This window comes from Myxococcus sp. CA033, assembly GCF_013336625.1.
Classification (GTDB): Bacteria; Myxococcota; Myxococcia; order Myxococcales; family Myxococcaceae; genus Myxococcus; species Myxococcus llanfairpwllgwyngyllgogerychwyrndrobwllllantysiliogogogochensis.
In genome coordinates this window covers 151806-382491 of sequence record NZ_JABUMU010000006.1, presented here as the reverse complement: position 1 = coordinate 382491, position 230686 = coordinate 151806, and the positions used below count along the sequence as shown (strand labels likewise).

The 230686-nt window shown below is 68.9% G+C and carries 191 protein-coding genes (1 of these 191 running past the window's edge); 98 read left to right on the top strand and 93 right to left on the bottom strand.

The genetic code is table 11. From position 1 onward, the window contains the following. The 4 genes in view from HUA78_RS18890 to HUA78_RS18875 are tightly spaced (at most 32 nt apart) and all read left to right on the top strand, a layout consistent with a single transcriptional unit that may run on beyond the window. Positions 1-414, top strand: partial view of an AHH domain-containing protein gene (locus tag HUA78_RS18890; RefSeq protein ID WP_174461785.1) — the 3' portion only. It extends 354 nt beyond the left edge of the window; the window shows 414 of its 768 coding nt (coding positions 355-768); its start codon lies off the left edge, out of view; the stop codon is at positions 412-414. Positions 415-446: 32 nt separating this feature from the next. Further along, entirely contained in the window at positions 447-1034 is a 588-nt protein-coding gene (locus HUA78_RS18885; protein WP_141648388.1) for an imm11 family protein, read from the top strand. Between the two features lie 28 nt (positions 1035-1062). Continuing rightward, the gene (locus tag HUA78_RS18880; protein WP_174461786.1) at positions 1063-2157 is read left to right on the top strand and encodes a hypothetical protein; all 1095 of its coding nucleotides are present in this window, start codon (positions 1063-1065) and stop codon (positions 2155-2157) included. A 5-nt stretch (positions 2158-2162) separates the two neighbouring features. Then, positions 2163-2927, top strand: coding sequence for an Imm49 family immunity protein (locus HUA78_RS18875; RefSeq protein ID WP_174457225.1), 765 nt, complete (start codon positions 2163-2165; stop codon positions 2925-2927). A gap of 95 nt (positions 2928-3022) precedes the next feature. Here HUA78_RS18875 and HUA78_RS18870 read toward each other — a convergent pair whose 3' ends face one another. Together HUA78_RS18870 and HUA78_RS18865 are read right to left on the bottom strand one after the other, a co-directional pair. Continuing rightward, positions 3023-3328 (bottom strand): hypothetical protein, encoded by a 306-nt coding sequence (locus tag HUA78_RS18870; RefSeq protein ID WP_246137682.1) that lies wholly within the window; start codon positions 3326-3328, stop codon positions 3023-3025. Positions 3329-3526: 198 nt separating this feature from the next. Further along, a complete protein-coding gene (locus HUA78_RS18865) occupies positions 3527-3880 on the bottom strand; it encodes a hypothetical protein (protein WP_174457224.1) in 354 nt (117 codons plus the stop codon). Between the two features lie 275 nt (positions 3881-4155). Here HUA78_RS18865 and HUA78_RS18860 point away from each other — a divergent pair, with 275 nt between their 5' ends. From HUA78_RS18860 to HUA78_RS18845, 4 genes are all read left to right on the top strand, one after another. Beyond that, positions 4156-5265, top strand: a complete 1110-nt coding sequence (locus tag HUA78_RS18860; protein WP_174457296.1) for a YcaO-like family protein — start codon at positions 4156-4158, stop codon at positions 5263-5265. Further along, positions 5262-6440, top strand: a complete 1179-nt coding sequence (locus HUA78_RS18855; RefSeq protein WP_141647577.1) for a TfuA-like protein — start codon at positions 5262-5264, stop codon at positions 6438-6440. Before HUA78_RS18860 ends, HUA78_RS18855 begins: the two co-directional genes overlap by 4 nt. A 273-nt stretch (positions 6441-6713) precedes the next feature. After that, the gene (locus tag HUA78_RS18850) at positions 6714-8747 is read left to right on the top strand and encodes a protein kinase (protein WP_174457223.1); all 2034 of its coding nucleotides are present in this window, start codon (positions 6714-6716) and stop codon (positions 8745-8747) included. A 73-nt stretch (positions 8748-8820) separates the two neighbouring features. Next, complete coding sequence (locus HUA78_RS18845) at positions 8821-9636, top strand: DUF2381 family protein (RefSeq protein WP_174461787.1); 816 nt, start codon at positions 8821-8823, stop codon at positions 9634-9636. A 16-nt stretch (positions 9637-9652) separates the two neighbouring features. Here HUA78_RS18845 and HUA78_RS18840 read toward each other — a convergent pair whose 3' ends face one another. Continuing rightward, positions 9653-10570, bottom strand: a complete 918-nt coding sequence (locus HUA78_RS18840; RefSeq protein WP_174457221.1) for a type VI immunity family protein — start codon at positions 10568-10570, stop codon at positions 9653-9655. Beyond that, entirely contained in the window at positions 10567-11364 is a 798-nt protein-coding gene (locus HUA78_RS18835; RefSeq protein WP_174461788.1) for a hypothetical protein, read from the bottom strand. Before HUA78_RS18835 ends, HUA78_RS18840 begins: the two co-directional genes overlap by 4 nt. A 103-nt stretch (positions 11365-11467) precedes the next feature. On the opposite strand from HUA78_RS18835, the gene HUA78_RS18830 reads away from it, so the two are divergent. Then, a complete protein-coding gene (locus HUA78_RS18830; RefSeq protein WP_141647582.1) occupies positions 11468-12250 on the top strand; it encodes a DNA methyltransferase in 783 nt (260 codons plus the stop codon). On the opposite strand, the gene HUA78_RS18825 is transcribed toward HUA78_RS18830, so the two are convergent. Next, complete coding sequence (locus HUA78_RS18825; RefSeq protein ID WP_141647583.1) at positions 12229-12867, bottom strand: 2OG-Fe(II) oxygenase; 639 nt, start codon at positions 12865-12867, stop codon at positions 12229-12231. The genes HUA78_RS18830 and HUA78_RS18825 overlap by 22 nt on opposite strands. A 107-nt stretch (positions 12868-12974) precedes the next feature. On the opposite strand from HUA78_RS18825, the gene HUA78_RS18820 reads away from it, so the two are divergent. From HUA78_RS18820 to HUA78_RS18810, 3 genes are all read left to right on the top strand, one after another. After that, positions 12975-14252, top strand: a complete 1278-nt coding sequence (locus HUA78_RS18820) for a dicarboxylate/amino acid:cation symporter (protein WP_174461789.1) — start codon at positions 12975-12977, stop codon at positions 14250-14252. Between the two features lie 73 nt (positions 14253-14325). Beyond that, entirely contained in the window at positions 14326-14832 is a 507-nt protein-coding gene (locus HUA78_RS18815; protein WP_141647585.1) for a peptidylprolyl isomerase, read from the top strand. A gap of 123 nt (positions 14833-14955) precedes the next feature. Beyond that, on the top strand, positions 14956-16857 hold the full coding sequence (locus HUA78_RS18810; protein WP_174457217.1) for an OPT family oligopeptide transporter: 1902 nt from the start codon (positions 14956-14958) through the stop codon (positions 16855-16857). A 64-nt stretch (positions 16858-16921) separates the two neighbouring features. On the opposite strand, the gene HUA78_RS18805 is transcribed toward HUA78_RS18810, so the two are convergent. Continuing rightward, positions 16922-17827: a flagellar motor protein MotB gene (locus HUA78_RS18805; RefSeq protein ID WP_371745609.1), complete on the bottom strand. Its 906-nt coding sequence runs from the start codon at positions 17825-17827 to the stop codon at positions 16922-16924. 288 nt (positions 17828-18115) lie between these two features. Here HUA78_RS18805 and HUA78_RS18800 point away from each other — a divergent pair, with 288 nt between their 5' ends. After that, entirely contained in the window at positions 18116-20572 is a 2457-nt protein-coding gene (locus tag HUA78_RS18800) for an ABC transporter permease (RefSeq protein WP_174476836.1), read from the top strand. A gap of 50 nt (positions 20573-20622) precedes the next feature. Here HUA78_RS18800 and HUA78_RS18795 read toward each other — a convergent pair whose 3' ends face one another. From HUA78_RS18795 to fusA, 3 genes are all read right to left on the bottom strand, one after another. Next, positions 20623-22014, bottom strand: coding sequence for a fibrinogen-like YCDxxxxGGGW domain-containing protein (locus HUA78_RS18795; protein ID WP_174476835.1), 1392 nt, complete (start codon positions 22012-22014; stop codon positions 20623-20625). A gap of 103 nt (positions 22015-22117) precedes the next feature. Then, positions 22118-24046 carry an ABC-F family ATP-binding cassette domain-containing protein gene (locus HUA78_RS18790; protein ID WP_174476834.1) on the bottom strand — a complete coding sequence of 643 codons (1929 nt, stop codon included), beginning with the start codon at positions 24044-24046 and terminating at the stop codon, positions 22118-22120. 86 nt (positions 24047-24132) lie between these two features. Then, positions 24133-26247, bottom strand: a complete 2115-nt coding sequence (fusA, locus tag HUA78_RS18785; protein ID WP_174457212.1) for an elongation factor G — start codon at positions 26245-26247, stop codon at positions 24133-24135. A gap of 213 nt (positions 26248-26460) precedes the next feature. On the opposite strand from fusA, the gene HUA78_RS18780 reads away from it, so the two are divergent. Together HUA78_RS18780 and HUA78_RS18775 are read left to right on the top strand one after the other, a co-directional pair. Continuing rightward, complete coding sequence (locus tag HUA78_RS18780) at positions 26461-26823, top strand: nuclear transport factor 2 family protein (protein WP_174457211.1); 363 nt, start codon at positions 26461-26463, stop codon at positions 26821-26823. Between the two features lie 57 nt (positions 26824-26880). Then, positions 26881-27207: a hypothetical protein gene (locus tag HUA78_RS18775; protein ID WP_141645973.1), complete on the top strand. Its 327-nt coding sequence runs from the start codon at positions 26881-26883 to the stop codon at positions 27205-27207. 3 nt (positions 27208-27210) lie between these two features. Here the strand turns inward: HUA78_RS18775 and sthA are convergent, their stop codons facing one another. The 3 genes from sthA to HUA78_RS18760 all read right to left on the bottom strand — a co-directional run bounded on the left by sthA (position 27211) and on the right by HUA78_RS18760 (position 32371). Further along, complete coding sequence (gene sthA / locus HUA78_RS18770) at positions 27211-28617, bottom strand: Si-specific NAD(P)(+) transhydrogenase (RefSeq protein WP_141645972.1); 1407 nt, start codon at positions 28615-28617, stop codon at positions 27211-27213. Positions 28618-28653: 36 nt separating this feature from the next. Next, the gene (locus tag HUA78_RS18765; RefSeq protein ID WP_174476833.1) at positions 28654-30453 is read right to left on the bottom strand and encodes an acyl-CoA thioester hydrolase/BAAT C-terminal domain-containing protein; all 1800 of its coding nucleotides are present in this window, start codon (positions 30451-30453) and stop codon (positions 28654-28656) included. 94 nt (positions 30454-30547) lie between these two features. Then, positions 30548-32371 (bottom strand): right-handed parallel beta-helix repeat-containing protein, encoded by a 1824-nt coding sequence (locus HUA78_RS18760; protein ID WP_254623788.1) that lies wholly within the window; start codon positions 32369-32371, stop codon positions 30548-30550. On the opposite strand from HUA78_RS18760, the gene HUA78_RS18755 reads away from it, so the two are divergent. After that, positions 32370-32513, top strand: coding sequence for a hypothetical protein (locus tag HUA78_RS18755; RefSeq protein ID WP_174476832.1), 144 nt, complete (start codon positions 32370-32372; stop codon positions 32511-32513). The two genes, HUA78_RS18760 and HUA78_RS18755, sit on opposite strands and share 2 nt — an antisense overlap. On the opposite strand, the gene HUA78_RS18750 is transcribed toward HUA78_RS18755, so the two are convergent. Next, the gene (locus tag HUA78_RS18750) at positions 32483-33289 is read right to left on the bottom strand and encodes a pseudouridine synthase (protein WP_141645970.1); all 807 of its coding nucleotides are present in this window, start codon (positions 33287-33289) and stop codon (positions 32483-32485) included. The genes HUA78_RS18755 and HUA78_RS18750 overlap by 31 nt on opposite strands. 150 nt (positions 33290-33439) lie before the next feature. Here HUA78_RS18750 and HUA78_RS18745 point away from each other — a divergent pair, with 150 nt between their 5' ends. Beyond that, positions 33440-34444: an alpha/beta hydrolase family protein gene (locus tag HUA78_RS18745; RefSeq protein ID WP_174476831.1), complete on the top strand. Its 1005-nt coding sequence runs from the start codon at positions 33440-33442 to the stop codon at positions 34442-34444. A 5-nt stretch (positions 34445-34449) separates the two neighbouring features. Here the strand turns inward: HUA78_RS18745 and HUA78_RS18740 are convergent, their stop codons facing one another. Further along, the gene (locus HUA78_RS18740; protein WP_254623787.1) at positions 34450-34674 is read right to left on the bottom strand and encodes a hypothetical protein; all 225 of its coding nucleotides are present in this window, start codon (positions 34672-34674) and stop codon (positions 34450-34452) included. 127 nt (positions 34675-34801) lie between these two features. On the opposite strand from HUA78_RS18740, the gene HUA78_RS18735 reads away from it, so the two are divergent. Further along, entirely contained in the window at positions 34802-35800 is a 999-nt protein-coding gene (locus tag HUA78_RS18735) for a DUF1028 domain-containing protein (RefSeq protein ID WP_174457208.1), read from the top strand. 124 nt (positions 35801-35924) lie between these two features. Then, on the top strand, positions 35925-36161 hold the full coding sequence (locus tag HUA78_RS18730; protein WP_141645967.1) for a hypothetical protein: 237 nt from the start codon (positions 35925-35927) through the stop codon (positions 36159-36161). Here the strand turns inward: HUA78_RS18730 and HUA78_RS18725 are convergent. Continuing rightward, the gene (locus HUA78_RS18725) at positions 36158-36880 is read right to left on the bottom strand and encodes an RNA methyltransferase (RefSeq protein ID WP_174457207.1); all 723 of its coding nucleotides are present in this window, start codon (positions 36878-36880) and stop codon (positions 36158-36160) included. The genes HUA78_RS18730 and HUA78_RS18725 overlap by 4 nt on opposite strands. A gap of 261 nt (positions 36881-37141) precedes the next feature. On the opposite strand from HUA78_RS18725, the gene HUA78_RS18720 reads away from it, so the two are divergent. Beyond that, positions 37142-42883 carry an alpha-2-macroglobulin gene (locus HUA78_RS18720; RefSeq protein ID WP_174476830.1) on the top strand — a complete coding sequence of 1914 codons (5742 nt, stop codon included), beginning with the start codon at positions 37142-37144 and terminating at the stop codon, positions 42881-42883. Between the two features lies 1 nt (position 42884). Next, positions 42885-45257, top strand: coding sequence for a penicillin-binding protein 1C (gene pbpC / locus HUA78_RS18715; protein WP_174476829.1), 2373 nt, complete (start codon positions 42885-42887; stop codon positions 45255-45257). Between the two features lie 16 nt (positions 45258-45273). Here pbpC and HUA78_RS18710 read toward each other — a convergent pair whose 3' ends face one another. Continuing rightward, a complete protein-coding gene (locus tag HUA78_RS18710) occupies positions 45274-47073 on the bottom strand; it encodes a CotH kinase family protein (protein ID WP_174476828.1) in 1800 nt (599 codons plus the stop codon). 345 nt (positions 47074-47418) lie between these two features. Between HUA78_RS18710 and HUA78_RS18705 the strand changes: the two genes are divergently transcribed. Then, positions 47419-47886, top strand: a complete 468-nt coding sequence (locus HUA78_RS18705) for a DUF2892 domain-containing protein (protein WP_174457203.1) — start codon at positions 47419-47421, stop codon at positions 47884-47886. A 66-nt stretch (positions 47887-47952) separates the two neighbouring features. Here HUA78_RS18705 and HUA78_RS18700 read toward each other — a convergent pair whose 3' ends face one another. Then, on the bottom strand, positions 47953-51516 hold the full coding sequence (locus tag HUA78_RS18700; RefSeq protein ID WP_174476827.1) for a tolB protein precursor protein: 3564 nt from the start codon (positions 51514-51516) through the stop codon (positions 47953-47955). Positions 51517-51709: 193 nt separating this feature from the next. On the opposite strand from HUA78_RS18700, the gene HUA78_RS18695 reads away from it, so the two are divergent. Next, entirely contained in the window at positions 51710-53152 is a 1443-nt protein-coding gene (locus HUA78_RS18695) for an LVIVD repeat-containing protein (protein WP_174476826.1), read from the top strand. Between the two features lie 314 nt (positions 53153-53466). On the opposite strand, the gene HUA78_RS18690 is transcribed toward HUA78_RS18695, so the two are convergent. The 8 genes from HUA78_RS18690 to HUA78_RS18655 form a co-directional block, all read right to left on the bottom strand. After that, on the bottom strand, positions 53467-55293 hold the full coding sequence (locus HUA78_RS18690; protein ID WP_174461802.1) for a hypothetical protein: 1827 nt from the start codon (positions 55291-55293) through the stop codon (positions 53467-53469). A 159-nt stretch (positions 55294-55452) separates the two neighbouring features. Next, on the bottom strand, positions 55453-57081 hold the full coding sequence (locus HUA78_RS18685; RefSeq protein ID WP_174461803.1) for a hypothetical protein: 1629 nt from the start codon (positions 57079-57081) through the stop codon (positions 55453-55455). Continuing rightward, the gene (locus HUA78_RS18680; RefSeq protein ID WP_174461804.1) at positions 57078-57860 is read right to left on the bottom strand and encodes an outer membrane lipoprotein-sorting protein; all 783 of its coding nucleotides are present in this window, start codon (positions 57858-57860) and stop codon (positions 57078-57080) included. Before HUA78_RS18680 ends, HUA78_RS18685 begins: the two co-directional genes overlap by 4 nt. 5 nt (positions 57861-57865) lie before the next feature. Beyond that, on the bottom strand, positions 57866-59167 hold the full coding sequence (locus HUA78_RS18675; RefSeq protein WP_174461805.1) for an FtsX-like permease family protein: 1302 nt from the start codon (positions 59165-59167) through the stop codon (positions 57866-57868). Between the two features lie 4 nt (positions 59168-59171). Next, the gene (locus tag HUA78_RS18670; protein WP_174476825.1) at positions 59172-61280 is read right to left on the bottom strand and encodes an ABC transporter permease; all 2109 of its coding nucleotides are present in this window, start codon (positions 61278-61280) and stop codon (positions 59172-59174) included. Position 61281: 1 nt separating this feature from the next. Next, the gene (locus tag HUA78_RS18665; protein ID WP_141648440.1) at positions 61282-62031 is read right to left on the bottom strand and encodes an ABC transporter ATP-binding protein; all 750 of its coding nucleotides are present in this window, start codon (positions 62029-62031) and stop codon (positions 61282-61284) included. Continuing rightward, a complete protein-coding gene (locus HUA78_RS18660; RefSeq protein WP_141648439.1) occupies positions 62028-62528 on the bottom strand; it encodes a GbsR/MarR family transcriptional regulator in 501 nt (166 codons plus the stop codon). Before HUA78_RS18660 ends, HUA78_RS18665 begins: the two co-directional genes overlap by 4 nt. Before the next feature lie 206 nt (positions 62529-62734). Then, positions 62735-63361, bottom strand: a complete 627-nt coding sequence (locus HUA78_RS18655) for a hypothetical protein (protein WP_174457195.1) — start codon at positions 63359-63361, stop codon at positions 62735-62737. 327 nt (positions 63362-63688) lie between these two features. On the opposite strand from HUA78_RS18655, the gene HUA78_RS18650 reads away from it, so the two are divergent. The 28 genes from HUA78_RS18650 to HUA78_RS18515 all read left to right on the top strand — a co-directional run bounded on the left by HUA78_RS18650 (position 63689) and on the right by HUA78_RS18515 (position 86635). Continuing rightward, the gene (locus HUA78_RS18650) at positions 63689-63919 is read left to right on the top strand and encodes a hypothetical protein (protein WP_371745608.1); all 231 of its coding nucleotides are present in this window, start codon (positions 63689-63691) and stop codon (positions 63917-63919) included. Between the two features lie 132 nt (positions 63920-64051). Beyond that, entirely contained in the window at positions 64052-64618 is a 567-nt protein-coding gene (locus HUA78_RS18645) for a hypothetical protein (protein ID WP_141649236.1), read from the top strand. Between the two features lie 90 nt (positions 64619-64708). Next, on the top strand, positions 64709-65143 hold the full coding sequence (locus HUA78_RS18640) for a tetratricopeptide repeat protein (RefSeq protein ID WP_141649237.1): 435 nt from the start codon (positions 64709-64711) through the stop codon (positions 65141-65143). Between the two features lie 22 nt (positions 65144-65165). After that, entirely contained in the window at positions 65166-65561 is a 396-nt protein-coding gene (locus tag HUA78_RS18635) for a hypothetical protein (RefSeq protein WP_141649238.1), read from the top strand. A gap of 7 nt (positions 65562-65568) precedes the next feature. Continuing rightward, positions 65569-66405 carry a sigma-70 family RNA polymerase sigma factor gene (locus tag HUA78_RS18630; RefSeq protein WP_141649239.1) on the top strand — a complete coding sequence of 279 codons (837 nt, stop codon included), beginning with the start codon at positions 65569-65571 and terminating at the stop codon, positions 66403-66405. Continuing rightward, complete coding sequence (locus HUA78_RS18625; protein WP_246137878.1) at positions 66287-66847, top strand: ATP-dependent helicase HrpB; 561 nt, start codon at positions 66287-66289, stop codon at positions 66845-66847. Before HUA78_RS18630 ends, HUA78_RS18625 begins: the two co-directional genes overlap by 119 nt. A gap of 104 nt (positions 66848-66951) precedes the next feature. Further along, on the top strand, positions 66952-67764 hold the full coding sequence (locus HUA78_RS18620) for a type III secretion protein (protein WP_174457193.1): 813 nt from the start codon (positions 66952-66954) through the stop codon (positions 67762-67764). A 74-nt stretch (positions 67765-67838) separates the two neighbouring features. After that, positions 67839-69914, top strand: coding sequence for a hypothetical protein (locus HUA78_RS18615; protein ID WP_174461807.1), 2076 nt, complete (start codon positions 67839-67841; stop codon positions 69912-69914). A 24-nt stretch (positions 69915-69938) separates the two neighbouring features. Continuing rightward, positions 69939-70613, top strand: coding sequence for a FliH/SctL family protein (locus HUA78_RS18610; protein ID WP_141647476.1), 675 nt, complete (start codon positions 69939-69941; stop codon positions 70611-70613). Between the two features lie 19 nt (positions 70614-70632). After that, positions 70633-71946, top strand: a complete 1314-nt coding sequence (gene sctN, locus HUA78_RS18605) for a type III secretion system ATPase SctN (protein ID WP_174457191.1) — start codon at positions 70633-70635, stop codon at positions 71944-71946. A 46-nt stretch (positions 71947-71992) separates the two neighbouring features. Next, a complete protein-coding gene (locus HUA78_RS18600) occupies positions 71993-72481 on the top strand; it encodes a flagellar assembly protein FliH (RefSeq protein WP_141647478.1) in 489 nt (162 codons plus the stop codon). 33 nt (positions 72482-72514) lie between these two features. Beyond that, positions 72515-73411, top strand: a complete 897-nt coding sequence (locus tag HUA78_RS18595) for a flagellar hook-length control protein FliK (protein WP_174476824.1) — start codon at positions 72515-72517, stop codon at positions 73409-73411. Next, entirely contained in the window at positions 73408-74826 is a 1419-nt protein-coding gene (sctQ, locus tag HUA78_RS18590) for a type III secretion system cytoplasmic ring protein SctQ (RefSeq protein ID WP_174461810.1), read from the top strand. Before HUA78_RS18595 ends, sctQ begins: the two co-directional genes overlap by 4 nt. 97 nt (positions 74827-74923) lie before the next feature. Further along, the gene (locus tag HUA78_RS18585; protein ID WP_254623786.1) at positions 74924-75964 is read left to right on the top strand and encodes a flagellar biosynthetic protein FliO; all 1041 of its coding nucleotides are present in this window, start codon (positions 74924-74926) and stop codon (positions 75962-75964) included. Positions 75965-75977: 13 nt separating this feature from the next. Beyond that, positions 75978-76805 carry a type III secretion system export apparatus subunit SctR gene (gene sctR / locus HUA78_RS18580; protein WP_174457188.1) on the top strand — a complete coding sequence of 276 codons (828 nt, stop codon included), beginning with the start codon at positions 75978-75980 and terminating at the stop codon, positions 76803-76805. Between the two features lie 14 nt (positions 76806-76819). Then, entirely contained in the window at positions 76820-77083 is a 264-nt protein-coding gene (gene fliQ, locus HUA78_RS18575; protein ID WP_174457187.1) for a flagellar biosynthesis protein FliQ, read from the top strand. After that, positions 77080-77898 (top strand): flagellar biosynthetic protein FliR, encoded by an 819-nt coding sequence (locus tag HUA78_RS18570; RefSeq protein ID WP_174457186.1) that lies wholly within the window; start codon positions 77080-77082, stop codon positions 77896-77898. Before fliQ ends, HUA78_RS18570 begins: the two co-directional genes overlap by 4 nt. 25 nt (positions 77899-77923) lie before the next feature. After that, on the top strand, positions 77924-79003 hold the full coding sequence (sctU, locus tag HUA78_RS18565; RefSeq protein WP_174457185.1) for a type III secretion system export apparatus subunit SctU: 1080 nt from the start codon (positions 77924-77926) through the stop codon (positions 79001-79003). 46 nt (positions 79004-79049) lie between these two features. Continuing rightward, positions 79050-79331: an EscU/YscU/HrcU family type III secretion system export apparatus switch protein gene (locus HUA78_RS18560; protein WP_141647468.1), complete on the top strand. Its 282-nt coding sequence runs from the start codon at positions 79050-79052 to the stop codon at positions 79329-79331. A 53-nt stretch (positions 79332-79384) separates the two neighbouring features. Next, positions 79385-79861: a hypothetical protein gene (locus tag HUA78_RS18555; RefSeq protein WP_141647467.1), complete on the top strand. Its 477-nt coding sequence runs from the start codon at positions 79385-79387 to the stop codon at positions 79859-79861. Between the two features lie 3 nt (positions 79862-79864). Beyond that, positions 79865-80329 (top strand): SycD/LcrH family type III secretion system chaperone, encoded by a 465-nt coding sequence (locus tag HUA78_RS18550; protein WP_174468389.1) that lies wholly within the window; start codon positions 79865-79867, stop codon positions 80327-80329. Positions 80330-80446: 117 nt separating this feature from the next. Further along, complete coding sequence (locus tag HUA78_RS18545) at positions 80447-81046, top strand: hypothetical protein (RefSeq protein ID WP_174468390.1); 600 nt, start codon at positions 80447-80449, stop codon at positions 81044-81046. A gap of 157 nt (positions 81047-81203) precedes the next feature. Further along, the gene (locus tag HUA78_RS18540; RefSeq protein WP_141647464.1) at positions 81204-81422 is read left to right on the top strand and encodes a hypothetical protein; all 219 of its coding nucleotides are present in this window, start codon (positions 81204-81206) and stop codon (positions 81420-81422) included. A 165-nt stretch (positions 81423-81587) separates the two neighbouring features. Further along, positions 81588-82037, top strand: a complete 450-nt coding sequence (locus HUA78_RS18535) for a hypothetical protein (RefSeq protein ID WP_141647463.1) — start codon at positions 81588-81590, stop codon at positions 82035-82037. A gap of 89 nt (positions 82038-82126) precedes the next feature. Beyond that, on the top strand, positions 82127-82606 hold the full coding sequence (locus HUA78_RS47520) for a tetratricopeptide repeat protein (protein WP_141647462.1): 480 nt from the start codon (positions 82127-82129) through the stop codon (positions 82604-82606). Between the two features lie 95 nt (positions 82607-82701). Then, entirely contained in the window at positions 82702-84825 is a 2124-nt protein-coding gene (gene sctV, locus HUA78_RS18525) for a type III secretion system export apparatus subunit SctV (protein ID WP_141647461.1), read from the top strand. 156 nt (positions 84826-84981) lie between these two features. Then, entirely contained in the window at positions 84982-86058 is a 1077-nt protein-coding gene (locus HUA78_RS18520; protein WP_174457183.1) for a DUF1521 domain-containing protein, read from the top strand. A 52-nt stretch (positions 86059-86110) separates the two neighbouring features. Continuing rightward, the gene (locus HUA78_RS18515) at positions 86111-86635 is read left to right on the top strand and encodes a tetratricopeptide repeat protein (RefSeq protein WP_246137666.1); all 525 of its coding nucleotides are present in this window, start codon (positions 86111-86113) and stop codon (positions 86633-86635) included. A 56-nt stretch (positions 86636-86691) separates the two neighbouring features. On the opposite strand, the gene HUA78_RS18510 is transcribed toward HUA78_RS18515, so the two are convergent. Together HUA78_RS18510 and HUA78_RS18505 are read right to left on the bottom strand one after the other, a co-directional pair. Continuing rightward, positions 86692-87735 carry an FHA domain-containing protein gene (locus HUA78_RS18510; RefSeq protein WP_174476823.1) on the bottom strand — a complete coding sequence of 348 codons (1044 nt, stop codon included), beginning with the start codon at positions 87733-87735 and terminating at the stop codon, positions 86692-86694. Between the two features lie 37 nt (positions 87736-87772). Further along, the gene (locus HUA78_RS18505; RefSeq protein ID WP_174457181.1) at positions 87773-88834 is read right to left on the bottom strand and encodes a lipopolysaccharide assembly protein LapB; all 1062 of its coding nucleotides are present in this window, start codon (positions 88832-88834) and stop codon (positions 87773-87775) included. A 100-nt stretch (positions 88835-88934) separates the two neighbouring features. Between HUA78_RS18505 and HUA78_RS18500 the strand changes: the two genes are divergently transcribed. Continuing rightward, positions 88935-89453 (top strand): outer membrane beta-barrel protein, encoded by a 519-nt coding sequence (locus tag HUA78_RS18500; RefSeq protein ID WP_141646955.1) that lies wholly within the window; start codon positions 88935-88937, stop codon positions 89451-89453. 4 nt (positions 89454-89457) lie between these two features. On the opposite strand, the gene HUA78_RS18495 is transcribed toward HUA78_RS18500, so the two are convergent. Further along, positions 89458-90255, bottom strand: a complete 798-nt coding sequence (locus tag HUA78_RS18495; protein ID WP_174468798.1) for an RDD family protein — start codon at positions 90253-90255, stop codon at positions 89458-89460. A 202-nt stretch (positions 90256-90457) separates the two neighbouring features. Between HUA78_RS18495 and HUA78_RS18490 the strand changes: the two genes are divergently transcribed. Continuing rightward, positions 90458-93580: a cyclic nucleotide-binding domain-containing protein gene (locus HUA78_RS18490; protein ID WP_141646953.1), complete on the top strand. Its 3123-nt coding sequence runs from the start codon at positions 90458-90460 to the stop codon at positions 93578-93580. Between the two features lie 13 nt (positions 93581-93593). On the opposite strand, the gene HUA78_RS18485 is transcribed toward HUA78_RS18490, so the two are convergent. Continuing rightward, positions 93594-95453, bottom strand: coding sequence for a hypothetical protein (locus HUA78_RS18485; protein WP_174476822.1), 1860 nt, complete (start codon positions 95451-95453; stop codon positions 93594-93596). Positions 95454-95497: 44 nt separating this feature from the next. Between HUA78_RS18485 and HUA78_RS18480 the strand changes: the two genes are divergently transcribed. Beyond that, positions 95498-97057 (top strand): bifunctional UDP-sugar hydrolase/5'-nucleotidase, encoded by a 1560-nt coding sequence (locus HUA78_RS18480; RefSeq protein WP_141646951.1) that lies wholly within the window; start codon positions 95498-95500, stop codon positions 97055-97057. Between the two features lie 78 nt (positions 97058-97135). On the opposite strand, the gene HUA78_RS18475 is transcribed toward HUA78_RS18480, so the two are convergent. Then, positions 97136-98590, bottom strand: a complete 1455-nt coding sequence (locus HUA78_RS18475) for a DUF1570 domain-containing protein (RefSeq protein ID WP_254623785.1) — start codon at positions 98588-98590, stop codon at positions 97136-97138. A 132-nt stretch (positions 98591-98722) separates the two neighbouring features. Between HUA78_RS18475 and HUA78_RS18470 the strand changes: the two genes are divergently transcribed. Continuing rightward, the gene (locus tag HUA78_RS18470; protein WP_141646950.1) at positions 98723-99739 is read left to right on the top strand and encodes a stage II sporulation protein M; all 1017 of its coding nucleotides are present in this window, start codon (positions 98723-98725) and stop codon (positions 99737-99739) included. Between the two features lie 91 nt (positions 99740-99830). Then, positions 99831-100280 (top strand): inorganic diphosphatase, encoded by a 450-nt coding sequence (locus tag HUA78_RS18465; RefSeq protein WP_141646949.1) that lies wholly within the window; start codon positions 99831-99833, stop codon positions 100278-100280. On the opposite strand, the gene HUA78_RS18460 is transcribed toward HUA78_RS18465, so the two are convergent. From HUA78_RS18460 to HUA78_RS18405, 12 genes are all read right to left on the bottom strand, one after another. Beyond that, a complete protein-coding gene (locus HUA78_RS18460) occupies positions 100237-100779 on the bottom strand; it encodes a GNAT family N-acetyltransferase (protein ID WP_174461814.1) in 543 nt (180 codons plus the stop codon). The genes HUA78_RS18465 and HUA78_RS18460 overlap by 44 nt on opposite strands. Positions 100780-100790: 11 nt before the next feature. Beyond that, complete coding sequence (locus tag HUA78_RS18455) at positions 100791-102098, bottom strand: DUF58 domain-containing protein (protein ID WP_141646947.1); 1308 nt, start codon at positions 102096-102098, stop codon at positions 100791-100793. Next, on the bottom strand, positions 102095-103093 hold the full coding sequence (locus HUA78_RS18450; RefSeq protein ID WP_141646946.1) for a MoxR family ATPase: 999 nt from the start codon (positions 103091-103093) through the stop codon (positions 102095-102097). Before HUA78_RS18450 ends, HUA78_RS18455 begins: the two co-directional genes overlap by 4 nt. Beyond that, on the bottom strand, positions 103090-104373 hold the full coding sequence (locus HUA78_RS18445; RefSeq protein ID WP_174461817.1) for a DUF4350 domain-containing protein: 1284 nt from the start codon (positions 104371-104373) through the stop codon (positions 103090-103092). Before HUA78_RS18445 ends, HUA78_RS18450 begins: the two co-directional genes overlap by 4 nt. Further along, on the bottom strand, positions 104366-106258 hold the full coding sequence (locus HUA78_RS18440; RefSeq protein WP_174476821.1) for a DUF4129 domain-containing protein: 1893 nt from the start codon (positions 106256-106258) through the stop codon (positions 104366-104368). The genes HUA78_RS18445 and HUA78_RS18440 overlap by 8 nt, the downstream gene beginning before the upstream one ends. 3 nt (positions 106259-106261) lie before the next feature. After that, positions 106262-106531 carry a hypothetical protein gene (locus HUA78_RS18435; protein ID WP_141646943.1) on the bottom strand — a complete coding sequence of 90 codons (270 nt, stop codon included), beginning with the start codon at positions 106529-106531 and terminating at the stop codon, positions 106262-106264. Between the two features lie 63 nt (positions 106532-106594). Continuing rightward, complete coding sequence (gene rho, locus HUA78_RS18430) at positions 106595-108169, bottom strand: transcription termination factor Rho (protein WP_141646942.1); 1575 nt, start codon at positions 108167-108169, stop codon at positions 106595-106597. A gap of 257 nt (positions 108170-108426) precedes the next feature. Further along, positions 108427-110907 (bottom strand): signal peptide peptidase SppA, encoded by a 2481-nt coding sequence (gene sppA, locus HUA78_RS18425; RefSeq protein ID WP_174476820.1) that lies wholly within the window; start codon positions 110905-110907, stop codon positions 108427-108429. A 48-nt stretch (positions 110908-110955) separates the two neighbouring features. Further along, complete coding sequence (locus tag HUA78_RS18420; RefSeq protein WP_174457175.1) at positions 110956-112167, bottom strand: PEGA domain-containing protein; 1212 nt, start codon at positions 112165-112167, stop codon at positions 110956-110958. Positions 112168-112222: 55 nt separating this feature from the next. Continuing rightward, positions 112223-113761, bottom strand: coding sequence for a PEGA domain-containing protein (locus tag HUA78_RS47515; RefSeq protein WP_174457174.1), 1539 nt, complete (start codon positions 113759-113761; stop codon positions 112223-112225). A gap of 97 nt (positions 113762-113858) precedes the next feature. After that, the gene (locus HUA78_RS18410) at positions 113859-115790 is read right to left on the bottom strand and encodes a type IIA DNA topoisomerase subunit B (RefSeq protein ID WP_141643842.1); all 1932 of its coding nucleotides are present in this window, start codon (positions 115788-115790) and stop codon (positions 113859-113861) included. A gap of 12 nt (positions 115791-115802) precedes the next feature. After that, positions 115803-118175, bottom strand: coding sequence for a DNA topoisomerase (ATP-hydrolyzing) subunit A (locus HUA78_RS18405; protein WP_141643843.1), 2373 nt, complete (start codon positions 118173-118175; stop codon positions 115803-115805). Between the two features lie 393 nt (positions 118176-118568). Between HUA78_RS18405 and HUA78_RS18400 the strand changes: the two genes are divergently transcribed. Both HUA78_RS18400 and HUA78_RS18395 read left to right on the top strand, forming a co-directional pair. Continuing rightward, positions 118569-119420 (top strand): helix-turn-helix domain-containing protein, encoded by an 852-nt coding sequence (locus HUA78_RS18400; RefSeq protein WP_174457173.1) that lies wholly within the window; start codon positions 118569-118571, stop codon positions 119418-119420. Between the two features lie 27 nt (positions 119421-119447). After that, positions 119448-120296, top strand: coding sequence for an NAD(P)H-binding protein (locus HUA78_RS18395; RefSeq protein WP_174457291.1), 849 nt, complete (start codon positions 119448-119450; stop codon positions 120294-120296). 39 nt (positions 120297-120335) lie between these two features. On the opposite strand, the gene HUA78_RS45945 is transcribed toward HUA78_RS18395, so the two are convergent. Both HUA78_RS45945 and HUA78_RS18390 read right to left on the bottom strand, forming a co-directional pair. Then, positions 120336-120563: a hypothetical protein gene (locus tag HUA78_RS45945; RefSeq protein WP_217442516.1), complete on the bottom strand. Its 228-nt coding sequence runs from the start codon at positions 120561-120563 to the stop codon at positions 120336-120338. A 456-nt stretch (positions 120564-121019) separates the two neighbouring features. Next, positions 121020-121688 (bottom strand): hypothetical protein, encoded by a 669-nt coding sequence (locus tag HUA78_RS18390; protein ID WP_174457172.1) that lies wholly within the window; start codon positions 121686-121688, stop codon positions 121020-121022. Between the two features lie 96 nt (positions 121689-121784). On the opposite strand from HUA78_RS18390, the gene HUA78_RS18385 reads away from it, so the two are divergent. Then, the gene (locus tag HUA78_RS18385) at positions 121785-122441 is read left to right on the top strand and encodes an MBL fold metallo-hydrolase (RefSeq protein WP_174457171.1); all 657 of its coding nucleotides are present in this window, start codon (positions 121785-121787) and stop codon (positions 122439-122441) included. Between the two features lie 57 nt (positions 122442-122498). Here HUA78_RS18385 and HUA78_RS18380 read toward each other — a convergent pair whose 3' ends face one another. Next, positions 122499-122804, bottom strand: a complete 306-nt coding sequence (locus tag HUA78_RS18380; RefSeq protein ID WP_174476819.1) for a hypothetical protein — start codon at positions 122802-122804, stop codon at positions 122499-122501. 13 nt (positions 122805-122817) lie between these two features. Beyond that, complete coding sequence (locus tag HUA78_RS18375; RefSeq protein ID WP_174461822.1) at positions 122818-123228, bottom strand: hypothetical protein; 411 nt, start codon at positions 123226-123228, stop codon at positions 122818-122820. Positions 123229-123458: 230 nt separating this feature from the next. On the opposite strand from HUA78_RS18375, the gene HUA78_RS18370 reads away from it, so the two are divergent. Beyond that, positions 123459-124385, top strand: coding sequence for a hypothetical protein (locus HUA78_RS18370; protein WP_174476818.1), 927 nt, complete (start codon positions 123459-123461; stop codon positions 124383-124385). 71 nt (positions 124386-124456) lie between these two features. Here the strand turns inward: HUA78_RS18370 and HUA78_RS18365 are convergent, their stop codons facing one another. From HUA78_RS18365 to HUA78_RS18355, 3 genes are all read right to left on the bottom strand, one after another. Continuing rightward, positions 124457-125182, bottom strand: a complete 726-nt coding sequence (locus tag HUA78_RS18365) for a hypothetical protein (RefSeq protein ID WP_174476817.1) — start codon at positions 125180-125182, stop codon at positions 124457-124459. Positions 125183-125498: 316 nt separating this feature from the next. Continuing rightward, positions 125499-127643 (bottom strand): hypothetical protein, encoded by a 2145-nt coding sequence (locus tag HUA78_RS18360; RefSeq protein ID WP_174476816.1) that lies wholly within the window; start codon positions 127641-127643, stop codon positions 125499-125501. 97 nt (positions 127644-127740) lie between these two features. Next, positions 127741-128478: a M50 family metallopeptidase gene (locus tag HUA78_RS18355; RefSeq protein WP_141643856.1), complete on the bottom strand. Its 738-nt coding sequence runs from the start codon at positions 128476-128478 to the stop codon at positions 127741-127743. Between the two features lie 140 nt (positions 128479-128618). Between HUA78_RS18355 and HUA78_RS18350 the strand changes: the two genes are divergently transcribed. The 3 genes from HUA78_RS18350 to HUA78_RS18340 are packed head-to-tail and all read left to right on the top strand — an operon-like array spanning position 128619 to position 132433. Then, complete coding sequence (locus tag HUA78_RS18350; protein ID WP_174476815.1) at positions 128619-130796, top strand: S46 family peptidase; 2178 nt, start codon at positions 128619-128621, stop codon at positions 130794-130796. After that, the gene (locus HUA78_RS18345; protein WP_174461826.1) at positions 130796-131455 is read left to right on the top strand and encodes a hypothetical protein; all 660 of its coding nucleotides are present in this window, start codon (positions 130796-130798) and stop codon (positions 131453-131455) included. Before HUA78_RS18350 ends, HUA78_RS18345 begins: the two co-directional genes overlap by 1 nt. A gap of 51 nt (positions 131456-131506) precedes the next feature. Continuing rightward, complete coding sequence (locus HUA78_RS18340) at positions 131507-132433, top strand: ADP-ribosylglycohydrolase family protein (protein WP_217442515.1); 927 nt, start codon at positions 131507-131509, stop codon at positions 132431-132433. Between the two features lie 11 nt (positions 132434-132444). Here the strand turns inward: HUA78_RS18340 and HUA78_RS18335 are convergent, their stop codons facing one another. From HUA78_RS18335 to HUA78_RS18240, 20 genes are all read right to left on the bottom strand, one after another. Further along, entirely contained in the window at positions 132445-132954 is a 510-nt protein-coding gene (locus tag HUA78_RS18335; protein ID WP_174462007.1) for an RNA polymerase sigma factor, read from the bottom strand. Positions 132955-133494: 540 nt separating this feature from the next. After that, on the bottom strand, positions 133495-135132 hold the full coding sequence (locus HUA78_RS18330; RefSeq protein ID WP_141643860.1) for a sigma 54-interacting transcriptional regulator: 1638 nt from the start codon (positions 135130-135132) through the stop codon (positions 133495-133497). Between the two features lie 93 nt (positions 135133-135225). Continuing rightward, complete coding sequence (gene gspN, locus HUA78_RS18325) at positions 135226-136200, bottom strand: type II secretion system protein GspN (protein ID WP_141643861.1); 975 nt, start codon at positions 136198-136200, stop codon at positions 135226-135228. 3 nt (positions 136201-136203) lie between these two features. After that, complete coding sequence (gene gspM / locus HUA78_RS18320; protein ID WP_141643862.1) at positions 136204-136758, bottom strand: type II secretion system protein GspM; 555 nt, start codon at positions 136756-136758, stop codon at positions 136204-136206. Positions 136759-136760: 2 nt separating this feature from the next. Then, positions 136761-138365: a pilus assembly protein PilM gene (gene pilM, locus HUA78_RS18315; RefSeq protein WP_174476814.1), complete on the bottom strand. Its 1605-nt coding sequence runs from the start codon at positions 138363-138365 to the stop codon at positions 136761-136763. Between the two features lies 1 nt (position 138366). Next, the gene (locus HUA78_RS18310) at positions 138367-139758 is read right to left on the bottom strand and encodes a general secretion pathway protein GspK (RefSeq protein ID WP_174476813.1); all 1392 of its coding nucleotides are present in this window, start codon (positions 139756-139758) and stop codon (positions 138367-138369) included. Further along, on the bottom strand, positions 139758-140432 hold the full coding sequence (locus HUA78_RS18305; RefSeq protein WP_141643865.1) for a type II secretion system protein J: 675 nt from the start codon (positions 140430-140432) through the stop codon (positions 139758-139760). Before HUA78_RS18305 ends, HUA78_RS18310 begins: the two co-directional genes overlap by 1 nt. Further along, entirely contained in the window at positions 140429-141355 is a 927-nt protein-coding gene (locus tag HUA78_RS18300) for a prepilin-type N-terminal cleavage/methylation domain-containing protein (protein WP_174465149.1), read from the bottom strand. The genes HUA78_RS18305 and HUA78_RS18300 overlap by 4 nt, the downstream gene beginning before the upstream one ends. Beyond that, entirely contained in the window at positions 141352-142095 is a 744-nt protein-coding gene (locus HUA78_RS18295) for a prepilin-type N-terminal cleavage/methylation domain-containing protein (protein ID WP_174457161.1), read from the bottom strand. The genes HUA78_RS18300 and HUA78_RS18295 overlap by 4 nt, the downstream gene beginning before the upstream one ends. After that, positions 142092-142508 (bottom strand): type II secretion system protein GspG, encoded by a 417-nt coding sequence (locus HUA78_RS18290; RefSeq protein ID WP_254614350.1) that lies wholly within the window; start codon positions 142506-142508, stop codon positions 142092-142094. The genes HUA78_RS18295 and HUA78_RS18290 overlap by 4 nt, the downstream gene beginning before the upstream one ends. A gap of 68 nt (positions 142509-142576) precedes the next feature. After that, positions 142577-143005 carry a type II secretion system major pseudopilin GspG gene (gene gspG / locus HUA78_RS18285; protein WP_141643869.1) on the bottom strand — a complete coding sequence of 143 codons (429 nt, stop codon included), beginning with the start codon at positions 143003-143005 and terminating at the stop codon, positions 142577-142579. Between the two features lie 61 nt (positions 143006-143066). After that, positions 143067-143222, bottom strand: a complete 156-nt coding sequence (locus HUA78_RS18280; RefSeq protein WP_174457160.1) for a hypothetical protein — start codon at positions 143220-143222, stop codon at positions 143067-143069. A 12-nt stretch (positions 143223-143234) separates the two neighbouring features. Next, on the bottom strand, positions 143235-144491 hold the full coding sequence (gspF, locus tag HUA78_RS18275; RefSeq protein ID WP_141643870.1) for a type II secretion system inner membrane protein GspF: 1257 nt from the start codon (positions 144489-144491) through the stop codon (positions 143235-143237). Positions 144492-144531: 40 nt separating this feature from the next. Beyond that, positions 144532-146346, bottom strand: coding sequence for a type II secretion system ATPase GspE (gspE, locus tag HUA78_RS18270; RefSeq protein WP_141643871.1), 1815 nt, complete (start codon positions 146344-146346; stop codon positions 144532-144534). 6 nt (positions 146347-146352) lie between these two features. Beyond that, positions 146353-148929, bottom strand: a complete 2577-nt coding sequence (gene gspD / locus HUA78_RS18265; protein ID WP_174457159.1) for a type II secretion system secretin GspD — start codon at positions 148927-148929, stop codon at positions 146353-146355. A 24-nt stretch (positions 148930-148953) separates the two neighbouring features. Then, a complete protein-coding gene (gspC, locus tag HUA78_RS18260) occupies positions 148954-149859 on the bottom strand; it encodes a type II secretion system protein GspC (RefSeq protein ID WP_174457158.1) in 906 nt (301 codons plus the stop codon). Positions 149860-150052: 193 nt separating this feature from the next. Beyond that, positions 150053-151444 carry a sigma-54 dependent transcriptional regulator gene (locus HUA78_RS18255; protein WP_141647404.1) on the bottom strand — a complete coding sequence of 464 codons (1392 nt, stop codon included), beginning with the start codon at positions 151442-151444 and terminating at the stop codon, positions 150053-150055. A 31-nt stretch (positions 151445-151475) separates the two neighbouring features. After that, positions 151476-152495: a ParB/RepB/Spo0J family partition protein gene (locus tag HUA78_RS18250; protein ID WP_174457157.1), complete on the bottom strand. Its 1020-nt coding sequence runs from the start codon at positions 152493-152495 to the stop codon at positions 151476-151478. Between the two features lie 122 nt (positions 152496-152617). Continuing rightward, positions 152618-153964 (bottom strand): TldD/PmbA family protein, encoded by a 1347-nt coding sequence (locus tag HUA78_RS18245; protein ID WP_141647402.1) that lies wholly within the window; start codon positions 153962-153964, stop codon positions 152618-152620. A gap of 18 nt (positions 153965-153982) precedes the next feature. After that, complete coding sequence (locus HUA78_RS18240) at positions 153983-155464, bottom strand: TldD/PmbA family protein (protein WP_174476812.1); 1482 nt, start codon at positions 155462-155464, stop codon at positions 153983-153985. Positions 155465-155639: 175 nt separating this feature from the next. On the opposite strand from HUA78_RS18240, the gene HUA78_RS18235 reads away from it, so the two are divergent. Genes HUA78_RS18235 through HUA78_RS18225 form a run of 3 tightly spaced genes read left to right on the top strand, consistent with a single transcriptional unit; the run spans position 155640 to position 159631 of the window. After that, positions 155640-157757 (top strand): FHA domain-containing protein, encoded by a 2118-nt coding sequence (locus HUA78_RS18235; protein ID WP_174457154.1) that lies wholly within the window; start codon positions 155640-155642, stop codon positions 157755-157757. Positions 157758-157797: 40 nt separating this feature from the next. Beyond that, complete coding sequence (locus HUA78_RS18230) at positions 157798-159129, top strand: cyclic nucleotide-binding domain-containing protein (protein ID WP_141647399.1); 1332 nt, start codon at positions 157798-157800, stop codon at positions 159127-159129. A 7-nt stretch (positions 159130-159136) separates the two neighbouring features. Continuing rightward, positions 159137-159631, top strand: a complete 495-nt coding sequence (locus HUA78_RS18225) for a hypothetical protein (RefSeq protein ID WP_141647398.1) — start codon at positions 159137-159139, stop codon at positions 159629-159631. Positions 159632-159649: 18 nt separating this feature from the next. Here HUA78_RS18225 and HUA78_RS18220 read toward each other — a convergent pair whose 3' ends face one another. After that, positions 159650-161230: a tetratricopeptide repeat protein gene (locus HUA78_RS18220; protein WP_174467502.1), complete on the bottom strand. Its 1581-nt coding sequence runs from the start codon at positions 161228-161230 to the stop codon at positions 159650-159652. A gap of 92 nt (positions 161231-161322) precedes the next feature. On the opposite strand from HUA78_RS18220, the gene HUA78_RS18215 reads away from it, so the two are divergent. Further along, positions 161323-162294 carry a homoserine kinase gene (locus HUA78_RS18215; RefSeq protein WP_141647396.1) on the top strand — a complete coding sequence of 324 codons (972 nt, stop codon included), beginning with the start codon at positions 161323-161325 and terminating at the stop codon, positions 162292-162294. A 41-nt stretch (positions 162295-162335) separates the two neighbouring features. Here HUA78_RS18215 and HUA78_RS18210 read toward each other — a convergent pair whose 3' ends face one another. From HUA78_RS18210 to HUA78_RS18200, 3 genes are all read right to left on the bottom strand, one after another. Next, positions 162336-162803, bottom strand: a complete 468-nt coding sequence (locus tag HUA78_RS18210) for a nuclear transport factor 2 family protein (protein ID WP_141647395.1) — start codon at positions 162801-162803, stop codon at positions 162336-162338. A gap of 71 nt (positions 162804-162874) precedes the next feature. Continuing rightward, positions 162875-163402: a hypothetical protein gene (locus tag HUA78_RS18205; RefSeq protein WP_141647394.1), complete on the bottom strand. Its 528-nt coding sequence runs from the start codon at positions 163400-163402 to the stop codon at positions 162875-162877. A gap of 65 nt (positions 163403-163467) precedes the next feature. Next, positions 163468-165828, bottom strand: a complete 2361-nt coding sequence (locus HUA78_RS18200) for a tetratricopeptide repeat protein (RefSeq protein ID WP_174476811.1) — start codon at positions 165826-165828, stop codon at positions 163468-163470. 25 nt (positions 165829-165853) lie between these two features. Between HUA78_RS18200 and plpQ the strand changes: the two genes are divergently transcribed. From plpQ to HUA78_RS18180, 4 genes are all read left to right on the top strand, one after another. Next, a complete protein-coding gene (gene plpQ, locus HUA78_RS18195) occupies positions 165854-166255 on the top strand; it encodes a motility regulator PlpA (RefSeq protein WP_141647970.1) in 402 nt (133 codons plus the stop codon). Further along, a complete protein-coding gene (locus tag HUA78_RS18190; protein ID WP_174461831.1) occupies positions 166252-166803 on the top strand; it encodes a DUF192 domain-containing protein in 552 nt (183 codons plus the stop codon). The genes plpQ and HUA78_RS18190 overlap by 4 nt, the downstream gene beginning before the upstream one ends. Before the next feature lie 153 nt (positions 166804-166956). Further along, complete coding sequence (locus tag HUA78_RS18185; RefSeq protein ID WP_174476810.1) at positions 166957-169323, top strand: alkaline phosphatase PhoX; 2367 nt, start codon at positions 166957-166959, stop codon at positions 169321-169323. 29 nt (positions 169324-169352) lie between these two features. Continuing rightward, positions 169353-171017 (top strand): hypothetical protein, encoded by a 1665-nt coding sequence (locus HUA78_RS18180; RefSeq protein ID WP_174467833.1) that lies wholly within the window; start codon positions 169353-169355, stop codon positions 171015-171017. Positions 171018-171024: 7 nt separating this feature from the next. Here HUA78_RS18180 and HUA78_RS18175 read toward each other — a convergent pair whose 3' ends face one another. Continuing rightward, positions 171025-172218, bottom strand: a complete 1194-nt coding sequence (locus HUA78_RS18175; RefSeq protein WP_174457145.1) for an EAL domain-containing protein — start codon at positions 172216-172218, stop codon at positions 171025-171027. A gap of 134 nt (positions 172219-172352) precedes the next feature. Continuing rightward, positions 172353-173591: a hypothetical protein gene (locus HUA78_RS18170; protein WP_174476809.1), complete on the bottom strand. Its 1239-nt coding sequence runs from the start codon at positions 173589-173591 to the stop codon at positions 172353-172355. Positions 173592-173663: 72 nt separating this feature from the next. Between HUA78_RS18170 and HUA78_RS18165 the strand changes: the two genes are divergently transcribed. Continuing rightward, positions 173664-174692 carry a zinc-binding dehydrogenase gene (locus tag HUA78_RS18165; RefSeq protein ID WP_174461835.1) on the top strand — a complete coding sequence of 343 codons (1029 nt, stop codon included), beginning with the start codon at positions 173664-173666 and terminating at the stop codon, positions 174690-174692. Positions 174693-174699: 7 nt separating this feature from the next. Here the strand turns inward: HUA78_RS18165 and ybaK are convergent, their stop codons facing one another. The 3 genes from ybaK to purE are packed head-to-tail and all read right to left on the bottom strand — an operon-like array spanning position 174700 to position 176817. Beyond that, on the bottom strand, positions 174700-175176 hold the full coding sequence (ybaK, locus tag HUA78_RS18160) for a Cys-tRNA(Pro) deacylase (RefSeq protein WP_174476808.1): 477 nt from the start codon (positions 175174-175176) through the stop codon (positions 174700-174702). 4 nt (positions 175177-175180) lie between these two features. Beyond that, complete coding sequence (gene purK / locus HUA78_RS18155; RefSeq protein ID WP_141647977.1) at positions 175181-176323, bottom strand: 5-(carboxyamino)imidazole ribonucleotide synthase; 1143 nt, start codon at positions 176321-176323, stop codon at positions 175181-175183. Continuing rightward, a complete protein-coding gene (gene purE / locus HUA78_RS18150; RefSeq protein ID WP_141647982.1) occupies positions 176320-176817 on the bottom strand; it encodes a 5-(carboxyamino)imidazole ribonucleotide mutase in 498 nt (165 codons plus the stop codon). The genes purK and purE overlap by 4 nt, the downstream gene beginning before the upstream one ends. A gap of 207 nt (positions 176818-177024) precedes the next feature. Between purE and HUA78_RS18145 the strand changes: the two genes are divergently transcribed. After that, positions 177025-178266 (top strand): hypothetical protein, encoded by a 1242-nt coding sequence (locus HUA78_RS18145; RefSeq protein ID WP_174467835.1) that lies wholly within the window; start codon positions 177025-177027, stop codon positions 178264-178266. 101 nt (positions 178267-178367) lie between these two features. Here HUA78_RS18145 and HUA78_RS18140 read toward each other — a convergent pair whose 3' ends face one another. Further along, complete coding sequence (locus HUA78_RS18140) at positions 178368-179789, bottom strand: VWA domain-containing protein (RefSeq protein WP_174461837.1); 1422 nt, start codon at positions 179787-179789, stop codon at positions 178368-178370. An 86-nt stretch (positions 179790-179875) separates the two neighbouring features. Then, positions 179876-180397, bottom strand: a complete 522-nt coding sequence (cglC, locus tag HUA78_RS18135; protein WP_174457139.1) for an adventurous gliding motility lipoprotein CglC — start codon at positions 180395-180397, stop codon at positions 179876-179878. A 257-nt stretch (positions 180398-180654) separates the two neighbouring features. Here cglC and HUA78_RS18130 point away from each other — a divergent pair, with 257 nt between their 5' ends. The 8 genes from HUA78_RS18130 to HUA78_RS18095 all read left to right on the top strand — a co-directional run bounded on the left by HUA78_RS18130 (position 180655) and on the right by HUA78_RS18095 (position 191044). Next, positions 180655-181479, top strand: a complete 825-nt coding sequence (locus HUA78_RS18130; RefSeq protein ID WP_141649328.1) for an outer membrane beta-barrel domain-containing protein — start codon at positions 180655-180657, stop codon at positions 181477-181479. Further along, the gene (locus HUA78_RS18125) at positions 181476-182258 is read left to right on the top strand and encodes an outer membrane beta-barrel domain-containing protein (protein ID WP_174457138.1); all 783 of its coding nucleotides are present in this window, start codon (positions 181476-181478) and stop codon (positions 182256-182258) included. Before HUA78_RS18130 ends, HUA78_RS18125 begins: the two co-directional genes overlap by 4 nt. Further along, on the top strand, positions 182258-184306 hold the full coding sequence (gene gltC / locus HUA78_RS18120) for an adventurous gliding motility protein GltC (RefSeq protein WP_141649331.1): 2049 nt from the start codon (positions 182258-182260) through the stop codon (positions 184304-184306). The genes HUA78_RS18125 and gltC overlap by 1 nt, the downstream gene beginning before the upstream one ends. 109 nt (positions 184307-184415) lie before the next feature. Next, entirely contained in the window at positions 184416-185696 is a 1281-nt protein-coding gene (locus HUA78_RS18115; protein WP_174457137.1) for an MFS transporter, read from the top strand. Between the two features lies 1 nt (position 185697). Beyond that, positions 185698-186744 carry a phosphate acyltransferase PlsX gene (gene plsX / locus HUA78_RS18110; RefSeq protein WP_371745607.1) on the top strand — a complete coding sequence of 349 codons (1047 nt, stop codon included), beginning with the start codon at positions 185698-185700 and terminating at the stop codon, positions 186742-186744. Next, entirely contained in the window at positions 186741-187784 is a 1044-nt protein-coding gene (locus HUA78_RS18105; RefSeq protein WP_141644869.1) for a phosphatase domain-containing protein, read from the top strand. The genes plsX and HUA78_RS18105 overlap by 4 nt, the downstream gene beginning before the upstream one ends. Before the next feature lie 615 nt (positions 187785-188399). After that, positions 188400-190118: a polynucleotide adenylyltransferase PcnB gene (gene pcnB, locus HUA78_RS18100; protein ID WP_174457136.1), complete on the top strand. Its 1719-nt coding sequence runs from the start codon at positions 188400-188402 to the stop codon at positions 190116-190118. Next, positions 190115-191044, top strand: coding sequence for a DMT family transporter (locus tag HUA78_RS18095; protein ID WP_174466393.1), 930 nt, complete (start codon positions 190115-190117; stop codon positions 191042-191044). The genes pcnB and HUA78_RS18095 overlap by 4 nt, the downstream gene beginning before the upstream one ends. A gap of 6 nt (positions 191045-191050) precedes the next feature. Here HUA78_RS18095 and HUA78_RS18090 read toward each other — a convergent pair whose 3' ends face one another. Both HUA78_RS18090 and HUA78_RS18085 read right to left on the bottom strand, forming a co-directional pair. Further along, a complete protein-coding gene (locus HUA78_RS18090) occupies positions 191051-192259 on the bottom strand; it encodes a DNA polymerase IV (protein ID WP_174457134.1) in 1209 nt (402 codons plus the stop codon). A 60-nt stretch (positions 192260-192319) separates the two neighbouring features. Beyond that, positions 192320-193321 (bottom strand): aldo/keto reductase, encoded by a 1002-nt coding sequence (locus HUA78_RS18085; protein WP_174476807.1) that lies wholly within the window; start codon positions 193319-193321, stop codon positions 192320-192322. Between the two features lie 82 nt (positions 193322-193403). Here HUA78_RS18085 and HUA78_RS18080 point away from each other — a divergent pair, with 82 nt between their 5' ends. Then, positions 193404-194324 (top strand): LysR family transcriptional regulator, encoded by a 921-nt coding sequence (locus tag HUA78_RS18080; RefSeq protein WP_174457132.1) that lies wholly within the window; start codon positions 193404-193406, stop codon positions 194322-194324. 30 nt (positions 194325-194354) lie between these two features. Further along, positions 194355-194984, top strand: coding sequence for an HAD-IA family hydrolase (locus HUA78_RS18075; RefSeq protein ID WP_174461841.1), 630 nt, complete (start codon positions 194355-194357; stop codon positions 194982-194984). A gap of 113 nt (positions 194985-195097) precedes the next feature. Here the strand turns inward: HUA78_RS18075 and rpsD are convergent, their stop codons facing one another. Next, a complete protein-coding gene (gene rpsD / locus HUA78_RS18070; RefSeq protein ID WP_141644875.1) occupies positions 195098-195730 on the bottom strand; it encodes a 30S ribosomal protein S4 in 633 nt (210 codons plus the stop codon). A gap of 638 nt (positions 195731-196368) precedes the next feature. Between rpsD and HUA78_RS18065 the strand changes: the two genes are divergently transcribed. After that, on the top strand, positions 196369-196938 hold the full coding sequence (locus tag HUA78_RS18065; protein WP_371745606.1) for a hypothetical protein: 570 nt from the start codon (positions 196369-196371) through the stop codon (positions 196936-196938). 80 nt (positions 196939-197018) lie between these two features. On the opposite strand, the gene HUA78_RS18060 is transcribed toward HUA78_RS18065, so the two are convergent. Beyond that, positions 197019-197315: a hypothetical protein gene (locus tag HUA78_RS18060; protein WP_174466396.1), complete on the bottom strand. Its 297-nt coding sequence runs from the start codon at positions 197313-197315 to the stop codon at positions 197019-197021. A 59-nt stretch (positions 197316-197374) separates the two neighbouring features. Between HUA78_RS18060 and HUA78_RS18055 the strand changes: the two genes are divergently transcribed. Next, positions 197375-197776: a hypothetical protein gene (locus HUA78_RS18055; protein ID WP_174461844.1), complete on the top strand. Its 402-nt coding sequence runs from the start codon at positions 197375-197377 to the stop codon at positions 197774-197776. A 15-nt stretch (positions 197777-197791) separates the two neighbouring features. Here the strand turns inward: HUA78_RS18055 and HUA78_RS18050 are convergent, their stop codons facing one another. Further along, positions 197792-198058 (bottom strand): hypothetical protein, encoded by a 267-nt coding sequence (locus HUA78_RS18050; protein ID WP_174461845.1) that lies wholly within the window; start codon positions 198056-198058, stop codon positions 197792-197794. 74 nt (positions 198059-198132) lie between these two features. Between HUA78_RS18050 and HUA78_RS18045 the strand changes: the two genes are divergently transcribed. After that, a complete protein-coding gene (locus HUA78_RS18045) occupies positions 198133-200085 on the top strand; it encodes a hypothetical protein (protein WP_174466397.1) in 1953 nt (650 codons plus the stop codon). Between the two features lie 190 nt (positions 200086-200275). Here HUA78_RS18045 and HUA78_RS18040 read toward each other — a convergent pair whose 3' ends face one another. Next, the gene (locus tag HUA78_RS18040) at positions 200276-202726 is read right to left on the bottom strand and encodes a VCBS repeat-containing protein (protein WP_174461847.1); all 2451 of its coding nucleotides are present in this window, start codon (positions 202724-202726) and stop codon (positions 200276-200278) included. A gap of 273 nt (positions 202727-202999) precedes the next feature. Between HUA78_RS18040 and HUA78_RS18035 the strand changes: the two genes are divergently transcribed. Then, positions 203000-204868 carry a protein kinase gene (locus HUA78_RS18035; RefSeq protein WP_174476806.1) on the top strand — a complete coding sequence of 623 codons (1869 nt, stop codon included), beginning with the start codon at positions 203000-203002 and terminating at the stop codon, positions 204866-204868. A 9-nt stretch (positions 204869-204877) separates the two neighbouring features. Here the strand turns inward: HUA78_RS18035 and HUA78_RS18030 are convergent, their stop codons facing one another. Further along, positions 204878-205843, bottom strand: coding sequence for an RluA family pseudouridine synthase (locus HUA78_RS18030; protein WP_174457125.1), 966 nt, complete (start codon positions 205841-205843; stop codon positions 204878-204880). Next, positions 205840-206991 (bottom strand): serine/threonine-protein kinase, encoded by a 1152-nt coding sequence (locus HUA78_RS18025; protein ID WP_174457124.1) that lies wholly within the window; start codon positions 206989-206991, stop codon positions 205840-205842. The genes HUA78_RS18030 and HUA78_RS18025 overlap by 4 nt, the downstream gene beginning before the upstream one ends. Before the next feature lie 130 nt (positions 206992-207121). Between HUA78_RS18025 and HUA78_RS18020 the strand changes: the two genes are divergently transcribed. Beyond that, positions 207122-209170 (top strand): serine/threonine-protein kinase, encoded by a 2049-nt coding sequence (locus HUA78_RS18020; protein ID WP_174461850.1) that lies wholly within the window; start codon positions 207122-207124, stop codon positions 209168-209170. A 153-nt stretch (positions 209171-209323) separates the two neighbouring features. Further along, complete coding sequence (locus HUA78_RS18015) at positions 209324-209611, top strand: hypothetical protein (RefSeq protein WP_174457122.1); 288 nt, start codon at positions 209324-209326, stop codon at positions 209609-209611. Positions 209612-209657: 46 nt separating this feature from the next. Here the strand turns inward: HUA78_RS18015 and HUA78_RS18010 are convergent, their stop codons facing one another. Next, positions 209658-211796: a putative metal-binding motif-containing protein gene (locus HUA78_RS18010; RefSeq protein ID WP_174476805.1), complete on the bottom strand. Its 2139-nt coding sequence runs from the start codon at positions 211794-211796 to the stop codon at positions 209658-209660. After that, entirely contained in the window at positions 211793-212617 is an 825-nt protein-coding gene (locus HUA78_RS18005; RefSeq protein ID WP_254623784.1) for a tetratricopeptide repeat protein, read from the bottom strand. The genes HUA78_RS18010 and HUA78_RS18005 overlap by 4 nt, the downstream gene beginning before the upstream one ends. 19 nt (positions 212618-212636) lie before the next feature. Between HUA78_RS18005 and HUA78_RS18000 the strand changes: the two genes are divergently transcribed. After that, on the top strand, positions 212637-213854 hold the full coding sequence (locus tag HUA78_RS18000; protein ID WP_371745605.1) for an SDR family oxidoreductase: 1218 nt from the start codon (positions 212637-212639) through the stop codon (positions 213852-213854). On the opposite strand, the gene HUA78_RS17995 is transcribed toward HUA78_RS18000, so the two are convergent. Next, positions 213844-216666 carry a serine/threonine-protein kinase gene (locus HUA78_RS17995; RefSeq protein ID WP_174461853.1) on the bottom strand — a complete coding sequence of 941 codons (2823 nt, stop codon included), beginning with the start codon at positions 216664-216666 and terminating at the stop codon, positions 213844-213846. The genes HUA78_RS18000 and HUA78_RS17995 overlap by 11 nt on opposite strands. A 421-nt stretch (positions 216667-217087) precedes the next feature. Between HUA78_RS17995 and HUA78_RS17990 the strand changes: the two genes are divergently transcribed. The 7 genes from HUA78_RS17990 to HUA78_RS17960 all read left to right on the top strand — a co-directional run bounded on the left by HUA78_RS17990 (position 217088) and on the right by HUA78_RS17960 (position 228046). Continuing rightward, on the top strand, positions 217088-218275 hold the full coding sequence (locus tag HUA78_RS17990; RefSeq protein ID WP_174459454.1) for a hypothetical protein: 1188 nt from the start codon (positions 217088-217090) through the stop codon (positions 218273-218275). A 165-nt stretch (positions 218276-218440) separates the two neighbouring features. Continuing rightward, positions 218441-220426, top strand: a complete 1986-nt coding sequence (locus HUA78_RS17985) for a HEAT repeat domain-containing protein (RefSeq protein WP_174476802.1) — start codon at positions 218441-218443, stop codon at positions 220424-220426. A 59-nt stretch (positions 220427-220485) separates the two neighbouring features. Next, positions 220486-221595: a Hint domain-containing protein gene (locus tag HUA78_RS17980; protein WP_174476801.1), complete on the top strand. Its 1110-nt coding sequence runs from the start codon at positions 220486-220488 to the stop codon at positions 221593-221595. After that, on the top strand, positions 221592-222380 hold the full coding sequence (locus HUA78_RS17975; RefSeq protein ID WP_174476800.1) for a hypothetical protein: 789 nt from the start codon (positions 221592-221594) through the stop codon (positions 222378-222380). The genes HUA78_RS17980 and HUA78_RS17975 overlap by 4 nt, the downstream gene beginning before the upstream one ends. 40 nt (positions 222381-222420) lie before the next feature. Then, positions 222421-223953 carry a S8 family serine peptidase gene (locus HUA78_RS17970; protein WP_174476799.1) on the top strand — a complete coding sequence of 511 codons (1533 nt, stop codon included), beginning with the start codon at positions 222421-222423 and terminating at the stop codon, positions 223951-223953. 14 nt (positions 223954-223967) lie between these two features. After that, positions 223968-226568 (top strand): RCC1 domain-containing protein, encoded by a 2601-nt coding sequence (locus tag HUA78_RS17965; RefSeq protein ID WP_174476798.1) that lies wholly within the window; start codon positions 223968-223970, stop codon positions 226566-226568. 170 nt (positions 226569-226738) lie between these two features. Beyond that, on the top strand, positions 226739-228046 hold the full coding sequence (locus HUA78_RS17960; RefSeq protein WP_174476874.1) for a sigma 54-interacting transcriptional regulator: 1308 nt from the start codon (positions 226739-226741) through the stop codon (positions 228044-228046). A gap of 529 nt (positions 228047-228575) precedes the next feature. Here the strand turns inward: HUA78_RS17960 and HUA78_RS17955 are convergent. Together HUA78_RS17955 and HUA78_RS17950 are read right to left on the bottom strand one after the other, a co-directional pair. Then, the gene (locus tag HUA78_RS17955; RefSeq protein WP_174476797.1) at positions 228576-228791 is read right to left on the bottom strand and encodes a hypothetical protein; all 216 of its coding nucleotides are present in this window, start codon (positions 228789-228791) and stop codon (positions 228576-228578) included. 98 nt (positions 228792-228889) lie between these two features. Continuing rightward, on the bottom strand, positions 228890-229897 hold the full coding sequence (locus HUA78_RS17950) for a YafY family protein (protein WP_174476796.1): 1008 nt from the start codon (positions 229895-229897) through the stop codon (positions 228890-228892). Positions 229898-230021: 124 nt separating this feature from the next. On the opposite strand from HUA78_RS17950, the gene HUA78_RS17945 reads away from it, so the two are divergent. Beyond that, a partial coding sequence (locus HUA78_RS17945; RefSeq protein WP_174476795.1) for an SDR family NAD(P)-dependent oxidoreductase occupies positions 230022-230686 on the top strand: 665 nt, incomplete at its 3' end.

The following is a 230686-nucleotide window of genomic DNA, read 5'->3' as shown; positions in this document are numbered from 1 at the left end:
ACCATCAGCGACTACCTGGGCAACCCGGATGAAGGGGGCTCGCCGGAGCTGGTCACGGTGGTCCGGGGTGGGCTGCTCACCGCGGGCTACAATCTCAACCATATGGACAACATGATCATGCTCCCCCTCGACGCGACCGTCGCGCGGGTCATGCGCCTGCCCCGACACCGGACGCTGCCCAAGATGTATCACGGTGTCTACAGTGATCATGTCAAGAGCGAGCTGAAGGCGATGCTCGCCGACAACCTCGAGGACCTGGTCGATCACGAGGCCCCCAAGTACAAGGACTTCAAGGACAAGCTCATTGCCCTGTCCAATCGCCTCTATGGGTCCATCAAGCAGGCCGGCGAGGACGGGGTGGACGCGCTCGACCATATGGCGAAGGAACTTTTCAAGCAGCAGAGCGCCAGTTGAGACACGGTGGTGCTCACCCCGGAGGGAAGTGAATGAAGTATTTCCTGTTGTCGACGGTCGGAGACCTCAACGACCGCGATCTTTGCCTGATTGATGATCCTCCCAAGGGGATTGGCCTGCGCCGTTTCCTGATGACCAAGGGCCGGCCAGCCAAGGCTTTCTACCCCGCGGAGGCCAAGATCTTCCTGCGCGAAGAGAACCCAGGCATCAAGCTCTCTTCCGTGCTGGGGAACACGGAGAACTACCTCATCGCCTCATCCGAGGTGAAGACGGTGTTCGAGCAGCTCTGCGCGGGCTGCGATATCGAATATCTCCCCTTCGACTTGTATGACCACCGCGAGCGGCTCTACAGCAAGGATTACTTCATCATCAATCCCATCGGTGCGCTGGACTGTCTCGACGAGCAGGCCAGTGGCGTTACCTATGGTGAAGAAGGGAGTGTCATCGACATCGCGGAGTTCGTGCTGGATGACAAGAAGGTGGGGCAGGCCGCCGCGCTGTTCCGGATCGACAAGAAGCCCAGCAAATATGTCGTGGATGAGCGCTTCGTCCAGGCCGTCGAGGCGCGGGGGTTCACCAACGTCCTGCTGACACCGCTCCGCTTGTCGGGACAGGGCTGACGGCCCGGGGGCGGCCTGGGAGGCATGCGTGGTGCTCTCGATTACAGGACTGGGAATGGTCACCAGCGTGGGGCTGGACGTCGTCCAGGCCTGCGCGTCGCTCCGGGCGGGCCTCACGCGGCCCCGGCAACTCGTCTACTTCCCCGTCCTCGACGAGGAGAGTCAGGAGCGCGTGCCGGTGATGGGCCATCCCATCCAAGGCTTCACCGACGGGTTCGGGCCCGTGGGCAGGTGGATTCGACTCGCGCGAGGAGGGGTGGACGACCTGCTGTCGCTCGGGCAGGTGCCGGGTCGCGAGGACTCGGACTTCTGGCGGCGGACGGGACTCATCTGGGTGGGGCCTGTCTTGGATGAGTCCCGCTTCATGGAGGCACGCCAGCTGAGGCCCGACGTGTTGACGAGTACCTTCTGCCTGCAACTGAAGAAGGCCCTGGAGCTTCCGCTCGTCAGCGACTGTCACGCCATCCACCAGGGACACGCGGGCATGGCGGCGGCGCTCCAGTATGCCTCGCGGCAGCTGTCCCGCTCCGCCGTCGAGCGCTTCCTCATCGTGGCCATGGACTCCTATCTGGACATGCTCAGCCTGGAGTGGCTGCAGTCTCACCGGAGGTTGAAGTCTCCAGACGCGCCCGTCGGCTTGATGCCGGGCGAGGCCGCGGCATGCATCCTGGTGGAGTCCCCCCTGTCCGCGCGCAGGAGGGGCATCACGCCCCAGGCCTCCGTGAGCGCCGTCTCGGTGGGACAGGAGCACGACCCGTTCGTGACCCAGCGGCCGAGGGTCGGGCAGGTGCTGGCGGACACCATCGTCGACGTGCTCACGAAGGCGCCGGGGCCCACGGGCGCCTTCCAGGGAGACATCATCAGCGACCTCAATGGCGAGGTCTGGCGGGCCTCGGAATGGGGCCACGCACGCGTGAGGCTCGGCGACCAATTGGATGAGTCTCATCGCCTGGTCATCTCCGGCACCTCCCTGGGGGATACCGGCGCCGCGAGTGGTGCCGTGGCCCTCTGCGTGGCGGTCCGGTCATTTCTTCGCAAGTACGCGTCCAGTTCCCGAAGCCTGGTGGTATCCAGCTCGGAGCATGGCTGGGTCGGTGCATTCGTCGTCAGCGCGGAGGCCTGAGCCGCATGTCTTCCAAGTTCCTCCAGGTGTTTGTCAGCAATGCCCGGTCCGACAACGCGGAGTTGTTGAAGGCCCTGGATGCGAAGGCGAGTCTTCAGCAGGTCTTGACCTTCTGCGAGAACTATCGGATTCGCGGGATTGGTCGCTTCCTCCTCTACGGTGATGCGGAGGCGCTGCATGCGTGCCTCTACAAGAGTGGCCGCGCCTACCTGTCGCTCATGGAGAAGGTGCCAGAGTCCCAGTGGGTGACGAGCCGCTCGGCGCCGTTCTTCGACGCCCTGGCCGCTCAGGACCTCGATGGCGCCCGGGAGATTGCCAGACGCGCCAGACGCACCTGGCAACAAGGGATGGAGTACAAAGAGGACTTTCTCTACGTCCATTTCCTGATGAGTCGTTTCTTCCTCGGGGAGACGGATGCGCGGTTGGTGGAACTCCTGGCGGATTACGAGCAGGTGCTGCAGGGCTCGGAGGACCTCCGCCTCCCGCTCTGCCACGCCCTCCTGAAGGGAGATGGGGAAGAAGTGGCGCGGGGATTGGAGACGTTCCTTGTCGCGGAGCGGGCCCGTCAGGACCGCCTCCTGCAGCGGGAGAAGATCTCCGAGGAGCGCTGGGCCACGGTCGCGCAGGTGTCGGTCGAGGGACTGGCGTTGATGACGCTGGCTGAACATGCGGGGCTGCCCCTGGTGGGCGAGTTTCCATTCGTGCCCTCCCTGGCGCGTGCGAGTGGCAGGCCGCGGCTGCCAGTGGATTCGTGGCGCAGCCTCGATTGAGCGCCGTCCGTGGAGGGGTATTCCTCGCGCGAAAGCATCTCCACCGGAGCCGACGGGCCCGGAGACGACACGGGCCCGTCCGCGCTCCACTCGCTCTAGAAGCAATCCCCACAGGCGTAGTCGCCCGTGGGTCCCGCGTCGTAGAACTCCGTGCCCGACTGACAATACAGATGCAGGACGTTGTAGTGCCCGGGCCCGCCGTAGTTGCAGGGAGGCGCGTGGGCCGCCAGTCGCTTGCAGGCCCAGAGATAGACATCCGTGTAACCCGTGGGACAGCTCGGCGCGAGCGACTGCTCCTGTGAGGAATCAGCGGGTGCTGACTCCTCCGCCGCCACGCCACCGCAGCCCATCACCAGACTCGCCACCAGGAACGAGACACCCCTCAAAGGCACTCTTCGCACGTGACCTCCCGGAGAAGCATTCATGTCTGTACGGCGCCAGCATGATAGCGAATTCCGCGAAGAACATCCGACGGCGAGGAACGCCGCTGAGGGGCGTGTGTAGGCGCGGAGGTGATGAGGAGTGCCACTGATGGAGCTGTCGGAGCTGAGTGGCAGGCCGGGCGGAGGGACTGCTCCGCCCGGCGGCGAGTCAGACGGCTAGCAGTTCTGGACGCACGCCGAAACGCTCGAGGACGGGCGGCTCGTCGCGCTGCTCCCGCAGACGTACTGCTCGGTGCCGCACTCCTGGCGGTACTTCTGGGTGCCAGCCTGGTACTGCTTGCAGGCCCAGAACTTCCATCGGTACGTGCCGCCAGTGCAGGCGGGGTCCGAGTAACCACCCGCGCCCCAGTCACGACAATTGTTCTGGAACGTGCCCATGGCACACGCCCGTTGCTCCACGTCATCCACGACGACTTCTGCTTCTCGCGGCTCGGTCTCCGCGCCGCCGCAAGCGCTCACGCATGCCACCACCGCCCCCAGGAACAACGAACGCACGAAGTGCTTCGACATGGTTCGACTCCATCGGTTGTGTGTCAGCTCGCCGTCCACCGGGTGTCTGCCCTGGCGAAGCCAGTCGCGTCCGGCGAGTGGGCGCCTTATCCCAGACGTCTTCATCCGCCAGGGATTAAGCGGAATTAAGTCCGATTAAGGCCCGGTCCGCCGCGGGTCTCCGCGCCGCCGCGGGTGACAGGGCTTCACGCGTCGCTGCTGACCGTTCCCGGCCGAAGTGCTATCCGCCGGGTGTGTCCTTCGAGCGAATGACGTCGTCCCGGCTGGCCCGGGCCATGGGGGTGACGCGGGTGGCGCGCGTCACCGGGCTGGACCGCACGGGTGTGGAGGTGGCGTGCGCGGTGCGCCCGGGCGGGCACGTGCTCCAGGTGTGCAACGGCAAGGGGCTCACCCCGGACGAGGCCGCGTGGGGCGCGCTGTTCGAGACCGCGGAGCTGTGGGCGGCGGAGACGGTGGTGCCAGGGCGGCTCACCTGGGGTTCTCGCGCCGAACTGGAGGGCCGGCTCGGGACGCTGTGGGGCGCGGACTCGCTGGGCTCGGCCGGTGCGCTCGTGGAACCCCGCCTGTGGGCAGACGGGGTGCGGTGTGCGTGGCGCGAGGCGACGGAGCTGGGCTCGGGCCAGGCGGTCTGGGTGCCCGCCCAAGGTGTCCATGTGACGCCCCCGGGAGGCCCCTCGCTGGGGCCGGTGGCGGCGGCATGGACGAGCAACGGCTCCGGCGCGCATCCGGAGGCGGCGCGAGCGCTGCTGCACGCGCTGCTGGAGGCCACTGAAAGAGATCAGCTCGCTCGGGTGTTTCCGGAGGGGTGGACCGAGGAGACCGTGCGGGGACGCATGCTGCGGACGGCGGAGCTGGAGAAGGCCGTGCCTCGGACGGCGGCGCTGGCCGAGCGTCTGAGGGAGCGTGGCTTCGCGGTGTACCTGTTCGATGCCACGCCATCCGCGCGCACGCCGGGCGCGGTGGGCCTGCCCGTGGGCGCGGCGGTCCTGGTGGACCAGGAGGACGGGCCCGTGCCGCTCACGGCGGGATATGCGTGCGCACTGGAGCGTGACACCGCGCTGTTGAAGGCCTTGCTGGAGGCGGCGCAGTCGCGCCTGACGGACATCCACGGCGCGCGCGAGGACGTGGCGTCGGTGGACCGACAGGCGGCTCGGGACTTCGCGGAGGCCTGCGCGGGAGTGCGCGCGCGGCGACGGGCCGGAGAGCTGCCGGACCTGGGCGCGGTGGCCAGGGGGCCGGCCGACGTGGCCGTGCGGCGGGTGCTGACGCGGTTGAAGCGCGCGGGGTTTGCTCGCGTGGCCTCGGTGGAGCTGGACGCGCCCGTGCCCGGCTTGCACGTGCGGCGGGTGGTGGTGCCGGGCATGCTCATCTCGGAGCTCCTATGAAGCGGCGCGCGGAGGAACTGGTGGTCTTCCTGGGGCCCTCGCTGCCCGCGGAGGAGGCGCGGAAGCTGGCCCCCTGTGTGGTGTTGCCCCCGGCCCGACAGGGCGATGTGTGGCGCGCGCTCGGTGCCAGGCCCCGTGCGATAGCGCTGGTGGATGGCGTCTTCGAGGCGCAGCCGTCGGTGTGGCACCACGAGCTGCTGGCCGCGCTGGAGGCAGGGGTGGCCGTCTTCGGCGGCTCCAGCATGGGCGCGCTGCGCGCGGTGGAGCTGGCGCCCCATGGCATGGTGGGCGTCGGGCGCATCTTCGAGTGGTATCGCGACGGCGTGATTTCCGACGACGCGGAGGTGGCGCTGCTGCACGCGGACTCGGAGCACGGCTGGAGGCCGCTCACCGTGCCGCTCGTCAACGTCCGGCATGTCGCGGAGCGGGCTCGGGAAGCGGGCGTGCTGAATGCGCGCCTGGCCCGGGGCCTGGTGGACGTGGCGAGCGCGTTCTTCTACCAGGAGCGCACGTGGTCCCGGTTGATGGAGCGCGCGCGGGAAGGGTGGTCGGAGGCCACGCGGGACGCCTGGGAGCGCTGGTTCTCGAAGGGCGTGGAGGACTTGAAGCGACAGGACGCGCGCGCCTGCATCCTGGCCGCCGCGCAGTGGGTGGCCTCGCGAGCACCCTCCGTGCCGGGGACCCGGCGGTCTCCCTCGTCCCTGGTGCGGCGGCGACGCCTGGTGGAGGACGTGACCCGGCTCCCCGACGCCGTCGTGCCCTCGGGGCAGGTGCTGGAGGTGCTGAGTCAGGCCCCCGACGCGCGGGCGCTGGCGGAGGCGGGGCTGCGACGGGCGCTGCTCGCGGGTTGGGCCCGGACGATGGGGCTGTCACCCACGGCCGACGAGGTGGCGGAGGCGGAGGCCGGGTGGTGGCGCGAGCGTGCGGTGCCGGTGCGCAAGCGCGACGCGTGGCTGGTCTCGAATGGCCTGGATGCGGAGGGGCTGCGGGCGCTGTGCGAGGAGCTGGCGCTGGAGCGGCTGGTCCTGACGCAGTCGACGCGGCTGCTTCCGGATGGCCCGTCCTGGGAGGAGGCGCTGGCCTCCGAGTCCCGGCTGCGCGGGCGCTGGGCGGAGGCCGCGCTCACGGTGGCCGCGAGCGACGAGGTGGACGCGCTCGAGCACGACTCGGACTGAGCGGGGAGGATGGCCCGGAGCCAACGGGTGACGTTGGGTTCCCCGCGCCGGAGCCTACCCACCTGCCGGGTGGGAAAAATCGTGACAGTCCCTGAAGAAAGGCTAGGGTCAACCCTGGAGGTTACCCTTGCTCAACCCCGTTCCCTGGGTGGTCACCGAGCCCCTCGTTCCGCGGGGTGCCGCGCGCATTGAGGCGTGGGCGTCCGCGGGCTCTGGCGCGCATGGGCTGGGGAGTTTCGAGGAAGGCGGGTCTTCGCGGGAGGGGTCGTCGCCGTGAGGTCTCCGCCGTTCCATCCGGACCAGCTCTCGCCGGGCAGTGTGGTGGGGCCCTGGAATGTGGTGGCCTCGCTGGGTGCGGGAGGCTTCGGCCGTGTGTTCAAGGTCGAGCGGGGAGGGCGCTTCTACACGATGAAGATGGCGCTGCGTCCCGCCGGGCCCCAGGTGTCCGAGGAGGAGGACGTCAACGGTCGGCTGTCGCACGAGGTGGCCACGCTGCTGGCCTGCGCGCCCCATCCGAACCTGCCCCGCGTCCACGCGGTGGACCGCTGGCCGGAGCCGCCCGAGGGCTACCTGTTCTTCGTCACCGACTTCATCGACGGAGAGACCTTCCATGAGTGGCGCTGGCGGGTGAAGCCGTCGGCGGCGCACCTCTTGTCCGTGTTCACGGAGGTGGTGCGCGCGGTGTCGGACCTGCATCGGCGCGGGTTGCACCACCGCGACGTGAAGGGCGACAACCTGCTCATCCGCCGCGAGGACGAGCGCCCGTTCCTCATCGACCTGGGCACGGTGCGGATGCCGGGCGCGACGACGCTGACGGTGGGCGTGGCGCCGGCCTCGCCGCACCTCTTGCCGCCCGAGTGCGTGGCCTTCCTGCGTGAGGGCCAGTGGGAGCAGGGCGCGCGGTTCGACGCGGGAATCCCCGGCGACCTCTATGCGCTGGGCGCGCTCCTGTACGAGTCGCTGACGGATGGCTACGCGTTCGACCCGAGGCTCCCGTACGACCGGCTCTTGCCGGCCATCGAGACGGTGACGCCCCGGGCTCCGCATGTCGTCAATCCCAAGGTGCCTCCCGCGCTGGGAGACATCGCGCTGCGGTTGTTGGCCAAGCGCCCCGAGGAGCGCTACGCGGGCACGGAGGCGCTGTTGCAGGCGCTCTGGGAGGTCGCGAAGGAGAAGCGACAGCCGGCGTGGAAGGTGTCGCTGGACCGACCTCCGGACCCTGAGTCTCCTCGTGACGTGGAGGCCGACACGCCTCGGGTGCGCATGGTGCCCGAACTGGTGCGCTCGTCGGAGTCCCACCCGCACACGCCGGAGCCCGAGGAGTCGCGGCCACCTGACGAGTCCGTCGCCGAAGCGCTCCTGGTCGCGCCTCTCGTCGAGGACCCGGTTTCCGCGGGCTCGGAAGTTGTCGCCCCGGTGGAGTCACCGCGGGCCGAGCGGACTCCGGCGCGAAGGTCGCGCGGCTGGACGATAGGAGTCGGAGTCGTCGCGCTCCTCGTCATCTGCTTCGCGGCGGTGGGCCTCGCCCGCCGCGAGCCCTCCCCGAGTTCCATGCAGGCGGTCGTCCCCCCTCCACCCCCTGCTGAGAAAGGAAGTTCCGTCGTGACGAGTCGTCCCCCTCACACCCCTGTTACAGCCGCTTCTTCGTCGCCGCCTCGCGTTGTCGCGGTGACTCCCGAGGCTCCCTTGCAGGCGCCCGTCCTGAAGGTCGAGCGCGCCGTGGAGGCCACCCCTGAGGTGTCACCCTCCGCGAGGAAGCGCTCATCCGTGAGCAGCACCCTGGGAAAGACAGCGGCGGTCGCATGCCTCGCGGGAGCTTGTGCCGGGGGGGCGCCTCAGGTCCGGACGACGTCTCCGGAGCAGGAATGCTCGCAGTCGACCATCGAGGTCATGACGAAGATGGGCTGGAAGCTACCCAGCGTTGTGACCGACGGGAGACTCTGGCTCATCCCTCGCTTCGATGGGCGACGGCTGATACCGGTCCCGCCAGAAGGGCCCATCACCGCCTACGCCGCGGAGAAGCCCATCCTGGGCTATGGCGGCGTTGTCGACGATGCCGGAGATCCCATCGCCTTTCCCGTGGGCACCCGGTTCCAGGGCACTCTCTTCCATGGGAAGGAGCGCTACTTCGGTTGGTTCACGGAGGCCGAACTCCCCGATGGCAGGCGCGTCCCCTTGTGCCTCCAGCTCACCTGGCACGGCCGTAAGGAATTGGGCATCCCCTACGACCCGTCGAGTACCCCGGAGCTGAAGCTGACGGAGCCCCAGTTGACGGTCACCGCGACGAGATACCTGGGAAGGTTGTGATTTGCCTGCCGCGTCTTCAGTCCTCGTGGTCGCGTGGGGAATGATGGTCGCCCTGGGGGGGGAGTTGGCCCCCGTGCGTCGAATCGAAGTGGGAGCGGAGCCGCGTGTGCCTGCCCCCGAGATTCGCATCGCTCCGGGGCGCTCCACGACGTTCTTCTTCGACGCGCGCATCCTGCCGGACGAACTCTCCTTGGAGGGGCGTGAGCGCTTCCAGCGACTGGGAATCTCCGATGACCACCTCGCGCTCGTTCCGTCGAGTGCGCTCCGGGAGGGTGAGCGGCTGCGCCTGGGGCTGCGTTTTCGGGACGGCGCGGCGCCGGAGCAGGTGACGTTCGTGCTGGTGGTGGATGCGGTGCTGGGTGAACCCCAGGTGGAGGTCTATCGCCGTGCTCGTTCGGTGGAGTCCTACCGGCAGGAGGTGGAGGAGCTGAAGGGTCGTCTGTCGCTGGCCCGGCTTGAGTTGGACAGGCTTCAGTTGGAGGGTCGGTCGTCGGGAGGGGTCGAGTCGCTCGTGGCGGCGCTGGAGAACCCCGAGGAGATCGCAGTCAGGCCTCTGACTCCCACGAAGGTGGTGGCCCATCCCGAGGTCAGTGTCTCGCAATCACGGTTCGTGACGCATCAGATGCGCTGGCGGGCGATTCGCGTGGATTTGCGAGCGCTGACAGGGGGCACGGGATGGGTGGCGACAGGGGCCTCGCTCACGGATGCGCGTGGGCGAAGCCACAAGGTCCTAGCCCACTGGCAGACGGCTCCCTTGCGTGAGGATGTGGCGCAGGCCCTGGTGGTCCGCGTGGACCACACCACCGACCTGGATCCGGGTCACTATGTGCTCAAGCTGTGGGACGCGAAGGGGCGCACGGTGACGCTGGAAGGGCTTTCGTTGAAGTGACTGCCCCGAGGCATTCTCAGTCGAGGAAGCGGCGCTCCCATCGAAGCTGCTCCTCGGGTGGGAAGTCTGGGTCGTAGAGCGTGTCCGAGTCGCGGTGGTAGAGCCACGGCTCCAGGATGCGGGCGAGTTCGCGATAGGCCGGTAGTGTCGCACCTCGTGTCGAGTCCCCCGCCTCGGGCCACGTTCCCAGGGAGACGACGGCACGCTCGCCATCCAACTCCAGTACCTGGGTTCCAGATGTCGAAAGTCGCGCGCGGAGTTTGCTTGCACCTCCGAGCGCGCTCAGCAGAGGTTGTCCCAAGAACGTCAGCCAGTGTGCCCCGCGTACCCGCGAGCCGATGTCCTGGCTGACGGAGTCGTCGATGATCTCCATACCGGGATAGCTGAAAGCCAGCTCACGCACGCGTTGGCGAACACCAATGAGGTCCATCAGGGCGTTGAAGCAGAGGCTCGCGTAGCCGGAGGTGAACGGGAGCGACGCGGCGATTTCCAACGCCAGCTCACGGACACTCTCGGGACCCTGCTGTTCGAGATACTCCGTTGGCAGGCTGAAGGTAGCGACGCAGGACCGACCGATGGAATCACCTCTCGTGGTGACGTCCATCGGGACTCCTGAGTAACTGAAGGAGAACTCGGGAACGCCCTTGGAATCACTGATGAGGGTGACCTGGGGCCATTCGTCCTGAAGAAGGCTGCGCTGGATGTGCTCCCAGTCCGAGGGCTTCAGGGTCCTCCAATATCCTTCCGAGTCGGGCTGGAGGGTCAGCGTCTGTGGGGGCAGTGCTCGTTGGAAGCGCTCCAGCGCTTGAAGGATGGCGGGCCCGAGCCCTTCATGAGCGCGGTGGAAATAGAAGCAGAAGGTGAGTCCGTCGCGGAGGACGAGGTAGCCCTGCTCGTCCGACTCAATGCGAAGGTGAGGGAAGTGCTCGCTCATGGGAACATGCCTCTGGGCGTCACCAGTACGGGAGTCGTACCAAACGTCATTCGGTACGCGTCGCCCTGGTGCCGGGCCCGGAGTGGATTGCCTGGCGGCGACTGTCTCCATACGGGGGGATTGGTGTCGGGGCAGGGGAACTTGAAATCGTAGACCCGCTGGACCTGAACCGGGTTGCCTGTGTGGAGGATGAGGTCGGGCACCACCGTTCCTTCCAGGGCCTTGCTCGCACCCGCGCGCAGGAGGTCCAGTTCTTTTTGATGGGTGACCAGCTCCGGCTCTTGGGAACGAGTCCCTCTCCGGTAGCGCTGCTCACGCAGGAAGCGGGCGGGAAGGCTCTGTCCGAGAGCTGCTTCGGCACAGTCGAGCGCGAGTGCGTGCTTCTTGCGTCCCAGCATCATCGCGCCCGTGACGGGATTCTCCTTCGTCCCGCCCACGACCTTCTCACAGTCGGCACGGGTCGGGCTCCGCCCTCCAAACTCCTCGCGGTTCACCTCGGCGTCAGCCCTCCTCGCGCAGTCGATGAGGCGTTCGCGGATCCCTGTCTCGACGAGAGTCTCGATTTCCATCCACGATTTACCCGCCGCGGATACCTGCGCGGCCCGTACGGCGAGCGGAACGATGCGCTCCTGCCCCGCCGTCGCGGCGCAGTAGGCGGGGTTCTGCTCGCAGGCGGACGTCGCCGAGTCGAGGGCCTGGGCATAGGTGCCGGACCGTCCCTGCCTGGCTGGCCCGGAGGCTCCGCATCCCAGCATGAGGAGCAGCCATGGGACCGTCGTACCCGGACGCAGCATTCGGAGACCCCTCCCGTACCGGCTTCGCATGCTACCTGGAGGCGGGGCCCACACGTCGGGCCTTGAGCCTCGCTGCCCTCCGTGTAGGGTGCCGTCCCGGACGATGACTTCCCCGCTCCCTTCCGACGCCCTCCGCTGCATCCGCGCCGACTCTCGCGAGCCCGAGGGCTACCGCGCCGCCCTGGGCGACCGCCGCGCCTCGCTCCTGCTCACCGACCCTCCCTATTGCCTGCTCACCCGGCGTCGCAAGGGCGGCGACCTGAGAGACCCACGCGCCCACAAGAAGATCGACCAGAACCCCATCGTCCGCTTCGAGACTGTGCGCGACTACCGCGCCTTCTCCGAGGCCTGGCTCTCCCGCGCCCTGGCCCACCTCACCCCGGACGCCCCTCTCGTCATCTGGACCAACCTGCTCGGCAAGGAGCCCATCGTCACCGCCGCCAGGGCCCTGGGCTATCCCCACCTGCGCGGCGAGTTCACCTGGGGCAAGCGCACCACCGACAAGAACGCCAACGAGCAGACCCTGCGCGTCTACGAGGTCGCCCTCGTCATCGCCCGCACCCCCGAGCCCGTGCTCGCCCCCGGTGACATGCCCACCGTCTGGGCCGTCGTCGGCGGCTATGACGATGACGGCGACGCCGCGCGCTGGGGCAGCCACCCCCACCACAAGCCCTTCTCCGTGGTCGAGCCGCTCGTGCGCACGTACAGCCGCCCCGGCGACACCGTGCTGGACCCCTTCGCCGGAAGTGGCTCCATGCCCGCCGCCGCCCTGCGTCTGGGCCGCCAGCCCGCGTGCCTGGAAATCGAGCCCGAGTGGGCCGAACGCGTCACCCACCGTCTGCGCGAGACGGCCGCAGCCTTCCCTCAGCCCCCCAGCGCCCGGTAGAGCCGCGTCTCCGACCAGCGCGGCACGTCCGTGGGCCGGTGTCCCCACCAGTTCATCACCAGCGTGCGCCTCAGCCGCGAGCGCCCCGGCAGCTTCCCCTCCGGAATCTGGTTCTCCGCGTCCAGCACCCCGTGCGTCAGCGTGCCGTCGAACAGCACCAGCCGGTTGGGGCGCGGCGTCACCAGGTCCGCGGTGTCCATGCGCGAGGGCGCGAGCGACGGATTCGCCTCGTCCGGCTTCTCTCGCGTCACCACCAGCGCTCCGCCGCGCACCCGGTTGAGGAACAACACGCTGCTGATGCGCGGATGCACCAGCTTCCCCGTGCGCAGCGCGAGCTTCTCGTCCCGGTCCTGGTGGAAGTCCACGCGCACGTCCGTCGGATACATCCTCGACAGCCACCACTCCACCCCGGCGATGCGCCGCTTCCCGGCGACCTGGGGCCGCAAGCTGGAGATGACGTCCTCCACCACGTTGGTCGGTGGCCCGAAGTCGTACCAGAACGTCGTCTGGTAGGTGTCCTTCAGTCGCTCGCGGCCGAGCACGCCCAGCCGCCGCAACAGGCGCCGGAAGAGGGGAGGGGACACGGCGCCTTCAGTGAGCTGGACGAGGGTTTCCACGGGAGACCGCAGCTTTGTCCCATGCGAAGGGTGGGCGCCACCTTCCTTTGCCGGTAGGCTGCGCGCCCCATTGCCCTCCTGCCGGAGGCACGCGGAGAGGCTGCTCGATGAAGGCTCACCACAAGATGCTCATCGGCATCGTCACCGGCACGGTGGCGGGACTCGCCGCCAACGCGCTCGCCGGCGGTGCCCCCTGGCTGGACTGGACCGTCACCAACGTGGCGTCCCCCGTGGGGCAGATCTTCATCCGCCTGCTGCTCATGCTCGTGGTGCCGCTGCTCTTCGCCGCGCTCGTCATGGGCGTCGCGGAGCTCGACCTGAAGCAGGTGGGCCGCCTGGGCGTCCGCACGCTGGGCTACACCGTCGTCCTGTCCACCATCTCCGTCCTCATCGGCCTGGTGCTCGTCAACCTCATCCAGCCCGGCGTGGGCCTCAGCGAAGAGGCCCTCGCGCTCGCTCGAAGCGGCACTCAAATCAAGGCGGCGCCGCCCCCGTCCGACACGTCCTTCGGCGCGGTGCTGATGTCCATGGTGCCCACCAACCCCCTGAAGGCCGCGGCCGACGGAGACATGATTGGCCTCATCGTCTTCTCGCTCATCTTCGGACTGGGCGTGGCCCTCACCCCCGGCGAGCCCGTGCGGCACCTGCGCGACACCATCCAGGGCCTCTACGACGTGATGATGAAGCTCATCGACGGGGTGCTGAAATTGGCGCCCTTCGGCGTGGCCGCGCTGCTGTTCGCCATGACGGCGAAGCTGGGCCTGGGCATCCTCGGGCAGCTCGCCGCGTACGTGGGCACGGTGCTGCTCGCGCTCGCCATCCACATGTTCATCGTCTACTCGCTGTCGGTGCGCTTCCTCGGTGGGCGCAACCCCATCGAGTTCTTCCGCGACAGCCGCCTGGCCATCGTCACCGCCTTCTCCACGTCCTCCTCCAGCGCCACGCTGCCCACCGCGCTCAAGGTCGCCGAGGAGAACCTCAAGCTTCCGCCCAACGTGTCGCGCTTCGTGCTGACCGCCGGCTCGGCGATGAACCAGAACGGCACCGCGCTCTTCGAGGGCGTCACCGTGCTCTTCCTCGCGCAGGTATACGGCGTGCCCCTGGACCTGCGGCAGCAGGCGCTCATCATGTTCATCTGCATCCTGGCCGGCATCGGCACCGCCGGCGTGCCCGCGGGCTCCATCCCGGTCATCGCGATGATTCTGGGCATGTTCAAGATTCCGGTGGAGGGCCTGGGGCTCGTCCTCGGCGTGGACCGCTTCCTGGACATGTGCCGCACCACACTCAACGTCACCGGGGACCTGGCCGCCGCCGTGTACGTGGCGCGCGGGGAACCGCCTGCCCGCACGGACGTCGAGCGAGCGACAGGCCCCACTGCCTCCTGACGCCGGGCATAAACCGTCCCCATCCTTCCCACCGGTAAACCGTCTCACCGCCTCACCCGACATAGGAGCCCGCATGAGGGTCACCAAGGATTCGATTGTCTCGCTGGAGTACCGGCTGCACCTCGGTGACGGACAGGTCATCGACCAGAGCGCGCCGGATCAGCCGCTCGCCTACCTGCACGGGCATCGCCAAATCGTCCCGGGCCTGGAGGGCGCCCTGGAGGGCCTGGGTCAGGGCGACAGCAAGCAGGTGGTGGTGCAGCCCGCCCAGGGGTACGGCGAGCATGACCCCGAGGGCGTGCGCGTCGTCCCGCGCTCCATGTTGCCCCCTGGCTTCAACCCGCAGCCCGGCCAGACGCTGATGGCCCAGACGGAGCAGGGCGACATCCCGCTGCGCATCCAGGAAGTGCGGGGCGACGACATCGTCATCGACCTGAACCACCCGCTCGCCGGCAAGACGCTCCACTTCGACGTCACGGTGAAGGACATCCGCCAGGCGTCCTCGGAAGAGCTCTCCCATGGCCACGTCCACGGGGCCGGTGGGCACGACCACGGGGCCGGTGGGCACGACCACGCCTGACCTCGGGGCGTGACGCCGTGCGGCGACACGGAGGGGCGGGGCAGGAATGCCTCGCCCCTTTCGCTTGCCTGCCGGAGTGAATGCTTCGTCGGGGAAGGGGCGTGCACTATCTTTGCCGCCCCAATGAGCCAGTCCCCCCCTCAACAGACTCCGAGCCCCAGTGGGCTTCGCCTCCAGCCCACCGACCCGCACGCAGGCGAGCCGGGTGCTTCCGCGACGCAGGACCCGGAGCTGTACTGGCTGAAGAATGTCTACCAGGGGGGCTCGCGCCAGCTCACCGTGCGCGCCGTCATCGCGGGCATGTTGATTGGCGCGGTGATGTGCCTGTCCAACCTGTACGTCATCCTCAAGACGGGCTGGAGCCTGGGCGTCACGATTACGGCGTGCATCCTGGCCTTCGCGGTGTTCGGCACGCTGCGCTCGCTCAGGCTGTTGAAGAACGACTTCACGGCGCTGGAGAACAACGCCATGGGCTCGGTGGCGTCGGCCGCTGGCTACATGACGGGCGGTGGCAACATGGCCGCCGTCCCCGCGCTGCTGATGCTCACCGGAGCGCTGCCTCCGTCGGGCTGGCTGGTGGTGTGGTTCGCCGTCATCTCCGCGCTGGGCGTCTTCGCGGCCATCCCCATCAAGCGCCAGCTCATCAACATCGAGGCGCTGCCGTTCCCCACCGGCACGGCCACCGCGGAGACCATCCGCGCCCTGCACGGCCATGGCGAGGTGGCCCGCCGCAAGTCCAAGCTCCTGGCGGGCGCGGGCTTCATCGGCGCCCTGCTGGTGCTGCTCCGTGACGCGCGCTTCACGTGGCTCACCAACATCCCGGACAAGGTGAGCATGCCGTTCACCATCCTGGGCAAGAAGGCCTCCGCGTGGACGCTGTCGTTCGACTTCAGCCTGCTGCTGGTGGGCGCCGGCGCGCTGGTGAGCTTCCGCACGGGCTGGTCCATGCTGCTGGGCGCGGTGCTGACGTACGGCTTCCTCGCGCCCGCCATGGTCACCCAGGGTGCCATTCCAGAAGTGACGTACCGGGCCATCAACACGTGGATGGTGTGGACGGGCTCGGCGGTGCTGGTGTCCTCGGGCCTGTTGGCCTTCGCCTTCCAGTGGCGCAGCGTGGCGCGCTCCTTCAAGGCGCTGTCGGGCCTGTTCGGTCGCAAGAGCTCCAAGGAGGAGGAAGCGGACCCGCTGGCGGGCATCGAGTGTCCTCCGTCCTGGTTCCCCCTGGGCTTCGCGGTGCTGGGCCCCATCGCCATCTTCCTGATGGCCTACCTCTTCCAGATTCCGTGGTGGGCGGGCGTGCTGGCCATGCCGTTGGCCGTCGTCATGGGCGTCATCGCCAGCCGCGTCACGGGTGAGACGGACACCACGCCGACGAAGGCGCTGGGGCCCGTCACGCAGCTCATCTTCGGAGGCCTGGCGCCGGGCAACATCCCCGCCAACGTGATGAGCGCCAACGCCACCGGTGGCGTGGGGCTCCACGCGGCGGACCTGCTGACGGACCTCAAGTCCGGGTGGCTTCTGGGCGCCAACCCTCGCCAGCAGTTCGTCGCGCAGTTGTTCGGCGTGGTGGCTGGCGCGGCGGTGGTGGTGCCGGTGTTCAACATCCTCATCCCCAGCCCGGACGTGCTTGGTTCGGCCGAGTTCCCCGCGCCCGCCACCATGGTGTGGGCCGGCGTGTCGAAGCTGCTCGCCACGGGCGTGTCGGCGATGCCCGTCACCGCGCGCTGGGGCGCCCTGTGTGGCGGAACGCTCGGCATCGTCCTCGTCCTGCTGGAGCGGTGGGCGCCGGCGAAGCTGAAGGGCTACGTGCCGTCACCCGCGGGCTTCGGGCTGGCCATCGTCATCCCCGGCTCCAGCTCCATCGCCTTCTTCCTGGGCTCCGCCATCGCCGAGGTGATGCGTCGCAAGGCGCCGAAGCTCGCGGAGGAGACCGTGCTGCCCGTGTCCTCGGGCTTCATCGCGGGAGAGAGCCTGTTGGGCATCGGCATCGCGATGGCGAAGGCCTTCGGAGTGATGCCCAAGTAGGCAGCAGCGGCGCCTCGCATCGAATCCCCAACAGGGGAGAGCGAGGCGCCCTCACGACTCGCCGTCAGTCCACCCGGCCGGTGGAGAACGAAGCCCCGGCCAGGAAGCGGAACGTGGGCGTGTCCAGGCCCGCGCCGACACCCGGGCCGCCCATGACGTAGAGGTCCATCCAGGACGTGGTGTGGCGGCGGATGGCCACCATCAGCTCCGCGCCCGTGCGGCCTCCCTGGAGCGGCACGCCGAGCAGCAGGCTCACCTCGCCGCGCGTCAGCTCTCCGGCGCGCGACGTCACCGTGCCGGCCAGCCGCAGCTCGTTGCCGATGACGTCCGCGGACTCGGCGGACAGCGCCATCAGGTTCTTCTTCTCGCGCAGGAAGACGCCGACCTCGGCGCCCAGCTGCCACGTCTCCGCGAGGAAGCCGAGCTGGAGGCTGGGGTGCATCGCGTAGGTGTCGCGCGCCAGCAGCTCCTTGCTTCCCACGGGCAGGGCCGCGGAGAGGTCCACGGCGAGCTGGAAGCCGAAGGCCGGACGCACCAGCGCGGCGCGAGCCCCCAGCCACGGTGAGCCCAGGCCCTGACCTTCCGGCGGGTTCACGTCCATGAAGGTGGTGCCGCCCTGGGTGACGATGAAGGGCACCTCCGCGTCCACCTGGAGCCAGTCCAGCACGCCGATGGCGGCCGTCACGTCCATGGTGAACTTGTTCTCCACCAGGCCCATGCCGCCGCCTGGCTCCCAGCGCGTCTGGAAGTGGAAGGGGAGCTGCTCGTAGTGCCCTTGTACGGCCACTCGCACCATGCCCGCGGGCAGCGTGCGGCCAGTGCTGACAACGAGCGAGCCGAGGCCCGCCGGGTCCAGCTCCAACCGTTGCAGGTTGAAGGTGGGCAGAGCGGCCGACTGCGCGGAGGCGGGCAGGGCCAGGACGACAGAGAACAGCGCCGACAGCAACGCAACCGCGGGCCGGAACGACACGACGACTCCTTCAGCAGTCATTGAAATGGCAGCTCACTCGAACAGAGGACCCCAAACGCGAAGCACTCGCATGGCGGAGGGGGGCGCGCAAGTGGACCTCCAAGTCACCCCTCTCCGGAAAGTATCGAGGCGTCGCCCCATGGAACGGCTTGACGGAAGTCTCATCCGGATTCTCCCTGGCTTGCCGTGAAGTCATTGCCTTGTCCCACGCGTGGGAAAACAGACACCCGGTGCAATGGCTGACGGGGGCGCCGCGTAGGGTCCATGTCCCCCACCAGGAGCCTTTTCGTGGCCATCCTCCTCGAGGATCTCCGCTACGCCGTCCGGCTGTTGCTCAAGAGCCGGGGCTTCACCGTTGTCTCCGTTCTCACGCTCGCCCTGGCCATCGGGGCGAACACGGCCATCTTCAGCGTGGTTCACGGAGTGTTGCTGCGGCCGCTGCCGTACCCGGAGCCCGAGCAGCTGGTGCAGGTGTTTCGCCAGGATGAGGACGGGCGGGCGACCTCGCAGGCCATCGCGCAATACGTCTGGCTGTCGACGGAGGGCTCGCCCTTCTCCCAGGTCGCCGCGTCGGAGCTGCTGCCCACGGGCTTCAACGTCATGGGGGATGGGCTCCCGGAGCGTCTGTCCGGCATGCGGGTGACGGGGAACTTCTTCGAGACGTTTGGCGTGCGGCCCGCGCTGGGGCGCGGCTTCCTGCCGGAAGAGGACGTGGTGGGCGGGCCTCGGGTGGTGGTGCTCAGCCATGGGTTGTGGCAGCGGCGCTTCGGAGGTGCTCCCGACATCATCGGCCGCTCGTTCACGCTCAACGACCAGCCCTACACGGTGGTGGGCGTGGCGGCGGAGTCCTTCCAGCATCCTCGGCAGGCGCAGCTGTGGACACCGCTCCAGCTGGACCTGACGAACACCGATGACTCCAACTTCCTCTACGTCGTTGGCAGGGTGCGCGCGGGGCTGTCGCCGGAGGGCGTCAGCGCGGCCCTGAAGACGCTGTCCGAGCGGCTGCGCGCGGACACGCCGCACCTGCTGCGTGGGCGGGAGATGTTCGTCGCGGAGGACCTGCGGACGTTTCTGGCGGGGGACCTGCGGCTGGCGCTCTGGGTGTTGCTGGGCGCGGTGGGGCTGGTGCTGCTCATCGCGTGTGTGAACCTGGCCAACCTCCAACTGGCGAGGGCGGCGGCGCGACAGCGGGAGCTGGTGGTGCGCGCGGCGCTGGGGGCTCCGGCCCGGCGGCTGGTGGGGCAGCTCATGACGGAGAGCCTGTTGTTGTCCGTGGTCGGCGGTGGACTGGGCGTGCTGCTGGCCTCGGCGGTGCTGCCCGCGCTCCTGGCCCTGGCGCCCCCGGAGCTGTCCGTGCCGGGCGCGGCGGTGGGCTTGAATGGCGTGGTGCTGGTGTTCTCCGTGGGCGTGTCGCTGCTGACGGGAGTGCTCTTCGGGCTGTTGCCCGCGTGGCAGGCGTCGCGGCCGGACCTCCAGGATGCGCTGAGGCAAGGGGCGCAGCGGGCGACGTCGGGGCCTGGGGGCGGCAGGACGCGCAAGCTGCTGGTGGTGGGGCAGGTGGCGCTCGCGGTGGTGTTGCTCACGGGGGCCGCGCTGCTCATCCGGGGCTTTGGCGCGCTCCAGGTCGTCCGCCCCGGCTTCGATGCGAGCGACGTGCACGTGCTTCGCCTGTCGCTTCCGGAGGGGCGCTATGGCGAGCGGGAAGCCCTGGAGCGCTTCCACCGTCAGGTGGAGGAGCGGGTGCGGGCGCTGCCGGGCGTGACGGCGGTTGGCTTCACGCCCGCCCTGCCGATGGAGCTGGGGCCCAGCATGGGCTTCGCCATCGACGGCAAGTTCGAGGGCCGCCTGGACGGCCCTGGCGTGGGGTTTGGCCAGTATCGGCCCGTGTCGCCGGGGTACTTCGGTGCCCTGGGGCTGGAGCTGGTGCGAGGCCGGTTGCTTGCGGACACGGACGTGGCGGGGGCTCCCCACGTCGTGGTCATCAACGAGACGGCCGCGCGCAAGTACTGGCCGGGCGAGGACGTCATCGGCAAGAGCTTGCGTGTGGCCTACACGGTGCCGTCGCTGCAGGACACCGTGCCGCGCGTCATCGTGGGCGTGGTTCGAGACGTGCGCGAGAACGGGTTGGACCGGGAATCGCCCGCGGTGTTGTACGTGGCCTCGGGGCAGGTGGCCCCGACGCTCAACGGGATGCTGGTGCGCATGCTGCCGCAGAACCTCCTGGTGCGAGCCTCCGGAGGGCACGCGGCGCTGGTGGCGTCCGTGCAACGCGAGCTGTGGGCGGTGGACGCGCGGCAGCCGGTGACGGAGTCACTGAAGCTGGGAGACCACGTGACGCGCACGCTGGGCTCCGAGCGCTTCAACATGGTGCTGCTGGGATTGATGGCGGCGCTGGCGCTCGGGCTGGCCGCGGTGGGCATCTACGGGGTGCTGTCCTATCTGGTGAGTCAGCGCACGCGGGAGATGGGCGTGAGGCTGGCGCTGGGGGCCACGCGCGGCGAGGTGGTGCGACTGGTGTTCCTCCAGGGCCTGGGCTCGGTGGGCGCCGGCGTGGCGCTGGGCTTCGTGGGCGCGCTGGGCCTGACGCGGGTGGTCTCGGGGATGGTGCACGGTGTCAGCGCGCTGGACCCGTGGGCCTTCGTCACCGCGCCGCTGGTGCTGCTCGCCGTGGGACTCGTCGCCACGTGGCTGCCGGCCCTGAGGGCCTCGCGCGTGGACCCCATCATCGCGCTCAAGTACGACTGATGAGCGGAGGGACGGGCCCACGCGCGAGGTCTGCGTGGGCCCCGCGCCTGTCAGCGGATGGCGAAGCCCCAGGTGTAGGGCGTGCTCCGGTAGCGGCAGGTGGTGCCGTCGCTCCAGGCCCAGGTGGAGTCGAGCCGCCCTCCCGCGCAGTACTCGCCCGCGTAGTCCGCCAGGTGCCCTCTTGCCCGGCCCTCGTGGTCATTGTCGCAGGCAATCTCGAGGTAGACGCCGCCTCGCCAGCTGAAGCCCACGCAGCCCATCATGATTTCCGAGCTGGCCGGGCCGTAGGTGCCCTGCTTGAAGGCGATGCCCGGTGTGCCGATGGCCATGTTGACCGCGGTGTGGTTCCACGTCTGGGCCGGGTAGGCCTGGACGAAGCCCTCGCCAAAGGTGCGGTTGAAGACGCGAATCTCGGTGAAGGGAACGCACGAGAGTCCGCGAGACCAGTCCTCGCTTCCCACCGTGCCGCGCGAGGTGAGCCCCAGGCTCGTCCTGGCCGAGGCCGCCTGCCAGCCGGCGACGGTCCACCCGCCTCCCTCCGAACTCATGTCGCAGTAGTGCTGCGTGGCGCCGGTGTCACAGGGGTTCAGCGCGTACACGCCGCTGGGCAGGGCGGGGCAGTACTGGTGCAGCAGTCGGCACGAGGCGGGCGCGGCGGTGGGGGACTCGGGGCAGGGCTTGTCGGGGATGCTCGGGCCTGAAGGGTCCGTGCCCGTCGCGGGGTTGCTGGTGACGGAAACGATGAGGTCGGAGAAGTTGTTGTTGGCCTGCTCGTGGGCGCGGTCGAAGTCCTCGAAGGCCAGCACGCGCCGCTGCGCGCCCGGGTGGTAGAGCGAGACGAGGTGCCGGCGCTGCGACGCGAGGGGCTCCGGGTTCAGCGCATCCACCGAGTAGTAGGTCGTCCGGCCGTAGTCGACCTGGCCCCAATCCCAGCCGTTGGAGACGAGGAAGAAGCCAATCCGGGTGCCCGCAGGAAAGCGTCCCAGGCGCATGCGGTCACCCGGTGACAGCGTGCCCCCGGAGCCCCAGGCGGAGGCGTTGCCGAAGACGAGGTGCTTCTGCAGGCCCACCGTCGTGGTGGGCGGGCTGCTCTCCGGATAGGTGAAGTAGCCGAAGGCGTTCAGGAACGTCGCGGCCTCCGACACGAAGGTCACCCAGACATCCGACTCCGCGACGACGCGCACGTTGGGGTCGAAGCTCGACGACAGGTACTCCGGATGGTGCACCAGGACGGACTGTCCTTCGGGCAGCGCCAGCTGGATGTCCTGGAGGAAGTCCGCGGGAAGGCTCTCCGGCGGTGCCTCCTCCACGGCGGCGCGGGATGTGGCCAGGGCGGGCGGCGCGGATTCCAGGCTCGCCTCCTCCGAATGACAGCCCCACGCCAGCAACAGACACAGCGGTGACAGCACCCGGCGCACCGGGCGGTACGAAATGAAAGACATGTCAGGGGACTCCCTGGAGGGAAGGGATGGCTCCGCGAGAGCCCCTGGATTGAATGGCAAACTTCGCGTGCCGGCAATTCCGGCCGCGCATGGAATGGAGCGACTAGGCCGAGCCGGCCGCGAGGTCCTGGAGGACCTGCCAGCGGGCGTAGAGGCGGTCGATGTCGGCGATGGCGCCGTCGAGCTCCTTCTGCACCTCCGCCACCTTGCCGCTCTTGCTGTAGATGGTCGGGTCGGCGAGCTGGACCTCCAGCTCCACCTTGCGCTTCTCGGCCACTTCGATGGTGGCCTCCATACCGTCCAGCTCGCGCTGGTCCTTGTAGGAGAGCTTGACCGCCTTGCGCGCCTCCGGCTTCGCCGCGGGAAGGGGGGCGACGGGGGCGGGCTCGTCCTTCTTCGGCGCGCCCTTCGCGGCCATGGCATCCGACTGCTCCTTCAGCCGCCGGTACATCGCGTAGTTGCCCTCGTAGCGCGTGACGCGGCCGTTGCCGTCGAACGTCACGATGCTGGTGGCCACCTTGTCGAGGAAGTACCGGTCGTGCGTGACGAGCAGCGTGCTGCCACCGAAGTCCAGCAGCAGCCGCTCCAGCACGTTGAGCGTGACGATGTCCAAATCGTTGGTGGGCTCGTCCAGCACCAGCACGTTGGCGCCCTCCAGGAACAGGCGCGCCAGGAGCAGCCGGTTGCGCTCGCCGCCCGACAGCGCCTTCACCTTCATCCGCTGCATGGGCACGGGGAAGAGCAGGTCGTCCAGGTAGTCGCGCAGCGCGACCTTCTGGTCGCCCAGGTCCACCCAGTCCTCGCCCTGCGAGGCCGCGTCGTACACCGTCATCTCCGGGTCCAACTGCGCCCGGTTCTGGTCGTAGTACGCGACCTTGGTGTTCTTCCCGATGACGAGCTTGCCGCCGTCCGGAGGCAGCTCCCCCAGGATGACGCGCAGGAAGGTCGTCTTGCCCACGCCGTTGGGGCCGACGAGGCCCACGCGCTCGCCGCGCTGGAGCCGGAAGTCCACGCCCTGCAGCACCTTGCGCTCGCCGAAGGACTTCTGGAGCCCCTCCGACTCGATGACGGTGTGGCCCAGCCGGGGCGCGGCAATCACACGCAGGTCGGCGACCTTGGGGCGCTGGAAGCCCTTCTCCGCCATCAGCTTCTGTGCCCGGTCGATGCGCGACTTGCTCTTGGTGCGCCGCGCCTCGGGGCCCCGGCGCAGCCACGCGACCTCCTGGGCAATCCACCGCTCGCGCTTGTGCTGCGAGACTTCGGCGTTCTCCTGCGCCACCAGCTTCTGCTCCAGGTACGCCTGGTAGTTGCCCGGATAGGACGTGACGCCGCCGCCCGGCTGGATTTCGACGATGCGGTCCACCAGCCCATCCAGGAAGTACCGGTCGTGCGTGACGAGCAGGAGCGAGCCGGGCAGCTTGTCCAGCTCCTCCTCCAGCCAGTCCACCGTGTCCGCGTCCAGGTGGTTGGTGGGCTCGTCCAACAGCAGCATGTCCGGCCGCGTGAGGAGCGCCCGGGCAATGGCCACGCGCTTGCGCAGGCCTCCCGACAGCTGCGCCACCGGACGGTCCCAGTCCTTCACGCCCAGCCTGTCGAGCAGCGTCTTGGCGTGGTGCTCGGTGTCCCAGCCGCCCAGTTGCTCGATGCGGTCCGACACCACGGCGAGCTGCTCCATCAGCTTCTCGTGGGCCTCCGGGGGAGAGGCCTCCAGCTTCAGCGCGAGCTCCGCCTGGGCGGCCATCGCCTCGCGCAGGGGGCCCTGGGCCACGGACAGCTCCGAGGCCACCGTGGCGCCCTCGGCGAACTCCGGCTCCTGGGGCAGGTAGGTGACGCGGGCGCCACGGCGCAGCTGCAGCTCGCCCGTGTCGGGCTTCGCCGCGCCCGCGAGGATCTTCATCAGCGACGTCTTGCCGGAGCCATTCACGCCCACCAGGCCCACGCGCTCACCCTCTTCGATGGTGACGGTGAGGCCCTGGAAGACGGTGCGACTGCCGAAGCTGAGCTGGACGTTGGCGGCACGAAGCAGCGTCACGGTGTTCTGACTCCTGAAAAGGCGAAAGGCGCCCCTCACTGATGAGGAGCGCCTTCCTTACAACCTCGACGTCGCGGTGGCGCGGACTACTTGCGCGCCGCCTGCTCGGCCGCGAGCTTCTCCTTGTACTGCGCCATCAGGGCCTCGGCCTCGTTGCGCGGCACCGGCGTGTACTTGGCGAACTCCATGGTGAACTCGCCCTTGCCCTGCGTCGCGGAGCGAAGGTCCGTGGAGTAGCCGAACATCGCGTTCAGCGGAACCTCGGCCACGGCGGTCACCTGGCCCTCGGCCGTCTCCGTGGAGAGGATGGTGCCACGGCGCTGGTTGAGCTGACCGACGACGGAGCCCTGGAAGTCCTCGGGCGCCGTGACTTCCACCTTCATCATCGGCTCGAGGATGATGGGCTTGGCGGCGGCGTAGCCCTCGCGGAAGCCCATGATGGCGGCCGTCTTGAACGCCATTTCGGACGAGTCGACCGCGTGGAACGCGCCGTCGTTGATGACCACGCGCAACCCGACGACGGGGAAGCCGATGAGGCTGCCCTTCTTGATGGCCTCGTTGAAGCCCTTCTCGCACGCGGGGATGAACTCGCGGGGGATGGAGCCACCGACGATGTCATCGACGAACTCGTACTGCTGCACCGCGTCCGAGGGCAGGGGCTCGATGTAGCCGCACACGCGCGCGAACTGACCGGAGCCGCCGGTCTGCTTCTTGTGCGTGTAGAAGAACTCGCCCTTCTGGCTGATGGTCTCGCGGTACGCCACCTGCGGCTTACCGGCCTGGACCTCGCACTGGTACTCGCGCTTCATGCGCTCGATGTAGATCTCCAGGTGCAGCTCACCCATGCCGCGGATGATGGTCTGCCCGGACTCTTCATCGCGGTGCACGCGGAAGGTGGGGTCTTCCTTGGTGAAGCGGTTGAGCGCCTTGGAGAAGTTGGCCAGGGCGGAGCGGTCCTTGGGCGCCACGGCGAGCGAAATCACCGCGTCCGGGACGTGCATGGACGTCATCGTGTAGTTCACCGTTCCATCGGTGAACGTGTCGCCGGAGGCGCACTCGACGCCGAACAGCGCGACGATGTCGCCGGCCGTCGCGTCGTTGATGTCGTCCATCTTGTTGGAGTTCATCCGGACGATGCGCGGAACCTTGACCTTCTTCTGGTTCACCTGGTTGAAGATGAAGTCACCCTTGGTGACGCGGCCCTGGTAGATGCGCATGTACGTCAGCTGCCCGTAGCGGCCGTCTTCCAGCTTGAACGCCAGACCGACGAAGGGCTTCTCCGGGTCGGACTCGAGGATGACCTTCGCCTCGTTGTTCTTCTGGTCCAGCGCCTCGTTGGTCGCCTCCTTGGGGTTCGGGAGGAAACCGCAGACCGCGTTCAGGAGCAGCTGCACGCCCTTGTTCTTGTAGGCGGAGCCGCACATGACCGGCGTCATCTTCAGGGCGATGGTGGCCCGGCGGACGGCGGCGGTGATCATGTCGTTCGGGATGGCGGCGTCGGACAGGAACAGCTCACCGAGCTGGTCGTCGACCTCGGCCACGCCTTCGATCATCTGCTGACGACGGACCTTGGCCTCGTCCAGCATGTCCGCGGGGATCTCCTCCTCGCGGACGATCTCACCGTTCTCACCGTCGAAGTAGAACGCCCTCATCTGGATGAGGTCGATGAGGCCCTTGAAGCGGTCCTCGGCGCCGATGGGGTACTGGAGCTTCACCGGGTGGTGGTTCAGCTTCTCCTTCAGCTGCGCGGCCACGCGGTCATAGTTCGCGCCGGCGCGGTCCATCTTGTTGACGAACGCGATGCGCGGAACGCGATAGCGCTTCATCTGCCGGTCCACGGTGATGGACTGGGACTGCACGCCCGACACCGAACAGAGGACGAGGATGGCGCCGTCGAGAACGCGCAGGGAGCGCTCCACCTCGATGGTGAAGTCCACGTGTCCCGGCGTGTCGATGAGGTTGATGTTGAACTCACCCCACATCGCGTACGTCGCGGCGGACTGGATGGTGATGCCCTTCTCACGCTCCAGATCCATCGAGTCCATGACCGCGCCCACGCCGTCCTTGCCGCGGACCTCGTGGATCTCATGGATCTTGCCCGTATAGAACAGGATGCGCTCGGAGAGCGTCGTCTTGCCCGAGTCGATGTGGGCAGAGATACCAATGTTACGAATCTTGTCGATGGGTGCGTTGGCGGCCACGATCCGGTCCTTCTTCTCTTGAAAGTGCCTGAGGGAACAGAGCAGGCGGGGCCCTTACTTCCCACGGGACTTGGTTTCCAGCCAAATCCGCATGACGGTGGGGTCCTATACTCCCACCTTTGTCTACAGATTCGGCCCACCTTATATACAGGGCGACCGGTCTCCCCGCTGCGCGGAGGGGCCGATCTGAATTCTTCCGAGGGTACCTAAACCATGAGTGCGAGCGAAAACTTCTCCGTGGCCAGAGCCTGGCTGCACGCCTTCAACGCCCACGACGTGGAGGCGCTGGTGGCGCTGTACGCCGAGGACTGCACCCACACGTCCCCCAAGATTCGGGTGCTGCATCCGGAGACCGGGGGGCAGCTGGTGGGGCGCTCGGCCCTGGGGAAGTGGTGGAGGGAGGCCATCGCCCGGCTGCCTGGCCTGCGCTACGAGGAGACGGCGCTGACGGCGGACGGAGAGCGTGTCTTCATGGAGTACCTGCGCCATGCGCCCGGCGAGGCGCCCATGCCGGTGGCGGAGGTGTTGGAGGTGCGCGGGGGCCGGATTGTCGCCTCGCGCGTGTACCACGGCTGAAACGGCCCCTGGCGCTGGGAATGGGCTAGGGTGGCTCGGCCCCAGAGGAGGACGGACGTGGCGACGAACCCCAGCGCTTTCGACAAGGACTTCGGCTACCTGCTGCCCTTCCTGGACAAGGTCGCCGCCGCCGCGGCCGAGCTTCCGGAGGGCTCCGCCCGTGAGGAGCTGACGCGGTTGATGGCGGAGGAGAAGGTCCGCTGGCAGCGCGCCCGGGAGCTGCTTCGCGGTGCCGCCGGGACAGTCGTGGACAGCGGGGCCGCGCCGCGCGCGCTGGCCCGGTCCTCCGCGGACGAGGTCCACGAGACGGCGCCGAGCCCCTCGGGGCTCACCGTGGGCAGTCTGAAGAGCGTGGGGAGCGTGAATCCTCCCCGCCGCCGCTGAGCCTCAGACGGTGCCGTGCTTGAGGTGGTCCAGCGCGTCGAACGTGGCCGCCTTGTAGGCCTCCGACAGCGTCGGGTAGTTGAAGCAGGTCTCGATGAACAGCCGCGCGGTGGAGCCGGTGAGCATCGCCACCAGCCCCACGTGCACCAGCTCCGAGGCCTGTTCTCCGATGACGTGCACGCCCAGGAGCTTCAGGCTCTCGCGGTGGAAGAGCAGCTTCAGCAGGCCGTACATCTCTCCGATGATCTGCCCGCGCGGGTTGGTGGCGAAGGCGGCGCGGCCGGCCACGTAGGGCACCCGCTTCGCGCGCAGGCCCTCTTCCGTCTCCCCGGCCATGGAGACTTCGGGGATGGTGTAGATGCCGTAGGGCAGCACCGTGGCCAGGGCCTGCGGGCCTTCCAACGTGAAGGCGTGCTCCACGGCGATGCGCGCCTGGTCCATGGAGGTGGAGGCCAGGGCGGGAAAGCCGATGACGTCGCCCACCGCGTAGATGTGGGGCACCGCCGTCTGGAAGCTGGGGCCCACCTCCACCTGTCCGCGAGCGCCCAGCTTCACGCCGATGTCCTGTAGCCCCAGGCCCGAGGTGTTCGCCGAGCGACCGGAGGCCACCAGCACCTGGTCGGTGTCCACCTCCTCCCCGGAGGAGAGCGTCAGGCGGATGGGCACCTCGCACGCGGCGGGCACGTCCACCTTCTCCACCGTCTGGCCGAAGCGCAGGCGGATGCCGAGCGCCTCCATGCGCTGGGCGAGCAGCGCGGAGATTTCGTCGTCGAGGAAGGGAAGCACCTCGGGCTTCACCTCCACCAGCGTCACGGGGATGCCCAGCGCGGCGAACATGCACGCGTACTCGCAGCCGATGACGCCGCCGCCCACGACGACGAGCGAGCTGGGGAGCCGTCCAATCTCCAGCACCTCGTCCGAGTCGTGCACGCGGATGTCGCCGAAGGGATACAGCGGAGGCCGGTACGGGGAGGAGCCGGTGGCGACGAGGATGACGGAGCCGGTGAGCAGGAGGTCCTCCGCGCCCTTTCGGCACACCCGCACGGTGTGCGCGTCCACGAACGAGCCGACGCCTTGCAACACCTGGACGCCATGCTTCTGGAGGTTGTGGCCAATGCGCTCGCGCTCCATGCCCTTCACGCGGCGCTCGCGGTAGAGGAAGTCGGAGACAGTGGCCTCGTGGCGCAGCGTGGTCTCCACGCTGTAGAGGCCTCGGGCCTTGAGGCCGGACAGGTGCAGCGCCGTCTCGCGGAGCGTCTTCGAGGGCAGCGTGCCGGTGTTCGCCGCCGTGCCGCCCAGCACCGACTCCCGTTCCACCACCGCGACGCGCTTGCCCGCCATCGCGGCCTGCACCGCGCCCCACTCGCCGGCCGGGCCGGAGCCAATCACCACCAGGTCAAAGTCCACCATGGGGCGAAGGTACGCGAGGCCACGCGACCTTTGAAGTCACGGAAGGAGATGTTCCTCGAAGAAGAGGGCCGTCTTGCGCATCGCCTCGCGCGAGTCCTCCACGTCGTCCGTCAACTCGAAGCCGTGGTGACCCTCCGGAAGCTCCATCAGCGTGAGGGGGGCCCCTCGGCTTCGGGCCTCCTTCACGAAGTCGTCGAGGGCGGCGTTGAGCGGAGGCGTGTCCAGGCCTGCGCGCAGCACGAGCAGCGGCGGCACCTTCTTGGCGTTCGCTGCCTTCAGGCCGTCCATGGGTCCGATGCCCCGGGGCACGTCCGGGCCTCCGAGCAGGGGGTACCACGCCACCGCGCAGCGCAACCAGGCGGGAGGCGCCTTGCTCAGCGCGGGAGACAGCCCCCAGAGCCCTCCGGCGGACATGGCCATGAGGCAGACGCGGTCCGCGTCGAGCGGCTCCGTCGCCGCCTGCTTGCGCACGAAGGCCAGCGCCGCGTCCACGCGCTTCTGGAGGTCGGCGACGCGTGTGAGCCACTGGGACTTCTCGATGCCCGTGGACGGGGAGCCCAGCTCCACCAGCGCCACCGCGAAGCCTTGTGTGGCCAGCCAGCGGGCCTGACCGGCGAAGGCGGGCAGGTCCCTCACGAGCGGGGTCAGGTCCGGGTGCAGCAGCCCATGGGCCAGCACGATGATGGGCACGCGTCCCTGGGACACCGCCTCCGGGATGTACAGGTCCAGCTTGTAGTCGCGGCCGCCCGCGCGCGTGTACGTGAGCGCCCGGCGGACCTGCACCTCCTCCATGCCGGGGATGGTGAGGACGGGCCGGGCCTTGGTCCACTCGGGCAGGGGGAGGCCCTGGAGCTCCGGAGGCATGGGGAGGGCAATCATCGGAGGGCCGAAGGCGGGCACCTCGCCGAAGCCCAGGTGCGTGCGCAGCCATTGGGCCCGGTCCCTGCGCGCGGCGTCGCCCAGCTCATGGCCTCCTTCGTAGACCTTGGCGAGCTTGGGCATCGTGGCCGCGTCGATGAACGCGTTGACCTGCGCGGCGGTGACCCAGGCGTCCGAGCGGCCATTCTGGAAGAAGAGCGCCCGGGGCGACGCATGGCCGACCCCCACCACTCCGTCGAGCACCGCCATCCTCCGCACGAGCTTCGCGAAGTCCTCCTTGGACATCGCGTTGGCGAGCTGCTTCTCGTTGTCCAACTCCATCTCGCGGATGCTCTTGGAGTAGTCGCCCACGCCATTCATCAGGACGAAGGCGCGCAGCCGGGGCTCCACGCCCGCGAGGGCTCCGCCCACCATCGCACCCATGCTGTGGCCCACGAAGCCCAGCCGCCGAGCGTCGACCTCCGGTCGGGAAGCGAGCAGGTCCACCGCGCGCCGCATGTCCACCAGCATCTGAAGGGACGAGTCGTAGATGGCCGCGCCCTTGAGCGAGCCACGCCAGGGGGCCGGGCGGACGTGAGGGGCATCGACCAGCAGCGACACCACGCCCGCGCGGGCCAGGGAGAGGGCTTCGTCGAGGAACTCGTTCTTCGAGCCTTGTCCCCAGTGCAGGAAGGTGAGGCCGGCGAATGGCCCGGGGCCCGGGGGCGTGACGAGGTAGGCGGGGACGCGTCCACCCTTCGGGCTGGCGTACGTCAGCTCCGTCACCGTGACGTCGCCGCGCCGCTGCGCGCGGACCGTCTTCACGTCGAGCGGCGCCTTCGCGTCGTAGTCCGTCACGCTCCGCAGTTCGCCGAGGAGCGTCGCGGCGGCGGGCTCCTGCTCGGCTCGGGCCGGAGGAGTGGTGAGCAGCACCAGCAGGAGGACGAGCCAGCGCGGAGCGGGACGATACCGGGTCATGGAAGCGCCTCGGCTTCGGACTGCGGGCCTCCCTGGAGTGGGAGGGAGGCCCGAGTCTGAGCCGTCCCCGCGCGAGCGCAAGTCTCGCGTGAGGTCAGGAGCGCGGACCGTAGACGGGCAGGGGTGCTCCGACTTCGTAGGCCCCCAGGTCCGGCGCCGTACCGCTGAAGCCGTCGTTGATGTTGGCGAGGGGCGCTCCCGCGTTCTCCACGGCCGAGCCCGTGCGCGGGCGCAGGTCGGGCGCGGCATACAGCGTCATGGGCGCGGCGGGGTAGGCGACGGACGCGGCGAAGACTCCGAGGTCCACCTGCACGGCGTTCTTTTCGGTGGTGCTGGCACGCAGGGCGCTCAGGCCCGTCAGGGCGCTGCCACCCCAGGTGGCGGTGAAGTTGCCGGACGTGGTGCCGAAGCCGTCGTGGTCCAGGTTGGCGCTCGCGGTGACCAGGTCGGGGATGTGGAGCACCCGCCCGTTGGCGTTGCCGCTGTTGTAGCCGTTGAAGGACCCGCCCGGTCCGCCGATGAACAGGTTGTTGCGCGAGTACAGGTTCGCCACGGGCTTGCCCGCGGTGATGCCGAGCCCGTCGCCATGCTTCACCACGGTGTTGTGCAGCAGCACGTCGCCCGAGCTGCCCCGGTACAGTTTGAAGGCGATGTGCACCGTGTTGTAGGCGGCGTTGCGGACGAAGTACGTGGGGCCGCCGAGGCTCGGCTGCGACGACAGGGCGATGAAGTTGTTGGTGAGGCGGTTGCCGACGATTCGGCAGTTGTGGAAGCAGAAGTCCGCCTCGACTCCATCGTCCGCGTTGCCGATGAGGTCGTTGTTGAGGATGTCGATGCTGTACTGGTCCACCGCGGCGTCGTCCTCCATCAGGGAGATGCCGTCGCGGAACCCGGTGACGCGGTTGTTGAGAATCACGTGGCCCGGGCCCGTGACGCAGATGCCCTCACCCTGGTTGTTGCCGTTGACGCCGAGCGAGGCCTCCGCCCATTGCGTGACACCTGTCACGACGTTGTCGGCGATATAGGCGTTCTCCGCGCGCAGGAAGGTGACGACGGCGTCGCCTCCGTTCGCGGTGGTGGCGTTGACGGTGGAGCGGGTGAGCACGAAGTGCTTCGAGCCGTTGAAGCGGACGCGGCCGTTGATGGTGAGCCGGTCGAAGTGGACGTAGCTCTGGTTGAACAGGTTGATGGGGCCGGTGAGGATGGTGCCGGTGGTGCCGCGCAGGACGATGGGCTTGCCCTCGGTGCCGCTGCGAGACCAGTCGAACGCGCTGTACGTCCCCGCGCCCAGCTCGAGGATGTCGCCCGGCTGCGCGCCGGAGGCGACGGTGGCGAAGGTGGCGGGGGTCACCGCCTTGACGGGAGCACTCGCCATGGGGGCTGGCACCGCGCGCGTGGTCGCCGTCTCCGTCCGCGTGGTGGAGCCTCCGTCCGGGTCCGTGAGGGTGAGCTCCAACTCGTAGCGCGTCCCGGGCTGGAGGCCGAACACGCTGCCGGAGTGGCGCGAGCCCCAGCTGAAGCCCTCGTTTGTTCCGGCCGGGATGCGGCGCAGCGGCAGGGCCTGCTGCCAGGTGCCCGTGCCGACGGGGCGGTAGCGGACGGAGACGACGCCGTTCGCGTTGGGGTCACCGGAGAAAGCCCACTCCACCGTCAGGTGGTGCAGCGTCGGGAAGGGGAGGGTGATGGCTCCAGGGACGGTGGCGTCGGCGCTGGTCGCCCCGCCGTCGGGGTTCGCCTGGGTACCTCCGTCGGGGTCCGGCTGGGAGCCGCTGTCCTCGCGCGTGCCTCCGTCGGGGAGCACGGAGCCATCGGGAGAGCCTGTTCCCGCGTCGTCCCCAGTGTCGTCGTCTCCTCCGCCACACGCGACGCAGAGAAGCAGCAGGACAGCGCAGGACCACTGCCGGATTGGAGCGTTCATGCGCCGGGATTCTGCCCGGAGCGAGGGCTCACCGCGAGAGAACCTGCTGGCGCGGGCGGTGTGGCCGTTGCTGTCGGGGATGTGGGTGGCGCGAGCGAGCGTGCCGCGACGTCACTCGCTCGGTGGGGTGCGCCCCGAGTAGAGCAGGCCGTCGCGCACTTCCTCCTCGGTGAGGAGGCGGTAGGTCCCCTCGGGGATGTCGTTGAGCTCGATGCCACCCACGGCCTCGCGGTGGAGGGCGCGCACGGGGAGCCCCACGGCGCCGAGCATCCGCTTCACCTGGTGGTGTCGGCCCTCGGTGAGGGTGACCTCCACGGTGTGCTCGTCGCGGATGCGCACGGTGGCGGGGCGCGCGGGGCCGTCGTCGAGCGTCATTCCCTGGCGGAGGGGCTCCACGCGCTCCTCGTCGGGGGTGCTGAAGACGGTGGCCACATAGCGCTTGGGCAGTTGCGTGTCAGGGGAGGTGGCGTGGGCGACGAACTTGTCGTCATTGCTGAAGAGCAAGAGGCCCGTGGAGTCCACGTCGAGGCGGCCCACCGCGTGCCACGTGTAGCCGGCCAGGTCCGGGGGCAACTGGCGCAGGAGCACCTCGAAGACGGTGCCGGTGCGGTGCTGGGACACGGTGGAGGACAGCACGCCCGCGGGCTTGTGGAAGGCGAGCACGCGCGTGGCGGGGGCCGACAGCGGGACGACCTTGCCATCCACGCGCACGACGGAGCCGGGGGGCACGGGGGCGAGGGGCATGAGCGCGACGCGCGCGTTGATGGTGACGCGGCCGGCTCGGATGGCGTCGTCGGCCTCCTTCTGGGGGAACACGCCTGCTCGGGCGAGCGCGCGCGACAGCCAGTCCGGCTTCTCCTTGCCCTCCCAGCGCTGGTGTTGCTGAGGGGCCTTGGGCTTGTCGTACTTGCGAGGCATGGGCTTCCAGGGGGCAGGTGACGCGAGGGCGGGTCGGGAGCACCGGGTGTCGTCGACCCGCCGCGAGGGCGGCGTCATATCATCACCAGTTCCCCGACGTGGCGCATCTCACCGCCGACGTCCGGGAGCGGTCGTCGTAGAGTCAGGGGCATGACCTCGCGTGCCGGAACACCGCCTGTCCGGGATGAAACCCGGATGCATCCGCTGGATGGGTTCATCGCCTCGCTGGCGAGTCACTCGCTGTTCTGTGACGGCTGGGGGGACGAGCAGGCGTTCACGGGGCCGGGTCTATCGGATCGGCTCTGCGCCCGGCCTGGCCCGCTCTCCATGAACTGGGAGGCGGAGCAGTCTCGGGGGCGGCGTTGCTTTCGGGATGGCGCGTTCGACTCGCCCTGGGCGGCGCTGCCTCCGGAGGTCCGTCGCGGCAAGGTGCGGTGGTTCTCCTCCACGCGAGGTCGCGGGCGGGATGCGTGCGTGGTGCTGGCCTCGTCGCGGGACGAGGGATTCAGGCTCAGGACGTGGCTCTTCGCGCCGTTGGTCGACGAGGGCGTGGACTTGTTCTTCCTGGAGAATCCCTTCTACGGGACGCGCAGGGCGACAGGGCAGAAGGGGCCGCACATCCGCACGGTGAGCGAGCAGTTGAACATGAACATCGCGAGCATCGAGGAGGCGCGGGCGCTCGTGGCGCATGCGCGGCGGGAGGGCTACGAGCGCGTCGCGGTGGCGGGATACAGCATGGGTGGCTACATGGCGGCGCTCGCGGCGGCGACGATGCCGGAGCCCGTGGGAGTCGCGGCGCTCGCGGCGGGAGCGTCACCCGCGCCCGTGTTCACGAAGGGCGTGCACGGGCGCTCCATCGACTTCAAGAAGCTGGGAGGCTCGCCGGATGAAGCGGAGGCCCGGCTGCGACTCGCGACGATTCTGGACGCGGCGAATGCGTGTCTCTTGCCGCCGCCCGCGAAGCCGAGCGCCGCCGTCATCGTGGCGTGCGCGAGGGATGCCTTCGTGCCGTTGTCCGAGGCGCGAGCGCTTCACGCGCACTGGGCCGGAAGCGAGCTGCGCATCCTGGACGCGGGCCACATCTCCGCGCTCATCACCTCCGGGTCGGCGCTGCGCGGAGCGATTCGAGACGCGGTCCATCGCTCCGGCGAGTGACCCCGCTACTCGCGGCGAATCGTGTCCGGGTCCTCGCCCTCGGCCATGCCCGGAGTCTTGCCCGGTTCATCCTCGGGCTTCCGCCGCTCTTCACCTTGCTCTTCGCCCTCGGCCTTCCGCGGCGTGCGGCCTGGAGCCTCCTCCTCGCGCTCGTCCTTCCGGGGCTGGCCACCGCCGCGTCCCGGTTCATCGTCGCCCACCACCATCGACTCGTAGGGCATGTGATCCATGCGTGCTCCTCTCGCGGGTTCAGGACTCCTCCCGAAAGGTAGGGCCGTCCCCCGGGCGTGCCGCGCCGGGCCTTGCGGTCGCCCGCCCGCTCGCCCACCCTGCGCCTCCTCGCCCGCAGGAGCCGCCATGTCCCGCCTCGCCGCCTGTCTCGTCCTCCTCACGCTCCCCGCCGTCGCCGCCGAGCCAGCCCTCACCCCTCGCCGACCCGTCCACACCTACTCCATCGTCGCGAGAGACCCGGTGACGGGAGACCTGGGGGTCGCCGTCCAGTCCCACTGGTTCTCCGTGGGCGCCACCGTGCCCTGGGCCGAGGCCGGCGTCGGCGCTGTCGCCACCCAGTCGTTCGTGGACCCGTCCTACGGTCGTCTGGGCCTGGAGCTCATGCGCGCCGGACGCAGCGCTCCCGATGCCCTCAACGGTCTGCTCGCGGCGGACTCCGCCAGCAACGTGCGACAGGTCGCCATGGTCGACGCGCAGGGCCGCGTCTCCGCGCACACCGGCAGGAGCTGCATCGCCGCCGCCGGACACGTCGTGGGCGAAGGCTTCTCCGTCCAGGCCAACATGATGGACAAGGCCACCGTCTGGCCCGCGATGTCCCAGGCGTACCGCGACTCGAAGGGCGACCTGGCCGAGCGCATGCTCACCGCGCTCGAAGCCGCGGAAGCCCAGGGCGGCGACATCCGGGGCAAGCAATCCGCCGCCCTCATCGTCGTCTCCGCGAAGTCCACCGGCCGTCCCTGGCAGGACCGTCGCTTCGACCTGCGCATCGAGGACCACCCGGAACCTCTCAAGGAACTCCGTCGCCTCGTCACCCTCCAGCGCGCGTACAACTTCATGAACGAGGGAGACCTCGCCCTCGAGCACAAGGACACCGACGCGGCCCTCGCCGCGTACTCCTCGGCGGAGAAGCTCGCTCCCGGGAACATGGAGATGGTCTTCTGGCACGCCATCTCCCTCGTCGGCGTGGGCCGCGTGGATGAAGCCCTCCCGCTGCTCCAGCGCACGTACGCCGCCGATCCCCGGTGGCGGGAACTCGTCACCCGGCTGCCCGCTGCGGGGCTCCTCCCGGACGACCCGAAACTCCTCTCCCGGCTGACGGGCACGAAGCCGAAGCCCGCGAAGTGAATCGCGGACTCAGCCGCACAGGGAGCAGGGGCCCGAGCGTTGGGGATTCCTCTCGGTGGGACGGCGGGCGCGAGCGCTTGTGTCCACCGAGCGCGATGGAGAGGTTCTCAAGACGAGGACACCCATGCGCATCCCCCCGGCCCCATTGCTCGCGTTGCTCGTCCCGTTCATGGCGCTGGCACAGGTGCCTCAGGACGTGTCCCTCTCACCCGAGGAGTCCAGCGGTCCCAGCTACTGGTACTGGGTCGCGCTCCTCGTCATCGCCGCGGCCGTCTTCGCGTGGGTCTCGGTGCGCCTGTCACGCAGGCATCGAGGTCCGCCACCGACGTCGCGGCCACGACGCTCCACCCGCTCCGTCTAACCCGAGGGCCGGTGCTTGCGCAGCGTGTGCAGCGCGGCCAGCCACAGCCGCGCTTCCTTGCGCGTGAGTCGTGAGCGACGCAGTGGCGCGAAGAGGTCTCTCAAGGCCGTGCGCCCCGGCTGCTCGTCGATGAGGAATCCGCCCGAGCTGAGCACGCCCCCCAGCGTCGACTCCACCTGCGCCAGCTCCGTGTCCGTGGCCGCCACGGGCAGCGGACCCGGTGGCGGCGCGTGCTCCGCCAGCGTGGCCACGCGGACTTCATAGGCATACAGCAGCACGGCCTGCGCCAGGTTGATGGAAGGCTGCTCCGGCGCGGTGGGCACGGCCGACAGGTCGTGACAGCGCTCCACCTCCGCGTTGGTGAGCCCGCTGCGCTCATCTCCGAAGACGAGCGCCACCGTGCCCTGCGTCGCGCGAGTCACCAGCTCCTCACCCACCGAGCGCGGGGGCAGTCGTCGCTTGCCCTCCACCTTGCGCGAGCTGGTCCCCACCACCCAGACACAGTCGGCGATGGCTTCCTCCAGGGTGTCGGCGCGGCGGGCGCCGTCCAAAACATCCTCGGCATGGACCGCCAGCCGGCGCGCGGGCGTCAAATCCTCCACTTCGGGCGTCACCCACACCCAGTCCGAGAGGCCACAGTTCTTCAACGCCCGAGCAGCGGCACCCAGGTTCTCCGCGTTGCGCGGACGCATCAGGACGAAACGGACGGGCAGCACCATGCGCGGGGCACCTTAGCGTCTTCCGGGGCTCGGGCCTGGGCCGTTGACCCGGGCGCGGGGCCCCCCTATAGCGTGACGCCATCGACCGCCGGGTGAGGGCGCGGAGGCCACCGGGAGTGTGGCTCCGGGTACACCATGCGGGCTCGGGGACGCGTGGGGGCCGCGTCCCGGCCGTGTGCGTTCGACCACACCCCCCTCGATTCCAGACGTGCGCGCCGTCGGCACGTCACGTGAAGAACAGCTGGTACCTCCGGAGGAACCATGGGTTCGCAGTCTTCAGTCCTGACCACGCCGCACCGCGCGACACGCGCGGGCTGGCTCTTCGCCGTGCTGCTGGTAGGCACCTCGCTCGCGGGCTGCCAGAAGGAGAAGGAACCCGCGACCTCGCCTCCGCCGGCGACCACCGAGGCTCCGCGGGTGACGGGGACAGACGCCGGAATCGCCGCCGCCCCGGCGCCGGTGCCCGTCAAGCCGGAGTCGGTGACGCCCATCATCAGCGCGCCGGGCACCGAGAGCGTGCTTCCCCAGCGCGTCGTCATCGAGCTGGCCCGCTCGCTGCGCCCGCCGGATGGCGAGGTGAAGCCGGGCACCGTCGTCAACATCGCGCCCCGAGTCGCGGGCAACCTGCAATGGAGCGGGCCGTCCACGCTCACGTTCAGCGCCACGGGCTCCGGCTTCACCTTCGAGACCGAATACACCGTGACGGTGGAGTCGTTGGAGACGGACGCTGGCGTGGTGAAGCCGCCCTCCGAAGGTGCGTGGACCCATCGCTTCACGACGCCCGCGTTCCGCTTCCTCCGCATGGAGCCCAAGCAGTTCGACCTGCTCAAGGGCCGCGTCGAGCTGGACCTCGCGTTCTCCGGTCCGGTGGAGCCGGCCGCCCTGCGTTCGCGCGGCTCCTTCCAGGTGGGAGGACAGGCCATCACCGACGTGAAGTGGCGCACCGTGGCCGGCAGCCGTGACGTCGTCACCGCGCAGCTGGCCCACCCGGGCCTCAAGGGCGGGGCCACCGTGCGCTTCGTCCTCCAGGCAGGGCTCGTCTCGGCCACGGACGCGAAGGCGCGCGCGCCCGCGGCGGAGTCCACCTTCGTGCTTCGCGGTGGCAAGCGGCTGGACATCACTGGCATCGCCCGTCAGAGCGGGGCCTCCGGGCACTACCTGGAAGTGAGCTGCCGCGACGTGGAGATGTCCGCTCCGCCGAGCCCTCGGCAGAACATGGATTACGACGAGTTCTACTGGGACTCGAGCAACCGGGGCTGTGTCCTGGACGATGCCACGGCCGAGGCCGCCATCCACCTGACGCCGCCGGTGAAGGTGTCCGTCGCCCCCTCGCGGCGCGGCTTCCGCATCTTCGGTGACTTCAAGCGCGGCGTGTACTCGCTGCGCATCGGCGCGGGGACGACGTCCCTGGGCAACGGCACGTTGCTGGCGGACTTCGTGGAGGACCTCTCCGTCCCGGCCCGTCAGCCGCAGCTCTCGTTCTCCTCGGCGGGGCGTTACCTGCCGCGCAGCGCGTGGCGCAACCTGCCGCTGCAGCACCTCAACCTGGACAGCGTGGAACTCACCATCCGCAACGTGCCGCCGGAGAACCTCGTCTTCTGGATGAGCGACGACCAGCGCGAGGTCGCCGATGAGCGCACGTCCAATGTGGTGGTGAAGAAGACGCTGGCCCTCCAGTCCCCCGCGGACACCTTGACCACCACCTACGTGGATGTGGCCAATCTGGTGCCGTCCACGACGCGCGGACTCGTGGAGGTCTCCGTGAAGAAGGATGACCTCCAGGCGGCCTCGCGCATCCTCCTCACGGACTTGAGCCTCGTGGCGAAGCGGGGCGGACCCGCGCCCGGCTCCACGGACCGGGGCGAGGTGTGGGTCTGGGCGCTCGGCATCGAGAGCACCGACCCGGTGTCCGGCGTCGAAGTCACGCTCGTGAAGAAGAGCGGCCAGTCGGTGGACCGCTGCGTCACCAAGGGCGCCGACGGGTGCATGCTGAAGGTGCCCGCGGCGGGCGCGGACGACAGCGAGCCCTTCGCGCTCATCGCCCGTCAAGGCGAGGAGCTGACGTACCTCAAGTACAGCGAGCTGAAGATGGAGATCGCCAACTCGGACGTTCAGGGCGAGCCCTACCGCTCCGAGAAGGCCTACCGCGCCTCCCTCTGGTCCGACCGGGGCGTGTATCGCCCGGGAGACACGGCGCACGTCGCCGCCGTGCTGCGCGGCCAGGATGACCTGGCGCCGCCCACGGGCATGCCCGTCGAACTGGTGGTGGTGGATGCGCGCGAGCGCGAGTGGAAGAAGGTGCCGCTGAAGACGAACGAGGCGGGACTCGTCTCGCTCGACATTCCCTTCGAGGCGTTCCAGGACACGGGCCGCTACCGCGTGACGCTGAAGGTCGCGGACCGGGACGTGGCCTCCTACGCCTTCAGCGTGGAGGAGTTCGTCCCCGAGCGCATGAAGGTGACCGCGACCACCGAGGCCCCCGGCTACGTGCAGGGCGTGGAGCTGCCCGTCGCCGTGGAGGCCGCCTATCTCTTCGGCGGCTCGGCGGAAGCAAGCCCGGTGGAGCTCAACTGCCGGCTACTGCCGTCGGACTTCAAGCCGAAGCAGAACGCCCAGTTCACCTACGGCCTGTGGCGCCAGGACGGCAAGGAGCCGCGTCCCGTCACGCTGGGGCAGGCCAAGGGCGTGCTGGATGCGAAGGGCCAGGCGGTCCTCAACTGCCCGGCGCAGGCGGCCATGGGCGGTCTGCGGGGCGCGGCGAAGCTCAGCGCGTTGGTCAGCGTCTTCGAGTCCGGCAGTGGCCGCTCCACGGTGAACGAGGCCAGCGTGCCCGTGCATCCGGAGCGCTACTACGTGGGTCTGCAGGCCAGCGTGGGGAAGGTGAAGGCCGGCAAGCCCTTCACTGTCTCTGGCGTGGTGGTGGACTGGGACGGCAAGGTCGTCACGTCCGGCTCACTGGCGCCCAAGTCGGTGGAGGTCGAGTACGTCCGCCTGGAGGAGGAGTACGGGTACTACTACGACGAGTCGGAGGGGTATGACCGCTACCAGCGCTACCTGCGGCCGATTCGCGAGGGCAGCGCCGTGGCGAAGGTGGTGGACGGCCGCTTCTCCCTCAGCGTGACGCCGGGCGGAGATGCCGCGGGCTATCTGGTGCGCGTGCGCTCCGGTAATGCGCAGACGGACCTGGAGCTGGAGGGCGAGGGTCGCTACTACTGGTGGGGCGAGGGCTCGCGCGTGGACCAGACGCCGCGTCCGCTCAAGCCCACCTCGCTGGATGTCGCGGTGCCGGCGCAGGCCCGCGTGGGCCAGGCCATCACCGTGAAGGTGAAGGCTCCGTACAAGGGCCGGATGCTCTTCACGGCGGAGACGGACCGCGTGCTCGCCACCGAGTGGAAGGCCGTGGAGCCGGGCGAGGTGACGTGGACCTTCACGCCCAAGCAGTTCGCGCCCAACGTCTACGTGAGCACCTTCCTCGTGAAGGACCCGCATCTGGAGTCCCGCGAGGCGTTCATGCCGGACCGCGCCTTCGGCGTGGCCAGCGTCACGCTGGAGCCCGTGGACTTCACGCAAGCCGTGACGCTGAACGTGCCCAAGGAGGTCCGCTCCAACGACACGCTCAACGTGGACCTGGACCTGGGGGCGCTGGAGGGGCCGACCTTCGCCACGGTGGCGGTGGTGGACGAGGGCATCCTCTCCCTCACGCGCTTCCAGAGCCCGGACCCGCTCAAGCAGATCTTCACCAAGCGCGCCCTCGGCGTGGGCACCTACGAGACCATCGGCTGGACGCTGCTCGTTCCGCCCGGCGGCAACTCGCGCTCCACGGGTGGTGACGCGGAGAGCGATGCGAGTGGCCGGGTGCAGCCCGTCAAGCCCGTAGCGCTGTGGAGCGGCGTGGTGCTGGTGCCCGCCAGCGGCAAGCTGCGCCTGCCCTTCCAGATTCCGCAGTACCGGGGCGCGGTGCGGGTGATGGTGGTGACGGCCGGACCCAAGCGCCTGGGCCGCGCGAGCGCGCAGGTGCTGGTGAGAGACCCGCTGGTGCTCCAGACGACGCTGCCTCGCTTCCTCACGCAGAACGACGAAATCCAGGTGCCCGTCTTCGTCACCAACCTGTCCGGCAAGCCGCAGGACGTGAAGGTGACGCTGGGCGCGGAGTCGCTGCCGGTGCCGGGCCTGTTGCAGCCCGCGACGGCGTCGTCGCCGCTCCAACTGCTGGGCAAGAGCGAGGGCCGGGCCCGGCTGGAGGATGGCAAGTCCACCACCTTCGTCTTCCAGGCGCGCGCGGTGCAGGCGGTGGGCGCCGCGCGGCTGAGCGTCGTGGTGGAAGGCGGTGGCTACACGTCGAAGGAGACGCTGGATGTGCCGCTGTCCCCGGCGGGCCCCCGCGAGCGGCGCGTGCAGCGCATCGAGCTGGCGGAGGGTGTGACGGACCTCTCCAAGCACCTCCAGGGCTGGGTGCCCACCACGGAGCGCTCCACGCTGTGGGTGACGACCAATCCCTATGCGCAGTCGCTCCAGCACCTGTCGTACCTGGTCCAGTACCCCTATGGCTGCATCGAGCAGACGACGTCCTCCACGCGTCCGCTGCTCTTCGTGTCGGAGCTGGTGGACACCGTGGACCCCACGCTGACCCAGAAGGGCTCCGTGGGAGACATGGTGCTGGCGGGCATCAACCGCGTGCTGTCCATGCAGACGTCCTCGGGCGGCTTCTCCTACTGGCCGGGCTCCACGGAGCCGGTGGAGTGGGGCACCGCGTACGCGACGCACATGCTGCTCGATGCGCAGAAGCTGAAGTACCCCGTCTCGCAGGACCGGCTGAACGACGCGATTCAGTGGATGAGCAGCCGCATGGGTTCCTACGAGAACGCCGCGGTTCGCTCGGATGGCCGCATCAACAGCGAAGAAGCCTACATGCACTATGTGCTGGCGGTGTCCGGCAAGGGCCGCAAGGCGCGCATGTTGAAGCTGGTGGAGACGCTGGCCGAGAAGTCGAAGAAGGGCGCGCTCGATGGTCAGGAGCGTGAGGATGACTACATGCTCAAGGCCGGCCTGTGGCTCGCCGGAGACCGCCGCTACGAGAAGGAGCTGCGCACCCCGGACCTGTCGCCCGTCACCGACGAGCGCAAGAACAGCTGGTCCTTCTACTCGGACCGTCGGCGCCGTGGCTTCATGCTGAGCACGTACCAGGACCTCTTTGGCAACTCCGCCGCGGGGGAGCCCCTGGCGGCCATGGTGGCCGAGTCCCTCCAGGCCCACACGAGCAGCTGGTACACGACGCAGGAGCTGGTGTGGGGAATCACGGGCCTGGGCAAGCGGCTGCAGGGCGCGGCCTCTCAGTTCACCCCGCCGGTGTTGACGGTGGATGGCAAGGACGTGGCGTCGCTGCAGGCGAAGGACGCGCGCGCGTCGGACCGGACGTGGGCCCTGGCTCGGGCCAGCGAGCGCAAGCAGCTCCAGCTCGACGTGAAGTCCAAGGACGCGGGGAAGCTGTACCTCGTGTTGAGCAGCGAGGGCGTGCGCGCGGACGGACAGGTGCGCACCGGAGGCGAGGGCCTCACGCTGAAGCGCACCTATCGCAAGCAGGACGGCACGGAGCTGAAGCTGCAGGCGTCGCCCCTGGCCCTGGCGGAGCTCATCTACGTGGAGCTGACGCTGACCAACACCACGCACGAGCGGGTGCAGAACATCGCGCTGGTGGACCGACTGCCGGCGGGCTGGGAAATCGAGAACGCGCGGCTGGGGCGTGGCGGCTCGGTGGACTGGGTGGGCGCGGACGCGCTGTGGACGCCGGACTACGTCAACATCCGGGATGACCGGATGGAGGTCTTCGGCGCGCTCGGGGCTCGGGAGTCGAAGAGCATCGTGTACGCGGTGCGCGCGGTGACGGCGGGGGCCTTCACCCTGCCATCGGCGGAGGCCGAGGCGATGTACGACCCGCGCATCTGGGCCCGCGAGGGGGGTGGCACGGTGCAGGTGTCCGGCCCGTGGAAGGACAGCCTGCTCTGATATGCGCCGCGCTCGCCACCTCCTGAAGAAGCTCGTGTGGTTCGCCGTGGGGCTCGTCGGCCTCGCGGCGGTGGGGGTGGCGGCGGCGTGGGTGTTGCCGCTGCCGTCGCGGCTCTCCGCGCCGCCCTCGGTGGTGCTGGAGTACCGCGATGGCACTCCGGCGCATGTCTTCCTCGCGCCGGACGAGCGGTGGCGCATCGCCGCTCCGGCGGAGCGCATCGACCCGGCCTACCTCCGGGCCCTGCTCGCGTTGGAGGACAAGCGCTTCTATTCCCACCCGGGCGTAGACCCGCTCGCGGTGGCGCGCGCGGCCGTGCTCAACCTGACGCGAGGCCGCCGGGTGTCGGGCGCGTCCACGCTGACGATGCAGCTGGTGCGCATGCTGGAGCCCCGTCCACGCACCTTCACCTCGAAGCTGGTGGAGGCCTTTCGCGCGGTGCAGCTGGAGCTGCGCCTGACGAAGCAGGAGGTGATGGGCGCCTACCTCCAGTTCGTCCCGTACGGTCGCAACGTGGAGGGCGTGGAGGCCGCGGCGCTCGCGTACTTCGGCCACACGGCGGCCCACCTGAGTCCGGCGGAGATCGCCACGCTGCTGGCGGTGCCGCAGAACCCCAACCGTCGTTTCCCCACGACGGAGAACCGCGCCCGGCTGCGCGCGGCCCGGGATGACGTGGCCCGACGGCTGCTGGAGGCCCACGCCCTCCCACGCGGCCCCGAGGGCGCGACGGTGTCGGCCGAGCAGGTGCTCGCGGAGGTGCATGCCTCCGCCGTGCCCCTGGACTTGAAGGCGTTTCCTCGCGAGGCCCCGCACGCGGCGGTGTGGCTCCGGGCGCAGCGCCCTGGGCAGACGCGGCTGCGCACCACGCTGGATGCCGGCACGCAGCGGTTGGTGGAGCGGGTGATGCGCGACGGGGCGAAGGACCTGACGTCGCGCGGCGTCCACAACGGCGCGGCCGTGGTGGTGGAGCGCGAGCGGGGCGAGGTGCTCGCGCTGGTGGGCAACTTCGACTTCTTCGACGAGAAACACGGCGGACAGATTGTCGGCTTCGCCGCGCCGCGCTCTCCGGGGTCGGCGCTCAAGCCGCTGCTGTACGCCATGGGCATCGACCTGGGGCTGGTGGGGCCGGAGCAGCTCGTGGCGGACATCCCCACGACGTACGGCGGTTATGCCCCGCGCAACTTCGACGGCCGCTTCCTGGGCCTCGTGCGGCTGGAGTACGCGCTGTCCCAGTCGCTCAACATGCCCTTCGTGCGGCTCCTGGAGCGCGTGGGCGTGGAGCGCTTCCTGGGTTCGCTGCGCACTGCGGGGGTCGCAAGCCTCGTCCCGGAGCCCGGCTACTACGGCCTGTCCGCGGCGGTGGGCGGCATCGAGGTGACGCCCCTGGAGCTGGCGGGGGTGTACGTGGCGCTCGCGGGTGATGGCCGCACGCGGCCGCTGCGCCTGCTGGAGGAAGGGCAGCCGGTGGAGTCCCCCGTGGAGGTCATGTCTCCGGGGGCGGCGTGGCTTACGCGCAAGGCCCTGTCGCTGAAGGACCGGCCGGACTTTCCGGAGCGGCGCCGGCTGACGGGCCTGCCCGCGCGCGTGCACTGGAAGACGGGGACGAGCTTCGGGCACCGGGACGCGTGGGCCGCGGGCTCCGGGCCTCGGCACACGGCGGTGGTGTGGCTGGGAAATTTCGACCACTCGCCGAGCGTGCACCTGGTGGGCGCGGATGCGGCGGGCCCCCTGTTGTTCGACATCCTCGAAGGCGTGGGTCCCCGGGGTCGCTCGCTGCCAGAGGATGAAGTGAATGCGCCGGACGACTTGATGCGCGTGGAGGTCTGCGCGTACTCGGGACATCTGCCGACGGAGGCCTGCACGCAGCGCAAGGAGGTCTACGCGCGGCGCTCGGCGGTGCCCACCGCCCGCTGTCCCTACCACCAGCACGTGGAGGTTGACGTGGCCTCCGGGCTCGCGGTGGGGCCCACCTGCCGCGCCGGGCGGAAGACGGAGTCGCGGGTGTTCGTCACCTGGCCCGCCACCATCCGCCGTTGGCTGGAGGAGCAGCACCGCCGCCTGCCGGAGCCTCCCTCGGCGGCGCCCGGCTGTGAGCCCGGTGGCGAGCGCGCCGCGCCCAGCATCGTCTCGCCCGCCCAGGGCCACATCGCGCTGCTGATTCCCGGAGTCCCTCCGGAGCAGCAGGAGATGCCGCTGGAGGCGGAGGCCTCCCACGAGCGCGCGCTCACCTGGTTCGTGGACGGCGCGCTCCTGGGAACGGCGCGCGCCGACGAGCGCATGTGGTGGAAGCCCTCGGTGGGCTCCCACGAAATCCTCGTCACGGATGACCGGGGACTCAGCGCGAAGCGCACGCTCGTCGTCCGCGAGCGGCGCTAAAGCGAAGCACTCCGGCTCAGCGGACCTCCCAGCCCTTGTCGCCGCGCTCGTACTGCTGACCTGCGCGCAGCGCGCCGTAGAAGAGGAAGTCCTTCACGCCCACGACGGACTTCCCATCGAACAGGCCCAGCTCCCCCTTGGGCATCAACTGGATGCCCAGCTCGGAGAGCTTCAGCCGCACCTTCGCGCCCGGGGCCACCGTCACGTCCGGCAGCACCGCGCCCACGGGGGTTCTCACCAGGGTGGGTGCATGGTCGCTCTGCGCCAGGCTCACCCGCAGGTTCGTGGTCAGCACCATGCCCTTGAGCGACAGCGCCACCGTGCCCCGGTTGCCCACGTCCACCCAGCCCGCCACCGGGTCGAACGCCTCGAACACCAGGGGCGAGCCCTGGGCCTTCAGCCGCGCCCAGTCCTTCTCCACGAAGGTCCGGCGCTCCTTCACGTAGCGCTTCATGTAGTCGCGGCCCGCCTGGAACTGGGCGAAGTCGGTGTACGGGGCTCCACGCATGTGCGGGGTGATGAGCGCGTGCAGCGCGTCGATGTACGGGTTCATCACCTCGGGGGTGAACAGCTCGTCGAGCGCCTTGTCGAGCCGCGCGCCCAACTGCTCACGCAGCGCGGGGTTGGCCAGCACGCGCGTGCCCAGGTTGGAGAAGACGGGCAGGTAGCCGGGATAGGACTGCGTCTCCGTCTTGCGCTGCAGGTACATCCTCTCCGTCCACGCGTCCGTCAGCGTGAAGTTGAACAGCGGGTGGCGCATGTTGTTGGAGCTGGTGCTCATTCCCTCCACGGGATTGAGGTACCACCAGCGCGCGTCCACGTTGTTGAGGTCCCAGGGCACGTAGGACCACTTCGCCACGGCCCGGTCGTAGATGAAGTAGCTCTCCGAGTCCTCGACGAAGTTGTTGGACATCAACGCGTCCAGCACCATGGAGCGCAGGTAGTGCTCGAGCTGGAGGTGTTTCTCCAGTGCTTCGGCGAACTGGGGCTCCGGCGTGTGGTTGATGACGTCCAGCATGGCGAGGAGCGCGTCGTCCGGTTGCTGCTCGTTCGTCTTCTTCGTCCAGTCACCCTGGTAGGGCACCTTCCACGTCTTCAGCTCGCAGTCCTTCCAGCCGCATCGGTAGATGGTGGCATCGTCGTCCGCGAAGGCGTGGGCCTTGAGGAAGGCCTTGTTCACCTGCTCGATGTCCAGGAACACGCCCTGGTACTGGCCATTGAGCTTGAGGCGCACGTAGGTCGCCTTGGACGCGGGCACGCGCATCGCGGCCATCAAGTCGAACGCCATCTTCTCCGCCAGCATCGTCGCATCGGCGTACTCGGCCACGAGGTTGAGTGACGTGCGTCCCTCGAACCGGGCGTCCTTCTCGAAGCTCACGTTCCAGCTCTTCTTCGGGAAGTAGCGCGCGGAGGCACCTCGCAGGCGCACCTTCACCTGATACGTCGTCCCGCCCGCCTTGAAGACGGCGTCCTGCTCCGGCGTCCACACGTCCGCCTCGAACTTCTTCATCGCCGCCTCGGGGATGATGAGCTCGTACTCGGGCACGCTCGCTTGCAAGGCTGGCATCGTGAAGGGCTTCTGGGCCTCGGGCGTCACCGGAGGCGGGTCCACGGGGGGCGGGTCCACCGGAGGCGGGTCCACGGGCGGAGGGTCCACGGGGGGCGGGTCCACCGGCGGAGGTTCCACGGGCGGATTTGTTGGAGGCGGCTCCTCGATGATGACGGGAGGCGATTGAGTGGGCGAGGACGGGGCTCCAGAGCCGCAAGCCCACAGCCACATCACCGGAAGGCAGAGCAAGAGTCGTGAGCGAGTCATCGCCGGGTGTTGAGCAAGGCTCGTGCCTCATGGAGGGAGACGTGCGCCGCTCGAAAGTGAACGAAGCCAGTGCCCTGAGACGCCGTGGGGTGGGTAGTTGATGAAAGGGATTTCCCTTCCTGGTCCGGTCATTTGCTTCACCCTGGAGGGCTGAGGACCCGTCGACCCCTGGGTCGGCGTGAGGGCTTCTTGAGAAGGAGCTGCGTCGCACGCGAGCCTCCCTGGTGGGGCAGGCGGGCAGGCAGGGAAGCCTTCTTCCCTTCTTCCCACCGCTGTTCCCGACGCGGAACGTCGGGCCTAGCTTCTTCAGGAAGAGGGGAGCGCCGCGACAGGGAGACGCCCGCGATGGAGACCTGGAACCAGTCGTCTGATTCCGCCCGCAACCACACGCCGCTGATGGTGAACCGTCGTATCGACGAGCATGTAGAGGCGTGCGTGCGGCACATGGCGACGCACGCGGACCGGCCGGAGATGAGCCGCTACCTCCAACGGTTGGAGCGCGAGTGGGACCTCAACCGCGCCGTCATGGTGGGCACGGCCGCGATGGGGGCGCTGGGCCTGTTGCTGGGCAAGAAGGATGGCGGCCGGTGGCGGGTGCTGAGCGCCGTGGCCGCGGGAGTCCTCCTCCAGCACGGCGTCTTCGGCTTCGGGCCCTTGTCCGCTCCCTTGCGCGCGCTGGGCATCCGCTCGCGCCGGGAAATCGACCTGGAGAAGTTCGCCATCAAGGCGCTGCGCGGTGACTTCGAGCGCATCCCCAATGACGGCGGGCCCATGGCGAAGGCCAACGCGGCGCTCGTGGCCGCGCAGTCCTGACGCCGCGTCCCCAAGCATCACCAGCCCCCGCTCACCCGATGAAGGGAGCGGGGGCGGCCTGTCGCCTCAGTGCCGAGGCGAGGTGTAGCCACCACCCTGCGCCGGCATCAGCGCGGGGGACCCGCCCTGGGGTGGGCCGTTGTTCGTCGCGCCGGTGTTCCCCTGGTCGAAGAAGCCGTTGAGGCCGGCGATTCCCAGCGAGAAGTTCGTCACCCAGCCGGAGTCCGGCTTGCCGGCCTTGGCGCCGATGTCGAGCGGCCTGCCGAAGTGCAGCCGCAGCAGCAGGGGCCCCAGCGCCAGGTTCACACCGACGACGGCGTTGAGCACGCGGTGGTCCCACAGGTCCTCGGCGCTGTTGCCCACGCCACCCACGTCCATCGCCGCGATGGCCTCCAAATCACTGAGGAAGGCCACGCGGATGATGTCGTTGAGGGGCAGCTGCAGCTCCAGCGTGGCGTAGGTGAAGTTGCGGCCGAGCAGCCACCGCTCGTCGCCGAAGTTCACGCCGCGCAGGGTGTCGAACGACGACAGGAAGTAGGAGCGCGCGTAGCGTCCGCCCAGCGTCGTACCCGCGCCGCCGCGCAGGAACAGGTGGGTGCGGCCGTAGATGGGGAAGTAGCGCTCGGCATCCAGCCGGAGGTTGCCGTAGGCCTCGCTGTCGAAGGGCTGCACGCCCAGCGTCATCTCCAACAACGCGGAGCTGCCCGACAGCGGACCGGTGGCGTAGTGGTATTTGAGGCTGTCGTAGCCCACCTGTCCGCTCAGCTCGGTCTGGAAGCGGATGGAGCCGTTCTTCGCGTTCCACAGCGACAGCAGCTCCCGGTTGGCCTCGTTGCGGTCCGCGAAGAAGAGGCGGAACTCGGTCTGGTCGTCGAGGAAGTACTTGGTTCCGCCCATGCTCAGGTCGCCCTGGACGAAGAAGAACGTGCTCAGGGGATAGCGCAGGCTGCCGAGCGCGCCGAAGTACCGCTCCGCCGACGTGAAGAAGACGGGCAGGTCGTCGAACGTCTGGTCCACGCGGAAGCGCAGCGACTGGAACAGACCGCCGCCCCACGTCGTCCGGCCCGCGTCGTTGATGTACAGCATGTAGCCGTCCGTCAAATCGAAGCTGCCGTACACCGCCAGGGTGAGGATGAACTGGTGGTCCCTCATGCGGTCGCTCGCCGCCGCGAAGAGCTGACCGACGAAGCCGCCGCCGCCCGCGCCCGCGAAGCCGAAGATGGGGCCGAACTCCAGGTTCTTTCGCGCGAAGGGCTCGTACGCCTGCGCATCCGTGAGCGGGCGCACCGCCAGCGGGTTGGGCGGCTCCGGCGGAGGCTCCGGCGCCACGTCGAGCGCGAGCATGCGCGGCGGCCTGAGCACCGCGGGCTTCCGCTCACCCGACACGTGGAAGAGCATCCACAGGCCACCCTCGGGGCCCGGGCCCGGCTCGAAGACGCCGGTGGTCAGGTCCGTGCGGCGCACGATTCGCCCGTCCGCCATCAGCTCGTGCAGGTCGGAGCTGCTGTTGTTGAAGGCGGTGAAGAACACGCGGCCGTCGACCAGGGCCAGCGGGTCCGCGTGGTCCCTCTCCTCGCTCGTCAGCCGCTCCACCTGGCGGGGCGCGTCCAGCTTCACGCGGAAGAGGTTGAACTTGCGGTGCGACGTGGCGTCCGACGTGAAGACGATGCCCGCGGGGCCCCACGTCACCTGGCGCTCGGAGAACACGTCGTCGGTGAGCTGCAGGGGCTTGGCGTCCGGGCTCGCGTTCAGGTCGATGACGTAGACGTCGCGCAGGCCCTCGTCCTGGATGCCGATGAAGGCCACGTAGCGCCCATCCGGCGAGAGGGCCGGCGAGTACGCCGCGAGGATGCCGTGCTTGTCGATGCGGTAGGCCTTGCGGTCGCCCACCTCCAGTTGCACCGACGTGCCCACCTCCCGGTCGATGCCGGTGCGGATGGGGTTGCGTCGCACCAGCACGTCGTTGGCGCGCTTCTCCACGGTGTGTTTGTAGTCCTGCACGTAGATGATGTCGCGACCGGTGATTTCGGCGACGAAGGCCAGCTTGTCCTTGGACAGCGCGAAGCTGCGGCCGGAGATGGGGTGCAGCGACTCCACGCCGGGCACGCCGTCACCGGCCACCTTCACCGCCTTGTCCGGCGCGCGCGGGTCCATCACATACAGCCGGCTCTCGCCGGTCTCGGGGACGATGGTGCGCAGCGCCAGCAGGGTGCCGTCCGGCGAGCTGGACATCGCGGTGATGTAGCCCGGGGCCTTGTCGAGCAGGTCCAGCGCGGGCGCGGACTGCTCCGAGCCGAGGTACGTCTTGTAGGCCCGGCGCTTCAGCCAGTTCTCGAACCGCGCGGACAGCCGCTTCGGATCATCCCCCGTCAGGCGCTCCAGCAGCTCCTCGAACTTGAGCGACGGGGAGTCCTTCGAGCCGCCCACCAGCCGGGGCGAGTCCTCCAGCACGCGCTGGATGAAGCCCTTGCCGTACTCCTCCTCGAGGAAGGCCACGCGCACCTGACCGACCTTGTAGATCCACAGGTAGCCGTAGGGCCCGGGGGAGAAGAAGTCGAGGAAGGCGTAGCCCTTGTAGAGGTCCGGATTGACGAGCAGGTCCCGGACGAGCATCTCCGCCTCGGGGTCCATGCCGCGCTTGGCGTAGAACTCGGCGATACCTTCGATGAACCACAGCGGAATCGCCTGGAGGGGGTCGCCGAACACCTTGGCCTGCTCGGCCACGGTGCGCGTCTTCTGGATGGTGAACTGGTGCGCCAGCTCGTGGGTGCTGATTTCCTCGAAGAGTCGGTGATCACCCAGGTACGGCAGCGTGAGCTTCAGGTCCTCGGTGCTGGTGACACCCAGGGTTCCCTCGGACAGCGGGAAGAGGTTCGTCTGAAGGAATTCCTGGTAGCTGCTGTAGAGGATGTACGGGAAGGTCTCCGTGGGGACGTACTGGAAGGTGTCCACCAGGTACCGGTACGCCTCTTCGATGAGCGGCGCGGCGCGCTCGGCGACGACGCGCTCTCGCTCGTAGAAGTAGAAGCGCACGCCGCCGGCCTTCGCGCCGAGCGACTTCGCGTAGGTGTAGTTGAAGCCGCCGTCGGGGTTGCCGCCCAGCGCGGGGCCACCGAGCGCGGGCCCGCTGCCGAGGGCCGGGCCGCCGTCTCCGAGCGCGCTGCTCAAGGGCGTGCCGCCGTCCTCTCCGCCCGTGACGCCCGCGGTGGCGCCCGAGGGAGGCGTGCCGCCGTCCTCGTTGTCCGCGACGGCTCCCGAGGGAGGCGTGCCCGAGTCCTGCGGCTCCGCGAGCTGAGGTGCGGGGCTGGGGGAGAGGGTGGTGGAGGGGTCGGCGCCGGTGGGGGGATCCGCCGGGACTGACTTCGTGTCGCCGGTCTGGGGGTGGGTGGTGGGCGCGTCGGGGTTGGCTCCCCCTTGTGCCTCGGGCGGCTGTTCATGCGCCGTCCTGTCAGGAGGCTTGGCGACCCCGGTGGCCTGTGGGCCCACGAGGATGTCGACGTGCCGCCACTCGAACTCGAAGCTGTTCACCGGCGTCTTGCCCGGGCGACGAGGCACGACGAAGACCTGGGCCAACGCCAGCTCCGGGAGGAGCAGGGTCAGCGCGGCGGCAGCGAGGAGACGGGGGTTCACGAAGGTCACCTCTTGGGGTGGGGTACTGGCGAGACAGGTGCTTCCTAGGAGGCTCGCTCTCAGGAGTGAGCCTATACAAGCGCCTCGATAATTTCTTTTCGTTTACTTGCCGGGCGGTGGACGTCGCCGCTCCCTTGGGGAGAAAGAGGGAAGGGCTTTCGTTGGGTTCCAACGCCCGGTATGCATACGGGCCATGAGACGCTTCTTCCTACTGAGCAGCACGCTGGTCCTCGCCCTGGGTTGCGGCAAGGACGACGACTCCAAGAACAAGGCGGAGTGTCATCTTGCCGCCATCAACCTGTCGGCCTGTCAGCGTTCAAGCCTCGCCTCGGTGCAGTCCACCGGGGTGTGGAACGTCAATGTTGAACTGAACGACGGCTCGGGCTCCGCAGGAGCGCTGAAGTTGTCGGGCGGTTCAGGGGCCCAGATTCTGGGGTTGTCGGTGACGGAGCAGCAGCTCACGGAGGACACCTTCTATCTGGCCGCCGACGTGGTGGACACGTACGGCCGCACGGTGCGTTACGCGTTCGCGGGTTGCGAGGCGAGTGCGCCGACGAAGCTGGAGGGAACGTTCCGTCGGTGTGTGGACGGAGCGCTGGACCTGCAGGGCACCTTCAAGGGGGCTCGCCTGGAGCGCAACGCGGGCGAAGGCGAGTCGTCGGGCGTGGAGCTGGTGAAGGAGCTCGCGTTGCCGCGCGGCGCCGCGCGGGATTTGACGGTGTCGGGTGGCTACGCCTATGTGCCCGCGGGCCCCGAGGGCTTCTTCGTCTTCGACGTGACCAACCCGGCCGAGGCGCGGCGGGTGGGCGAGGGCAATCCGGGCAACGACGTCTACACGGACGTGGCGGTGAAGGGCACCACGCTCTTCGTCGCGAGCCAGAAGAATGGCCTGGCCCTCTACAACGTGGCGAATCCGGCGGCGCCCGCCTTCCTGCGTGCGTTGGCGGACCCGGCGGTGGAGGTGGTGTCGCTGGCGGTGGAGGGGAATCTCCTGTTCGCGGCGTCGCCCGCGCCCAACGGAGAGGTGCTCATCTTCGACGTGACGACGCCGGTGCAGCCGAAGCTGGTGGACCGTTACTTCGTCGAGGGCGCGCAGCCGCAGGGTGGCGAAGTGCCGATGGATGTGATGGCAGTGGGCAATCGCCTGTACGTGAGCAACTGGACCTACGGCGTGACGGTGTCGGATATCACCACGCCGTCGACGCCGAAGCTGCTGGGGCGGTTCAGTGGTGGTACGTCGCGCACGGTGGCGGTGGGCACGGTGGGTGACCGCACGCTGGCCTTCTCCGCTGGCGAGGACTGGGACGCGCACCTGACTGTGCTGGATGTCGCGTCTCCGGCGACCGTGCTCCAGGTGGGTGAGTTCCGGATTCGTCCGGAGGTTTCCATCCGCGCGCTGGCGCTGTCGGGAGCGAAGCTCTACGTGGCGCACTATCAGGATGGCCTGCGCGTGCTGGACGTGAGCAACCCGAGCGTGCCGCGGCAGGTGGCGTACTACAACACCTGGCGTGAGACGGATGCTGGCCGTGGCATCTCGTTCTTCGAGGGGCTCAACAGCGTGAACGTTCCCGGGGATGGGTACGTGTACGCGACGGATTCGTCACGAGGGTTGCTCATCTTCCGCGAGACGCCGTGAGCGTCAGGTCGCACCATCGGTTGAGGCGCCTCGTGAGTGAGGCGCCTCGCCGGTGTCGTGCGCGGAAGGTGCCGCGTTGTGCGGTCGCCTCGTTCGTGAGCCAGGTGCTTCGCCGGCGTCACGGAGTGAGCAACGAGTTGCCCGTGTCGGACCTGCCGAGGCTGGTGTCACGGCGCGAGCAGGGAGTTGGCCGTGCCGGACGTGCCGAGGCCGCCGTCACGGAGTGAGCAGCGAGTTTCCCGTGCCGGACCTGCCGAGGCTGGTGTCACAGCGCGAGCAGGGAGTTGCTCGTGCCGGACCTGCCGAGGCTGGCTTCACGGAGTGAGCAACGAGTTGCCCGTGCCGGACCTGCCGAGGCTGGCGCTGCGAGCGAGGCTGAGTTCGACGCCGGCATCTTGCAGTGCGCGTCGCGCGGAATACGTGTCGCTGCGTCCGGCTGCGTCGCGGGCGAGGTTGATCAGGGCGCGGGCGCGTTCAGCATGAACGATGACAGTCCCCTGGCCGAACTCGGCGGCGCTGTCGCGGACGCTGGCGAAGGCGCTGTCGGCGATGTCCAGCGCGTTGCCGACATCGTCTTCGCCCTGTTGGAGCGCGGCATCCGCCGCGAGCATCCACTCCCCCGCGCTCTGGATTGCGGCGAGCCGCTGCTGACGTGAGCGCTCGGTTTCGACCGCGCGCTCGCCGAACGTGTCGACTTGCTGCTGGGTGGCCTGGGCGTTCTGTTCAATCTGGGTGTCGCGTGTCTTGAGTTCTTCCTCGAGTTGCTGAAGGCGATTCCGCAGTTGGGTCACCTCCGCGTCCGTGGCGGGCTCGGTGGCCTGGGCCGAAGGGTTCGCGGCGGTGTTTCCATTCTGCTGCCCGCTCACGGAAGACTGTTGCTGCGGTTGAGCCGGCGCGGTCGATGTGTCGCCCGACGCGCCCGCGCCGCCCTGTCCATCGAGTTGCTCTGTTTCAGTGGGCCCAAAGCCACCGAGGGAGTCCTGGCTGTCAGGCTGTGTCGTCGTGCTCGTGCCGGAACCCCCCGTCGCGCCCTGGTTATCAGGCTGTGTCGTGGCCTCCGTGCCGGAACCACCGGTCGCGCCCTGGCTATCAGGCTGTGTCGTGGCCTCCGTACTGGGGCCCCCCGTCGCGCCCTGGCTATCAGGCTGTGTCGTGGCCCCCGTCGCGCCCTGGCTATCAGGCTGTGTCGTGGCCCCCGTCGCGCCCTGGTTATCAGGCTGTGTCGTGGCCTCCGTGCCGGAGCCCCCCGTCGCGCCTTGATTATCGGGCTGTGTCGTGGTGCTCGTGCCCGAGCCGCCGGTCGTGCCCGGGTTGACGGGCTGCGTCGTCGTGCTCGTGCCCGAGCCACCGGTCGCGCCCTGATTATCGGGCTGCGTCGTCGTGCTCGTACCCGAGCCGCCAGTCCCCATGGGATCCACGGGAGCCGTCGTCCCGCTCGTGTCCAAGTCGCCGGTCGAGCCCTGAGTGCTGGGCTGCGTCGTGGCATCCGTGCCAGAACCACCGATTCCTGTCTGGCCAGCGCTGTCCGTGCCTGAAACGTCGGACGAGTCCTGTCCGCTCGGAATCGGGGTCTGCGGCGCCGTGCCGGCCGTTCCATCCAGCCCGCCAGCCTGCGATGCCGACGACGGAGCCACGGCCTCGGTGTTCGAGCCACCTGGCTGCGAAACCCGAGCATCACCCGAGTCATCCGAGCCCGCCCCCTGTCCTGTTGTCACATTGCCCGAACCACCCACGCCCGGGGCATCTCCGCCTGTCGTCCCCGAGGTCGTTGATGAAGCATCGGAGTCATCCGTCCCACTGCCCCCCGTGCCTTCCGGCACCTCGGCGGGGATGGGCTCATAGTTCCGATACGTTTCGTCGATAGCCACTTCGCCGGAAGTCGACGGGGCATCGCCATCCGGAAGAGCAGGCGTGATGCTGTAGGGCCCATAGGGCGCCGTCCCATCCGCCATCGGAGATTGAAGGACGTAGTTGGGAGGGAGCCATGCGCCGTCCGCTGCCTCGGCGGCCTGCTCGTTCGCATCCCGCAGGGCCGAAGCCGCGGGGCCCCTGTTGGACGGATCCGTGGGGGAAGGGTAGGGCGCCTCGCTCTGACCCTGCGCGAGGCTCAATCCGGCGGCGATGGCGATCCACAGGTGCATGCCGGAAGGATGTTCACTGCATGAATTCTCCGGCACCTCGTCGGCCCAAGCGCCCCTCGTTGGCCCGCCCGGGCGGCGACCTGCCCCCGAAAAGAAAGGACCGCGTCCCCGGGAATAGGAGACGCGGTCCCTGAAGCTCCACTGCGCGAGGTGTCCGCGTCAGATGCTGATGCGCAACCCCGCGCCCAACTCGAAGGTGGGCGCCGCCAGGGTGCGGCCATGAACGGTCTCCCCGTTGACGTCGACGTCGGGCACCGAGAAGCCGAGTCGGAACTCACCACCCTTGTGGCCGTAGTGAACGGCGCCATAGGCCTCGACCGTCAGGTAGCTGAGGGCGCGGTGGGTGACGTTGATCCGACTGATGTACGACTTGTCCGAGAGGTTGCTGAGCGTGAAGAAGTTGAAGGACGTGCGCTCGAGCGACCCGGGCCGGTCCAGGAACAGGTACGCGGCACCATAGTGGCGGCCCAGATACAGCGGCTGGAAGGCGTCCTCCGCGATCAGGTACGGATAGCCGAAGGAGCTCGTGTAGCCCGTCGAGTTGTAGAAGTACTCCACGCCCAGCACTGCGATGTCGTTGTCGCCGTAAGGGAAGCTGTAGTTGGCGCCACCCGTCACCTGTGGCGTGAGCCCCGAGGGGACATAGGCCTCCACCAGCGACGTGTCCTTGATGATCTCCTCGTACGTGGTTCCGGCGGGGATTCGGTACAAGGGGCGCTCGGTGCCCTTCTTGATGCCTACTTCTCCGTAGACATCGATGGGACCCAGAGCCGAGGACACGTCGAACCCGAAGCGCGGCTTGCGACCCCGCTGTGCCACGGCGCTGGCGCCGAACTCGGCGGGCCCGAGGACGACTTCCGCGCGCAGCGCCCCACCGATACGGCTCAGGCGGTTGACCGGGTCGGCCTCCACGGGGGGCGGAACGCCTCCCGTGTTGTCGAGCAGCGCGCCCGCATCGGTGCCCAGGTCATCCATCACCGCGATGGCATAGAAGTTCCAGCCCTTCGCCTCCCAGGGAACGTGGACCTTCAACATGGACACGCCGGTGCGCAGGTCCACGAAGGCCAGCGGATTGCGCCGCTGCGGTGACAGGAAGTCGGTGGGGTTCCATATCTGCCCCGTGCCCCACTTCACATGCTGCTTGCCGATGGTGAGGAACAGGGTCCGTTCGATATCGAAGCGGAGCCAGGCCTGGTCCAGCAGCACGCGAGGATTGGACGGCGTGTTGTTGGTCGTGGTGCCCGTCTGCGTGGCCACGGTGGGGTCGTAGCTCAACCGCCCCACCACGAAGCCGCGCAGCCGGTCCATCGGCCGCGCGTCGAAGTACCCGTCCACCAGGGTGGGCGCGGAGAACGACGTGTCACCGAACGACGTCCCCTCCGTCGCCGCCGCGAAGCCGCGCATGTAGAACTGCCCGCCAATCTTCAGCGGGTCGTCCACGGCCTCATCGGAATCGAAGGCGCTGCGCGTCCCCGGCCCCGACAGCGCCTGCGAGTCCCGGTCTCCCGGCTCGGGCGGAGCCGGGGTCAGCGGCGGTTGCCGCTCGGTCGCGTCGCCCGTGTTGCTCGCGTCTGCTCCCGCGGACGGCGCGGGGTCCTCGCCGAACACCTCGTCGTCACTGGGACGCCCCGTCGTGGGAGGCTCCCCGGGCGTGTCGGCCTGGGCGGGCTTGTCGTCCTCGCCCCCGAAGAGGGCATTCTCGTCCGGCCGCTCGGACTGCCCGAGCGCGGTGGTGCCGGCGAGGACCACGGACAGGGCCGTGGCCAGGGTGAGGTTGCGCGGGCTCATCGACTCTTGCTCTCGAGCCAGGCCTTGGTGAAGAGGTTGGCCTCCAGCGGGCGCAGGTCCACGGACTTGATGAGGATGATGGTGGAGTTGGCCTTCTCCACCTCGTCGTAGAAGCGGATCTCCTCGGGGAACCAGACGTCGGCGCCCTTGGACTCGCTGAAGATCTTCTTCCAGCGCGGATAGAGCGCGGTGCGCATCAGCCGGCCGGACAGGGCGTAGTCCTCGCGCTTGAGGATGTTGTTCGTGTCCTTGTCTATCCACATCTTGACCAGGGGATAGGCCACGTCCACGTTGGGCTTCACCTTCAAGAGCAGCTTGTGGGCGGTGAATTTGCCCAGCTTCGCCTCGCCCTCGTAGGCCGGGTCGAACTCCTCGGCCAGACGGGACTCGTCGAAGTCGGCACGTCGGCTGTCGGTGCCGGCGATGCGCTCGCGCTCGGTGCGACGCTCCCACTTGCCCACGTTGGGGTCGTAGCTCCAGAGGTTCTTGTCCATCCTCAGGTAGCCCTTGCCCGCCTCCGTCTTGGGCTTGCTGAAGAGGATCATCAGCTTGTCGTCCGCGTCGCGCCGGTAGACGAACGCCTCGCGCACGTTGTCTGTTTTGTCCTTCTCCTTCTGCTCCATGTAGATGAGCGACTTGTAGTCGCCACCGTTGCGCTGACGGTCATCGATGGTCGCCAGCATCTGCGTCATGGCGGCCGGCTCCAGGGCCAGCGCCACGGGCGCGGACAACATGGCCACGGACAGCGCCGCGGCGGACAGCAGATTCTTGAGGCTCATGGATTTCATCCGATGTGGTGCATCGCCGTCACCGGCTTGAGGCGCGCGGCGAGGAAGGAGGGAATCAGCGAGATGAGCGTGGTGCAGGTGGTGATGAACACCATGGCGCCGACGACGGAGCCCGCGTTCACCACCAGGTGCAGCCGGTCCGACATGATGAACATCGCCACGGCCGCCGGGACGCCCACGTGAGCGGCGTCCACGCCCAGGCAGACGGCCAGCCCGATGAGCGCGCCCGCCAGGGTGCCCAGCGCCCCGAGCGTCATCGCCTCGAACAGGAACATCGCCACCACCCGGGTGCGCTGCATGCCGATGGCGCGCAGCGTGCCAATCTCCCGGGTGCGCTCCCGGATGGCGATCCACAGCGTGTTCATGATGCCCACGCCGATGATGACCAGCAGCACGAAGATGAGGATGCCGGTCAGCCCGTTGAGCGCGGTGAGCGTCCAGGTGATGAACGACAGCTCATCCTCCCAGTTGGTGATGTCCAGCTTCTGTCCGGTCCACGCCTCGCGGTTGACGACCTCGAACTTCATCCAGAAGGCGCGAGGGTCATTGTCCATGAGCTGGTGGCCCGCGTCCGCCAGCACCGTGCGCAGCCGCGCCTGGACGACGGGCACCTGGTTCACGTCCTTGAGGTACAGATAGAGGGCGCCCGTGGTGTCGTCGCGCAGTTGGTACAGCGAGCGCAGCGTGTTGGACGGGACGAAGACGTTGAAGTCGCTCATCATGCCCACGTCGGTGGCGATGGCCGCGACGCGGACGTCCACCGTGTTGTTGGTGCCGCGCATGGTGGGGGCGGAGACGGTGACGGTGTCGCCCACCTTCACCTGGAGCCGCTTGGCCTGCTTCTCGAACAGGAGCACCGTGCCTTGCTCGTTCAGCCCGTCCAGGTTGCCCTCGTGGATCTGCAGGACCTGCCGGAAGCCCGGCTCGTCCTTCACGTCGATGCCGCCCACGCCCACCTGCATGGAGGCGGACTCGCTGACGATTTTCGCCCAGCCGCGCCCGCGCTGGACGGCGTAGTCCAGCTCCGGCACCTCCTTGCGGACCAGCTCGAGAATCTTGGGGTAGGCCGTCACCACCGGCGCGGCCTGGCCGGCGGTGACCTTGAAGAAGCCGCCCACGTTGACGTGGCCGGTGGCGAGCGTGGTGGCGGAGCGCAGCATCGTCTCCTTCATGCCCGTGGACAGGCCCATGAGGATGACGAGCAGCGCGGTGACGCCGGCGATGGCGCCGCCCAGCAGCAGCGTGCGCCGCCGGTGGGTGCCGAGGTTTCGGAATGCGATGAGGAAGAGTTGGAACATGGCCTTACTCGTCCGTCTGCATCGCCTGGAGAGGCGACACCCGCGTCGCGAGGAACGCGGGATAGAGGGTGGAAATGGCGGACACCAGGAGGACAATCACGAAGGCCGCGATGAGGTTGCCGGCGCTCAACGTGGGGTAGAGGCGGGGACCGGAGAAGAAGAAGTACAGCGCCTCGTTGCCGGCGGGGATGCCGGCGCTGCCCAGCGCGCTCATGATGCCGCTGCCGAGCAGCGCGCCGCCCACGCCGAACACGAAGCCGAGCAGCACCGTCTCCACCAGCACCATGCTCAGGATGAAGGAGCGCTGCGCGCCGATGGCCCGCATCGTCCCGACTTCGCGCACGCGCTGGAGGGTGGCCATCATCATCGCGTTGTTGATGATGACCAGCGCGACGATGAAGATGATGAAGACGGCGAAGTAGAGCACCAGCTTCGCCATCAGCACGAACTGGCCGATGAGGCCCGCGGCCTGCTGCCACGACACCACGCGCAGCTTCAGCCCCGCCGCCGTGGAGGCCTGCTTCAGCTCCTCCATCGTCTGCTGGAGCTGCTCGGGGTCCTTGAGGATGATGGCCGCGCTGAGCGCCACGCCCTGCTCGATTTCCTGCTGGGAGTAGACGCGCGAGGCCAGGTCGTCCCGGCGCAGCGAGCCCAGGGCCCCCTCGAACGCCTTCGAGTCCTCGATGAGTCCCGGCGTGGCCTCCGCCACCAGCGTGTTGCCGCTCTCCTCTCCGAAGAGCGCTTCCTCGGCGTTGGCGCGGTCCACCGCCTTCAGGCCGCTGTTCTTCTGCAGTTCGGCGATCTCCGCCTTGCGGTCCGGACTGAGGTAGCCGTACAGCTCCCGGAAGGACATCAGGTCCATCAGGTTGATGACGCCGGCCATTGCGGACTTCTCCAGCCCCTTGAACTGATAGGTGCCGTAGATCTTCACGTTGATGCTCTGCACGTAGCCGGTGCGCGTGAAGGCGGTGATGGTGAGGTTGTCACCCATGCGCATGCGGTACAGCTCCAACAGCGGCGCGAGCTCCGCGTAGAACTGCTGGTAGCGCGTGTCGAAGTTGTCGTCGGTGGTGGTGAGGAACTCCGACAGGAGCTTCTCCAGGGAGGCCTCCTTGCTGCCGAGCACCTTCTGCAGCCGCTCCACAGCCTGCCGCGTCTTGATGGGGTCCAGTTGGAAGAGGATCTCCCGTGGCTGCGTCTGGTTCTCCTTCACCCAGCGCTGCAGCTGCGGGTCGGTGTCGATGCGCTTCTGGTTGAGGTCCCGCTCCTGCTTGATGTTGTCCAGCCGGAGCGCCGTCTTCAGCTTGAGGAAGTTCTCGTAATAGAACTTGGACAGCAGCATGCCGCGCTTGCCCTGGGGCACCGGCTGACCGTCGACAATCTCCATGCGGTCGAAGGTGCGCTGGAAGGAGTCCAGGTCCGTGCCCACGTAGCGCATGTCCAGGAGGTCGCCGTCCGGAAGCTGCGGGGCGATCCGGTTCTCCAGGAACTCCAACGAGGCGAACGGGTCCTGCTCGAAGGTGTCCCAGAACGCGTCGGTGCGAGCGCGCGCCAGGGCCTCCACCTCCAGCGGGTCCACGGCGGCGGAGCTGAGCAGCTCGCGGCTCTTGTTGCGCTGCTCCTCCATGAGCGACACCATCTGCCGCACATGTGACTTGACGCTGTCGATGTTCGCGCGAAGGGCAGGGGACTCGCCTTCCTCCGCGCGCTTCTTGTAGAGGTCTCTCAGGCGCGCGAGCGTCAGGTCCACCGTGTTGCCGGAGGTGATGAGCGCGCCGCTGGTGCCCATGGGCACCACCGTCTTCACGTTGGGGTGCTTCTCCAGGACGGGCTTGATGCGGCTGAAGTCGTCCAGCACCGCCAGGTCCGGCTCTCCGCTCATGCCGCCGTACAGGCTCAGCTCGTCCTTGGAGTCGTCCGAGTAGACCTGGAGGTGGCCCGCGACGCTGCCGATGATGCTGCGGCTCATCGCGCTGTCCATGCTGTCGAGCAGCGCGCCGCCCACCACCACCAGCAACGTGCCGAAGAAGATGATGCCGCCGATGAGGATGTTGATCTTGCTGGTGAACAGGTTGCGGAAGGCCACCTGCATCAGCAACCGGAGCTGGCCCATGTCAGTGACCCTCCGCGCCCACGGCCAGGGCCCGCTTCGCCTCGGAGGGGGTCAGCCGGTCCAGAATCTTGCCGTCCGCCAGACGCACCACGGCGTTCGCGTGGTTCATCACCTTGGCGTCGTGGGTGGAGAAGATGAAGGTGGTGCCTTCCTTCTGGTTCAGCTCCTTCATCAGGTCGATGATGTGCTGGCCCGTCACCGAGTCCAGGTTGGCGGTGGGCTCGTCCGCCAGCACCAGCTGGGGCCGGGTGACGAGCGCGCGCGCCACGGCCACGCGCTGACGCTGGCCGCCGGACAGCTCGTTGGGGCGGTGCTTGGCGTGATGGGCCAGGCCCACCTGCTCCAGCAGCTGATTCACCCGCTCCTTGCGCTGGTTCTTGTCCAGCTTGCGCTGGAGCAGGAGCGGGAACTCCACGTTCTGGAAGACGCTGAGCACCGACACCAGGTTGAAGCTCTGGAAGATGAAGCCGATGGTGTGCAGGCGCAGGTGCGTGAGCTGGCGCTCCGTGAGCTGCTTGGTGTCCTGGCCGGCGACGCTGACGACACCCGACGTGGCGGTGTCCACGCAGCCGATGAGGTTGAGCAGCGTCGTCTTGCCGCTGCCGGACGGGCCGGCGATGGAGATGAACTCACCGGGATGCACCTGGAGATCCACGCCTCGCAGCGCCGGGACGACCACCTTGCCGAGGGTGTAGTCCTTGGTCACGTTGGTGATGGAGACGATGGGAGATTGCGCGACTGCGGCGTTCATGCGGTGCGTCCTTTCGATGCCTTGGGGGTGCGGGGCGAGGGGCGGGCGCCGCGCGAGGCGCGCCACCGCTCGGCGATGCCGGCCATTTCGGCCAGGTAGAATTCACAGAAGTCCGCCGCCTCGAGCAGGTGCTGCTTGTGCGCGAGCTGCGGCGCGCGGAGGGCCTCCTGGCACACGCGGACAAACGCCTTCACGCTGTCCTCCGCGGTGCGAAGCCGGCTCTCCCAGCCGTCGTTGTTCACGACGTAGTAGTGCTGCCGGTCTCCGGGCACGCTGGCGGGCTCCACCAGTCCAATCGCCATGCTGGCGCGGATGTTGGTGGAAACGGAGGCCGCGCTCACCTTGAGCACGCGGGCAATCTGCTGGAGCGACAGCGGCTGGTCCGTCAGCATCAGGAGCGCGTGGATGCGCCCGCCGATGCGCGTGCTGCCCTGCCGTTCGAAGTACAGCCCCATCGATTCGATGAAGCGCTGCTCCGCGGCGCCCAGCTCCTTCATTCCCGGCCTCCGTCTCACCCGAGGAGGCCGCGCGCGACAGACGTCCGCGAAGGGCCAGGGTGGCGCCCGGCATCTAGTTCGTTCAGACCATTCAGTCAATACTGAATGAAGTGAACGCAAGCAGGGCCCGCGACCTGTGGAGGCCGCGGGCCCTGCTCATCCCCGTCTCGGGGGAAGACGTGCGTCACGGGTACCGGTCCGTCGGCTCAGTACGTGTCGGGGCTGGTGCTCTTGTCCCCGGAGGTGCCGGTCCCCATGTCCTTGTTCTTGTCGGTCCCCATGCCGGAGCCGCCGGTGCCCGGCTCCTCCATTGGGGCGCCCGGGTCCTGGGTGCCCGTGTCCGGGGCGGGCTGGTTGATGGTCGGGTCAGGCGTCATGACGTCCGTGCCCGCGCCGCCAGTGCCCGACAGCGAGATGCTCTTGGCCATGTTCTTCGTTTCCTTCACCTCGAAGCTGGCCCGGATCTCCTGACCCTCCTTGAGGTCCTTGGCCTTCTTGAGCGTCGGGTCGGTGAACGTCGTGCTCTTGTCGATGTCGAGCGTCACCACCGCGCCCTGCGCGTCCTGGACGAAGACCTTGCTGCTCTCGGCCTTCACCACCTTGCCGCTCAGCTCCTTCTGGCCCATGGCGCTGGAGCCCATGGTGGAGCCAGAGCCCCCCATGGAGCTGTCCTGCTGCATGGAGCTGTCCTGCTGCGTGCTCCCGGTACCTGAGGTGCCCGAGCCACCCTGGGCCGCAGGGTCCTGCTGCGGCTTGGTCTTGTCATCGTTCGCCATCGCCGCGCCGGACCCCATCAGCGCCATCGCCGCGAAAACCCCAACCAGCTTCTTCATGGGAGAGTCTCCTGTGTGAGTGCGACGGAGGGGTGTGCGTGATGCAATCGGTCCCTCCGCTGTTCCAAAAGCTAGGTGCGACCGTGGAAGGGGACAGGGCTGGGGGGGCAAGGTCGGCGCGTGCCCGGCCCCTCCCCTGCCGGTGGGCCATGGGCAGGGTGGACCCGAGGGCAGGCCTCAGGCGGCTTGTGGGCGGACGGGCTTTTCCCCTAGCGTCACGCCGGCAAGCGTCCATCGGCCCCCTGGCCGCTGGCCCGACAGGAGACCCCCTCCGCGATGCCCCCGTCAGCCAAGCCCTCCGCTCCCTCCCCGTCCCAGGAGCTCCCCGTGCCCTCGTACCCCGCAATCGAGTCGCTGCTCGAGGCGACCCCCGCGGAGGACGTCCGGGCGCTGTTCGACCCGCTGAAGGACGGCCTGGCCGCCCTCAAGGGGCCCAAGGTGGACGCGGGCAAGAAGGCCCAGGCCGCGCTGACCCACGCCGAGCAGCTGCTGGAATTGTTGGTGGATACCCGCGAGCGGCTGATCGCCGAGGCGAAGGGTTCCAAGGGTCGGAAATGACGGGGTTTTCCCGTTGAGTCGCGGTTTTTCGCCACGGACAGGCAACTGGCGGAGGGCTGGGCCGATAATCAGGGAAAGAGCACTGGATCATCCGGGAGCTCTGTCTACTTCTCGCAGCGCCTGGAGGATGAAATGGCGAAGATCGACAACATGATGGGTCCCGGCGTCCGGCTCTCGACCAACGTCACGACGGCGCGCCAGACCCCGAACACGGGCTTCGGCGCTCGGCTTCAGAACGGCCTGAACAGCGCGGCGGGCGCGGTGGGCACGGGCGTCGGCGCGGTGGCCGGCATGATTCCGGGCGGTCAGATTGTGTCCGCGGCGGTCTCCTCGGTTCACACCCTGTCCAACAACGCGGGCTCTGGCAGCGCGCCCTACGCGGGCGTGATGAGCACCGCGGTCGGCATGGGCGGCGGCACGGTGGCCCCGTCGATGGGTGGCGGCGTCGCGGCCGGCATCAGCGGCGTGGCGGGTGGCGTCGGTGGTGGTGTCGCGGGTCCGGGCACGGGCGCGCTGGGCACCAGCACGTCGGACACTGTCGGCGGCAACTTCTCGCTGAACCAGATGGCGGCGGAGAACTCCAAGCTGCTGAACCTGCAGGCGGCCATCCAGCAGGAGTCGCAGACCTTCACGGCTATTTCCAACGTGATGAAGTCGCGGCACGATTGCATCAAGAACTCCATCAGCAACGTCCGCTAAGCCCTCGGGGCGTGGCGGGCGCGAGCCCGGAGGGGAGGGGAGCGGCGCCGCTTCCCTCCAACCCGGGCCAGGAAAGGAAGAGCGAAGTCCATGGCGGAGAGCGTCTCGGAGATCTCGAACAGCCTGGTCCCCTTGGGGCGCCAGCAGGCCATGGTGTTGCTGGAGGCCGGCTATCTGTGGCTGGACATGGGGCAGTTCGACAAGGCGAAGGAGATCTTCTCCGGCGCCGCGGCGCTGATGCCCAGGAGCGAGGTTCCGCAGCTGGGGCTGGGCGCGGTGGAGTTCGCGCAGGGCCGTCACGACAAGGCGTTGCAGGCCTACCGCTCCGCGCAGCGACTGGCGCCGCAGGCGTCCCTGCCGCGCGCGCATGTGGGAGAGGCGCTCCTGTTCCTCGGCAAGGTGCCGGAGGCGCTCAAGGAGCTGAAGGCCGCCATCGACCTGGAGCCCGAAGGTGACGGGGCCCGTCTTGCGCAGGCGCTCCTCCAGGCGAAGGAAGCGGGAGTCCTGCCTCCCGCGAAGAAGTAGAGGCAGAAGGGGAGCTTCGCCCATGGCTGTCGGTGGCGTTGGACGCGGTGGTGGGAAGGGGCGCGCCGGCGGCGCGAAGGGGGCGTCGTCCGCGGCGCCCACGGGTGGCACGGCCTTTGGCGCCCGGGTGGACAAGGCGGAGTCTCTCGTCGGCGTTTCGGGTCTGGTAGGCTCCAGCAACGTCCAGGGCCCCCAGGCCGCGGATCCGGTCGCCGCGCAGGCGATGGCCATCGCCCGCGGATTGAAGAACGGGGGCTTCAAGAGCAAGGAAGAGGCGACCCGGGCGTTGGTCGCCGAAGTCCTGAAGGAGAAGCTGCGCATGAAGTCCTCCTCCCTCACCACGAAGATCGCGGACGCACTGCAGGATGACCCGAGGCTGAACCAGGTACTCGAGCGGCTGTGGTCCAAGGCCGAGTGAGCAGCGCTTGCCACTGGGCGAAGACAGGAAGGCCATTCTCACCAAGTACGGCCCCTACGTTCGGTCGCTCGCGGCGACCGTGCGCAAGCAGTTCAACGCCCAGCTGGAGCTGGATGAGCTGGTGGCGTACGGACAGATTGGACTGCTGGAGGCCGCTGAACGATTCGACCCGAAGGTGGGAGCCAACTTCCTCACCTTTGCCCACTACCGCATCAAGGGCGCCATCTTCGACGGCTTGAGGAAGATGGGGGTGTTGAGGGGTTCTGACGCCCGCAACGCGTATGTGGGCGAGCGGGCGGCGGCGTATCTCGGCAATTTGTCGGACCGGGAGTCGGGCTCAAGCAACCGGGGCAGCTCATTCGACGATGATGTCAGTGACATCTCGGATGCGGTGCAGGGTCTGGCGATGGTGTTCGCCTCCAGTCTGGAGGGGGCCGACAACGGCGGGTACACCGACGAGTCGCTGCCGGTGGATGTCCGGCTGGAGCAGGAGCAGCTGAAGACGCGGGTGCGGGCGGCGATAGAGAAGCTCCCGGAGAAGGAGCGCAAGCTTCTTCAGGGGTACTACTTCCAGGGCAGGACGCTGGAAGAGGCGGGGTCGGAAATCGGGCAGTCGAAGAGCTGGGCGTCGCGGCTTCATGCGCGCGCCATCGACCGCCTCAAGGAACTCTTGAACGAGGAGGAGGAACTTCCCCCTACCTCGACGGATGCAAGGAGGCTGTCACATGGCGGGTCCGATGGCGGGCATCTCCGCGGCGCAGGTGGCGCAGCAAAAGCTGCAGGATCAGGGCGTCCAGCAGACGAACAAGGCGGGAGCGTCGAAGTTCGACGGAGTTCTCGCTGACAAGGCGCAGGGCGCCGGCCAGGTGGACGCGGCCCAGGGCGTGAACAAGGCCCAGGCGGCGCAGGCGACCCAGAAGACGGACGCCGTCCGCCAGGTGGAGACCGTCAACAAGACGGAGAAGGCGGCCCTGAACAAGGTCAGCGCCACCGCCACCCAGCCGGTCTCCGCGAAGGCCGCGGAGCCTGTCGCCGCCAAGACGGAGACGGGCAAGACGGGCAAGGCCTCCGACATGATGTCGCAGGTGATTGGCGACCTGGAGAAGGGCCAGGGCAACCTGGAGAAGATCATCTCCCAGGCCTCCAGCGGCAAGCAGTTCTCCAACGCCGAGCTGCTGTCGCTCCAGGCGTCCATGTACCAGTACACCCAGCAGTTGGACCTGACGAGCAAGGTGGTCGAGAAGGCCACCACCGGCCTCAAGGACGTCGTCAAGACGCAGGTCTGATTCAGTCCACCGTCCTCGGTGGCGCTTGGATGAAGGGCGGCCTCTCCGAGTTGGAGGGGGCGCCCTTCCGCGTTTTCCGAGGCCCTAGTAAGCTCAATGTGCCCATGATTCGCCGACCGCAAGCGTTCGCCGCCCCGCTCCTCGCCCTCGTGCTCGTGACGGGATGTCACATCGAGCTGCAACATGAGCTGAGTGAAGCGGACGCCAACGAAATCTACGTCCTGCTCAGCAAGAACGGCATCAACGCGAAGAAGGAGAAGGAGGAAGGCGGCAACGAGGTGCGGTTCATGATCACCGTGCCCAAGACAGACGCCGCGGAGGCAGCGGAGTTGCTCAAGCTCAACTCGCTGCCCAGACCCGTGGAGAAGGGGCTGTCGCACTTCGCCAAGGGAAGCATGGTGCCCACCGCCACGGAGGAGCGCGCCATGCTCCTCAAGGCCATGGCGGGCGAGGTCTCCAACGCGCTCAATCAGATTGACGGCGTGTTGGAAGCACGCGCCATCGTCAGCGTGCCGGAGAACAACGACCTGACGCAGCCGGAGAACAAGCCGCTGCCGTCCGCGTCGGTGTTCATCAAGTACCGCATCGTCGAGGGCGGCAAGGCGCCCATCGAAGTGGCCGCCGTGAAGGCCTTCGTGGCCACGGCCGTGCCGGAGATGCGGCCGGAGGCGGTGACGGTGCTGATGACCGCGGCTCAGGGCCCCAAGGCGGAGAAGACGGACGAGAACCGGCAGCAGGACGTGCTGGGCCTGCGGATGACGGCCTCCAGCGCCAGCCAGTTCAAGGTCATGCTGGGGGGCGCCTTCCTGCTCATCGTGGTGATGATGGGCGTGACGGGGTGGTCGTTCATGCGCTCCCCCGGCGGCGCGCCCGCGGCGCGTGGCACCCGTCCCCGCGTCCGTCCGCCCGAGGCCTGACGCCTTCCGCGCCCCTCCCGGTGGGGCGCCTTCTTTCTCCCAGCGGGCGTCCGTGGAAGCCCGCGAGGTGACGTTTGGACTCGTTCTTCACCTCGCTCAACAAGCGCCAGAGCATGTTGCTCCTGACCGCCGTCACCTTCGGCGGCCAGGAGAGCTTGGGGGCGATGGAGCACCTCCCGACGGAGGAAGGTGAGCTGCTGCGCCACCGCGCGCAGGAAATCCTGCAGATCCCCCGCGACAAGCGCATCCCCGCGCTGGTGCAGGAGATCAAGCGGCTGGTGAAGGACCGGCGCGGCCAGTTGTGGAGCGCGGAGCCGGAGCGCCTGGCCGCGCTGCTGCAACGCGAGCGCGGTGCGCTGATGGAGATGGTGCTGCGCGCGCTGCCCTCCGCGATGGCGGAAGCGGTGCGGGTCCACCTGCCGCCGTCTCGCGTGAAGCTGACCCGCGAGGTCCGGCCTCAAGTATTGGACATCGTCCGGTGGAAGCTGGAGGAGGCGCTGGCTCGGGAGTCGAGCGCCTCGCAGTCCGCGGGCTTCAAGTTCTCCGACGTGCTCATGCTCCAGCAGCGAGAGCTGCTCACGGTGAGCGACAGGCTGGGCGCGCGCGTGCTCGGCCCGGCCCTGGCGGGCCTTCCCGACGCGGAGCGGGAGATGCTGCTGGAGGCCCTGCCTCCGGACCTGAAGCTCCTGGCCGGCAAGTCCGTGGCGGCCAATGCGCCGCGCAAGCTTCCCGAGGAGGACGCGCGCGCTCAGTTGGAGCTGCATGACGGACTGAAGAACCCGGCGGGCTCCATCCGCAGCGCGGGGGTCCAGCGGCTGGCGCGCGCGTGCGTGGCCCAGTCCCCTGAGTTCGCCGCGCGCATGCTGGAGAAGTACCGGGGTGAGTTCGGCAGCCTGGTGGCGAAGTGGGTGCGCGAGGAGCGCATCCGTCCCACCGCGCGCGGAGACGGTGGCCGCACCGACATCGTCATGGACCTGGAGCGGCTCGCCACCCGGGGCCTCATCGAGCGGCCCGTGCGTCTGGCGACGCCTCCGCCGCCGCGTCAGTCCGCCGTGCTTCCGCCGCCCCCTGGCGCACGCAAGGCCGCGGCCGCCGCGGCTTCCTCCGTCGCGCGTGAAGCTCCCGCTGGAGGGACCCGTGAGCCCGGCGCCGCGCCTCGAGAAGGAACAGGCGTGGCCCGTGAGCCGGCGAAGGCAGCCGCCGCCGCGCCTCGAGAGGGGACGGGCGTGGCCCGCGAGCCGGCGAAGGCCGCCGCCGCTCCTCGAGAGGGGACAGGCGTGACCCGTGAGCCCGCGAAGGCACCAGCCGCCGCGCCTCGAGAGGGGACAGGCGTGGCCCGCGAGCCGGCGAAGGCAGCCACCGCCACGCGCCGGCCTCCAGGGGCCGAGCCCGCGGCGCGGCGTGACTTCATGGCCGAACGGGCCGCGAGGAGCGCGGGCGCCATGTCCAGCCGCGAGCCGTCGCGCGTCGCGCGTCCCAAGGATGGTGCCTCGGACGGCTCCGCGGTTCATCGCATCCCTCCTCGCCGTGAGCCCACGTCCGCTGCGCCGGCCCCGGGTGCTCCGCGTCGCGAAGGCACCTCGGCGGGTGCTCGCCGAGAGCCTCCTGGCGCGCCCGTCGCTCGTCGCGAGCCAGGTGGCCCCGAATCCCGCCCCGGGCGACCGGACCCGGAGGGGGCCCGCATCGGTCCTCCTCCCTCGCGTCTGGGCCTGGGGGGACCTCGGCCCCGGCCCGCGCCTCCCGCGGGTGAGCCAGAGGCGCCTCCGGCTCGGGAGCGCTCGCGCGTGGGCCCCGCGGCGGAGGGTTCCCGCGTGCAGCGCCCGCCCGAAGAGCTGTCTCGCGCCTCTCGCGTGCAGCCCCGTCCCGACGCTGCCCCCCCGCCCCGCGAGGACCCGGAGGGCTCTCGGGTGTTCCGCTCGCGCTCCTCGGTCAGCGTCAAGGCGGTGCGCCCGGACCCGGCCCGGGAGGGTGCGAGCCCGCAGGAGAGGCCCCCTCGGGTGCTGGCCGGGCGAGCGGCTCCCGCTCCGGGCGCGCCCCCAGGGGTTCGGGAGGGCACGTCGGTGCAGCGCCGACCCCGTGGGGCGTCCGACACGGACGGCCCGGTGCCTCCTGGCTCCGGTGGGCGTGGACCGCGCGGCGGAACGCGCTAGCATCCGGCCCGCAAGGAGCGGCGCATGGCGATCGGCAAGGTGATCAAGGGTGACGGGACGGCGGAGCCGTCTCTCGTGTCGGAGCGGCCGGTGTTGCGGCCTCCGCGCGCGGGGGTGATGAACGCCGAGGTCTTCGAGGCCCGCCAGGGAGCCCAGGGCATCATCGAGGAGGCCCACCGCGAGAAGGAGCGAATCCTCGCGGAGGCCCAGCGCGAGCGCGAGGAGCTGCTCGTGAAGACGCGGGAGCAGGGGCGCCAGGAAGGGCTGGCCCAGGCCACGGAAATCATCCTCCGCGCGAAGATGCAGGCCGGGGAGCTGCTGGGCACGTACGAGAGGGACATCATCGCCCTGGGACTGCGCGTGGGTGAGAAGATCATCGGCCGGAGCCTGGAGAAGGACCCGGACCTGATGCTGGAGCTGTGCGCGTCCGCCATCGACAACCTGCGCAGCGCCCGCGCCATGACCCTGCGAGTGCACCCGAAGACCGCCGCCGTGCTGCGCGCCAAGAAGCCCATTTTGATGGAGCTCATCGGCCGCGCGGTGGATCTGGCCATCAAGGAGGACCCGGAGGTCGCTCCGGTGGGTTGCATCGTCCAGACGGAGTTCGGCACGGTGGATGCGCAGCTGCCCACGCAGCTGGAGATGCTCCAGAACGTGCTGCTGCCTGACCAGAACGGCCCGAAGGAAGGCCCGGCCTAGCCGGGACGGAACCACGTCCATGGCCATCGACCTTTCGCGCTATTTCGACCTCATCCAGGACGCCCAGACGGTGCGCGTCCGGGGCCGCGTCACCGAGCTGACGGGCCTCATCATCAAGGCGAGCGTCCCCAACGTCCGCGTGGGCGAGCTGGTGCTCATCAAGAGCCGCGGCCGCGGCCCCGTGAAGGCGGAGGTGGTGGGCTTCCAGGGCGACGAGGTGATGCTCATGCCCCTGGGCGAGCTGTACGGCATCGGCCCGGACAGCGAGGTCATCCCCACCGGCAAGCCCCTGAGCATCAAGTGTGGCGAGGCGCTCCTGGGGCGCGTGCTCAACGGCATCGGCGAGCCCATGGACGGCAGCGAACTGCCGGAAGAGGGCCTCATCGACTGGTCCGTGGACCGAAACTGCCCGGACCCGTTCACCCGTCAGCGAATCGAACGGCCCCTTCCCCTGGGCGTGCGCTGCATCGACGGACTGCTCACCGTGGGCGAGGGCCAGCGCGTGGGCCTGTTCGCCGGCTCCGGCGTCGGCAAGTCCACGCTGATGGGACAGATAGCGCGCAACACCCAGGCCGACCTCTGCGTCGTCGCCCTCATCGGCGAGCGTGGTCGCGAAGTCCGCGAGTTCATCGAGGACGCCATGGGCGAGGAGGGCATGAAGCGCTCCGTGCTGGTGTGCGCCACTTCTGACCAGCCCAGCCTCGTGCGTCTGCGCGCCGCCTACGTCGCCACCGCCATCGCCGAGTACTTCCGCGAGCGCGGCGGCAACGTGCTCTTCATGCTCGACACGGTGACGCGTCTGGCGCGTGCCCAGCGTGAGATTGGCCTCGCCGTGGGGGAGCCCCCGGCCCGCCAGGGCTATCCACCGAGCGTGTTCTCCATGCTGCCGCGCATCCTGGAGCGCACGGGCAACTCGGAGAAGGGCAAGTGCACCGCCATCTACACCTGCCTCGTGGCCGGCGGTGACATGGAGGAGCCCATCGCGGACGAGGTCCGCGGTATTCTCGACGGCCACTTCATCCTCAACCGCGCGCTGGGCGAGCGGAACCAGTGGCCCGCAATGGACGTGCTGGCGAGCCTCAGCCGTGTGATGAGCGGCATCGTCTCCAAGGAGCACAAGAAGGCGGCGGGCAAGCTGCGAGAGACGCTGGCCACGTACGAGAAGCAGCGCGACCTCATCCTGCTGGGCGCCTACCAGTACGGGACGGACCCCCGCACGGACTACGCCATCGACAAGTACGACGCCATCATCGACTTCCTCAAGCAGGACACCCACTCCAACTCCGGCTTCGAGGAGACGGTGGAGCAGTTGATCGCCCTCTTTGAAGAGTGAGGGACAGGGGTGCACCCCGGTAAATCCGGGGTAGGATGGGGTCACCATGCCCCCGTACCGGTTGCAAACCCTGCTGGACATGCGGACCCGGGCCAAGGAGGAAGCCGAACAGGCCTTCTCCGACGCCATCAAGGCCCTCGAGCGGGAAAAGGTGGAGCTCCAGCGGCTGATTGACGAGCTGGAGCGCCGCAAGCGCGAGCGCAAGGAGAAGGTGGCCGCCTACCTCAAGGAGGTCATGGCCAAGGGCGCCGGCATCAACGGCATGAACATGATGGGCCGCTTCGAGGAGCGCCTGAAGGACGAAGAGGCGCAGGTGGCGCTGGAAGTGGAGCGTCAGCGGGAAGCGGTGAAGGTGGCCGAGCGACTCGTCGAGCAGCGGCGGCGGGAGATGGCCGAGGCGGCCAAGGAGCTCAAGGCCATCGAGAAGCACAAGGAGACCTGGCAGAAGCAGGTGAAGCACGAGCGCCAGCAGCGCGAGGAGTTGAGCCAGGAGGAGATTGGCAACGCCTTGTTCCTGGCTCGGCAGCGCAAGTAACCTGCCGCCACCCCTTCCCTCGGGAACGATGTCATGAGCCGAGTCGACGACGACCGTGAAACAGCGCGCCTGGCCGAGCGCATCATGCAGGAAAAGAAGCTCGCCGAGGGCCAGGCGAAGAAGCGGACGGAGGGGGCCAGCGCCTTCCAGAAGCTGATGCAGCCCCAGGCCCAGCCCCAGGCGACGGCCCCTGCTCCCGCGCCCACGCCACAGACGCCGGGTGCCTTCGCCAGGCAGATCCTGGCCAAGGCGACGCAGGAGGGGAAGACCTTCGGGGACCAGGCCCAGCAGACGCAACTGGGTGGCAACCCGGCGGGTCTGGCGCAGACGCAGCGCCGGGCGGACAGCGGGGCCACGGAGGCTCGTTCCGGCTCGCGCGCCGCGGATTCCAAGGAGGACAAGCGCACGTCCGAGGGGCGCGACAAGGACATGAGCAAGGCCGAGTCCGCGCTGGGACAGGTCAGCTCGGAGAAGGGCGCGCTCATCCGGGCGGATGCCGACGCGGGCGGCGGCAAGGGCAGCGGGGGCGGCGGCAAGGACAAGAAGGAAGGCGGCGGCGCGGAGATGGCGCCGGGGTTCCGGTTCAACCCCGCGCTGATGGCGCCGGTGCCGGTGGCCAAGCCCAAGGACACCGCGGGCTCCGAGCGGCTGCGCGCCATGGCCAGCGAGATTGCCCAGAAGATCGTGGACCGCGTGCGTGTGGGCACCAACGCCGCGGGCCTCGCCGAGTTCCAGATTGATTTGCGCGGCGACGTGCTCAGCGGCCTGTCCATCAAGGTCAGCGCGCGCAACGGGAAGATCTCCGCGACCTTCAGTGGCACCAACCGTGACGTGTTGAAGATGCTCGAGGAGCACAGCGAGGGGCTTCGCACCGCGCTGGGCGGCCGTGGCCTGAAGCTCGAGACGGTGCGCTTCGAGGCGAAGACATGAGCGTGGAGCCGGAGGACGAAGGTCCCGGCGTGCATGAGCGGACGATGCTGGTGGACCTCCGCCAGCTCAAGCCGGTGCGTCCGCCGGAGAAGACCGAGCGTCCGGAGAAGGTCGAGCGTTCCGAGCGAAGCGAGCGTCCGGAGAAGGTCGACCGGGGCAGCTGGCGACCCTTCCAGTTCAAGGGCCTGGAGAAGGTGTCCAGGGCGCAAGGGCTCCTGGCGGAGCGGCTGCGCTGGCTGACGCCGAACGATGGGACCCTCGGGGCGGTGTCCGCGCGGCTCAAGGGCCTGTTCGACGCCGAGGTGCGTCTGTCCCTGGAGTCCGTACAGGTGCGGCCCATGGCGGAGCTGCGCCGGTTCCTGGGCGACCCGACGTTCCTCGCGGTGCTGGCACCGGGGGCGTTGCAGGGCAGGGCGGTGCTGGAGGTGGAGCTGTCACTGGCCCACACGGCGGTGGACCTGCTGCTGGGTGGCGCGGGCGAGACGGTGGGCCTGCGGCCGCTGACGGACATCGAAGAAGGGGTGATGGGCTACGTCATCCTGGAAGCGCTGCGGGTGCTGGTGCCCGCGCTGCAGGCCGGGGTGCCTCGCCCGAGGCTGGACGGCGTCGCGCGTGGCGTGGACGAGGTGTCCGCTCGCCTGGGCGACGACGGGCCGATGCTGGCGGTGCACCTGAATGCCACGCTGGGGCCGCACAGCGGCATGGTGCGGCTGGTGGTGCCCTCGGCGGTGTTGGAGGCGGCGGAGCCCGCGGTGGAGAGCGCCCAGCGGCGCGCTCGGGCGAAGGCGGACCTGGCGGTGCATGCGCGCCGGCTGTCCGCGGTGCGAAGCTGGCTGCGGGCGGAGATTGGCACCGCGGAGCTGACGTCCAACGACCTGGCGAGCCTGCGGGTCAAGGACGTCGTCCTGGTGGACGTGCTGTCGGCGCGGCCGGACCGGGGCGAGCCTGGAACGGCGCAGCTGCGCGTGGGCGCGGGGCGCTCGGGGCACGCGGAGGCCCAGGTATTCGTCGAGGACGGGCGCTACAAGGCCCGCATCACCGGCATCATCCCCGGGGAGTCGGGGAACCCGCGCTCGGCCACCGAGGAGGGTGGGGGGCGGGAGCAGGAAGAGGACTTCACCAACCCGGAGCTGGACGTTCCTCCGGAGCTCGAAGGGGCGCCCTTGGACGACGTGAACAAGCCGGACGGAAGCGACCTGCTCGGCGACGTACCGCTGCAGATCGCCGTGGAGCTGGCGCGCATCCCCGTCACCGCGGAGCAGGTGGTGGGCATGCGGGCCGGTCAGGTCATCGAGCTGAGCCGGGGGCCCGGCGAGCCGGTGGAGCTTTCCATCAACGGCAAAGTGGTGGCCCGAGGCGAGCTGGTGGAGATGGAAGGCCAGCTCGGTGTGCGCGTCACCACCCTGGCGAGCTGAGGACTTCATCCGCGACGGAAGCAAGCGGGCGGGAGCGGGCTGCCGGACGGGGGCCCGTGGCGGTCCTCCGGCCTTTGAACTAGCCTCGCCCCCATCCATGGCAGTCCTCCGCACCCCCCTCATGCGCCTGTCCCTGGGCGCCGCGCTGCTGCTCGCGCCCTCCACCGTGCTGGCCCAGGCGCCCTCCGCGCCCGCGCCGAGCGCCACGGCTTCGCCCGTTGCCGCCGTTCCGGCTTCGTCGCCCGAGGTCCAGAAGTCGGCCCCGCCGAGCGCCACGGCGCCCGCCGTTGTGCCGGCTGCGTCGCCCGAGGCCCAGAAGTCGGCCCCGAGCGCCATGGCCCCCGCCGTCGTTCCCGAGGCCCAGAAGTCGGCCCCGCCGCGGGCCACGGTGCCCGCCGTCGTTCCGGCTTCTTCGCCCGAGGCCAAGAAGTTGGCCCCCAGTGCGACGGCGCCCGCCTCGGCGGACAATGTCCGGGTTGCGGCGCCTCCCTCCGCGCCGAGCACTCCAGCGGCCCCCGCCCAGAATGTGGCGGTGGTGCCAGGCTCCACGGCATCAACCGTCCTTCCCACCCCGGCGGAGGGTTCTACCGAGGCTTCCGCTTCAGCAGTGCCGGGCGCCGTGCCCGAGTCCGCTCCCGCCCCTGTGCCAGAGGCAGCCGCCGCATCGCGTCAGAGGACTCCGGGCGCGGAGCCTCGCTGGGAGGACCCCTCGCTTGAGGGCGCCGCGGCGGCGACGGAGGCGGAGGCCGAGCCGGAGAGCATGGGGTGGATGCTCATCCGCACGCTGCTCGTGCTGGGCGCGGTGGTGGCGTCCATCTACCTCACGCTGAACGTGGGGCTGCGCCGGTTGATGGGCCTCCAGGCGGCCGCGCCGGGAAAACAGACCGTCGTCACCGTGGTGGAGCGCCTGACGCTGGACCCCAAGCGCGCGCTCTTCGTGGTGAAGGCCGCGGACGAATACCTGCTGGTGGGCGGCGGCGAGGCGGGCCTGCAACTGCTGTCGAAGCTGGATTCGGAGGCGGTGGAGCGTATCCGCGCGCAGCGCCCGCAGACGAACGTGGTTCCCCTGAGCCCTTTTCTTCAGAAGCTCCTTTCCCGCCGCTCCGGGGGCTCGTCGTCCCAGCCCCCCGGCGCCTGATGGCACCTGTCCCGTGAACGCCCAGACTCCTGCCCGCTCCTTGCTCCCGCGCGTCTCGCCCTGGCTCTTCGCGGCCGCGGTGTCGCTGCATCCCTTCATCGCCCTCGCGCAGAAGAAGCGCCCCGGGTCCATCCCCGACTCCGTGGCCAACGAGGCGGTGAGCGCCGACACCTTCACGTCGCGTCCGCTCATCCTCATCCTCGCGCTCGCGGCCATGGGCCTGGTGCCCTTCGCGCTGATGATGGTGACGAGCTTCGTGAAGATCTCCGTGGTGCTCTCCATCGTCCGCTCGGCGCTCGGCACCCAGCAGATTCCGCCCACCCAGGTCATCACCGGGCTGGCCGTCATCCTCACCGTCTACATCATGGCGCCCGTGGGCATGACGATGTACCGGGCCTCGGAGCTCAACGTCTGGGACTCCTCGGGGGCTGGCGCGTTCTCCTCGGCGAAGGTGGGCACCCTCCTGGATGGCGCTGACCGCGCCAAGGAGCCACTGCGCGACTGGCTGATGAAGAAAGTCACGCTGAAGGACCGCTCGCTCTTCTACAACCTGGCCAAGAAGATGCGCCAGGGCGAGGACCGGGACTCGGTGGACAGCAAGGACTTCATGGTCATCGTCCCGGCCTTCGTGGTGTCGGAGCTGAAGGAGGCCTTCCAGATTGGCTTCCTGCTCTTCGTCCCCTTCATCGTCATTGACATGGTGGTGGCCAACATCCTGCTCGCGCTGGGCATGCACATGCTGTCTCCCACCACCATCTCCATGCCCTTCAAGCTGCTCCTGTTCGTCCTCGTGGACGGCTGGTACCTCATCGCCAAGGGCCTGGTCGTCGGCTACTTGTAGGAAGAAGGCATCCCATGAACCAGCTCACGGCCATCACCCAGGAGGCACTGTTCCTGGTGCTCGTGGTGTCGGCCCCGCCGGTGTTGATGAGCCTCATCGTCGGCTTCATGATCTCGCTGTTCCAGGCCACCACCCAGATTCAGGAGCAGACGCTCACCTTCGCGCCCAAGGTCATCATCGTCTTCGGCGTGCTGGCCATGACGGGGCCGTGGATTGGAAGCCAGCTGGTGCGCTTCACCTTTCACGTCTTCGACCGGTTCCCCGCCCTCATCAAATGAACGCCGCGGACCTCGTGTCCGAGCTGGCTGCTCGGACCAACTTCTCCGCCGCCATCTTCACGGTCGCCCTGCTGATGTGCCGGGTGATGCCGGTGCTCATCTTCAGCCCGTTCCTCGGCGGTGAAGTGGTGCCCACGGAGATGAAGATGGGCATCGGGCTGACGCTGGCCATCGTGCTCTATCCCTCCATCGCGCACACCGTGACGACGGTTCCCTTGACGGCGCTGCCCTACATCGCGCTGATGGCCAAGGAGGTCTTCATCGGGTTCTGCATGGCGTTCATCGTCAGCAGCGTCTTCGAGGCGGCGCGCATCGCCGGCACCCTCACGGACACCATGGCGGGCAGCAACAATGCCCAGCTCTACGTGCCGCAGCTCGGCCAGCAGGTCTCGCTCTTCTCCAACCTCAAGGTGCAGCTCGCCGTGGTGTTGTTCCTCACCCTGGACGGGCACCACCTGGTCATCAGTGCCCTGGCGGAGAGCCTCGCCGTGGTGCCGCTGGATGGCTTCCCACGCTTCAGCCAGGGCTCGTGGACCTTCTTCGACCTGCTGGCGCGGGTCTTCGCGGACATGCTGAGGGTGAGCCTGGCCCTGTCCGCTCCCGCGATGCTCGCCACCTTCCTCACGGACGTGGCGCTGGGCGCCATCAACCGCGTTGCGCCGCAAATCCAGGTGTTCTTCATCTCCATGGCCATCAAGCCGCTCGTCGGTGTGCTCATCGCCTTCCTGGTGATGGGGGCGCTGCTGGCGCGCATTCAGGGCGAGCTGGCCCACATGCTGCGGGTGCTCACTGACGCCCTGCGGCTGCTGGCCTGAGCCTCTTCCCCGGGAACGCGCGCCCATGTCCGACGAGGGTGGAGACAAGACAGAAGAACCGTCGCAGAAGAAGCTCGACGACTCTCGCAAGAAGGGTCAGGTCTGGAAGAGCAAGGACCTGAGCGGCGTGGCGGTGCTCGTCGTGGGCCTGGGCGCCGTGAAGGCGACCTGGGACAACGTGGAGCATGAGATATCGAGCCTCTTCCTCTTCAGCTTCGACCAGCTGGCCAAGGGCGATGACCTGGGGGACGCCACCTGGCAGTTGATGTACCTGGGGCTGCGCGCGATGTTGCTCGTGACGCTGCCGGTGCTCGCGGGCGGGGCACTGGTGGGCGGGTTGATGGAGTTCCTGCAAGTGGGCTCCCTCTTCACGTTGGACCCGTTGATGCCCAAGCTGGACAAGCTCAACCCGCTGGGCGGGTTGAAGAACATGTTCAGCAAGAAGTCGTTGGTGGAGCTGCTCAAGAACCTCATCAAGATCTCCATCACCGCCAACGTCGTCTACGGCGTGGTGCGCGACGCCATGCCCATGGTGGTGGAGACGGTCCGCCAGGACACGCACGCCATCATGGTCATCATGGGGGAACTGGTGACGCGTGTGGCCACCCGCGTCGCGCTGCTCTTCGTCCTCTTCGCCATCTTCGACATCTGGTGGCAGCGCAAGTCCTTCATGAAGGACTTGATGATGTCCAAGGACGAGGTGAAGAAGGAGTACAAGGAGAGCGAAGGCGACCCGCACCACAAGGCCAAGCGCAAGGAGTTCCACCAGGAGATCATGGAGGGACAGCAGATGGAGGCCGTGCGGGACGCGGACGTCATCGTCACCAATCCGGACCACGTGGCCGTCGCGCTCAAGTACGACCGGGAGAAGGACGGCGCGCCCCGGGTGCTGGCCAAGGGCATGGACCACAAGGCCGAGCGCATCAAGGGCATCGCCCGCGAACAGGACGTCCCCACGCTGCGCAACGTGCCCCTGGCCCACGCGCTCCTGCGGGTGGAGGTGGGCCACGAGGTGCCCGAGGAGCTCTACGACGCGGTCGCCGAGGTCCTCAACTTCGTCTACGACCTGAAGAACGGCGGTCCCGCCCCGGTGGCCCGCGCGTGAGCGGCCCTGGAGCGGTTATCATCGGCAGGACTTCTCGGAGCGCCCCATGAGTGACGACGCCGAAATCGCCATCGCGCTGAAGTACGACAAGGAGAAGGACACCGCCCCGCGCGTGGTGGCCAAGGGGCTGAGGCTCAAGGCGGAGAAGATTCGCGCCATCGCCAAGGAGCACAACATCCCCATCATGCGCAACGTGCCCCTGGCCAACGCCCTGTACCGGGTGGAGGTGGGACAGGAAGTGCCCGAGGAGCTCTACGACGCGGTCGCCGAGGTCCTCAACTTCATCTACGAGATCCAGCGCGAACACGCGGCCGCCGGAGGGCGGTAGGGGAGGGGGGCTGGACGGCCCCCCCCTTCCTGGAGTGAGCTTCGGAGTTCACGATGGCCAGAATCAATAATCAGCCCCCCGGACCCCAGTGGCCCTGGGGGGGACCCCGCAGCGTCCGTGAGCGCCTGGTCGACCCTTCCCAGGTCGACCGCAAGAAGCTGCGCAAGACGGGCAATCCCAAGAACCCGGCGCTCGCCTCCGCGGCGCTCCTGGACTTCATCGGTCCCGCGCACTCGTCGGAGGAGCTGCGCCTGCCCCTGCCTCCTCATCCCGGCGGGCATGACGCGGACCTGGAGGGCTTCAGCGACCGGCCCCACCTGGCCAGCGTGGCGGGGCGGGGAAGCGACGAGTCGCGCCACCTGATGGAGCGGGGGCTGACGCGCATCAACGCGTCCCCGGACCGCCTGGAGCGCCTCAAGGCGCTGCTCCAGCGAGAGTCCTCCATGCTCACCCTGGTGGACCAGGTGAACGAGGAGACCAAGGAGATCATCCGGCGCATGTGGGCCGAGCAGAAGGACGAGGGTTACTAGCGCATGCCGGAGGACCCTCAGGACGAGGCCCAGCTGGCGGCTCGGCTCCAGCGTTGGGCGGATGGCAAGGCCACGCTGCGCGAGGTGCGCGGCTATTCCAACGACGAGCTCTACGCCATCGCCAAGACGGCGTACTACTTCTTCTACCAGGGCCGCATCAACGAGGCGCGGACGCTCTTCCAGGGCCTGTACGCCGTGAATCCCACGGACGGCTACTTCGCCAAGGCGCTGGGCGTGGTGGAGATGGCCGCGGGCAACGGTACGGGCGCCCTGGCCGCCTTCGACGTCGCCGCCAAGCTGTCCCCCCAGGACGCGTCCGTCTACGTCGGCCGCGCCGAGGTGAAGCTCGCCCTGGGCAAGAAGGACCTGGCCATCGAGGATCTGCGACGCGCCGCGGCAATGACGCCGGTGGATGATCCGGTGGTGCGCAAGGCCGGCGCCATGCTCACGGCGCTCGGAAAGCGTTGATTCTGGCTTGTCCCGGCGTCTGGTTGTGGCCAGACGCCGGGTAGGTGAGCCCGGAACAGTCTGTTAGGCTCGCCAGGTAAACCCCAACCCCTCGTTGTGGAGAGGTGGAGTCAGTCAATGAGCACGCAGAAGGCGAAGATGGGCCCACTGCCTCCGGAACCCGCGGAGCTGGTGGAGAAGCGCGACAAGTTGCTGGCGGAACTGGAGTCGCAGTCCAAGGTGGCCCAGGGCACCTTCCTCCAGGTGGTTCGGACGATGAAGATGCTGGTGGCCTCCACGACGCCGGGCACTCCGTTCGACGAGAAGCTCTATGGCGACGTGTCGGGCGCCCTCCAGCGCTTCATGGCCGACCCCATCCTCCCCGTGCCTCCCACGCTGGGCCTCGTGGTCTCCTACCTGTCGGAGCGCCTGAGCACCTACGGGATGACCATCCAGAACGCCGTCAAGGAGGCCAACCCGGAGCTGCACGCGAAGTTCGCGTTCGCTCCCCCGGGCGCGCAGGCCCCCTCGGCCCCTGCTGCTCCGCCGGCTCCTGCCCGCACGTCGGGCGCCCCCGCCGCCAAGGACGGCTTCGAGAGCGCTTCCAACAAGCGCTCCCTGTCCCTGGACCCGGAGGCCAGCCCGCCGCCCCCGGCAGATCCGAAGAAGGAGCAGCAGCAACTCGAGTCCTTCAAGGCCTGGATGAAGAATCCCAGCCTTGGAAAGCTCAAGGGTTAGGCCCGTTTCCCGGGGGGGACCCGGGCCTCGCGAAAAGGCCGGAAATGATCCCGGTTAATTCGCAGGAAACTTCCGAGCCCCTCCCCCGATAATCTTTTTGTAGCCGCCGCTGCACTTCATCCCGCAGCAAAACCGAATCAATCACTGGAGAACGACCATGAGCATCTCTGCCAACTTCAACGCCGCTGCGAGCAGCATCCTGGCCGGTTCCAAGGCCTCCAACGCGATGATCGCCGCCGCCCCCGAGGATCAGCGTCCGTTCCTGCAGGCGCAGGAGCAGATGCAGCGTGAGGCGAAGCTGGTCGAGCTCATCTCGAACTCCATGAAGAAGATCGAGCAGATGCAGAGCGCGATCGTCGGCAACATGCGCGGCTAGTCGTAAGCCCGCAGCCTGCTGCACCCTGGCCTCGCAACAGCTCCTGGAGCTGGTGCGGGGCCAGTTCATTTCCAGGGCCCGGTGGAATCACCTCGTCGGCTTGTCCGAAACTTTCCGGCCCCGTCTCACGAGAATTCCTTCACCCCACCCCTTTTGGAGAAATCCATGGTCGCTCCTGTCAATGGCGGTTCCCGTTCCACGTCCACGGCGAAAACGAGCCAGGCGGAAGCCACGCCGTCGGATCCCAAGGCCGAGCAGGCCAAGCAGCAGGCCATCATCGACGATATCGGCAAGAAGCCGGAGACCAAGCTGACCACCGAAGACCGCGCCAAGTACGCGGACGCGGTGGGCACGAACCAGGTCCTGCAGAACCAGCCGTTCCTGAGCTTCTTCTCCAAGTCCACCACGGAGAGCCTGACCAAGAAGCTGGACGCGGACGTGGCCAAGTACACGAAGGAGAACCCGAAGGCGTCGCTCAAGGACATCGAGTCGCACGTCAAGGACCGCTTCAAGGCCCAGATGTTCAGCGCGGTGGTGGCCCAGAAGGGCGTGGACATGGCCATCGCCAACCTGAAGAAGCAGCTGCAGAAGATTCGCGACGGCTTCGACGAGTAGTGCCTTCTCGGCGTCCCCTGACTGGTGGGCTCGCTGGAGGCGGGCTAGACTCCAGGCCGCCTCCGTATTCGCCCCGGGAATGAGTCCAGATGACGACGACCCAAGCCAAGGCGCCGGTCTCCAATAATGATGGGAAGCCGCTGTCCGGCCCGGAGTTGCTCGAGCGGGCCACTCAGGGCTTCGACCTGTTCCAGGACGGCCGCTTCCAGGAGTCCCTGGCCGTCTTCGAGCAACTCGCGGCCATGGATGGCTCCGAGGCCTACTTCCAGACAGCGCTCGGCGCCTGCCACCTGGCGCTGGAGAACCTGGACCAGGCGGAGGCCCACTTCAACCGGGCCATCGAGCTGGACCCCACGGACCTGACGCCGTTCGTCAACCGGGGAGAGGTCCACCTGCGCCAGGGCAAGGTGATGGAAGCCGCCCATGACTTCAACCACGCGGTGTCCCTGGACCCCGAGGGCAAGGACCCGCTGAGCGCGCGTGCGCGCATGCTGGCGGCCGCGGCCCTGGAGAGCGTGGAGGAGGCCCAGGGGGTCTCCGACGGCGACTCTGGTCCGGACGGGCGTTAAGCCCTCCCTTCGCATCTTCCGACGGACACCCCGCCCGGCTCGTGAGGCCCCCCTTGGGCCCGGGGCCGGGCGCGGACTAGGATGGCTCCCCGCTGATGTCCGCCTCCAATCCGAACAGCTTCCTCTCCAAGTACTCCGACATCGTCCTCGCGATTGTCGTGGTGTTCATCGTCGGGATGATGATCGTCCCGCTGCCCACGCTGCTGCTGGACGTGCTGCTGACGCTGAACATCAGCATCTCGGTGGTGCTGCTCCTGGTGTCCCTCTACGTGCCAGCGGCGCTGCACCTGTCGGTGTTCCCGACGCTGCTGCTCATCACCACGATGTTCCGGCTGTCGCTGACCATCTCCACCACACGTCTCATCCTGCTCACGGGCGACCCGGGAGAAGTGGTGGTGGCGTTCGGCAACTTCGTGGTGCAGGGCAACTTCGTCGTCGGCGCCATCCTCTTCATCATCCTCGTCATCGTGAACTTCATCGTCATCTCCAAGGGCTCGGAGCGTGTCGCCGAAGTGGCCGCGCGCTTCACCCTGGACGCGATGCCGGGCAAGCAGATGTCCATCGACGCGGACCTCCGCGCGGGCTCCATCGACCAGGATCAGGGCAAGAAGAAGCGCCGTGACTTGGAGCGGGAGAGCCAGCTGTTCGGCGCCATGGACGGCGCCATGAAGTTCGTGAAGGGCGACGCCATCGCCAGCATCATCATCACTGTCGTCAACATCGTCGGTGGCCTCATCATCGGCGTGACGCAGAAGGGGATGACGGCCGCGGACGCGGCGCAGAAGTACACGCTGCTCACCATCGGTGACGGCCTCGTCGGCATGATTCCCGCCATCCTCGTCTCCACCTGCGCCGGCATCATCGTGACGCGCGTCGGTGGTGATGAAGAGGGCGCGCACCTGGGCAAGGACATCGGCACGCAGCTCACCGCGTACCCGAAGGCCATCGCCATCGCCGCGGGCATGCTCATCGTCCTGGGCCTCGTCCCGGGTCTGCCCAAGATTCCCTTCTTCCTGCTGGGCGCGGGCGCGGGCTTCGGCGCGTGGACGATGCTCAAGAAGAAGCGCGAGTCGGAGATGGTGGAGGAGGCCGGTCCGGCCATGGAGTCGGACCTGGGCACGCCGATGTCCTCGGAGCCCGCGCCCAAGGAGCCGATGAATCCGGACTCCGAGCTCTTCATCCCCGTCGTCACGCCCATCGTCCTGGAGGTCTCCGACGCGCTGGTGCCGTACGTGGACTCGCGCCAGGACAACGGGAAGTTCCTCTTCGAACTCATCCCGTTCATGCGCGACGGCCTCTTCATCGAGCTCGGCGTGCGCTTCCCGGGCGTGCGCGCGCGCGGCAACTCGTCGCTGCCGCCGGGCGCATACCAGGTGCAGATCAACGAGGTGCCCGTCGTCACCGGTCAGGCCACGCTGGGCCACGTGCTCGTCAACGACACGGTGGACCGCCTGCGCCTGATGAACATCCAGGGCTTCGAGGCCATCAACCCCGCCACCCGCCAGCCGGCCGCGTGGGTGCCCGAACAGCACCGCGACACCCTGGAGGCCGCGGGCCTGACGACGTGGGACGTGCCCGGCTACATCATCCTGCACGTGGCCGCGGTGCTGCGGCGCAACGCGCGGGAGTTCGTCGGCGTGCAGGAGACGCAGACGATGCTGGAGCAGTTGGAGAAGGCGTTCCCCGCCATCGTCAAGGAGGTCATCCCCAAGGTCGTCAACGTGCTGAAGTTGACCGACATCCTCCAGCGGCTCGTGGAGGAGGAGATCTCCATCCGTGACTTGCGCGGCATCCTCCAGGCCCTGGCCGAGTACGGGCAGGTGGAGGCGGACAACGTCATGCTCACCGAGCACGTCCGCGCCTCGCAGCGCCGCTACATCTCCCACAAGTACGCGCGCGGCAGCGGCACCCTCGTGGTGTACCTGTTGGATCCGAACATCGAGGAGGCCATCCGCGGCTCCATCAAGCGGACCTCCGCGGGCGCGCACCTGGCGCTCGAGCCGGAGCTGGCGCAGGAAATCGTCCAGGCCGTCCGCTCCGAGTGTGGCCACCTGCCGCCCAGCGCCCAGCGCCCCGTCATCCTCACCGCCATGGATATCCGGCGCTACGTCCGCAAGCTGCTGGAGTACGAGTTCAACCCCTCGTTCTCCGTCCTCAGCTACCAGGAGCTGTCCCCCGAGCTGAACATCCAGCCGGTGGCTCGCATCTCCACCCGGTAGCCGCGTTGACCCGGGGTCGGTCCTCGCCGACCCGTCACCGTTCTGATCGGAATCCTTGCGCTTCAACGCAACTTCCGACGCGCGCTGTCGAGAATGGAAGTACGGCGGGAATGCGCGCTTCAGGGCGTGGGATTCCCCGAGATTCGGGAGGAAGTCATGACGAGTGTCACCCAAGCCGGCAACGCTCCCCGTACCACCAGCACTGGCAACACGAAGGTCGGGCTGAGTGAGACGGAGCTGACGAAGAACCTCGGGCTCATCGAGAACACGGTGGAGCGCGCCCTCTCGGAGATCGAGTCGGCGGTGAAGCAGCTCAAGCAGCTGGACGAGAACTCGTTCGCGGCCGGGGCTCCCCGTCCTGGCGACACGGCCTCGACGGCGGGCACGGGCGGCGCCTTCCCCACGGAGAAGCCGGTCCTCACCGAGGACACCTTCCGTCCCCCCGACAAGCTGAAGGTGGACGACAAGGGCACCATCACCACGCCGGGCGGCTACAAGATTGAGCAGCTGGGCCAGTTCGAGTGGAAGATCTCCGGCCCGGACGGCAAGAACACCCGCATCTGGGGTGACCCGCACGTCGACGAGAGCGACGGCGGCAAGTTCGACTTCAAGCGCAACACCACGTTCAAGCTGCCGGACGGCACGGAGATCAACTGCTCCACCGTGCCCTGGGGCAACGCGGGCATGACGGTGACGGGCAAGCTGGACATCACCAACGGCGCGGACCACATCGCCGTGACGGACATCGACAAGGGCAAGGGCAAGGTCGGTGAGCTGACGAAGGACGGCTACGAGACGACGGTCGCCTTCCAGTGGGACGACGCGTTCAAGAACAACAGCAGGGACTTGCTCGTCATGGGCAAGGACTCCGACGACTGGGCGAACGTGGGCAAGGAAGTCATCGGCGACGAGGGTGGCGGCGCCACCTTCAAGCACGGCAAGGATTTGGAGTTCCAGTACAAGGAGACTCCGTCCCTGCTGACGATGCTGCCCGAGCCGGCCAAGGAGAAGAAGGACGCCAAGACGGCGGACGTGTCCAAGCAGCGTGACGCGCTGATGCAGCAGATCTCCGACCACGTCAGCCGCGCCATCTCCGAGCTGGGCAAGTCCAAGGAGTCCGAGAAGGACCAGCCCATCGAGGACCGCTTCAAGTCGGTCACCAAGATGTTCAAGGCCTTGGATGAGATCAACTCGCTGAATGATATGATCAAGCCTCGGAACGTCTTCTTCTGACCTTGACCCGCAGGTAGAGGGGCCCACGCGTGGGGCCCCTCGCGAGGTGGCCGTGAGCAGCAAACCGGAGAGCGAAGCCCCGTCGGATGTTCGGATTCCGAAGGCCCTGACGGAGAAGCTCGTCCGCGGGGAGCTGCAGTTGGGCCAGTTCCTCGGGATGACGCGCGAGCGGCTCTTCGACTACGCCGGCATGGGCCACAGCATGCTGCAGGCCGGCCGCACCCGCCTCGCCCTGGAGATCTTCCAGGGCCTGGTGACGGCGGCGCCCCGTGAGCCCGCCTTCCTTACCCAGCTGGGCGCTACCTACCTGACGCTGGAGCGCACCGACGAGGCGTTCGACGCCTTCCAGCGCGCGCTCGCGGTGGAGCGCTCCAACGTGGACGCGCTGGTGGGCCGCGGTGAGCTGCTGCTGCGCCGGGGCAACATCCCGGACGGGCTCAAGGACCTGAGCCGCGCGATTGAACTGGACCCGAGGCTCCAGAAGCGCTCCACCCAGCGCGCGCGGAGCACGTTGCTCGCCCTCAAGTCGCAGGCGGAGCAGATCAAGGGCCGCCCGGCGTCCTCGCAGAAGAAGTAGCGGTCGGCAGCGGAGCAGCGTGGGGCGCCTTCACCTGGCGCTCCCTGTCCGCGCGCTCAGGCGCCAGCGACCACGGCGATGAGCAGCACCAGGAACACCAACCCCACCAGACCCATGACGACGAGCGGGACGAGCTTCTGCTTGTCCTTGAGCGCGGCCAGGGCTCCACCCGGCGCCACCTCGTCGGGGAGGGACGTCTCGGCGGAGGGCTGGATGGGCTCCTCCGGCTCCGGAGGGACGGGCTCCGGCTCGGGCTCCGGGGGCGCGGGTTCGGGCTCCGGCGGCGCGGGCTCCGGCTCTGGCTCCGGGGGCTTCACTTCCTTGCGCACCGGGGAGGGGCGCTGGGGCGACGGGGGCGGGGCCTTCTTGATGTCCGTGGCGAGCTGGACCTGCTCCTCGGCGGGCTCGCTCGGGTCCACGTAGAGGAAGCGCGTGCCGCCGACCTCCAGTTCGTCGTTGTCCTTGAGGGCCCTGCGGTTCACCCGCTTCTTGTTGACCTTGATGCCGTTGCGGCTGCCCAGGTCCTCGACGTGGGTGCCGGACCAGTCGCGGCGAATCTTGGCGTGCTTGCGGGAGGTGAGGTCGTCCTTGAGGACGATGTCCGCCTCCTTCTCGTCACGGCCGATGACGAGCTCCTTCGCGTCGGCGATTTCGATGCGCTCGCCTTCGCGCGGGCCGTTCATGATGCGCAGGTAGCGCTCCTCGGCGCTGGACAGCCCCCGCATCACGTCCTTCAGGTTGCCCCGGGCGATGAAGGACGTCTTCTCCGAGTTGACGTCGCCGTTGAGCTCCGTGACGCGATCAAACTTCACGTCGTACTGGGCGATGGCGATGACGTCGCCGTTGCGCAAGAGGCGCTTCTCGCCCTTGGGCAGGGGCTTGCCGTTGATCTGCGTGCCGTAGGCGCTGCCCAGGTCCTCGAGGAAGAAGAGGTTGCCCTCCTGGACGATGCGCGCGTGGTTGCGCGACACCGCCTGCTGGGCGAGCACCACCTGGCAGGACTTGTCCCGTCCCAGGGTGATGACCGAGTCGCCGAGGACGAGCTCAGTGCCCTGGGCTCCGGCCTCGCTGCGCTGCGTGACGGTGAGACGGACGCTCATCGAGGGGGTGGTGGTACGTGCGGGAAACGGCGGGGCATCAGAACGTCGCGTTGCTCAGGTACTTCTCGCACGCCTGATACTCGGTGGGGAACTCTTCCGACGTCGCGTACTTCAGGAAGTTCTTGCAGGCGATTTCCGCGTGCTCGTGCTTGTTGGCGTCCTGGAAGAGCTCGAAGAGCCCGTAGTGGCAGGGGGCGAACTTCGACTCCAGCTTCACGCACTTCTTGTAAGTGGTCTCCTCCTCGGCCAACAGCCCCTTCTCCCGGAACTGGCGGGCCAGCATGAACAGGGCAGGGGCGGAGTTCTCCGCCTGCTGTGTGTCCTTGACCTCCTTGAAGGCCGCGTCCGTGAGCGCCGCCTTGCGCTGGGCCAGCGCGAGGTTGTTGGTGCAGTTGGTCGCCTTGGGATTGAGCTGGGCGCAGTTGGAGAAGGCCTCGCGCGCATCCGCGTAGCGGCTCAGCTCCATCAGCGTGTTGCCGTAGTCATGCCACGCGTCGGGGTTGTTCGGGTCCAACGCCACCGACTGCGCCATGGCCTCCGCCGCATCCTCGAACTGGTCCTCCCCGAAGGCGATGATGCCCAGCGTGTGGTGGGCCGCCGCGAGGTTGGGGTTCACGGCGAGCAGGGTGCGCAGCTCCTTCTTGGCCTCCGTGAACTTGCGCATCTTCATCAGCGTGTACGCCAGGTTGTAGCGCGTATCCAGGTTATCCGGATTTACCTTGAGGGCGCGGCGGAAGTTGTCGTGCGCCTTTCCGTAGGCGCCTTCCTCGTTATAGATGGCGCCGAGGTTCTGGTAGGCCTGGAGGTGCTCCTGGTTGTAGCGGAGCGCCTTGATGAAGTGCTTCTTGGCCTCGTCGTTGTTGCCGTTGGCCATGGCGATGAGACCCTTGTTGACCCACAGGTCGGCGTACTGGGGGGAGAACTCCAGGCCCAGGTCGCAGTACACGTCCGCGCGGACCAGGTCGCCGTTGTGCAGTTCCTGGGTGCACAGCTCGTTGTTGATGAGGGCGCGCTCATGGGGCGGCGGCGTGGTGAGGCAGCCGGCGAGCGGGAGCGTGAGGACCAGGGAAAGCGCGGAGGCGAGGCGGGCAAGACGCATGGCCGGCCGAGTGTAGGAGAGCGCCCCCTCCCGTGCAACGCCCCGGCGGGGCTGAATCCGGGCTGATTTCCGGGGGTTGCACCGGTTAGAGTGGACGCCCATGCGTACCTTGCTCTGCACTCTCACCTTCACCCTGGCCCTGCTTGGGGCCGCCCCGGCTCACGCCCAGTTCGCCAATCGCAGTCTCGGGTTGTCGCTGGGGTACATGGATTTCAACCGCACCAACGGGTTGGATGACGCGTTCTTCGTGGGCATCGACGCCAGCCTCTATATCGAGAACGGCTTCGAGGTGGTGTCCCTGTCGAAGATCGCCTTCCCGCGCGACTCGACGGACCCCAACAACAAGCGCGTGGTGGGCCTGGCCCCGTCGCTGGGCCTGCGCTACCTCCTGCTGGAGGAGAGCATCCGCCCCTACGTCGGCTCCGACATCAGCTACCTCGTGGTCTTCAAGGAGAGCACGAGCAACTTCGTGGGCATCGGTCCCAACGTGGGCGTGGACTTCTTCACGTCGGACTCGGTGAGCGTGGGGCTGCGGGCGCAGTACAACTTCTACATCGCCCTCAACGAGAAGACGCAGACGTCGCTGACGCTGTCGGCGGGAATCTCCGCGTACTTCTGACAGCTCACCCCAGGGCCCGGGCGCGCGGGGGTTGAGCGCCGCGCGGGGCCTTGGAGGGCAGCAGGGCGGCGGCCACCAGCAAGGTCCACTTCTCGTCGGAGAGGTGGTCTGGCTTCTCCATGGCCAGCGCGTCCTGCAGTCGGGCGCCCAGCGCGGCGAACAGGCGCAGCCGGGCCTCCATCCGGAGCTCCTCGCGGCGCAGGGCGGCGGTGAGCACCAGCTCCCGCTCCTCCGTGGACAGCCGCTTCACGCGAGAGACGAAGAGGGGGTCCGCCAGCAGGCCCTCCTCGCCGGAGGCGTTGATGGCGGAGGGCACCTTCAGCCGCCGCTCGCGTACGACGATGGTGCCGGCCAGCATGTCCCCCAGCCGCTGCTGGGAGCCGGACACGAGCGCGGCCACCCCACCCACGAGGTAGAAGAAGGGGAGCCGGTCCACCGGACGCGCCAGGTTGCGAAGGGCCGCGTGATAGAAGCCGATGCGCACGCCGCTCTCCTGGATGACTCGCAGGGAGAGAGCGCGCTTGCCCACCGTCTGACCGCTCCAGGCCGTCTCCAGGGTGATGCCGTAGCCCCAGTCCACCAGGAAGTAGACGACGATGCCCAGCGCGCTGGCCACGCCGGGAAACGCCGACATGATCAAGCCCAGCCCCATCATCACCGCCAGGCTGACGGTGAGGACGATGACCGCGTCGAGCAGCCACGCCAGGAAGCGTGAATACAGCCCCGCGAGAGTGAAGCGGAACTCCACGTACTCAGGTGTGAGCACCGTGTGGGTGCCGTCCAGCAGGGTGTCTGTGGCCATCGTCACCGGCGCAGTGTAGCCGCGTCCCCGCACCGGCGGGGGTCCTCCGAGGTTGCTCCGGGTATGTCCCGCTGACACCTCCCGCTTCATGCCAGCCCGAACACCAGGCAGGAGGGAGCCAAGGGGGGCGCAGGCGGGCGGCCGACTGTGTTATTCATGGCTGTCGGGGTGGTGGGGTAGCCTCCCCGCCCCTCGCGAATCCGTGGCCCCCTCCGACACATCCTCTTGGAACCGCCGATTGTGGCCGGCGGCTGCCTTCCAGTTCGCGCTCATCGCCGGGGTGACGCAGCTGAAGACGGCGGCCAACGCGCTGGTGCTGTCGCGCTTCGAGTCGCAGGCGTTGCCCTACCTGTACCTGCTGGGGGCCCTCATCACCGCCGCGCTGACGGTGCTGCCGCGCTTCAAGCCGAACTCGCCACTGGACTCGCCGGGCGTGCTGACGGGGCTGGGTGGGGTGATTGCGCTGGGGCTGGCCGCGGCGCTGTCCGCGGGACAGCGCACCCCGGCGCTGGCGCTGTACCTGTTCGCGGACACCTTCTCCACGTTCGTATCCTTCCGGTTCTGGTCGCGGATGGCGTCGGCCTTCGATGCGCGGGAGGCCCGGCGGGCCTTCACGGCGCTCAATGGCTTCGCCATGGGCGGCGGCATCGTCGGCGGCCTGCTGGTGCAAGGCCTGGCGGAGCCGCTGGGCACGCCCGCCATCGTGGTGAGCGGCGCGCTGGGCCTGCTGGCCGCGGGCGCCATCTTCCACCACCTGTATCGCGGCGTGCCTCCGCCTCCACCGCGTGGCCGTCCGGCCCCCACGTCGTTCATGGCGTTCAGCTACCTGGCGGAGAGCCCGTACGCGCAGGTGCTCGCGGCGCTGGGCATCTCCTTCGCGGTGCTGTCGTCCTTCGTGGACTACCTCTTCCGCCTGCGCCTGGAGGGCACGCTGAGCGAGGACGCGCTGACCGCGCTCTTCGGCTCCCTGCAGCTGTGGATTGGCATGTTCTGCGTGGCCTTCCAGCTGCTCCTCACGCAGCCGCTGCTGCGACGGCTGGGGCTCCTGCGCTACGTGGCGCTGGTGCCGTTGGTGCTCGCGCCGCTGGCCGGGGCGACGCTCCTCACGCCCAGCCTGGCGCCCGTGCATCTGCTGCGCCTGGTGGAGACGGCCGTGAGCTACTCCATCCTCCCGGTGGGCATCCAGCTGCTGTACGCGGCGGTGCCGGATGATCAGCGCGAGGGCCTGCGTGTCGCGGTGGACGGCCTGCTCCGCAAGAGCGGCGTGGTGGTGGCCGGTCTGCTGCTCATCGGCGCGGGGCGCGCGGCCACGGGCGCGACGATGGCGTTGGCGGTGATGGGCATGTGCCTGGGGCTCGTGCTGCTGTTGGTACGACTCAGGCCGGCGTATGTGGCGGCCCTGGGCGAGCAGGTGGGCGCGGCCGAGGACGAAGAAGTCGCGCTGGATGGCGAGGAGGAGCAGCGCCTGCTGGCGGAGGCCCTGTCCGCGCCCACGCCGGACCGCGTGCTGCGCGCGGTGGACCTGATGGCGCAGGCCGAAGTACCGCTGCGACAGCACCTGCCCGCGCTGCTGCGCCATCCGCACGAGCGAGTGCTCGAGCGGGGCGTGGCCCTGGCGCTGGAGCTGGATGCGCGGGAGCTGGCGCCGGTGCTGGAGCGACTGGTGGAGGAGGGGCCCCGACGCCCTCGCGACCAGGCCGTCTGGGCCCTGGCCCGCCTGTCTCCGGAGCGGGCAGAGCGGCTGTTGCCGGCGTTGCTCAACCACCCGGACGTGGGACTGCGGTGCGCGGCCATCGGCGCGCTGGTGAAGACGACGGGGAGTTCGGTGGCGCTGGCCTCGCTCCAGGAGTTGCTCGCGCGAGGCGAGGGCGCGCCCGTGGTGGAGCGTCGCGAGGTGGCGAAGCTGCTGGGGCGGCTCCAGGACACGCGCTTCACCGATGCGCTGGCGCGCTACCTCGATGATGGGGACAGCACGGTGCGCCGCGTGACGCTGGCCGCGGTGGGGGAGGGTGGCTATGTGGACCTGGCCCCTCGGCTGTTGCCGTTCCTCACCTGGCGCGAGGAGCGCAAGACGGCTCGTGAAGCCCTGGTCGCGCTGGGCGACGTGGTGACTCCGCTGGTCGAGGAGCACCTCAACAACAAGAAGGCGCCCCTGGCGATGCGGCTGCAACTGCCTCGCGTGCTGCGCGGCATCGGTACGCCGGCGGCGCTGGATGCGCTGCTGTTCTCCAACGTGCGCGACGATGCGTCGCTGCACTTCCGCATCGGCGCGCAGCTGTCGCGGCTGCGAGATGAACACCCCGAGCACCCGGTGGACGTGGACCGCGTGCGCGAGGCCCTGGTCCGGCGACGCGACGTGTATCGGGCGCTGGTGGGGGCCTATCGCGACGTGCGCGCGGCGCTGGGTGACGGCTCGCTGCTCACCCGCGCGGTGGGCGACCGGTTGGACCAGGCGCTCGAACTCTCGTTCTTCCTGCTGGGGCTCCTGGACTCGTCGCATCGCATGCGCGGCATCCACTACAACCTGGTGGGACAGGATGCGCGTCGACGCGCGCTGGCGCTGGAGCTGCTGGACAACCTGCTCTCGGAAGAGGACCGCGAGCTGGTGATGGAGCAGGTGGAGGCGCACCATCGGGAGTTGCCGCCGGGGGCCTCGGGCCGGTTGTGGCGCAGGCTGGCGGCGTTGGTGCAGAGCGAGGATGTGGTGCTGCGCGCGTGCGCTCGACATATCGCGCGGGTGAATGGGCTGGATGTGCTCCCGCAGGAGGGTGAGTTGAGCGACCGGATTGTCCAACGGATGTTCGCCCTGGAGGGCGTGAGCGTCTTCTCGCAGAGCGACGTGGACGACATCGCGGCCATCGCCGCCGTGGCTCGCGAGGGCGCCTTCCGCGCGGGTGAGCGCATCTACGCGCAGGGCGACCCGGGCGACGCGCTCTACGTCATCGTCGAGGGCGCCATCGACGCGTTCCACGACGGCGAGCATGTGCTGCGCTTCCAGGGCAAGCAGGCCTTTGGAGAGGTGAGCCTGCTGGACGGCGCGCCGCGTCCCACGGACATGGTGGCCGCGGTGGACACCCGCGTGCTCATCATCGACCGGCGAGACTTCCTGGACCTGCTCGCGGACCGGCCCGAATTGCTCACGGGCTTCTTCCGCGCGGTGAGCCTCCAGCTCCAGGCACTCATCGCGCTGCCCGACTCGCGCGAGACGGGCGAGCGACTGGAGATGACGGCGCCGCTGCCTCCCGTGGCTCCTCCGCTGCCCACGGGCCCCGCTCCCGACTCCCCCGAGCCGACCGAGAAGCGCACGCGCGGCGGCGACGCCTGAGCGTCGCGCGGGGTCAGATCGAGCGGATGGTTTCCTCCAGCGGTCCGGGGACGCGGGGGCTCGAACCCGTGCCCTGTCCTTCACGGGCGCGTCTGGCGCTCTCCTCCCGGAGGATGTGCGCGGACGCCACGGGGATGAGGGGGCGCACGAAGAACTTCAGCGGTGCGAACGAACCCACGAAGCGCACCACCGTCAGTCCCGCATAGGCCCACGGATGGCGCTCCACCGTGGCCACCGGCACGAAGACCTCCGTCGAGCGCCGGGTCCACATCGCGCCATAGCGTTGCAGCACATTCCACCGCAGCCCGGGCACGCGGGTGGTGAGGAAGGTCCACGCGCGCAGGAACCAGGGAGGCCGCTGGCCCGCCATCGGCTCCCAGGCCTGGGCGCTCTTGGCCGCGGTGAACACCATCAACCACCACGCGCCCCACAACGAGGTGATGGTGGTGATCAGCGGACTGCTGAGCCCCAGGCAGAAGAAGGGCGAGACAACGAAGGCCGCCGCCGGCACGCCGACCGCGAACAGAATCATCGCCCTGACCCGGCGCCGCACCTTCTTGCGCATCCACTGCACGTTGAGGCGGATGTGCGGCGTGATGGCGTCGTCTTCCGGCTCCACGCGCGTCAGGAGGCTCGCCTCCCGGGAGATGACGTCGTGGTAGTCGCGCGACAACGCGATGATGACCCACTGGGCAAGCTGCATCGCCGCGAACAACGCTATCCAGAAGGGGATGCCGACCACGGAGAAGCCCTTGAACGTCGGCCCCGTGGAGCCCTTGTCTTCAGCTTCAGGATGACGCTGGCGCGGCGACTTCCCGGGCTCGGACTTGAGCTTGCCCGCCTTCGCGGAATCGCCCTCGGGCTTCTTGGGCCTGGGCTGCACGCTGGACGCATCCGAAGAAGCACTGGAGACGGCTTCGGCCACCAGGGCCATCACCGCGTCCGAGACCGCCGTGCCCGCGTCCGGGTTGTTCGCGGCGGCCTCGATGTCGCGAAGCCGTCGCTCGATGTTCATGGCGAGGCGGGCTTCCGGGTCCTCTTCGTCCGCGGTGGCCCGCGACGGTTCCCGTGGGCTTCTGTCTTTGTCGGAAGTCGGAGCCGCGTCCGTGTTCTTGCCCTGGACGGTGGGTTCCCGTTCCCTGGCAGGCGCGGCCGAGACGTCGGCGGCAAGCTCCGAGGGCGTCTCGCCGTCCTTCGCGTCTCGTTCCGGAGGACCGGCTTCGTTCGTGTCCACCTGCCCGGCCTGAACCTGGGGGGCTTCGTCGGCGCCCGGCGCGAGGGCGACGGCATCCGGGTCGGCGGGGTCCTCGGCCTCGCCCGCTTCTTCGTCCTGGGCGTCTGAATCCAGCTCCGCCGCCGTGGCGCGAGCCGTGTCCGCCGGGGCCTCGCCGTTCCGACGCTGCTTGCGAAGCTCGCGGGCGGCCGCCCGTTCCGCCTTCCTCGCGTTCTGCTCGGCCACCACCGACGCGACCTTCTTGAGCGCCGACGACACCTCGGCGGCGACGGCTTCGTCCTGGGAATCCTCCACCGCATTGGCGGCCTTGTTCGCCGAGCCCATGCACGTCAGGGACAGCGCCAGGGCGACCACGGTCTGCATCAGCCCCACGCGCAGGTACTGACGGCGCGCCACCGGGTCTCCCAGCAGGGCCCGGGCAATATGAAACGGAAGGCTCAGTCCATGGATGAACTGTCTCAGCCGGCCCCGGGGAACGACCTCCGAGCCCTGTTCCTGGAAGTGCACGGCGCCTTTTTGCAGTTCTTCCCAGAAATGCTGGGCCAGCACGCGGCCAGTCTGGTTCTTTCCGCTCGCGGCGTCCTGCTGCTGCTCCCCTCGTGGTGAGGGTGGGCCCTTGGGGTCCTGTTCATCTGACACGCCAGTCACCGTATCACGTCCCGAGTTGTGCTAAACGGCGCGCTGTGAGCTCGAACCCCTGCTACCGCCCCCGTCCCTCCCGCCAGTCGCGCCTTTCCGGCGTGCTGGTTCTCGCGCTCGGCGCCCTGGCCGGCTGCGAGAAGAGCAGTCCTCCCCCTTCCGCCCCCGTCGCCGAGCAGCCTGCTCCCGCGCCGGCGAAGCCCGCGGTGCCCAGTGAAGTGACGTTGCTCGTCACCGGTGGCACCTTCGGCCAGCTTCAGCCGGTCGATGGCAAGGGTGGCGCCGCCGAGTTGCTTGGTCACTGGGTCAATGACGAGAAGCACTGTCCCGGCCCCATCAAGGATGGCCAGGCGACCTGCGCCGACTCCGGCACCCTGGCGCTCGCCACGGGCGACCACTGGAACGGGCCGGCCCTGTCGTCCTTCTTCCTGGGGGCCCCCACCGCCGAGGTCATGGGCCGCATGGGTTATGCCGCCTCCGCCATGGGCAACCATGAGCTGGCGTTCGGCAAGGACGTCTTCCTCAAGAACCGCGCCTCCGGTGGCTTCCCGTTCCTCGCCGCCAACCTCCGCGTGAAGGACCCGGCGCTCGCGGGCGACCTGTCCCTGCCCGCGTTCCAGGTGTTCGAGCGTCGGGGCCTGAAGGTTGGCGTCGTGGGTCTCGCCTCGGAGAAGACGGTGCGCACGGCGATGGCTGGCCGCGCCGAGGGCCTGGAAGTCACGGGCTACGAGGAGGCACTCAACAGCGCCATCCCCGAGGCCCGCAAGGCCGGCGCCGACACCGTCGTCGTCGTGGCCGACACGTGCGTCACGGAGCTGCAGCCCATCGTGGCCAAGCACCCCGAATGGAAGCTGTCCGTCGTCGCCGGTGGCCGCTGCCCGCAGCAGGTCTACTCGAAGGAGAACGGCGTCATCTTCGCGTCGCTGGACCGTGGATTCGCCAAGTACCTGCGCGCGCAGATTTCGTTCGACCCGGCCAAGCCCGCCGGCGAGAAGGTCACCAACATCGAGGGCAAGCTCGTCGACGTGGCCGGTGGCACGCCGGACGCGGAGACCGCGCAGCTGGTCGCCAAGTGGAAGGCGCAGCTCGACGAGGTGCTGGGCCAGCAGATTGGCTTCACCAAGACGGGCATCACCCAGGCCTCTCCGCAGATGGCGAAGTGGATTGGCGGCGCGGTGCGCGAGTCGCTCGGTACGGACGGGGCCATCCTCAACAAGGGCGGCATCCGTGGCGACCTGCCGGCCGGTCCGGTGACGCGCGGCAGCATCTACTCGGTGATGCCGTTCGAGAACTCGCTGCTCGTCGTGAAGCTCAAGGGCGAGGACCTGGCCAAGCAGCTGGCCAACCCCAACGCCCTGGTCTCCGGCTTCACCGCGGCCGGGAAGAACAAGTTCAAGGACGCCAAGGGCAAGGCCCTGGACCCGGCGAAGGAGTACTCCGTCGCCACGGTGGAGTACCTGTACTTCGGCGGTGACGGCTTCGAGTTCGAGAAGCTCGCCCCCGAGCCCACCGAGACGGGCATGGCCTGGCAGACGCCGGTGGTGGATTGGACCAAGCAGCTGGAGTCCAGCGAGAAGAAGCCGCTGGAGAAGCAGCTGAAGTAACCCGCGCTCACGCGTGAGGTTCTTGAGGCGCCGGTCGGGCCCCCTTCCAGGGCTCACCGGCGCTTCGTCGTTCCGGCGCTACTCGCCTCCGGACGGAGACGTCGACGCGGCGGGAGAGGCTCCACACACCGCCTCGTAGCGAGCCAGGGTGTCGTGCACCGTCTGGCGCAGCCGCTCCGGCGTGCCTTCGTAGAGCACCTCCACCGCGAGCTGCTGCGTGGCGAGCGCCTCCTGGCAGCGGCCCAACTGGAAGAGGATGGTGGAGTAGGTGTCGAGCACGCTGGCGTTACCGGGCGCCAGCGCGACGGCCCGCTGCGCCGCCCCCAGCCCCTTCTCCGGCTGCGCGGTACGTGCGTAGTAGCGGGCCAGTCCGTTCTGCGTGCCCACGCTGTCGGGCACCAGCTCCGCGGCGCGCAGGCGGGCGGCTTCCTGCTCCTCGGTGGCGTAGCCCGCGGCATCCAGCGCCTGGGCGAGCGCGTCCCACGCGAGGCCGCTCTCCGGCCTGCGGCTCACCAGGTCCCGCGCGAAGCCGAGCTGCTGGTCCGGGTCCCCCATGGAGCGGATGCGCAGGAGCGCCACGGTGAGGTTGCCCGGGTCCTCCTTCAGCGCCTGCGCCATTTCCCACTCGGCTTTTTCCTGGCGAGCGTCGGCGGGCGCGGCGCCGGGTGTCAGGAGGATGAGGCGCGCGCGGACCGCGTGCACCTCAGCGGGGTCCAGGAGTCGGGTGTGGATGTCGCTCGACACGGGCAACAGCGGCGCGGTGATGCGCGGGTAGTGGACGTGTCGTCCGCCGTGGGCGTAGGCGTGGACCTGGCCCGCGATATCCTTCACGCCCCGGAAGGACTCGTCCCAGGCGCTCCTCGGCTCCTCGCCGCGCATGAGGCGCTTCTGGAAGCGCTCGAAGCGCTCGGAGTGCTGGCTGATGAAGAAGTGAACCCAGAGCCACGCGGAGGCGTAGTACTGCCGCGACTCCGCGCTGCTCATCAGCCCCCGCCGGTCCCACTCCCACAGCTCGTCGAGCGTGCGCCAGCCACTGCGTTTGACGTGGTCGAGGAACGGCGCGTGGAGCGCTCCGAGGATGACCTCCCGTCGATCCGGCCTCAGGGTGATGGTCTCCAGATAGGTCGCCAGCCCCTCGGACAGCCAGCGCGGCTGTCGCACCAGGGCGAACTGCGAGAGGTAGTGCGTCAGCTCGTGCGCCTGCGTGGAGATGTCCGCGGCGTCCTCGCTGAGCGCGTAGCTGTTTCCCGCCATCACCAGCAGCGGGCCCTCGGACGTGGTCGCGGAGAAGCCCTCGATGCCGACGTTGGTGAACTCCGACAGCTCCCGGCGGTTGCGCAGGACGATGACCTCCACCGTTCCCGGCGGGTCGAAGCTGCCGCCCCACGCCTGGAGCAATCCCTGCCGCAGCATCTCCAGCTCGCGCGCCGCGTCCTCGGCCGTGTCCGTGTCCAGGTCGGTACGGATGCTGAAGTGGGGGCTGCGCACTTCCACCCAGGGACGGCCGCCCTCCAGGGGACACAGCGCTCGCATGGAGCTGCATCCCGATAAACAGGCCAAGAGCCATCCCAGGAACGCCAGCCGACACGTCATACCCCTGTTTTCCCACAACCGGCGCCCGTAGGGCAGGGTGGGCGTACGGCCCTCCTGGGCTAGACTGTCGTCATGGAGATGGCGGAGTTCATCGAGTCGCGTCGACCTCGGTGGGAGAAGCTCGAGAAGCTTTTGGACCAGTCCGAGGTCCGTGGCCTGCGCGGCCTGAGCCTCGATGACGCGCGAACGCTTGGAAAGCTGTACCGCGCCGTGTCGAGCGACCTGCTCTGGGTGAGGGCCCGCAGTGGCTCGGCCGACGTCAGCGCGTACCTGAATGACCTGGTGGGGCGGGCCTATGCGCTCACCTATCCGGGGCGCCGCCCCAGGTTGGCGGACGTCTGGGGTTTCGTGGCGCGAGGCTTTCCCGCGCTCCTGCGCCGCGAGTGGCGCATGTACGTGGCGGCGGTGCTGCTCTTCCTGGCCGGCGTGGGCTTCGGCTACCTGGGGATGATGGTGGACCCGGATGCGGCGCACTACCTGGTGCCCGCCGAGCACCTGGACATGGACCCCGTGCAGCGCGCCGCCAACGAGGCCGCGGGTGATGGCATGTCGGCGGGCCAGCAGGCGCACTTCTCCTCGTTCCTCTTCACCCACAACATCCAGGTGGCCTTCCTGTGCTTCGCGTTGGGCGTGACGCTGGGGCTGGGCACCGCGGTGATGTTGTTCGTCAACGGCCTGTTCCTGGGTGCGCTCGCGCACGTGTACGCGGCGAAGGGGATGGCCGGCTGGTTCTGGGCCTGGATTCTCCCCCACGGCATCCCTGAGATAACGGCCATCTGCATCGCGGGCGCGGCGGGCCTCGTCATCGCGCGCGGCCTGGTGGCCCCCAAGGGACTGCCGCGAGGGCAGGCCCTGCGCGCCGAGGCCGTGACGGCGGTGAAGCTCCTGTTCGGGACGCTGGTGCTGTTCGTCCTCGCGGGCTTCATCGAGGGCACGGTGTCGCAGATTCATCCGCCCAAGCTGTCGGTGGCCTTCAAAGTCACGTTCGCGCTCGTGGTGGGCAGTGGCGTCTATTCGTACCTGCTGTCGGACTGGCTGCGAGGCTCGCGCTCCGACGACGCGCGGCTGGACGCTCCTCGGGCGTCCTGACGGGCTCCCCGACTCGCGGCGCGCGTCTGTCGCTCGACAGGGGAGGGCGAGGCTCCACGCGCCCTGTCCCCGCCCGTGCTACACGGGACTCGTGTCCGAGCCGCTGCTCCTGCCCCTGCTTCCGCGCGAACCCGAGGTCGTCATCGAGTGCCCGCGCTTCTCGTTCGTGAAGCGACGCGCGGACGGCTCGGTGGACTTCGTGGCGCCGCTGCCGTGTCCGTACAACTACGGCAGCATCCCCGGGCTGATGTCGGACGATGGAGACCCGCTCGACGCGGTGGTGCTGGGCGCTCGGTTGCCTCGAGGCCAGCGCGTGCGTGTGCCCGTGGTGGCGGTGCTGGGCTTCATCGATTCGGGGCGCGGTGACCCGAAGGTGATTTGCAGCCTGGGCGAGTTGAGCGACACGGAGCGGCTCGGTCTGGAGTCGTTCTTCCGCGTCTACGCCTTCTTCAAGCGCGGCCTGCACCTGGTGCGGGGCAACGTGACGGACACGCGCTTCACGGGGTGGCTGCCGGTGACGTCAGCGTCTTTCGCATCCTGAGCACGCGGTAGTTCAGCTCGCCCTGCCGCATCGGGCCCACCCACTCCTCGTCCTCGAAGCCCATGCGGCGCCAGAAGCGCAGCGCCGCGGTGTTCGGCTCGGAGACTCCGACGCGCAGCACGTGCATGCCCTCGGAGCGCAGCCAGTTCTCGTAGCCGTGGAACAGCGCCGCGCCGAGCCCCAGCCCGCGCACGTGAGGCGCGAGCAACATCAGTCCCAGGTACGCCTCCCCGGGCTTTCGATAGCCCTGGAGTCCTTCGAGGACGCCCACCCACTGGCCCGAGGTGTCGCGCACCGCGATGAGATGGCCCGCCTCGGAGGGCACTCCAGGAGGGCGTTCGAGGGGAAGCTGCCGTCCCTCGTCCGGGCGCGCGGGGCGGCCGAAGCACAACTGGAAGAAGTCCTCGCAGTGTTCCAGGAGCGGCTGGAACCGCTCGGCTTCGGGGTCCTCGATTCGCTCGGCGGTGAAGGAGCCCTGGGCCTGGAAGAGGGGGCGCATGGTGCCAGCCGCTACAGCACGCCCCGGGCCTTGATGTCGAGGTAGCGGTTGACGGCCGCGAGGCTCAAGTCATCCGGTTGAACATCCAGCATCTGCACGCCGCCCTGACTCACTCGCGCCTTGAGCACCTCGCGGTCCGCGAGCAGCTCCGAGGCGACCGCGTGCTGGAAGGACTCCTCCGGCCCGGGCGGTGGCGTGCGCAGGAGCTTCTGGAGCGCGGTGTCCTTCACCGACAGGCAGAGGGGCACATGGCGCCGCGCGAGCCGGTGCAGCGGGGCCACCATGGTGGAGGCCTGCTCCTCGTCGAGGAAGTCGGTGAAGACGCACAGCAGGCTGCGCCGGGTGAGGCGGACGTTCAGCTCCTTGAAGAGGGCCAGGTAGTCCACGTACGTGAGGCTGGGTGTCGTGGAGTAGAGCGCGTCCACCATCTTCCGGTACTGGCCACGTCCGGCCGCTGGGGGCAGGTAGGTCTTCACGCCGTCCGCGAAGACGGCCAGGCCCACCCGGTCTCCGTTGCGCACGGCGACGAAGGCCAGGAAGAGCGCGGCGTTCACCGCATGGTCCAGCTTGGTGAGGCCGTCCACCTGCGCCGCCATGGATCGACCCGCGTCCACGCAGATGAGGATGGATTGTGAGCGCTCCGACTCCAGCACGCGCGTGACCGGCTTGCCCCGGCGGGCGGTGGCCTTCCAGTCCACGTCGCGCGCGCTGTCTCCCTGGGCATAGTCGCGCAGGCGAGCGAACTCGCTGCCCCGGCCATCCCGGCGAAGCTGCCGCAGGCCCAGGTTCACCAGGTCCAACGCGGCTCCGGACAGCAACAGCCGGTTGGCGCCACGCAGGTCCGGGTACACGGAGATGGCTTGCGCGGCGGGGAACACGCGCTCATGGGACACGAGGCCCAGCGGGCCCTGGACTCGCGCGTACACGTCCCCGAAGTCGAAGCGCCCGCGCTTCGCCGGCGTCACCCGGTACACCCAGCGCGTCTCGCTGTCCGCTTGGAGTTCCAGCGGGGCTTCCTCGGGCGTGGCGGTGAAGGACTCCGGCACGCCGTCCTTGAGGCGCACGCGCACCGTGCGACCGCCTCGGTGCACCACGCGCAGCTCGACCTTGTTGGGCACGCCGACGTTGAGCCGCTGCGGCAGCACGCGCCGCACCTCCAGCTTCGCCGAGCGGGCGCTGAAGAAGTCCAGCAGGGCCAGCGCCAGGGCAAGCGCATCCAGGGCGACCACGGCGCCGCCCAGGCCGGGAAAGAAACCCGCGGCCATCATGGGCAGGGCCAGGAGCGCGAGCAGCCCCCAGAGGCGCCCGGTGGGAATCACCGGGGGACCTCCACGGCCTGCACCACCTCGCGCAGCACGTCCGACGGCGTGGCGCCATCCAGCTCCGCGTCCGGCGATAGCAGCAGGCGGTGCTTCAGCACGGGGCCGGCGAGGAAGCGCACGTCATCCGGCGTGACGAAGTTGCGTCCGCGCAGGGCCGCAAGGGCCTTGGCCGCGAGCAGCAGATGCACACCCGCGCGAGGACCCGCGCCCAGCCGGATGCGACCGGAGGCGCGCGTCGCCGACACCAGCTTGCGGATGTAGCTGAGCACCGGCGGCTCCACGTTGACCTCGTTGAGCGCGGCACGCGCGGCCAGCAGGCCCTCTTTCGTCACCGCGGCGCTCACGCCCGCGCGCGCCAGGTCTCCCGAGTCGAAGCCCCGGTGCACCGACGCCAGAATCGCGTCCTCTTCCTCCGGTGCGGGGTAGCCCACGTCGATCTTCAGGAGGAAGCGGTCCAACTGCGCCTCGGGCAACGGGTACGTGCCCTCCGACTCCACCGGGTTCTGCGTGGCGAACACCGTGAAGAGGGGCGACAGCGGCAGGTTGCGGCCCTCCAGCGACACGCCGCGCTCCTGCATGGCCTCCAGCAGCGCGGACTGCGTCTTGGCCGGGGCGCGGTTGATTTCGTCCGTCAGCAGCAGGTCCGTGAAGATGGGACCCCGCACCAGCACGAAGCCCTGCGTCTTCAGGTCGAACACGCTGGTGCCCAGGATGTCCGCCGGCATCAGGTCCGGGGTGAACTGGATGCGCTTGAAGTCGGAGCTGATGCTCCGGGCCAGCGCCTTGGCCATCAGCGTCTTGGCCACGCCGGGCACACCCTCCAGCAGCACGTGGCCGCCAGCGATGAGGCCGCAGAGCATCAGCTCCAGCACCTCGTCCTGGCCCACGACGGCCTTGCGCACCTCGCGCAGCACGCCCTCGCGGATGGCGTGGGCGGCCTGCACGGCGGAGCCAGTGGGCACGAGGGTGGAGGCGGGGTCATTCGCGTTCATGGGGTTCCGGGAGTGCTGCGCCGGGCGGAGCCGGCGGAGTGAAGGCGTTGGCGCAGGCCCGCCGCACGGGCCGCGAGTTGCTGGAGGTCGGAGTCGTTGGCCGCGGTCTCGGCGCGGGCGGCCACGTCATTCAGGCCGCGCGCCAGGTCCTCGCGTCCGCGCTCCTTCAGCGCGTCCGAGACGGCGGTGTGCGCGGCGTGCGCGGGCAGCCCCGCATGCAGGGCCAGCTCCTGGGTGAGTCCACGCGAGACGAGCTTCGCGGCGAAGGCGTGGTGGCGCCCCTCGCGATACAGCCGCGCCATGGCGAACAGGGCATCGGTGGCGCCCACGCGAGCGGACTCGGGAGGAGGACGCGGGGGGCCAAAGCGCTTGAGCGCCACGGACCACAGCGCCACGCCGACGAGCAGTTGGAGCACCGCGAACTGCAGCCCGTAGCGCCGCGCGAAGTCCACCACCGAGCGCTCGTTGGTGAAGCCGTGATGGAACTCGTCGAACTCGTAGGGGCCCGGCCCCAGCGCGCGCAGGGAGGACAGCCAGAACTGCGCGTTGTCCGCGCGCGCCAGCGCCCCATTCATGGCCAGCTCCGGCGCGCCCACCACCAGCACCCGGCCCTGGCCGTGAGGCACCACCGCCGCCACCATGCGTCCCAGCCGCTCGTCCTCGAGCACGGGGACGGCGTTCTCCGGCAGCTCCAGATAGGCCTGCACCTTCACCTCCACCCGCTCCACGCCCAGCGTGTACGGGGAGGGGAAGGGCGGCACCAGCGTGCGCATGGGCAGCGTCGTGTCCGCCTTGGTGAGCTTCACCCCCAGGGCATCCAGCAGCGGGTTCTCCCGCGAGCCCCAGGGGACGTAGACCACCGTGCCGCCCGCCACCACGCGCTCCAGGAGCTCCGTCACCTCGCGGTCGTCCAGGTGGCTGGCGCGAAAGGCATTGAAGCCGACGCGCGGCACGTGCTCGTCGCCCAGGCCCGCATCGGGCTCGGCGGCGAGCTGCGTCTGCTCCAGGTCATCCTCGCGCGAGCCCTCCACCTCCACCGCCAGCAGCACCGGCGTCGAGGTGTCCGCGCCGGTGATGCGCAGGTCCGCCATGCGGCGGGTCACCGGCAGGCCGCTCTCCTCGGCCAGCAGGAACAGGGCGCGCGCGCCGTCTTCGTGCGCGCGATAGGTGGACAGGGTGTCGGCGAACTCGCCGCGCTTCGCGCCCTTCACGAGCAGCGAGCCGAGCACCGCGGTGAGCACCAGCCCGCCCACCACCAGCAAGGGGAAGCGGTCACGCACCGGCGGCCTCCAAGGTGGCGGGCGCGGCCAGCATGGGCGCGGTGAGCGAGCGGAACTCCTGGTAGCCCGACTGGCCCACCGGGGTGTTGCCGTACCAGGCGAAGTCGAAGCGCAGCGTCAGCTCGCGGAAGCGGGGCTTCCACTCGGTGCGCCCCTTGAACTGGCGCAGGTAGTCCCAGTTCGACAGCGTCACGTCGTAGAGGATGGCGCCGTCGCGATGCAGCCGGGACAGCAGCGCCAGGTACAGGCTGCGCACCGCCTCACGGTACTCCCCGCGCGCCGCCAGCTCGTCCGCCAACTGGGCCCAGCCCTCCGGCGGGCGCGACAGCGCGTGCGCCGGGTCTCCCGCGAGCGTCGTGGCATCCAGTGTGGAGACCTCCAGGCCCGCCTCCCGGTGGCTCGGACGGGATTTGCGCAGGGCCCGCATCAGCACCACGCCCAGCACCACCACCGTGAGCCCCACCAGCATCACCACCAGGACATTGGCCACGGCGCCGCCGGTGACGGCGGGGGGCGCGACGTCCACCGGGGCGGGGGCCTCGTCGCGCTTGAAGAACTCCTTGAGCCACTCGCCCAGCTTGTCGATGAAGCGGCGCCACCAGCCCGGAGGCTCCGGGGGCGGCGTGGGCTCCTTGGTCTCTTCGTCTCGGGGCGGCGCCACGGCGAACTCCGGCCGCGCGAGGATGTCGCGTGCCCGCGCCGAGGCGACACGTGCGTCCGCCTTCTCCTGCGCCTCCACCGTCGACGTGGCCTGCGTCAGGCCTCGCTCCAGCGCGGCCAGGGCCGACTCGCAGTCCTCGTTGTCGTACGCCTGCCGCTCCACCGCGCGCACCAGCCGGTCCAGCTTGCCGCGCTCACCGGGGCCCAGGGAGCCCAGGCGCTCGAAGCGAGGGTCGCTGGCGGTGTCCTCGCCCTCGCAGGCCTGTGCCACCTGGCCCAGCCGCCGCGCCGCATCGCGCCCGGAGGTGACGGGAGGACGCGGCGCCACTTCGTCCGCCCGGGCGGGACTTCCGACGAGCAGTCCCAGTCCCAGCGCCACCGCGAGCACGGCCGCGCTGCGCGGGCCGAGCGGCTTGCCGGAGTCTCGCGTCGGGAGCTGCTGCGCGGCCGCCATCAGGTCGAGCCCCTCCTGCCTCACCCGGCCATCCACCAGCAGCAGCGTGGCGGTGGCGGCGCGCACCGGCTCGAAGAGGGCGAACGTCGTGGCCACGAGGAACAGGAGCCAGGGCGCGTTGTCCAGCGAGGCGAAGCGCTCCGCGAAGGTCAGGTCGATGCCCAGGAGCTTCCGGGCCAGCATCAGCAGGAAGTTGAACGCGATGTGCAGGTTGAAGAAGACCAGGACCTGCACGCTCATGAGGATGCGGACCATCGTCGCGGTGCCACGCGCCGGGCCCAACAGCCGCGAGCAGTGCCCATACAGCCCCAGCACGCTCCCCCGGCCCTGCATCACCGCCGCGTAGCCCACGCTCGCCGAGGAGAACACGACGTAGGCCACGCCCAGGCCGAACAACAGGGCCATGCCGTCGAAGACGAAGAGGTAGCCCACCGCGACGCAGAGCGAGGGCAGGCGCCCCAACGCGGCCTTCAGCGAGTCCCACGTCGAGGGCTCGCCTTGACCCTCCAGGAGCCGGGCCTGGATGTGGTGACACGCGGCGCCCTGGCACACGCCTCGGAGGAACCACGCCAGCGTGAGCGCCAGCGTGGGCAGCACCAGCGGGCGTCCCAGTCGCACCGCCTCCGCCAGGTACAGCATGGCGGCGACGACGGCCGCGCCGCCGGGCAGGGTGAGGGCCCAGACGCCCGTGCTCCGGGCGCACAGGCGCAGCGCCGCGTCCATCAGCGAGACGGCGTTGCGCGGGCGCAGCTCGAGCGCGGAGACGGCCATGGGCTAGCTCGCCACCACGGAGGCGACCAGATAGATGCCGCCCCAGACGAGGAAGAGCCCCACCAGCGCGAGCATCCCGTTGCCCACCGTCCACTCACGCCGCTCACCCGGGCCTTCCAGCGCCTTGAGGCGCCGGCCCAGACAGCTCGCGCAGCGGTTGATGCCCTCGAACTGCGTGGTGCATTCCCGGCAGATGACCCGCCGGCACTCCACGCAGATACCGAGGCCGGCGCGCTCCGGGTGGTAGTGGCAGCGGCCCGAGCCCTGAATCATGCCGCCACCTTACGCAAACCCGGGCCCGCCACACCACCCCCGCGCGCTGTCTCGGAGCTCGGCTCAGAGCTCGTCCAGGAACTCGTCGTTGTAGGTGTACCGCGACAGCCGCTTGACGAGCGCTTCCATGGCCTCCACCGGCTTCACCGCGTGGAGCATCTGCCGCAGCTTCTTCACCTTCTCGTACTCGCGCAGGGTGAAGAGCTTCTCCTCCTTGCGCGTGCCGGACTGGGCGATGTTCACCGCGGGGAAGACGCGCTTCTCCGCGAGCAGGCGGTCAAGCGTGACTTCCGAGTTACCGGTGCCCTTGAACTCCTCGAAGATGACCTCGTCCATGCGGCTGCCGGTGTCAATGAGCGCCGTGCCGATGATGGTCAGCGAGCCCGCCTCTTCCGTGGCGCGCGCGGCGCCGAAGATGCGCTTGGGGCGCTCCAGCGCGCGGCTGTCCACGCCGCCGGACATGGTGCGGCCGGAGTTGTCGATCTCCTTGTTGTAGGCGCGCGCCAGACGGGTGATGGAGTCCAGGAGGATGACCACGTCCTTGCCGTTCTCCACCAGCCGGCGGGCGCGCTCCAGCGCCAGCTCCGCCACCTTGAGGTGGTCGGCGGTGGGCCGGTCCGAGCTGGAGGCGACGACCTCCGCCTTGATGCTGCGGCGCATGTCCGTCACTTCCTCGGGCCGCTCGTCGATGAGCAGCACCATGACGTGCGCCTCCGGATGATTGGAGATGACGGCCTGGGCGATGCGCTGGAGCATGATCGTCTTGCCCGTCTTCGGCGGGGCGACGATGAGCGCGCGCTGGCCCTTGCCGATGGGAGACACGAGGTCCAGCACCCGCGTCACCATCTCCTTGTGGCCGCACTCCAGCTTGAGCCGCTCGGTGGGGTCCACCGACGTCAGGTCCGCGAAGTGCGGCAGTCGGGGCGCGCCTTCCAGCGGGCGGCCGTCCACCGTGTCGACCTTCTGGATGATGCCCTTGTGGCCGCGCATCTGCGCGAAGGCCGTCAGGTACTGGCCCTGTCGCAGGCGCAGCTTCTGCACCAGGTTCTTGGGCAGCTCCGGGTCGTCCGGCGCCGCCAGGAGGTTTCGCTTCACCTGCCGCAGGAAGGCGTTGGGGCCCTTGGCCTCCGTGTCCAGCACGCCCTCCACGGGCGCCAGGTTCGACTGCTGCGCCGCCTGGCCCTGCTGACCACCGCCGTGGTGCTGGCGCGAGTGCTGCTGGCCGCCACCGTGCCCGCCGCCCTGCGGCTGCTGCTGACCCTGCTGGGGCTGCTGCGGGCCCTGCTGCTGCTGGGCCTGACGCTGCTTGTGCTGCTCCAGCTCTTGCGGCGTCAGGAAGACCTGGACCTGCTGCCCGTCCGGGCCCGGCTGCATCCGGTACGCCTGGCCATCCGGCGTGAAGAGCACCTGCGCGCCACGACGACGACGGCGCCGACGACGGCGGCGTCCACCGGGCTGGCCGGGTTGTCCGCCGGGGCCACCACTGGCCGAGGCGCCACCGCCTTCGCCCTCGTCTCCACCCTCGTCGTCGCCTTCATCGCCGCCATCGTCGTCCGCTTCGGGAGGAGGGACAGGACGGGCGGCCGCGGGCGGCGGCGGGGTATCACGTGGATCGCGGTTATCGGAGTTTTCGCTCATGAGGTTTCCAGACCGTGTGCGCCCCACACGGGCCATCCCGAGGGGAGGGCGGGGGGACGCAGGGTGACTCAGGCTGTGGGACAGGGAGCCGGGCGCGGGGCCCTGAGACACGGAAGGCCGAACCGCCGGTCCCTGGAGCACCCTGGCGGCCCGAAAGCCGACCAGCGTGCATGAGGAACACTAACAGAGGACGCCCGGCGCGCTCCCGGTTTTTTCGCCCGGTGTTGGCGGGCGGACCCCGCCCCGCCGTGCCGTCGTCAGCGAACGGTGAGGGTGAAGGGCATCATCGCCTTCATCCCCGGGCGCAGGAGCTCCAGGTTCACCCCCGCGTCGCGCGCCAGCTGTCGCAAGGCGGCGGGGAAGGGCTCGGAAGGCGCCGGGAGCAGGGCAAGGGCCGCTTGCACGCCCGGCTCCCCGCCCATGCTGGAGAAGAAGCCGCGCGCCTCGCCCATCAACACCAGGTCCAGCTCCTCGGCCTGGGGGACGCCCGCGTGTTTGCGAGCGGACTCCACCGCGTCATGCAGGCCGCCCAGCCGGTCCACCAGTCCCCGGGCGAGCGCGTCCGTGCCGCTCCACACCCGGCCTCGGGCGATGGCATCCACCTCCGCCTTGTCCTTCTTGCGCGCGCGGGCCACCTCGGTGATGAACATGTCGTAGGACGCGTCCACCCACTGCTGCACCGCCGTCTGCTGCTCCGGCGTCCAGGGCTGCCAGGTGTCGAAGACGTCCGCCATGGGAGAGCGGCTCAGCGTCTCCTGGCTGATGCCCAGCTTTTCGCCGAGCAGGCCCTGTAGCGCGGGCTTGATGTAGAAGACGCCGATGCTGCCGGTAATCGTCGTGGGCAGCGCCAGCATCTCCGTGGCGCCCATGGCCGCGTAGTAGCCGCCGGACGCCGCCATGTCGCCCATGGAGGCGATGACGGGCTTCACCTTCGCCGCGTCCAGCACCGCCTGGTACATGAGATAGGAGGCCAGCACCTCGCCACCGCCCGAGTCCACGCGCAGGACGATGGCGACGACGGACGGGTCCGACTTCGCCGACTCCAGCGCGCGCACCACTGTCTCCGCGCCGGCGATGCGGCTGAAGCCCAGCGGGTCCTCGCGGCTCTTGCCTCCGGCGATGGTGCCCAGCACCGGCACCACGGCGATGCGGCGACGCTTGCCCCAGCGGTCCTCGCGCTCGTCGCGAGGCGCGTACGCCGCGCTGAAGCGGGCCCGAGGCGCCATCTCCCGCACCTTCCCGTCCAGCTCCGCGGGGTGGATGATGGCGTCCACGAAGCCCAGCTCCTGGGCCCGCTTCGGCGTGGGCAGGCCCGCGGCCCACAGCTCGCGCAGCTTCTCCACCGGCACCTTGCGCGACTCCGTCACCGCGCGCTCGTACCAGCTCACCTCGTTGTCCAGGTACGCGCCCACCGCCTCGCGCGACGCGTCGCTCGGCTCGCTGAGGGTGAGCTGCTCGGGGGCCGTCTTGTACTTGCCCACGCGCGCCACGTCCCACTTCACCCCGAGCTTGTCCATCGTCCCGCCGAAGGTCTGCAGGTGCGCGGCCAGGCCGTTGATGTGCAGGAAGGACTCCGGCACCGCATAGATGCGCTCCGCCGCCGTCGCCACGAAGTAGCCCATGTCATCCACTGACAGCAGCACCGCCATCACCCGTTTGCCGGACGCGCGCAGCCGCAGCACCGCCTGTCGCAGCTCCTCCGCCTTGCCCCAGTCCACCCCCGGCAGGCCCTCCATCTTCAGCACCACGCCCGACAACCGCTCGTCCTTCGCGGCCAGGTCCAGCCAGCGCGACAGCCGCAGGAACGGGTCCGCCTCGCTCACGCCGAGTACCGCCAGGAGCGGACTGCCTCCGCTGGCCAGCACGTCGTTCAAGTCGAGCATCGTGACGACGCCCCCGGGCGGACGCAGCGAGCGATAGCTCTCCGAAGACAGGCGCACACCCAGGACATGGTCCGTGCCGTCCTCGCCGCCACCCGCCGCGTACGTGACGCCGATGTGGCCGGTGTCCACCGTCGCCGCCAACTGGAGCGCCAGCGGTACGCCGCTGACGAAGCCGTGCGACACGCCTCCGCCCAGCCGCAGCCCCGGAATCACTTCCGCCTGGAGCGTGTACGTCGCCTGCCCCTCGCGGAAGGCCCCCTCGGAGAAGAGCCAGTCGATGCCCAGCGTGAAGCGCTCGTCCAGCGGGCGCAGGCCCAGGCCGAAGTCGTACTTGCGTTTGACCTCCAGGCTCCCCTCGGTGGGCGCGTTGAGGTCCTTCACCACCGCCGCCAGCGACAGGGCGCGCACGGGGCGGGCGGTGAGGCCCACGTCGAACGTGTCCAGCGCGTCGATGTCGTCATCGTCGGAGCTGAAGCCGTGCCAGGAGCCGCCCAGTTGCAGCGTGGGCGAGCCCAGTGACAGGCCCAGCGACGTGCGCCGGTAGTCCGGTTCGTGACGCCCGCGAATCCACTCCATGGACGCGCCCAGGCCCAGGCCCAGCAACTGCGCGCCCAGGAAGACGCCGTCCGCGACGCTGTCGCGCTCCAGGTTGCGCTCGTGCAGGTAGAACAGCTGCCCGGAGCGGACGAAGCCCAACCCGGCCGGGTTGAGCGACAGGGCGGTGGCCTCGTCCACCAGGGCCGCGCCAGTGGGCGGCAGCGTCATCCCCCGCGTGGGGACGGGGGCCTGGACGATGGTGCTCGTCTGAGCGAGTGCGAGCGACGGGAGCAGCAGCAGGAGGGCGAGCAGGCGCATACGCGCCAGGACTCTAGGCCGCGCCCGCCCGAGGACAAGCGCCGCGTGTCACCAGTCCTCGGTTCCGGACACCCCGTCGAGCGGGTCATCCACCTTCTTCTTCTTTTTCTCCTCGGAGCGGGTGCGTCCGCCGCGGTCCTCCGCGCCCCAGTCCTCGGTGCCGCCCCGGTTGTCGAGCGGGTCGGAGCTGCGCACCACCTTCTCGCCGCCACCCTCGCTGGTGTTCACCATCTGATTCACCATGCGCTCCATCTCCTGCTTGAGCTGACCGAACTCGTCGCCCTGGAGCACCACGCGGCGGCTTCCGAGCTTCTTGCCGTTGCGCAAGTCGTAGTAGCCCAGGATGAGCTCGGAGCCCTCGCCCGAGGCCTTCACCGTGCCCACCATGGCGCGCTCCAGGCCCATGGACTTGCCCAGGCCCGCCACGCCGTTGGCCTGGGGGATGCCACGCGACACTTCGCTGGCCACGCGGTCCAGCTGCGCGTCGTAGGCCTTGTACGAGGCGGTGGGCACCAGCTCCGTGCTCACCTCCACGTCGTCCGGCGTCACCTCCATGAGCTGGCCGAACTGGCGGAAGCCCGGCCGTTCGATGCGCAACAGATGCTTGCCCACCGCCAGCGCGGGAATCGTCACCGGCGTGTGGCCGGCCAGTTCACCATCCACGTAGACACGGGCGCCGGCGGGCCGCGACTTCACCGTGGCGCTTCCGCGCAGCTGGGACGTGCGGCCGGTGGCCACCTGCACGCGCAGGGCGATGAAGTCCCGGCTGAAGCGCTTGGGGTTGAGTTCGAAGGTCGGCGAGACGGCGATGAGGTCGATGAGGACGAGCTTCGCCTCCTCCACGTCGCCGCGCAGGTGCAGGAGCGCCGCGTACAGCGCCAGCGACTCGCACAGGGGCGAGCAACCCCGCATGGACGACGGCGCGCCGTTGAGCTCCTTGAGGGTGGCGCGGACCTTCGCCTCCGCCTCGTCGTACTCCTTCTTGTCGAAGGCGGCGGCGCTCTCCGAGTACCCCTTGCGGGCACGCTCGAGCGCGGACTGGGCGGCGGGGTCTCCGGGCAGGCCGAAGAGCTCCTCGGGTTTGCGCACGGTGAAGCCGGAGAAGTTCCCCAGCGCCTCGTTCATGTAGCCCTCCATCTGGACCGCGGTGGCCTCGGAGGCCGGGTCCATGGGGACGAGGAGGCTGGAGACACGCCGGGCCGGGGCGGGGGACGCCGCCAGGGCGAGCGAGGGAAGCAGGGCGAGGACGAGGGCTCTCATGGGGTAACCTCTGAAACGAGCGACGCGAGCGGCGAACCGTCATTCAACCCGTGGCTCAGAAGCCTGTTCCTCCGGTGATGGGATTGAAGGGACGGCCCTTGTCCTGGGTCGCCACGAAGACGGCGCCCGCCGTCACCGCCGCCACGCCACCGACGGCGGCCCAGAACCACGGCCGCTTCAGCAGGGACACGCCCGTGCCACCGCTCTCCGCGACGCGGGGCGACATGGCGCCGTGGATGAAGTCGCGGACCTGCTGCGCGGCCGCCTCGGGGCCCCGCTTGCGGTCCTTGCCCGACAGGTCGATTTCCACGCCGCGCAGCCGGGCCTGGGTGCGCACGTCCCAGACCTGGAGCTCCGCCTGGAGGCGGCCCTTCTTGTCCTGGGACACCGCGGCCAGCACCAGGTAGCGGGCATCCAGGCGCTCGGCGATGGCGCCCGTCTCGGGAGGCAGCGTCTCGCTGTCGAAGGCCTCTTGCGAGCCGGCGCGCACGGCGGCCTCGCGGATGGCGGACAGGCCCGGCCCGGGCACAAGCGTCGCCTTCACCTCGGCGCTCCCGGTGGACTTCACCTCCGCGTACTGGGCGAAGGACGTGTAGCCCGGCAGCGTCACGATGACGGCGTGGTGGCCGGCGGGGACGGACACGCCCTTGAGCGGCGTGACGCCGAGCTCCTGGCCGCGCACGTGGACCTGCGCGCCCGCGGGCTGGGACTCCACGGCGAGGGTGCCAGCGGGCCGCGCGCTCACTTCGGCGCGCGCCTCGTCGAAGGCCTTCTGCACGTCCTGACCGAAGAGCGCCTTGTCCGGGCGGGTGGCGGGCTCGGCCACCACGGAGCGGATGAAGGACTCCTTCGCGCCGGCCGCGTCGCCATTGAGCATCCGGGCCGCGCCGAGGAACAGGAACGCCTCACCCAGCCGCTCCGGCCGCAGCTCACCGGGGGCCTGCTCGTACGCCTCGGCGGCCGCGCGGAACTTCGCCTCGGCGACCTCCGGGTCCAGGTTGTCGTAGGCGGCCCGGCCGTCCTCGAACAGCCCGTCGGCCTTCGTCAGCGGCGTCGGCTCCGGGGGCGGGAAGGCCGCGCCCAGGTCCACGAACTGCACGTCTCCGCCGCGCTGCAGGTGACGCGTCAGTTCCGTCTCCAGCTTCAGCGCCGCGGCGGACGCGGCCGAGGCTCGGGCGACTGAGAAGAGCGCCACGGGGCCGGTGGACACGGCGGGCGTGGCGGCCAGCGACGGCCTCGTGCTGGGCTTCTCCGGCTCGGTGGCGCTCGGAGAGGGCGGCGCCACCGGCGTGGCCACCGCGGCGGGCGGAGGCTTCGCGGCGGGCGCCTCCGGCTTGTCGGTGGGGTGCGGCTTCGAGTCCGGCTCTCCGAAGACCATGGGCTCCGGGGACGCGACGTCGTTCGTGTCCGCCGTGTCCGTGTCCTCCACGGGCGGGGCTTTCTTCACGTCCCTGCCCGCGGGCTTCTTCTTCTTCACCACCTTGGTGGGCACGGCCTTCTTGCGCGCGGACTTCTTGCGCGTCGTCTGGGCATGGGCGGGAAGGACGGCCAGCAGCAGGGTGAGGAGCAGGGCGATTCGGCGGAACGTAGTCACGGCGCCGGATGCTAGCCGAGCGAGGGGAGCCCCGTCACGGCCCTCCGCCCCGGGGGCAATCCGGGGCGGGGGGGACCCGCGGCAGGATGACGGATGGCTAGACGTCCAGCGCTTCGACCTCGCCCGCGCGCTCCATGATGAACCGGAACCGGGCACTCACGTCCTTGCCCATCAGGTCATTGATGACGCGGTCCGTCTCGATGGGGTTGTCGATCGTGACTCGCAGGCTCATCCGGTTTTTCTGGTCCAGCGTCGTCTCCTTGAGCTCGTCGGCGGTCATCTCACCGAGGCCCTTGAAGCGCATGATGTTGGGCTTGGCGTTGCCCTTCACCTTCTCGCGGATGATTCTGTCGCGGTCCGCCTCGTCCAGCGCCCAGTACGTCTCCTTGCCGATGTCCACGCGGAACAGCGGAGGCTGGGCGATGTGGATGGCGCCGCTCTCGATGAGCGGGCGCAGGTGCCGGTAGAAGAACGTCAGCAGCAGCGTGGCGATGTGGTGCCCGTCGCTGTCGGCGTCCATCAGCAGGAAGACGCGGCCGTAGCGCAGCTTGGTGATGTCGAAGTCCGCGCCGATGCCGCAGCCCAGGGCGCTGACGATGTCCTGGAGCTCCTTGTTGCCGGCGACCTTGTCGGTGGACGCCTGCTCCGCGTTGAGCACCTTGCCCCGCAAGGGGAGGATGGCCTGGGTGCGCCGGTCGCGGCCCTGCTTGGCGGAACCACCTGCCGAGTCACCTTCGACGAGAAACAGCTCGCTCAGGTTGGGGTCCGTGGACGAGCAGTCCGCCAGCTTGCCCGGCAGGTTGAGCCGGTGGCTGACGGCCGTCTTGCGGCTGACGGCCAGGGACGCGGCGCGACTGGCCTCGCGAGCGCGGGCCGCCAGGATGATGCGGCCGACGACGGCCTCGGCGATGCTCTTGTTGTCGTTGAGCCACTTCTCCAGCGCCGGGCGCAGCACGCCGTCCACCTGCGCCGTCACCTCGGGGTTGTTGAGGCGCGACTTCGTCTGGCCCTGGAACTGGGGCTCCACCACGTACACGGACAGGATGGCCGTGATTCCCTCGCGGATGTCCTCCGCGGTGAGCGTCACGCCCTTGGGCGTCAGGTCGTGCGTCTCGATGTAGTTGCGCACCGCCTTGACGATGGCGCCCTTGAGGCCCGCCTCGTGCGTGCCGCCCATGGGGGTGGGCACGCCGTTGACGTAGGAGCGGATGTGCTCGTCCGTGGCCTCCGTCCACCCCAGCGACGCCTCCAGCCGCACCCCGTTGTCGCGCGAGTGGTAGAAGTTGGTGCTGCCCACCGGTACCAGCGGCTTCTGCCGCTCCGTCACCACCTTGGTGAGGTACTCGGCGATGCCGCCGTCGTGCTTGTACGTCACCGACGTGGCGGGGCTGGCCGTCTCATCCTTCCAGATGACGATCATGCCCTTGTGCAGGTAGCTCTTGGCCTCCAGCCGCTCGCGCACCAGCTCCGCGTCGAACTTCAGCTTCTCGCCAAAGATTTCGGGGTCCGGCTCGAAGGTGATCGACGTGCCCGTGCCGCGCGCGCCGCCGTCCGCCTTCAGGGGGCTGGTGGGCTTGCCTCGCGCGTACGTCTGGATGTGGCGCTTGCCGTCGCGTTTGATCTCCACCGTCAGCTTGCGGGAGAGCGCGTTCACCACGGAGCTGCCCACGCCGTGCAGACCGCCCGAGTGGGTGTAGTTGCCCTGCTCGAACTTGCCGCCCGAGTGCAGCGTCGTGAGGATGACCTCCACGGCGGGCTTCTTGAGCTTGGGCATGATGTCCACGGGGATGCCGCGCCCGTTGTCCACCACGGTGATGCTGCGGCCATCCTTGTGGAGCGTCACTTCGACGGTGGTGGCGTGGCTGTTGATGACCTCGTCCACCGAGTTGTCGAGGATCTCCCACAACAGGTGGTGATACCCGGTGCCGTCCGTCCCGCCGATGTACATGGCCGGGCGCTTGCGCACCGGATCCAGGCCCTCGAGGACCTGGATGTCGGCGCCTGTATAGCTTTCCTTCTTCGTCGCCATGGCGTCCTCTGGCTAGTCCTTCTTCTCGGGCAACGGGATGAAGACGACGGGCCGGGCCACGTCCTCCACCGCGTCGCGCTTGGACATCTCGTGGCCCTTGCCGCCGCGGCCCGTCACCCCGTACTTCGCGGGGGCGAGCTGCAGCTTGCGGCCCTTCTGCGTCTCGAAATCCAGCTTCGCGTCCTTCTGGTTCGGCGCGGTGACGAGGAAGTCGACCACCTGGTCGTCCGCGTCCACCTTGATGACGGTGACGCCCTTGCCAGGGCCGGCCAGCTCGTTGATTTCCGCCGCCTTGCACACCAGCGCGTTGGTCTTCTTGGTGAGCACCGCGAGCAGGTCCTTCTCGCCCACGGCCTGCACGCCGATGATCTCATCGCCCTCGCCCGTCTTGGCGTAGCGACGTCCGGCGCGCGTGGAGACCTCCAGATGAGGCTCCAGGAGGAAGCGCATGCCCATGCCCTGCTTCGTCACGCCCAGGAGCTTCTGCGGACTCGCCAGCCGCGTGTCGAGCGAGAGGGCGGCGACCACGCGCTCGCCGTCGTCGAACTTGAACAGCTTCTGGACGGGGTCGCCGTAGCCGGTGGAGGCGGGGATGTCGTTGAAGCGGGTGACGTAGGCGGTGCCGAAGTTGCTGAACAGGACGAGGTTCGCCTTCAGGCTGCCGGCGAGCACGGCCATGACGGCGTCGCCCTCGCGCAGACGGGTGGAGGACGGGTCCTTCACCTCGCGCACGCGCTTGACCCAGCCGTCGCGGGTGATGACCACATGGGCATCCTCGTCCGCGATGAACGCGTCGGCGTTGAACTCCACTTCCTCGGAGCCCGCGCCACCAATCTTGGTTCGGCGCTTGTCGTTGTAGAGCCCCTTGATTTCGGCGAGCTCGTCCTTGACGGTGCCCCAGACCTTCTTCTTGTCCTTGAGGATGCCCTCGATGCGTTTGATCTCCGCGCGCTTCTCCTTGAGCTCCTTCTGGACGACCAGGATCTCCAGGCGGGCGAGCTTGTAGAGCTTCATCTCCAGGATGGCGTCCACCTGGAGCTCATCCAGCTTGAAGCGCACCATCAACTTCTGGGCGGCGTCCTGCTTGCCCTCGGACTGGCGGATGATGCGGATGATCTCGTCCAGCGCGTCGTAGGCCTTCTCGAAGCCCTCGAGCAGGTGGACGCGCTTCTGCAGCTCGCCCAGCTCGTGCTGGTAGCGCCGCGTGACGATGCCGAAGCGGAAGTCGAGGAAGAACTGGAGGATGCTCTTGAGGTCCAGCCGGCGCGGCGTGCCGACCTCGGGGTTGTCGTCGCTGGGGACGAGGCAGGTGAGGTTGACGCCGAACGTCGTCTGCAGCGGCGTGTGCTTGTAGAGGTACGCCATCACCAGGTCGGCGTTGGCGTCCTTCTTCAGCTCCAGGACGATGCGCACGTCCTTGGTGGACTCGTCGCGCACGTCGACGATGAGCGGCAGCTTCCGCTCGCGCACCAGGTCGCCAATCTTCGCGACGAGGGTGGACTTGTTCACCGTGTAGGGGATGGACGTGACGATGATCTGCGTGCCGCCGCGCTTGAGCTCCTCGGTGTCCCACTCGCCGCGGATGCGGACGCTGCCCTGGCCCGTCTCGTAGATGTCGCGCAGCTCCTTCTTGTCATTGAGGATCTGCCCGCCGGTGGGGAAGTCCGGGCCCTTGATCCACTTGAGCAGATCCTTGGTGAGCAGCGCCGGGTTCTCGATGAGCGCGACCAGCGCGTCCACCAGCTCGCCCAGGTGGTGGGGCGGGATGTTGGTGGCCATGCCCACGGCGATGCCCGTGGTGCCGTTCATCAGCAACTGCGGCACCCGCGAGGGGATGACGATGGGCTCGTTGCGCGTGCCGTCGTAGGTGGGCCGGAAGTCGACCGTCTTGCGCTCCAGCTCACCCAGCATCTCGGTGGCGAGCTTCTCCAGTCGGCACTCGGTGTAGCGGTAGGCGGCCGCGGAGTCGCCGTCGAGCGAGCCGAAGTTGCCGTGGCCGTCCACCAGCGGGTAGCGCAGGGAGAAGTCCTGCGCCATGCGCACGAGCGCGTCGTAGATGGAGGCGTCGCCGTGCGGGTGGTAGCGACCCATGATGGCGCCGACCACCTGTGCGCACTTCTGGTACTTCGTGTCGAACGACAGGTTCAGGTCGTTCCACATGCCGTACAGGATGCGGCGCTGCACGGGCTTGAGGCCGTCGCGCACGTCCGGCAGGGCGCGTGAGGTGATGACCGACAGGGCGTAGTTGATGTACCGGCGACGCGCCTCGTCAGCGAGCGAGGCGGGGATATATCCATCTCCACCACCCGCCGAGCCCGAGGCTCCACCCCCGCCACCCGCGCCTCCCTGCTTCTTTGGCGTCTTCTTTTCGGCTTCTGCGCGCATGCTCTTCAAACCCAGGTGAGAACGTCTCGTACCCGAACGCGGTGCGTGACTCGCGCACTCCGCGCCATGGAATCTGGAAGCTGTAACAAAGCGGCGGGACTACCATGGCCCCCTGACAATTGGAACGAATTCGGGGGGTTGCGTATCCTCGGAGGCATCCTACCTGAAAGCCCGTCCAGTTCGGTCCCAAGGTGAAACATCCCTGTAACCCCTTGGAATTCCGAGGGCGAGGGCCCATGGGACTCACCTGGGGACGGGACGGTGGGTGCGGGTAGGAGAGGACGCCCGGTTGGCTCCTGGGAGGCCCTGGACAGGTAGGACAGGGTGGGCTTGCTCCCTTGCCCGGGCATCGACGCGGCGTGCTGGAGACGGGGGTATGAAGCGGGGCGAGCGATGACCCAGGTCCATTCCTTCTACCGTGCGCTCGCGCCTCCCGAGCCCCTGCGCCCGTTCATCCAGGCCTTCTGGCTGTACGACGGGTATCGGCCCGGGCATGGGCTGGAGCGGGTGCTGCCCACGGGAACGCTGGAGCTGGTGATTCCTTTGGCGGGGCAGCGACTGGAGTGGAGGGAGCTGGATGGTGAGGCGGGGGCGTGCGCGGAGGCGTTGGTCTCTGGTCCTCGGCGTGCCGCGTTCGACGTTCCCACGGCGCAGCAGTCCATGCTCGCGGGCGTCCACTTCCGCGCGGGGGGCGCCTGGCCCCTCTTGGGCGTTCCCCTGGATGCGCTGGCCGGGCGGCACGTGGAGCTGTCCTCGTTGTGGGGGCCTGTCGCGACGCGGTGGGTGGCGCGACTCTCCGAGGCGTCGAGTGACGAGGAGCGCTTCGCGCTTCTGGGCACGGCGTTCCTTGCCCGGCATGCGTCGCTCCGGTCCGTGCATGAGGCGGTGTGGACGGCGCTGGGGCGACTTCGAGCGAGTACGGCGGACGTGCCTGTCTCTTCGCTCGTCGCGGGCTCGGGCTTGAGTCACCGCAGGTTCATCGAGTTGTTCCGGCGCGAGGTGGGACTGACGCCGCGAGACTTCCTCCGGGTCCGCCGCTTCCAGCAGGCGCTCCAGCGCACGAGAGAGGACGCGACGGCGTCGCTCACCTGGCTGGCGCATGAAGCGGGGTACTGCGACCAGTCCCACTGGTTGCTCGAATGCCGGAAGCTCTCCGGATTGGCTCCGGGGGCCCTGTCAGCGGCCGCTCGCGGCGCCACGGCGCTGCCGCCCGAGGAGCGGGGTCAAATGCTTCCTATCGGGTGAGGCACTGGCGCGCGCATCTTGCCGCGCATGAACGTCATCCTGGGTGCAACGGGAGTGGTGGGAAGCGCGGTCCTCGACGAGCTCGTGAAGCGGGGGGGGCCCACGCGGGCGGCGTTTCGCTCGCGAGTACCGGACCCTCGCGCCACACAGCATGCGCGTGTCGACTTGAGCACGGGCGAAGGACTGGAGGCATGTCTGGACGGTGCGCGGACGGTGTTCCTCGCGACGGGGGACATGGTCGACCAGGTTGGCGCCGAGGTGCGAGTCATCGAGGCCGCGCGCCGCGCGGGGGTGAGCAGGTTGGTGAAGCTCTCGATTCTCTGTGCGGGGAGCGAGGCGTTCTTCCTGGCTCGTGTCCACGGCGCCATCGAGCGTGAGCTGGAGCGCTCGGGAATCCCGAACACCGTGCTCCGGCCCGGGGGCTTCATGCAGAACTTCGTCACGTACTACGGCCACGCGCTGAAAACCGAAGGGGTGCTGCGCCTGCCATGGGGCGATGGAGAGGAGAGTCCCATCGACGCGAGGGACATCGCCCGCGTGGCGGCGGTGTGTCTGACGTCCGAGTCCTTCACGGGGAGGCACCTGGACCTCTGCGGCCCCAAGGCGATGACATACCAAGAGATGACCCGCGTTCTCGGTCAGGCCGCGGGCCGCGAGCTCAGGTACGAGTCCATCCCTGACGGGGTGTTTCGCGAGGCGATGCTGCCGTATGCCGTGAGCCCCGCGCACGTCGAGGGGCTCATCGACATGTTCCGCTTCCACCGAGAGGGCCGGGCACCCAGGGCCAGCGACGCGGTGCTCGAAGTCACGGGCACTCCGCCGCGCTCCTTCGAAGACTTCGCTCGGGAGCATGCCGGGTCATGGCGCGAGGACTGAGGCCCGAGCCGAGGGAGGGCCTTGTCCACGGGCTTCGTTTCAGAGGCAGCCCCGCGCGCGGGTGGGTTCTCCCTTGGGTTGCTGTGGGGGCGCGGCGCTCCCCATGTCCCAGTCGTCGAGCCGGTCGATGTCGGTGATGGCGCCCGAGAAGAGACCCATCGCACCGCGGCCCTCCGCGCGAAAGGTTCCTCTCACGACGACGTAGCCCGGAGGAGAACCCGCTTTGGGCGCCCCTGTCTGTCCAAGCACGAGCCACACCGCGCTCATGGGAACGCCATGCTGGTGATCCTGGGCGTTGAGGTAGAGCGCCGTGCCTGTTGAGTGGAAGGACCCGTAGCCGACAATCTGGACGCGCTTGCCGTCGTAGGCCTCGGGGGCCGCGAGCAGTCGTACCAGGGAGACCAGTTCGAAAGAAGATGCGGGCGCGTCCGCACCCGTGACGGCCAGGTAGACGACCAGTGCGATGGTGACGGGCTTCAGGGGGACTCTCCCGACTGGGTTGCCTCCCGCGTGGAACCATCAGCGTTCCGCGCGAGAGGAGAACGTCTCGGTCGTGATTCCGCTTCAGGGCCGAATCCGCGTGCGGATGGCAATCGGGTGGGGGTACCACCGCCCGATTTCAGCCCCGTTTGCGCGCGAGAGATAGAAGGTCCCTAGGGAACTCGACCACTTCACGCGCGGCGATTCGAGAGAGGAGCTGTGCCCCGTGGGCTCCGCGTCAGCTCAGGGCGTCGCCTTGGGCGCCTTGCCCCAGTTGCCGTCCTTGAAGATGCGCACGCCCCGACCACCGCCGCCGCCAATCATGCCGGGCACGGTGGCCTGGATGGGCTTGCCACCGGGTGGCTGATAGACGACCCGCGCCTTGCGCGCGGACGGAATGGACGCGTGGGTGGTGTCGATCAACAGGTAGACCGTCTTGCCGTCGGACTGGATGCGGTCGGTGTCGTGCTTGTGGCTGAGCTCGGCCAGCAGCTCACCGTCATCCACCGTGCTCGCCTCGCTGCCCAGCAGTCGTACCTTCACTCGCAGCCACGTCTGGGCACTGCCGCCGCCCTCGGACGCATAGTCGCGCACGCCCTGGATGATGACGGCCAGGTCGGCGCCGTTGCCCGGGGCCCCCTGCGCGAGCCGCAGCCCTGTCTGCTTGCTGGAGTCCGTGTCGATCAACAACGTGGCGTTGGAGCAGCGGCTCTTGCACTCCTCGCCCCAGGGGTCCTTGTCGAAGCGCAACCGCATGGCGAAGTCGCTGCCCTGCGGCGCGATGACGGCGTCGACGATGACCGGCCGCTCCCCGTCCGCGGGCGCGGTGTACTTGAAGGTGGACCGTTCCTTGGCGACGACGCTCGAGCCGGCGAGGAGGGTGCAGACGAGCAACGGCAGAGAGCGCTTCACGGTGGGTGGACCTCCGAGAAAAAGACGCCCATTCAAGAGGGAAGAGGCCGTGGCGGCAAGTCTCAAGCGTTAGAGTCTTCCCGGGAGGTATGAGAGATGCGAATTCCCTACGTGCGTCAGCTCAAGCTGGGGCCCATGGACAACTTCGTCTACCTGGTCGGCGCGGCGGACTCTCCCGACGTGGTGGTGGTGGACCCTGCGTGGGATGTGGAGGCGATTGAGCGCGCGGTGGCGGAGGACGGCAAGCGCCTGGCCGGAGCCTTCGTCTCGCACTGCCACTTCGACCACATCAACGGTCTGCCGGATTTGCTGTCGCGGCATGACGTGCCCGTCTACGCGCAGCGCGCGGAGGTGGAGTTCTCCGCGGAGTTGCGCGAACTGAAGGACGCGCTGCGTCCACTGGGGCCCGGGGACGCGGTGCCCGTGGGCGCCGAGGTCTTCCAGGCACTGCACACGCCAGGGCACACGCCGGGCTCCCACTGCCTGCTGGCCGGTGACGCGCTCGTGTCCGGGGACACGCTGTTCATCAACGGCTGCGGCCGGTGCGACATGAACGGGGGAGACCCGGAGGCGATGTACCGCTCACTGTCCCAGGTGCTGCTCAAGGTCCCGGACTCGACGCGGTTGTTGCCAGGGCACGACTACGCGGACGTGCCGGTGGCTCCCCTGGGTGACGTGCGTCAGAAGAACCCGTACTTCGCCTTCCCCGACGTGGCGTCGTTCGTCGCGTTCCGAATGCGCCCCCGGAAGTGAGCACTCCGTGAAGCGGGACCGGAGGGGACACGGCCCTCCGGTCCGCTCCGGTGCCGACTACGGACGCTGCTGGGCGAACATCCAGTCCCAGAAGCCCTGCAGGCCGTAGGTCTCGGACCAGCCCATGTGCGCCGTGCCCGGGTACAGCACATAGCGAACGATGGAGCTTCCCGTGGAGATGACGCCGGGTTGCGAGGTCCAGGTCTGCGTCGTCCTGCTGAACAGGTACGTCGTCGTCTGCGTGGATTGGACGAGGGGCGGGAACGCCCAGTAGTTGTAGTTCTTCGTCACGGGGAGCACCCAGGACTGCTCGCCCCACCGGTCCCCGTAGCTGCTGGCGGCCCACACGGGGACGTCCTTCATCTTCGTGAGCGTGTCACCCGGGGCGCCGATGTTGGAGGCGATGGTCGCCAGCGAAGATGAGCGCCTTCTTCTGGCCGTAGTACGTCTTCCAGGTGGTGCTGTTGCGGATGTTCCGCAGCGCCCCGTTGCGCGTCACGACCTCGTAGAGCGCCGTCGGGTTCTGCGCGACGCCCAGCTCGCCGATTCCGTTCAGGTGGATGACGACCGGGTACGTCTCTGTCGAGGTGTTGTAGCCCGGAGGGATGTACTCGCCATAGGGAAGCGGCGAGCCCGCGGGACTCGGCATGTGCACCGAAATCTGGTCTTCGACAGGGGTGATGAGCGGGGCAGGGCGGGTATCGAGTTCCTGGGCGGGAGTCTCTTCCTGGCCCGGCCCGCAGGCCGTGAGGACCGCTACGAAGACGGCGAGCGCAACGCTTCTCATGAATCCACCTCGAGGTGTGGGAGGAGTGCGGCCCTGTCTGTCTATATCTGGATTCACAAGCCCACTGGTTTCTGTTGTTTATTGAGTTGCAATTGCATGTCCGTGGATGGGGCGTTGACAGAGGCGCGAAGGGGTCTTCGCGAGGAGGAGATGGCGTGCCCGACGCCCATGTCGTAAATGTCCTGTCTGGTCGAATCCTTGTGGCGCCACACGTTGGAGAGTTCTCGGACATGAGTGGGTTGACGGATGCGGAGTTCCTGCGCGACGCCTACATCCAAGAGGGCCTGAGCCCCGTTCCTGGGGTGGTCATCGCGGCATGCACGGTGGGGGATGACTACGACAACCCCGGCAATCGCATCGGCGTGCGCAGGGACGGAGTGTGGCTGGAGTTCGGAGTGTCCGGCGAGGCGGTCCTCTCCGTGGATGCCACCGAGGCGGGACTGGCGTACGTCCTCGGAGAGAACGGGACGGTGATTCGCTTCGACTGGAAGACGCCGAGGACACGGGATGCGCTGAAGGCCTCTCGCAAGGTGTTCAAGAACGCGGCCGTCGAGGACCTCGGGCCGCTGCGTCGACTCCGCGTGCTGGGGAACGACGTCGTCTGTGTGGGCTCGGTGGGGCAGGCCTACGTGCTGGGCAAGGCACGTTTCAGCACGCTGCCCCAGCTTACCATCGACGGGGAGGACGTCACCCTCGAAGCCCTCGCGGGCCACGGCCGCGACGACTTCATGGCCGCCACCTCCGAGGGGCATCTGGCGCACTTCGACGGAAAGCGCTGGCGCCGCATCTCGCTTCCGCTGGAGACGGGCTTCAATGGCGTATGCACGCTGAAGAGCGGCTATGCCCTCTGCGGTGGCGAAGGCGCCGTCCTGCTGGGAAGCGGCGACGACTGGCGCGTCATCCGGCCTCCCGATACCGAGCGCGACTACTACGGAATCGCGACGTTCCAGGACCACGTCTACGTGGCGCATCTGGGAGGCATCGACCGGGTGGTCGGCGACAGGCTGAAGCCCGTGGCCATTTCCAAGGCGGACTCGCTGCGCTTCACCGGGCTGCGCGGCGCCGGTGATGGCGTGTGGGCGCTCGCGGACCGGACCGTCGGCTGGATTCACGACGACCGGTGGCACACGGTGGCGGCCGAGCCTCCCTCCGAGTGAGCACGGGCCCGGTTCCTTGACGCGGGACCGGAGGCGACAGCGGCCTCCGGCCCACTCACGTCACCCTGCGACTACCAGTAGACGGCGACCGACGAGACGCGGTCGTTCCACGAGTGCCAGCGGCGGAACGGCCACCAGCCCGTGTACCAGCCGTAGCTGCCCATGTTGCCGACGGCCCAGGCGCGCGCGACCCAGAGCTGGTGACCGCCGAAATAATGGTGCTCGGTCATCACCGTCCAACGGCCACACTGGGTGCTCCACATGGAGGAGATGCGGTCGTTCCACCAGCCCAGCGTGTTGTAGCCCCAGCCCGGATAGACGGAGAAGTTGGCGCCGCCGTACCACGAGTGCTCGAAGAAGACCGACCAGGGGTTGCACGGCGCGAGTTCCGCGCCCGTGGGCTGCTCGGAGGGAAACTGGCCCGTCTGGTTGAAGTACTTCGTCACGTCCGCCGTGGTGCGGAAGCCCTGCACCACCGCCTGCTCGGCGGAGCGGGCATCCAGCACGTAGTGCGACAGGTGGATGTCCTTCTCCTGGATCTGCTTCGCGGTGTACTTCACACCGTCGACCAGGATGGGGAGCTCCGGAAGGAAGCCCTCCACGGGGGCCTGCTCGATGTCCTCACGCGCCGAGTCCTTGAGCACCTTGCTCAACGGAACGCGCACCATCTCTCCATCCTTGCTGGGAATCTCGCCCGTCTCGTGCGGGGGCACCGGCTCGATGTTCTGGGCCACGGCCGTGCCACCGGTCAGCAGCGTCGCCAGCGTCAGCGAGCCAATCAACGTCTTGAGCTTCATGTCTGCTCCTGGGGGTATGGGATTGCCCGTAGCCGGAAATAGCTACGTGGCCCGCACGTATAGTCCGTCTGTTTTGCACAAGACAAATCCGTGAAATTCCGTTTAGCGGATAAGTCTTGACCCGCGTTCGGGCGGACCCGGGTGCGTGCGGAGTGACAATCCCTCGCAACCTCCTGGCCCCTGGTGGAGGGCGACAGTCGCCACGGAGGATGACGGTCGCCCTGGACGGGGCGCGCCGTCGCTCATGGGTCAATTCAGGCGCGGATGGAAGAATCCAGCCTGTCTTGTATTGCCATGGCGACGGCCTGGAGACCGGTTACAGGCGCTGCTGGGCGAACATCCAATTCCAGAAGGCGAGGTTCTCGTACGTGGGCGTGCCGAAGTCGGTGCCCTGGGGGTGCACGGTGAAGCGCAGGGGAGAGGTCCCCGCGCCGTGGGCTCCCGTCTGGGTGGACCACGTGTCGTTGGCGGCGTTGAACACGTACGTGAGCGTCGCGGCGGGCGCGGCGAATGTCAGGTACTGGTCCCAGCCATACGCCTTCGTCAGGCCGCGCAACCAGGAGTGCTGGGCCGTCCACGCGTCGGCCGTCTGCCAGGCGTCCACCATCCACACGGGGACGTTGACCAACTGGGTGAGCGCGGGGCCGGGGCCGCCCAGGTTCGCGCCCACGGGCGCGAGCGCGGCGATGCGGTTGCCGTGGCTGTGGCCATAATTCCACGCACCGGAGCCGCCGAGGACGCGGCCCGTGACGTAAATGCGCGACGGGTCCACGCGGTAGTTGGCGATGAGGAAGTCGACGAGGGCGTTGAGCTGCGTGGCGTCCCAGTTCGCGGAGGCGCGCGGTGCGAAGACCATGGCCTGCTTCGTGCCGAAGTACGTCTTCCAGGTGGCGTTGTCGCGGATGAGCTTGAGCGGGCCGTAGCGGGACACCACCTCCACCAACTGGGCCTCGGTGCTCGTGGTGCCCATCTCCCCGGAGTCGTGGAGCTGGAGCACCAGCGGATAGGTCGTCGTCGGAGACGTCAGGTAGCCCGGCGGCAGGTACTCCGCGTAGGCGTACGGCGCGCCCGTGGCGCTCGTCAGCCGGCCGACGAGCTGGTCCTCGGTGGTGATGGGCAGGCCCGACGAGGACACGCGATAGGTCGCGGTGACGGTGGTGGCCGCCGCGGGCATCGTCAGGGTCGTGGTCGCGGACGTCAGGTTCGCCACCGTGGCCCCGGTCCACTTGTCGAACACGTAGCCAGCGGCCGGAGCGTCGGCGGTGAGGGTGACCTGCGTGCCGCTCGTGTACTGGCCGTCGCCCGCGCCGCTGTTGACGGTGAGGGTGTACTGCGTGGGCGAGGACACGCGGTAGGTCGCGGTGACGGTGGTGGCCGCCGCGGGCATCGTCAAGGTCGTGGTCGCGGAGGTGGTGCTGGCCACCGTGGCGCCGGTCCACTGGTCGAACACGTAGCCAGGGGCCGGAGCGTCGGCGGTGAGGGTGACCTGCGTGCCGCTCACATACTGGCCGTCGCCCGAGCCGCTGTTGACGGTGAGCGTGTACTGGGTGGGTGGAGGCGGCGTCGTGCCGCGCTGCTGCGCCAGCATCCAGTCCCAGAACGCCTGCGTGCCATAGGACTCCGACCAACCGGTGTGGTCCGAGCCGGGAATCACGATGAACCGGGCGATGGCCGTCCCCGTGCTCACGGCGCCCGCCTGCGACGTCCACTGCTTCGTCGTCTTGTCGAACAGGTACGTCAGCTTCTGCGAGGTGTTGGAGATGTTCACCACCTGCGACACATCGTAGTTCTTGGTGTAGCTGACCAGCCAGGCCTGCTGCGCGGCGATTTCGTTGTAGCTGCTGGAGGCCCAGATGGGCACGTCCTTGAGCGTGGTGAGCGTGTTGCCCGGCGCTCCGATGTTGGTGGCGAAGGGGGCGATGGCCGCCAGCTCCGCGCCATACAGGTTCGCGTACCGCCACGTCCCCCAGCCGCCCATGCTCAGGCCCGTCAGGTACACCCGCGTGGGGTCGACGCGGTAGTTGGCGACGATGAACTGCACGAACGGACGAAGCTCCGTGGGCGAGTAGTTGTCCAGGCTCTGCGGCGTGAAGACCATCACCTGCTTGTTGCCGAAGTACGTCTTCCACGTGGCGCTCGCGCGGATGTTGGCGAGCGCGCCGTGCCTCGTGGTGATGGCGTACAACTCCGCCTCCGTCGTCGCCCGACCCAGCTCTCCCATGCCGTTGAGGTGGATGATGGCCGGGTAGCTCTGGGTCGACGTCAGGTAGCCCGGAGGCAGGTACTCGGAATACCCGAGGGTGGCTCCCGAGGCGCTCGGCAGGCGGGTGACAATCTGGTCCTCCACGGTGATGTTGACCGCGGAGCGCTGGACACCGAGTTCCCGGGCGGACGTCTCTTCGGGGCCCGTGCCACATGCCGCCAGGACCGCCACGACGACGCTGAGTACGACGCTTCTCATGGAACACCTCTCGAGCGGGAGTACGACCCGACCCACTCTAGTAGGTGTTCTGTAATTGTCTCAATGTTGCGTTTGCAGCGGAGTGTGAAGTGGCGGCTCAGGCCCGACGGGCCCGGGTGCCCACCGGGGGCATCTGGATGCCCCGGGGCCGGGCGTGGAGGGACCAGTATGCGGCGACGACCAGCAGGCCCACGGCCAGCAGCGTCCACAAGGCGGCCCACACGATGGAGGGCACGTAGGTGACGTCGGCGAGCAGCGCCGCATCGCTCTGCGCGCGCACGGTGCTGTTCCAGAGGTCATCGCGGAGGTCGAACACCGCGTACAGCGCGGTGAAGGCGGCGATGAAGAGGTTCAGGAGGTCCACCGCGCCATCCGGCAGCCACTTCGCGCACGCGCCCATCACCACCGCGGTGCCCACGCAGAAGGCCAGGGTGAACATGTCGCCCGCGTAGAGCAGGCCCATGATGACGAGCCACGCGGAGGCGGCCACGAGGACGCCCCGGCGGAGCTGGAACCGGAAGGTGGCAATCAGCAGCCCGGCCCCGGCCACCGCGCTCCCCAGGTAGCCCCCCGAGTACAGGACGACCTGTCGCAGCACGCCCGGTGGGAGGCGGGACATACACAGGCCCCCCTGGTCGGCCATCAGGTGGATGCGGTCCACGGACCCACCCAGCAGCAGGGTGGCGAGCGCGTGCCCGCTCTCGTGCATCATCACCACCAGCACCTTGAGGGGCCACAGGACGGGCGAGTCCCAGAAATACCAACCCACTCCCAGCATGGCGAGCAGGAGGGCCAGGCGGCCGAGGTCGAGCTTTGCTCCGCTGGCGGTCCTCATCGTTTTCCGGGCCTCCCCTCCATCAGACACCCCAACACTTAAGCTCGGTCCCTCTTCCCGGGAAACTCCTGGCTTGCCGCGCAGCGTCGGACCCTCCGAGGGGGTCGCCTCCGGGCGCCGGACGGGGTAGGGAGTTCTCCATGAAGAAAGCGCTGCTCCTGCTCTCGCTCGTGGCTGCCCCGGCTCTGGCCGGGGAAGGGAAGTGGACCCCCCAGCAGGTGCTGGACCTGGACCCGGCGTGGCTTCGCGCCCAGGGGCTCCAGGTCTCTCCCCGGAAGCTCTGGGACCCCCAGCGTGGCACCGGCCTGCTCGCGGGCGCGGTGAACGTGGGTGGGTGTACCGGCGCCTTCATCTCCTCCACGGGCCTGGTCATCACCAACCACCACTGTGCCTTCGGCGTCATCCAGGAGCACAGCACGCCCCAGCGGGACCTCATCACCCAGGGGTTCCTGGCCTCGGAGCGCAAGGACGAGCTGCCCGGAAAGGGCGCGCGGGTGCAGGTGCCCCGCAGCTTCACGGACGTGACGGCGCAGGTGCTCGCCGCGGTGCCCCAGGGCGCGGACGACCTGGTCCGCTACAAGGCCATCGAGCGCAAGCAGAAGGAGCTGGTGGCCGAGTGCGAGAAGCGCCCCGCCACGCGCTGCCAGGTGTCCACGTTCGACGGCGGCGTCAACTACACGCTGGTGGACGCGGTGGAGCTGGTGGACGTGCGGCTCGTCTACGCGCCGCCGCGCGCGGTGGGTGAGTACGGCGGCGAGGAGGACAACTGGATGTGGCCGCGCCACACCGGTGACTTCGCCATCGTCCGCGCGTACACCGCGCCGGATGGGGCCTCGGCGCCGTACAGCGAGAAGAACGTGCCGTTCAAGGCGGAGTTCTTCTTCCCGCTGGCCACCGAGGGCGTGAAGCCGGGCGACTTCGTGATGGTGCTCGGCTACCCGGGTCGCACCTACCGCGCGCTGCTCGCGGAGGAGATGGCGGAGCGCCAGTCGCGGCTCTACCCGCGGATGCGTGACGTGTACGGCGAGGCCATCCGCATCCTGGAGGAAGAAGGGGACAAGGACCCGGCCGGGAAGATCGCCGTCGCGTCCACCGTCAAGAGCCTGCACAACGTGCACAAGAACGCGGGCGGGCAGCTCGCGGGGCTCAAGCGCGGGAAGCTGGTGGAGAAGCAGCACCAGTCCGAAGCGGACGTGGCGGCCTGGGCCGGCAAGAACAGCGCGAAGTGGGCGAGCGCCCTGACGGCCCGCGACGCGCTGCTGGCCGAGCAGAAGGCGAACACGAAGGTGTTCGAGCGCGAGTTCCTGCTCGGGTCGACCTCTCGGCTTGCCCGAGGCCCCGCGCTGGCGGTGACGCTGTCGCGGCTGGCCGCGGAGCGCGCGAAGCCGGACCTGGAGCGCCGCCCTGAGTACATGGAGCGCGAGCAGGCCCGCATCAAGGACCGCCTGGAGCGCGAGCAGAAGAACGTGTTCCTGCCCGCGGAGAAGCGGCTGCTCATGGCCTACGTGCGCCGTGCCCAGGCACTGGGCGCGGACGAGCGCATCGCCGCCGTGGACAAGCACTTCGGCAAGGTGTTCGTGGAGAAGGACGTCGCCGCGAAGGTGGACGCGCTCTATGCCGTCACCCAGGTGCTGACGCTGTCCGAGCGCATGAAGATGGCGACGGAGACGGCCGCGCAGCTGGAGGCGCGCAAGGACCCTATGCTGGCGTTCGGCGCGGACCTGGCGCGGGAGCTGGAGGCGCTGGACGACGTGGGAGACCGTCGCCAGGGCATGTCGCTGCGGCTGCGTCCGGACTGGCGCAAGGCGGTGCTGGCGCATGCGGGCAAGCCCGTGGCGCCGGATGCGAACGGGACGCTGCGTGTGACGTTCGCCAAGGTGCAGGGCTACTCGCCGCGAGACGGCGCGGTGTACACGCCTCAGACGACGCTTACGGGCATGCTCGCCAAGCACACCGGCGAGGAGCCCTTCGACGTGCCGGAGCGCGTGTCGAAGGTCGCCGAGTCCAAGCGGTTTGGCGCGTGGGCGGACAAGAAGCTGAAGGACGTGCCGGTGAACTTCCTGGCGGACGCGGACACGACGGGTGGCAACTCCGGCAGCCCCACGGTGAACGGCAAGGGGCAGTTGGTGGGCGTCAACTTCGACCGCGTCTGGGAGAACGTGGCCAACGACTTCGGCTACAACCCGGACGTGGCCCGCAACGTCAACGTGGACGTGCGGTATGTCTTGTGGATGTTGGACCAGGTGGAGAACGCGGACACGCTCTTGAGGGAGCTGGGCGTGCGCAAGGGCCCGAAGGTCGCGGGGGAGACGCGCTGATGACAGACCCGGCGGACGCCGCTCCGCCCCTGCCCACCTTCCGGCCGGAAGAGCAGGTGTGCGGCAACTGCAAGCTGTGGAGCCCTCACTCGGTGGATGAGCGCCGGGGCTGGGTGGGGCCGTGTCGGCTCCAGTCCTCGCGGGGCATGTTCCCTCCGTCCGCCCCCATCTGTGACAAGTACGCGCCCCGAGGCACGGCCGTGGCCCCGGCGGCGCATTCTCCTTCGCGCGAGCGGACCGCGCGCAGCGTGGCCCCGGTGGTGATTCGCCGCCGGGTGGACCCCAACGAAGTCGTGGACCTGGAAGGGCTGAACATGACGCGTGAAGAGTTGATGGACATCTTCCGGGAGGCGTCCGGCCTGACCGACGCGCCCCCGCTCGCTGGCAAGTGGGAGGGCGGCATGGTGCGCCTGGTTCCGGGCAACCCGGAGCTGCAGGCCAAGGACCTGCCCATCGACAGCCTGTTCCACAAGGTCGTCATGGTGCGCGACAGGCTCCGAGTGCTCGAGCAGAAGCTCAACGCCCATCCGAAGCTGTCCGATGCGGAGAAGGTGGAGATGCAGAGCTACATCACCCGCGTCTACGGCTCGCTCACCAACTTCAACGTCCTCTTCAAGGACAAGGGTGACCAGTTCGTCGGCGCGAAGGGTGACGAGTAGTCGAATAGTGTCGATTTGACACGAAGGTGGCGCCGGGTGTTGACTGGCGCCATGTCCTCGACTGGCAGACCGGCGGACCACGCGGAGCGGATGTCGCGAGCCCTGTTGTCGTTGGAGGGGCTCTCCGTGGGGGATGGCTTTGGCGAGCGGTTCTTCGCGGCGCGGAGCCTGGTGGCGGAGTGGGTGGAGGCGCGCAGGCCGCCTTCCCCTCCGTGGCCCTATACGGACGACACGGAGATGGCGCTCTCCATCGTCCAGGTGCTCGACGAGCACGGGCAGGTGGAGCAGGAGCGGCTCGCGCAGCTGTTTGGCAAGCGCTACCGCGCCAACCGCTACCGGGGTTATGGCGGCACGGCGCTGGATATCCTCGAGCGCATCCACCTGGGGATGCACTGGCTGCCCGCGTCGTCCCAGGTCTTCGACGGCACGGGGTCCAAGGGCAACGGCGCGGCGATGCGCGTGGCGCCGTTGGGCGCCTACTTCGCGGGCGACTTGCGGCGCGCGGCGGACGAGGCGCGGCTCTCCGCGGAGGTGACGCACTACCATCCGGAGGGACAGGCGGGCGCCGTGGCCGTCGCGGTGGCGGCGGCGTGGGCGTGTCAGGACGCGGCGACGCGCGGGCGTGCGCGCAACCTCTTCGACGTGGTGCTGGAGTACACGCCGAACGGTGCCACGCGGCGCGGGCTGGAGAAGGCTCGGGGCTGGTCGCTGGAGACGACGCCGACGGCGGCCGCGAAGGAGCTGGGCAGTGGCTTCCAGGTGCTGTCGGAAGACACGGTGCCCTTCGTGGTGTGGTGCGCGGTGCGGCACCTGGAGCACTACGAGGACGCGTTGTGGTCCACGGTGTCCGGGCGGGGCGACATGGACACGACGTGCGCCATGGTGGGCGGCATCGTCGTGCTCGTCACGGGCAGGGCGGCGATTCCCGCGTCGTGGCTGGAGGCTCGGGAGAAGCTCCAGCTCCGGGCGCTGGAGTAGCGCCGTGTGCCTCAGGGGTGGTGGCCGCGCTCTTCCATGAGGCCGAAGGTGCGCTGCCGGGCGCGGTGCAGGGTGCTCTTCACGGTGCCTTCGGGGATGCGCAGCAAGCGGGCGATTTCGGGGTAGCTGAGGCCGCGCACCTCGCGCAGGTGGAGGACCTGGCGCTGCTGCTCGTTGATTTCCTGCATGGCGTCGGTGAAGTGGCGCTGCAGCTCCGCGCCCACGGCCTGGACTTCGGGCGTGAGGGGCTCGGATGGCTCCAGGCTGAGTCGCTCGCGGCGCTTGCGTGCGCGCAGCCAGTTGATGCTGCTGTTGACCATGACGCGGTGGAGCCACGTGGTCCAGGCCGCGCGTCCGCCGTAGCCAGGAGACTTCCAGGCGAGTCGGGCGAAGACGTCCTGCACCACGTCCTCCGCATCGTCCGCGTCGCCGACGATGCGGCGGGCGATGGCGAGGGCGCGGGCACGGTGCTCGTTGTAGAGCTGGGTCAGTGGCGGAAGGTCGATGACTGCGGCGTGCATCACGGGTGGGCTCCTGAACACCCCAGCGGGGACCTCCTTTGGAACGAACCGGTCGCGAAAAGGGTCTATCGGCCCGTGGCGGTGGGATTTTTCCACCGCGCATCTGTCGGTACGGACAGGAGCCCGGCGCCGGGTTTCTGCTCGTACTTCAGGGCATGAAGGTGGGTAGGCTCACGGTGTCCTGGGGCCGCGTGGCGCGGGACGTGGGCGGGGTTCACGGGGTGTTCTGCCGGCCGGGTCGAACGCCGCCTGGCCCCGTGTCATCCACGGAGGAAGGTCGTGGATGGACAGAAGATGAGGCTGGGCGGTGGGGGTGGACTCGTTCCGGATTCCGCCCCTCGAGGTCGATCTCGCGACGACTTCGACGGACATCGTCATCGTCGCTGACTCGGGGGTGGGCGTCGTCAAACGGGAACGGTTCCGCGCGCACGTCGACGCGGCGCCGCGGTCCGAGCGATTCGCGGTATTGATGCTCGACGGGCCCCGCGACCCGGCGCGCCCGCCCTTCATGACGCCTGAAGGGCGGGGCTGTCGTGGGCGCTACTCCTGCTCGTCCTGCTTCGTCAGGCCCCAGTCCTTCAGGCGCTTGAACAGGGTGGAGCGAGCCACGCCCAGCTCGCGAGCCACGCGCTCGCGGTTGTTGTTGTACCGGCGCAGCGCGGCCTCGACGATCTGCCGCTCCAGCTTCTCCAGCATCTGCTCCAGCGTCATCCCAGGAGGCAGCTCCGGCACCGCGATGCCGGTCTCCTTGTTCATCTCCTGGTCGAACGTCAGGTCCGCCGCGTCGATGACCGGGCCCTTGCGGAACAACAACGCGCGGTGCACCACGTTGCGCAGCTCGCGGATGTTGCCCGGCCACATGTGTCCGCGGAGCCGCTCCACCGCCGCCGCCGAGAAGCTCACCGTCTGCCCTCGCGGCGCGTACACCTTCACGAAGTGCTCGGCCAGTGCGGGCAAATCACTCTTGCGGCTGCGCAAGGGCGGCAGGTGCAACGGAATCACGCAGAGGCGGTAGTACAAATCCTCGCGGAACTTGCCCTCGCGAGCCGCCGCCAGCAGGTCCAGGTTCGTCGCCGCCACCACCCGCACGTCCACGTGCATGGGCCGGCTGGCGCCCACGCGCTTGATTTCTCCGCTCTCCAGCGCGCGCAGCAGCTTCGCCTGCAGGTCCAGCGGCAGCTCGCCAATCTCGTCCAGGAAGAGGGTGCCGCCGTCGGCCTCCTCGAAGGCGCCCTTGCGCGCGTTCGCCGCGCCCGTGAAGGAGCCCTTCTCGTGGCCGAACAGCTCGCTCTCGATGAGCTCCTTGGAGATGGCCGCGCAGTTCACTGGCACCAGCGGCTTGTTCGCCCGCTGTGAGCACTGGTGGATGGCCTTCGCCACCAGCTCCTTGCCCGTGCCGGACTCGCCCAGAATCGTCACGGCCGCCGTGGAGGGCGCCACGCGCTCGATGAGGTCCGCCAGCCCCTTCACCGCCGTGTCGTTGCCGATGATGCCGTGGAAGGAGGCCACTTCCTTCTTGGACCCCGTCGCCGCCACCTCCAGCACCAGCTCCGTCTCGCCCACCCGCAGCGTGGTGGGCAGCGTGACTTCCGCCTCGAACAGCCGCACCGGCCCCAGCCACGTGCCGTTGGTGGAGCGCAGGTCCACGACGTGGAACGTGCCTTCCCGCCGCGTCACCTTCAGGTGCTTGCTGGAGGCGAACCGGTCCTGGAGGACCAGGTCACAGCCCGCGTCCTTGCCCGCCGTGAAGCTGTCCCCGGTGAGCCGGTGCACCGACTCGTTCAGGCCCTGCTTCACGCGCACCTGCGCCGGCTGCCAGCGCGGCACCTGCGCGTCCTTCTGGATGGACGTGGTGTGGCCCACCTCGGTGGCGACATCCGCGCCCTCGCCGCCGCCGCTCAGGCGGAACACCGCGCGCCACTGACCGAGCACCAGGTCGGCGCCGTCGGGCAGCTCGGCGTCGGTGACGGACGTGCCGCCCACCACGGTGCCCTTGCCGGAGAGGTCCTGCACCCGGCACCGCGTCCCGTCCCACAGCAGCGCCACCTGCTGACGGCTCACCTCCGGGTCCGGAATGGCGACGTCGCTCTGCTCGCCGCGCCCGAGCACCAACCGTGCCCGGTCCACGCCCACCCTCAACACCTCCTCGCCACGACGAAAAAACACCAGCTCCGGCATCCACGACCCTCCTGTGCGCCCGCGCTTTACACGTCCCGGCGCGCTGACTTCAACCCCACGCGTCGGGTTGGGCGCGCCCCCAGGTGCCGCGTGCTACCGACGGGGCAGGAAGGTGGGCCGGTTGAGGAAGCCGCCGAGCCTGGCCGCCCGGAAGCTCGGGTCCTTCTTGTCCGGGGGGAAGATGGTGATTCCCGCCGCCAGGAGGCCCAGCCGCTTCTGCGCTTCCGGGTCCAGCCGGAGATTCACATCCATGGCGGGCTCGCTGTACTCCAGCCGCTTGCCCAGCTTCAGCGTGCCGGTGGCCAGCGCCTCCACGTCCTCGCCCTTCAGCCGCAGCTCCTGCACCGTGCCCAGGCCCTTCTCGAAGTTGATGCGGCCCACCAGCGCGCCGAGCGCCACCTGCGGCAGCTCCATGGGCATCGAGTTGCCACCGCCCATGGGGATGGACGCCTTGCCGCCCTTGATGATGAGCCCCTGTGAGTCGAGCGTCAGCTCGCCGTTCGCCTGGGACAGGTCCGGCTCCGGGCTCTTGCCCTTGGGCAGCGTCAGCGCCAGCACGCCATTGAGCTCGCCATCCAGGTCCATCCCGAGGAAGGCCGGCAGGTTGCCACCACTGGCCTTGAGCCCGTCCAGCTCCGCGCGGACCTTCATGTCGCCCAGCCAGCCCATGGAGCCCGCCACCGTTCCACCCAGTGCGTTGGCGCGAATGGCCAGCCCCGGCGGGAAGAGGGTGGGGCGCACCGCCACGCTGTCGATGACCACCGCCTCGCCCAGCTCCGCGGCGCCCGGCAGGGTGCCCTCGCCGCTGACGAGCATCGCCAGCGTCTCCGCGCTCAGCGGCTGGGGCGGCTTGCTCACCCGCACGTTGGTGGCGGTGACACCCGCCAGCCCCGGCCTCAACGAGCCGATGCGCACGGCGAGCCCCGCCTGCGCGGCCTCCGAGACGAGGCGCGTGCGCACCGTGTCGTACGGGAAGGTGATGAGCAGGCAGAGGATGAAGGCCACGAGCGCGAACGCGCCGTAGCCCAGGATGATCTTCCAGCGCGCGAGCTTGGTGTCAGAGGACATGGGTTATTGCTTCATCCGGTAGGTGGCCACGGTGGTCCACGCCGTCAGCGTGTCGTTCGGCCTCGGTTCGATGCGCAGGTACTTCACCTTCACCACGCCAGGACCGCTCTCCACCGTGCGCATGAAGTCCGTGAGCTTGCGCAGGTCCACGTCGGAGAACGTCAGCTCCACGGAGCTCTCCATGATCTTCCCGTCACCCACGCCCACGTCGCCCTTGGGCGTCATGTTGGGCACCTGGAGCCCGGCCGCCGTGGCCTTGTCCTCGATGTAGGTGATGAGCTGCACGTTGCTGGACGTCAGCTGCGTCTCCACCGCCTGCCGCGACGCCTGCGCCTCGCGATAGCTGGCCGCCAGCGCCTGCACCTCCTGCAGCTTCGCCAGCTTGTCCTGCGTGCGCTTGCGGTAGCCGGACGCGGTGTTCGCGAACGTCATCAGCACCGCGAACACGACGAACACCGCCACCGCCGCGCCGGCGATGGACACCATCCGCCGCTCCCGGTCACTCAACCGCTCGAACCACGTCTGCACCGGCGCGAGCACTTCCTGAAGCCTGGCCATGACTAGCTCTCCCCCCCTTCCGCACCAGGGCACTGCACCTGCACGTCCAGGCGGAACGTCACCTTCTGCCCGTCGCGGGTGCGCTCCACCTTGCCCTGCTTCACTTCCTTGAAACACGCGTGGTTCTTGAGCGCGTTGGACAGCGTATCCACCTGCTTGGAGGAGTCCGTCTCCCCCTGGAGGATGACGCGGTCCGTGTCGATCTGGATGCGGTCGAACTTCACCGGCAGGTCCGCGGGCACCTTCTGCGTCACCTCCGCGAGCAGGTTCACCGCGGACATCCGGGGCAGCGCCGCCGCCGGGCTCTCCACGCCCTTGAGCAGGTTCAGCGCGCGGTTGTAGTCCTTCTCACACTTGCCGAGGATGCGCTGGGTCGTCTCGCACAGCGCCGCGTCCACCTGCGCCTCGCGCCGCGACAGCACGGAGTTGCGCACCACGCCGAAGGCGATGAGCAAGAGCAAGAGCGTGGCGGCGAAGGACGCCAGCAGGCCCAGCTTGTCCTTCACGTAGTCAAAGTCGCCCTTGAAGGCGAGGTCGTCGCGTCGGTAGTTGAAGCGCGGCGCACGCGCGCCCGTGGCGTTGCCTCGCAGCGCCAGCGCGTAGGCCTGCGCGGCGGACGGCTGCTCCGCGGAGGGAACCGCTTCCGAGGTGTCTGCGGGAAGCGCCAGCACTCGCACCGGCAGGTTCAAGTCCCGGGAGAGCTGCTCCGCCAGGCCCGGCATCCGCGCCGAGCCGCCACACAGCACCAGCGCGCCCACCTGCTGGCGGCTGCGCGCCGTGTAGGCCTTCAGGGTGGGGCGCAGCTCGCGCAGCACCGGCTGGAGCCCGCGCACGAAGGCCGCCGCCGCGCGCTCCGCGTCCGGCCCCTGCGCCGCGCTGGCCATGGCCCCGTGCTGCTCCTTCCAGTGATGCGCTTCGGCGAGCGAGGTCTGGAACTCCGTCGCCAGCGCCTTGCTCAAGTCCTTGCCGCCGCCCGCGAAGGTGCGCGCGAACTGCACGCCCGTGCCCGGCCGGCCAATGGCCACCGAGGTGCGCTCGTGGCCCATGTCGACCACGGCCACCACGCCGCCCTCGCCGCTGCCCTCGAAGAGGCTGGCGGCCTGCTGGAGCATGTTCTGGTAGGCCAGCGCCGGGTGCGTGACGATGCGCGGGTCCACCTTCAGCTCGCCCAGCATGTCGAGCAGCGACTTCAGCTCCGCCCTGCGCACCACGCCCACCAGCAGGTCGCTGGCCTTCTCCTTGCCGTCCGTCTCCTTCTGGCCCACGACCTGGTAGTCGTAGACGACGTCGGAGATGTCGAACGGGAGCAGACTGCCAATCTCGAAGGGCAGCGTCGCTTCAATCCGCTTCCCGTCGGAGAACGGCAGGCTCAGCGAGTGGGTGATGAGCGCGGGGCCGGGCAGGGCGACCACGACCTGGTCGGCGTGACCTGGTGGCAGCTTGCCAATCAGCTCCTGCACCGCGGCGCGCAGCGTGTCGGCGCGCTCGCCCTCCTGGGCGCGGCGCACCTCCACGTAGCTCCGGGTGGCGTGTCCTTTCGTCCGCGCCTCCAGCACCACGCCCTTCACGGAGTGGCTGCCCAAATCGAGGCCAAGAATGCGGGCCATGCTATTCCTCTCTCCAGTACAGGAGCCTGCCCAGCGTGTCGTCCAGCCGGACCACTGCGGTCAGCGTCTTCTGCACGTTGCCCGCCTCTCCCACGGATTTGATGGTGAACGTCTGACTCTTGTCGCCGATGAGGCGATTGCCCGCCACGTTGGACTTCACGGCGGGATTGACCACGATGCCCGCGCTCTCCACCACGGCGACGAAGTCCTGCACGCCCATGCCGAAGAAGCTGAACATGCGCGCGCTGCGGATGCGGGTGATGAGCTCGTTGAGGAACACCGGGTCCTTCAATCGCGGGTCTGGCCGGGCCGGGTCCGCCACGGACATGATGGCCAGCCCCATCATCACCGGGTCATCCGTGTTGATGTTGGGCCGGGAGTTGATGTCCGGGTACACCGTGAGCCTGTCACGGAACGCCGACATGAACTGGTCATTCACCCCGTGCACCCGGTACAGCTCGTCGATGCTGTCGAAGCGTGCGTTCTTCGGCTCGTAGCTCGGCTCGTAGCGACTGTAGGGCGAGCCCTCGTCGGAGAAGCCGGAGGGCATGGGGTTGACGGGGTCCGTCGGGTTGATGGTGGAGCCCGTCTCGTCGTCGTCCGCCCAGTCCTTGATGGCCAGCATCACGTCCCGCGGATTGCCGCGGACCTTGTTCGCGTCGTCGCGCTCCCAGAGGAACTCGAAGCGCTTGTCTTCGAGCATGTCCAACATCCGCAGCGCCGTGGGAAGCGCGTCACCCGCGCCCGCCACCAGCCGGTGCACGTTGAGCTTCTCCTCCTCGTCGGAGATGGTGGACAGGAAGCAGCCCTCGAAGCCGCCGAACGAGCGACGCGTCATCTGCTGCGACATCTCCCGCGACGCCGGGTCCTCGCCGTCCTTCATGTCGAAGTTCGGGTCGTCCTCGTCCACGGGGGCCAGCGGCGGAGCGTCGTTTTCGGGCTCCAGGCCCTCGCTCTTCACCATGCCCTTGAGCATGTGGCAGTCCACCCGCGCCATCTTCCAGAGCTGGAGGTTGAGCGACGTCGGTTGCGGGGTGTTGCCCTGATTGCCCTGGTTGCCCATCAGGCTGCCCAGCAGCGACGCGGGGTTGGGGATGGGCGTCTGGTCCACCTGCTTCTGGAAGCGAAGCAGGAGCCGCGACAGCGCCACGCCCGAGCGCGCCATGTAATACGCGCGCACCTCGTCCCGCTGATTGGCCGCGAGTTGGAGGTCGACCCGGCTGTTGTAGGCGAACTCGGTGGCGATGACCGTGAGGAGCGCGATGGAGACCACCGCGATGATGAGCGCCACGCCACGCGGGCGCCGCTCCCCACCAGGGCCGCGCGCGGCTCCGGACGTGGGCGGACTGGGACGGCGCCGCCGGGGCGTCTGCTGGAAGAAGGGCAGGGGCATCAGTACCTCGGCAGCTCGGTGTTCAACATGATGCGCGCCTGGGTGGAGTAGCGCGCCTCCTTGCCCGTCTCGTCCACGGCGGTAATCGACATCCGCACGCGCGTGGGCAGGATGGTCTTCTGCTCCGTGCGGCGGGTGTCCCACTCGTCATCCCATTCCTTCTTCTCGGAGTTCCAGTACTCGAACTCCAGCTTCTTGGCGCCCTCGAACAGCACGTCCGTCGTGCCGCCCCGGTCCATGCGGTCATCCACGTTGGGATTCACGCGGCGCTTGAGGTCCACGCGGCCCTTGGCGGCCCGGTCGTCGGAGGCCTCCAGGAAGTACTCCACCACCGCCTGGTCGGACTCCTTCACGTCCGTGTACAGCCGCTGGTGGGCGAACGTGGTGAACAGCAGTCGGTCGCTTTCGCCCACGAAGTTGGTGGGGCGGTCCTGCTGGTCGCGGAAGCGCTTCAAATCGAACCTGTCGCTCACGTACGCGGAGCCAATCTCCCGGGCCATCCGGTTCATCGCCACCCGGACCTGCCGGTAGCGGTCCGCGTCCTCCTCCACAGACTCCTTCGCCGTCAGGCCCGTCTGGAAGGCCATGGCCACCACCGTGCCCATCAGGGCGGTGATGGCCACCGCCACCATGACCTCCATCAGCGTGAAGCCGCGCGCGCGCCCGGTCCTCATCGGTCGTTCCTCTGCTGCATGCCGGGGAAGTTCGGAATCGACGGACGACCGCCTCCGAAGATGCCGCCGCCCGGGGTGGGAACGACGCCGCCGTTACCGCCGCCTCGCTGCGGCTGGCTGCCGCCATTGGCGCGCTGCAGCCACTCCGAGCGGCGCATCAGCGGCTTGCGCGTCTCCGGATGGAGCATGGTGCCGTTGGGGCCGGGGATGGGGTTCTGCACGATCATCCCCGGGCTGTCGGGGTCCACCCACTGGTTGTCGGCGCCCGGCGTGGTGCCCTGCGTGGCCGTGAAGCCGCCGTTGCGGTCCGAGCCCGGCCCGAGCGACACCACGTGCGTCACCAGGTCGATGCTCTCCAACTGGGTGCCCTCCTGCCAGTACACGGTGAGGTGCACCTCGCGCACCGTCTGGGTGAGCTGCTGCACCATCTGCGTGAACATGGGCTGCGCCATGCCCATGGCCGCGCCCCCCAGGCCTCCGCCCGCGGGCTGCGGTCCACCAGAGGCGCCGTCCTTGCCGCCACCGGCACCTCCGCCGAACAGGCTGGCGATGCCGCTCATCGGGTCATCCGCGTCCCCGCCGCCGATGGGCAGGTTGAAGAGGGCGCCGATGAGCTGGTCCGGCGACACGCCGTCCAGCTTCGGGGCGATGATGCGCGCCTTCCACTTGAACTGGGACCAGCCCTCGTCGGAGAAGTCGCCGGACTCCTCGTCGTCGTCGGGCGAGAAGCCGTCGTCGTAGAGCTTCTGCTCCACGTCCGTCATCTTCGCGCGCGCCAGGAGCGAGGCCACCGTGAGGCGCTTGGTGTAGACGTGGTTGGACACCGCGCCCGCGTTCAGGTCGAAGATGGCCATCAACGCGAGGCCCAGGATGGCCAGCGCCACGACGACTTCCAGCAGCGTGAAGCCCGAGGAGCGCCTCATCGCGGCACCTCCAGCACGTCGTTCGCGATGGTCACCTTGCCGGTGAGCGGGGACACGTCCAGCGTCCAGGCGTTGTCGCCCTGGCTCACGTACACGTACGCCTTCTCCGTGTACCCCTGCGGGAAGAAGTAGAGGTACGCCACGCCGTTGTCGACGGCCTCCTTCTGCTGGCGCGTCCACACCGACACGCGCACGTCCGCGGGCAGGTCCCTGGCCGGCACTTCCTCCGAGGTGAACGAGGAGAAACGCGCCGCGTTCTGCACGCGCTCCTTCTCTCCGTCCATCAGCTCCTGCGCGCTGGGCGCGTCTCCGCCCGAGGCCACGTAGCTGCGGCGCTCCTCGTTGCCCTGGGTGTTGCCCCGGTTGGAGCGCCGGGCCTGCTCGCGCTCGCGGTTCTCGTCGCGCAGGGCGGTGTCGCGGTCCCTGGCCGTCGTCACCGCGCTCTCCGCGCACTCGGCATGGTAGCGCGTGGCCTTCTCCTCCTTGGGGTCCGGAATCTCGAAGACGAGCCGGCACGTCTTGCCGCGCAGGGCCGCCGAGTCGTAGAGCGAGCGGATGGTGCCCGCAAGCTCCCCCGCGGCGCCCTTGGCCTTGGCGCCCGTGAGCGAGCCGATGCCCATCACCGCCGCGGAGAACAGCATCGCGACGATGATGATGGCGATGGAGATCTCGATGAGCGTCAGGCCGCGCTGGGCTCGGTGGAGCGTGCGCCGCCCGGTCGCTGTCCTGACACGCGTCATGGTTGCCCCCAGTCCGTCAGCACGCCCCCGCTGCTCAGGTCAGCGTCCGTCCCCACGCCGCCCTTCTTGCCGTCCGCCCCATAGGAGATGACGGCGCCATTCCTGCCATCCATCCAGTAGACGTACGGGTGACCCCACGGGTCCAACGGCACGGAGTCGATGAGCTTCGCCTCGATGAGCGGCGTGAAGCCCTGCTCCTTCGACGGGAAGCGCCCCATCAGCCGGTTGTGCGCCTTGAACAGGCCCTCCAGCTTGCGAATCTCTCCGCGCGCCCGGCGCTGCTCCGGCACCAGCGAGCGGTCGTCCGTCACGTACACGAGGACGAACGCCAGCACGGTGGCCACCAGGAAGATGGCCGCCAGCAGCAGCCGCCCCTTCGTCTGGGGGCGCAGGGCCCCCGCGGGCGAGGGCATCTGGGATGGAAGTGAGGTTTGCACGTTCATACCCGAAGCCCTGTCAACACGCGGGGTGCGCTACTTCTTCACTTGTTCTTGGCGGAGGCGCCGTCCGCGGAGGAGATGTCCGCGTCGTTGCCCTCGCCGCCGGCGGTGCCGTCCGCGCCGTAGGAGATGATGACGGGCTTGCCGCCTTCGTTCAGGTACACGTAGTCGTTGTTCCACGGGTCCTTGGGCATCTGCTCCAGCGACTGGGTCTCCACCAGCGCGTTGAGGCCCGAGGACGTGTCCGGGTACTTCCCCTTCTTCGTGTAATAGAGCTTCAGCGCGCCCTGGATGCTCTTGATATCCAGGGAGGCCCTGTCCCTTCGGGCCGCCTCGAGCTGCGGAATCACCGCCACGCCGACGGCGGCGGCGATGAGGCCGAGGATGGTGATGACCACCATGATTTCGATGAGGGTCATGCCGCGGCGGTTGCGGCGGCGGCGCTGCTGCGAGTGGGTGTTCTGGCTCATGTCTGCTCTCACCTCGGGGTGACTTTCTGGCAAGCCACCGCATCGTGTTCAGGACTTCCTGTCAGGGTGCCCGGGGCCCGTCCACCACCCCTGCGGGCGGCACGGGGGCTCGGGGCCCGTAGAGTCGGGCCCCCACCGTCACCAGCGCCGCCGCGAGGGCAATCATCGCCGCGAGCGTCGCGCGCTGAATCCAACGGTCGAGCGTGTCATTCGTCATGTCCCTGGCACCTCACCGGATGGCCGAGTTCACCTGGAGAATCGGCAACAGGATGGAGAGGGCGACGAATGCAATCACCGCGCCCATCACCACGATGAGCAGGGGCTCGAGGAGCGAGGTGAGTGCGCCAATGCGCACGTTCACCTGCGTCTCGTAGTTGTCCGCGACGTTGGTGAGCATGTCCTCCAGCTGTCCGGAGCGCTCTCCAATGGCGACCATGTGGTACACCAGCGGCGGAAACTCCCCGGAGCGCTTGAGCGGAGTGGCGATGCTCTCGCCCTCGCGGATGGAGTCGCGGGCCTTTTCAATGACTTCGGCCAGCACGGTATTCGTCATGATGGCCTTGACGATGTCCATGGCCGCCAGCAGCGGGACGCCGCTCTTGAGCAGCGTGGACAGCGTGCGGGCGAAGCGGGAGATGGACAGCAGGCGGACGAGGCTGCCGACGACGGGCGCCTTCAGCACGAAGCGGTCCCACTTTGGCTTGCCCTTGGGGCTCTTCGTCCAGCGCATGAAGAGCCACACGCCCAGGGCCATCATCGGTACAGCGACGAACCACCAGTTCTGGAAGAAGTTGCTCGTGGCGATGAGGATGCGCGTGCTCAACGGCAGCGTGGCCTTCATCGTTTCGAAGATCTTGGTGACCTTCGGCACCACGAACACCATCAGCGCCACGAGGATGCCGCCGCCCACCACCATCATGATGGCGGGGTAGAGCATGGTGCTGAGGATCTTCTGCTGCAGCCGGGCCTGGTTCTCCGTGAAGTCGGCCAGGCGCGTGAGCACCGCGTCCAGCGCGCCGGACGCCTCGCCCGCGCGCACCATGTTCACGTAGATGTTGGGGAAGATTTTCGGGTGCTGAGCGAGCGCGTCCGCCAGCGTCGAACCCTCGTTGACGCGCTGCTTGATGTCGGAGAGGGCGCGCTTGAAGCGCTCCTTCTCCACCTGGTCGACCAGGGCGGTGAGCGACTCCACCAGCGTGACGCCGGCGCCCAGCAGCGTGGACAGCTGCCGGGTGAAGATGGCGACGTCGTCGGTGTTGACGCGGCCCCGGCCCAGCTTGCGCAGGTCGATGTCGCGCGACACCTGCGCCGCGTTGGCGCCCTTGGACACCGCGCCCCGGCTGCCTTCCGCCTGGGCCAGCACGTCCGTGAGGAACACGCCGTCGGCGCGCAGCTTGGAGCGCAGCGTCTTGGGCGAGTCGGCTTCCAACAGGCCCTTGATCTGCTTGCCCGCGGAATTGAGACCTCTGTACTCGAAGACCGGCATGGCTCGATGACCCCGGCCCCTCCCAGGGAGGAGCTGTCGGTTACATGTCCTCCTGGGTGATGCTCAGCACTTCGGCGATGGTCGTCTCGCCCAGCGAAATCTTCCGCGCGCCGTCTTCCAGCAGGGTGATCATCCCCTTGCTCGTGGCGGACTTCTTGATGGTGGAGGCGTCCACGTTCTTCAGCACCAACTGGCGCACGTCGTCGTCCACGGGCAGGAACTCGTAGATGCCCGTGCGGCCGCGGTAGCCGTTGCGGTTGCACGTGGGGCAGCCCACGGCCTTGTAGATGCGGTCCGTCCCGTAGCGCGCCTTGAACGAAGCCAGCGAGTGCCCCAGCTCCTTCAGCTCCACGTCCGTGGGCTGGTAGGCCACGCGGCAGTCGGGGCACACCCGGCGCACCAGTCGCTGGGCGAGGATGCCGGTGAGCGACGAGGCCACCAGGAAGGGCTCCACGCCCATGTCCACCAGACGGGTGACGGCGCCCGCGGCGTCGTTGGTGTGCACCGTGGAGAGCACCAGGTGGCCCGTGAGGGAGGCCTGGATGGCGATCTCCGCGGTGTCCTTGTCGCGAATCTCGCCCACCATGATGACGTCCGGGTCCTGGCGGAGGAACGAGCGCAGGCCCTGGGAGAAGGTGAGGCCGATCTTCGGGTTGATGGCCATCTGGCCAATGCCCTTGAGCTGGTACTCGACCGGGTCCTCGACGGTGAGGATGTTCAGGTCGGAGGTGTTGATCTTCGACAGGGCGCCGTAGAGCGTCGTCGTCTTGCCGGAGCCCGTGGGGCCGGTGACGAGGACGATGCCGTGCGAGCGCTTGATGACCGCCTCCATCGCGTGGAGCGTCACCTGGCTCATGCCAATCTCCGCCAGGTCCAGGAGCGTCGCCGTCTTGTCCAACAGACGCATGACGATGCGCTCCCCGTTCGTGGTGGGGATGGTGGACAGACGGATGTCGATGTCGCGGCCGGCCAGCTTGATGCGGATGCGGCCGTCCTGCGGAAGGCGCTTCTCCGCGATGTTGAGCTGCCCCATCACCTTCACGCGGCTGACGATGGCGTTCTGGTAGCGCTTGGGCGGCTTGATGACTTCCTGGAGCACACCGTCCACGCGGAAGCGCACGAGCAGCTCCCGCTCCATGGGCTCGATGTGGATATCGCTCGCGCGCTCCTTGGCGGCGCGGAAGAGCACGGAGTTCACCAGCCGGATGACCGGTGCCTCGTCGTCCGTGTCCAGGAGGTCCTGTGGCTCGTCCAACTCGTGGGCGAGCGCGTCCAGGTCCTGCGTCTCCATCTCGTCGACCAGCTGCTCGGCCTCGTTGATGGAGCGGTCATAGACGCTGTTGATGGCGTCGGTGATGGTGGAGGCCAGCGCGAGCCGGGGGCTGATGCTCTGCCCCAACAACAGCCGCGCGTGGTCCATGGTGGACGTGTCCAGCGGGTCCGCCACCGCCAGCACCACCGCGTCACCCTCCACGGACAGCGGGAGGATGTGCGACTGCTTGGCGAAGTTGATGGGGATGCGCTTGACCAGCTCCGCGTCCACCTCCTCCGTGAAGATGCGCGCCAGGTAGGGCAGGTCCAACTGGTGCCCCAGGGCCTTGACGACGTCCTCCTCGGAGACCGCCTTGAGGCCCACCAGCACCTCACCGATGCGCCCACCCTTCTCCTCCTGGGCGGCGAGCGCCTCGTGGAGCTTCTCCTCGGTGAGCGAGGGGACGAGCGCGCGAAGGATCTCCCCCAGGGGCCTTCCGCAGAGGAAGGCCTGCCCGTGGGCGACGACCTGGGTGGAGTCGTTCCGGGCGGTGGCCGCGCCGGGCGCGGCGGTGGCGAGGGTGGGGTCGGCGGTCACGTTCATGGGCTCTTAGTTCCCCGATTCAGGCTGGATGCGCAGGCGCTCTGGCGACGCGTCTCCGGAGGACTCCGGAGACGGCGCTTCGGGCGTCGGGGCCGCGGGGGCTGACTCTTCGGAACCCGCGGGGGGCGGAGCCACTTCCCGCACCTCCGGCTCAGGCGACGGGGCAGGCGTGGGCCGCGTGGACGGCGCGGAGTCCTGGCGAGCAGGCGAGGAGGAGCTCGGACCGATGACCTTCTCCCCGTGGAGCCCGGGGCCGCCGTTCTCCGCGCGGTTGCGCTCCCGGATGACGGCCTGGTTCATCCGCGACAGCGGACCGGGCTTGCGGCTGAAGTCCACCGCCACGTCGTAGCCCGGCACCTGGCCGTAGAACTGCTCCACGAACTGCTGCCGCTCCTTCATCTTGCGCTCGAAGATGGTGCGGAAGTCCTCCGGGCCCCGGATGATGTAGGGCGTCAGGAACAGCAGCAGGTTCGTCTTCGTCTTCTTGCGCGACGTCTCCCGGAAGAAGTTGCCGATGATGGGGATGTCGCCGAGCACCGGGACCTTGGTGACGGACTCGATGGTGCGGTCCTGCATGATGCCGCCCAGCACCACCGTCTCCTGGTCCTTGGCGATGACCGTCGTCTTCGCGCTGCGCTTGCTCGTCGTCGGACCGAGCACCGGGTCATTGGAGGCGATTTCCTCCGTCTGCTCCGTGATGACCATGCGGATGTAGTCGCTGTCGTTGATCTGCGGCTTGACGGTCAGCTTCAGCTCCACGTTCTGGCGCTGGATGGGCGCGTACAGCGAGCCCAGACCGCCCAGACCGGCGAGCAGCGACGGATTGAGGCCACCCGCCGCCCCGCCAGCGCCACCCACCTGGGAGCCCAGCGAGGAGGGCGAGAAGCCGGACTGGAAGGGCACGTTCTGGCCCACCGTGATTTCCGCCTCCTCGTTGTCGCTGGTGAGGATGTGCGGCGTGGAGAGCACGTTGACGTCGGAGCTCTGCTGCATCGCGTGCAGCACCACGCCGAAGGCGGGGATGTCCAGGCCCAGCTTCTCCAGCGCCGGAATCACCGGACCCTGAAGGCCCGCGAGGAAGCCGCCGAAGGACGCCAGGTTCGCAAGGCTCAGCGAGGGCGGAAGGCCCTGGCCGCCGTTGTTGGTGCCAATCAGGCCGGGCGCCGCGCCGCGGTCGGTCTGGAGCGCGAAGCCGCTGTGCAGGTTGACGCCGAACTCGGCGTTGCGGTCCAGGTTCACCTCCATGATGACGGCCTCGACGAACACCTGGCGGCGGGGCGTGTCGAGCTGCTGGATGACCTGGACGATGTTCTTGTAGTCCGTCTGGCTGGCGACGATGACCAGCGAGTTGGTGCCCTTGTCGGCCGAAATCTTCACCTCGCCGCTGAACAGCTCCGCGGCCTGGGTGGTGCCGGCGGGACGCGGGGCGCCCTGGGGCATGTTCGGCATCGGCGAGCGCGGCCGGTTCGCGGTGCCCTGGGCCAGCGACTGGAGCGTGCTGGCCAGCTCCTCCGCGTTGGCGTTCTCCAGGTAGTAGACGTTGATGCGACCGCCCGTGCCGGAGGGGATGTCGATCTGCGTGACGATGTCCTGGATGCGCTCGAACGCGGCGGGGCTGGCCACGATGATGAGCTTGTTGGTGCGCTCGTCCGGGATGATCTGCGACAGCGTCACCGGCCCGGCGGAGGCCTCCTGGCCGCCCGAGGCGGGCTGGGCAATCACCTCACCACCGGGCTGTCCGGCGGGCGGCACGCCCTGCGTGAAGGTGCCGGGCCGCTGACCGGGACGGGCGCCCTTGGCCTCGAAGAGGCGCTGCACCGTGGTGGCCACGTCCTGAGCGGAGGCGTACTGCACCTGGATGACCCGCAGCTCGTCGCTGGCCGCGCGCGTGTCCAACTGGTCGATGAGGCGCTCCAGTCGGTGGATGTTGGAGCCCACGTCGTTGACGATGATGGTGTCCGGCGGATACGGGATGGTGTCGCCGTCCTTGGAGACCAGCTGCTGCAGTACCCCGCGCAGGGGCTCCACCTCCACGTTGCGGATGCGGAACAGCTTGGTGATCATCTGCTCGTTGGTCGTGTACGGCTGGCCATCCTCGACGATGGTGGGGATGGGGTTCTGCTTCGCCGAGCGCTTGTCGACGATCTTCATGAACCGGCCGTACTGGTACGCGGCGAGCCCGTTGGCGTCGAGTGAGGCCAGGAAGGCGGAGTAGAACGCGTCGGCGTCCACTTCGACGCGGCCGTTCTCCGGGCCGATGATGGAAATCTTTCCGCGCACGTTCTCCGGAAGGATGAACGTGCGGCAGGTGGCGTCGGCGACCGTCTGGACGAGCTTTTCGATCTCCACCTTGTCGAAGTAGATGCCGTAGCGCGCGTTGCGCCGGGCCTCTTCGCACGTGGGCGTACGCCGGGAACCCTGATTGGACTCGTCGGCGCCCGGGGGCGACGACTGGGGAGTGATGGTCCGCTCACCCGGCGCTGAAGGCGCGGAGGTGCCGGGCGGAGGGGGGCGGCGCTGCGCCTGCGCGGGGACGGCGAGCGCGAGGCACAGGCAGAGCATCCAGGACGGGAGCGTCTTCATGGAGGAGCGGGCGCGGCGTGGGGTTTAACGGACGTTGTAGGACTTGCGGATCGGCGCGCCGTTGCGCTCGATCTCGATTTCAATGCGGGATGAGTCCTTCATCTTCGAATACACCTCGAGCGCCTTCTCGGGGCTGTTGAGGTCGAATCCGTTGATGCGGCGGATGACGTCGCCGTTCTGGACTCCAATCTTCGAGTAGATGGAGTCCGGGCGGATGGAGAAGAGCTTGAACCCCACGGCCTGGCCGTCCTTGAAGGCGGGAACGATGCGCGCCTGCATGGCCACGTCGTTGAGGTTGTTGAGCGTCTTGTCGATCTCCGCGCGAGGCACTTCGTACTCGTTGTCGCTGACGGCGCGGATGCCACTGGTGGACGCGGTGTTCGCCTGCGCCACCGGAGGCGTGGGCGGCGTGAAGGCCTGAGCGCCGTCGCCCGGGTTGCCGTCGATGAACTCCTTGCGGCCGCCATTGAGGACGATGACGCGCTCACGCTCGATTTCGAGCACGGTGGCGCCCTGCAGGGCATTGCCCACCATGTACGTCTGCGAGCGCTGCGTCACCATGTCCTGGATGGAGGCGAAGGACCAGTCGGGGTTGCCCGCGACGAGCGTGCCCAGGAGCTTCACGCGCAGGCCGCTCTTCACGGGGGCCGCGTTGGGGTCGACCTGAGGCGCGGTGGGTTCCGCCACCGGGACCTCCGGCTCCGGAATCTTGATGCCAGTCACCCGGGACAGCTGCTCCATGTCCGGCAGCGCCAGTGCGGACTGGGCTGGCCGGGCGTTGGCGGGCGCGCGCGCGGCGGCCCCCGACGTGGGCACCGGGGAGATGGCGGACTCGACGAACAGGTTCACCGTCTTCGCCGCCAGCAGCGCGACGAGGAGGACGAACAGCAGGTTCACCGTCCAAAAGTATTTTCGAAAGAAGAGTTCCATCACGCTTCCGAGAGAAAGCCGAACCCGTGGAGAGCAAGCCAGGTGCCACCGCGGGCCAGTGGGGCCAATCAAGGGGGACGGCCAAGCGCTCGAAATTATTCCGGAATGAGGGACAGCTCCGGGCGACTGAGCGAGCTGCCCCGAGCCTTGGGACAAATTGTCAAAGCCAGGTGGGGGCCTTTGTGACGGCCTGTCAGTCCTCGCTTCCGGCGGGGGGCTCACCGCCGTTGGACTGCTCGCGCTCCAGCTTGCGGTAGATGGTGCGGGCCGCGATGCCCAGCAGCCGGGCGGCCAGCGTCTTGTCGCCCTTGGTGTGGCGCAAGGTCTCGTGGATCACCCGGCGCTCCACCTCTTCCATGGGCGTTCCAATGGGAATGACCAGCTGGGAGGCGGCGCCGAGCGGGCCCTTGCGCACCGACTCGGGCAGGTCGCTGGCCTCCAGCACCTCGCCTCGCGCGAGCACCACCGCGCGCTCGACGGCGTGCTCCAGCTCTCGCACGTTGCCGGGCCAGGCGTAGTTCTCCAGCGTCTGGAGCGCCTCTGGAGAGAAGCCGCGCAGCACCTTGCCGTTCTTGGCGGCGAAGCGGCGCAGGAACGCGTCCGCCAGCAGGGGGATGTCCTCCCGGCGCGAGGCCAGCGCGGGGACGCGGATCTCCACCACGTTGAGGCGGTAGTAGAGGTCCTCGCGGAAGCGGCCCTCGGCCACCTCCTTCTGGAGGTCCTTGTTGGTGGCGGCCACCAACCGCACGTCCACCTTCACGATCTGCGTGCCGCCCAACCGCTCGATTTCGCCCTCGGCCAGCGCGCGCAGGAGCTTCACCTGGGCGGGCAGCGGCATCTCACCGACTTCGTCCAGGAAGAGGGTGCCACCGTGGGCGCGCTCGAAGCGGCCCTCGCGTCGGGCCACCGCGCCGGTGAAGGCGCCGCGCTCCACGCCGAACAGCTCCGCCTCCAGGATGTTCTCCGGCAGCGCGCCGCAGTTGACGGCGACGAAGGCGCCCTTGGCCCGGCTGGAGTACTCGTGCACCGAGCGCGCGGCCAGCTCCTTGCCCGTGCCTGACTCGCCCAGCAGCAGCACCGTGGCGGTGGAGGGCGCCGCCTGGCGGATGGTGTCCAGCATGGCGCGGAAGGCGGGGGACTGGCCCACCATGGTGCGCCCGCCCGCGGCGCTCATCTCCGCCAGCTTCGCCTTGAGCGTCTGGTTCTCCGAGACGAGGGCCCGCTTCTCCAGCGCCTTCTGCACCGCCTTCACCAGCGCGTGGCGCTTGAGGGGCTTGGTGATGAAGTCGTAGGCGCCGTCCTTCATCGCCGCCACGGCCGTCTCCACCGTGCCGTAGGCGGTCATCAGCACCACCTCCACGTCGGGGCGGATGGTGCGCGCCGCGCGGAGCAGCTCCTGCCCGTCCATGCCGGGCATCATCAAATCCGTCACCATCACCGTGACTTCCGGACGGCGCAGCATCTCCAGCGCCTCCGTCCCGTTGGCGGCGGACAGCGTGGCCATGTTCTCCCGCTGGAAGATGCGCGTCACGGAGTCGAGGTTGGCGCGGTCGTCGTCGACGACGAGAACGGTGGAGGTGGTCATGATGGGCGCCGCTTCTTGCAATCCCCGTTCCCTACGCGTGCTCGTCGTCCGACTCGACAGGGCCACCGCCCATCCGGCCGATGTCCTCGCGCTTGACGGACTCCAGGTTGAACTTGAGCGCGCTGGCCAGCATCCGGTCCAGCGTTTCGTCGAAGTCGGGCTTGCCGCCGTTCTTGCGGAAGCGCAGGAAGTTGATGCGCGCGACGACGAAGTTCTTGAGGTAGGGGCTCTGCAGGCCCCGCTCCTTCAGGCCGTTGACGACGGCCACCACGGCGTCGTCCAGCTCCAGGAGCCGGTCCGCCCGGGCCTCTCGCAGGGCGAGCGCGGCCCCGAGCGGCTTGTCGAGGAAGTCCTCCACCACCTTGACGAACGGGTGGTAGGCGCCCGCGGAGAAGCGGGGGCGCTTCTCGTACGCCGCGCCGAGCGTGACGAAGGAAGGCTCCTCGAACAGGTGCGCGAAGGCGGTCTCCTTGCCCTCGCGGCCCGCGCCGACGAGGCCCCGGTACATGCGGACCACCTCCAGCGAGCGCTCCTTGAGGTTGTGGGCCTTCTCCGTGTTGAGGGCGAGGATTTGGTAGGCCACGTCCTCGTCGGGAAGCAGCAGGGCGATGATGGACTTGGCGCCCAGAAGCTTGCTCGCGTGCAGGCGGTGGTTGCCGTTGGGCGTCCAGTACTTGCCGTCCTTGCGCACGGCGATGACGGGGTCCAGGAAGCGATCCAACCGCTCCATGGCGCTGGCGAGCCGCTTCACGTGGGGCTCGGACAAGTCCCGCTGGTAGGGCGTGGGCTCCACCTTGTCGATGGGCAGCACCGCGAGCACCACCGGGTGGCCGCCCAACGGCTCGCGGTAGACGCCGAGCACCTCGCCGCCGTCGGTGCGCACGGCCTCGAGGATGTCGATGGGGTACTCCACCGAGTCGCTGGCCACGTCCGCGGGCGTCAGGCCCCGGGACTTGGGGTCCGCCTTCTTGCGACGGGGCTTGCGAGGGGTGGTGGCCGGCTTCGCCTTCGCGGCGGCGGCCGTCTTTTTTCGTGCGGACTTCGCTGCCATGGGTGCGCCCTCCTGCGCTGCGGACGAAAGGTGTAGCCGGAGGCCCTGACATTCGCCTCCCCCAACACGTGGGGGAGGGGGCCTCCCGCGTCGCCCACGCTAGGGGGACGCGGGAGGTAGGGCTACTCTCCCGAGAGGGTGAGCTGCCGGAAGCGGACAGTGGGCGCGCCCACGGTGCCGCCTCGGAACTGCAAATCGTTGCCGACGCCGTCCATGTCCTGGAGCATCTTCAGGACGTTGCCGGCCACGGTGACTTCCTGCACCGCGTGCGTCAGCTCGCCGTTTTCAATCCACAGGCCGTTGGCACCCGCGGACAGCTCGCCCGTCACGGGGTTTGCCCCATGGCCGAGCAGCGACGTGACGTAGAAGCCCCGGTCCACCTCGCGGATGAGCTGCTCGGGCGGCGTGGTGCCCGCCTCCAGATACAGGTTGCTGGTGCCGATGGTGGGCAGCGCGTTGTAGCCGCGCTTGGCGTTGCCCGTGGGCCGCGCCTTCGCCTTGCGCGCGGTGAAGGCGTCATAGAGGAAGTTCGACATCACGCCCCGGTCGATGATGGGGGTGCGCCGGGTGGGCACGCCCTCGCCGTCGAAGGGCGCGGTGGCCAGGCCTCGCGACAGGAGGCCGTTGTCCACCAGCGTGACGTGCTCGCTCGCGAGCCGCTTGCCCTGGAGCGACGCCAGCATGCTGGCCTGCTGGTGCACGGCATTGCCGCTGGCCGCCCTGGCCACGCCGGACATGAAGGACGCGGTGACGAGCGGGTCGAAGAGCACGGGAACCTGCTGCGTCTTCACACGCTTCGCGCCCAGCATCCGCACCGCGCGCCGCGTCGCCTCGCGGCCGATGGACTCCGGCGAATCCAGGTCCGCGAGGAAGCGCTTGTAGTCCAGCCAGTAGCCCTTCTGGAGCTGGCCGTCCGCGGCGGCCACCGGCAGCGCGTACAGGTACACGTACGTGCCCGAGTAGCCTCCGGCCATCCCCTCCGACGACGCGACGTACACCTCGGACACGAAGTCCCCGGCGCCCACCGCGTTGAACGTCGTGACGCGCGAGTCCTCCGCGCGGCCCGCCTTCTCCATCTCCAGCGCGGCCTTCACCTTCCAGTCGCCGGGCAGGTTCGCCACGGCCGGGTCATACAAATCGCCCGTGTCTCCGTAGCGGCCCAGCTCCTTCGCGCCGGGCAGGCCGTTGAGCTTGCTGGGCGCGGCGGCCTCGGCCAGCTTCAGCGCCTGGTCCACGAGGAGCTCCAGCCCCGAGGGCTCGAAGTCCGACGTGAAGGCGAAGCCGAGCCGGCCCTTCACGACGACGCGCAGGCCCACGCCCTTGGACGTGGACTGGGTGAGGTCTTCAATCTGTCCTTCGCGCACGCGCACGTTGCTCTGGCGGCTCACCTCCAGGAAGGCTTCGGCCTGGTGGGCGCCCTTCTTCGTGGCGCGCTGGACGATTTTCTTCGCGAGCTTCTGGTAGTCCATGGTGTCTGGCGCTCTCTCTCAACCGACCTGGGTTCCGCCCACGGTGACGTTGTCGATGCGCAGCGTGGGCAGGCCCACGCCCACCGGCATCGACTGCCCGTTCTTCCCACACACGCCCATGCCCGGGTCCGGCTGCGGGTCGCACCCCACGCGGGACACGTTCTTCAGCGCCTCCGGCCCCACGCCGATGAGGATGGCGTTCTTCACCGGCCGGCCCAGCTTGCCGTCTTCAATCTGGTACGCCTCGCTCACCTCGAAGACGAAGTTGCCGTTGCTGATGTCCACCTGCCCGCCACCGAAGGTCGCGCAGTACAGCCCGCGCTTCACTTCCTTCAGGATGTCGTCGGGGTGGTGGTTGCCCGGCGCGAGGAACGTGTTCGTCATGCGGGGGATGGGCAGGTGCCGGAAGGACTCGCGCCGCCCGCTGCCCGTGGAGCGCTGCCCCATCAGCTTCGCGTTGAGGCTGTCGTAGAGGTAGCCCTTGAGCACGCCGTTCTCGATGAGGACCTTGCGCTCCCCCGGCGTCCCCTCGTCGTCGATGTTGATGGAGCCTCGGCCGCTGGCCACCGTGCCGTCGTCGATGACGGTGACCAGCTCGGAGGCCACCTTCTCTCCCAGCTTGCCGGCGAACAGCGACGTGCCCTTGCGGATGAAGTCCGCCTCCAGGCCGTGGCCCACCGCCTCATGCAGGAGGATGCCGCTCCAGCCGGGCGCCAGCACCACCGTCTGCGGGCCCGCGGCGCAGTCCACCGCGCCCAGCGTGGCCACCGCCTGTCGCGCCGCCTCACGGGCCACTTCCTCCGGGGGGAAGGTGGCCCAGTGGGTGAACGGCACCCGACCGCCCCCGCCGTACATGCCCGTGCGCCGCTCGTTCTTCTTGCCCTGCACCACCACCTGCACGGAGATGCGGCACAAGTCCTGGGTGTCCTCGGTGTAGCGCCCCTCCGTGTTGGCCACCGCGAGGCGCCGCGTCTGGTCCGCGTAGGCGCCATTGACCTGCGTCACCCGCGAGTCGAACGCGCGAGCCGCCTGGTCCGCGCGCGTCAGCAGGGACGCCTTGAGCGACACCTCCACGTCCGACAGCGGGGTGGGGACCCGGTAGTGGCTGGGCACCGCGACGCGGGAGACGGGGAAGGCGCGCTCGGAGCCCTGGCCCTGGGCAATCATCGCCGCCGTGGAGGCCGCCCGCAGCAGCGCGGGCTCGTCCCAGTCGTCGGAGAAGGCGTACCCCACCTTTCCTCCGGAGATGACCCGCACCCCCACGCCCTGAACCAGGCCCGTCTGGGCGCTTTTGATGCGCGACTCCTCCAGCACCACGCTGGTGCTGTGGGTGCGCTCCACGTAGACCTCCGCGAAGTCACCCCCGCGCTCCATGGCCACCGCCAGCAGTCGCTCGAGCAGCGGCTGGGGCAGCAGGGGAGCGGGCGAGGGCCGCCGGGCCGCCAGGGGGGCGAGCTGGGAAGAAGGGGCGCGTCGGGTCGGCGCGGACGCTTGGGGCATTCAGGAACTCCCTCGGTGAAGCGGTGGGGGGTGTGGAAACCTACATAGGAGGGGAAATCTCCGGGAGCAACGGACAATGGCCGCCCTTCTTTCCCCGCGGGCTGGCCTGTCGCATTCCCACCGTGGGGGCCGGCGCTTTAAGATGGCCGACGTTTCGGAACCTGGACCCCACCCCATGCCTGCTCGTCCTCCATCCTCTCCTCGCGCTGGCGCCGGCCGTTCCGGCGGTGACGCGGGGGCGGACTCTCCATCGGCGAAGCCGTCAGCCCGGGCTCGCCCTCCGCGCGAGGCGTCACCCGCCGACGAGGATTTCGCCGCACCCCTCTCCGGGGAAGAAGGCTATCCCGACGGCCCCGCGAACCCGGAGCTGTACGGTGACGCGCAACCTCCCCGCTCCCGCACGGATGAGACGCGCGTGGGCGCCGTGCCGGAGTCGCGCGAGGACGCGGTGCGCCGCGACGACGACGACGACAACTCCGAGTCCACGCGCGCCGGTCCGCCCGTGCAGATGCTGGTGCTGGCCGGACCGGACCGGGGGCGCAAGAAGCGCTTCCAGGGCGTGCGGATGGTGGTGGGGCGCGGCAAGGACTGCGACTTCGTGTTGGACGACCAGTCGGTGTCGCGCCGGCACCTGGAGCTCGTCTACGGCCAGACCGGCGTGGCGATGCGAGACCTGGGCAGCATCTCCGGCACCCAGGTGAATGATCAGCGCGTGGACGAGTGTCTGCTCAAGCACGGCGATGAAATCGCCATGGGCAAGACGCGCCTTCGCTTCGTGGACGAGGCGGAGCAGATCAAGGAGATGCGCGCGCAGGCGGAGGCTCGCGAGGCCGAGGAGAAGCGCGAGCGCGAGGAGGCCGCCAAGGAGAAGGACGAAGCCCGGAAGGCCGCGGGCGCCGCTCGTGGTTCAGACGTGGATCCGAATGATCCCCGGCTGAACGAGATGACCAACGCCAACTACCGGGTGCCGGACGGGTTCCAGGACAAGGCGCAGAACAAGGGCAAGGGCGCCATCGCCATCCCCCGTCCCCGTCCGCCCCCCAGGAGCGCCGTCACGGGTGGAGGGCCGAACTCGAAGACGAAGCTGCTCATCGCCGTGGGTGGCGGTGTGGTGGTGCTGCTGATGCTGGGCCTGCTGTTCATCCCCTCCGGGCCGCCGCCTCCGCCGCCGGTGGATCCGAACATCGAGCGCTCGAAGCTGCTGATGCAGAAGGCGCGCGAGGCGGTGCGCGCGGACGACTACGCCACCGCGGTGCGGCTCGTGGAAGAGGCGGAGAAGCTGCGGCCGGGCGTCGACGAGGAGGGCCTGGGCAAGGCTGCGAGCAAGCAGTTGGAGGTGGTGCAGTCCTTCGAGTCCGTGCGCGCGCTGATGGTCGCCCAGCAGTTCGAGGAGGCGCGCACGAAGCTCGCGGCCACGCCGCAGGGCACGGCCAAGATGGACGACATCCGGCGCAAGCTGGAGACGGAGCTGGAGGAGAAGGACGCCGCGTTCCGCATCCAGCAGATGGAAGACGCGCTCGCGGCCCGGGACCCGGAGGCGGCGCGTCCGCTGCTGGACCGCGTGCCGGACCTGAACAAGCCGGCCTATGCGCAGAAGCTCCAGGACCTGGAGGCGGAGCTGGCGAAGGAGTCCGCGGACGGTGCGCGAAGGGACCGCGCCAACCGCGAGCGCGCCGCGCTGAACGCCAAGGAGGAGCGCAAGCTCTTCCTCGAGGAGGCCTTCACCGACGTGGAGCGGCGCTTCAACGGCGGCGACTATCAGCGCGCGGTGCTGGAGTGCGACCGCGTCACGGAGAAGTACAAGGCGGAGAAGGACGTGAAGGAGCGGGCGCGCCAGTTGAAGACGCTCATTCCCCAGTTCCAGCGCTCGCTGGACGACGCGCAGAAGAAGCTGGCGTCCAACGCGCTGGAGTCGGCGTCGAAGCCGCTGCGCCGGGCGGCGGAGCTGTACCGGCAGATTGGCTTCCAGGGCTCGCTGGGCAACACGCTGGACGAGCAGCTGGCGTCGGCGGCCCTGGCGGCGGGACAGGCGGCGCTGAAGAAGGGGGACCTGGCGGCGGCGGGGCTCAACTTCCGCGAGGCCCTGCGCCTCAACCCGGGGGACCGCCGGGCGCGTGACGGCCTGGACGACCTGCAGAAGAAGGTGGAGGAGCTCTACATGCGCGCCTATATCGAGCGCGACAGGGACCCCCAGTCCGCGGCGGTGAAGTTCAAGATTGTCATCGAGACAGCGCCCGAGGGCTCGGATACGAAGCGCAAGGCGGAGATGTACCTGAGCGAGCTCCAGCCGTGAGCGGCGCTGCTGCAACAACGAAGGTTCGTGGAGACATGGGATGAGCGAGTCGTCGCTGCGTGAACTCGGAATGGACCTCATCGAGGAGCGCCAGTTCGAGCGCGCCCTCGCCGTGTTCGCGGAGGCCGTACGTCGCGTCCCCGCGGACCACCGCTCGCGGATGATGGCGGCCCGGTGTCTGGCGGAGCTGGGCGAGCGCGAGCGCGCCGTCACGTCGTACCACGCGTGCGCGGAGGGACTCCTGCGCCGCGACTACCTGCTGTCCGCCATGGCCGCGTGCAAGCTGGCCCTGGAGCTGGCCCCCAACGAGCGACGCCTGAAGGACACGCTCATCCGCGTCCACTCGCGCGCGGTGCGCAGCGCGCCGGGCCGAGCCGCGGTGCCCCCGCCGTTGCCGCCGGAGACGCTGTACGACGGCAAGGTGGAGACGGACCTGATGGGCCTGGTGGGCGAGGAGCTCTCCAACCGCGCCATCGAGGTGCTGGCCGCGCCGGACCCGGGCGGCTCCGCGGACCCCAACAGCCGGCCTCCGCTGCCGCTGTTCGCGGAGCTGGACCGGGAGGCCTTCATCGACCTGGTGGGCCGCATGGCCTGGCGTCGGGTGCGGCCGGAGGAAGTGGTGAGCCGAGAGGGCGAGCCGGCCGACCACCTCTACGTGCTCGTCGCGGGCAAGGCGGAGGTGACGCGGCAGATGGACGGCGAGGCGAAGACACTGGGCTTCCTCGGCGGTGGCTCCATCTTCGGCGAGATTGCCCTGTTGACGGGCGCGCCTCCCACCGCGACGGTGTCCGCGGTGTCGGACACGGAGGTCTTCGAGATTCGCCGCGAGCACCTCAACGCCGTGGCCAAGAATCACCCGGCCGTGCCGCAGGTGCTGGCGGACTTCGCGCAGCAGCGCATGGCGCGAAACCTGATGGCGACTTCGCCCATGTTCCAGACGCTGCCGGAGTCGGAGCGCGGAGCCATGCTGCAGCGCTTCGCCTTCCGCGCGCTCCAGGGGCACGAGAAGGTGCTGGTGGAGGGTGAGCACTCGCCAGGGCTGTTCCTGGTGCTGGCCGGAGAGCTGGTGGTGCAGAAGGAGGACCCGGCGGGCGGCACCGTGACGCTGGGCGTGCTGCGCGAGGGTGACGTGGCGGGGGAAATCTCCCTGCTGACGGGCCTGCGTGCGTCGGCCACCGTGGCGGCCACGCGCAAGACGGCGGCGGCCTTCCTGGAGCGCAACGCGTTCCACGAACTGGTGCGAGTCTTCCCGCACATCCGCACGTACCTGGAGCAGCTGTCGGACCGCCGCCTGAAGCAGATTGGCGAGGCGCTGCGGCCCCTGGAAATCATCGACGCGGACGAGCTGGTGCTCGAGCCCGAGGCGGCGTGAGGAGCGAATGGTGATGTTGTCGCGCTCGAAGGTGGTGGGGGTGGCGCTGGCCCTCATGGCGGCCGGTGCGGTGCTCTACTTCTGGCCGCGTCGGGAGCCGGGAGTCCCGGAGGCCATCACCCGGCAGGTCATCACCATGACGCGCGCCGCGGAGCAGAAGGACATCTCCGGGGTGATGGAGGGCGTGTCCGAGCGCTTCAAGACGGACGGCGGCTGGGACAACCGGCAGGTCCGGGGCGTGCTGACGGGCCAGGTGCTGCGCGGCCAGTGGGTCCGCATCTTCACGACGAACCTGGAGGTGCACGAAGTCTCCCCCACGCAGGGCGACTTCCAGGCCCGCTTCATCTTCGGTCGCTCCCAGGCGGAGAACCTGAAGGACCTGGCGGCGGACAGCGTGCTCAACGCCTACCTCATCGAGGGGACGTTCGAGAAGGAGACCGACGGTGAGTGGCGCATCGTCCGCGCCAAGTACCGTCCGCTGGAGGCCTCGGAGCTGCTGTAGGAACGCGGGTGCCCAGGCTCACTGGAGCAGGGCGCCCGTCTCGTTCATCCACGCCTTGGCCATGGGGCCCTGGCCCGCGGACTCCAGGCCCTTCTTCACGGAGTCGATGCGCGCGGCCAGCTCGTCGCGCGACGTCCCCTGTGAGCGGGCCCGCACGAGGCCAAAGTAGTAGTGCTGACAGCCCGCCGCGTACGCGCTCTGCGCGAAGAGCAGGTCGCCCATGGCGGTATATGCCTCCGGCAGCGTGCCCGCGCCCGTGTCCGGGGCCACGGTGGCCAGCAGGGCCTTCGCACCCTCGTAGTCCTTGCGGAGCACCAGCAGCGCGCCCTTGGCGTACTGGGCTCGCGCCAGCCCGACGCCCTTCGCGGCGATGGCCTTGTCATAGGCGGTGAGCGCGTCGTCCTGTTGGCCCGCGGCCTCCAGCAGCCCGCCCCGGGCGAGCCAGTAGCGGCCGTCCTGCTCCAGGAGGCTGACCTTCTTGCCGTCGGCGGTGGCCACCTGGATGGCGCCGAAGGTGCCCTCGTATGCGTCCAGCAGCGCCAGCGCTCCGGTGTTGTCGCCTGACGCCTGGAGGCTGCGCGCGCCATCCAGGTAGAGCAGGGGCGCGGTGCGCCGTTTCGCCACCGCGGCATCGAAGGCGGCGCGCGCCTCCGGGCCCTTCCGCGCCGACAGGGCCCGGGCCCGGGCGAAGAGGGCGTAGACGTCATCCGGCACCGTCTTCAGCGCGGCGTCCGCTTCCTGGAGCGCCTCGTCCGTCGCGCCCCGCGTCAGCGCCAGCTCCGCCTTCAGGGCCCCCATGCGGGAGCGCAGCGAGGGCGTCAGCTCCGCCTCTTTCTCGGAGGCCGTGGCGAGCGCGCGCTGCGCCTCCTCCAGCTTCTTGCCCTGGTACGCATACGCGAGCCCCGCGCCCAGCCGCGCCATGAGGTGGTCCGGGTTGACGCTGGTGGTCTTCTCGAAGACCTCCACCGCCTGGGCGTGCTGGCCTTCGTCGAGCAGGGCCTCCGCGTACGCGGTGGTGAAGCGCGTGTCCCGGTAGGCCCCCTCGGCGGCGCGGGCGAACGCCTGACGCGCGCCGGGCAGGTCTCCCTTCGCCTGGAGCGTCAGGGCCAGGGCCAGCGTGAGTCGCGGGCTGTTGGCGCCCTGGGCCTGGAGGTCCGCGAGGTACTTCTCCGCCTCGGCCGTCTTGCCCTCCGCGAGCAGATGCAGGGCGCGCGCGCTGTAGCGCTCGCCGGAGCGGGAGTCGAGTGCTTCGGCGCGGGACAGGTACTCGCGCGCTTTGGCATCGGCGCCGGGCTGGTGGTGCTCCAGCCACAGCACTGTCTGGATGTCGGCGGCCAGGGCCTGGCCGTCGCGGGCCTCGGCGTCCACCTGGAAGAGCGTCTCCAGCTCCGCCATGGCGCGGGTCAGGTCCGCGGGGTTGCCCCGGAGGGCCGCCGAGCGGGCCGCGCGCATGCGCTCCTCTGTCTCCTTTCGCACCGCGCCCCGGTGGACGAAGTAGGTGACGGCGCCCGCGAGCACCACGGCCACCACGGCCACCTGCACCAGCGCGCTCTTCCAGCTCTCGCGCCGCTTCCAGTCGCCCTGAACCTCGGTGCCCATGGACCTGTCTCCCCGCGCTGGAGTTGGATGCTATTAGGTACGCCCCTCCCAGGTGTCAATGGAGCGGGCCCCGAGCATGGGAGGAGTGAGCAATGGCGGTTCACACGGCGCTGTCCCCCGAGGTCTTCACTCGCGTCGCCGACATTTTCGGACTGGGGAGTGTGCGGAGCGTGACGCCCATTCCCCAGGGCTCCATCAACACCAACCACCGGCTGGAGACGGACACCGGCCGCTACTTCGTTCGCCACACGACGGTGCGCTCGTCGGATGACCTGCGCTTCGAGTCCGCGCTGCTCGCCCACCTGGCCGCGTACCATTTCCCCTCGCCCGTGCAGCTCACCACGCGCGACGGAGCGACGTTCGTCGAACTCGAGGGCGGGCGCGTCAGCGTCTTCCGCTGGCTGCCGGGCGAGGAGCTGCGCCATCCGAACCTCACCTCCGAGCACCTGGAGCGGCTGGGCACGGAGCTGGGCAAGCTGCACCGCGACACGCAGTCCTTCAGCGGCTCGCGCACCAACCCGTACTCACCGGACGTCGTGCGCGGATGGCTGGCGGAGCTGTCGCGTCACCCGGATGCGACGCTGGCCACCATCGCCGGGGAACTGGAGCGCCTGCTCGACACGGCCGAGTCACAACGCCTGGGCCTGGAGCCGCTCGGCGTCATCCACGCGGACCTCTTCACCGACAATGTGAAGTGGCTGGGCGGTAGCGTGGGGGCCTTCTTCGACTTCGAGATGGCCTGCCGCGAGGCGTACGGGTTGGATCTGGTCATCACCCTGAACGCTTGGTGTTTCGATGGCGGCGGGTATCTGCCGGAGCTGTGCGAGGCGCTGGTGCGCGGCTACCAGGACATCCGGCCGCTGTCTGCCGTGGAGCGGGCCAACCTCTTCGGCCACGCGCTCTTCGGGGCGGTGCGATTCACGGCCAGCCGCATCCGCGACTACCACCTGTCCCCGCTGCCGGCGGACAAGCTGGTGCGCAAGGACTACCGCACCTATCTCGCCCGGGCGCGCGCGCTGTCGGCCATGGGGCCTTCGGGCTACGCGACGCTCCTGGGCTTGTGAGCTACCGGGGCGCCATGACGCGCCCCGGAGTCGACGCGGCTTCAGATGCCGGAGAGGATCTTCCAGCGGCCATCCTCGAGCCGGAACACCATCTGCTCCAACTCCGCCTCCTTCTGGGGGCGGGGGGTGAGGCTGGGCATGCGCCAGCTCACCTTCCAGTAATAGATGGCGGTGGCCATGTCCTTGCCCACCTGCACCCGGCGCACGTCGAGCTCCACCTTGGGCGACTGGAGCTGCGGGAAGAGCGTCTCCAGGTAGGGCACGAGGTTGGCCGTGTTCAGGTCATCCTCGGGGTCCCCCGGCGTGCCGCCATCCTCACGGAAGTCCTTGGACACCAGGGCCTGGATGCCCTTCGCGTCGCGTGCCTCAATGGCAGACCGGTACTGCTCCATCACTGACAAAATGGCCCGCGTGTCGGAGGTGTCGTCGATTTCGGTGCCGGGGATGCGCTTCGGAGCGCAGGCGGCCAGGAGGGTCAGGGCGCAGAGAGCGAGGAAGCGGATGAGCATGGCGGGGCCTTACGAAGACAATGGATGAGAAGTCAACCCATTCCCCCGGCCCCACCTGCACTCCGCGTGCCTCAGCCCTTGCGGATGACCTCGGAGATGAACCGGTTGAGCACCGGAATCTCGTTGTCGAGAATCTTGAGGCCCTCGCCCTGGATGATTTTCTCGCCGATGAGCGCCAGCGGCTTCATCAGGAAGGGCAGCTTGAGGGAGATTTCGCCGTCCATCGACCGCTCCGTCTGCCCGGCGCCCAGGTCACGGAAGCGCATGGTGCCGGTGTTCACCAGCATCTTGGAGATGGTGCCCGACGTGGGCGTGTTGGTGAACGTGAGCTCCTTGCGGCGCTTGTCGTAGGTGGACGTCTCGATGAAGGCGAACCACTCGGGCGGCACGCGCTTGGGGCCGATGCTCTCGATGACCGGCTTGGGGCGGTAGCGCACCTTGCGCTTCACCAGGTCGCCCTCGGTCTTCACTTCAATCGGCGCCAGCTCCAGCAAGACGCCGTGGTACTTGAGGAGGAACTCGAAGTACCGCTCGTCGAGGAGCGCGCGCTCCACCTCGTCCACCGTCCCCTGGATTCGCTGCCTCGTCTCGAACCGCATCGCTTCCCTCCTGATGGGCTGGCTCGTCGCCGCTGTGTGGGCTGCCTGCCTAGCGGAAAGCGCGGCTAGCGGAAAGCCTGTCGTGGCACCAGGGGCCCCTGGAAGGTCTTCTCCTCGAAATCACACCGCTCCCGCCACTCCTGGGCGGTGGCCTTGAAGGCCGTTCCGAAGTCTGGAAGGACCCCGACCTCGTGGCGCACCGCGCCGCAGTCCCCGGCGAGGTAGGCGGCCTCCACCTTCACGCGCAGGGCCTCCCGGCGGAGGGCCTCCGGCAGCGAACCGTCCGCCAGCGCACGTTGGAGGTATTCGCCGGCGAGGATGGGCGAGCCCACCTGCTGGAGTCGGCGGCCCAAAAGGTAGTTGAGGTACGCGTCCTGGGGCACGGCCTGGAGGGCGCGCGTCAGCATCAGCAGGCGCAGCTCCTCGCGCGTCGACTGGAAGTACGCGTCGATGGCCTCGCGTCGCGCGGTGGAGTCCAGCGCCGCGAGCTTCACCTGGGCGGTGCGCGTCAGCTCGGGCGTGGCGTCCAGGGAGAGGACCTCGTCCAGGTAGCGGCGCGCCTGCTCGGGCTGCTGGCGTCGGGCCTCCACGTCCGCGCGGGCCATGGCGACCTCGGCCGCGGTGACGGCCTGGGCCTTGACCTGATGGGCGAGCGTGGAGAGCACGGAGGTGGCCTCGTCGTAGCGCTCCAGCGCGGACAGCGCGGCGGCTTCGCCCAGGCGGAACGAGGGCTCCTCCGGCTGGAGCGAGGCGGCGCGGGTGTAGCGCTCCAGCGCATCCGCGGGGTCTCCCACCAGCGAGGCGCGCGCGGACTCGGTGAGTCGGGCGACTTCGCGGGCGCAGGCGCGGCTGAACAGGCTGCCGGCGCGAAAGCGCGCGAAGGCGCGGGCGATGGCCGTGTCGTCGAGGGGCAGGGCGTCCACGTGGCGTTCCCACTCGGAGACCAGCTCGTCCAGCGGACGCCCGTAGGCGTCGTCGAAGTCCGCGTGGGCGTAGAGCGCGCGCAGCTTGTCCGCGCCGTAGGTCTCCGCGAGGTAGAGCAGGAAGGAGCCGGCCACGGTGTACGCGCGAGCGGGAGCGGATTGGTAGAAGCCCTGCGGCCCCATCAGCTTGCGCATGTCCGGGGCCAGCTTCTGGCGGCGCATGCCCGCGGCCCACTGGTGCAGGGTGAGGTCGCCCTGGGCGGGGCCGTCGGCGGCGACGGCGAACCCTTCGATGACACCCATGAGGGGCCAGAGTCCCAGGCGCGTGGTGACTCGGAACGGGCCGCTGCCGGCGGGGGCGGCCATGACGTGCGCCAATTCGTGGTGCAGGGTGGAGTGGGGGAAGGGCTTGTCCTGGATGTGCAGCTCATACCGCCAGGGCTTGGCGTACTGGGTGCGGCCGGCGCCCACCAGGCGCTGCTTCTCCTCTTCGTTGCGATAGAGCCACACGCGGATGCGCTCGGTGGGGGCCACGCCGAGGAAGCGCTGCACCTGCATCCACCGGAACTCCATGTCACGGGCGAGGCGGTCCACGTCCTCGCGCGATTTGCCCCGGGGGTAGTGGAGGCGGAAGTGCTCCGTGTCGCGCACGCCGCCCAGGGTGTCCGCGAGGTAGGCGTCCGTCATCCGCGTGCGCAGCTGGGGGCCCTTCACCTCCAGGAAGAGGATGGCGGACATGGGGAGCGCGAGCGCCACCAGGCTCCAGGGGCGCACGCTCGCGCGGCGCAGGGTGCCGGCGCCGAGGTCCAGCATCGCGGCGGCGAGCCCCGCCAGGACCCAGGCCCACAGCAGGGTCTCCAGGCGGAACCAGCCCAGCGCGGGCGTCATCACCAGGGCCTCGTCGTAGAGGGGGCCGGGCAGGTGTCCCAGGAAGTGGTTGAAGGCGAAGACCTGGGGACCGGCGACGATGGGCCACACGGTGGGGACGAGCGACAGCAGGACGAGCAGCACGTGCAGTGCCACCCCCCGGGAGGGCCGCCGGGCCTTGAAGCCGCAGAGGACTCCCGACGCCGAGGCCAGCACGGCCGAGGGGAGGGTGAGCATGGGATAGAAACCCACCAGCTCGAAGGGGTCGCACGAGGTGCGCAGCCAGGCGAAGACGGTGGAGGCGAGGAAGGGGGGGATGAGCGCGCCGACATTGAGGACGAGGGCGGCGCCCAGGGCTCGACCCACCGCGGCGCCGGGGCTCTGGGGGACGGCGGCGGCCGGGGGCCTGGGCTCCTGGCCCAGAATGATGCGGCGCTCCTGGAAGGCGGCGGCGACGCCTGGACCCCCGCCGAGCAGGCCCACGGCGATGGCCAGGGCGAGGCTCAATTCGAAGCCGGGGACCCCGAAGAGGGGGAGGAGGACGAGGGCCGAGCCGCCGCCCGCCAGCAGGAGCAGGGGGGCCAGGACGGCCGGGCGGCGCGACAGAGCGCGGGCACGGGTGAGGACTTGCTCCATGGCCTCACCTATACTCCCCAGTCGCATGTCCGAACAGAAGACAGGTCCCGAGCACCGCCAGCACGGGCGCGCGCCCATCGAGCTGAAGGTCGACTACAAGAAGCTCAACTCGTTCTTCGCGGACTACACGAAGAACATCAGCAAGGGTGGCACGTTCATCAAGACGAAGAAGCCGCTGCCCATTGGCACGCGCTTCCTCTTCAAGCTGACGGTGCCGCACCGGGAGGCGCCCTTCGAGTTGTTGGGCGAGGTGGTGTGGTCCAAGGCGGACGGCGACGAGCCGGGCATGGGCATCCGCTTCATCTACAGCAGTGATTCGCAGCGGGTGGAGTTCGAGACGGTGGTGGAGCGGCTGATGTCCGACAGTCTCGGGCCGGAGCTCACCGAGAAGTTGCTCAACAAGCCGCTGCATCCCCAGCATCCATGAAGACGCCTCGTTGGCTCGCGCCCCTGCTCCTTCCGCTGCTGCTGGGCGCCTGCCAGCAGGAAGCGCAGGGCCAACAGCCTTCCACGCCTCCGGCCCCCGTGCGACCGCCTGTCACCGACGTCACCTCGAAGGACTATGTGAGCCCGCCGTTGCCGCGTGCGCATGTGCGGCTCAAGGACGCCTTTGGCGGGGTGCATCGGGTGGAGGTGGAGGTCGCCGCCACGCCGGATTCGCGTCAGCGCGGGTTGATGTGGCGCACGGACCTGGCGGAGGGGAAGGGCATGTTGTTCCTCTTCCCGTCGCAGGAGATGCAGGGCTTCTGGATGCGCAACACGCTCATCTCCCTGGACATCATCTTCATCACCTCGGACCTGCACATCGCGGGGGTGGTGTCGCGCGCGGTGCCGAAGACGCTCGACTCGCGTTCGGTGGGGGCGCCCAGTCAGTACGTGCTGGAGGTGCCCGCGGGCTGGGCGGAGAAGAAGGGCGTGCGCAAGGGCGCGCAGGTGGAGTTCGAGGGCGTGTCGACCATCAGCATCGCCCCGTGACTTCGGTGCTCGTTGCCCGTGCGTGACGTTGCGCGCGCGTGACGTGATGAAGAAGTGACGCACTGAACAAGCCGCTGCCACATGGCCTCCTCAGGATGCGCTCGCGCCCGGACACGCTCGTGTCGGGCGCGAAACCCCTGGAGGAAGTGCTTCATGTCTTCTCGACTGCTGCGGCTCGCGACCGGCGCGATGCTTCTGGGTAGCACCCTGTCCATCACCGCTTGCGACGGTGACACGGGCCCCGCCGGTCCCGCCGGCTCCAACGGACAGGATGGCGCGGATGGACAGCCTGGCACCCCCGGCACCCCTGGTGACGATGGCGACCCCGGCGAGAACGGTGGACCCGGCCCCGCGGGCCCCGGTTCCCAGGGACAGCCTGGCCCCGGCGCAGTGACGCGCGCCCCCGGTGTGGAGGCCGGCACCCCACTGTCCTCCGTCATCGCGCTCACGTTCCGTGGAGACCTGGGCACCGGCGCGACGAACCTCGCGGAGTACGTGAAGGCTCGCGTGGACCAGTTCGTCGCTGGCTCGCTGCCGACGCCGCTCGTCTTCCCCTTGCCTCCCGCGTCGACCGACTCGGTGCGCACGGTGCCGGGCCTGTTCTCCTCCACGGTCATCAAGTGGATGGACCCCATCACCTTCAGCAAGACGGGCGCTCGTTTCGGCGCCAACGTCGACTACATCGCGTTCTTCGGTGACGGCTGGTCCGCCCAGGGCAACGCGCCCCAGTTCAAGGGGAGCGGCTCGGCGGGATGGATGTGGATCAACCACGAGTACATCTCCGGCACGAAGCCCCGCGTCGGCACCGCGCCCATCGGCCAGCACCTGGACTTCGCGCGTTTCCTGCGCAACAGCGGGACGTTGTCCAACTCGGTGACGGATGGCACCACGTGGCAGGACGACGCGCTCATCGCCTACAACAAGGAATGGAAGAAGCAGGTGGGCGGCACCTGGATTCGCGTCGTGCAGGACCCAGCCACCGGCGAGTGGGCCGTGGACCGCAACGCGGGCAACCTGCGCTACGACGCCTCCAGCACGACGCTGGCGAAAGTCGTCGGCATGTCGCTGTCCGGCGTGGACCGTGACGACTCCGGCGCCGACCTGGCCTCGGGCGTGGTCGCCGGCACGCACTCCAACTGCTCTGGTGGACAGACGCCGTGGGGCACCATCTTCACGGGCGAGGAGAACGTGCAGGGTGTCTACGGCGATCCGGAAGGCGGCCTGTGGACCGGCAAGAACGACTGGATTCCCAACGCGCCGGGCATGGTGACGGGGGCTCCGCTCGCGCCGGACTTCTCGTCTCCCACGTCGGGCGACATGATCAGCTCCGACTCGCGCTCGTCGCACCGGAAGGACGGCTACGGCTTCCTCACCGAAATCGACCCGGGCCAGCCGGCGGACCTCTGGTACGGCAAGGACGCATCGAAGCCCGGCGCGGGCCACCGCAAGCTGGGCGTCATGGGCCGCGCCCACTGGGAGAACGCGGCCTTCGTCGTCGACGCGAACTGGAAGCTGCTCGTCGACCAGCCCGTCGTCATCTACGGCGGCGATGACCGCCGAGGCGGTCGCATCTTCAAGTTCGTCTCCAGCCGTCCGTACACGGCGGGCATGACGAAGGCGGAGATTCGCGCGCTGCTCGACCAGGGCACGCTCTACGCCGCGCACTTCGCCGGTCTGGATAACGGCACCGGGGACACGCTGGTGGGCGGTGTCATCCCCACCGAGCAGGCGCCTGGACAGGGGAGTTGGGTGGCGCTGAGCCTGGACAGCGCGGACCTCGCGCCGAACGGCGAGGCGCTCGGGCAGCCGACGATGACGGTGGGCACCGCGCTGCGCGACGTCAGCTACAACGCCATCGGCGGCTTCACGGACGACGACCAGGTGCGCAAGCTGCTGTGGACGGCGGCGAACAAGGTTGGCGTCATGGAACTCAACCGTCCCGAGGACCTCGAGTGGAACCCGAAGGACCCCGGCGGCACGCCGCTGCTGTACGTGGCCTTCACCGAGCACGGCGACCCGACGGCGCTGGACCAGCAAGGCCGCGTCGCCACCGCCACGCGAGGGCCTGATGGGGCCTGGGTGACGAAGGCGCGCGGTGCCACGGACAACCGGGCGACGGACCGGGTGGGCTCCATCTTCGGCATGCGCGAGGCCAACCCGGCGGCACCGGGCGGCTCGCGGACGTTCACCTTCTTCCGCGTGTGGAAGGGCGAGACGGCGGCGACGAGCGCCACGCCGGAGTTCTCCGCGGCCAAGCCGGACAACCTCGCCATCGACCGTGACGGCGGGGTGTGGTTCGGCACCGACGGCAACTTCGGCGTCAACAAGGTGGCCGACGGCATCTACTACCTGAACCAGAGCCCGGCGCATCGGGACAGCGCGTACTTCCGCAAGGCCTTCCGCGTGCTGTCCATGCCGAGCGACGCGGAGGCCACCGGCCCCGCGTTCAGCGCGGACATGAAGACCCTGTTCGTCAGCGTCCAGCATCCGGGCGAGGACAGCTACAGCGTCTGGCCGTAGTCGCGCGCCCGTCCAGGAGAACGACACCGATGCCCATCATCTCGAAGGGAGGCGCCAGAGGCGTCCTCGTCCTGTGCCTCGCGCTGGGAAGCCTGCTCGCCTCCGCGGGGGTGTGGAGGCAGCGTGGTTCCACGCGCATCCCCGAGCCTCCCTTCGACCCGCTCGCGCAAGCCCTGGCGAGCGGGAGCACCGTGGCCAACCGTGAGGCCCCCATTCCGTCCATGTGTTACACGAAGACGGAAGGTGTCTCGAACCCCTGTTGGACGTGCCACACCGGGGGCGTCGGCTTCAACGTCATGGACGACGAGTCGCTGCAGGCCGAGTACGCCTTCAGCGACGTGGGCCTGCTGAACCAGTGGAGCAACCTCTTCGTCGACCGCACCGCCGCGCTCGCGGACATCTCCGACGACGAGGTGCTGAAGTACATCCGCGAGGACAACTACGCGTCACTGCGCGAGTCATTGCTCCAGCGTCCCGGTGGATTCAAGGGCTGGGTGCCGGACCTGAACCTCTCGCGAGGCTTCGACGCGGAGGGCTTCGCGCTCGACGGAAGCGGCTGGCGAGCCGTCCGCTACAAGCCGTTCCTCGGCACGTTCTGGCCGACGAATGGAAACACGGACGACGTCTTCATCCGGCTCCCGGAGGTGTTCCAGCGCGACGCCGACGGAAGGCTCTCGCGAGACGTGTACCGGCTCAATCTCGCCATCCTCGAAGCGGCGATGACGATGGACCCCGGGCTGCTGGAGGTGGTGGCGGCGCGGCGACGGGTGGAGCCGGTGGACGAGCGCTCGGGGGGCGTGGATGTGAATGGGGACGGCGTGTTGACCTCCGGTGTCGAGGAGGTGCGCGGCCTGCCGAAGACCTACGCGGGAGGCGCCGCGAAAATCGCCGTGCGCCGGGACTTCTATCCGCGCGGCGTCGAGTTCCTCCACACCGTGCGGTACGTGGACCCGGATGCGCCCACGTTGTTGTCGGCGCGCATGAAGGAGGTCCGCTACTCGCGCAAGGACGAGGAGTACGCGGGAGACCAGGTGATGGCCTTCTATGCGGCGGAGCAGGAGAAGAAGATGCGCAACCGGCTGCCCGCGTTCCCTGGCACGCCCGAGCTGGGGCTCATCAACGAGTTCGGCTGGCGCCTCCAGGGCTTCATCGAGGACGCGAAGGGCCGCTTGCGGGTGCAGACGTTGGAGGAGCACGCGTTCTGCATGGGCTGTCACACCAACCTGGGCGTGACGGTGGACCAGACCTTCGGATTCCCGCGCAAGGTGCCGGGCAGGGAAGGGTGGCGGCATCAAGACCTGCGCGGCATCCCCGACGTGCCACAGGCGGGCCACGCGAAGCCGGAAGTGCTCACGTACTTCGAGCGAGTGAAGGGCGGCGACGAGTTCCGCGCGAACGAGGAGTTGCTCACGCGCTTCTTTCCGAAAGGCACGGTGGATGAGACGTCCGTGCGCCGGGCCGCGCGAGGAGGGGACAAGGACCTGGCGTGGCTGCTGACGCCGTCGCGCGAGCGGGCCGTGGCCCTGGGCCGCGCGTACATGGTGCTGGTGCGCGAGCAGGGCTTCACGAAGGGCCGCGACACGCTGCTGGCGCCTCCGAGGAACGTGCTGCCCCAGGTGGAGAACGGCTCCACGGGACTGGAAGACGCGGGCCTCATCTTCGAGGACGGTCGCCTGCACCTCGCGTGGGAGTGAGCCGGGCCTACTTCGCCGTGTGGCGCTCCACGAGCTCGGTGGCGCGCAGCAGCAACTGCTTCATCGTGACGGTGCCCAGGAACTCGCCCTGTGCATCCGTCACCACCACGGGGTCGTAGACGGCCTCCGGCGCGCGCGCCATCGCCAGTCCGACGAGCGCCGTCACCGCCATCTGGTCCTCGACCACCAGCGGAAGCTCTTGCCGCCCGCCGCCCGCCGCGAGGCTCCGCCGTGTCACCAGCGTCTGGGGCCGCGCGCCGTCCAGCACCACCACGTGGTCCACCTGCGGCGCATCGCGGAAGAGGTTCGTCACCGCCTCTGACGTCGCCGTCGCATCGGCCGTGGCCCGGCGAATGACGAGACCTCCCACCGTGCTGTCATCCGCGCGCTCGCGCAGGAGCAGCGCGCGCATGGCCACGCGACGTCGCGTCTCGAAGGCCTCCGTGGGACGTCCGGGAATCGGCGCGGGACGGGCGAGCAGATATCCCTGCGCGTGACGGATGCCCAGCCGCAGCAGCACCGTCATCTCCTCCCACGTCTCCACGCCCTCGGCGATGAGGATGGCGTCCACGCTGGAGGAGAACGCCACCAGCGACTTCACCAGGTGCTGCCGGTAGTCGTGCAGGTGGATGTCCCGCACCAGGGCCTGGTCCAGCTTGATGAAGCGCGGCACGCAGTGCACCAGCGTCACCAGTCCGGAGTGTCCCGCGCCGAAGTCATCCAGCGCGAGCCCGAAGCCCTGCTCCGAGCACTCACGCGTCAGGCGCTGCAGCAGCGCGCCATCCTCGATGACCGCCTTCTCGGTGAGCTCCAGCACCAGATGTCGAGGCCCCAGCCCGTGGCGCTCCAGGAGCGCCAGCGTGGAGCCATCCCCGAAGCGCGGGTCGCTCAACACGTCCGGACTCACGTTGAAGAAGAAGGGCGCGCGCCGCTGGTCCTCCGGCAACGTGGAGATGCGGCGCAGCGCGGACGTCCAGCACGCGCGCTCCAGCTCCCACGTGTAGCCCGACATCCTCGCGTGCGTGAACAGCTCGTGCGGTGACTCGAGCGTTCCCTGTCCGCGCGACAGCACCTCGTGTCCGATGACCTCGCCATCTCGCAAGTCGACGATGGGCTGGAAGGCGGAAGTCACCCCGGGCTCGGAGCCGTTCCACAACCAGAGAGGAATCGGACCGGGCTGTCGGACGAGGGGGTGGGTCATGACGGGGCAAATGTTACCTGACGGTACCCACGTCTACAGTTCATGCCTGCGCACTACCGTCACAACTCTTACTCAGCGTACGAGCCGACGGCCTCCCACCGGCTCGATTGGCCCTGACATCCGGGGAATCCTGCTCATGGGACGCGAATTCGAGAATCCGCGCCTGCTTCGGAGGGCCCCTCCTCGACGGGTTGGACCGGGTTGACAGCCGAGGGCGAGTCCGTCCGGACGGGCTCGGGGACCTGGGCCAGCGTCGCCTGGGTGGCCACCGCGTCCAGGCTCTGACCTTCTTCCCACTGCACGGAGGACAGCGCGCGGAACCGACGCGCGAGCGATGACAACTCCGCGGCCTTGAGCTGGGCCTGTCCACTGCGCAGCGACAGCAGTGCCACGCGCGCGCGCTCCAGCAGGGCGACTTCCGCGCGCAGCCTCGCGAGGATTCGCTCGCGTCGCAGCTTGAGTTCTCCCAGCCGCTCGACCTCTTCCGCCAGCGACGCGGCCGCGGACTCCAACTGTCGACGCGCCACCGCATCCGTGCTGGCCCTGGCGCTGCGTTCCAGCTCCGCGCGCTCGGCCTGCAGCTCCGCCTGGGCGCGCTCCTCGAGCTGCGCTTCCACGCCAGCCCACTCGGAGGCCAGCTCCACCGCGTCGCGAGTGATTCTCGCCAGCGTGCGGGCCAGCTCCTCGCGCGCGGGCTCTCGCGGCAACAACGCGAGCGACTGACCGCACTGGCGATACAGCGCGAGCGCGCGCTCACACTGCGTCCGGAAGTCACCGGCCAGTCGGGGAATCAGCTCCTCGGCGCGGGCCTCCACGGGGTCCGCGGTGAGGGCCAGGTGCGCGGCCACCGAACTCAGCCCCACGAAGAGTCCCAGGATGGCGCCCGTCGCTCCCGCCGCGAGCAGCGCGGGCGTGGCCAGGTCCGCCAGCCGCGCGGAGAACACGCGGGCAATCTCCACGCCGCCCAGCGTGAGCCCCGCGCTCAGCAGCGCGCCGAGCCCCAGGTGCACGAGGGTGGGGCGCGCCTCCGCCACCTGTCCCTCCACGCCCTTCTCGCTCAGCCGCGCGCGCACCAGCAGAGAGCCCGCCGCCGCCGCGCTGCACGCCACCGTCCAGGCGGGCGCCATTCCCAGCGCATACGGCACCGCCGTCAGCACCACACCCAGTCCCCCCAGGAGGATGCGGTCCCAGCGGTCTCCCTGGGCACACGCCAGCACCACGGCGGCGGGCACGAGCCAGGCCAGCGGCAAGGGCAGTCCGATGCGAGCGGTGACGAGCTGCAACAGGCCCGCGCCGGCCCCCGCGGCGAGGGCGCGCGTCACGGTGCGCTCAAAGGCTTCGCGGTGGTGCAACTGCAAAATGGTGGCGTTCATCGACACTCCGGACCCGGAGGAGGCCCAAGGGACTCCCCCTTTCACGTACGGGCGAATTAAAAGGTCTGCCGGATGAAAGCCCCCCCTGTCCCCGTGGTGATGCGCGCGCTGGTCCTCAAGGCCTATGACGGGCGGCCGGAATCCCTCCAGGTGGAGCGCCGCGCCGTTCCCCGACCTTCCGCGAAGCAGGTGCTGGTGCGCATGGCGGCGTCGCCGATCAACCCGGCGGACCTCCAGTTCGTGCGGGGCCAGTACGGGGTGCGCAACGCGCTGCCCACGGTGCCGGGCTTCGAGGGCAGTGGCACGGTGGTGGCCTCGGGAGGCCTGGCGGGGCAGTTGCTCGTGGGGCGTCGCGTCGCGTGTGTCGCGCCCGTGGGCGGAGATGGCCTGTGGGCGGAGTACGCGGCGGTGCCGTTGCAGCAGTGCATCCCCCTGCGCGCGCACATCACCTTCGAGCAGGGCGCCAGCCTCTTCGTGAATCCCTTCACCGCGTGGGTGCTGATGGAGCGCGCGCGCGAGGGCGCGCACGTGGCCCTGGCGCAGACGGGCGCGGCGAGCAGCGTGGGTCGGATGCTGGGCGCGCTGGCGCGGCGGCGAGGTGTGCCCATGGTGCACGTGGTGCGGCGCGCGGAGCAGGTGGAGCTGTTGCGCGGACTGGGCGCGGAGCACGTGCTGAGCAGCGACGAGCCGGAGTTCCAGGAGCGGCTGCGCCTCATGTGTCACCAGCTCAAGGTGTCACTCGCCTTCGACGCGGTGGCGGGGCGACTGACGGGCCAGTTGTTGGGTGCCTTGCCCGAGGGCGGTCGCGTGACGGTGTATGGCGCGCTGTCGGAGCAGGAGTGCCGCTTCGACCCGGGTGATGTCATCTTCGGGCGCAAGACGGTGGACGGCTTCGCGCTCTCGGAGTGGGCGCGCCGGGGCTTCGGCCGCGAGCAGCTCAAGGCGCTGATGGGGGTGCCGTCGCTGGTGGGTCGCGAGTTGGAGACGCCGGTGCGCGCGCGGCTGCCGCTGGAGTCGGCGGGGGATGCGGTGCGCATCGCCTCGGCGGACATGACGTCCGGCAAGGTGCTCTTCATGCCGGAGCAGGGGTCGATGGTGTGAAGGCCGCTCAGGCCTTGTCGCGGGAGATGGGGCCGAGCTTCGCCTTCGTCACCCGCAGGTAGTCAGCCGGCGCCAGCACCAGCTGCGTGCCGCGCACGCCCGCGGACACGGCCACCTCGTCGAACAGCTCCAGCGTCTCATCGACGTAGACGGGATAGTCCTTCTTCCCGCCGATGGCCGTGCAGCCGCCGCGCACATAGCCGGTGAGTGGCTGGAGTTCCTTCAGCGGCACCGTGTCCACCTTGCGATCTCCGCTCAGCCGGGCCAGCGCCTTGAGGTCCAGCTCCGCGTTGCCGGGCACCACCGCCATCAGCACGCCGGTGCGGTCGCCCCGCGCGACGAGCGTCTTGAAGACCTGCTCCGGTGGCATGCCCACCTTGGTGGCCACCGACTCCGCGGAGAGGTCCTCCGGGTCCACCTCGTAGTCGCGCAGCGAGTACTTCACGCCCAATGAGTCGAGCAGCCGCGCGGCGTTCGTCTTCATGGCCTCAGACTCCGAGCACCGCGGCCGCCGCCTTCACCCTCGCGAGCGCATCCTCGGGCGTGGTGCCCACCGCGGACAGGTGCCCCATCTTCCGGCCCTTGCGCGCGTCGCGCTTGCCATACAGGTGCAGCCGCACGCCGGGCAGCGCCAGCGCGTCCTCGAACCGGGGGCCGCCTTCGCGCAGCCACAAGTCCCCGAGCAGGTTGACGATGGCCGCCGGACGCACCACCTCCACCGAACCCAGGGGCAGGTTGCACGCCGCGCGCACCGCCTGCTCGAACTGCGAGGTGAGGCAGGCCACCTCCGTCGAGTGGAAGCTGTTGTGCGGACGCGGCGCCAGCTCGTTCACCAGCACGGTGCCGTCGCGCAGCAGGAACAGCTCCAGCACCAGCAGGCCCTCCACCTGGAGCGCCTCGGTGATGTCGCGGGCCAGCTCCGTGGCTCGTTCGGCGACGCCGGCCGGCAGCGGGCCGGGCAACAGCGACCACGCGAGGATGCGCTCCTCGTGGTGGTTGAACGCGGGCGGGTACACCGCCAGCTCGCCCTTCGGACTGCGCGCCACCAGCACGGACAGCTCCGACTGGAGGTCCAGCGCGGCCTCCACCACGACGGAGCGCTCACCCAGCTCGCGCCATGCGGCGGGAGCCTCGGCGGGCGTCTTGACTTCCACCTGACCGCGCCCGTCGTAGCCGCCCTCGCTCGACTTCACGAAGCACCGACCGCCCAGCGCCTGGATGGCCTGGGCCAGCTCGTCGGCCGAGTGCGCCTCACGCCACGGCCCCACGGGAAAGCCTCCCTTCGCGAGCCAGCCCTTCTGTCGGCCTCGGTGCTGGATGACGTGCAGCACGGACGCGCCCGGACGCATGGGCGTGTGGCGGGCCACCGCCTCCAGCGTGGCCAGCGGCACCTTCTCGATTTCGAGCGTCACGGTGTCGCAGCCCTTCGCCAGCTCCTCGGCGGCGGCGATGTCCGCGAAGGAAGCGGTGAGGCAGCGGTCGACGACGGAGCGCGCGGGGCACGTCGCGTCCGGGTCCAACGCCTGCACCTGGAAGCCGAGCGTGCGCGCGGCCAGCGCCATCATCCGCCCGAGCTGCCCCCCGCCGAGGATGCCAATCGTCCCGCCGGGGAGCACCACGCGAGGGCTCATGACAGCTCCCGGTGGGCCATGACTTCGTCGGTGCGCGCCTTGCGCCAGGCGGCCAGCCGCTCGCGCACCTCCGGGTACTTCAGCGCGAGGATGGCCGCGGCGTGCAGGGCGGCGTTGGCCGCGCCCGGCTTGCCAATGGCCTGCGTCCCCACGGGCACGCCCTTGGGCATCTGGACGATGGAGAGCAGCGCGTCGATGCCGTTGAGCAGCGTGGTGGGCATGGGCACGCCGATGACGGGCAGCAGCGTCTTCGCGGACACCATGCCCGGCAGGTGGGCGGCGCCACCGGCGGCGGCGATGATGAGCGACAGGCCCCGCGACTCGGCCGTGGACGCGTACTCCATCATCCAGTCCGGCGTGCGATGCGCGGAGACCACCCGCACCTCGTGGGGGATGCCCAGCTCCTTCAGCACGTCGATGCCCGGCTGCAGGTACTCGAGGTCACTCTTGCCGCCCATGATGACCCCGACCCAAGGGGTGTTTCCGCTCGCCATTCGGTCCACGCCTCCGTGCCTCCAGCCGAAGGCGGGAGGAACGCGGAGATAGGGCCGGGCGATTCCGACGGTCAACCTGGAAGTCACCCTTCGCGCCCGCGTGCACGGTGGGTGCGCTCGCTCGCTTCGACTCACTCCCCACTCAAGCCACGCATTCCCTGTGTGCTCGTCTGGCGCCTTTCAATCCAGTCATGTCAGATTATTCCGATGAAAATCCCCCTCCATCGTGTCGTCGTTCATCGAGCGTTCGCTCCAGGACTTCTCTGTGTCCTGGTGGGCCTGGGCTGTCAGGCAGGGGGCGACGACACCGCGCCGCCCGTGCGTGGACAGGCCGTGGTGGCTTCGCTGGACTCGCCATCCTCTCTGCCCACGAGCCACCATCAGATTGTCTTCAGCGCGAGCGGCCCCATTGACGGGATGCACTGCGTCGCCATCGACGAGCCCCAGGATTCGAATGGCTGGAGTGACAACTACCTGTGCTCGCCGACGGACCTCGGCTTCGTCTGGGTCCACGCCGACGAGCTGCCCCTGCCCCTCATGCGTTGCACTCCCGTGACGGAGCGCTCGGAGCCCGGGAGTTCGTGGGCCGAGAACTATCTGTGCATCCCTCACGAGTCTCCGCTCACCCTGACCTGGTCCAGCGCGGGGTCGTTGCTTGGCAAGGAGTGCGTCAGCTTCAACGAGCCCCAGGACCCTCACGGGTGGAGCGACAACTACCTCTGCCTGGAGGCGCCGCTGGTGATGCGCTTCAGCGCGTCTGGCCCCATCGAAGGGATGACCTGCACGCTGATGAACGAGCTGGCCGACCTCGCGGGAGGGTGGGGGGACAACCATCTCTGCACCAACAAGGACATCGGCCTGCGCTGGACCATGGACGGCACCTTGCCGGCCGGGGCTCGCTGCAACCCGATTGTCGAGAGCGCGGAGCCGGCGGAGACCACGTGGCACGACAACTTCCTGTGCGTGCCCGAGGAGGCGGAGGCGATGTTCGCCTTTTCGTCAGCGGGGCCGCTGCTGGGGCCGGACTGGCTCTGCACCCGGTTGCTGGAGACGGAGGACCCCCATACCTGGGACGACAACTACCTCTGCTACCGCGAGGTGCCGCTGGCGTTCCAGTTCTCCTCCGCTGGCCCCATCCAGGGCAAGGCGTGCACGGCCATCACGGAGACGACCGACGTGGCGGGCACGTGGAACGACAACTTCCTGTGCGCCGAGCGCGACGTGGGCCTGCGCTGGAGCGAGACCGGGGCGATTTCGGGCATGCGCTGCACGCGCATCCGCATGTCAGGGGAGACGGGGTGGGATGACAACTACCTCTGCGTGCCGCCGACGTCCGCCCTGAACTTCGTGTGGTCTCAGATGGGCCGCTACGCCAACAAGATCTCCGTGCCCTTCGCGGAGCCCGCGGATCCTCACGCCAACTGGATGGACGCGTACCTCTGCTACTAGCCGTCCCCTGAAATGAAACACCCCGCCTCCGCCCGGCGCTGTCGAGCACCGTGCGGGAGCGGGGTGGGGTGTCGGGCCCGAGTGAGGCGCGGGCCTCGAGGTCAGTAGGTGGAGCCCACCTTGCCGAAGCCGCGCAGCGCCTTCACCTTGGACTTCTTCGTGGCGGAGCGGACCTCCTCTTCGCTTCCGGCGCTCTCGTACTCGTCCAGCGTGGCCTGCTGCTCGGCCAGGTCCGAGGCCACCGCCGCCGGGCTCGCCACGGTGCTGGCCTCCTTGAACATCACCTGGTTCTGCTGGATGTAGCCCTTGGCCTCGTCGCGGCGGCCCTCGCGCAGGGCCTCGGCGGCCTTCTGGAGGTTCTGCGCGCTGCGCGCCCGCACCGCGTACACCGTGGCGTCCTTGTCCTGCCTCGCGACAACCTCTTCCTGCCGGTCCGTCACCACCGCGGACAGGGCGGCGCCGTTCTCCACGCCCACGTTGCGGATGAGGTCGGTGTAGTTGAGCGTCAGGTCCGTCACCCGCACCGTCTGGCCCACCGCGTCGCCCGTCGTCGACAGGCGCACGACGACGCGCTCCAACTGGCCGGCGGAGAAGTTCGGCAGCGAGACCATCACCTGGTTGCCGGACTGCCGCGCGTTGTAGCCCAGCACCTCGCCCAGCACCGTGCCCGAGGGCAGCGTGAAGGTCAGCGTCACGTCCCGCGCCACCGTGGTGGAGGCCTGCTGGAGGTCCTTCTGGAAGAGCGCGGCCAACTGGCCAGCGTCCTCCAGGTAGCCGTACGCACCGGCGCCGTACTCGGCGAAGCCCTGCATCAGGTCCTCGTTGAAGTCGGTGCCCACGCCAATGGCGCTCACCGTGATTCCCGTGGCGCGCAGCTCGCGCACCTGCCGCGTCAGGCCCTCGTCGTCGGTGATTCCCTCGGTGGGCTGGCCGTCGCTCAGGAGGATGAGCCGGTTGACGCCGAAGCCCTCCTGCGCGGTGGACAGCTGGTAGCGGCCCGCGGACAGGCCCGCGGAGATGTTGGTGCCGCCGTCATCCCAGATGCCATCCACGTACTGAAGCATCCGCTCGCGCTGCGCGGGCGTGGCCGGCGCCGACGGAAGGCTCTTCACGTCCGAGCCGTAGTGGACGATGGCCAGCCGGTCCTCGTCCCGCAGCAGCCCCACCAGGTGCCGCGCGGCCTGCTTCGCCTGCGCCAGCTTGTAGCCGCTCATGGAGCCCGAGCGGTCGATGACCAGCGCCAGATTCACGGGGCGGCGCTTGGCGCCCGGGACCTCCGCGCCCGTCAGGTCCACCGTGGCGAAGACCTCCGAGCTGCCCGCGGGCACATACGGATGCGACAGGCGGCTCGTCATCGTCAGCGAGCCGGGCGTGCCTTGCACGGGGAGGGGAGGAGTCGGAGGCGGCGTCTTCACCTCGACGACGGGATCCGTCCTCGGGCGGGTCACCTGGGGCAGGCCCAGCACCAGGGCGGTGAGGGCCAGGCCACCGGCCAGGGACAGGAAGAGGACCGTTCGATTCATGAGGCAGGGCTCCTTGCGCGGACGACGCGGGCCCTGCCTTTACGAATCAAGCGCGGGAAAAGGTCTACCTCCCGCGCACGAAAGTGTCACCCACCCTGCGCGCTGATGTTCCCGGCGCAGAAGAAGGGCGAGTTGTTCTCACCGAAGGTCCGTCGGTAGAAGTCCTCATCCGCGGAACGCAGCGCGTCGAGCGTGTCCTCGTCCAGCAGCAGCGAGCGGCAGGTCATCCGGCCCGGCAGGTCCGGATTCACGTCGGAGGTGTCCTTCACCTCGCACGCGTCGGAGCTGGCCCCGTCGATGCACGGCTTGCTGCAGTAACCCATCGCCGGCGCCGTCGGGTTCACCGCGCCATCCTCGGTGCGCGCGCGGGGGTAGTCCTGATCCCGCACACAGATGAGGTCCTCGCACTCGACGGAACCAAAGGAGATGAAGTCCTGGCGGTCCGCCACTTCACTCTCCAGCACCGGCATGGTCTTGGTCGGCGAGTTCTCCTCGGGCAGCGCCTTCCGGACCAGGGTGCACGGCTTGCCAATCTCGCTGCTGACCTTGCATCCCCCGAGCAACAGCGCGGTGGACACGAGGAAGGCGGCTCGCACGGACATCTTCATGAGACCTCGACAAGGGGGAGGGGGCACGGGGGGCCCACGACTAGCGCGCCCAGGGTAGCACAGCACCTCCGGGTGCCAACGCTCACACACCGCGGTGTCCACTCTGGAATTGTTCAGGAATACCGGAGAGATACAGAGTAGACAGGCATGCGCTGGGCGGTTGCTGCTCGGGAATACGACCGATAGGATGGCGAAGCGAAGAGTCGCGCTGAACCCCCGGTGGAGTCTTTCCCCCCCTCCCCCACGGAGCCCCCGGTTTGAATCGCCACACGTTGCTGCTCGCGCTGTGCCTGGTGCCCGCCCTGGCACCTGCGCAGAGCCAGGAGGGCATGGGACTCGACCTCACGGAAGAGACCCAGCCCAAGTCCGAAGAATCACCCACGCCGCCACCGGCGGAGGAGGCCGCGCCCGCAGCGACCGCCACCCGACCCGTGGAGGAGGAGGCTCCTCCTCCCGAGGCCTTGCCGCCGCTGACCGACATCACCCAGGAAGACCGGGTGAAGAGCGTCCAGCGAAAGGTGTACCGGAAGCAGGGACGCTTCGAGCTGACGCCGCTCATCAGCGTCTCCGTCAATGATCCGTTCTATTCGAAGGTGGGTGTCTCCTTGCGGGGCGCCTACTACCTGGCGGACACCCTGGCCATCTCGGCGCGTGGCTCGCTGATGCAGGTGGTGCCGTCCGACGACGTGCGCACCGCCAAGCGCGCCTTCTACAGCAAGATCTACAACTCGGTGCCCGAGTGGTCCGCCATGGGCGACGTGGAGTGGAGCCCGCTGTACGGCAAGGTGGCCTTCCTCAACTCCATCCTGCACTTCGACGGCTATCTGCTGGCGGGCGCGGGCGTGGTGAAGACGGAGACCTCATCCTTGCCGGGCCGCGGGCTCAACCCCGCCGCGGACCTGGGCCTGGGCATGCGCTTCGTGGCCCAGGACTTCATCGCGGTGAACGTGGCGCTCATCAACACCTCCTATGTGGATCAGCCCCTGGGCAGCGCCAAGGGGGCCATCCAGAACGTCATGACCCTCAACGCCGGCATCTCGCTGTTCCTGCCCTTCCGTTCGACGGGGAGGGACGCGGAATGAAGCCCGTCTTCCGTTGGCTGTTGACCCTCTGTCTCGCCATGCCCGTGCTGGCGAACGCGCAGACCACCTCCGAGGAGGAGGAGGCCGGCGACGTGTCCGAGGTGGACAAGGACCGGCTCGGCCCCCTGCGTGAGCGGGTGCGGCCCGTGTCGGGCCACGTGTTCCTGAAGAAGGGGCGCTTCGAGTTCAGCCCGTCCGCGACGCTGTCGCTGCGCGACGCCTTCTTCACCAAGTACATCTTCGGTGGCGTGCTCACGTATCACCCCATGGAGACGCTCGGCATCAGCCTGCGGGCGGGCTACGCGGTGAACGCGGTCGCGGGCTCGGCGCAGATCTGCACCTTCTCCGACGGCACGGATGGCTCCACGCGCGGCTGTAAGTCGCCCGCCAAGAGCGAACTGGATGGTCAGGCTCCCGGGCAGCTCAAGCTGCTGGGTGGCGCGGACGTCCAGTGGGCGCCCATCTACGGCAAGCTGTCGCTCTTGGCCGAAAGCTTCATCCACTTCGACCTGTACGGCGTCGTGGGTGGCTCGGTCATCCAGTACCGGGGACCGGACCTGGATGATGCCACGGGCCTCTTGGCCAAGGACTACCTCACCCCCGGCGGCAACGTGGGCGTGGGGATGCGCTTCTTCTTCAACCGCTGGGTGACGCTGCGCACGGAGGTGCGCGACCTCATCTATGTGGAGAAGGGCCGCACCGACAACTATCTGCGCAACCAGCTGCTGTTCGAGCTGGGAGTGTCCTTCTTCTTCCCGTCGTCCAACCCTGGGTCATGATGCTGCGCTCCTTCAGGCTCATCCGCCTCGCCGTCCTCGGGCTCGCGCTCGTGTGGACGGCCCCTTCGTTCGCCCAGAACTTCGAGGGACTGGACCTGGGTGGTCAGTCCAAGTCCAAGAAGAAGAAGAAGGGTGCTTCAACCACCCGGTCCTCCAAGGCCTCCAAGTCGAAGAAGAAGCCGACGCGTGGCTCGCGGGGCAAGACGCCTCCCGCGCCCGTGGAAGACGACGCTCCGGCGGAGGCCACCGGTCCCATCGAGGCCACTCCGGCCGCGGTGACCGGCCCCACCTCTCCCTCCGAGGCGACGCCCGCTCCGGCGCCCACGCCCACCCCGCCCGCGGCTCCCGCGAACAGCGGCGGCTTCGGGCTGGACCTGACGCAGGAGACGCCCAAGACGCCCGCGCCCACCATGTCCTTCGACGCGGTGGATGTCTCCGGCAAGACGGCGGACCGCCAGCGGCTGGACATCACCGTCAGCCTCTTCAAGAACGACGAGTACGAGAAGGCCGCCATGTCGGCCCACGAGCTCCTCGCGGACCCGAAGCTCGCGGGCCTGCACACGGAGGCGCGCTACGTGCTGGCCAAGTCGCTCTACCGCATGGGCATGTACCACTCGTCGCTCGGTGAGTTCTCCAAGCTGCTCGCCCTGGGGCCCTCCACCAAGTTCTTCAAGACGAGCCTGGAGTGGCTGTTCTTCATCAGCCGCAAGACGAAGAACGAGACGGTCATCCTCGACGAGATTGCCCGTCACGCGAACCAGGAGTTCCCGGAGAAGTACCGCAACGAGTTCCGCTACCTGCTGGCGCGTTACCACTTCGTGCGCGGCCGCGCGCTGGACCAGGTGGGCCAGAACGCGGACGCGGACAAGAGCTTCGCGGAAGTGCAGCGGCTGACGTTGCTGATTCCCAAGACGGACGCGTTCTACCCGCGCGCGCGGTACCTGGACGGTCTGGCCTCGTTCCGCAACGGCAGCCGTCAGAAGGACGCGGCGGCCAAGCGTGGCAACGGGGAGATGCTGGCCTCGGTGGAGGCGATGAAGGAAGTGGTGCGCCTCACCCGCCCGGTGGCCGGCAAGTCCGCGGACCAGGTCAAGCTGGACAAGTCGCTGCGCGAGCTGGCGTTCATGCAGCTGGCCCGCACGCACTACGGCATGCAGCAGAACCGCTTCGCGCTGTTCTACCTGGGCAAGGTGGAGCGCGGGAACACGCAGTGGCTGGAGTCGCTCTTCGAGGCGAGCTGGGCCAACTACCGCGTGGGTCAGTTCGAGCAGGCGCTGGGCAACCTCATCACGCTCTCGTCGCCCTTCTTCCGCGAGGAGTACTTCCCGGAAGCGCTCATCCTCAAGGCGGTCATCTATTACGAGAACTGCCGCTACCGCGAGTCCAACATCATCCTCCAGGACTTCGAGCGCACGTACCTGCCGGTGCATGACCAGCTCGAGTCCCTGGTGAAGAAGAACATGGAAGCGGGCGAGTACTACTCGGTGCTCGCGGACGTGCAGAAGAAGAACAAGGACGGCCTGGAGAAGAACGAGACGGACGTCATCCTGGAGCGCATCCTCCGCCTGGCCCTCACGGACCAGGACCTGCGCAAGACGAACGACTCCATCCTCGAGCTGGAAGGGGAGATGGACGCGTTCGCCAGCCGGGGTGACACCTTCAAGTACTCCGAGCTCTCCAAGAGCCTGCTGGAGGAGCTGAAGGTCCACCGCACGGGCCTCATCTCCAAGGCGGGCATCATGGCCAAGGGCAAGCTGGAGACGGAGCTCGTCGCGCTCAAGCAGCTGCTCGCCAACGGCCTGCGCATCAAGTTCGAGACGACGACGAAGGAGAAGGAGTTCCTCGAGGACCAGCTCAAGGCGGGGGGCCGTACGTCCATCGTCAAGAAGTACAAGTTCTCGGTGGCCGTCTCCGACGACCAGCTCTACTGGCCGTACGAGGGTGAGTACTGGCGCGACGAGCTGGGCACGTACCAGTACACCCTGACCAAGGGCTGCATCGACCGCGACACGGCGAACCGGAACGTCCAGTCCGCCGAGGCGCTCTAGAAGAGAGCGTCAAATCGTCGCGGGGCGCGGAGTTGCCGCGCCTTTCAGACCGCCGGAGCGCTATCTTCCGCGCTCCGGCGGTTTTTCATTTCCAGCAAGGGAGCTACGGGTGAGCCGGACGGCGTCACTGCGCGTCGTCTTCGGAATCGTGTCGCTGGACCTCATCGGGTTCGGCATCCTGATTCCGCAGCTGGGCGTGTACGGAGTGAAGTTCGGAGCGTCGCCCTTCACGGTGGGGCTGCTCATCTCCGTCTATTCGCTGATGCAGCTGGTGGCGGCCCCCGTGCTCGGCCGGCTGAGTGACAGGTACGGCCGCCGGCCGGTGTTGCTGCTCAGTCAGGTGGGCTCGCTGTTGGGCTACGTGCTGTTCGCCCTGGCGCACTCGCTGCCGCTGCTCTTCCTGGCGCGCGTCATCGACGGCATCTCCGGCGGCAACATCGCCACCGCGCAGGCCGTCGTCGCGGACATCACCCGCCCGGAGGAGCGCGCGCGGGGCATGGGCGTCATCGGCGCGGCCTTCGGCCTGGGTTTCGTGCTGGGGCCCGCGCTGGGCGGTTTTCTGGGCGCATGGGGCGGCAACCTGGCCATTGGCCTGTTCGCGGCGGGGCTGGTGGCCGTCAATCTGGTCTGCACCTGGTTCTTCCTCCCGGAGTCCCGGGTGGAGGGGGGGCCGGAGGGCCATGTGCGCACCCTCAAGGGCGCCGTCCAGGCGCTGCGGTTGCCCGTCGTCGCGCGGTGCCTGGTGCTGATGCTGCTGTTCACCACCGCGTTCTCACAGATGGAGGGGACGTTCTCCGTCTACCTGCTCACGCGCTTTCTCTCCGTGGGGCCGGTGGCGCTGGAGGGGGGGCTGTTCCTCCACCCGGTGATGACGGACACGGCGGTGCTCCGCGAGGCGAGCCTGCGCGCGGGCTGGCTCTTCGCGGTGGTGGGCGTGCTCAGCGCGCTGGTGCAGGGTGGGGTGGTGCGCAGGCTGGTGGGAGGGGAGGGGGGCGGGGGCTCGGGGCGAGAGGCCCAGGTGGCCACGGCGGGCTTCGGGGTGACGGCGCTGGGCCTGGCGCTCCTCCCGGTGGCGCCCACGTACGGGTGGCTGTTTCCCGTCATGGGGCTGTTGGCAGTGGGCTCGGCCTTGACGAACCCCTGCCTGTCCGCGCTGGTATCACTGCATGCGCCCCCGCAACGACTCGGTGCGGCGCTGGGGGGCTTCCAGGCCGCGGGCTCGCTGGGGCGGATTCTGGGGCCGGCGCTGGGCGGGTGGCTCTTCACCCGCTTGGGGCCCGGGGTGCCGTACGGGACGGCGGCGGGAATGCTCGTGGTGGGGGCGTTGGTAGCGGCCAGCCTCGTGACTCAGGCGAGAATGGCAGGCGCGAGGGCCGGACAAAGGTCGTAAGATGGGGGCCATGGTGGTCAAACAGCCGCAGCCCGTGACGATTGCCTTCGACGTGATGGGGACGGACCATGGGCCAGCGGAGGTGGTGCGCGGAGCCGCGCAGCTCTCCCTGGACTCACCCCACATCCATGCGTTGCTGGTGGGGGACCGGACGCTCATCGACAACGCGCTCGCGGAGACGAAGCACAACGGCGAGCGCATCTCCGTCCAGCACGCGGCGGACTTCGTGGGCATGGACGAGAAACCCGGCGAGGCCCTGGCGCGCAAGCCCAACGCGTCGGTGGCGGTGGCCGCCAGGCTCGTCGCGGAGGGCGAGGCCCAGGCGCTGGTGTCCGCGGGCAACACGGGCGCGGGCGTGCTGGCGTGCGCGCGCCACTTCCAGCTCATCCCCGGCGTGCGCCGCGCGGCGCTGGCCACGGTGTATCCGACGCGCTCGGTGCGAGGCGCGAAGGAGGACCCGTTCTCCCTCATCCTCGACGTGGGGGCGACGGTGGAGGCCACGGCCGATGACCTGGTGACGTTCGCCGTCATGGGCTCGCAGTACGCGCGCATCATCTCCCGCAACGAGCGGCCCAAGGTGGCGCTGTTGTCCAACGGCGTCGAGCCGCAGAAGGGCCCGCCCCGGGTGGTGGAGGCGCACGCGCGGCTGTCGGAGATGAAGGACATCAACTTCATCGGCAACGTGGAGGGCATCGACATTCCCAAGGGCACCGCGGATGTCATCGTCACCGACGGCTTCACGGGCAACGTGTGCCTGAAGATGCTGGAGGGCGTGCACGAGACAGTCGTGGAGCTGGCCCAGTACGCCTACAAGGAGAGCCTGCGCTGGCGCGCGGGCCTGGCCATGCTGTCCAGCGGGATTCAGCGCATCAAGGACATCACCGACTGGAACCAGTACGGCGGTGCGCCCATCCTCGGGTTCGACCGCATCTTCATCAAGGCGCACGGGCGCTCGAAGGCGCGCGCCATCGCCAACGCGGGCAAGGTGGCCGCCAAGGTGGTGGCGAACAACCTGGGGAGCTCCATCCGGGAAGGTCTTCAGAAGTGAGTCTGCCGGACCGCATCGACCCGCGACCGCCGCGGCGCATCTACCGCTGGGATCTGGACAAGACGTACCTCCAGACGGACTTCGATTCGCTCAAGGACCTGCTGCGCACGGCCTTCCAGAAGGCGCACGAGAAGGTCGCCATCCCAGGCGCGAGCGCGCTCATCCGCGAGCTGTCGGAGAACGGCGACTCGCGGCTGTGCATCGTCTCCGGCAGCCCCAAGCAGATGCGCGCCGTGCTGGAGGAGAAGCTCAAGCTGGACGGCGTGCGCTGGGACGAGTTCGTCCTCAAGGACAACATCGGCAACCTCTTGCGCGGGCGCTTCCGCGCGCTGCGCGGGCAGGTGGGCTACAAGCTGCCGGCGATTCTGGAGAGCCGGGTGAAGGCGCCCGCGGAGGCCGAGGAGGTCCTCTTCGGTGACGACGCGGAGGCGGATGCGTTCATCTACTCGCTCTTCGCGGACCTGATTGCCGGCCGCGTGGACGAGCGCGTGTTGTCCCAGGTGCTGGAGGCGGGCGGTGTCTATCCGGACGACGCGGAGCGCGTGCGCGCGGCGTGGAAGCAGATTCCGGTGGCGGACCCGGTGCGGCGCATCTTCATCCACCTGGACAAGCTGACGCCGCCCGCGCACTTCACGGCGTACGGGCCTCGCGTCGTCCCCATCTTCAACTACTTCCAGGCCGCGCTGGTGCTGTTGGCGGACGGGCATCTGTCCGCGCCGCAGGTGCTGAAAATCGCGGTGGAGATGGTGCAGACGGCGGGGCACAACATCATCACCCTCTCCAACTCCTTCCAGGACCTGCTGCGCCGGGGCCTGCCGCTGCAGCAGGCGGCGGTGGCGCTGTCCCAGGCGCTGGAGGGGCCCAACAAGCTGCTCGCCGCGATGCGTCCGATGCCGGACATCCTCTCCGCGTTCAGCAAGCGGCTCGCGGCGCTGGGCACGCCGCCGCCCCCTCCGCCCGTGCAGGCGGTGGACTACGTCTCCCTCATCCACCACGCGCTTCCGCGAAACCACAAGGGCCGCACCAAGCCGTCTCCCTGAGCCCGCCAGGACAGGAACCGCGGCGCGCGCGCACCCCATGTGCGAGGGGTGCCCGAACTCAACGGGAGGGTGGCTGCCTGGTGTCCAGACGACCGACCAGGCGGGTGGGACGCGTCCGGGCCCGCCGGGGTGCTGCCCAGGCGGGCTGGTGCACGGTGCTTGGGCCGGTTCCAGAACGTTTCACGCGCTTCCAGTGTTGATACGGAACAGAGTCATCCGGGAGGGCGGGAGCCTGCCGCCGGCTGCCGGCCATGGGGTTGATACTCGTGGCGGACTCTTTTTCACCGCCTGGAGCGAGCCTGGAACAGGATGCCCTTCGACGCCTCCCCGAATGCACGGTCGAGCCCCTTGTTGCTGGAAAAGGGACGGGTGGGGTGGAAGCGCTCCACCTGTCCGGTGGACCCGCAGAAAGGGCGCTACTCCCTCCCAGGGCGGATGCGCTATAGACGGCTGCCCCTGAAGCGCCCCGTTTGGGGTGTCCATGGTGATGACGCGAGTTTTGACTGAAACGCCGCCTGCCGGCGGTCCGCTGCCACCTGCGCCCGATAAGACGCGCGCGAGGTTGCCTCATCCGAGGCGGCAGTGGGCTCCGAGCGCGGCGCTCAAGAGGTTTCCATGTCTTCCAATCTGGAGCTGACGACTGCCCCCTCGGAACAGGCGAGTGCCCCCGAGTCCGTGGCCGCCGAATCGGCCCTCCCCGAAGTTTCTTCCCACTCCGCTGTCTCCGCCGACGAAGCGCCCGAGCCCAGAAGCCAGATGAGCCCGCTCGAGGACGACGCCGACGACGAGTCCGATGACGACGACGAGGTCGACGCGCTCGACGGCGTCTTCGACGAGACGGGTCTGGCCGCCGCGGAGGTGCTCGCCGCCGCCGAGGCGCAGGACGCCGCCGAGGCCGCCGAGGACGAGGTGGAGCAGGTGCCCACCGTGCTCGAGCCGGAGCCCGAGCCGACTCCCTACGAGCGCGCGCTGCACGCCCCTCATGTCCGTTCCACGGGAGAGCCGGCGGAAATCGACCCGGACGAGCTGGACCCGGACGCCCTGAAGGTGGTTCTGCGGCTGCATCAGCACGGCCATCAGGCGTACCTGGTGGGCGGCTGCGTGCGCGATCTGCTGCTCGGCAAGAAGCCCAAGGACTTCGACGTCGCCACCAGTGCCCACCCGGGCGAGGTGCGCGCCATCTTCCGCAACTGCCGGCTCATCGGCCGTCGCTTCCGGCTGGCGCACGTCTACTTCAAGGGTGGGAAGATCATCGAGGTCTCCACCTTCCGGGCGAATCCGACGGAGCTGGAGGCCGCGGCGCCTTCCGCGCCGGAGGACGAGGGCGAGGCCGGGGGCGATGACCTGCTCATCACCCACGACAACGTCTTCGGCACCGCGCAGCAGGACGCGCGCCGCCGCGACTTCACCATCAACGGCCTGTTCTACGACGTGAGCGAGGGACGGGTCATCGACTACGTCCGCGGCCGTCGTGACTTGGACGAGCGGTTCATCCGCACCATCGGCGACCCGGAAGTGCGCATGCGCGAGGACCCGGTGCGAATCCTGCGCGCCGTGCGTTTCGCCGCGAAGCTGGACCTGGACATCGAGTCGCGCACGTACGCGGCCATGGAAGGCGCGGTGGAGGACCTGCCGCGCTGCGCTCCCGCGCGTCTGCTGGAGGAGACCTTCCGGCTCATCCGCGGCGGCGTGTCAGCACCGGCCCTGAAGCTGCTGGACGCGCTGGATGCGATGAAGTTCCTGCTGCCGCCGGTGAATGCGTACCTCAAGCAGCACGGCAAGGAAGGCGAGAAGACCTTCTACTCCTTCGCGCAGGCGCTGGACCGCCGGGTGGCCGCGGGTGAGCCGCTCGACGACGCCATCCTCCTGGCGGCGCTGCTGGTGCCCATCAGCCACTCGGGTCCGCCCGCCGAGCCGCAGGAGGGCGGTCGTCCTTCCGTGTCGCAGGTGGTGGAGGAGCTGCTCGCCGGCTTCGTCCAGTCGGCCCGGCTGCCCCGCCGCATCGCCGAGCGCTGCCGCATGCTGCTGCTCGCGCAGCGCACGCTGTCCGGCGAGCGCCGCCGCAAGAGCGCGGCCTTCCGGCGTCACCCTCTCTTCGGCGAGGCCCTCACCGTGTTCGAGATGACGGTGGAGGCGACCGGAGAGCACCGTGAGCAACTGGACGCGTGGAAGGCCGGCGAGGTGCCGCCTCCTCGCCCCGAGGCCTCCGACAGCGAGGGCTCCGAGCCCGGTGGCCAGCGCAAGCGTCGCCGCCGTCGTCGTCGTCGTCGTGCCGGGGGAGAGGGCTCCGCCTCAGCGGGTTCTTCATCCGGCTCCGGCGCCGGCGAGGCGTGAACCCGGCGCCCCCCGCGGAGGTCCCCCGGACGCGTGTCTACGGGGGACTGGTGCTGGGCGTGGTGGCCGTGTCCTGGGCCGCGCCGCTCATCCGCTTCGCGGAGGCGCCGTCCCTGGCCATCTCCGCGTGGCGCCTCACCTTCGCCTCGGTGCCGCTGCTGGCGCTCGCGCTGGTGCGGGGCCGCTCGGAGCTGACGTCCCTGTCCGCGCGGACCTGGGGCTGGCTGGTGTTGTCCGGCCTCGCGCTGGCGCTGCACTTCGCGACCTGGATTGCGTCGCTCCAGTACACCACCGTGGCCAGCTCGGTGGCGCTCGTCACCACGCAGCCGGTGTGGGTGACGCTGTTCGCGTGGCTCGCCCTGGGTGAGCGCGTGGGCCCTCGTGGTATCGCGGCGCTCGTCCTGTGTCTCGCGGGCAGTGTCCTCATCGGCGCGCGGGACTTCGCGGCCGGAGGCACGGCGCTCTGGGGTGACCTGCTCGCGGTGGCCGGCGCCGTCATGGCGGGCGTGTACTTCGTCGTGGGCCGTCGCGTGCGCGCGTCGATGTCGCTGGGCACGTACGTGGGCATCGTCTACTCGGTCGCGGCGGTGGCGCTGATGGTGGCGCACGGCTTCGTCGACTCGCCGCTGACGGGCTTCACGCCGAGCACCTGGATGGTGCTGGTGGGACTGGCCCTGGTGCCGCAGCTCATCGGCCACTCGCTGCTCAACGCCTCCGTGCGTCACCTCTCCGCGCCCTTCGTGGCGGTGGCCTCGCTCGGTGAGCCCGTGCTCTCCACGCTGTGGGCCGTGCCGCTCCTGGGTGAGAAGCCCGACTGGGTGCAGCTCGTCGGTGGAGGACTGGCGCTGGTGGGCGTATTGGTCATGTCCCGGGACGAGGCCGCGCGTCAGCCGCCGCCGCCCGACATGGTTCCCGCCGCGGACTGAGCGCGCTCAGCGCTTGGGTTTGTCCTTGTCCACGGGGCGCTCGGAGCGGTGCTCGTCGCCACCCGGGGCGTCGCTGCCCGCGATGTCCGCGGTGGTGATGGCCTTGCTGCCGAAGCGCTCCGCGATTCTATCCAGCGCCGCGTTCAGCTTCGCCGTCCGGGGCGGCGCGGCGGGGAAGAGTCCGAGCTGGGGCGGCACCTCGTCGAGCTGCACGCTCACCCCGGTGAGGCGGATGGGCTTGCCCTCGTGTGAGCGCTCCAGCAACTCCAGCGCGGTGCGATAGAGCGTCTGCCCGTCGTCCGTCGCCTCACGCAGCGTGGTGCGGCGGGTGAGGAGCGTGAAGTCCGAAAGCTTCAGCTTGAGCTGCACCACGCGGCCCTTCACGCCCGCGCGCCGCAGGCGCCGAGCCACGCGCAGCGCCTGGGCATGCACGTGGGGCTTGAGGGTCTCCACGCCCGCGAGGTCTTCCTCGAAGGTGTCTTCGGCGCCCACGCTCTTGGCCGCGCGGTCCGGCACCACCTCGCGCATGTCGATGCCCTGCGACAGCTCCCACAGGTGCCGACCGCTGGTGCCCAGCCGCGCCTCCAGCCACTCCGGGTCCTTCGTCGCCACGTCGCCGATGGTCTTCAGCCCCGAGCGCTGGAGGGCCTCCTCCGTCTTCGGCCCCACGCCCCACAGGCGCGACACCGGCAGGCCCGCGAGGACCGCCACCGTCTCCTCCGCGCGGACCTCCCGCTGGCCGTTGGGCTTGGCCAGGTCCGAGGCGATCTTCGCCACGAACTTCACCGTGGCGATGCCCGCGGACGACGGCAGCTTCAGCTCGTCCGCGATGTCCTTGCGGATGCGCCGCGCGATATCCGCGGGCGAGCCGAACAGGCCCACCGAGGCCGTGACGTCCAGGAAGGCTTCATCCAGGGACAAGGGCTCGATGAGCGGGGTGTAGCGCTCGAAGATGGAGAAGACCTGCTCGCTGGCCTCCGCGTACGCGGGGAAGCGTGGCTTGACGATGATGGCATGGGGCGCGGCCTTCACCGCGCGCGCCATGGGCATGGCGCTGCGCACACCGAAGGGTCTCACTTCATAGGACGCGGCGACGACCACTCCTCGCTGGGCATGCCCGCCAACGATGACAGGTTTGCCCTTCAGGGCTGGGTTGTCCCGCTGCTCCACGGACGCATAGAAAGCGTCCATGTCCACGTGGATGATGGCTCGCATCGCACCAACCACTCTAGCGGCTCTGTCTGACGTTGCAGGGGCTCCAATTAGGCTTGGGCGCTACCGGCGCTCGCTGTCCAGCAAGCGCATCTGCTCGGGCCCATAGCGTCCACCGGAGACAGCCCCGAGCGAGTCGAGCGCGGCGACGTCTTCGCTCGTCAGGGGCCGATTCAAGGCCCCCAGCGCGTCGTCGAGCTGTGCCACGTTCTTCACCCCGATGACTGGCACGAACCCGGGCTGTCGTGCGAGCACCCAGGCGATGGCGAGCTGTGCGGGCGACATCCGCCGCTCGTGCGCGAAGCGGTGGAGCGAACCCACCACGTCCTCGTTCTTCTCGCGATGCTCGCCACTGAAGCGGGGCAGATGGGCGCGGAAGTCACCGGCGCCGGTGGGCTTGCTCCCGGTCAACAGGCCTCGGGAGAGGACGCCGTAGAGCGTCGCGCTGATGCCGAGCTCCCGGAGGGTAGGGAAGATGGTCGACTCGGGACCCCGGCTCGCGAGGGAGTACTCGATTTGCAGGTCGGCGATGGGGTGGACGCGGTGCGCGCGGCGGAGGGTTTCGGCGCCGACCTCGGAGAGGCCGATATGGCGGACGTACCCCGCCTTCACCAGGTCCGAAATCGCGCCGATGGTCTCCTCGATGGGGACGTTCGGGTCCAGCCGTGCGGGGCGGTAGATGTCGATGACGTCGACGCCCAGGCGCTTCAGCGAATACGTGGCGAAGTTCTTCACGGCGGCGGGGCGTAGGTCCATGCCGAGCCAGCTCCCATCCGGGCCCCGGAGCGCGCCGAACTTCACGGAGAGCTGGACCCGCTCGCGGCGCCCGGCGATGGCGCGTCCCACGAGCAGCTCGTTGTGGCCCATGCCATAGAAATCGCCCGTGTCGAGCAGCGTGACGCCGCGCTCAATGGCCGCGTGCACGGTGCGCAGGCTCTCATCGTCGTTGGTGGCGCCGTACATGCCGGACATGCCCATGCATCCCAGGCCGAGTGGGAAGACCTCGGGGCCCGTGGTGCCTGGCTTCACCGTGTGCCGCGTCTGCCTGGCTTCGTGCGTGCTCATCGCGTCTCCCTTTGTCGTGCCGACGCCACAAGAATTCGCGAATCGCCATCCTGGAATCCAATCAATAGGATGCATCCCGAACATGAACGCCATCTATGAGAAGTCGCTGGACCTCAACCTGCTGCGCGTCTTCGTCGTCGTGGCCGAGCTGGGCAGTGTCACCGCTGCTGCGGCGCGCCTCTATCTCACGCAGCCCGCGGTGAGCGCGGCGCTGAGGCGCCTGACGTCAGCGGTGGGCTCACCGCTGTTCGTCCGGGATGGGCGCGGACTCGTTTTGAGCGCGCGGGGGCGGCGACTGCTGGCCTCCGCGAGGCCACACCTGGAGGCCCTGGTGGAGGCCGCGCTGGCTCCCGCCGCGTTCGACCCACGGACGAGCGAGCGAACGGTGCGCCTTGGCCTCTCCGACGCGAGTGAGTCCTGGCTCCTGCCGCGCCTGCTCCACGTGCTCGCGAGTGAGGCCCCTCACCTGAAGCTCGTCGTGCTTCCGGTGCAGTTCCGCACCGTGGGAGGGTTGCTGAGCGCGTCGGCGGTGGACCTGGCGGTGACGGTGGCGGATGAGCTGCCTTCGGGCATGCGGCGACTGGAGCTGTTCACCGAGCACTTCACGTGTCTGCACGACGCGCGTCGGCTTCGCCTCGGGAAGACGCTCACACTGGAGCGCTACCTGGCGCAGGAGCACGTCATTGTCTCGTACAACGGAGACCTGCGCGGCGTGGTGGAAGATGTGCTCGGCCACCAGCGGCGGGTGAGGGTGTCGATTCCCACGTTCCATGGCCTGGGCGCCCTCCTGGAGAACAGCACGCTCGTCGCGACCGTGCCGGGGATGGTCGCTCGGGACGTGGTGGCGCTGCGCCCGTTCCTTCGTCCGTTGAAGCCGCCCTTCACGTTGAGAGGCGCTCCCATGGAGTTGCTCTGGCGGAGCGCGTCCGAGGACGACGAGGCCATCCGCTTCGTCCGCGAGCAGGTTGTCAGCGTGGTGCGGAGCCTGCGGCGCGCGTCGTGAGGGGTTTCTGGTATGACTCCGCGGCGCCTCATGTCTCCCTATCGCCTGGTCATCTTCGACTTCGACGGCACCTTGGCGGACTCCCTGCCGTGGTTCCGCTCCGTCTTCAACGACATGGCCGACCGCTTCGGCTTCTCACGGCTGACGCCGACGGAGTTCGAGGCGATGCGAGGCATGTCCGGACGCGAAATCATGGCGCACACGAAGGTGCCCATGTGGCGGCTGCCCGCCATCGTCAGCTACATGCGCAAGCAGAAGCTGTCCGCCGCCTCCTCCACTCCCTTGTTCCCGGGCGTGCCGGAGCTGCTCGCGGAGCTGAAGCACGCCGGCGTGACGGTGGCCATCATCAGCTCGGACAGCGAGGTGTCGGTGCGCTCGGTGCTGGGCCCCGTCGTCGAATCGGTGACGCACTTCGACTGTGGCGCCGCCATCTTCGGAAAGGCCGCGAAGTTCCGACGCATGCTCAAGCGCGCCGGGGTGACGACGGCCGAGGCCCTGTCGGTGGGCGACGAGATTCGCGATATCGAGGCGGCGCGAGAGGCTCGCATCCCCGCCGCCGCCGTGGGATGGGGCTACACGCTGGCGGACGCACTGGCGCGCCATGCTCCCGCGCACCTGTTCCACTCCGTGGCGGAGCTGAAGGCGGCGCTGCTGCCCTGAGCACCCAGGCGCCTCGGTGTGACGCGCCTGGGCGTCCGTCGACCGGGGCCTCGGGCGCGAATGGGAGGCCCTGGAGCCCGACCCATTCGCGGTGATTCCGAGTGCCCGTCGTGTCAGCTGCGCTGCGCGTAGTACTCGACGATGAACGGCTCGTTCACGTCGACGGGAATCTCTTCCCGCTCCGGGGTGCGCACGAAGCGCAGGCCCTCTCCGTCACCGAGCACCTGCACGTACGGCGGCACGGAGCGCCCCTTCATCCGCTCGAAGGACTCGCGGACGATGAGCAGCTTCAGGTGGGCGGGGAGGTAGCGAATCTCGCTGCCCGGCTTGACGCGGAAGCTGGGGATGTCCGTCGCGGCGCCATTCACCTGGAAGTACCCGTGGCGGACGAACTGGCGCGCCTGGCGGATGCTCGTGGCCAGCCCCGCGCGCAACACCAGCGCGTCCAGGCGGCTCTCCAGCAACTGCAACAACACCGTGCCCGTGTTGCCCGGCGAGCGACGCGCTTCCATGAACGCGCGGCGGCACTGCTTCTCCAGCAGGCCGTAGTACAGCTTCAGCTTCTGCTTCTCCCTTAGCCGCCGGGAGAAGTCGCTGTTGCCCATGCGCGCCGTGGCGCCGTGCTGGCCGGGCGGATAGGGACGCCGCAGCACCGGGTCCTTGTCCGGGTCCTTCGCGGTGATTCGCGAGAGCGGAATCCCCAGTCGCCGGCACATCTTGCCCCTCGGTCCCAGATCACGTGCCACGTCTCGTCCCTCCGTATCCGGCTCGATGCTGTCGAGCTCAGTTGATTTTGATAATCAGTATCAATATCAAGATCAGTACCGTGAATACGGGCCTCGGGTCAAGCCCCACCGTGCGAGTTGGGAGTGAGGGGCGCTCACGGACGGTGTCGTCCGGGCATCGCGGGTGAGGGGGACCCCGGGGTCCGCGAGGCCCGGAAGCAGGTCCACGCGTGCGCGGGTGGAGGACGCGACGAGGCGCGACTTCGGGCGTCGGCGCGGGCTGTCGCGGGGCATCAGGTGATGGCTTGCGAGATGCCAGCCGGGTGCAAACCCAGCCATGGTGCGTCAACCGACCAGGGGCATGTGAGTTGCTGGGGCGTGGGGTCCGAGCTGACAGCTTTCAGCCGACTCGAAGGACGCGCGGGCTCCCGGTTCTTTCCCTTGCACGAAGTGAGTGGTCAAACGAGACACCCGCGGCTTCTCGGAGCCTGGGAGATGAGAGGCGACGCTGGCAAATTATGACGCCGGTGCGTTGCATTCTGCGCCGACGGTCTTGTGCTGTGAGTCGTTGAGGGAGGGCAGTAGAGTCCTCGTTCTCCTTTCATCGGAGTCTCCCCTCTATGACTGTCTTCAAGAATATTGCCTTTGCGTGTGCCGCCGTGTCTCTCGCCGCCTGTGGTGGTGGTGTTCCCGAGGGCACCGCTCCGCAGGAGACCTTGGACGAGCAGCAGGCCGCGCTGACGACCAGCTCCTTCGGGGGGTGTTCGTTCACCATCTCCTCGGCCGTGATTCCCGTGGAGCTTCCTCCTCGCTATGCCATCACCCTGACGCGCAATGCCTCGGGGACGTGTCCGTATCCCGCGGGCAGCGTGGAGTTGGGTCGCTCCTACAGCACGCCGCACATCGCCGTGCTGGGGACGGGCGTGGGGCTGGCGACGGCCTTCTCGACGAAGCATTCCCCGAGCGGTAGCGCCAACACGCAGTGCAGGGTCAGCCACATCGATCCGGCCACGCTCGCGAAGGTGCGGGACGATACCATCGTGGTGAACTTCGGCGCGGGCAATGTCCCTGTCTGCAACCTGGACAAGACCGATGCTGGCGCCACGCTGGTCGCCTACGGCACGAAGACGGGCCCGCTCCCGGGCGAGACGGGGAGCGGCAGCAACTACGTGGCCACGTATTACAACTACTTCACCAGCACCACGCCGCCTGTCTATTACGCCTACTGAGACGGCGCGCGGCCCGCGGAGTTACTCCTCCGCGGGCCGTCGGTTTCCTCTCAGCGGTCCGGTGTCCCGAGCACTCCGGCTCAGGGGCAGGTGCCGCTCTTGTCGAACACGGCCGTGAAGGAAGCGCCGTTGTTGTAGACCTGCGGCTTCTTCATCCGGTAGCCCTGCGCCGACTCGTTCCCAGGGAGCGTCGGGTACTGGGACATGGCGCCGTCCACGTAGACATGGGGCACGCAGCCGCTGGCGTTGTTGGCGGTGAACGCGAAGCGCGGTGGATTGTGTGTCGGGTCCGCGACGAGGTTCTCCACGTGCAGCCCCTGGCCCGGTAGGGCAGCCACTTCCGCCACCGCCCGCGCTTCCAACAGTCCATGCCGCATGCTCTGGCTGAAGTGGTAGGCTTCACGCGCCGTATCGACCTCAAGCCAGGAGATTGTCGATGAAGCCGAGCTTCATTGTCGGAGGACTGTGGGCCCTGTGCGTGCTGGTGGGCTGTGGTGGCGCGGAACAGGAGCCTTCCGAGCAGACGGTGTCGGAGCAGGCCGTGACGTGCCAGCAGGCCTGTCAGTCCGAGTACCTTGCCTGCATGCGGGAGAACGCCGGAAGCGGCCCGGGCAAGGCGCTGTGTGCCCAATCCCTCACGTGGTGTCGCGCGGCTTGTCCCCCGGCGCTCGGGGCCGAGGCGACGGTGTCCGAGAAGCCCGCTCACCTGCTGCCGCCATGCGCGTCGTATGAAAGCTTTATGTGCTCGGGGGCCTCCAGCGAGGTCGTCTGCTACCACGACAACGGGCAGTTGGGTGGCTGTACCTGCTCAGAAGAACTCATCTGGAGTTGCTACTGAGGGGCTCGCCTCTCTTCAGCCCGTGGGGCGGAGCACGCCACTGTCGTTGGCGTCCTCCTCCTCATGGAACCCGATGAAGCAGTTCGCGATGACCTGAAGCAGCTCGCGGTCCGCGAGAGGATGACAACGGGCGGCGAGCCAGCCGTCTTTCGTCCGGGCCACCCGGGCAAGAATCGGCTCGGGCGGGATGCGCCCGTGTCTCAAGCGCGTCATCGCGAAGGTGATGGGCGAGTAGCGCCGGGCCGGAGAGAAGCGGCGGGTCCTCTCGATGACAGTTCCCACGAGATGCGAGGCCCGGTGGGCGCGGCGCGCTCCGACTTTCTGTTTGGATTCGACTCCCACCCCTGGGAGTCCCCATGCGAACGTGTCGTGCAGCCGAGTCTGCCGTCGCCGGAGTCTTGCTCGTCGTCTCCACCTTGTTCCTGGGCTGCACGGGAGGGGAGGCTGACGAGCCCCCCGAGCCGCTCGACGGCGTTGTCCTGGCGCGACAGGGGCAGGGGTTGGTGGACGGCAGCAACATCACCGAGTACGCCGCATCGTGTCGCGCGGAGCTGGGGCGGCTGACGGACGCCACGTTCAACTGCCGGGACGGGACGCTGCTGCACACCACCAACACGCCCGACGGCATGACCTGTGACAAGCCGGTGTGGCTGGACCTTGGCGGCAAGTACTGCGTCGACAATGCACGCCTCTTGAAGCTCAAGACGAGCAACCCGAACACGGAGGCGCGAGTCATCTGCCGCCGCTACAAGGCGGGGCTGGATACGTCGGAGAGCTTTCAGGATGTCGCCATCGTCGTCGCCAACAAGACGTCGGGGGCGACATGCTACTTCCAGGCCTTGAGCGGCAGCGGCGCGGACCTCAATGGCAAGAATGTGCCCAATCCGATGGCGGACCCCGCTTCCGCGGATGCGGCGGAGCGCGCCGCCGCCACGGCGGCCAGGGCGTTCTACATCAGCCCTCAACGGCTCCGGGACAACTCCAGCCTGCACTGCTCCAAGTGCCATGACAGTGACCCCTGGATGCACTCGCCCTACATCGACCAGGTGGCGGCGACCGCGGATGGGTTGCCCGCGGGATTCAAGAAGGGGAAGTACAAGCTCGTCGAGGAGGCCTATCTCACGAACGCAGGGCGTGGGTGGCCCAAGCCGGAGACGGTCACCACCGCTCAAGTGAAGGACGGTGATGGGAATGTCGGCAATCAGGAGTGCACCACCTGTCACCGCATCGGCACCAAGAACACGTGCGCGGACTGGTTCCCCAGGTCCGTCGACAAGGCCGCCATCCCTGGACGCAACGCGGCGAACGGCGTGTGGCCGAAGAGCCACTGGATGCCGGAAGTGCTTCCCGCCACGAAGGCCGAGTTCCATACGCTCTATGACAACCACATCAAGGCGATCGAGTGCTGCTGCACCACGCCGTGGAAGCTGGGCTGCACCACCTTCACCGACCTGACGGACCTGACCAAGAAGCGTCAAGGAACAGGCGCGGTGGATTTCAAGCCCGGTGCGCAGAAGTGTGTGGATGGCACGACGGGGGTGGTGGCGCTCGGCGTCAGCATCGCTCCCATTGTTGTCGCGGCGCGAGGCTCCGGAGAGAACTCCTGCACCTCACCCCTCACGGCGCCGCTCTGTGCGAGCTTCACCATCGAGCGCACCGATTTGGAAGGCACCACCACCACGCTCACCGAAGGGCCCAACGGCGCCCCGTTGATGGCCTGCGCCAGTCATCCCCAGTCGCCCTATCCAGGGCCTCACGAGTCATTCCTCCCTCTGGAGCCAGGCGACCTGGTGACGCTCTCCACGCCGCAGCGGTATGCCTTCGCGGACAACCATGACCTGCTCGAGTTCGTGGGGTGGCAGGTTTCGGAAAACTGCCCCTGTGCGAATGGTGGCAGCACGACGTGTCAGTTCCGCACTCGCGGCAGCCGCCACTGGTACGGAACGGATCCCGAATTGCCAGAGGTGACGTACGAGGGCGACCCGGAGGGCTTTCATTGCCAGGCGCTCTACCAGCGCACGGAGGTCTGTCGAACTCCCGACGCGGGCGTGGATGCCGGCACGGACGCGGGCGTGGATGCCGGATACGACGGGGGCCCAGGTGACGCGGGTTGGGATGGCGGCGTGCTCGACGCGGGAATCGCTGACGCGAGTGTCGACGCGGGAGTGGCCGACGCGGGAATCACTGACGCGGGGGTGAAGCGCTGTGATGGCGGAGTGAGCGTCCGTGTTCCTGTCGGCGAGGGCGGCCCCACTCCCGTCGAGGACTGCGAGGTGACCGAGCAACCCGAGGAGCCCGAGGAGCCTTGAGCCAGGGCCTGTCTGAATGAGCCCACGGGCCGGTGCGCACGCCGCATGGCACCGGTCCGATGGTCCTTGGGGGGCCTCGTTGGACCTCGTCTGGAGTCCCCTACCGAGGGGACTGCGCCAGTCGCCCTGAACCGCGACGCCCTCCAGCGTCCCGTGATGCCTCACGGGGGCTGGAGGGTGTCACGTCCCATCAGTGCTGCCACTCCTTGCCCATGGGCAGCTCTCCGGCGCGCACGCCGGTCCTGCTCTGCGTGCTCGTGGTCTGCGTGCTCGAGAAGGTGACGGTGTAGAACCCGCCCGTCTCGGGCGTGCCCGCTCGAGGCGTGTAGACGGCGATGTCCGTCTTCCCATCGCCGTCGTAGTCGCCCGTGACGGGAACGTCGCTGACTCCTCCGAGGAACTTCACGTGGGACGTCCCGGTGGAGCTATGCAAGATGGTGAAGTAGCCGCCGCCGTCATTCGCGGGCCAGCGGGGCGTATAGAGCGCCCGGTCACTGGCGCCATCGCCGTCGTAGTCGCCAATGACAGGAATGTCTCCCACCTGTCCCATCGTGTCCCAATCCCAGAACCCTCCCGTTCCCTGTAGCACCCAGACAGAGAACCAGCCGCCCCAACCCGTACTGCTCTTGTACTTGTACAGGGCGAAGTCATCCCTGCCGTCTTCATCGAAGTCTCCGACGACGGGCACGTCGTCGGGTTCGCCAGCCTTGAAGAGGATGGGTTCGGGGTCTCCAGTCTGGCTCGAGATCCACTTGAACTGTCCATAGACGAGATTGGGAGGGGTCCCCTCGGGAGTCGGGAAGCGTTGGTACACGGCGATGTCAGTGATCCCATCGCCGTCGTAGTCCGCGGCAAGGGGGATGTCGCCAGGCCCGCCCAGGCCGAACCAGCTCCAGTGTTGTCCCTGGCTCCGCCACACCGAGAAGAACCCAGGCGTAGTGGCGCTCCAGGCAGGGGTGTAGACGGCGAAGTCCGTGAGGCCATCGCCATCATAGTCACCCGTGAGCGAGATGTCCCCGGGGAGCCCACCCGCGAGGCCCATCGGTCTTGGCAGGGAGCTGGTCTTCACCGTGAGCAGTCCCGTCTGGGGCATCGCGGGTGATTTCCAATACCAGGTGAAGTCCGACTTACCATCCCCATCGAAATCATCCTTCCGCTGATACATGGGCGTATCCGTGTAGACGTGTACTTCCCATGGACCAAAGGTGTCCTCCCATCCCCCTAGACTGGAGCTGTATGGAATGGGGCTGCGCTGCTCGAAGAGGCTGCGAGCGGGCAGCGTGCCATTCCATGTCTGCGGGTGAATGGTGGCGGTGATGGGGCTGGGCGTGGGATTGGCGACGATGACGACATGGTGTTGACCGATTTTGCGGTGCGTGCCTTCGAGTCCAGGAGTCAGCATCAAACCCCAAGCGCCGTCCGCGACCAGCGCGGGTTCCAGGATGCGAAGCTGAGAGGCGACCTTCTTGATGTCCCACCAGAGCTGGGAGTCCTGCTCGATGGCATCCGTCCCCCACCAGAAGATGCCACGCGCCCCATGGATGATGGAGGAGTAGGCCATGAAGCGAGTCTCGATGTAGTTGGGACGCCGTCCTGTCAGCGGGTTCTGCCAAGTGGAGCAGCACTCCCCTCCGCCCTGTCCCTGGAGCACCATCAGGATGGGGCCCTTGGCGACATAGGGCGACGCGGAGTCCTGATCATAGAGCACCTGCATGGCATCGAGGGTTTCTGCTGGACCCATGAGCGGGGCTTCCGGGAATGGCGGAGAGTAGCCTTCGAGCGTCACGTAGATGGGATACCTGTCGTGTCCCCACGCGTTCGCCCCGTCACTCCATTGCTCGTATGCGGCGGGGGAAAGGCCTGGCAGCAGGGGCCCCCCGGACGGAAAGCCACCCGCGTTGGGGGCGGCCACCTCCGTGTAATAGACCAGATGCGAGGGGTCCCTGGAATTGACGAACGCGCGGAAGCTCGTGGCCTCCGTCACGCTGGGAATGCGAGCACGCTGGCTCGTTGTCAGAACCAGGTTGACCCCTCCATCGGCAAACTGCGCGACCTGCCCTGAACCGACCTTGTTCCAGCCCATCTCGTCCTGGCTTTCGTAGCCGAGGAATGCAGGCTTGCCCTTCAGTGCCTGGATCTTGAGGTCCAGGTCGCTGCCGATATGGTGCTGGGCGTCCTTCTCTCGCACCCAGTGCAGTTCACTGAGTGCCCCTCCCCGATCGCTCCAATTCCAGGCGCTGCCCAGGGCATGGACCCCGTGCGACTCCATCTTGTCCAGGTCGGCGGGAGTCAGGTCATGGATGTCCACGATGACGGCATTGAATCCCGCGCGACCCAGTTCTCCGAGCCCGAGGTCAGTCTTGTCAAGGCTTGGGAGAAGATCCGCCAGACCCGCGTCCGCGTAATCTCGTTTGGGGTAGTCGTAGGTGCCAATCACAAAGAAGCGCTGGCCGTTTTGAATCCAGAAGGGCACTGGTGGTGGAGGCTCTGTCTCCGTGGGGTTGCAGATGGGCCGCGTGTCGCCGGGGAGGCAATTGGGGTCCGCGAAGGAGAGTTGGGGTACGACGAGGCCCAGGCCAGCGACACAGGCCGCCAGCACCAGTCTTCGTCGTCTTGAGGTTTCTCGAGGAGTGGGGGTCATGCGGCGTGTATACAATAGGACGATTGCCGGCAGGGCTTTCATTGTCAGGCGCTACCAGCGCACGGATGTCTGTCGAACCCCCGTCGAGGACCGCGCGGCGACCGAACAACCCGAGGAGCCCGAGGCACCTTGACCCGGGGTGGGTCTGAAGGCCCATACGGCTGGTGCGTTCGCTGCATGGCGCCCGTCCGATTGTCCTTGGGCCTCCATGGACTCCCAGCCCAAGGGGTTGCTCTGGGCTGATGCGATTCGTGGGGCTACATTGCACGCCTCATGGATTCCGCCCCCTCCAAGCCCTTTGGTCGCTATTCGTTGGTGTCAAGGCTTGGCAAGGGCGGCATGGCGGAAGCGTGGCGCGCGCGGCTGGTGGGGGAGGCGGGCGTGACGAAGCCCGTGCTCATCAAGAAGGTGCTGCCGGAGTACGCGCAGGATGAGCGCTTCATCCAGATGTTCATCAGCGAGGCTCGCATCTCCGCGTCGCTGTCCCACGGCAACATCGCCCAGGTCTTCGACTTCGGACGGACGGAGGGCGAGCACTTCCTGGCGATGGAGCTGGTGGACGGGCCGCCGCTTCATCGCATCATCAAGCGCGCGCTCCAGCATGGCCTGAGCGCCGTGCCGGTGGCCCAGGCTGTCTTCATCGCGCTGGAGGTCTGTCGAGGGCTGCATTACGCGCACACGCGCGCGGACAGCCGGGGTGTTCCCCTGGGCATCGTCCATCGGGACGTCTCTCCGGAGAATGTCCTGGTCAGCTACGAGGGGCAGGTCAAGATCGTCGACTTCGGCATCGCCAAGGCGCGCGAACTGCGAGGGTTCAAGACCGAGCCCGGTGTGGTGAAGGGCAAGTACCTCTTCTTTTCGCCGGAGCAGGCGCGAGGCGAGGACGTCGACGCACGCACGGATGTGTGGGCGGCCGGTGTGGTGCTCTACCAGATGCTGTGCGGGCGTCTGCCGTTGCAGGGCCCCGAGTACGTGGTGATGCACCAGTTGCAGGAGGGGCGGTTCCCGTCACCGAGGACGCTGCGCCCGGAGCTGCCCGTGGAGCTGGATGCCATCGTCCAGAAGGCGCTGGCCGTGAAGAAGGAGGAGCGCTTCGAGTCCGCGCACGCCTTCGCCGAAGCGCTCTCCGGGTTTCTCTATGCGACGACGCCTCGGTTCTCGCCCATGTCGGTGGCGTGGCTCGTCCAGACGCTGTTCACCATGGAGTTGCGTGAAGAGGGACGCGAGCCCCAGGTGCCCACGCCCTTTCGGGAGGAGCTGGCTCGCGCCGCGGAGACTCGCACTGTCGCCACGATGAACGAGGTTCCCGTGGTGACGCAGGTCTCCACCCACCGGTGGACCTCGTATCGACAAGGCCTGGGCGCGGGGCTTGGAGCCGCGCTCCTGTTCTCGGCGGCGCTGGGTGTGGTGACGTGGACGCTCAGCGGGAAGTCGAGCCCCAAGGTGTCGGCCCCCGCCCCGAAAGCGGAGCAGGCTTCCACGGCCCCATTGTCGCCCACGACAGGGGCCCCGGTGCCTTCAGACGAGCTGGCGGAGGTCCAGGTTCCGGCAGTCCCGTTGTCTCCCGAGAAGACCCCCGAGTTCGCCAGTCCGACGTCTCTGCCCGAGAGGGACGCGGGCACAGCGGCCGTCGCACCCGCTCGCGAGGACAAGTCCCCGACTGTCGCGGTCGCCATCCCCGTTGATGCTCCGAAGCCAGGGAGCGCGCCATCCGCTCCGCGTCCTCCTCCTGTCGTGTCCGCCGCGGGCGTCAAGGCGCTGTCGCCCGAAGACGAGTTCGCCGCGCTGATGAAGGCAGGGCGGTCCGCGGAGCAGGCAGGTCGTACCAAGGCCGCGATGGTCAGCTATCGCAAAGCCCTCGTGCTCAAAGACGGCTCGCATGAAGCCCGGAAGGAGCTGGGGCTCCTGCTGGTGAGCGGCTTCGAGTCGGAGAAGTCCTTGCGAGAGGGCGTGGTCCTGCTCCAGCACGTCGTTCGCGCGGATGGGGGCGATGCTCGCGCCTGGTTGTCGCTGGGGATGGCCTACCAATCCCTGGGAGACAGCAACCAGGCGGCGGAGGCCTTCAAGAAGTACCTCCTGCTGGTGCCCACGGGCGGCGCATCCAATGCGGCTCGGGCGATGCTCAAGTCCCTGGGGAAGTGAGCAGCCCCGTCAGCTCGCCGGACTCTCGTCCTCGCGCTCGCCGCGAGGCAGGGGCAGTCCCAGTCGCTCCAGCTCCGCGCGGAGCTCCGGGGGCAGGGGACTCGTTACATGCATCGGCTTCTTCGTCTCCGGATGCGCCAACCCGAGCGCCCGTGCATGCAGGAAGAAGCGCCCCAGCCCTGGCGCCTCGCGCCCGCCGTAGAGCGTGTCGCCGACGATGGGCGCGCCAATGCCCGCCATGTGCGCGCGCACCTGATGCAACACGCCCGTGAGGATGCGCACCTCCACCAGGCTGTACTCGCCCACGCGCGCCAGCACGCGGAAGCGCGACACCGCCTCGCGTGCGTCCTCGGCGCCGTGTGGCGCGGGCTCCACCCGGTCCGGGTGACGCGGGTGATGGCGCAGCGGCAGCTCGATGTCGCCCTCGTCCACCAGGGGCCCCGTCACCAGCGCGAGGTAGCGCTTGTCCACCGCGCGCTCACCGAAGGCCGCGCGGACGGCATCCCACGCGGTGCGCGAGCGCGCGGCCACCACCACGCCCGACGTCTCCACGTCCAACCGGTGGCACAGCCCGCCTTCGCGCGGGTCCACCGACGCCTGCGCGCACTCGGGGTAGCGCGCCACCAGCGCGTTGGCCACCGTGCCCGTCTCTCCCGACTGGAGCGGATGCGAGGGCCGGCCCGCGGGCTTGTCCACGAACACCAGCGCGGCGTCCTCGTGCAGCACGACGAGGGGGAACTCCTCGTCGGGCACCGCCTCGCGCGTCTCCTCCTCCACCACCACGGAGATCTGCTGCCCGGCCGTGAGCGTGAGGCCCTTCTTCGCCGCCCGGTGGTTCACCTTCACCGCGCCCGCATCGAAGAGTCGCTTGAGGCGCGCGCGCGACAGGCCCAGCGCCTCGCCCACGAAGAGGTCCACCCGCTGGCCCGCCTTGTCGGCGTCCACGGTGAAGGTGTGCAGCTTGGAGGGATTCACTCGGAAAGAGCCTCGTAGACTTCCTCGGCCGTCTGGAACCGGTCGTCCGGCTCCTTGCGGATGAGGCGGTGGGCCACGCGTGCGAACTGCGGGTCCCCATGAAGGTTCAGCGCCAGCACCGGCGGAGGCTCCGTCTCCAACACCTGCCGCCACAGCTCGTGCGGCGTCTTCGCATCGAAGGGAGGCCGCCCGCTGAGCAGCTCATAGAGGATGACGCCCAGACTGTACAGGTCCGAGCGCCCATCCAACGGCTCCCCGAGAATCTGCTCGGGCGCCATGTAGCGGTACGTGCCCACCAGCTTGCCCGCCTCGGTGATCGCCACGTCGTCCGCGAGGAACTTGGCCAGCCCGAAGTCCATCAGCCGCACCTGCCGGTCCTCGTCCACCATGACGTTGGACGGCTTCAAGTCCCGGTGCACCAGCCCGTGCCCGTGGATGTAGGCCAGCGCCTCGCACAGCTGGAGCATGGTGTCCTTCAGCCGTCCCATGCGCTCGGGACGGTTGAGGTCCTCCTCGCGCGGCGCCCGGCCGTCGTCCACCGGCTTGCGAGCCGCGGGCGGAGGCATGTCGAAGCCCTCCATCGAGTCGTCCGAGCCCGAGCCGGAGCCCGAGCCCAGTTCGTCCTCGCCTTCCGCCGCGCCGTAGGCGTCCAGGTCCTCGCTGGGAGGCTCCTCGTTGAAGGCGTCCATGCTGAACAGCCCCTCCGCCGCGGGGCGGGCGTCACCCGCCGCGTCCGCGTTGGAGATGCTGTCGCTGCCAGGGCCGAAGTCCTCGTCCGCGGTGCGGCGCACCGTCAACAGGCCGCGCGGCGTGGTGCCGCTGATGGGCGACAGCAGGTCGTCCCCTCGGATGTCCAGGTAGTGGCGCAGCGTGAGCCCTTCAATCAGCTCCATGGCCAGGTAGGGCCAGCCCTGATGGACCCCCGCCTCGAAGACCTTCACCACGTTGGGATGGGACAGGTCCGCCAGCGTCTCGAATTCACGCGCGAGTCGTCGCGCCGCCCGTTCGTCCAGCGCGGGGCCGGCCGACAGCAGCTTGAGCGCGACTTCGTCGTTGCTGCGGCGGTCCAGGGCCCGGTACACGGTGCCGGCCCCGCCGCTGCCGAGCGTCTCCAGGACGCGGTAGGGACCGATGACCTTCGGGGGCATGCGTGCGCGGATCCTACGGACGGCGTCGCGTCACGGTCAAACTTGATGATGCCTGGTTGCACGGTCCTGGGCAGAACACTCGGGCAGGCATTTCACTTTTCCAGGGAAACCTGGGAGAACCCTTCATCAAATGCAAGTCGGGAAGTATCAACTCGTCCGGAAGCTTGCCTCGGGGGGCATGGCGGAGGTCTTCCTCGCCAAGGCCGCGGGCCCCATGGGCTTCGAGAAGACGCTCGTCCTGAAGCGGATCCTCCCGCACCTGGCGGAGGACCCGGCGTTCGTGGAGATGTTCCTGGGAGAGGCGCGGCTGGCCGCGCAGTTGGAGCACCCGAACATCGTCCAGATTTTCGACTTCGGCGAGGCGGACGGCAGCTACTTCCTGGCGATGGAGTTCATCGACGGGCCCACGCTGCGGCGGCTGGTGAAGCGCGCGGCGGAGCAGCCCCTGCCGCCGATGATGTGCGCGAAGCTGGTGTCGCTCGCGGCGGAGGGCCTGTCCTTCGCGCACGACTTCTGTGATCCGGCGACTGGAGAGCCCCTGGGGCTCATCCACCGCGACGTGAGTCCGGACAACATCCTGGTGTCGCGGCAGGGCGCGGTGAAGGTGGTGGACTTCGGCGTGGCGAAGGTGGCGGGGCAGGGGCACCGCACGCAGACGGGCGTGGTGAAGGGGAAGGTGGCGTACATGCCACCGGAGCAGCTCCGGACGAAGCCGCTGGACCGGCGGGTGGACGTGTACGCGCTGGGGGTGGTGCTGTACGAGCTCCTGACGGGCAAGCGTCCCTTCGACGCGACGACCGAGGCGAGCACGATGCAGGCCATCCTGTTCGAGCCGTTCATCCCCGTGGTGGAGCGCCGGCCGGATGTGCCGGTGGCGCTGCAGAAGATTCTGGACCTGGCGCTCGCGAAGGAGCGGGACACCCGCTACGCGGACTGCCGTGCGCTCCAGGCGGACCTGGAGCGCTACCTGCTGTCGTCGGGCGAGTCCGTGGGGGCGTACCAGCTCGCGCAGTTCGTGGCGAAGCTGGTGGCGGAGGGAATGTCGGGGCCGGTGGTGGCCTCGCCCGCGGCGATGGGAGGTGCGACGCCCGCGAAGCCCGGGAGCACGCCGAAGTCCATGGCGGCGCCTCCAGAGGCGAAGGGGCCTCCGCCTCCGCCCGTGGACTCGACGTCGCCCACGACGCCCATGCCGCTGTCGGTGCGGGGGATGATTGCGGAGGGACGTCCGCAGCCCGTCTCGAATGAGGGCGGCAAGGGCTCGGACGCTCCGGAACGCGCGGCGAAGGCGGCGGGGGCTCGACGCAAGCCGGCCTCCCGTCCGATGCTGCCGGCGCAGGGTGGGGTGGCCTCCGAGGCTCGAAGCGCGGGTGAGGGATGGAACGCTTCGGGCATCGCCGCGGTGACAGCGCCCGCGGGGCCGTCGGGGGAGTCCGAGCGGGATGCGGAGGAGCGCGTCCCGACGAATGGCGGCGGGGCGGACGAGGACGCCATCTCCACGGGCGCGCAGGTGCGTGCCCCCAAGGCGAGCAAGGCCTCGACGGGACTCCTCGCCGTGCTCGTGGGTGGAGCGGTGCTCGTGCTCGGCGGCGTGGCGGTGGTGGCCACTCGGGGCGAGCAACCCATTGTCGTGGTGCCTCCTCCGCTTCCCTTGGGGAAGAGGCCGGAGGCGAAGCGTCCGTCGACGGTGGAGTCGCCCAAGCCTTCCACCGCGCAGGAGCGGGTCGCGGGCGGGGATGCCCCGGCGGCGGGACGGGAGCCGCAAGTGGCGGTGATGAAGGCGGAGCCTCCGCCCACCGCGCCGGTACCGTCACCGAAGGGGGTGACCGCGACGCCCGTGGAGAAAGCGCCGCCGGCTGTCGTGTCCGCTGCTGGCGGCACTTCCGCCGCGCCAGTACCCGTGTTGCCCGAGGTGAAACCTGTCGCGAAGGCCGCGCCGCCACCGCGCCCGCGCGCGAAGGTGGTGGCCACGGGCATGTTGGAGTTCCGCATCCGCCCCTATGCGAAGGTGGTGCTGAATGGGAAGGACCTGGGGCAGACGCCGATAGACCCCATCGCGGCGCCCGAAGGCAAGAACACCATCAAGCTCATCAATCATGAACTGGGCAAGGAAGTGACGCAGACGTTCGTGGTGAAGGCGGGGCAGAACAACACCTTCAAGTACAACTTCCACGCGGACTAGACGCATCTTGACCGTGAGGTGGGCGGGGCCTGACGCACCGCTCTTCCCGTGTCCCCGCCTGTGCCGGCGATGTCACCCGGCGGGGGTGGGGGCCCTGGAAAGTGGCCTGGGGCGGATGCGCATTGTCGGAATGAAATTGTAGGCTTTGCGCCCATGCACCTTGCAGAGAAATGGCTTTACGGGCTGGTTGGCGGCAGCGGGGCTTTGCTGCTCGTGTTCTTCATCCGCGCGATTGAGCTTGAAAGTCGCGGCGTCAGTGGCGGCCCGGATTTGGAGCTGTTGGCCTTCCCCGCCGCCTCGATGATTCCCGCCTCCGGGCTGCTCTGGCTGTTCTTCGGGCACAAGCTGGAGAATCACAAGCTGTGGATCATCGTGTCCACGCCGCTCCTGTTCGTGCTCACGGTGGTGGCCGCGGGCGTTCTCGTGCCTGTCTCCTACTGACCAGGCCGAGCCGAGCGCCCGGGCTCATTCACAACCCGGGGCGCACTCAAGGCCATGCGGGCCAGTGGAGGATGCGGCCACTGGTGCCCACGACCCAGAGGTCGTCAGGGCCGGTGCCCGTGATGTCATTGAGGCGGATGCCTCCCGTGGAGTGGACCTGCTGCCAGGTCTGCCCATTGTAACGGTAGACGTGTCCGCTCTTGCAGGTCGCATAGGCGGACCCCGCGCCAAAGGCGATGACCGAGGTCAGGTCGTGCGTGGTGGGAAAGGACAGCCGGGTCCACTGACCCAGGTGCCACCGCAGGACGGTGCCTGTGTCTCCCACCGCGAAGGCCAGCCTGGCGTTCGCCACCCAGACACCCCGGAGCGTGTCGAGGTCGGGTGCGACGTCCTCGACGGCCTCGGTATCCCACTCGCCGGAACTTCGGTTGTAGCGATAGATACGCGCGTCCGTCGCGGGGCCTCCCACGATGAAGACGGTGTCCGCCGTCGCTCCATGCACGTCGTAGACATAGTGAAAGTTGTTGTTGATGGGGTTGTAGGTCGGTGTTCCGGTGCCGTTCCAGGTGAAGGCCGCGCCCTCATCCGAACCCAGGCTGTCGGTCGCTCCATAGAGCGTGAGCACGTTGTTGTTCCGCACTCCCACCAGGCCGTGGACCCACAGGTTGTCGTTCTGGACCTGGACGCAATTCGACGCCGAGGAGTCCTGGCGGGCCTTCCTCCCGTCGACGGAGCCGAGCCACGCGCGACCGGTGGTCGGGTCCGCCCAGACGCTGGTCCACGCGGCGTCCGTCATGCCGCAGCCAAAGTCCGAGAGGACCGTGAACGTCACCTGCCCGGGGGTCAGCCTTGCTCGAAAGTTCTCGTCGCCGCCCACCCAGACTCCGCCGCGAGTCCAGGAGGAGGCGGAGATCCATGTCTGGCTGGTGGAGGCCACCGTCTGCCCGGCCCAGGTGGGAGTGAGTCCTCCCGGGCACTGGGTCGGGCCTTCCTTCTGACCGTCGCAGTCGTTGTCCAGGTCGTCACACAGCTCCGGTGCGCCAGGATGGGTGAGGGGGTTCCCATCGTTGCAGTCGCCGGTGTTGCTGACGTAGTCGCCTCCGGGGTGCACGCAGGAGCGGATGGCTCCGGAGGTCTGGCCAGAGCCGTCGGCGTCCTCGTCCAGGTACCAGGCCGGGACGGACTGCGTGGCCCCGCAGACGAGAGTGGCGCCACTTGTGTCGCATTGGAGTTGTCCCGTGCACTGCGTCGCAGAATCCGTGCACGTCGAGCCGAGCCCGGGGAAACCCTCGTCGAGGATTGCATCGCAGTCGTTGTCGACTCCGTCGCAGCGCTCCAGCGCGCCCGGGTAGATGCTGGCGTTCGTGTCATCACAGTCATCCGGGGGGGCGGTGACGTAGCCGGCTGGCACCGCGTCACAGAAGGTCGTCGGGGTGACTCCCTTCTGCCCATGTCCATCTCGGTCCTGGTCCAGGTAGGCCAACCGCGCGGAGGGACTGTCGCAGTAGAGGAGCTGGTCCGTCACGTCGCAGCGGTAGACACCCTGGCACCCCGCGCTGAGCGTGCACTGACCTCCCAGGTTGAAGTGCGCCTCATCGTTGATTCCGTCGCAGTTGTCGTCCTGCGCGTTGCACCGCTCCGCCGCGCCGGGGTTGATGTCACTCTGGTCATCCTGGCAATCCGTTCCGCCGTTGACGCGACTGACATAGCCATCCCGATCCGCGTCCTGGGCCTCGATGCGGAGCGTGGCGGGGACCCCCCTGTTGTTGGCCACCGTGACGCTCGCGAGGTTGATCCCCACCGCGACTCCCTCGCAGCTCTGCTCGAAGGCTCTTGCCTCCACTTCCACGGTGGGTCCCCAACCTTTGGGTGGAGAGACGACGACTCGAAGGTTGAAGCCGGGCCCTGCGCCGATCAGGACGTCCCTGAAGGTTTGTGAGACTTCCTTCCCGCTGCCCGCGTCCCGGGCACGGACGAGCACGCAGCGAGGGCTGAATTCCACGAGGGCTACCGTGAGGTGGATGCTTCGACATGCGGTGCCACCGCCGAGCACCGCATTGGCCGGTTGACCGTCGAAAGCGGTCTCGAGGTCAAGATGGCCGTCGCAGTCCGGATACAGCTCATCCATGTCTGGCACGGTGCAGGCCGTGGCGAACAGCAGGCACAAGAGGGCAGGGCGCATCATGGATGCAGCTCCTCGTTCTCGGGCTCGGAGCCGGTGAAGTAGGTGATGACCGCCCCCGCGACCGAGGTGACCGCGACGCCGAACAGGACATTCGCGGCGAGTGCCTGTCCCCGGGCCGAGTCCAGGTGCCCTTGCTGTGCGTCGACCTGCGTGGCCTCGCGGGCATTCTGGATGTTCCCCCGGGAGCGAAGTCCGAAGTAGCTCCCGACTCCGCCCGCCGCGAGCCCGGCCCCCGCGAGGACCATCGAGATGGGACGGAGCCTGGACAGCGCTCCGTTCGGAGGCGCCATTCGCAACTCCGCGGCCTCCTCCTCCGGGTGGACTGGAACCAGCGCGACCTCGGGGACTTCCTGGATGGGACGCTCCAGGTTGTCCGAGTGGGGGACCTTCGGCTCCGGCATGGCGGTGGCACCGGTGCTGCCCGCGTTCGTGGGCGCATTCCGCGCAAGGTCCCGCGACACCTCCCGGCGCACGTTCTCGAAGTCCCGTTGCACCTTGGGGGACACCTTCACGGGAAGCGACGCCAGGGGACGCAGCGTCAATCCCTGACGGAAGGCGACGAGGGACTTCTGTCGCTGGCCGAGGTCCGCCAGCACCAGGCCTTCGTAGAGCAACGCGTCGGCTCGCTCATCCTCGGTCCTCGCCAGGGCCTTGGCATCCGCGAGCGCGAGCAATGCCTGTTCGTACTCCAGTTCCTCGTACAGTCGTGCCGCGTCGCGCAGGCGCTCCCGAAAGGCATCAGGCGCTGTCTCAATCCGCGTCGCCCGTGAGACGACCGGCTGCGCCGAGGCCGCTCCCGCGAGGGCCAGGGTGAGGCTCATCAATGGTGGGAGGACCCTGATGAATCTCTGGAATGCGGACTTATCCATGCATGGCCACGCTAGCATGACTTCCGGCGAGAGGGCCGGGTCGACGCCAGGCCTTACGAAGGCCGCGGGCGGGGTATTGCATTCGCGTCTGTCGATGTGCGCGGGTGCGCCGCGAGAAGCCCTGTCGCCAGGGCAATCATTCGGGTTCGCAGTGACGCGGGCTCCACCACCTCGAAGCCACCGCCCACCTCACAGAGCTGGCCCAGCGCGATGGCCTCCCGCTCGAAGTCCACGACGACAGTCTTTCGGCCGTCCGCCACCTAAGAAGCCACTCGAAGGGCGCATCGCCCTGGTCGCGGGAGCCACGCGGGGCGCGGGCAGGGGCATCGCGACCCGGCTCGGCGAGGCCGGCGCCACCGTGTACTGCACGGGCCGCGGCGTACGCGGCCGTCCCGCCTCTGGCTCCAAGCGCCCGGAGGTCCTCGAGGAGACCGCGGAGCAGGTCACCGCGCTGGGGGGCCACGGCATCGCCGTCCGGTGCGACCACACCGTCACGGAGGAGGTCGCCGCCCTCTGCGCGCGCATCCAGAAGGAGCAGGGGCGGCTCGACATCCTGGTGAATGACATCTGGGGCTGCGACGCCATCTCCGAGCTCGGCGTGCCCTTCTGGAAGCAGTCTCCCGAGCACGCGCGCACCGTGTTGGAGCGCGCCGTGCTCACCCACATCCTCACCAGCCGCCACGCCGTTCCGCTCATGCTTGGGCAGGAGCGGGGCCTCGTCGTCGAAATCACCGACGGAGACCATTTCGGCTACCGCGGCAGCGTCATCTACGACGTCGCGAAGATGAGCGTCATCCGGCTCGCGTTCGCCATGTCGCGAGACTTGCGTCGCACCCGCGTCACCGCGCTCGCCGTGACGCCCGGCTTCCTGCGCTCCGAGGAGATGCTGGAGGGCTTCGGCGTCACCGAGGCGAACTGGCGCGATGGCGCGAAAGTGGAGCCGGACTTCATCGCCTCCGAGTCACCGTCCTACGTCGGCCGCGCCGTCGCCGCGCTCACCCAGGATGCCGAGCACGCCCTGGGGTCGGAAGCCGACCAGTCCCAGGATGTTCATGAAGATCCGCGGTCCCACCGCGCAGTCTCCTGTCGCGGTGCCCTGGCTCGCCAGTATCCCGTTGGTGGAGCCGAACCAGGCGACCATTGCAGAGTGCGCTCTGGCTCGCGACAGGCTCCGTCTCTCAGGGCCTGAACGTGGCGTGCTGCTTCAGCCACTGGGAGGCCCGCTCTGCGTCCGCCTTTCGGTCCACGCCGTTCCAGTAGTCGCGGGCCTGGGTGGCCAGCTCGATGGCGCGCGCCCTGTCTCCGTGGGAGTCCCAGAGCGCGCGTGCCAGCGGGAATTGAACCCGCGCCCTCTCGTTGATCAAGGTCAGCTTCAGGGCGCCCTCGAGGAACGGCACGGCCTCGGCGGGCTTGCCCTCGGCCAGAGAGAGCCGGCCCATCCCCAGCAGGGGCCACAGGCGCCCCAGATCGTCCGGCGCCAGTACCTTGTCCTGAAAGGCCATGGCGCGCGTGAACTTCTCCCGCGCCTCCGCGTGGCGACCCAGCTCCACCAGCGCCTCGCCTTGGTCAGTGAGCGCCCAGGCGACGAGCGGGCTCTCGGGGCCCAGCAGCTTCAGGTTCAGCTCCAGCGCGCGCGCGTAGGCCTCGAGCGCCTCCTCGGCCCTCCCCATGTCGCGGAGCACGTGGCCTCGCGCGCCGATCGAGTCGGCCACGGACGGATGCTCGGAGCCCAGCACCTTCTGCTTCAGCGCCAGGGCGCGCGCCTGGGCCTCGAGCGCCTCCTCGAACCGGCCCATCTCCTGGAGCGTGGTGCCGAGGTCTCTGAGGGACTCGGCCACCCGTGGGTGCTCCGGGCCCAACACCTTCTTCCGCAGCTCCAGCGAGAGGGTATGGGCCTCGAGCGCCTCGTCCACCCGGCCCATGCTCTGGAACAGCAGGCCCAGGTTGTGGAGCGTGGAGGCCACCTCCCAGTGCTCGGGGCCCCACACCTTCTTCCTCAGCGCCAGGGCGTGCTCGAACGCCTGCCGTGCCTGCTCGTGCTTGCCAACGGCCATGAGGATGGTGCCCTCGCTGTTGGAGGCAAAGGCGCGGATGCGGTCATCGTCCGCCAGCTCCACCATGCTCTGCGCCATGGGCACCATCTGCAGCGCGTCGTGCGGCCGCCTCAGGCGGTTGCCCGTCACCCAGACCAGGGAGTTCGAGGCCTGGGCCAGCGTGTAGCTGTCCCTGCCACGGGCCGCCACCTCCATGGACTCGCGCAGGCCCTCCACGGTGGCTCGGTAGTCGCCTGCCCCTTCTCTCATCCATGCCACGAGGTAGAGGGTCTGAGCCTCCAGCGGAGCGTGGCCTGCCGCCTTCACCTGGGGGAGCAGGGAGTCCGCCAGCGCGAGCCCCTCCTGGACGCGGTGGGTATCCAGCAGCACCCGCAAGGAGTCGACCTGCTGCTGGAGCGCCTCCACCTTCCCGCGCACCACCGGGTCCTCGGGCGGCGGCACCGCGGCGGTGAGCGCCTTGGCGTCCTCGCAGTACTCCAGCGGCGGCAGGGCCTGCACCGCCTCCACCGCCTTGCTCACCAGGGGGGTGTCTGGACTCTGGGACAACAGCTCGGTGAGCGCGCGCAGTTGGCCGCGCCTGCGCTCCAGGCAGGACTCCTCCAGCACCAGCAGCCCCGAGTTCTTCGGGCGCCCCTCCTGGCTCGCGCTCAGGCACAGCGCGGTGCGCTGCCTCACCCAGGCTCCCGCATAGGCCTCCAGCCCCTGCACCACCCGCTCGGCGGTGGCCCGAGCGTAGGGTGCCCCCGTGGCGACCAGCCCCTGCTCCAGCCGGGCCCTGACCGCCGCATCCCAGACTCCGCTCAGCCGCAACTCCATGCGACCGCACACCTGCTCCTGCGGGCGAGCCCACACCCACAAGGCCAGCCCCGCCGCCGCCACCGCGCCGACCAGGGCCCAGCGCGAGGGCCTCGCCCGCCGCTTCTTCTCCGGGTCGTCCGCCAGCGCGTGCAGCAGCGCCTTCATGGAGGAGGGACGCTTCGCCGGATCGGTGCTCAGCCCCTGGAGGAGCGTGCGCGCCACCCACGCGGGGACCTGGGAGTCCTCCGGCGGCTCCACCCTGCCCGCGCGCTGAGCCGCGCGCAGTTCCGCCACGGTGTTGCCCTGGAAGGGGAGCTGGCCGTACAGCCCCTCATAGAGGGACACGCAGAAGGCATACAGGTCGCTGCGCGCGTCTCCCCGTTGGCCTCGGAACTGCTCGTCCGCCATGTAGCTCGGCGTCCCCATCCACTGGCTCGAGCGCGTGGTCAGCGGCGCGAGCGCCACGGCCGGCGGCGCGGGGAGGCGTTGCGCGGGGACCTCGCGCGGCTCGTCCACCGAGGCGGACTCGAGCCAGGCCAGGCCGAAGTCCGTCACCCGTGCCCGCCCGTCCTGGCCCACCAGCACATTGTCCGGCTTGAAGTCATGGTGGATGAGGCCCGCTTCGTGGGCGGCGGCCAGCCCCTGTCCTGCTGCCAGGTACTGCGCCAGCACCTCGGCCCACGGGCGCCCCTGCTGCCAACGGCGCAGCGTCTGCCCCTCCACATACTCCATGGCGATGAAGAGCGCGCCGTCCTCCAGGGTGCCCGCGTCGTACACCGCCACCACCTGGGGGTGGCTCAGGCGGGCCATCGCCTGCGCCTCGCGCACGAACCGGGCCTGCTCCTCGTCGCGGCGGCTCTCTCCCGCGCTCCAGGGGCGCAGCAGCTTGAGCGCCACGCGCCGATCCAACCGCGCATCATACACGCTCAGGACCACCCCCATGCTGCCCTGGCCCAGCGTGCCCAGCACCGTATAGCGACCCAGCAGCGTGAAGCCGGGCTCGAGGGGGGGAGCCTTCGTGGGCTCCCCTTCATAGGGCCAGGTGGTGGGCCCCCCGTCTTCGAGCCTGGGCAGCGACTCCCCGTCGCGGGAAGGGACCTCCTCGGCATGCCCGCCGCGAGAGGCCTTCTCCCAATGCTCGTTCCTCATGGCCGCCTCTCCCCGTACATGCTGCACTCTCCAGCCCCGTCGGCGGCGTGGCGCGGATACTACTGTATCCAGGCGCAGGGACCGATGACGCGCGCGGCTGCTCGGGTGGTACCCGTTGTTACCAGGGCGCGACTTTGACACGCGGGAGACCGGTGCCTGGAGCCCGCTTCGCGGGGGCTTACCCACGCGTCCGCCGCGCTCAGGGCCGCTGGAGTGTCGAGGCGCTGGAAACGGGTGTGATCACGCCGAGGGCCCTCCCTGGGCACACGCGTTATCAGTGACAACACTCGTTACCAGGGCTCAGGAAGGAGCCAACCCCAGGATATCAAAGGGCTCTGCGGAAATAGAGCCGTCCCAGCGAGGGTGGCGCGCTGCGTGCACAAGGGCCGCGCGCCGTAACCATTCACTGGAGAGGCTCACCATGATGAATGCAGTATCCAAGGCCCTGGCGCTCCTGGCGCTCACTGCGTCCACCTTCGCGTCCGCGCAGGATTACCAAGACACCACGCCGTATGTCGTCGACTCGGCGAAGTACCCGTACACCCTCTATCCGTCCAACACCCAGCTGGACGACAAGACTCCGTGGGAGACGCCGATCCTCCCGTTCAACCCGAGCAGCACCTACACGCCGCCGGAGCAGGACGCCGTCGTCCAGGGCGAGTCGGAGCTGCTCAACGCGCCCGTCTATCTCGACATGAATGACGGCATGAGGCACCTGCAGTACGGCCAGAAAACCATTCCGGAGGCCACCACGCCGAACGTGCCGCTGCCGACGGAGACGGTGCCGACGCAGGACCTGGCCGGGCTGCGCTCCGCGGGGCTGGGGGCGGCGCTCACCGGGCCCATCACCAAGAGCTACCAGCGCACCGAGCTGTTCGGTAACAACATCTTCGGCGCTGGCTACAACGTCAGCGCGGCCATCACCGCGACGCCCGCCACCAGCACCACGGCGAAGAAGCAGGAGGCGCTCACCGAGGGCCGGGTCCACGGCACCGCCTTCAACATCCAGAAGGAGCTGGTGCGCGGTCGCGCCACCGTTTGCGGGCAGCAGGGCGGCTGCAACAGCGGCAGCGCGGCGCTGTACGCCATGAGCGCGATGATCTGGAGCACCAGCCTCTCCGGCAACTTCGCGACGACCCCGATCAACTGGAGCCGGTCCTTCTTCTCCGTGTCCAAGACGTTCATGGTCGGCCCTGTCCCGCTCACCGTGAAGGCCTCGCTGACGGGCGGCGTGACGATGCGCGTGAATGGCCAGGTGAACCCCCTGCTCGCCGCGATCACCGGCACCGTGGGCGGCTTCGCCAACGTGGTGGCCTCCGCGGCGGTGAACGTCGCCATCGCCAGCTTTGGCGTGACCGGCTCCCTGCAGCTGATCAACGCCACGGTGGCGCCCCTGGCCAGCCTCGACTGGGGCCTCTGCATGGCTTCATGGCAGCTCAAGGCGCCCCTCAACCTGAACGCGCTCTCGGGCACGCTGACGGGGTTCGTGAAGATCAAGCTCCTGTTCTTCAAGAAGACCTGGAACGTCACCATCGCGAACTGGTCCGGCATCGTGAGGAACGTCGTCCTGTACAACGCCTCCGGCTCCATCTCGGCCTCGGGCTGCTAGCCAGGCTGACCCTGCCACCGCGCGGCCGCGTCCCGGAGGCGCTGGCCGCGCGCGGGGCGGGATGACCGGGCGCTGGCTCCTCGACTGAGCAATCGGCCGAGGAGACCGGGCCCACCCCTCCAACCAGAACTGAAGCGGCCAAGGCCGCTGACTCGGGAGTTTCCCATGCGGAAGTCGGTGAACGTGGGCGGCAAGCCCTTCAGCAAGGTCCTCGGGGTGGGGCTCCCCCTCCTCCTCGTGAGCCTGCTGGGGCTCTGGGGGTGGGCATCCCGGTCCGTCGCGGTGGCCCCCTCGGAGACGTCGCGGTCCCCCCAGGCCGCTCCCGCGGTGGCGGGCCTGTCGACGCAGCCCCAGGGCGTATCTCCCAGGCCCTTGGCGGGGACGCGGGCGTGGATCCCCGGGGCGCTCTACCGCTACGCCCTGAACGCCGCGCAGAAGATCTCCTTCCGCCCCACCCAGCCTGGCGCGCAGGCGCTGCCCGGCATGAGGTTCATCCTCCGGGGCGAGTGGACCGTGGGGATCGTCTCCGCGGAGGCCGAGCGCGTCGACGCGCGGGTGAGCCTGCGGCTCTCCTCGCTGACGGTGGAGGTCGGCGACAATGGCCCTGTCGCCCCCGACGTCCAGCAAAACCTCGCCACGGCGTTGCAGCTCCCCTTCTTCCTCACGCACGACACGAGCGGTCGGGTGACGCTCACGCACTTCGAGCAGGCGGCTGACCCGCTCGTGCGAGGCATCCTCCGGTCCATCGTGGCGAGCTCCCAGTTCGTCGTGGTCGGAGCGCCGGGCGCCACCTGGACGGCGGAGGAGTTCGACACCACGGGGCGGTACAGCGCCGGGTACCAACGCCTGGAGCCGGGCCGCTTCGAAAAGCGCAAGCTGTCCTACTCCCACGTGGCTTTCCCGCAGGGGCTCGAGCCGCTGGGCGAGCAGGTCCGCATCGACGTGAGCGCCCGAAGCACCTTCGCGCTGGAGCAGGACCTCTGGACGAACTCGCTCGATGCCCAGGAGCGGGTGGAGGTGGAGGCGGGCCAGACCATGTCCCCCACCACCTATGAGTCCTCTCTGAGCCTGAGCCTGCTGGAGCGCCGCGTGGACCCGACGTTGATTGGCGCATTCGTGGCGCGCCGGGCCTCGCTGAGCTCCGCCGCCATGTCCGCCTTCCAGGGCATGGAGCAGGACCCGATGGACCAGTACCGCCAGGTGCTGGGCGGCAAGGACTTCGACACGTTGCTCAAGGAGCTGCGCGCGCTCCCGGAGGAGCCCACGGCTCGTGACGAGGTGCGCTCCATTGCCCTGGAGCGGCTGCGCGCGCTCTTCATGCTCCACCCCTCCGAGGCCGCGAAGGTCCCCGGCGCCATCCGCGCGGGCATGGCTCCGCTCGCGGCCAGCCCCATGCTCGGCGCGCTCTCCGCGGCCAGCACCCGCGAGGCCATTCAGGCCCTGGCGGAGGTCACGGGTGATCGCTCCATCCCCCATGACATCCGCATGGACTCGGTGGCCGCGCTGGGCGTGGCGAAGGATCCCACGGCTGAGGGCCTCGAGGCCCTTCGCGGCGTGGCGGGCGAAGAGGACGGGATGCTGCGCGACACGGCCAGCCTGGCGCTCGGCAACGCCGCGGCCCAGCTGACCGACACCGACCCCAAGGGCGCGGAGGACCTGGTCGGCGAGCTCACCCGTGGCTATCGCTCCGCCTCCACCGCGGAGGCGCGGGTGGGGGCGCTCAACAGCCTGGGCAACACCCGCTCGCCGAGCGCGCTCGCCACGCTGGAGGACGCGCTCCAATCGCAGGATCCCCGGGTGCGCCAGGCCGCGCTCAATGCGCTGCGCATCATCCAGGACCCTCGCGCCGACCAGCTCCTCGCCATGCATCTTCTCAAGGATCCGGCCCCGGAGGTCCGCCAGGCCGCCGTCTTCGCCAGCAACTTCCGGCCCCTGGCGCCCCTGCTGCCCGCCCTGGCGCAGGCGCTGCGCATGGATCCCGCGGACGGGGTGAGGAGCGAGGTGATCCACCTGCTGGGTGACCAGCGTGCCCTGGTGCCCGAGGCCCTGCCCTTGTTGGCCTGGGCCAGCCAACACGACGCGAACCCGGACCTCCGGCAGGCGGCCGCGGTCTTCGTCAACACGCCCACGACGCGCAGCTCCTCTCCGTAACGAACACTCACCGGCTTTCCGCGCCGCATGGCGCGGCATGAACAAGCAAGGACATTCCGATGTCGCGAAAGATCTGCGGGGCCATGGCCCTGGTGGTGGTGGCGATGGTGTTGCCAGCACAGGTGCGGGCGCAACCTCTCCTGCTGGGCCGATGCACCGTCGACAACCTGTCGACGAGTGACATGGCGAAGCTGCGAGTCGAGTGGGCTCGCAAGTGCGCGCTGAACCAGAACGTCGGGCATCCGGGGGCCGCGTTCAACACGGGCCTGAGCTCCGCGAGTGGTGGGACGCTGAAGGACTATCTGGAGTCGGACCTGGAGCGGAACTCGATGGGAGAGGGCTCGTTCGCGGGCTCGAACTTCCAGGTGAACAACGCGGCCATGTTCGCGCTCTATAACTCGGGCCCCACCTACCAGGCGTTGGACACCGACGGTTACCAGCAGTGGTCACGCGACTCGTGGCGGAGGAAGGGACGCCCGCTCTACCCCACCTTCGGCACGACGCCCGACATCGCCGATGGGGACAACCTCCAGCTCTTCCCTCACAAGGAGCTGGCGAACTGCAGGCTCTACTTCGACAAGGAGAGCACCCAGCCGGCCTTCACCGCCTTCTATGTGAACGGCTACTGCGAGTCGGCCTGCTACACCGCCGAGCAGAAGATCCTCTTCGCCGACGGCGACCTCCCCATCCGTGAGGCGATGGAGGCGCTGCGTGAGGATTTGATCACGCTGACGCCGGACTCCACGTTCGATGATCTCCAGCTCCAGCCGAACCTCACCTACAGCTACACGCGAGAGCTCCGGGACGCGGAGCACACGCTCTCTGTCATCACCGCCCGGTCTGGCGGTCAGCTCCGCCTCACCCTCGAGCACCCGGTCATCACCGGCGAGGGCCGCATTGTGCAGGCGCAGACCCTCAAGGTGGGCGACGCGCTGGTGAAGGCAGATGGCACCCTGGATCCCATCGTGGACATCCAGAAGGCCACCTTCTTCGGCAAGGTCTACAACCTCGCGCCGGTGACGACAGATCGGGTGTCCAACATCCTCGTGGCCCAGGGCTACCTGGTGGGCTCCGTGCGGTTCCAGAACGACGAGGTGGGCTACCTCAACCGCATCATCCTCTACCGGAGCATTCCCGCCGACGTGCTCCCCCAGGTGGAGAGCCCATGAAGCGCCCTCTCTACCTGCTCGTCATCGCAGGGCTCGCGGGGCTGGTGCTCATCGCCTCGGCGCTCGACGGCGCGGAGGACGCTGCCCCCGTGACGGCGGCTTTGGCGCAGGTCTCTCCCGCACCGACCTCGCTGGCTCGTGACACGGCGCCGGAGCCCACCCCCGCGCCTCGCCCGTCCCCCATGTCCGCGGCACCGGCGGCAGCCTCGGGGGACGACGGGGAGCCCGGCGAGTTCACCACCACCACCGACCGGGTCAAGGCGGAGATCTTCAAGATGGAGCCGGAGCTGGCTCGGTTCGACTCCTTCCGTGAACATGTCCTCCTCGATTCCAACGGCCGCGAGGACTACGAGGCGCTGCTCGCCGACACGCGGATGCATGAGCAGCTGCGCCGGGCGCTGAGCACCTCGACGGAGGCCGAGGAGACGCTGGAGTCCAACTTCAAGCGCCTGATGCGGATCGACTACCTGCGCGAGGCGCTGGCCTGGAGGCAGAACCCGGCGCGCGCGCAGCTGGTGTCCACGGTCGAGCGCATCATCCTGAAGGACTCGTTCACCGCGGGGCTGTCGCCGGACGTCAGGCGCTCGATGGCCGCGACCCGGATGGAGCTCTTCGAAATCTTCGCGGACCAAGAGCCCGCGAGAGCGGGTGCCCTGGTCGAGGCCGCGAAGGGGACGCCGCTCGAGAAGCTGGTGCAGCACTTCGCCGCGCGCAACCAGCGTCGTCGGGTGAAGGAGCGGGAGCTGAGCGTCCAAGCACAGGCGCGCCGTGGCGCGACGCCCTGATGGGCCGCGCCACCCACTCATCGGTTGAAAGGGAGAGCAGATGCGAAGCGTGAAGAGCTTGAGCAGGTTTATCACCCTGGGCCTCGTCCTGGCCTCGGTGGGGGTGCTCGCCGCGCCGCCCCGGAAGTCAGGGCCGGGCCGGTTGATGCGGGCCGACAACCCCGTGACGGGCGAGTACCTGGTGGTGCTGAAGGAGAAGCCCGGGCGCGGTCTGTCGAGCATGGCGGCGAAGGCGGGCGCGCTGGCCAGGCAGTACGGTGCGCGCGTCCTCACCACCCACGAGACCGCCTTTCGTGGCTTCCTCGTCTCCGCCAGCGAGGAGCAGGCCCAGGCGCTCGCCGAGGCTCCTCAGGTGGACTACGTCCTGGAGAATGGCATCGTCCAGCCCTCGGGCGTCCAGAGCCCCGCGGACTGGAACCTGGATCGGATCGACCAGGAAACCCTCCCGCTGGACAACAGCTACCTGGCCGAGGACGCGACGGGCGTCAACGTCTACATCATCGACTCGGGCATCCGGGCGTCACACCTGGAGTTCGAGGGGCGCGCCCAGGTCGAGTTCAACGCTGTCCCCGACCAGACCGGGGATGACGTCACCGGGCATGGCACCGCCGTCGCGGGGATCATCGGCGGCAAGACACATGGCGTCGCCAAGAAGGTCAACCTTCTCGCGGTGAAGGCGTTCAACGAGTTCGGGACGACCGTGGATCGCCTGGTGACGGCGCTGGAGTGGGTGGCGAACAACGCCGACACGCCGGCCATCGTCAACCTGAGCTTCACCGCCGCGAGCGAGATTCCGGCCATCGATGCCGCCGTGGATGTCGTCGCGATGAACCCCGGGCTCGTCGTGGTGATCGCGGCGGGCAACGCGAACATCGACGCCTGCGGCTGTTCGCCGGCCCGCCTCCAGCCGGATGCGGTCCACCCCTTCCGGACGCGCATCATCACGGTGGGCGCGATCGACGAGAGCCAGACGCGCTGGGTGGGCGTCACCAACGCGTCCAACAAGGGAGAGTGTCTGGACCTCTGGGCTCCGGGCGCGAACCTCCGCTCCGTGAGCTCGACCAGTGACACAGACTCGACCTTCTTCCCGCTCGAGGGGACCTCCTTCGCCGCGCCACACGTGAGCGGCGCGGCGGCCATCCTGCTGGCCAACGGCGTCGCTCCCGCCGACATCCCCGCGCGACTCATCAACGACGCGAGCGTGGGGCAGGTGGAGCTGGACTTCGGTGACACGAGTTCACCCAACCTGCTGTTGTACAAGCGCCCTCACGCCACGCCCCTTGTCAACGGCGCGGGCGTGAGCGTGTCCGACGTCACGGGCGGCCGGCAGAACTTCAAGCTGGACGTCCCCGCGGGCCGGCCCTCGGTGACGTTCTCCATCTCCGGGGGCACCGGGGACGCGGACCTCTACATCCGCCACGGCAAGTTCCCGGAGCTGCACGCCTACCAGTGCCGTCCGCTGCGCAAGGGCAACAACGAGACCTGCGTGGTGAACAACCCCGCGGCGGGCACCTGGCTCATCCAACTGGGAGCCTTCTCCACCTACACCACAACCTTGAAGGGCCAATACTGATGAGGACACAAGCGATGAAGCGCTGGAACGTGTTGTGGACGTCGACCCTTGCGCTCGTGGCGGCGTGTGGTGTGCCCGCCGGCGAGGACGTGAGCGCGTCGGATGTGACGCTGGCCACCCAGGAGTCGGCGCTGTGCGTGGGAGTGAGCTTCGACTCGCTCGAGGTGGAGGGGGTGAGTTCCTTCGCGGGAGAGCTGGCGGGCGCAGGCTCCTGGGTGGTGGGCAACGGCGCCAACGCGGTGTACCTGGAGTACTCCGTGGACGGCGCGGACCACGGCTTCGATGAGCGCGTAGGAGAGCAGGGGGAGTGGTTCTTCAGCGAGGCCGCGGCCGGACTCGGCTGTGGGGTGCATTCCTTCGTGGTGAAGGCCTCCCCCATGATCATCGACAGCAATGGCAACCGCGCCAAATGCGGCATCTCTCGGGAGGTGCTCCGCAACTTCGTCCAGTTCTGCCCGAGCGTGAACCCGGGCGGCTACCACACGCTGGAGGTGAAGTCGGGCGGCAACGTGTGGGCCTGGGGCTACAACTCCTATGGCCAGCTGGGCAATGGGCAGAGGACCCAGCGTCACGCGCCGACGCGGGTGAGGGGCCTGCGCCATGTCGTCTCCACTTCGGCCGGAGCCGAGCACTCGGTGGCGGTGAAAGAGGACGGGAGCGTGTGGACGTGGGGCTCCAACGCCTACGGCCAGCTCGGAGACGGCACCACCATGATGCGCACGGTGCCTGTGCAGGTGCCGGAGCTGACCGACGTCGTCGCGGTGGCGGCCGCTGGCTCGCGGACGGTGGCGCTGAAGGCCGATGGGACCGTGTGGACCTGGGGAATCAACTCCTCGGGAGAGCTCGGGAATGGGACCACCACCAACAGCTTGCTCCCCATCCAGGTGCCCAACCTCAGTGGTGTCACCAGCATCGCCGCGGGCTTGTGGCACACGTTGGCGGTGAAGAAGGACGGAAGCGCCTGGAGCTGGGGGAGCAACGCCTACGGACAGCTCGGGGACGGGACCACCCTCAACAGGTTGAGGCCCGTGCTGGTGGCGAGCCTCACCGGCGTCCGCGCGCTCTCCGGAGGCATCGTCCACACGGTCGCCCTGAAGTGGGACGGCACGGCGTGGGGCTGGGGCTACAACAGCGCGGGTCAGCTGGGCAACGGGACGACCACCAACAGCTCCATCCCGGTGCAGGTGGCGGTGCTCACCCAAGCCGTCGAGATCGACGCGGGCGGTTATCACACCCTGGCCAAGCGGCAGGATGGCACCTTGTATGCCTGGGGCGACAACTTCTACGGCGCGCTGGGCACCGGGAACACCATCAGCAGCTCCGTGCCGGTGCAGGTCCCGCTCGTGGGGGTGCGCGCGTTCGGTGCGGGCTATTACTCCTCCGTGGCCGAGCGGAAGAAGGTGAACATGTCCCAGGTGCACACCCTGTTTGCGTGGGGCTACAACACCAACGGCGAGCTCGGTGATGGGACCACCACCCAGCGCTCCTCCCCCGCGGCCGTCGTGGTCAGCGGAATCGTGAAGACCGCTGGCGGCAATGCTCACTCGGTGGCCCTGGGGGCCGGTGGGACGGTATGGAGCTGGGGCTACAATGCCTATGGCCAGCTGGGCAACGGGACGACCACCCAGGTCGTCACGCCCACGCAGCTCCCGGGCCTGAGCGGCGTCATCGACGTGGAGGCGGGGGTCAACCACACGGTGGCGCTGAGCGAGGACGGCACCGTGGCCACATGGGGTTACAACTCCTATGGCCAGCTCGGCAACGGGACGAACGCCAACCAGCTCACACCGCAGTCCGTGCCGGAGCTGGACGGCGTCACCGCCATCGCCGCGGGCTCCACGCACACGGTGGCGCTGAAGGCGGACGGCACCGTGTGGGCCTGGGGCTCCAACCTCTACGGCCAGCTCGGAGACGGGACCTTCACCCATCGCTCCTCGCCGGTGCAGGTGCCGTCCCTCGAGAATGTCGTCTCCATCGCCGCGGGCTACTTCCACACGGTGGCGGTGAAGGCGGATGGCACCCTTTGGGTCTGGGGCTACGGCCCCCTAGGGCAGTTGGGCCTCGGGACGACCACCAACCATTCCGTGCCGGTGCAAGTCCCCGGACTCGGTCATGCCATCGCCATCGCCGCGGGCGGCTACCACACGGTGGCGCTGCTGACGAGCGGCCAGGTGTGGACCTGGGGTTACAACGCCTCCGGCCAGCTCGGCGATGCGACGACCACCCAGCGCTACTCGCCGGTGCAGGTCCCCGGCCTCACCAATGTCATCGCGCTCACCGCGGGGGGGTACTTCACGGCGGTGTTGAAGCGGGACGGCACGGTGTGGGCCTTTGGCTACAACCCCAACGGCCAGCTCGGAGATGGGTCGACGACCTCGCGCAGCACCCCCACCGTGACGCTCCTGAACTCCGTCGTGGACCTCTCCTCGGGCGACAACCACATGATGGGGCTGCGCAAGGACGCCTTCGTCCGGGCCTGCGGCTACAACAGCGCCGGCCAGCTCGGCGACGGGACGACCACCCAGCGCCCGACGCCGGTGCAGGTGACGAACCTCCCAGGTGATGGGAGCATCACCTTCCCCGGGGGAGGTGGCGTCGGCATGGGCATTCGCTGAGGCTCCGACGGAGGTGCTCCTGGCTTGCCGCGCCGTCGAGCGAGCCAGGAGACGACCCTCGTAAAACTGGGATTTCAGCTTGGAGGATGTTTTCTTGGGTCGGCTCCGGGTGGTAGCGTCCCTTACTACCAGTGGTTCCGGCCCCGCATGACAAGAGCCCGTCGTCGATGATGAGCACGACCCCCGATCCGGAGGTCCTGCTGCCCATGCTTCGACGGAAGCTCGTCATCCTGTCGGGGAGCGACGCGGGCCGCAGCTTCTCGCTCCAGGTCCGAAGCTACCGGCTGGGGACGGAACCGGCGTGTGACATCGTCCTGAACGACCGGACCGTCTCCCGGCAGCACTTGTCTCTGGAGGTGAGAGAGGATCGGGTGCTGGCGCGGGACCTGGGGTCTCGCAACGGCTCGTTCTGCGAGCGCATGCGCTTCCGGGAGCTGGAGCTGCGCATGGGCGCCATCGTCAGGCTGGGCGCCACCGAGCTGAAGGTCGTCCCCGAGGAGGTGCGCGAGCACATCATCCCGCTCTCGTCGAACACCCGGTTCGGGGGGCTGGTGGGGGGCAGCCGGAGGGTGCGCGAGGTCTTCACGCTGCTGCAGCGGCTGGCGGCGGGGGACGCGGACGTCCTCATCCAGGGCGAGACGGGGACGGGCAAGGAGCTGTGCGCGGCGGGCATCCACGCGGCCAGCCCGCGCAGCCGGGGGCCGTTCAGCATCGTGGATGTCGCGGGCATCACTCCGTCGCTGGTGGAGTCCGAGCTCTTCGGCCACGTGAAGGGAGCGTTCACCGGAGCCCACTCGGAGCGGCCTGGGGCCTTCGAGCAGGCGGATGGAGGCACCGTCTTCCTGGATGAGGTGGGGGAGCTGCCGCTGGAGTTCCAGCCGCGCCTGCTGCGAGTGCTGGAGGGGCGCCAGGTGAAGCGGGTGGGCGCCAACGAGTACCGCACCTTGAACGTGCGGGTGGTGGCGGCGACGCACAGGAATCTGGAGGCGGACGTCAAGGAGGGCCGGTTCCGCGAGGATCTGTTCCACCGGCTCGCGGTGCTGCGGGTGACGCTGCCGCCGCTGCGCGAGCACCCCGAGGACATCCCGCTGCTGGTGGACACGATGCTGGAGCGGCTGGGCCGGCCGCCCAGCGCGCTGTCCGAGCAGACGCGGGCCTTGCTGGAGCAGTACCCGTGGCCCGGCAACGTGCGCGAGCTGCGCAACGTGGTCCAGCGCGTGGTGAACCTGGGAGAGCAGGCGCTGCCGGAAATGTCTGCCTCGGAGGGGGCGCGCTTCACCAGCGCCGAGCTGGAGATGCCCTTCAAGGAGGCCAAGGAGCGCCTCATCGATGGCTTCGAGCGCGACTACCTCAAGAACCTGCTGGAGCGCTGCGGGGGCAACATCTCACGGGCCTCACGTGAAGCGGGCCTCGCGCGGCTCTATGTGCGCAAGCTGCTCAAGAAGTACGGGCTGCACGCGAGCAAGGATTTGGAGTGACGCAGGGAGCGCTGCTCGTCTGTTGAGCTTGAGCCCGCGCTGAGTCCAGATGCTCGCGCTGTGCGTCGACCACGGAGGCCGCGCGGTCATCCTGGATGTTTCCCTGGGAGCGAAGTCCGAAGTCGCTCCCGAGCCCTCCCGCCGCGAGTCCCGCCCCCGTGAGGATCATCGAGATGGGGCGGAGCCGAGACCTCGGTCTGGTCGCGGGCTCCACGCGCAACCCCGCTGCCTCATCAGAGGCATGGACTGGCACCAGGGCCAGCTCGGGGACTTCCCAGGTCGGACGCCCCGGGCGGTCTGAGCGAGGAACCTCCGTCTCCGGCGTCGCGACGGAAGCGGTGCCGTCCTCGCTCCCGGGCGTGGTTCGCGCACGGTCCCGCGTCACCTCCCGGCGCACGTTCTCGAAGTCCCGTTGCACCTTGGGGGACACCTTCACGGGAAGCGAGGCCAGGGGCCGCAGCGTCAATCCCTGACGAAAGGCCACGAGCGACTTGGGGCGCTGGCCCAGATCAGCCAGCACCAGGCCTTTTTAGATCAACGCGTCGGCTCGCTCGTCCTCGGTCCTCGCCAGGACCTTGGCATCCGCGAGCGCGAGCAATGCCTGTTCGTACTCCAGTTCCTCGTACAGTCGTGCCGCGTCGCGCAGTCGCCCCTGAAAGGCATCGGACGCGGTGGCAATCCGCGTCGCCCGCGAACCGACGGGCTGCGCCAGGGCTTCCCCCGCGAGGGTCAGTGTGAGGCTCATCAGTGGGATGACCCTGATGAGTCTCGGGATTGCGGACTTATCCATGCATGGCCACGTTGGCATGACGTCCAGTGAGAGGACCGGGTCGACGCAAGGCCTTACGAGGGCGGCGGACGAGGTATCGCATTCGCGTCTGTCGATGTGCGCGGGTGCGCCGCGAGAAGCCCTGTTGCGAGGGCAATCATTCGGGTTCGCAGTGACACGGGCTCCACCACCTCGAAGCCACCGCCAAGCTCACAGAGCTGGCCCAGCGCGATGGCCTCCCGCTCGAAGTCCACGACGACAGTCTTTCGGCCGTCCGCCACCTGCCCGGAGTCGAATCGTGGCGCCTCCGTGGACGGACGAATCCGGCGCAAGGTCGCCTCCGCGTCCGCCGTCAGCCGCAGCGTCACCTCGTACCGCGCTCCCTTCTCCGCGAAGCGCGCGCACCACTCGCGCCAGAACGAGGGCAAATCGAAGCGCGCGGGCCGCTCGAAGGACTCCCCGCGCTGTCGGACACCTTCGATGCGCGAGCCCCGGTACACACGTGGCCCCTTCTCCGTCCCGGCGACCAGGTACCAGCGGTCCGCCTTGAGCACGAGCGCATACGGGTCCACCGCGCGCCGGCTCTGCTTCCCATCGAAGTCCCGGTACGTCAGCGACACCTTCCGGTTCTGCCACGCCGCCTCGCGCAGCACCTCCAGGTGGGGCACCGACTCGCGCTCCTTGAACCAGCCGGAGGCATCCACGTGCAGCCGTTGCCGTGCGTACTCCATCGCGGGCTGCTGCAACACGGGCAGCGCCGCCGCCAGCTTCACCAACCCGCTGCTCAGCGGCGCGGACAGGCCCAGGTCGCTCAATCCCCCCGGCGTGGCGCTCATCGCCGCCAGCGCTTGCAGCTCCGTGCGCGTCAGCCCCGTGAGCTGCGTCTTCCATCCATCGAGCAGCGCGACGCCGCCCGCGGAGCCACGCGTCGCGTACACCGGCACGCCCGAAGCAGACAGCGCGTCGAGGTCCCGGTGGATGGTGCGCTCGGAGACCTGGAGTTCGCGCGCGAGCTCTCCCGCCGTCCGCTTCGGACGGGTCTGCAGCAACATCATCAGGCTGACGAGTCGGTCGGCGCGCATGTCGGAAATCCCACCGCGCACTGTACGCGGGCCATCATGACAGGGGATGTCATGATTGCCTCCGTAAGGTGTTCCCATCACCGGCCATCCGCACCCCACCTCCGCCGGTCCGAGGAGAGACACCATGAAGAAGCCACTCGAAGGACGCATCGCCCTGGTCGCGGGAGCCACGCGGGGCGCGGGCAGGGGCATCGCGACCCGGCTCGGCGAGGCCGGCGCCACCGTGTACTGCACGGGCCGCAGCGTGCGCGGCCGCCCCGCCTCTGGCTCGAAGCGCCCGGAGGTCCTCGAGGAGACCGCGGAGCAGGTCACCGCGCTGGGGGGCCACGGCATCGCCGTGCGGTGCGACCACACCGTCACGGAGGAGGTCGCCGCCCTCTGCGCGCGCATCCAGAAGGAGCAGGGGCGGCTCGACATCCTGGTGAATGACATCTGGGGCTGCGACGCCATCTCCGAGCTCGGCGTGCCCTTCTGGAAGCAGTCTCCCGAGCACGCGCGCACCGTGTTGGAGCGCGCCGTGCTCACCCACATCCTCACCAGCCGCCACGCCGTTCCGCTCATGCTTGGGCAGGAGCGGGGCCTCGTCGTCGAAATCACCGACGGAGACCATTTCGGCTACCGCGGCAGCGTCATCTACGACGTCGCGAAGATGAGCGTCATCCGGCTCGCGTTCGCCATGTCGCGAGACTTGCGTCGCACCCGCGTCACCGCGCTCGCCGTGACGCCCGGCTTCCTGCGCTCCGAGGAGATGCTGGAGGGCTTCGGCGTCACCGAGGCGAACTGGCGCGA

Bases quoted from the DNA above. Each gene is read 5' to 3' on its own strand.
- HUA78_RS18885 (WP_141648388.1), top strand. From the start codon at position 447: ATGAAGTATTTCCTGTTGTCGACGGTCGGAGACCTCAACGACCGCGAT.
- HUA78_RS18875 (WP_174457225.1), top strand. From the start codon at position 2,163: ATGTCTTCCAAGTTCCTCCAGGTGTTTGTCAGCAATGCCCGGTCCGAC.
- HUA78_RS18865 (WP_174457224.1), bottom strand. From the start codon at position 3,880: ATGTCGAAGCACTTCGTGCGTTCGTTGTTCCTGGGGGCGGTGGTGGCA.
- HUA78_RS18860 (WP_174457296.1), top strand. From the start codon at position 4,156: ATGGGGGTGACGCGGGTGGCGCGCGTCACCGGGCTGGACCGCACGGGT.
- HUA78_RS18855 (WP_141647577.1), top strand. From the start codon at position 5,262: ATGAAGCGGCGCGCGGAGGAACTGGTGGTCTTCCTGGGGCCCTCGCTG.
- HUA78_RS18840 (WP_174457221.1), bottom strand. From the start codon at position 10,570: ATGAGCGAGCACTTCCCTCACCTTCGCATTGAGTCGGACGAGCAGGGC.
- HUA78_RS18835 (WP_174461788.1), bottom strand. From the start codon at position 11,364: ATGCTGCGTCCGGGTACGACGGTCCCATGGCTGCTCCTCATGCTGGGA.
- HUA78_RS18830 (WP_141647582.1), top strand. From the start codon at position 11,468: ATGACTTCCCCGCTCCCTTCCGACGCCCTCCGCTGCATCCGCGCCGAC.
- HUA78_RS18820 (WP_174461789.1), top strand. From the start codon at position 12,975: ATGAAGGCTCACCACAAGATGCTCATCGGCATCGTCACCGGCACGGTG.
- HUA78_RS18815 (WP_141647585.1), top strand. From the start codon at position 14,326: ATGAGGGTCACCAAGGATTCGATTGTCTCGCTGGAGTACCGGCTGCAC.
- HUA78_RS18810 (WP_174457217.1), top strand. From the start codon at position 14,956: ATGAGCCAGTCCCCCCCTCAACAGACTCCGAGCCCCAGTGGGCTTCGC.
- HUA78_RS18795 (WP_174476835.1), bottom strand. From the start codon at position 22,014: ATGTCTTTCATTTCGTACCGCCCGGTGCGCCGGGTGCTGTCACCGCTG.
- HUA78_RS18780 (WP_174457211.1), top strand. From the start codon at position 26,461: ATGAGTGCGAGCGAAAACTTCTCCGTGGCCAGAGCCTGGCTGCACGCC.
- sthA (WP_141645972.1), bottom strand. From the start codon at position 28,617: ATGGTGGACTTTGACCTGGTGGTGATTGGCTCCGGCCCGGCCGGCGAG.
- HUA78_RS18765 (WP_174476833.1), bottom strand. From the start codon at position 30,453: ATGACCCGGTATCGTCCCGCTCCGCGCTGGCTCGTCCTCCTGCTGGTG.
- HUA78_RS18755 (WP_174476832.1), top strand. From the start codon at position 32,370: ATGCGCCGGGATTCTGCCCGGAGCGAGGGCTCACCGCGAGAGAACCTG.
- HUA78_RS18760 (WP_254623788.1), bottom strand. From the start codon at position 32,371: ATGAACGCTCCAATCCGGCAGTGGTCCTGCGCTGTCCTGCTGCTTCTC.
- HUA78_RS18750 (WP_141645970.1), bottom strand. From the start codon at position 33,289: ATGCCTCGCAAGTACGACAAGCCCAAGGCCCCTCAGCAACACCAGCGC.
- HUA78_RS18745 (WP_174476831.1), top strand. From the start codon at position 33,440: ATGACCTCGCGTGCCGGAACACCGCCTGTCCGGGATGAAACCCGGATG.
- HUA78_RS18740 (WP_254623787.1), bottom strand. From the start codon at position 34,674: ATGGATCACATGCCCTACGAGTCGATGGTGGTGGGCGACGATGAACCG.
- HUA78_RS18735 (WP_174457208.1), top strand. From the start codon at position 34,802: ATGTCCCGCCTCGCCGCCTGTCTCGTCCTCCTCACGCTCCCCGCCGTC.
- HUA78_RS18730 (WP_141645967.1), top strand. From the start codon at position 35,925: ATGCGCATCCCCCCGGCCCCATTGCTCGCGTTGCTCGTCCCGTTCATG.
- HUA78_RS18725 (WP_174457207.1), bottom strand. From the start codon at position 36,880: ATGGTGCTGCCCGTCCGTTTCGTCCTGATGCGTCCGCGCAACGCGGAG.
- HUA78_RS18720 (WP_174476830.1), top strand. From the start codon at position 37,142: ATGGGTTCGCAGTCTTCAGTCCTGACCACGCCGCACCGCGCGACACGC.
- pbpC (WP_174476829.1), top strand. From the start codon at position 42,885: ATGCGCCGCGCTCGCCACCTCCTGAAGAAGCTCGTGTGGTTCGCCGTG.
- HUA78_RS18710 (WP_174476828.1), bottom strand. From the start codon at position 47,073: ATGACTCGCTCACGACTCTTGCTCTGCCTTCCGGTGATGTGGCTGTGG.
- HUA78_RS18705 (WP_174457203.1), top strand. From the start codon at position 47,419: ATGGAGACCTGGAACCAGTCGTCTGATTCCGCCCGCAACCACACGCCG.
- HUA78_RS18695 (WP_174476826.1), top strand. From the start codon at position 51,710: ATGAGACGCTTCTTCCTACTGAGCAGCACGCTGGTCCTCGCCCTGGGT.
- HUA78_RS18690 (WP_174461802.1), bottom strand. From the start codon at position 55,293: ATGCACCTGTGGATCGCCATCGCCGCCGGATTGAGCCTCGCGCAGGGT.
- HUA78_RS18685 (WP_174461803.1), bottom strand. From the start codon at position 57,081: ATGAGCCCGCGCAACCTCACCCTGGCCACGGCCCTGTCCGTGGTCCTC.
- HUA78_RS18680 (WP_174461804.1), bottom strand. From the start codon at position 57,860: ATGAGCCTCAAGAATCTGCTGTCCGCCGCGGCGCTGTCCGTGGCCATG.
- HUA78_RS18675 (WP_174461805.1), bottom strand. From the start codon at position 59,167: ATGTTCCAACTCTTCCTCATCGCATTCCGAAACCTCGGCACCCACCGG.
- HUA78_RS18670 (WP_174476825.1), bottom strand. From the start codon at position 61,280: ATGGGCCAGCTCCGGTTGCTGATGCAGGTGGCCTTCCGCAACCTGTTC.
- HUA78_RS18665 (WP_141648440.1), bottom strand. From the start codon at position 62,031: ATGAACGCCGCAGTCGCGCAATCTCCCATCGTCTCCATCACCAACGTG.
- HUA78_RS18660 (WP_141648439.1), bottom strand. From the start codon at position 62,528: ATGAAGGAGCTGGGCGCCGCGGAGCAGCGCTTCATCGAATCGATGGGG.
- HUA78_RS18655 (WP_174457195.1), bottom strand. From the start codon at position 63,361: ATGAAGAAGCTGGTTGGGGTTTTCGCGGCGATGGCGCTGATGGGGTCC.
- HUA78_RS18645 (WP_141649236.1), top strand. From the start codon at position 64,052: ATGGCGAAGATCGACAACATGATGGGTCCCGGCGTCCGGCTCTCGACC.
- HUA78_RS18640 (WP_141649237.1), top strand. From the start codon at position 64,709: ATGGCGGAGAGCGTCTCGGAGATCTCGAACAGCCTGGTCCCCTTGGGG.
- HUA78_RS18635 (WP_141649238.1), top strand. From the start codon at position 65,166: ATGGCTGTCGGTGGCGTTGGACGCGGTGGTGGGAAGGGGCGCGCCGGC.
- HUA78_RS18625 (WP_246137878.1), top strand. From the start codon at position 66,287: ATGGCGGGTCCGATGGCGGGCATCTCCGCGGCGCAGGTGGCGCAGCAA.
- HUA78_RS18620 (WP_174457193.1), top strand. From the start codon at position 66,952: ATGATTCGCCGACCGCAAGCGTTCGCCGCCCCGCTCCTCGCCCTCGTG.
- HUA78_RS18610 (WP_141647476.1), top strand. From the start codon at position 69,939: ATGGCGATCGGCAAGGTGATCAAGGGTGACGGGACGGCGGAGCCGTCT.
- sctN (WP_174457191.1), top strand. From the start codon at position 70,633: ATGGCCATCGACCTTTCGCGCTATTTCGACCTCATCCAGGACGCCCAG.
- HUA78_RS18600 (WP_141647478.1), top strand. From the start codon at position 71,993: ATGCCCCCGTACCGGTTGCAAACCCTGCTGGACATGCGGACCCGGGCC.
- HUA78_RS18595 (WP_174476824.1), top strand. From the start codon at position 72,515: ATGAGCCGAGTCGACGACGACCGTGAAACAGCGCGCCTGGCCGAGCGC.
- sctQ (WP_174461810.1), top strand. From the start codon at position 73,408: ATGAGCGTGGAGCCGGAGGACGAAGGTCCCGGCGTGCATGAGCGGACG.
- HUA78_RS18585 (WP_254623786.1), top strand. From the start codon at position 74,924: ATGGCAGTCCTCCGCACCCCCCTCATGCGCCTGTCCCTGGGCGCCGCG.
- fliQ (WP_174457187.1), top strand. From the start codon at position 76,820: ATGAACCAGCTCACGGCCATCACCCAGGAGGCACTGTTCCTGGTGCTC.
- HUA78_RS18570 (WP_174457186.1), top strand. From the start codon at position 77,080: ATGAACGCCGCGGACCTCGTGTCCGAGCTGGCTGCTCGGACCAACTTC.
- sctU (WP_174457185.1), top strand. From the start codon at position 77,924: ATGTCCGACGAGGGTGGAGACAAGACAGAAGAACCGTCGCAGAAGAAG.
- HUA78_RS18560 (WP_141647468.1), top strand. From the start codon at position 79,050: ATGAGTGACGACGCCGAAATCGCCATCGCGCTGAAGTACGACAAGGAG.
- HUA78_RS18555 (WP_141647467.1), top strand. From the start codon at position 79,385: ATGGCCAGAATCAATAATCAGCCCCCCGGACCCCAGTGGCCCTGGGGG.
- HUA78_RS18550 (WP_174468389.1), top strand. From the start codon at position 79,865: ATGCCGGAGGACCCTCAGGACGAGGCCCAGCTGGCGGCTCGGCTCCAG.
- HUA78_RS18545 (WP_174468390.1), top strand. From the start codon at position 80,447: ATGAGCACGCAGAAGGCGAAGATGGGCCCACTGCCTCCGGAACCCGCG.
- HUA78_RS18540 (WP_141647464.1), top strand. From the start codon at position 81,204: ATGAGCATCTCTGCCAACTTCAACGCCGCTGCGAGCAGCATCCTGGCC.
- HUA78_RS18535 (WP_141647463.1), top strand. From the start codon at position 81,588: ATGGTCGCTCCTGTCAATGGCGGTTCCCGTTCCACGTCCACGGCGAAA.
- HUA78_RS47520 (WP_141647462.1), top strand. From the start codon at position 82,127: ATGACGACGACCCAAGCCAAGGCGCCGGTCTCCAATAATGATGGGAAG.
- sctV (WP_141647461.1), top strand. From the start codon at position 82,702: ATGTCCGCCTCCAATCCGAACAGCTTCCTCTCCAAGTACTCCGACATC.
- HUA78_RS18520 (WP_174457183.1), top strand. From the start codon at position 84,982: ATGACGAGTGTCACCCAAGCCGGCAACGCTCCCCGTACCACCAGCACT.
- HUA78_RS18510 (WP_174476823.1), bottom strand. From the start codon at position 87,735: ATGAGCGTCCGTCTCACCGTCACGCAGCGCAGCGAGGCCGGAGCCCAG.
- HUA78_RS18505 (WP_174457181.1), bottom strand. From the start codon at position 88,834: ATGCGTCTTGCCCGCCTCGCCTCCGCGCTTTCCCTGGTCCTCACGCTC.
- HUA78_RS18500 (WP_141646955.1), top strand. From the start codon at position 88,935: ATGCGTACCTTGCTCTGCACTCTCACCTTCACCCTGGCCCTGCTTGGG.
- HUA78_RS18495 (WP_174468798.1), bottom strand. From the start codon at position 90,255: ATGGCCACAGACACCCTGCTGGACGGCACCCACACGGTGCTCACACCT.
- HUA78_RS18475 (WP_254623785.1), bottom strand. From the start codon at position 98,590: ATGCGAGCGCTGTGTCCCCTGGAGGGCGGCCGTCCCTGGGTGGAAGTG.
- HUA78_RS18470 (WP_141646950.1), top strand. From the start codon at position 98,723: ATGGAGATGGCGGAGTTCATCGAGTCGCGTCGACCTCGGTGGGAGAAG.
- HUA78_RS18460 (WP_174461814.1), bottom strand. From the start codon at position 100,779: ATGCGCCCCCTCTTCCAGGCCCAGGGCTCCTTCACCGCCGAGCGAATC.
- HUA78_RS18450 (WP_141646946.1), bottom strand. From the start codon at position 103,093: ATGAACGCGAATGACCCCGCCTCCACCCTCGTGCCCACTGGCTCCGCC.
- HUA78_RS18440 (WP_174476821.1), bottom strand. From the start codon at position 106,258: ATGGCCGTCTCCGCGCTCGAGCTGCGCCCGCGCAACGCCGTCTCGCTG.
- HUA78_RS18435 (WP_141646943.1), bottom strand. From the start codon at position 106,531: ATGATTCAGGGCTCGGGCCGCTGCCACTACCACCCGGAGCGCGCCGGC.
- rho (WP_141646942.1), bottom strand. From the start codon at position 108,169: ATGAGCGAAAACTCCGATAACCGCGATCCACGTGATACCCCGCCGCCG.
- sppA (WP_174476820.1), bottom strand. From the start codon at position 110,907: ATGCGCCTGCTCGCCCTCCTGCTGCTGCTCCCGTCGCTCGCACTCGCT.
- HUA78_RS18420 (WP_174457175.1), bottom strand. From the start codon at position 112,167: ATGAGAGCCCTCGTCCTCGCCCTGCTTCCCTCGCTCGCCCTGGCGGCG.
- HUA78_RS18410 (WP_141643842.1), bottom strand. From the start codon at position 115,790: ATGGCGACGAAGAAGGAAAGCTATACAGGCGCCGACATCCAGGTCCTC.
- HUA78_RS18405 (WP_141643843.1), bottom strand. From the start codon at position 118,175: ATGCGCGCAGAAGCCGAAAAGAAGACGCCAAAGAAGCAGGGAGGCGCG.
- HUA78_RS18400 (WP_174457173.1), top strand. From the start codon at position 118,569: ATGACCCAGGTCCATTCCTTCTACCGTGCGCTCGCGCCTCCCGAGCCC.
- HUA78_RS18395 (WP_174457291.1), top strand. From the start codon at position 119,448: ATGAACGTCATCCTGGGTGCAACGGGAGTGGTGGGAAGCGCGGTCCTC.
- HUA78_RS45945 (WP_217442516.1), bottom strand. From the start codon at position 120,563: ATGAGCGCGGTGTGGCTCGTGCTTGGACAGACAGGGGCGCCCAAAGCG.
- HUA78_RS18385 (WP_174457171.1), top strand. From the start codon at position 121,785: ATGCGAATTCCCTACGTGCGTCAGCTCAAGCTGGGGCCCATGGACAAC.
- HUA78_RS18380 (WP_174476819.1), bottom strand. From the start codon at position 122,804: ATGAAGGACGTCCCCGTGTGGGCCGCCAGCAGCTACGGGGACCGGTGG.
- HUA78_RS18375 (WP_174461822.1), bottom strand. From the start codon at position 123,228: ATGAGAAGCGTTGCGCTCGCCGTCTTCGTAGCGGTCCTCACGGCCTGC.
- HUA78_RS18370 (WP_174476818.1), top strand. From the start codon at position 123,459: ATGAGTGGGTTGACGGATGCGGAGTTCCTGCGCGACGCCTACATCCAA.
- HUA78_RS18365 (WP_174476817.1), bottom strand. From the start codon at position 125,182: ATGAAGCTCAAGACGTTGATTGGCTCGCTGACGCTGGCGACGCTGCTG.
- HUA78_RS18360 (WP_174476816.1), bottom strand. From the start codon at position 127,643: ATGAGAAGCGTCGTACTCAGCGTCGTCGTGGCGGTCCTGGCGGCATGT.
- HUA78_RS18355 (WP_141643856.1), bottom strand. From the start codon at position 128,478: ATGAGGACCGCCAGCGGAGCAAAGCTCGACCTCGGCCGCCTGGCCCTC.
- HUA78_RS18350 (WP_174476815.1), top strand. From the start codon at position 128,619: ATGAAGAAAGCGCTGCTCCTGCTCTCGCTCGTGGCTGCCCCGGCTCTG.
- HUA78_RS18345 (WP_174461826.1), top strand. From the start codon at position 130,796: ATGACAGACCCGGCGGACGCCGCTCCGCCCCTGCCCACCTTCCGGCCG.
- HUA78_RS18340 (WP_217442515.1), top strand. From the start codon at position 131,507: ATGTCCTCGACTGGCAGACCGGCGGACCACGCGGAGCGGATGTCGCGA.
- HUA78_RS18335 (WP_174462007.1), bottom strand. From the start codon at position 132,954: ATGCACGCCGCAGTCATCGACCTTCCGCCACTGACCCAGCTCTACAAC.
- HUA78_RS18330 (WP_141643860.1), bottom strand. From the start codon at position 135,132: ATGCCGGAGCTGGTGTTTTTTCGTCGTGGCGAGGAGGTGTTGAGGGTG.
- gspN (WP_141643861.1), bottom strand. From the start codon at position 136,200: ATGTCCTCTGACACCAAGCTCGCGCGCTGGAAGATCATCCTGGGCTAC.
- gspM (WP_141643862.1), bottom strand. From the start codon at position 136,758: ATGGCCAGGCTTCAGGAAGTGCTCGCGCCGGTGCAGACGTGGTTCGAG.
- pilM (WP_174476814.1), bottom strand. From the start codon at position 138,365: ATGGCCCGCATTCTTGGCCTCGATTTGGGCAGCCACTCCGTGAAGGGC.
- HUA78_RS18310 (WP_174476813.1), bottom strand. From the start codon at position 139,758: ATGCCCCTGCCCTTCTTCCAGCAGACGCCCCGGCGGCGCCGTCCCAGT.
- HUA78_RS18305 (WP_141643865.1), bottom strand. From the start codon at position 140,432: ATGAGGACCGGGCGCGCGCGCGGCTTCACGCTGATGGAGGTCATGGTG.
- HUA78_RS18300 (WP_174465149.1), bottom strand. From the start codon at position 141,355: ATGAGGCGCTCCTCGGGCTTCACGCTGCTGGAAGTCGTCGTGGCGCTG.
- HUA78_RS18295 (WP_174457161.1), bottom strand. From the start codon at position 142,095: ATGACGCGTGTCAGGACAGCGACCGGGCGGCGCACGCTCCACCGAGCC.
- HUA78_RS18290 (WP_254614350.1), bottom strand. From the start codon at position 142,508: ATGCCCTCGCCCGCGGGGGCCCTGCGCCCCCAGACGAAGGGGCGGCTG.
- gspG (WP_141643869.1), bottom strand. From the start codon at position 143,005: ATGAGCCAGAACACCCACTCGCAGCAGCGCCGCCGCCGCAACCGCCGC.
- HUA78_RS18280 (WP_174457160.1), bottom strand. From the start codon at position 143,222: ATGACGAATGACACGCTCGACCGTTGGATTCAGCGCGCGACGCTCGCG.
- gspF (WP_141643870.1), bottom strand. From the start codon at position 144,491: ATGCCGGTCTTCGAGTACAGAGGTCTCAATTCCGCGGGCAAGCAGATC.
- gspE (WP_141643871.1), bottom strand. From the start codon at position 146,346: ATGAACGTGACCGCCGACCCCACCCTCGCCACCGCCGCGCCCGGCGCG.
- gspD (WP_174457159.1), bottom strand. From the start codon at position 148,929: ATGAAGACGCTCCCGTCCTGGATGCTCTGCCTGTGCCTCGCGCTCGCC.
- gspC (WP_174457158.1), bottom strand. From the start codon at position 149,859: ATGGAACTCTTCTTTCGAAAATACTTTTGGACGGTGAACCTGCTGTTC.
- HUA78_RS18255 (WP_141647404.1), bottom strand. From the start codon at position 151,444: ATGACCACCTCCACCGTTCTCGTCGTCGACGACGACCGCGCCAACCTC.
- HUA78_RS18250 (WP_174457157.1), bottom strand. From the start codon at position 152,495: ATGGCAGCGAAGTCCGCACGAAAAAAGACGGCCGCCGCCGCGAAGGCG.
- HUA78_RS18245 (WP_141647402.1), bottom strand. From the start codon at position 153,964: ATGGACTACCAGAAGCTCGCGAAGAAAATCGTCCAGCGCGCCACGAAG.
- HUA78_RS18240 (WP_174476812.1), bottom strand. From the start codon at position 155,464: ATGCCCCAAGCGTCCGCGCCGACCCGACGCGCCCCTTCTTCCCAGCTC.
- HUA78_RS18235 (WP_174457154.1), top strand. From the start codon at position 155,640: ATGCCTGCTCGTCCTCCATCCTCTCCTCGCGCTGGCGCCGGCCGTTCC.
- HUA78_RS18230 (WP_141647399.1), top strand. From the start codon at position 157,798: ATGAGCGAGTCGTCGCTGCGTGAACTCGGAATGGACCTCATCGAGGAG.
- HUA78_RS18225 (WP_141647398.1), top strand. From the start codon at position 159,137: ATGGTGATGTTGTCGCGCTCGAAGGTGGTGGGGGTGGCGCTGGCCCTC.
- HUA78_RS18220 (WP_174467502.1), bottom strand. From the start codon at position 161,230: ATGGGCACCGAGGTTCAGGGCGACTGGAAGCGGCGCGAGAGCTGGAAG.
- HUA78_RS18215 (WP_141647396.1), top strand. From the start codon at position 161,323: ATGGCGGTTCACACGGCGCTGTCCCCCGAGGTCTTCACTCGCGTCGCC.
- HUA78_RS18210 (WP_141647395.1), bottom strand. From the start codon at position 162,803: ATGCTCATCCGCTTCCTCGCTCTCTGCGCCCTGACCCTCCTGGCCGCC.
- HUA78_RS18205 (WP_141647394.1), bottom strand. From the start codon at position 163,402: ATGCGGTTCGAGACGAGGCAGCGAATCCAGGGGACGGTGGACGAGGTG.
- HUA78_RS18200 (WP_174476811.1), bottom strand. From the start codon at position 165,828: ATGGAGCAAGTCCTCACCCGTGCCCGCGCTCTGTCGCGCCGCCCGGCC.
- plpQ (WP_141647970.1), top strand. From the start codon at position 165,854: ATGTCCGAACAGAAGACAGGTCCCGAGCACCGCCAGCACGGGCGCGCG.
- HUA78_RS18190 (WP_174461831.1), top strand. From the start codon at position 166,252: ATGAAGACGCCTCGTTGGCTCGCGCCCCTGCTCCTTCCGCTGCTGCTG.
- HUA78_RS18185 (WP_174476810.1), top strand. From the start codon at position 166,957: ATGTCTTCTCGACTGCTGCGGCTCGCGACCGGCGCGATGCTTCTGGGT.
- HUA78_RS18180 (WP_174467833.1), top strand. From the start codon at position 169,353: ATGCCCATCATCTCGAAGGGAGGCGCCAGAGGCGTCCTCGTCCTGTGC.
- HUA78_RS18175 (WP_174457145.1), bottom strand. From the start codon at position 172,218: ATGACCCACCCCCTCGTCCGACAGCCCGGTCCGATTCCTCTCTGGTTG.
- HUA78_RS18170 (WP_174476809.1), bottom strand. From the start codon at position 173,591: ATGAACGCCACCATTTTGCAGTTGCACCACCGCGAAGCCTTTGAGCGC.
- HUA78_RS18165 (WP_174461835.1), top strand. From the start codon at position 173,664: ATGAAAGCCCCCCCTGTCCCCGTGGTGATGCGCGCGCTGGTCCTCAAG.
- ybaK (WP_174476808.1), bottom strand. From the start codon at position 175,176: ATGAAGACGAACGCCGCGCGGCTGCTCGACTCATTGGGCGTGAAGTAC.
- purK (WP_141647977.1), bottom strand. From the start codon at position 176,323: ATGAGCCCTCGCGTGGTGCTCCCCGGCGGGACGATTGGCATCCTCGGC.
- purE (WP_141647982.1), bottom strand. From the start codon at position 176,817: ATGGCGAGCGGAAACACCCCTTGGGTCGGGGTCATCATGGGCGGCAAG.
- HUA78_RS18145 (WP_174467835.1), top strand. From the start codon at position 177,025: ATGAAAATCCCCCTCCATCGTGTCGTCGTTCATCGAGCGTTCGCTCCA.
- HUA78_RS18140 (WP_174461837.1), bottom strand. From the start codon at position 179,789: ATGAATCGAACGGTCCTCTTCCTGTCCCTGGCCGGTGGCCTGGCCCTC.
- cglC (WP_174457139.1), bottom strand. From the start codon at position 180,397: ATGAAGATGTCCGTGCGAGCCGCCTTCCTCGTGTCCACCGCGCTGTTG.
- HUA78_RS18125 (WP_174457138.1), top strand. From the start codon at position 181,476: ATGAAGCCCGTCTTCCGTTGGCTGTTGACCCTCTGTCTCGCCATGCCC.
- gltC (WP_141649331.1), top strand. From the start codon at position 182,258: ATGCTGCGCTCCTTCAGGCTCATCCGCCTCGCCGTCCTCGGGCTCGCG.
- plsX (WP_371745607.1), top strand. From the start codon at position 185,698: ATGGGGGCCATGGTGGTCAAACAGCCGCAGCCCGTGACGATTGCCTTC.
- pcnB (WP_174457136.1), top strand. From the start codon at position 188,400: ATGTCTTCCAATCTGGAGCTGACGACTGCCCCCTCGGAACAGGCGAGT.
- HUA78_RS18090 (WP_174457134.1), bottom strand. From the start codon at position 192,259: ATGCGAGCCATCATCCACGTGGACATGGACGCTTTCTATGCGTCCGTG.
- HUA78_RS18085 (WP_174476807.1), bottom strand. From the start codon at position 193,321: ATGAGCACGCACGAAGCCAGGCAGACGCGGCACACGGTGAAGCCAGGC.
- HUA78_RS18080 (WP_174457132.1), top strand. From the start codon at position 193,404: ATGAACGCCATCTATGAGAAGTCGCTGGACCTCAACCTGCTGCGCGTC.
- HUA78_RS18075 (WP_174461841.1), top strand. From the start codon at position 194,355: ATGTCTCCCTATCGCCTGGTCATCTTCGACTTCGACGGCACCTTGGCG.
- HUA78_RS18060 (WP_174466396.1), bottom strand. From the start codon at position 197,315: ATGCGGCATGGACTGTTGGAAGCGCGGGCGGTGGCGGAAGTGGCTGCC.
- HUA78_RS18055 (WP_174461844.1), top strand. From the start codon at position 197,375: ATGAAGCCGAGCTTCATTGTCGGAGGACTGTGGGCCCTGTGCGTGCTG.
- HUA78_RS18045 (WP_174466397.1), top strand. From the start codon at position 198,133: ATGCGAACGTGTCGTGCAGCCGAGTCTGCCGTCGCCGGAGTCTTGCTC.
- HUA78_RS18040 (WP_174461847.1), bottom strand. From the start codon at position 202,726: ATGACCCCCACTCCTCGAGAAACCTCAAGACGACGAAGACTGGTGCTG.
- HUA78_RS18035 (WP_174476806.1), top strand. From the start codon at position 203,000: ATGGATTCCGCCCCCTCCAAGCCCTTTGGTCGCTATTCGTTGGTGTCA.
- HUA78_RS18025 (WP_174457124.1), bottom strand. From the start codon at position 206,991: ATGCCCCCGAAGGTCATCGGTCCCTACCGCGTCCTGGAGACGCTCGGC.
- HUA78_RS18020 (WP_174461850.1), top strand. From the start codon at position 207,122: ATGCAAGTCGGGAAGTATCAACTCGTCCGGAAGCTTGCCTCGGGGGGC.
- HUA78_RS18015 (WP_174457122.1), top strand. From the start codon at position 209,324: ATGCACCTTGCAGAGAAATGGCTTTACGGGCTGGTTGGCGGCAGCGGG.
- HUA78_RS18010 (WP_174476805.1), bottom strand. From the start codon at position 211,796: ATGATGCGCCCTGCCCTCTTGTGCCTGCTGTTCGCCACGGCCTGCACC.
- HUA78_RS18005 (WP_254623784.1), bottom strand. From the start codon at position 212,617: ATGAGCCTCACCCTGGCCCTCGCGGGAGCGGCCTCGGCGCAGCCGGTC.
- HUA78_RS18000 (WP_371745605.1), top strand. From the start codon at position 212,637: ATGAATCTCTGGAATGCGGACTTATCCATGCATGGCCACGCTAGCATG.
- HUA78_RS17995 (WP_174461853.1), bottom strand. From the start codon at position 216,666: ATGAGGAACGAGCATTGGGAGAAGGCCTCTCGCGGCGGGCATGCCGAG.
- HUA78_RS17990 (WP_174459454.1), top strand. From the start codon at position 217,088: ATGATGAATGCAGTATCCAAGGCCCTGGCGCTCCTGGCGCTCACTGCG.
- HUA78_RS17985 (WP_174476802.1), top strand. From the start codon at position 218,441: ATGCGGAAGTCGGTGAACGTGGGCGGCAAGCCCTTCAGCAAGGTCCTC.
- HUA78_RS17980 (WP_174476801.1), top strand. From the start codon at position 220,486: ATGTCGCGAAAGATCTGCGGGGCCATGGCCCTGGTGGTGGTGGCGATG.
- HUA78_RS17975 (WP_174476800.1), top strand. From the start codon at position 221,592: ATGAAGCGCCCTCTCTACCTGCTCGTCATCGCAGGGCTCGCGGGGCTG.
- HUA78_RS17970 (WP_174476799.1), top strand. From the start codon at position 222,421: ATGCGAAGCGTGAAGAGCTTGAGCAGGTTTATCACCCTGGGCCTCGTC.
- HUA78_RS17965 (WP_174476798.1), top strand. From the start codon at position 223,968: ATGAAGCGCTGGAACGTGTTGTGGACGTCGACCCTTGCGCTCGTGGCG.
- HUA78_RS17960 (WP_174476874.1), top strand. From the start codon at position 226,739: ATGAGCACGACCCCCGATCCGGAGGTCCTGCTGCCCATGCTTCGACGG.
- HUA78_RS17955 (WP_174476797.1), bottom strand. From the start codon at position 228,791: ATGAGCCTCACACTGACCCTCGCGGGGGAAGCCCTGGCGCAGCCCGTC.
- HUA78_RS17950 (WP_174476796.1), bottom strand. From the start codon at position 229,897: ATGCGCGCCGACCGACTCGTCAGCCTGATGATGTTGCTGCAGACCCGT.